The following is a 230,686-nucleotide window of genomic DNA, read 5'->3' on the forward strand; positions in this document are numbered from 1 at the left end:
CCATAAGGCCTGAGCCAAGCACAGCTCCCACAGTTATGTGTCTAGCCATAAGGCCTGAGCCAAGCACAGCTCCCACAGTTATGTGTCTAGCCATAAGGCCTGAGCCAAGCACAGCTCCCACAGTTATGTGTCTAGCCATAAGGCCTGAGCCAAGCACAGCTCCCACAGGTTATGTGTCTAGCCATAAGGCCTGAGCCAAGCACAGCTTCCCCAGGTTATTTGTCTAGCTGTAAGGCCTGAGCCAAGCACAAATCCCCTGTGGGAGCTGGCTTGCCAGCGATGAGGCCGGCACTTACAACATTGATGTCGCCTGACCCACCGCCATCGCTGGCAAGCCAGCTCCCACAGTTATGTGTCTAGCCATAAGGCCTGAGACAAGCACAGCTTCCCCAGGTTATTTGTCTAGCTGTAAGGCCTGAGCCAAGCACAAATCCCCTGTGGGAGCTGGCTTGCCAGCGATGAGGCCGGCACTTGCAACATGGATGTTGCCTGACCCACCGCTATCGCTGGCAAGCCAGCTCCCACAGTTATGTGTCTAGCCATAAGGCCTGAGACAAGCACAGCTTCCCCAGGTTATTTGTCTAGCTGTAAGGCCTGAGCCAAGCACAAATCCCCTGTGGGAGCTGGCTTGCCAGCGATGAGGCCGGCACTTGCAACATTGATGTTGCCTGACCCACCGCCATCGCTGGCAAGCCAGCTCCCACAGGTTTTTGCATCCACGCCCAATTACTCTCGCGCGCCAAATCCCAGGCACAAAAAAAGGGGACTTTCGTCCCCTTGCAGTGCGTCGCACCCAATCTCAGTAAATATCCTTCGACAACAACGTAAACGGTGTCTTCACCAGGATCTTCAGGTCCAGCCACAACGACCAGCTATTGATGTACTGCAGGTCAATTTCCACGCGCTTCTGCATCTTGTCGAGGGTGTCCGTTTCACCGCGGCAACCGCTGATCTGCGCCAGCCCGGTGATCCCCGGTTTAATCCGGTGACGCGCCATGTAGGCAAGGATTTTCCCCGAGTAGAAGTGGTTGTGCGCAACCGCATGCGGACGCGGACCAACCAGGGCCATATGTCCCTGCAACACGTTGAACAGTTGCGGCAATTCATCCAGCGACGTGCGGCGGATAAAGCGCCCGACCGCGGTAATACGCGAGTCGTTACGGCTGGCCTGCTTCACGTCACGGTCATCGTGGACACGCATCGAGCGGAATTTCCAGACCTTGATCACCTTGCCATTCCAGCCATGGCGATCCTGTTTGAAAAACACCGGGCCGGGCGAGTTGATCTTCACCGCCAGAGCAATGATCAGCAGGATCGGGCTCAGCGCGATGATCGCCAGCAAGGCCACGGCTTTTTCCACCAGGCTTTTGCTCAACGCAGCGGTCGGGCGACTGGTCAGCGGGCTTTCGTTCAGGTAGATCGCCGGCAGACCGTCCACGACTTTCACCGAGTGATTGAGCAGGGTCAGACTGTTCAAGTCCGGCACCCAGACCACATCGACGTTGGCCCCCAGCAAATCGACATACATCGCTTCGATTTTCGCGGCCTCGCACAGCGGCAGGGTGATGTACAAACGGCGGATGTCATGGGCTTCGATCAGCTCCAGCAACTCCTCCTGGGCACCGACGACGCGCGGTGCATCGGCATCCAGCGCAGGCACGTCGCCGTTGCTGACCAGGCCAACCAATGGCAGGTTTTCCAGTTGGCTGAGTTTCTTCGCCAGCCCCAGCGCCAGCTCGCCGGTACCGACGATCAGGGTTTTGTGCTCGCTCTTGCGGGTGCGCTGATAGAACTTCGAAAACGCATGCAATGGCGCATACAGCAACGCCTGACCGAGGAAACCGTACACCGCCCAGCTCAGAATCACCTGCCGTGAAAACAGCTCATCGGCCTGGCAGACAAACGCGATACACGCCAACGCTGCCATGGTCATCGACCACCCCATGAACAGCCGTCCCAACCCGCTCAGGTAGTTATCGCGTTTGCGATAAACACCGCTGAACGTGTAAGCCGGCACCGACGCCAGTACCGCCAGGGTGGCGCACATTCGGTAGTAGAACGCGACCGTCCCGGTGTGCTGTTCCGCGAGGATGAACAGCAGCGTCACGACAAAGCCTTGTGCCAGCGCCCATTGGCCCCAAAAGGTCAGTCCCTTGAGGCCCGTGCTTCGATTGATACTAAGAGAAAGATCCATACGATATCCCCAAAAGACGTCCATTCAGGTTTCAACAGTTGAAAACCGAGTTGTTATGCAGACTTATTGTTTTTGTTTTAGCGAGTGTCCTGAGGTAACAACGTCGATATGCCGAACTGTCGTCAGTCAATAGACTAAGTTATTGCCGGGAATGGTGTCTGACGAGTTCTAACAAGATGGCATAGTGCCAACTTTTTAATAATTAAATAGAGGGGTGTTAGAAAAGGTCGCAGAGCAGGGGGTGAATAAATGATGTTGTATTTGTTACTGTTTGAGGGGTGGCGGCAGGGAATGTCGAAATTAACCAGGGGAGGTGTAACCAAACAGAGTGCTCTTGTTGTTTTTGTTGTCGCACTGTTTTCTGTTGGTGTTGATCGCGGCGGTCAGTAGCGTTTACGCGACGATTTCCTGGATCAGGCAATAACCGCGATTTCGTACGGCACGAAACAATCGTTCGCCGTTACTGGCACTTTTGAACTTGTCTTGCAAACGACTCAGGCACATTTCCAGGCCGCGGTATTGCTCCGGCTCTCGACCGATGCTGAGGATCAGTTCTTCACGGCTGACCACACGCTCTTCATGGTTGAGCATTTTCCTGACCAATGCTGTTTCCAGCCCGGTCAGGCTGATCTCGACGCCTTCTTTGATCAATGCACCCTGATCATTGTCGAGTTGCCAGGTTTCGTTGCAAGGCGTGGCGCCTTCGGAAGCCGGTGGCATGTTGCCGCTTTCAGCGTTTATGACCGTAGCACTGTGAAAAGGATTCGCCGCTTGTGCGGCCAGCCATTCCGATTCAAGCGTGGCTAATATGCGCTGGGTATCATGCTCGATACTGCGAGCGACGTTTTTACGACTGATGCTTGGATATGTGAACTCCATCACCATTGGGGCGGAAGAGGGCGAAGCAACACCTTCAACAAACATTTGTGCCTGAGACGTGCCGAACGAGTTGAAACGCTCACTGGACAAGATGCTCTCCAGTTCGCGCTGCGACGTTGTACTGTGAGTCACGACAACAAAATATTTCCTTGGGAGGGTTGTACTAGTTTCCATGTCTCTCTCCTAAATACACACCAAAATTGGCTAAAAGATAAATCGGCAGGCGAGCAATGACTTCCTCGGAAGTAATCGAAAGGCAGGGTCTGGGCCCAATAATGGCCCTCGATAAATTCCACTCGATCTGCTGCTATGTTATGGAGTTTTATTGTTATGGGACGTGTTGACGCGCTCATTCAAGTGCTTGTTATTTAATGGGCGTAAAGCAGAACTGGAGCTATATGGTTGCATTAGACGATCCTTCGTACGTATGCAAAAGAGATTGACTGCCCGAGACTCAGGCAGTCGATATCAGACCCCGCGTCAGGCGATAGCCGTAGCCGCGGATGCTCTGAATCGCGTTTGTACCATACATGTCCTTGATTTTTCCACGCAAGCGGCTTATGGATTTCTCCAGTGCGCGAGGGTCGTAGAAATTGCTGTTGAGGCCCATGATATTGGCGATTTCATCATGGCTCAGAATGTGATTACTGGTTTGCGCAAAGGCTTCCAGGATCTTCATCTCGGCAAACGAGATGTCGAGTTTCTTGCTGGTGCCCAACAGGCAGATACGTGTCGGGTCAAGCGTCAGGTCAATATCGCGTTGCCATTCTTCACTGTTGAAGAACTCGCCAAGCAGCTCGGCGCTATCATCGGAAAGGGTATTGAGCTTGATACAAAAGTCCGCGCCAGCCAGATAATACTTGATCTTGTTGAAAGCGCCGCGCCCGGTAATGACCGCGCAAATGATCGGTTTCAAGTTATCGCTACGCAGGTTTTCCACCAGCGCAAGATTGTCTTCCAGCGCCTGTGGGCTGTCGATAACAAGGAAGATGGCACGATAGGAACCGAGATGTTCATACTGCTTATATGAACTAGTGTAGGCGTTGGCATCCAGAGCCATATCAGGGCGCACGTGCCGGGCGACCAGTGCTTTAAAATGTTCAGCCACGCCACGGGTTCGACCCAGAGTGAGAACACCGGGTTCGTCGTTTGTCGGGCGCGGACTACTAGTCGCCAAGTTCCCTGAGAGCATCATGCATTGACTCGAATTAGGTGCTGACATCGGGATGTTAAAGCACCGGTTCTCATCTGTGACTGACAATTGGTAACATTCACGCGATTTTTAGACGTGGCTCCCGAGTTTTCTAACAATAATTAAGCTTTTCAAGCTTTTAGTTGATTTTCTCGGGATGGTGAACTAGTGCTTAGATGGTGGCGATATGCAATGGTGCCACTATTTTGAGGTGATTGCGATAGCGTAGTTTGTGTCCTTTGGCCACTGTATGGCCATCCCTGAATAATGTGATTCTGATCACAATTTATCGGCAGAGCAAATTTTTTTGCACTAAACGCCTAAATATTCTTCGATTAGTTCGTCGGCCGACGATTACTAACATGGCTTGAGTGTGTCTTTTGATAAGTCATATTCTGCCAACGCAAAGATCATCCGATCGCGGCCCGAATCTTCGGCCGCTCCTACCTTTGAAATGCGTTGGCGTAGGCGCTGCCGAGGTTCGGGCCGCGATCGAACGATCTTTTGATCTTCAATTGTGTAACTTCAGATACTCAACCCCTGAGTGTTATAAAACCGGTCGCTCGCCAAGAGCGCGCCGACGGAGGATTAATGGATTTCTGGACCCTTTTCCAGGTGTTGATATTAGGTGCCGTAGAAGGCCTGACCGAGTTCCTGCCGATCTCGAGTACAGGCCACCAGATCATCGTTGCTGACTTGCTGGAGTTCGGCGGCGAACGCGCCATGGCGTTCAACATCATTATTCAACTGGGGGCCATTCTTGCCGTTGTCTGGGAGTTCCGACCCAAGATCTTCGAAATCGTCAAAGGCCTGCCCACCCAACGTAATGCCCAACGCTTCACCCTCAACTTGCTGATTGCCTTTCTACCCGCCGTGGTCTTGGGCGTGTTATTCGCCGATGCAATCCACGAATACCTGTTCAACCCGATCACCGTCGCCGTGGCACTGGTCGTTGGCGGCATCATCATGTTGTGGGCCGAGCAGCGCAGCCATGTGATCAGCGTCGAACACGTCGACGACATGCGCTGGTCTCACGCACTGAAAGTCGGTTTCGTACAATGCCTGGCGATGATTCCCGGCACCTCACGCTCCGGCTCGACCATCATCGGCGGTCTGCTCTTCGGCTTGTCGCGCAAAGCCGCCACCGAGTTCTCGTTCTTCCTCGCCATGCCGACCATGGTCGGCGCCGCCGTGTACTCCGGCTACAAATACCGCGACCTGTTCCAGCCCAACGACCTGCCAGTCTTCGCCCTCGGCTTTGTCACCGCGTTCATCTTCGCGATGATCGCCGTACGCGGCTTGCTCAAGTTTATTGCCAACCACAGCTACGCCGCGTTCGCCTGGTACCGGATCGCGTTTGGTTTGTTGATTCTGGCAACGTGGCTGTTTGGCTGGGTCAACTGGACCGCCGCAGCGGCCGCCTGATCACTGAGCGCTGATCAACGCCGCAACGGCGAGATCGTTTAACGTCGAATCCGACGACTCCTGGCGAAAACGCTGCAAGGCCGAGGTGAAATACGCGGCCTGCAGCATGCCGTCGCTGGCGAGGTACAGACGTGCGTCTTCCTGTTCTGCAGCAGAGTAAACACGCTTGTGACTGTCAGTCGTTTCCTGGCTAGCCGAAAAAGGCGCGAGGACTAGAGACAACAGAGTGAAGCCGGACAATTGCGTGGCCTCCCACGGTGTATCGGTGCTCCCGATGCAGAGACCGTCGCAGTGCGCATAAACGTTCGAGGTGACACTTAACAAGGAGAGGAGGGTGAAACGCTGGAAACCAGAGAAATTGAACGCGGGCATAAACAAAAGACATCCTGTCAGTACAACAAAACAGCGGGCAACGCTCATTCGTCGCCCGCGCACTCAAACCATCAAATCAACGACCTGCAAGCAACTCAGCCGCCTGATCCAGCAACGCCAGCGGATCCTTGGCCTTGTGAATATCCACCGACAACAACTGACGGAATTTCCGCGCCCCCGGGAACCCCGTGCCCAGGCCCAGCACATGCCGCGTGATGTGATGCATCGCCCCACCGGCCAACAAATGCTCGGCAATATAAGGCCGCAATTGCGCTAACGCCTCAGCCCGGCTGATCACCGGCGCCGAACTGCCAAACAACTGCTGATCCACCTCCGCCAGCAAATACGGATTGTGATAAGCCTCACGCCCCAACATCACACCGTCAAAGGTCTGCAAATGCTCATGGCAGGCCTCCATCGTCTTGATCCCACCGTTCAGCACAATCTCCAACGCCGGAAAATCCGCCTTCAGCTGCGCCGCCACGTCATAGCGCAACGGCGGAATGTCACGATTCTCCTTCGGCGACAACCCCTCCAGAATCGCAATCCGCGCATGCACGGTGAAGCTGGTGCACCCGGCATCACGGACGGTGCCGACGAAATCACACAGCTCCGCGTAACTGTCCCGACCGTTGATCCCGATGCGATGCTTCACCGTCACCGGAATCGACACCGCATCACGCATCGCCTTCACACAATCCGCCACCAGTTGCGGATGACCCATCAGGCACGCGCCGATCATGTTGTTCTGCACACGATCACTTGGGCAGCCGACGTTGAGGTTCACCTCGTCGTAGCCGTGCTCCTGGGCCATGCGGGCGCAGGCGGCCAAGTCCAACGGAACGCTACCGCCCAACTGCAGCGCGAGAGGGTGCTCGGCTTCGTTGTGACGGAGGAAGCGCTCGTGATCGCCGTTGAGGAGAGCGCCGGTGGTGACCATTTCGGTGTAGAGCAGGGCGTTCTTCGATAGGAGGCGTAGGAAGAAACGGCAATGGCGGTCGGTCCAATCCATCATGGGGGCAACACTAAACCGCCGAGACAGCGTAGGCATTGGTTTTACTGGGCTAAGGCTCTGATTCTGTACCATTTTACTCAACGTGTTTTCGGCGTGTTTTTGGGCGTTTTCAGGCGTTTTTCAGGTCTCGGTGGTACGATGTACCACTTCAAAACTGACGCGTACCACTTTCGATATGGCAGCTATCAGGGCAAGAAAACTGGCGGATGGGTCTGTGAGCTACACCGCTCAGATCCGCATCAAGCGTGACGGAGTGCAAGTCTACCAAGAGAGCCAGACCTTCGCCCGGAAACAGGCCGCGCAGGTGAGTAGGCGCAATACGCCGGCCACGATGGCCGGCTTTTTCATGGATATAGAAAGGAGCGGTTCGAATGGCTTTGAAGCCCTGCAAGTCTTGTAAACACAAAGTAGATGTTTCAGCGAAGGTGTGTCCCAGCTGTGGCGTTGCCGATCCAGGAGTCACCCTGGGCCAGAAGATCGGCGGGTTTGTCATTCTGGTAATCATCATCGCTGTGACAGTGTCGATGTGCTCTCGGGGTAACAAAGACGAGCCTGTTGAAAAGGTAACGCAGAGTGCTGCGACCAAGGCTTACACGATCACTAAAGACGATTTCCAAGAGGGACGACCTCGTAAAGTTGAAGTCGTTTTACCCAAGCGTGTAAGTGACGCGGAACTGGCTGAAGTGGCCAAGTCCGTTCGCGCCGATACAAAGTCGAAACCCAAGACGACATTCATCGGCTTCAGGGTCGAAGGCCAGAACGACAAGGCCTACTGGGCGAATGCCAGTTTTGATCCTGACTACAAAAGCTCGCTTATCGGCCTAAGCGCCCAGGAATATCAAAGCCTTCAAACTCTCGACCTGAAGGCTTACCCAGACAAAGTAGGCAGTTGGCTACGGGATGGTGCGCTTGGCCATGTCATGGTGCTTTACAAGCGAAACGGCAAATACGCAATCGACTCAATTTTCCCTAACGGTGGAAAAAATACAGAGAGCTATCAGGCGAAGAAACTGCCTGACGGGGGGCTGCGTCTGGATGCGCCTGAGAACAGCTTCGGCGAGTACTACGTGGTCGACGCAAAGGGAAATTTGCAGGGATGGGGTGAGAACGGTGCCTACATGACGCTGCCATCGCGTTCGCCGACGCTGTAAAGGCTTGAGCAACGGCTGTTTACATTTCCAATGTGGTGCAGAGGTACGGGAGTAGCCACCTGGGAGGCGGCACCCATTCAGTCCGAACCCAAATGATTTGGAGGGGCTGGTGGCACAGAAAAACGTGCTGAGAATGGGTGACTCCCGGGCGGTTCAGGTGCTGCGAATAGCACCCCTCCCATCACAAGGAAATGGAGTACGTACGATGGAAAACCTTACCCCTATGGAGAAGCTTTTTTTGCAGCTACTGGCAAAGTTGGATGATCAGCAGCGTCAAGACGTGCTGAGGATCATGGAGGCGCTTGTGCAGTCATCGAAGTAAGGCAATATTTTTAGGCGGCTCCGGGAAAACTGCCGGGGCCTCTGTCGATTCTACCGACTCGTAAAAGTTGAGGGATTATAGTGGCGAGTAAGAAAGTAGTTGTTGATTTTTGGGAAGGTGATCTTATGGATCGCCAGCCAAGTGCAAAATTTTTGACTAATTATTTGTTGGCGAATAGTCATGTAAAAGTATTGAATGTTAATTCGCCTTGGGGGTCAGGAAAGTCGTTTTTTTTACAGCGTTGGTCGAAGGCTCTTTCTGAAGATCATGTGTGCGTAAATTTCAATGCGTGGGATTCTGATTATACAACAGAGCCATTAGTTGCGCTTATCTCATGTATTGAGCAACAAGTTATGGATCCTCTTGCTTTGGAGTCAACCAAGGTTGGCAAGGGAATAATAAACGTAAGTTCTGCGCTGATAAAAAAAGCTGGCCCATTGATTATGAAGGGGCTGGTTAAGAAGTTTAGTGGTGTAGAAATTGATGAGCTGATCGGCGAAGGAGCGGGTGATGCGGCCGATGATGTTATTAAAGCGCTCATTGAAGAGCAGGCAGAGACGAAGGGTAATGTAGAGGAGTTTAAAAAGGAAGTCAGGTCACGCCTTGCAAGTGCTGCGTTAAATCAAGGAAAGAAAGCGCCAGCATTTATATTTATAGATGAGCTGGATCGGTGCCGCCCTACATACGCAATTGAGTTGCTGGAGCGTATCAAGCATTTTTTTGAGTTGGACGATTGTCGTTTTGTTATTGCATCCGATTCGGCTCAATTAGCTCACTCAATTCGAGCTGTTTATGGCGAGGGTTTTGCATCTGAAAGATACTTAAATAGATTTTTTGATGTCGAGTTTAACCTTGATAATCAGGATATTTTCTCGATGGTGCATCATTCTCTTCCGGTAATCGATAGTATAAAATTGGGGCTAAATATTAGCGGAAAATTTGATGCCCGCTTTTTCCGTGGTGATAAGGAGCCTAAGCATCCTCAAAAAAATACAGTGGTTTCAGATATAAAGGATTTTTCTGAGAATGCCATAGTCGTAGTCGGTCTGTGTCGTTACTTTGGTGTAGAGTTGCGTGAGCTGGTTAACTATTTAAAGCAGATTAAAAGTGCGGCTGATTCGATTGATGGCGCAGTTCATTTTTTCTGGCTCGCGTTCCTTGTGTTTTATAAGAACTCAAAGCATGAGGGGTATGGGTTGCTTTTTGACAGGGAGAAAGGCTTTGAGGTGTTCAGTGCTTATAATGAAAGTAGGCCGGGAGTTACATTTTCATTTACCACTTCTATGCAGGACGTCGAAGATTTAGTTTCATTTTATTTAAGTCTTTTGAATGCTGATCCTCATAAGTTAAGAGAGATGGGGAGTCGTATGGATGGCTGGAAAACTGACGTGTATTATTCTGCACGTGAAAATATTTCAGCTTTACAATCCTATAAGAAAATTGTGGAACTGGCTCATCGGTTGAGCTAGGCACGAAGGCCCAGACTCAATCTGGGCCATATTCGTTTTGTCAAATATTTGAACTTGCTCTAAGCCATTCCCTGTCTAAAGCACGCTTTGCTGTTCGTGCACTTGCATATAACCAACGCAATCGTCTGGGCTTTGTCTGATCACCGGCGGTGACTGTCTTCTCTTTTCCGGTCTTCTTATCGCGGTAGTACGCGATTACCCCTGTGAAGTCCCCCTTATTCTCTTCCGCCAGATCCTCAACGGTGTCCTCCGGCAACTTGCTCTCCAGCTCAAGGCTAACGGTGTAACCGCTGTCTGCGCTGAGCGTGTGCTGCACATTCCCGCCGTACCAAATGATTTCGTCGATCTCAGGCTTCACACCTTCCAGCGTATAGGTCAGCTCAGGTATCAAATCCGGCCGGCCCATCGCCAGGGTGTAGCTGAGCGTCGCGCTGCCACGTTGTAGGCGGTTGAACTCGGCCCGCGCGGCGCGCAGTGCAGACTGTCGGTCGCTGTAGGTGTGGCGCAGATCTTTTAGGTTCTCACCGCCGCCGGCAATGGCTTCCTGTTTCTTGGCGCTGTTCACGTCGTAGAAGTAGGCACGCACGCCGTCGTAGCTATCGCGGTCAGCTTGCAGGTAGCGGTGCTGGTCGCCGTCGGCGCGGGTAAGGGTGATATGGGGCAGCTCGGCGCCACTGGCGGTCTTGCCGCCGCCGGCGGGCAGGCATAGCAGGCAGCCGGCTTTGACGGTGACCACCGCGTCGAACTCTTCGTCGACACGGCTAATCAAATTGGCGTCGGATTCGTTGGCCTGGTCCAGTTGAAGGATGGGCAAGCCGTCGAGGGCGCCGGCGACTGTTCCGGCATGGTTGTGGTCGCGCTGCCCCTGGTACCGGGTGGCAAGTTTCGCATCCTCGAACGCCACCAATTCCGGGGCATGGACTTCGCCGCGCAGGCCGCGTTCATCAAGAGCGTCTGCGATCGCTACTGGGTGACCTACATCGGGATCGACGTGACCGGTCTGGGCAGCGGCGTGGCCCAGCTGGTGCGCCAGTTCTTCCCGGCGGTGACCACCTTCAGCTACTCGCCCGAAGTCAAAACCCGCCTGGTACTCAAGGCCTACGACGTAATCCACAAGGGCCGGCTCGAATTCGATGCCGGCTGGACCGACATGGCCCAGTCGCTGATGGCTATCCGCAAAACCGTCACCGCCGGCGGACGTCAGTACACCTACACCGCCGGCCGCAACGACAACACCGGCCACGCCGATCTGGCCTGGGCGCTCTTTCACGCATTGCATCACGAACCGCTTGAGGGGCAGACCACTGCCAACACTGGGCGTATGGAGATTTACTGATGACTGAACAAATGGCCAACGAGATGTTGCCCGCGATCATGCCCGCCACTGGCGCCGGGACTCAGGTGTTTTCCTTCGGCGAGCCGACGCCGGTGCTGGGTGGTCGGGAGGTTTTCGATTATCTGGAGTGCTGGTTCAACGGGCGGTGGTATGAGCCGCCGTTGTCGCTAGATGGGCTGGCTCGGTCGGTAGGGGCGAGCGTGCATTTGCATTCGGGTTTGATGTTTAAGCGCAACCTGTTGAGCAAGACGTTTATTCCGCATCCGCTGTTGTCGCGGGCTTCGTTTGAGCAGTTTGCTTTGGACTTCTTGTGCCTGGGCAACGGTTACCTTGAGGGGCGCCGCTCGCGGTTGGGCGGGGTGCGCAAATTGGAAACGCCGTTGGCCAAGTACATGCGCGCAGGGCCGGATGGGCAGTTCTACCAGGTGCGCGGGTGGAAGGATGAACATGCGTTTGAGCCAGACAGTATTTTTCACCTGCGTGAGGCGGATATGCATCAGGAGATTTATGGGTTGCCGGAGTGGATCAGTGCGTTGCAGTCGGCGTTGTTGAATGAGTCGGCGACTTTGTTTCGGCGTAAGTATTACGAGAATGGCAGTCATGCCGGATTCATCTTGTACATGACGGATGCGGCGCAGACCGAGGCTGATATTGATGCGTTGCGCAAGGCACTGAAGGAGTCGAAAGGGCCTGGGAATTTCCGGAATCTATTTGTTTACTCACCGACCGGCAAAAAGGACGGGATTCAGCTGATTCCGGTGAGCGAGGTGGCGGCGAAAGATGAATTCAACTCGATCAAGAATCAGACGCGGGATGACGTGTTGGCCAGTCTGCGCATTCCGCCGCAGTTGATGGGGATTGTTCCGCAGAACGCAGGTGGGTTTGGGTCGATTCGGGAGGCGGCGCAGATTTATGCAGCTAATGAGCTGGAGCCGATTCAGACGCGGATGATGCAGTTGAACGACTGGTTAGGAGAAGAGGTGATGTGTTTCAAAACCTATGAAGTAGGCGGAGGATGATTCAAGAAATTTTATTTTCTTGCAATAAGTCAGGTCACTTTTAAAAGGTTCAGGGGTTATTTAGAAGGAAGATTCTTGAATTCTGTTGAATCCGCTTGAGAAGCGTTATAAGCATTAATGTCAAATAAATTCACTGATTTGATTTCGCAGTGTGGAAATACGATTTCAAATTTGCTTGGGTCTAGATGGCCGAGTTCTTTTCCTTCAATACAAAGTTCGTATAAATATATATAGGAGGTTGTAAAGGTTATTTTGTAATCATCACTTTTCCGATAGCCGCTCACAAGCGGTAGTATACGCAGCATGTCTCTTTTGTCGCCTGGATCAATTGAACCGGTGATAAAGCCGACGTAGACTTTTCCATGTCCAAGAGTTACGCATACGGGCATGTTTTCCTCCATAGCTCTTAATAGGATTAGCTCAAGGTCTGCATTCATTACGTTAATTGCTTTTTTTATTGATTCTCTTCTGGCGTAATTGTAAATATCTGATAGTGCAGGCTTTTTTCCGACTATTGTTCGGAGTATTAGGGTGGCTATCGCATAACACCAATTAAGGATGTAACCGCCAAAAGTACCTGTGAGCAATGTGATAGTAAGAGCGAATATCCAAAAAGCGGTATCAATTTTCTCATTTTTTGCTTCAAATGGAACGATTTCCATTAGAGATCTAAAAAAACCTAATCCTACAAGGATCGAATCTTTGATCTGGAAGGTCAATGCGAATGCTAAAAGAAATAGCCATAATCCCCAGAATGCTGCGCGGATATAGAGCTTTTGTGAGTCTTCACGTTTTATCAGATACCTTGTTGCGAGCCAGGTGCTGATAAAAACATATCCCGCCATAAGCGGGATAAGTGCAAAAGCAGCTTTTAACATTTAAGCTCTTCCTGAGGGAACTACAAAAGCGCCTATGTAGAAGATTCCGACTTCTCTTCTTTTCGAATTTTCTTAATTTCACTATCCAGAGAAGCGAAAGCAGTAAGCTGCTTCTGTACTACCTGCGCATGAATAAGCTCGTTCGCATCAGCAAACAACGCGCCAGTGCTTGTAACATAAAAAGGCGCGATCTCTTTAATCTCGCTTTCCGATGAACGGCAATAGGCCTTGATCCGGTCAAACAGCTTCGCGTGCTTATGGTTCTTGCTCATACGAATCCCTCGCAATGCGGTTTTTCGGTATGTGGATACATTGGACGTCAGTCATACGGGGCGGTTTCCGCTGTGGGCGCTCGCCGGTTTCGCTGACAGTCCCTTGAACCTACTTTAAAAGAACGCGAAGCGTATAGCCGCTCTCGTCCTCCGGCAAGTACCTTTCAACCCCTGATACAGCTATAGCCCAAGTAGCCAATTTCGCCATCTTTTCAGCAAGCAGGTTCACGTTGAGCCTACTGATGCCACGCTGATGCGTTGGGACCGAGAGTAGCATCTGGCGCGCGCCGTCGTCCCCCCACCTCGCCTGCGGGCTAAATGGGTCTTTTTTTCCGCAGTTCTGCAACTGGCCAAACGCCCCCGCAGCCGCGCGCTTTAGTAGTGGCGTCGAAGGTCCAGAAGCCTGCGGATCCCTGCGAAGGGGGGGGGCTGACAGGGCGGATCTGGCGGAGCGGGAGGCAGGTAGACGAAACCTTTCGATGCGGGTTTTTCAGGAACGCCACCGGAAAAAAGTAATGTGGTAATTCAAATATCAGAACACCGGCAAAAGCCCCGTATTCATTGGCTTTGCTGGCTTACTTCGGAAAGTAATTTTGAGTAATGAAAAAGGTAATGTAGCTGTAAGTGGTTGATTTATAAGGGATGCACTGAAACAAATATTACTTCCTTAAAAGGTAATTATCTTACTTCAACATTACTCAAAAATTACTTCATGCCGATCCTTTGCAGCCCAGTAAAATCAAGGCTCTCAGCAAGATTGACCGTTCGGCTTACCAACATTACCTTTTTCCGATGCCTTTCCCGAAAAACGGCATCTCCTATAAGGCGGCGCAGCCGATGGCCGCTGGGCTCACTCACGCAGATGATAAAGGGACACTCTCGCGCAGGTGGTTTTGCTCGTGCGGAAACGCTTGTAGGAAGTGCTTGGGATTGGAGCGACTGGCGCGTGTGTCGACGATGCGAGAGGAATGTCGCTTGTCCCGCCAGGGGGAGAAAAAGAAATGGGGTGGTACGAAAATGGTACGTGCGTTTCTTGATGATGCTGGAGGCCGCGACTTTAGAGGCCTGTAGAATTAAACGTGCCAATCCATCATAGGAGCAACGGACAGCGCTTGTAAAAAGTGCACAGAGCACCTCGCAAATGGCGATAGGCTCTGGTTCGATCACTGTGCTTATTAAACGTTTTAAACACAGAAAACTCGCATGTTTAGATTAGACATATTGCTGTAGTCGCTCACCTACAACATCTTGCGCCGCGCCCTACACCTAAGACAGAATCCGCCGGCTTGTGCCTCTAGCTCGCGGGTTCTATCGTCCCTACGTCACTGAAAACCAGTGATCGGGTTTGGTAGCCCGTCTCCGTCAGAAGCACAAGACTACTGTCTTGCGAGGGCGTTTTTCGTCTTCGTTTTATGGTGGTCATGCGCGGGGCGTCTTCGGATGCGCCGGGGTTCCTGACGACCGGTCTACCAACCTGCGTATGGCCTCCACCCTTCGTTTGGTAGCGAGAGTGATGGCTCCTTTTCGTTCATCCGTCAGGAGTTACACCATGTTCAAACCAACACCGAATCCACCAGAAACCGACCCCGCATCCCCCTACGAATCCCCCAACTCCAAAAAACTCCACGAAGCCGCCGAGCGCGCCCTCGATCACTATCTCCTTCCCGCCAGCCACATCATGGCCAGCGCCAACGAACCCGAACGCATGTACTTTGCCAACCCGAAGTACGACTCGGAATCCCTGCTGGCCAATGCCAGTGAAACGCTGGGTTCCGCCTCGGAAATGCTCAATAACTTTGCCGCGACGCTCGAACCCTCGCAGCGCAAGACTGCGCTGGGCATTGCTCAGGTGGTGATGTTGGGGGAGTTGGCGGTGAATCAGGCTTTGGATAAGGTCGAAATCAAGCCGTAACCCCCTCGCTCCTCTGTGGCGTGCAGCCACTGCTCGCCGCAGAGGGGCCAGCGCCTGAATCCGCATTTTCAGCCCCGTTTTACGTCAGTAGCGATGTGCCAAAAATCATGATGGCAATGCGTCATCACGCCGCTCGAAAAGTTCAACGATTATACAAAAATATAAAGTTGTACAAGTTTTCGCAAAATTAATAGCATCCCCCCAGACACCTTTGCTGAAACGATAAATCCGGCGTGCAGACGCTCTGTTTGCGACGTGACGGGTTTGTCTGCCGGTGCTCGCGTCGGGTTGTTTTCGACGCTTCACCAGGATCCGCATCGGCATTTGCATTTCAGGGACAGCTGGAGCGTCCCGTATTACGCCTTGGATGACGACCCCCGAATGTCTGGACGGTGACTGCGGTTGCCGGAGATCTATTTTTTTGTGCCCGGCGTTTCGCGTCTGGGCGTTTGAGGCTGAATATGGCAGTAGCATCGAATTTCCTGGGTGACATCAAAGTTTCCCGCAAGCTGGGCGCTGGCTTTGGCATTCTTTTGCTGGCTGTTTTGGCGGTTGCCTTCATTGGCTATAACAGCAACGGCGTGCTGGTTGATCGTTTGAGTACGACGCGTCTGATCGGCACGCTGAATGACGCGACGCAAGATATGCGTTTGTCCGAGAAACAGTACGAAGCCGCCGCTGACGCAGCGTTCGCCGATTCCTATAACGCTCAGTTGAATGTCTTGCAGGGCCTGGTGAGCAAGGCGCTGGACACCTTGACCCGCGCTGAGAACCAGCAAGCTCTGAAGGCTTTGCAAGCCACGATTGTTGCCTACGACCAGAAGGTCAAGCGGCTGATCGCTGCCGATCAGTCGACCACGGATGCCCTGAAACCGCTGACGGCGCTGTCGGACAAGTACGCGCAGACCTTTGCCGGCATGCTTGAAGGCACCACGACCAGTGCGCTGGCGTCTGCCGATGGCGAACGCGTGCGGGAGCTGCGCACGGTGGCCGACTTGCGCAATGGCATGACCACGTTTCGCCTGATGTTACGTCGTTACATTGCGGTGCCCAACGACGTGAATAAAAAACTGATGATGGAGACCATTGATACCTTCCTGGGTGATATCACCAAGGCGCGCACCAGCCTGCCGACGGCCCTGTCGAGCCAACTGGAGGAAGCGCACGCCGGCATGCGTCGTTATCGCGAAGTATTGGTGGAAGTGGCCGGGCTGTTTGAGCAGAAGCAGACCATGCGCGAGCAGGTCGACCAGGAAAGCAAGGCGATGGACAAGATCATGACTGGCCTGATGGACACCCAGCAGCGCCTGGCGCGTGAAGATCAGCGCTCAGCCTTTATCCAGATGGCAGTATTGACCGTGTTGGCGCTGGTGATTGGGCTTTTTGCCTCGGTGGTCATCTCGCGCCAGATCACTGCGCCGCTGGCGCTGACGGTTGATCTGGCTCGACGTATTGCCAAAGGCGACCTGACGGTACAGGCCAAGTCTGCGCGCAAGGATGAGTTGGGCGATCTGCAAAATGCGATGCAGGACATGGCGCAGAACCTCAACACGCTGGTGCAAGGTATCGGCAATGGCGTCACGCATATTTCGACCTCTGCGGAAAAGCTCTCGGCCATGAGCGAGCAGACCAGCGCGGGTGTGCGTCAGCAGAAAAGTGAAGTGGATCAAGTCGCCACGGCGATGCACGAAATGGCTTCGACGGTGCAGGAAGTGGCGCGTAACACCACCGATGCCTCCGCTGCCGCGACCCTGGCCGATCAGCAGGCGCGCCACGGCAGTACAGTGGTGAAGCAGGCGACGGTGCAGATCAGCGAGCTCGCGGTGGCCATTGAAGAGTTGGGCGGTGCGATGAACGTGCTGACTCAGGACAGCGAGCAGATCGGCAAAGTGATCGATGTGATCAAAGCTGTTGCCGAGCAGACCAATCTGCTCGCGTTGAACGCCGCGATCGAAGCGGCGCGGGCGGGTGAGCAGGGGCGTGGTTTTGCGGTGGTGGCAGACGAAGTGCGCTCGCTGGCGCAGCGCACGCAGGATTCGACCAAGGAAATCGAAGCGCTGATCGTCACCCTGCAACAAGGCACGCAAGCGGCCGCGACGTTGATGGCCTCCAGCCGCGAGCGCACCCTCGATACGGTGGAGTTGGCGCAGAAAGCCGACTTGGCAATTACCGAGATCAACCAGTCCATCGGTACGATCCAGGAGATGAGCCTGCAGATCTCGGCCGCCGCCGAGCAGCAAAGTGCCGTGGCCGACGAAATCAATCGCAGCATCGTCAGTGTGCGTGATGTGGCTGACCAGTCGGCTGTCGCCAGCGAAGAGAGTGCGGCAGCGACGATTGAGTTGGCTTCACTTGGGCAGGATCTGCAGCGAATGACCGCGCATTTCCGCACTTGAGCATTTGCACTTAGAGCACGCGGCGCCTTCAACTATTCCGGCGCCGCGGGGCTACAGTTATTGCCTTGTTTGCAGATAACTAAGTCCAGTAGCTGTTTTTTATCACCATGGAAGGTTGCACGCCGTCATCAGAGTGGTTCATGTCCGACTTTCCAACATCATCGACCTCTTCCGCAGGGTGCCACGGTTGTAAAAACAAAGGCGTGCCGGATATGGATTTCGCTTTTGCCTTTCAGCCCATCGTCGATCTGCGCGATCAAACGACGTTTGCCCATGAAGCCTTGGTTCGAGGGGTGAATGGTGAGGGCGCCTTTTCAGTCCTGGAGCAGGTGGACGATCACAACCGTTATCGATTCGATCAACTGTGTCGTGTGCGGGCGATTTCCACGGCGGCTGAGTTAGGGATGGCCCAGTACCTGTCGATCAACTTTCTGCCGAATGCCGTGTACCGGCCGGAAGTGTGCATTCGCAGCACGCTGGAAGCGGCGCGTACTTACGGCTTCCCGTTGGAGCGGCTGATCTTCGAAGCGGTGGAAAGCGAGCACGTTGAAAACAACAAGCATTTGATGAACATATTGCGTGAGTATCGCGAGTTTGGTTTCAAGACGGCGATCGACGATTTTGGCGCCGGCCATTCCGGCCTTAACTTGTTGGCGGATTTTCAGCCGGACTTGATCAAGCTGGATATGGCGCTGATCCGGGATATTCACCGTGACCGAGTGCGCCAGATCATCGTGCGTAACGTGGTGAATATGTGTAGAGAGTTGGGCGTGGAGGTGATCGCCGAGGGCATTGAAGATGCCGCGGAACGAGATTTTCTCGCCGATTGCGGCATTTATCTGATGCAGGGGTACTGGTTCGCCAGGCCTGCCTTCAAATCATTGGCGCAGATCCCTGCGAGTGCGTGGCTGGAGCGATGAACACTTTCAGCTCGCACTGATCCGCTCGATCACGGGGACCAGCGTCGGACGTTTGCCAAGCCATTCAGCTTTGGTCATTCCCAACAACACCACATCGACCCGCACCCCGTCCTTTACCACGTTCTGCCGCCGCACACCTTCAACCTCAAACCCGAACTTCTGATGCATCTTCACCACTGCGGTGTTCATCGCCAGCACTTCGCAATTCAGCTTTTCCAGACCCGCGACATCAAACGCGTAATCGAGCAGCCAGAACTCGACCACGCTGCCCAAGCCTTTCCCCTGCAAACCGACATCCAGATAAAACGCCCAATCGGCGGTCTTGTGCAAAGCGTTGATCGCATTCAACGAAACTACGCCCACCGCTTGCTCATCCTTGATCACCACAAACACTTGCTGCCGTGGATTGCCGTGCAAGGACGCTAGCCAGTTGGCATGTTCGTGTTCGCTGATTTCATGCGACGTGTACATGAATTTGCGCACGTCCGGTTGGTTGCGCAGGGTGCGGACGTGGGCCTGGATCGCAGGGGCGATTTCGGTGAGGGGGAGGAATTGCATTCGGCGGTCCTTGTCTCGCAGGGTTTGCAACTGAACCTGCGCTGTCGATCTGTAAAGTTTCATGTTGCCGTTTGAGGCGTGGGCCTAGGATGGTGGTATCAGTCGGTGTTGTCTCGTTTTTTCATCCCCAGGGGAGTCGTGCCATGCGCGTCGATGTCGTCAAAGTGCTGTTGATTGCTGCCGCTGTATCGGCGTTGAGTGCTTGTTCGGGGGCGGGCGGGTTGACCACGACCAGTTGTTTTTCGGCGGATTGTCAGTCGCCGCAGGGGCGCAACAATGCGACGACCCTGAAGTTTGGCGGTAACAGTATTGGCAGCAGTCTTAACCAATACAGCTCCGGGATGTTGCACGACGACTGAAATACGGCGGGTGTTGAGTGGCAAATAGTTTGTGGCGAGGGAGCAAGTTCTCTCGCCACAGAATAGCCTCAGGTTTTTTTACTGCGGCACGGCCAGCCACTCGCCAATGACCTTCTGATACTGGCCGGTAACCTTGCTCAGGTGCAGCCACTGATCGACATACAGTTTCCAGCTGATGTCATCGCGCGGCAGCAGGTACGCCTTCTCGCCGTATTGCATGTATTGATGCGGATTCACCGCGCACAACCCTGGTTTGAGTTTCTGCTGATACAGCGCTTCCGAGGCATCGGTGATCATCACGTCGGCCTTGTTGTCGAGCAGTTGCTGGAAGATCGTCACGTTGTCGTGCAGGGCCAGTTGCGCCTTGGGCAGGAAGGCGTGGACGAAGGCTTCGTTGGTGCCGCCGGCGGGTTCGACCAGGCGCACATCGGGCTGGTTGATCTGTTCGACCGTCTGGTACTTGCTGACATCGGCGCAGCGCACCAGCGGGATTTTGCCGTCGGTGTCGAGGGTGTTGCTGAAGTAGGCTTTTTTCTGCCGTTCCAGCGTCACCGAGATGCCGCCCATGCCGATGTCGCACTTGCCGGCCTGCATGTCCGGCATCAGGGTTTTCCAGGTGGTTTGCACCCATTGGACTTTGACCCCGAGGCTGTCGGCCAGCGAGCGGGCCATGGCGATGTCGATGCCTTCGAAGTCGCCGTCCGGGCGTTTGAAGGTATAGGGCTTGTAGTCACCGGTGGTGCACACGCGCAACTGGCCTTGTTGCTGGATGCTGTCGAGGTGTGAAGCACTTGACTCGGCGTGGGCGCTGGCGGCCACGGTCAGCAGGCCGCAGAGGATCATTGTGCTTTTTAGTGTTGTCATTGTGATCGGGCTTCCGGGAAGGACGGTGGCCCAGTGTAGTGAAAGGCTTTGTCGGGTGTCATCCCGGGGCCGGACTCAACGTGCCGAGCCACGCCACCAATGCAACGATCAGTAAGGCCATTGCCAGTTCAACCACCACGCTGCGTCTGAGCGCATTGGCCGCGACGGCATGCTGCCCATCGCGCAACGATTGTTGCAGCGAAGGGCCAAGGTGAAAGCGGTTCAACGCCGCCAACACCAACATCCCCGCAAACAGTAGAACCTTGATCGCCAGCAGCATCCCGTAAGTGCCGAGCAACACGTCGTCAAACCTCGGCCCGACGATAAACAGGTAATTCACTGCACCGGTAATCGACAGTGTCAGCACGATCACCGCGCCGACCCACTCAAAGCGCTTGACCGATAACACCAGCAGGCGAATGCGCGCCTCATCCACAAGCCCCCGCGCCATCAACACCAGCGCCAACATCGCACCCAGCCACGCGCCCGCCGCGAGCAGGTGCAGAATGTCGCTGAGAAAATGCCAGAACCGCAGCACTCCCTCGTCCATCGCCCCATGCCCGCTCCACGCGAGAGAGGCGAGGGCGACGGCGCCGGCCATCGATGCAAGCCCTGCGCCGGGCCTGATCAACACCACGATCAGCGCGCTCATCCGCAGCGCCCACGCCAGCCCGACGTCGGTTTCCAGCAGCATCATCTGCAGATGCGGCCACAGCGCCGCGAACGTCGTTTCGCCGCTCATGGCGCGGGTCATCAACACCAATCCGGCGACTGACAACAGCGCCCCGATCAACGCCATCCCGCGCAACATCGGCCGAAAGCGCAGCAACGCCTCAGCGCTGTACAGCGCAAACAACGCCAGCCCGAACAACAGCAGCAAATCCACATACAACGCAAACCGCAGGAGGATGTTGATCAGGTCAGCCATCGCTCACTTCACTTTGAACGTGACATTGCCGGTGATCGGGTGCGTGTCGCTAGACACCGCGCGCCATTGGACTTGGTAGGTGCCGGCGGGCAGCGGCGCGAGCGGGGTGATCAGCATGCTTTTCGGGTCGCTGCCGGCACTGACCTTGGCTTTCATCGGCATCGGCGAATGGGCCATGCCGGGCATTTCGGTCATCACCAGTTTGGCGCCGGAGAACTGGGTCAGCAGGTTCTCGGAAAAGTGCAGTTCGATCTTGCCGGGTGCGCCGCCGTCGGCACCTTCGGCCGGGCTCGACGAGAGCAGTTTCGGATGGGCCTGGGCGAGGCTGCTCAGGAGCAAGCCGCTGGCGAGTGCAAGGGTGATGTTCAATGTGCGCATGCAAGACCTCTGGGTTGTTTTCTAATGGGATTCAGAACCACATCCGCACGCCAAGCACGAGGCGCGCTTCGCTGCGACCCTCGCCTTCTTCGCGGGCGTAATCGGCGGTGTTGCCGTAAGTACGGTTCCACGTTACGCCGATGTAGGGGGCAAATTCGCGGCGGATTTCATAACGCAAGCGCAGGCCGAGCTCAGTGTTGGAAAGGCCGGAACCGATGCCCCGTTGCGCATCGTTCTTGCCGTAGACGTTAATTTCGGCGGTGGGCTGCAGGATCAGGCGATTGGTCAGCAGGATGTCGTAGTCACCCTCGAACCGCAGCGCGCTCTGGCCGCCTTCACCGATAAACGCAGTGGCCTCGGCTTCGAAGTTGTACAGCGCCATGCCCTGTAAACCGAACGCGGCCCAAGTCTGCGGCGCGCCGGGTTTGAAGTCCTGGCGCACGCCGCTGACAACGTCCCACCAGGGCGATATCGCATGGCCCCAAAGCGCCTGAAGCTCGGCGTCTTCAGTCTTGCCGTTGCTGCGTTCGCCTTCGGAGCGCAGCCACAGACGATCGATATCGCCACCGATCCAGCCGGACAGATCCCAGGCCAACGCGCTGCCGTCATCGGCGTCCTGCCATTCGAGTTTGTCGGCAAGAAAGTAGCTGTTGATCGCGCTGTCGTGGACCTTATGGCCGCCGGGGCTGGTGAACACGGCGGCGCGGTCGGCGTCGGTCAGGGGCGGGATCGGCGTGCGGCTTTCGGTCGGCGCGGCGGGCTGCATCATGCCGTCGTCCATGCTTTGCATGGCCGAGTGATCCATGCCGGACATCTGGCTGTGATCCATGCCCGGCATCTCGCTGGCGGCCATTGCCGAACTGCCGATGAGCAACAAGGAAAACGTGGTGAGTCGAGTCATCAGCGGCCCCTTCATTCTTCCACCCGCACTTCGCGGAACATGCCCGTTTCCATGTGGTACAGGAGGTGGCAGTGATAGGCCCAGCGGCCTAGTGCGTCGGCGGTCACGCGATAACTGCGGCGCGTGCCGGGCGGCATGTCGATGGTGTGTTTGCGCACCTGGAAGTCGCCGTTTTCGTCTTCCAGATCGCTCCACATGCCGTGCAGGTGAATCGGGTGGGTCATCATCGTGTCGTTGACCAGCACCAGGCGGATGCGCTCGCCGTACTTCAGGCGCAAGGGCTCGGCGTCGGCGAATTTGATGCCGTTGAACGACCAGGCGAATTTCTCCATATGGCCGGTCAGGTGCAGTTCGATTGTGCGGCTCGGATCGCGGCCATCCGGGTCTTCGAAGGTGCTGCGCAGGTCGGCGTAGGTCAGCACACGACGGCCGTTGTTGCGCAGGCCGAGGCCGGGGTCGTTGAGTTTGGGGGCGGTGGTCATGGCTTGCATGTCTACCAGCGGATTGTCTTTTTCGCTGTCGGGATGGGATTGCATCGGGCCCATCGCCGAGTGATCCATGGCGCTCATTTCCATCGAACCGTGATCCATGCCGCCCATACCCATGTCGTCCATGGTCACCAACGGGCGCGGATCCACAACCGGTACCGGCGCAGATAGCCCGGCGCGAGTGGCGAGGGTGCCACGGGCATAACCGCTGCGATCCATGGCCTGGGCAAACAGCGTGTACGCGTCGGCGTCCGGCTCGATGATGACGTCGTAGGTTTCGGCCACGGCGATGCGCAGTTCATCGACGCTGACCGGTTTGACATGCAAGCCATCCGCCGCGACCACGGTCATTTTCAGCCCGGGAATGCGCACGTCGAAGTAGGTCATCGCCGAGCCGTTGATCAGGCGCAGGCGCAGCTTTTCGCCGACGCGGAACAGCCCGGTCCAGTTGTTATCCGGCGCATGGCCGTTCATCAGGAAGGTGTAGGTCGCGCCACTGACGTCGGCGATGTCGGTGGGGTTCATCTTCATGTCTGCCCACATCTTGCGATCGGCGACAGTGGCGCCCCAGCCTTTTTCGCTGACGTCCTCGATGAAATCGCCGACGGTGCGTTTGTGGAAATTGTAGTAGTCGGATTGTTTTTTCAGGGTCTTCAGCAGGTTGGCCGGGTTTTCGTCGGTCCAGTCGCTGAGCATCACCACGAACTCGCGGTCGTAGTGGAACGGCTCGGGTTCTTTCGCGTCGATCACCAGCGGCCCGTAAACACCGGCCTGTTCCTGTAAACCGGAATGGCTGTGATACCAGTAGGTGCCGTTCTGCCGCACCTTGAATTGATAGACGTACACGCCGCCCGGCTCGATGCCGTGAAAGCTCAGGCCCGGCACGCCGTCCATGTTCGCCGGCAGCAGAATGCCGTGCCAGTGAATCGAGGTGCTGGCGCTGAGCCGGTTACGCACCCGCAGCGTCACGGTGTCGCCCTCGCGCCAGCGCAGCAACGGGCCGGGCAGGCTGCCGTTTATGGTCATCGCCGTGCTTGGGCTACCGGTGAAGTTGACCGGGGTTTCGCCGATGAACAGCTCGAACTCGCTGCCGCTCAGTTCATGCAATTGACCGGGAGCGTTCAGCGCCCAGACCGGCGTGCGCCACAGGCCAAGGCCACCGAGCAGGCTGCCGGCGGCGAGGCCTTTGACGAAGGTGCGTCGTGATGGGTTGGAAGGCATGCGCTGGAATCCCCGTTTGACTCATGACGGGAAGGCTAACCAGCGCCAGCTTTCAGTTGGCTGAGGCGGAGATTACAGTTTTGACAGCTTCATTCGCGGCGAGATGATCGGCCAGATCCCGCGCCTGTTGTGACGCCGCGAGCCGCGACTGACGATCAACGTCTTCGCCGAGAATGGTTTTCTCGACGCTCAACTCATGCACATCGCTGATGCCGATAAACTCGAGCCACGCGGCCACATAAGGTTTCTGAAAATCGAAGCGCTCGGCGGGTGTGGCCGATTGCGCAGAGAAATCCATCCCGCAGGCATAGGCGCCCACGGCGGTTTTGTTTTTCAGCAAACCTTGCAGGCCGTGTTGCGGGTCGAAACTGAAGAGGATGTCTTTCTGCGACACCAGGTCGATGAAGTGCTTGAGTTTGTATGGAATGCTGAAATTCCACAGCGGCACCGACAGCACCAGAATATCGGCGCGATGCAGATGCGCGGCGAGGTGTTTGAGCTGATCCCACGCCGTTTGCTGGCGCGGCGACAGCGGTGTGCCATTGAGTCCGGCGTACTTGGCATTCAGCATCTCTTCGTCGAATTCCGGAAGCTGCATGCCCCATAAATCCAGGGTTTCGAGGCGCGTCTGCGGGTGATGCTGTTGATAGCGGTCGATGAACTGGCGCGCGACCTCCAGTGAGGCGGAGCGCTGTTTGCGCGGCGAGCATTCGATGTGAAGAAGAGTGGTCACGTTAAGGCCTCGGCATTCGGTGGGGGAGTGCGAGGCATTGCAACATAGCGAGGATCTAACTATAAATTGTAAATAAATCATCCATTGATCACGTATCTCACTATGTTCGACGCCCTGTTGCTCAAGACCTTTGTCACCGTTGTCGATGAGGACGGCTTCAGTCGTGCCGCGGAAAAACTGCATCTGACGCAGTCGGCGGTCAGCGGTCATCTGCGCCGACTCGAAGAGCAGGTCGGCAAACCCCTGCTCAAGCGCACGACGCGATCGCAACAACTCACCGCCGATGGCGAGCGCCTCATGGCCTATGCGCGGACGATTCTGGCGCTGAACCGCGATGCCTGGGCGCAGCTCACGCGCACGCCGTTTCAAGGGCGGGTGCGGATTGGTGTGTCCGAGGATTTTGTCGAGGCACGGTTACTGCGCGCGTTGCAGGATTGCGCGGCGCAGCATCCGGGCATGGAGATTGATGTGCAGGTGAATATTCCCGGGACCTTGCTGAGCCAGATGCAGCAGGGTGATCTGGAAATGGTCATCGGTTCGCTGTGCGAAACCGGCGAATCTGGCGTTTTGCTGTGGCAGGAGCCGCTGGTGTGGGCCTGGGCCGCGCAACCTGTCGCGCATTTACCGACGCCACTGCCGCTGGCGCTGTTTCCAGAGCCGTGTCCGTATCGCGAAGCCGCATTGACGCGTTTGGCCCGGGCCGGCATTTCTCAGCGCACGGCCATGCTGTGTTCGAGCACGGCCGGGTTGCGCGCAGCGGCGGCATCCGGATTTGCCGTGGCGCCGATGCCGGCGAGTCAGTTGGGGCAGGGGGTGGCAGCGCTGGCAGCGGAACAGGGTTTGCCGGCGTTGCCGGATGCGCAGTTCCGCTTATTTGTCGCAGCGCATGCCGATCCGCAGATGCTCGATGCCGTTTCGCAGGTGATCGTCGATTTCTGTTCGACGCGGCGCCAGTAAAAGGCTTACAGACCGAGGCCTTCCTGCACCGCCAGCAAAAGATTGTTTTCAGTCAGCGCGATGGCATCCAGTTGCTGACCTGTTTCTATCGACTGCACCCACCAATGGCTTTCACCGTGTTCATCCACGGTACGCAGCAGATAGGTGTCCGTGGCTGAGGGGATGATTTGCACCCGCCCGGCGCCATCCTCGGTAAACCGCGCAATGGGATCGAATGTCAGGGTTTGATGATTGGCCTCGATCACCAGTTGGTCGATGGCGTAATCGTGGGACTCACCATCCGGAGAACGTTCGCAAACGTGGGTCGGATTGCGCCGAATTTTCAGGCCGACTTCGGTGACCGGCTGCAGCCACGCCTCGATGCGGTGGTACAAGTCGTACACCTGCGCCGGCCAGCAATCGATCTCCAGCGCGGCATCCGCGTGGGTGTGCCGGGTTTGCTTGAGTTTGGCGGCGAGTTCGTCTGCTTTACTCATTTCGGATCCCTTGGTTTGATGGCTGCCTGTTAATCGTAGACCTTTCAACGGGGTACGGCGTTGCCTTGCGTCATGCACTTGCAACACAAGCGTGTCGAAATCAGCGCTGGCCAAGTCTGGTCAGGATCGAAAACCACGGACGCAGGCGTCCCAAGGAGCGGGTAGATGAAAAAGCTGTTTACAATTTTGGCGGTGATTGCGCTGACGGCCGGTAGCATCGGTTTGAGTTCGGCGCGCCAGTCGCAGTCGAGCAAGGCCCAGGCGGAATCGGTGGCGGGGGTGTTCGATTACTACCTGCTGGCGTTGTCCTGGTCGCCGACGTTCTGCCTGACCCACAAAGATGACGCGCAATGTTCCGGCAAGGGCTACGGCTTCGTGCTGCACGGTTTGTGGCCGCAATACGCCAAGGGCGGCTGGCCGGAATCCTGCCCGCCACTGACCACCCTGTCGGCTGCGGAAACCAGCAAGGGGCTGACGCTGTTCCCGACCAGGAAACTGCTCGACCACGAATGGTCCAAGCACGGCACGTGCAGCGGCCTCGGCGCGATGGGCTATCTGGATGAGGCGGACAAAGCCGTTGGCGCCGTCAAAATCCCGCAGGCGCTGCAACCGTTCAGTTCTTCGTATTACTTCGAAGCCCAGGAAATCGCAGACCTGTTCCGCAAGGCCAATCCGGGGATTCCGGCTGATGGCATCGCGGTGATCTGCAGCGGCCCGGAATTGTCGGAAGTGCGGGTGTGCATGGGCAAGGATCTGCAGTTCGGCGCGTGCGGCAAAGGCGTGAAGACGCAGTGCCGGGCGGGGGATATTCGGGTGCCGCCGTCGCGTTGAACTGATTCACGGTCGAAAGGACCAAACGGACCTGGTGGCAAGGGAGTGAGCGCCCTCGCCACAGGTTTTTGGTGAACCCGAATACGCATCTCCCGGTCAGGCTTTGACCGCCGGCCACCCGCCACGGGTGCATCTATACAGTGCGATGCGCCGTCTGGCCCTTTACAACGGATTAACCGCAAAGCAGGCATCGAAAATAAATCGGCGAACAGCGATCATCCAAATGCGCTGTGCGCCGATACAACTGGGCGGGAGCGTGGCGTTTGCCCCGTGCATCCCGGTGGGCTACGCTCACAAAATATAAGGGTTACGGGCATTTGCCCTTGTCGTACCTGCCCAGGACACGTTTTTGCCTATCCCCATTCATTATCCGCATCAAGCCCCCGGAGGCGCCCTTAAACGCCTGCCGCTGCGTAAAGCCGCCGCGTGGTTTATCGTTGCGGTCGGGTTGTGCCTGCTCGGTTTACTGTATTTGCAACTGGAACAGTCACGGCGTCAGGATCTGGCGGTGGCGCAAGTGGCCTCCAGCAACCTGACGCGGGCCATGGCGCAACAGGCCGAGGACACCTTTCTGGCGGCGGACCTGGTCATGACCAGCCTGGTCGACTGGATTCAGAATGACGGTTACGGTGCGGCGCAACGGCCTCGGCTGCAGCAAACCTTCGCCCGGCGGGTGCAGCAACTGAACCAGTTGCACGGCATCTTCCTGTTCGATACCCAGGGGCAGTGGGTAATTACCTCGTTTACCGATCTGCCCCGTGGCAATGGCGTGGCCGACCGCGAGTATTTCAAGTATCACCAGCAGAACGCCTCGACGCTGGCGCACATCGGCCCGGCCATCCGCAGCCGCGAGAACGGCGAGTGGATCATCCCGATTTCCAAACGCGTCAATGATCGCGCCGGCCGTTTTCAGGGGGTGTTGCTGTCCGGGATCAAGATGTCGTATTTCGATCACTTCTTCGAAAGCTTCAGCCTCGACGACAACGGCATCATGTTCATCGGATTTACTAACGGCACGTTGCTCGCCCGCCGACCGTTCGATGAAAGCCTGATTGGCACGTCGTTGGCGCAAGGCCAGATCTATCGGGAGTTGCTGCCCGAGGCGTCGGCCGGTACCGCAATGATCAATTCGGTGGTCGACGGCGTCGAGCGTTTGTATGGCTACCGGCGGTTGGCGTCGTACCCGCTGGTGGTGGCCGCCGCCACGTCAAAGGACACGATCCTCGAGGGCTGGTACGCGCGGGCGGTTCAGTCCAGTGTGATCGTGGCGCTGGTCACCCTGGGTGTCGGCCTGTTCGGCTGGGTGTTCATTCGTCAGGTGCGCGATGGTGAGCGCATCGAGAAAAACCTGCGCAAGGCACAGCAGGCGCTGGAACAGATCGCGACCCATGACAGCCTGACCGGACTGGCCAACCGGCGTCTGTTCGAGCGTTCCCTGGAAATCGAGTTTGCCCGAGGCGCGCGACAGGTCAGCCCGGTGAGCCTGATCATGCTCGATATCGACTTCTTCAAGCGTTACAACGACGCCTATGGGCATGTCGCCGGTGACCATTGCCTGACGCAAGTGGCGCAGGTGCTCATGAACTGCTGTCAGCGCAAGGCCGATCTGGCGGTGCGCTATGGGGGCGAAGAGTTTGCGGTGCTGTTGCCGAACACCGATATCAACGGTGCCCTGGCCATTGCCGGGCAGATTCGTCGCAGCGTCATCGACAAACACATCACCCACAGCGGTTCGCCCACCGGCTATCTCACCGTGAGCCTGGGCTGCTATTCGTTTATTCCGAGCGGCAATGACAGCCCGGAAGTATTTATCCAGCGGGCGGATGAGGCGCTGTATCAGGCAAAAAATGCCGGACGCAACCGCGCCGCGGTGTTTTCGCCGGAGAGCGATGTGGCCGAGCTGATGCGTTCCGACCGCTGACAATCAACCCTGTGGGCGCCGGCCGCGTCGTTAGGCCGGTTGCACAGGGCAACGCCCTTACCACGGATGACTCTTGTTCGTTCAGCCGCCCGTGCCACCGCCTGCACCGCCAGTCCCGCCGCCAGCCGAACCGGTGCCGCCACCCGCACCGGAGCCCGATCCGCTGGCGCCGCCATTGGTGCCGGTGCCCGACCCCGCACCACCCGAACTGCTACCGCCGGACGGCGCGCCCGGCGTGTTGTCCGGTGGCATGGCCGAGCCGGTGGCACCGCCGGATCGGGTGCCGGTGGCATCCGCGCCATCGTTGGCGGCGAAGCTGGCCGCCGAGGCCGTCGCGAGCAGGCCGGCGAGGAATAATGAAGTGAATTTGCGCGTGATCATGGTGCGTCTCCAGAAAGGGGATTGACCTGATATTGGTCTGACGCGCCGACGCCTTGGTGCCGATTGGCTGACCAGTGGTCAACGCCGGGTGCGAGTGGCCTCCTGATCTTCGCGAATATTGGCTATTTGTCGAGAGCAGAGCGGGGGCTAACGTAGCCACACCTTCACTTGCTGCCCGGAGTCACCATGAAACCTCGTACCGATTTCTACACCGCCTCCCCTGACGCGCTGAAAGCGATGATCGCCCTGGAAACCGCCGTTTCCAAACTGCCACTGGAAAAGAGCCTGATCGAACTGGTCAAGCTGCGTGCCTCGCAAATCAATGGCTGTGCGTTCTGCATCGACATGCACACCGCCGACGCGATCAAGGGCGGCGAAACCTCGCGGCGTCTGTTTGCCGTGACCGCCTGGCGTGAAGCACCGTTCTTCAGTGACCGCGAACGCGCCGCGTTGCTGTGGACCGAATCGCTGACCCAACTGAGCCTGACTCACGCTCCGGACGAAGACTATAACGTGGTGGCCGCGCAGTTCACGCCCAAGGAAATGGTCGACCTGAGCGTGGCGATCAGCACTATCAATAGCTGGAACCGCCTGGCCGTGGGCTTCCGTAAAACCCCGCAGGCTTAAGCTTCAACACATAGCCCCTGTGGGAGGCAGCCTGCTCGCGATTGCGTTGTGTCAGTCGACAGCTGCTTCGCTGATACACCGCCATCGCGAGCAGGCTCACTCCTACAGGGGGGAAGTGGGTGAACGTAAAAAACGGGATCAATGCGCATCGGCACTCGGCGCGGCCGGTGGTTGCACCTTGCGCATCAAGGGCACCATCGCCGTGGCGATGACGAAGCACAGCATGATCATCAGGAAGGTGTCGCCGTAGGTTTGCGTCTGCGCCTCGCGGTAGGTCAGCAGCCACAATTGGCGCAAGCTGGCGGTGACCCCGACGTCGCCACTCTGGCCCAGCGCGGCGAGGTTGCCACCGACCTGGGACAGCCACTGATTCATCGCCTCATTGCTGCTGTTCAGGTGCTCGGCCAACCGCGTGAAATGCAGGTTGGTGCGGTCATTGAGAATGGTCGCGCATGCAGCGATGCCAATCGCGCCCCCCAGATTACGCATCAGGTTGAACAGGCCCGACGCATGCTTGAGCCGCGCCGGCGCCAACCCGCCCAAGGTCAGTGTCACTGCTGGCGGCACTGCCAGTTGCTGGGCGATCCCGCGTAACGCCTGCGGCAACATCAATTGCCCCGCGCCCCAGTCGTGAGTGATCGGGCTGAACTCCCACATCGACACCGCGAACAGGCCCAGACCAATCATCATGATCCAGCGCAGGTCCATGCGATTGGCCAGAAAGGCATACAGCGGAATCGCCATGATCTGGAACACGCCCGTGGAGAACACCGCCAGGCCAATGTCCAGCGCGCTGTAGCCGCGCACCCGGCCGAGAAACAGCGGCGTGAGGTAGATCGTCGCGAACAGGCCGATGCCGGTGACGAAGGAAAAGAAGCAGCCGAGGGCGAAGTTGCGATCCTTCAGGGCGCGCAAATCGACGATCGGATTGGCCACGTACAAGGTGCGGCCGATGAAGGCCAGTCCGGCGAGGCCGCTGACCCACGCGGTGGTCAGGATGGTCTGGTCGCTGAACCAGTTCCAGCGCGGGCCTTCTTCGAGGGTGTATTCCAGGCAGCCGAGAAATAGCGCGAGAAACACCATGCTCAAATAATCCGCACCCTTGAGCAGGGACAATTCCGGCTGGTCGATTTTCACCAGCATCGGCACCGCCACGGCAACGAAAATCCCCGGCACCAGATTGATGTAGAACAGCCAGTGCCACGAGGAAATATCGGTGATCCAGCCACCGATTACCGGGCCCAGTGTCGGTGCCAGCGAGGCGACCGCGCCAATGGTCGCGGCGGCGATCACCCGTTGTTTGCCGGTGAAGAAAAAGAACGCGGTGGTGAACACCAGCGGAATCATCGAACCGCCGAGAAACCCTTGCAGCGCGCGAAAAGCGATCATGCTCTGGATGTTCCAGGCCGCGCCGCACAACAGGCTGGCGACGGTGAAACCGACGGCCGAAGCGCAGAACAGCCAGCGCGTGGAGAACACCCGCGACAGCCAGCCCGACAGCGGAATCACGATGATTTCGGCGATCAGGTAACTGGTCTGCACCCATGCGGTTTCGTCGGTGCCGGCGGACAGTCCGCCGCCGATATCGCGCAACGAAGCCGAGACGATCTGGATGTCCAGCAGCGCGATGAACATGCCGATGCACATCGTCGCGAAGGCGAACACCTTGGTCGCGGTGGCCATGTCCGCCGCGTTGAACGGTTGCGCCGGGGCGGTGAGGGTGGCGCTCATGGTGCAACGGCCACGGCGCGGTTTTCAGGCTGGGCGCGGGTATCGACTTCGGCGGTCACCGACAGGCCTGGACGCAGATGGCCCAGCACGCCGTCGGCGGGGTCGAGAAGGATGCGCACCGGTACGCGCTGGACGATTTTGGTGAAGTTGCCCGTGGCGTTTTCCGGCGGCAGCACGCTGAACTGCGAACCGGTGGCCGGGGCGAGGCTGTCGAGGCGGCCGTGGAATTCCTGACCGGACAACACGTCGGCGCGGATGCTCACGCGTTGCCCGGGTTTCATCCGCGCCAGTTGATCTTCCTTGAAGTTGGCATCGACCCACAAACCGCTGGCAGGCACCACCGACAACTGTTGTGAACCGGCCTGGGCGTAGGCGCCGACGCGTGCGCGGCGGTTGCCGATCACACCGTCGACCGGGGCGCGCAATTCGGTGTAGCCCAGATTCAATTGCGCCAGATCCCGCTCGGCGCGGGCTTGCTGGAGAGCGGCGCGGGCCTGTTGTTTTTGCGTGTCGATCACCGCGAGCTGGCGTTGCGCGGCGAGCAGTTCAGCCTGCGCACGGGCACTCAAGGCTTGCGCGGTCTTGAAGGTGGCGTCGGCGCGCTGGGCGCTTTCCACCGACACGGCATTGGTTGTCACCAGACGTTTGTAGCGTGCGTTGTCATCCCGCGAGCGAGCGGTCTCGGCGCCGGCGGCGTCGATGCCGGCACGGGCCTGGCCGATTACCGCCTGTTGCAGTTGCTCGGTGGCGTCGAGGTTGGCCAGCAGGGCTTCTTCAGCCGCCACCGCGCCTTCAGCCTTGGCGAGATTGGCGCGGTAATCGCGAGCGTCGAGGCGAATCAGCACATCGCCGGCCTTCACCGGCTGATTGTCGCTGACCAACACTTCTTCGATATAGCCGGCGACTTTTGGCCCGATCACCGTGACGTCGCCACCGATATAGGCATCGTCGGTTTCTTCGAGAAAACGTCCGGCGCCCCACCAGTGCAAGGCGTAAATACCGGCGAAAATCAGCGCGAGCAATCCTGCGCCCGGAAGCAAAACGCGTTTAAGCAGGGGCGGCTTGGTCTTTACCACAACAGGTTCGAGGGTGGGCATGCTAGTCATGGCGGATTACCTGCGTAAGCGGATCGTTATTACGGCTGCAATATGATGCAGGTAATATTTGGTGGCAAATGATTTCTGGTGCCAATCGTCAGTTGTTCACTTGAGCCAGTGGCCCGGTGTGCTGCCGGTCATGGTTTTGAAGAAGGCGATGAAAGCGCTATCGCTGGCAAAACCCGATTCGAACGCGCAGTAACTCAGGCTGCGCCCGGTGGCGAGCAATTCCATCGCGCGCATCAAGCGCCACTGCTGGCGCCATTGCTGATAACTCATGCCGGTTTCGCGCTGGAAGATTCGCCCGATGGTGCGGCTGCTGGCGCCGACCTGCTGCTCCAGCACTTGCAACTCCGGAGGCAGACGTTCAGGCGTTTTCAACAGGGGTGCCAGGCGCTTGTCCTGAGGTAACGGCAGCAGCATCGGTTGCTGCGCCGCTTCAGCGATTTCGCTCAGACACAGGCCGAGCAGGTGGGAGAGTTTGCCCTGCTGCCAATCGCTGGCGAAATCTGCCAGCGCCATCGGTTCCAGCACCGCACGCAACAACGGGCTGACTTCAATCACGCAGACCTGCTGCGGCAGTGCAGCGCACAGTTCGGGGATCAAGTAGATCGAGCGGTAGTCGACGCTCTGTTGCATCACCGCGCAATGGCTGACACCCGGTGGAATCCACGCCGCCCGCGACGGCGGTAGCAGGCACAGTTGCTGCGCCAGGGTAATTCGCGTGCAGCCTTGTCGCGTGTACAGCAGCTGCCCGCGTTGATGGCGGTGCAAACCGGAGTCGTGATCGCCCAGGGTCGAAGCAATACCGATCACCGGTGCCTGATAGCGATCTGCGTCAAACGTTGCGTGGGCATCGAGCCAGGCCATGGATTGTCCGATTTCAGTGATTAGTTGGCAGGGTCTGGATAATACGCCACTGCGCAATTCTTAAACTCCTCGGCGGTTTATGCGAGGAGTGATGAAGAATGAACAACAGACATTTCCTGTGGCTGGCGATTGCGTTGCTGATGTTTCCGCAGATCGCGCAAACCCTGTACAGCCCGGCGCTCGGTGATATCGGGCGGGTATTTGACGTTGGCCCGCAAGCCGCCGCGCAGACGTTGTCGGTGCATTTCCTCGCGTTTGCCGTCGGGGTGGTGGTGTGGGGGCGTTTGTGCGATCGCATTGGTCGACGCCCGACGATGCTCGCGGGCCTGGCAATCTTTGCAATTGCCACGCTTTTAGGCCTGCGGGTCAGCAGTTTCAACGGTTTGTTACTGGCGCAGATGTTGGCGGCCTTCGGTGCGGCGGTGGGGTCGGTGGTCACGCAGACCGTGTTGCGCGACCGCTTCAAAGGCGCCGAACTGGCGCAGGTGTTTTCCCTGGTGGGCATCGCGCTGGCGGCCAGCCCGGCGCTTGGCTTGTTCAGTGGCGCCAGCCTGGTGCAGGCCTTTGGGTATCGCGGTGTGCTCGCCGCGTTGCTGTTGCTGGCCACGTTGTTGTGGTTATGGAGTTGCTACACCTTGGTGGAAACCCGGCCAGCGCCGACTGGCCATGTTGCTCTGTTCAAAACGCTTGGGCGCATGTTGCGTGACGCGGGTATCTGGCGCTCGGCGCTGTGGATCGCCTCATTCAACGTGGCGCTGTTCAGCTATTACAGCGTCGCTCCGTTCATGTTTCAGCGGTTGGGTGTGGACGCCAGTGTGTTCGGTTACAGCGGTGTGATCCTCGCACTGGGCTCAGGTTTTGGAGCATGGCTGAACCGGCGCTTATTGACGGTCGGGTTCAAGGCATTGCAGTTGATTCGCCTCGCGGCTGGCATCGCCTTGCTCGGTGGTCTTGGCGTGTGGTCGCTGCAGGGCAGTGTCGCGTTCGTGCTGCCGATGCTGCTGGTGGTGTTGGCGTTTGGCCTGGCGATCCCGAACATTCTCGGTTCGGCCCTGGCCGATTACGCTGATCGGTTGGGCACCGCCGGGGCGTTGTTGGGCTTGATGTATTACCTGCTGATCGGCGCGGGGCTGATGCTCGCTGGCTGGTTTCAAGCCCTCGGGGAAACCCTGATAGCCAGTAGCGCCGTGGCTTTGCTGCTGACAATAAAGCCAGGCAAAGCAATTGTTTAAGAAATGTAAGCGCTGTAGGAAGCGTCTTGCTTTTGTGTGGAATGGCTCCGACTATCACGATTATTGATGACATGGCATTACGCCATTTGATGATCGCAAGGAAGTTGCGTGCCGTTTCCGTTTTGCGCTTTTTTTCGTCGTTGTTCCACGCTTTGCCCGCTGCTGTCGGCCTTTGTGTTGAGTGTGTGTGCCTCCTCGATTGAAGCCGCCGAACCGAACGCGCCGGGCCAGGAAGTGCTGCGCCAGCAGCAGCAACAGCAACGCGATCTGCAACAACTGCAACTGGAACAGCGCCGCCGTCAGCTGGAGCGCGGTGCTTTCGGTCCGGCACCCACGACCCCGGTCGTAGCGCAAACCGTCGAGCCGGATGAACAGTGCTGGCCGTTAAGCGGCACGCGCATCGGCGGCGTCACGCTGATCGACAGTGACAAACTCAACGCGCGGATCAAACCGTTGCTCGCGCCGTGCATGGGTGTCAGGCAGATCAACCATCTGCTGGCGACCATCACGGCGATTTACGTCGAGAAGGGCTACATCGCCAGTCGCCCTTATTTGCTCAGCGCGCCGGCGGCGGGGCAGTCGCTGGACATCAGGGTCGACGAGGGCTACATCGAGTCCATCGAGCTGGCCGATCAGCGTTTGCCGCTGTCCCTCGGCGGTGCGTTCCCCGGCATGCTCGGCGAGCCGCTGAACCTGCGCGATCTGGAGCAAGGCCTTGATCAACTCAATCGCCTGCGCTCGGTCGATCTGACCGCCGACATCGCCCCCGGCAGCCAGCCCGGCGCTTCGCGGATCATCCTGCGTTCGCGCACTGCCGGGCAGTCGCGCTGGGCCTTGAATGCGGGCATCGACAACCTCGGCAGCGCCAGCACCGGACGTGATCGCGACAGCGTCAGCCTGAGCTTCGACAGTCCGCTGCAACTCAACGACTTGTTGAGCCTTAGCGCCAGCGACACGTTGAATCAGGGCGACCGCTATAACCGCAACGCCAGCCTGTATTACGCGATCCCTTACGGCTACTGGACCTATAGTGTGTTCGCCAGCCATGCCGAATACCGCGCGCCATTCAAACTGCCGAGCGTGACCTTCCACAGCACCGGCATCACCGACCAGATCAGCCTGCGCGCCGACCGCGTGTTGTGGCGCGATCAGAGCCACCAGCTCAGCGCCAACCTGCAACTGGCGCACAAGGATGTCGATAGCTATCTGCAAGACGTGCGGCTCGGCATTCAGAGTCCGACCCTGACCGTGGCCGAGGCCGGACTCAATCTGTTCTGGCTTGACCGTGCGGTGTGGAACCTCGACGTCAATTACGCGCAGGGCCTGCGCTGGCTCGGTGCCGATGACGACGCGCAGCAACCGATCAACAACCTGCCCAAGGCACAGTTTCGCAAGTACCGCGCCGGCCTCAGTCAGTGGCGTAACGGTCAACTCGGCGAGCAGGCGTGGCAGTGGCAGAGCCAGCTCAACGTGCAGTACAGCCCCGATCCGTTGCCGGCGATCGAACAACTGCTCGGCACCGACGATTCGGCGGTGCGCGGCTATCGGGTCAGCAGCGCTTCGGGCGCCAGCGGCGCAATCTGGCGCAACACCCTGCGCCTGCCGCTGCGCAGCGCATGGCCGGTGCAGATCACGCCGCGCGTGGGCCTCGACCACGGCTGGATCAAGGCTGATCACGGCGCTCAAGGCCAACGCCTGAGCGGCGCCAGTGTCGGCTTGAACCTGGGCTGGAAAAACCTGCAGGTGGACGTCGATTACCAACGCAGCCTCAACACCCCAAGCGGTCTGCAGCACGAGCCGCAAACCTGGCTGATGCGCGTAGGGCTGCAGATATGACCGCTATCCATACAAACAACGCAGTGAACGAACAGCCGTCGGACCTGAGCGCGACAGCCACGGCCAAGACTAAAACGCGCGACGTGATGCCGTACTTACATGGAGACGTTTTTATGCCAGCACACACTTTTGCATTTCATCTTTCGCCTCGGGGCAAATTGCGCTGGGCCATCGCCAGCCTGTTCTTCGCCGTGCACCTGCCGAGCGCGCTCGCCGGTGGTGTCGTCGTCGCGCCCGGGCCGGGCGGTACCGCGCAATTGCAGACCCAGGGCGGTGTGCCCATCGTCAACATCGTCGCGCCCAATGGCTCGGGCCTGTCGCACAACCAGTTTCTCGACTACAACGTCGATCGTCAGGGTGTGGTGCTGAACAACGCCTTGCAGGCCGGGCAATCGCAACTGGCCGGGCAACTGGCGGCCAACCCACAACTGCAAGGGCAGGCGGCGAGTGTGATCCTCAACGAAGTGATCAGCCGCAATCCGTCCGCCATCAACGGCGCGCAGGAAATCTTCGGTCGCCCCGCCGATTACGTGCTGGCCAACCCCAACGGCATCTCGGTCAATGGCGGCAGCTTTATCAATACGCCGAATGCCAATCTAGTGGTTGGTCGCCCGGAATTGAATGACGGCAAACTGCAAGGTCTGAACACCCGCGACGCCAGCGGTCAGTTGCAGATTCAAAACGGTGGCCTGCGCAATGGCGAGGGCTCGATCAACCTGATTGCGCCGCGTATCGACAGCCAGGGCGCGATCACGGCGCGCGATCAGTTGAACCTCACAGTGGGACGCAATCAGGTCGACTACGCCAGCGGCCAGGTGAACGCGGTCGATCCGGCGGGCAACACTTCTGATCAACGCATCGACGCCAGCCTGTTCGGCGCGATGCAGGCCGGGCGCATCAATATTGTCAGCACCGCCGAAGGTGCCGGCGTGCGGGTGGGTGCGGTGCAAGTCGCCGGGCGTGACGGTGTGCAGATTCGTTCGGCCGGCGACCTCAGTGTCAGCGGTGAAGCCGTGGCCAACAGCCTCGACGTCACCCGCGCCGGGATTCGCAGCAAGCAGGGCGATATCGGTCTGCACAGTGGCAAGGACCTGACGTTGGCCGCCACCGATGTCAGTGGCCGTGACGTCACCGTCGAGGCCAAACGCAATCTGACCCTGAGCACGGTCGAAAGCCGCAAGCTCCAGGAAAAACGCGAGAACTGGAGCAACAGCACCATCGGCATCACCTGGGAAACCTACGACCGCACCCAGACCGATAGCGAAACCCGTCAGCACGGCAGCCAGATCGTCGCCAGTCGCGACGCGAAATTGGCCTCCGGTAAAGACACCGAACTGAAAGCCGCCAAGGTCGACGCGGCGCGGAAGCTCGACGTGCAGAGCGGCGGCGATCTGCGCCTGACTGCCGCCACTGAAAGCCACACCCAGACCGATCAAGGCAACCACCGCAAACACCTGTGGAAAGCCGACTGGAACAGCAGCAGCGAGGAGCAGCGCAGCGTCACCAGCCAGTTGAAGGCTGGCAACATCGCCCTGCAAACCGCCGCCTTGCTGCGCTCCGACGGCGCCGAACTGAACAGCGCCGGTGACCTGCATCTGGCAGGCAAACAGGTGGACATCAGCACTGCCACACGTACCAGCCGCAGCAGTGACAACCGCTATTCCGGTGACCTCGTCGGCGGTGGTTTCTTCGGCAAGACCGGCGATGCCGACAAGGGCCAGACCCGGCATCAGGGCAGCAAGGTCAACGCCGGCGGAAAACTGATCGTCAAGGCTGACGACGTGCGCATCAGCGGCAGTCAGGTGCGCGGCGGCACCGACGCCAGCGTGATCAGCGACAAGGGTTCGCTGATCATCGACGGCGTGCAGGACACCACGCACAGCAATAACCACGACAAGGACAGCAAGTTCTTCGGCATCACCAAGGACGAATCGCGCCAGAACAGCAAAGACAGCACCACGGTGCGCAGCGAACTGGTGTCCGACAGCAACCTCAAGCTCAAGAGCGCCAAGGACATTGAGGTCGCCGGTTCGACGGTCAAGGCCGGTGGCGCGCTGACGGCGGATGCGACGGGAGAGGTGAATGTGCATTCGGCGCAGAACACTCACGACAGCACTGACACCACGCAAACCCGTGGCTTCGATGCTTACGCCAAAGAACAAACGCCAGAGCAATATCGCGCCGGGATTCACTACGAAGACAAACAGCAAACCGTGACCCGTAATGATGTCACTCAGCAAGGCTCCAGCCTCAGCGGTGGCAGTGTGCAGGTGAAGGCTGGCGGTGATGTCACGCTCAAAGGCGCGGAGGTGAAATCCACCGCTGGCGACACAACGTTGAGCGGCAAAAACGTGTCGTTGCTGGCCGAGGCAGACAGCCACAAAACCTCCACCGACACCTCCAGCACCGGCGGCGGTTTCTACTACACCGGCGGCCTCGACCGTGCTGGCAGTGGCGTCGATTTCGCCCACGGCACTGCGCAGGATTCGACCAGCAAAACCACCGCACAGACCACCAGCGTACAGAGCAGCGGTGGCTTGACCATCAATGCCGACAAACTCGCCACCGAAGGTGCGCAGGTCAAGGCCGGTAACGGTCTGAATATTGCCGCCAACGAGATCGACAACCGTGCGGCCAGCAACACTGACAGCAGCACGCATAGCGAGAGCAACTGGTCGGCGGACATCGGCGCCAACGTCGAATACAAAGATATTGCTCGGCCGATCGCTGGCGCGGTGAAGGACGTGCTCAACGGCAAGGTGCCGGACAAGGATTCGCTGGCCAATCTCGGTCAGCCGAATGTCGGTATCGACGTTGCGGTCGGTCATGGCAGCGCCAGCAAATCCGAGCAGAGCAGCAACGCTGTGGTCAGCCGTTTTGACGGCGGCACTGTCGATGTGAAAACCACTGGCACGCTGCACGACCAAGGCACGCAATACAACGCCAGCGCCGGCCAGGTGAACATCAGCGCTGACAAACTGCTTGCCGACGCCGCGAGTAACACGCACAACAGCAGCGCTGATGCGGTGGATGCCAAGGTCGATGTGCGCGTCTACACCAAGACCGGTGAAGACGTGAACGTCGCTGGCAGCGGCGCGGGTGGCAGCAGTGCGTCGAGCAAGGACAGTTCCACCGCCGTCGTCGGCGCTTATGCCGGCAGCCAGGGTGTGAACATCAAGGTCGGTGGCGATGCGCAGTTCGCAGGCAGCCGTTTCGATGGCGGGCAGGGCGGAGTGAGCATCAACACCGGCGGTGATCTGGCGCTGAATCAGGCCAACAACCGCCAGCACAGCAACGACAGCAGCCTGCGTGGCAGTGGCTCTCTGACGGTCGGCACCTTGCCGGGGACCGATGGTACCAACCTCGACCTCGGCGCCGGTTTCCAGCTCGATCACACCGGCAAGCAAACCACTGACACCCAGGCCCATGTGGCGAGCATCACCAGCAACGGTCCGGTGCAACTCGACAGCGGCGGAAATCAGCTGCAGCAAGGCAGCAAGATCGACAGCGCTGGCGCCATCGTTCTGCACGCCGACGGCAAGCTCGATCTGCAAGCGGCCACCGATACTCACACCGCCACTGGCAGCAATCTCGGCGGCGGCTTGAAGGGTGGCGGCAGCAAAACCAGCAGCGAGAAGAGCCGCGATCAGGCCGGCAATCTGAGCGGCAACTTCAATATCGGTCGAGTCAATGAGGATTCACAAACCCTCAGCGGTGGCCAGCTCAACAGTCAGAGCGGCCTCGCACTAAGCGGTGATTCGATTCACCTGCAAGGCACGCAAGTCAGCGCACCGAACGTCAGCATCGACGCGCAGAAGGGCGGTTACGTGCAGGAATCGGCGCAGTCCACCGACAACCGCAATAACTGGAATGTTGCGCTGAATGCCGGCGGCAACTTGAGCAGCAAAACCCCGACCGCCGCGGATGAGAAGGCCAGCAGCGATCACGGTTTCAATGCCGGCGCCAAGGTGGGTGTGGATTACTTGCAGGGCAGCACCCAGCAGAACAGCCAGATCAAGGCTGACCATGTGGTGTTGAACAGTGCCGGTGATGCGCAGCTGGCGGGTGCGCGGATCGACGCTAAAGATGTCAGCGGCACAGTCGCGGGTGATCTGAAGGTCGAGAGTCGCCAGGATTCGAGCAACCATGCCAAGGTCGATGTCGATCTGGGCCTGACCGCGAAGAAAAACCCACCGAGCGACAAGGAACAACTCGCCGGCACCGACTACAAGCCGACGCTGAAAGCGCAGGGCGAGTATGCGCACAAGGACAGCGTTGCGCAGACGTCTGGCATCAATAGCAGCCAAGGGGTGAACCTCGCAGTCGGCGGCGCGACGCAGCTGACGGGCGCGCGGATTTCGGCCACTGAAGGGAAGGTGGATCTGGGCGGATCGAAGGTCGGTCGCGCTGATCTGAGCAACCGTGACTATGGCGTGAAGGCCGGACTTGATCTGCCACATAAAGCCGAGGAAAACGCACCGAAGGTTTCCCTGGAGAACGGCAACCTGAAAGTCGGCCCGGTCACCCTTGGCGGGCATCTGGACACCCAGACCCTGCAAGCCGGGATCGACGAAAAAGGCTGATCCAATGGCCGGTGGTGGATGCACTTGAACCTGCATCCACCACCGAACCCTGTGGGAGCGAGCTTGCTCGCGAAAGCGTCCGCTCAGTCAATGCAATAAGTGACTGATGTTGCGCATTCGCGAGCAGGCTCGCTCCCACATTGTTTTGCGCCAGGCGTTAAATCTCGCGCATCATGCGCGACCTTAAAGACGCCAGGGAGGCAAACAATGAAAATCGCATTCGTCGCTGTACTCGGGGCTTTGTTGATCGCTCAAACCTCCGTGTCCTTCGCGGATAACAGCAATGGAAAAAATCTCTATTCGCAGCGCTGCGCTGTGTGCCACGGCGCCGATATAAAGGGCACCGGGCCGTTGGCGCATAAAAGCAATCCGCCAACACCTGACCTGACAACGCCCGCGTTCAAAAAACGTCTGAATGAATATCCGGGCGTGATTGTGTCGTCGATCATCCTTCGCCCGAACGGCAACCTGATTCCGAAAACGTTGCAGGAGAACGGGGTAAAAATACCGCCGCATGCCTGGAGTGTTAAGGATCTGCGCGATCTGCATGACTACATGAGTGGTGTGATTTCGATAAAACGCTGAGCCGCAAAGGCGACCCGGACGGTCGGTCGAGGAATCCATTGCTTCGGCTTAATGGTAACCATTACTATTCACGTCCTTTCCTCAGCACGCCGCCCATATCCCCCATGCGTCCCCGCAGATCCGGATTTTTCGAGCATTACGAAGAGTTGATCGGCACCTGGACTCGTCGCCTGCGCAATCGTGCGCAGGCCGAGGATCTGGCGCACGACACCTTTGTGCGGGTGCTTGAGTCCGATTCGGCGGCGGTGCAGCAGCCGCGGGCGTATTTGCACCAGACCGCACGCAATATCGCGGTCGACGGTTATCGGCGTGAGGATCGGCGGGGCGTCATGGAATCAGAGGCCATGGATCACGCTGAGTCGTTGTCCGGCGACCCGGAGCATTACATGCATGCGATCCAGTTGGCCGATTCCATCGAACGGGCGCTCAGCGAACTGCCGGTCAATTGCCGCAAGATTTTTGTCTGGCAGAAGATCGAAGGCCTGACGCAGGCGGAAATCGCCGAACGCTTGGGGTTGTCCAAGAACATGGTCGAAAAGTATATGATCCGCACCCTTCGGCACTTGCGTGATCGCCTCGACGGGTTGCAGTCATGAACGACCGTGCTTTTTCATCCCCGGCCAAACAGGACATTCCATGATGGATACCCGTGATTGCGCGTGCGGGCCAACAACGGTGCGTGACGACGCGGCTCGCTGGTTTGTGCGTTTGCAGGAGCCAACGATCAGCGCCGACGAGCAGCAGCGCTTCGACGCCTGGCTGACTGAGCATCCGCAGCACCGTGACGAATTCCAGTTGCTGCAGGGCTTGTGGTCGGCGGCGGATCTGCTGCCGGTGCCACGCCTCAAAGCTCTGGTTGAAACCCCGCCAACCCGCCGCGCACGCCGGCCGTTGCTGCGTTATGCCGTGGCCGCCAGTGTGCTGGCGGTGGCGCTCGGGCTGGGCCTGTTCAGTGGTTTGAATCATCCGGGCAGTTACCGCGCCGAGTTCGCCACGGCGTTGGGCGAGCGCAAGCATGTGGCGCTGCCGGACGGTTCGGTGATTGACCTGAACAGCCGCAGCCGCTTGCAGGTGCGTTATGAACAGGATCGTCGGTTGATCGAATTGAGCGAAGGCGAGGCAATGTTCAGTGTTCAGCACGACACCGCGCGCCCGTTCGTGGTCGAGGCGGGCAGCGGCAAGGTCACGGTCACCGGCACTCGTTTCGATGTACGCCGCGACGTTATGCAAACCCGCGTCGCGGTGGAGCAGGGCACGGTGAAAGTGCAGGGGCGGGGGGCGCCGGATAATCAATTCATCAGCCTGACCGCGGGCCTCGGCACTGATGTCGATGCTCAGGGCAAAGTCGCGCAGGCCTACGCGGTCGACTCGGCGCAAGTGACGGCATGGCGCAGCGGCAAACTGGTGTTCAACAACGCCAGCCTTAGCGAAGTCGCTGCCGAAGTGTCGCGCTATCGTGAGAAGCCGTTGACCGTCGCCAACCCGGCCGTGGCCAGTCTGCGCCTGACCAGCGTGTTCAAGTCCGACAATACCGACGCCTTGCTCAAGGCCTTGCCGAGCATCCTGCCGGTGGCCGTGCGCACCCTCGCGGACGGCAGTCAGGAAATAATTTCAAAATAGCGTTCAGGTTTTTTTCGAGTTCATCGTCTTCCTGTTCAACTGCAACTGGTTTGCATTAACAGACGCACACTCTTGCGATCCACAGGACTCCGTACGACGTGAACACCCCCACTGCCAACAACAAAAAATCCCCTTGGTTGCCGCTGGCCCTTGCGCTGGCGGTCAACGCTGCCATGCCGCTGGCGTTCGCTGGCGAAGCGATCCACATCCGCGCACAGCCACTGGGCCAGGCCCTGAGCGAGCTGGGCCAGCAGACGGCGCTGCAAGTGTTTTTCAGCCCGGATCTGGTCGCCGGCAAACAGGCGCCGGCAGTCGACGGTGATATCTCGCCGGAGCAGGCCTTGCGCCAGTTACTGCAAGGCAGCGGTCTGGAGTATCAGATCAACGAAGGCTCGGTGACCCTTGCGCCTGCCGCGACTTCCGCCGCCAGCAATGGCCCGCTGGAACTCGGCGTGACCGACATCAAAGTGGTCGGTGACTGGCTCGGTGACGCCGACGCCGCCGTGGTGCAGAACCACCCCGGGGCGCGCACGGTGATCCGCCGCGAAGCGATGGTCGAGCAGGGAGCGATGAACGTCAGCGACGTGCTCAAGCGTGTGCCGGGCGTGCAGGTGCAGGACTCCAACGGCACCGGTGGCAGCGATATTTCCCTCAACGTCGGCGTGCGCGGTCTGACTTCGCGTCTGTCGCCGCGCTCCACCGTGTTGATCGACGGCGTACCGGCAGCCTTCGCCCCGTACGGTCAGCCGCAACTGTCGATGGCGCCGATTTCCGCCGGCAACCTCGACAGCATCGACGTGGTACGTGGCGCTGGTTCGGTGCGTTATGGACCGCAAAACGTTGGCGGGGTGATCAACTTCGTCACCCGCGCGATTCCGGAAAAAGCCACCGGGGAAATCGGCACCACCCTGGAAACCACTCAGTACGGTGGCTGGAAACACATCGACACGGCGTTTCTTGGCGGCACCGCCGACAACGGCATGGGCGTGGCGTTGCTGTATTCCGGGGTCAACGGCAACGGTTACCGCGAGCGCAACAACGGCAACGACATCGACGACGTGCTGCTCAAGACGCACTGGGCGCCGACCGATCAGGACGATTTCAGCCTCAACTTCCACTACTACGACGCCACGGCCGACATGCCCGGTGGTCTGACGCAAAAACAGTACGACGACAAACCGTATGATTCGGTGCGTGACTACGATCAGTTCACCGGTCGGCGCAAAGACGTGTCGTTCAAATGGATCCGCCAGATCGACGAACGCACTCAGGCGGAAATCCTGACCTATTACACCGACAGCTTCCGTGGCAGCACCATCGCCGCCCGCGACCAGAAAACCCTCAGCTCGTACCCGCGTTCGTATTACACGCTGGGTATCGAACCACGGGTGTCGCGGATTTTCGATGTCGGCCCGACCACCCAGGAAGTCAGCGTCGGCTATCGCTACCTGAAAGAAGCGATGCACGAGCAGTCGAGCCGCCTGGCGCTGGTCAACAATCAGCCGGTGGCGACACCGACGTCCGATGGCCACGTGTTCCAGGATCGTACGGGTGGCACTGAAGCCAATTCGGTCTACGTCGACAACAAAATCGACGTTGGCAACTGGACCGTCACCCCAGGCATTCGCTTCGAACACATCAGCACCGACTGGCATGACCGTGCCGTGCTCGACACCGCCGGCAAACCGGTACAGGCGAAAAACCGCAGCATCGAAAGCAACGAACCGTTGCCGGCGCTGAGCGTGATGTATCACCTGTCGGATGCGTGGAAGCTGTTCGCCAACTACGAAACCTCGTTCGGCAGCCTGCAGTATTTTCAGTTGGGGCAGGGCGGCTCGGGTGACCAGACTGCCAATGGCCTGGAGCCGGAAAAAGCCAAGACCTACGAGATTGGCACGCGCTACAACGATGATGTGTGGGGCGGTGAGGTGACGCTGTTCTACATCGACTTCGACGACGAACTGCAATACATCAGCAACGACGTGGGCTGGACCAACCTCGGCGCGACCAAACACCAAGGCATCGAAGCCTCGATGCACTACGACATGGCGGCGCTGGATCCGCGTCTTGACGGCCTGACCGCCAACGCCGGTTTCACTTACACCCGTGCGACCTACGAAGGCGAAATTCCGGGCTTCAAAGGCCGTGATCTGCCGTTCTATTCGCGTCAGGTGGCGACCGTCGGTTTGCGTTACGACATCAACCGCTGGACCTACAACATTGACGGTTTTGCCCAGTCCAAACAGCGTTCGCCGGGCACCGGTGTGAATGCCGACGGCAGCTTCAACGGCAACTACATCACTGAAGGCACGGCCGACGGGCAGTACGGCGACATCCCGGGTTACGTGACCTGGAACGTGCGCGGGGGTTATGACTTCGGGCCGCAGGTGTCGAACCTGAAGTTGGGTGCCGGGGTGAAGAACGTCTTCGACAAGCAGTACTTCACCCGTTCGAGCGATAACAACTCGGGGATGTATGTGGGGGCGCCGAGGACGTTTTTTGTGCAGGCCAGTGTGGGGTTTTGATTGATTGGCTGATTGGCTGATTGGCTGATTGGTTGATTGGGTGATTGGGTGATTGGGTGAGTATCCGTTGCTGCGGGTGTTGCTGATTAGGGTTCCGCCCTTACGGCGGGTCACTTTTTCCAGACGCCGAAAAAGTAACCAAAAAGGCTTTACCCTGACGTTCGGCCCTCGCCTAGGCTCGGGTCCCTTCGCTCCGGGATTGATCCGGGGGCATCGCCTCCGGTTTGCTGCGCTGCACCTCCTCTCGATGTGTTTGGCTGCGCCAAACGGTCGCTACGCTCCCACCCCCGGATCAATCCCTCCACTCAGCCTGCCGACGGGCCCTCAGATCAAAAGCGGTACTCGAGCTAACGCTCATTGTGTTGAGTGGGGCGGACTTCGCCGCGTGCGAGGGCGTACTTATTTTTGGAGCTGGCTTGCCAGCGATGGCGGCCTGACAGCCGACCAAGTTCTGGCGGGGGTACTCAACCTTACTGTGGGAGCGAGCTTGCTCGCGAAGGCGGCCTGACAGCCGACCAATCTTTGACCGATGTACTCAACCTCCCTGTAGGCGCTGCCGAAGGCTCGGGCCGCGATCGGACGATCTTTTGATCTGCTTGGCTTTTGCTTACTTTTCGCTGGGCCGGCATTCCGGCGTTTGGAAAAGTGAGTAACCGCCAGCGGCAACACCCGCAGCAACGGATATGCCCCCAACCCCAAAACAACAATCTGGCAGGTGCACTAAGTTCAGACTCTCAATACCTTCCCACCAATCGCCACCGCCACCAGCAGCACTGCCATCAGCCCAAAAGCAAAACTCAAACTACTGGCATGGGCAACAAAACCAATCACAGCCGGTCCCGCCAGAATCCCCGCATAACCCAACGTAGTAATCGCCGGCACTGCGATGCTTTCCGGCATCACCGTCTGCTTGCCCACCGCCGTATACAGCACCGGCACGATGTTCGAACAGCCGGCGCCGACCAGCGCATAACCGACCAGTGCAGCCTCCCAACTCGGTGCGAACGTCGCCAGAAACAGTCCGGCGGATGCCAACAGACCGCCAAACAGAATGATCCGCGTCGCCCCGACAATCCGAACAATCCGGTCACCCATCAAACGTCCGGCGGTCATGGTCAGGGCAAATGCCGCGTAACCGAGTCCGGCATAGGCGGTGTCGATCCCGCGCTCTTGCGCCAGGAATACCGCGCTCCAGTCCAGCGCCGCGCCTTCGGTGAGGAAGACGATAAAGCACATCCCGCCAATGAACAGCACGATGCCGTGGGGAATGGCGAATGCGGGACCTGAGCTTTCGCTGCCGTAGGGCAACATGTGTGGCACGCACTTGAACAACGCGGCGACCAACACCGCCACCACCACCAGCATCGCGCCCAGCGGCGACAGGCCGAGGCCGAGCAGGGCACTCACGCCGGCGGCGCCGACGATCCCGCCGAGGCTGAACAAGCCGTGAAAGCCCGACATCATGTTTTTGCCGCTGGCCCGTTCGACGATCACCGCTTGCAGGTTCACTGTCGAATCCACCGTGCCAAGCCCGGCGCCAAACATGAACAGCGTGGCGATCAACGCCGGAATCGACGACACCGTCGCCAGCAGCGGCAATGCCATGCAGATCAGCAAGGTGCCGCCAGTCGCCACTCTGCGGCAGCCGAAGCGCGCGGCGAGAATCCCCGCCAGCGGCATCGCCAGAATCGAACCGACGCCGAGGCACAACAGCAACAAGCCGAGCGTGCCTTCATCGAGCCCGGCGCGGGTCTTGGCGTATGGCACCAAAGGCGCCCATGCGGCAATGCCGAGGCCGGCGATGAAAAAGGCGATGCGCGTCGACATCTGTTGCAGGCGTCCGGGGACGAAGGTGTCTTGGGGGTTGAGGCTGGTCATATCGTTCCTTGGCAAAAAACATCGCGTCCCCGAAGGACAGTGATAGCGCGTCGAGGTTCGATCGCAGGTTCCGGGGGAGTGCAGTCGACATCCTAACCCGTAGGCGTTCGCCTGCTCGCGAAAACGCTGATTCGGGTAATGAATGTGGCGATTGACACACCGCCTTCGCGAGCAGGCTCGCTCCTGCAGGGGATTGCGTTTTACAGTGGCAGCTTCAGGGGGATTGAACGGTAAGGGCGGGTGATGACGCGATTTTACGATGCACGGGGCAATATTTACGGGGTGGTTTCGCCTCAGGCACTTCGCGAGGCGGGGATCGGTCTGCCGATGACGGCCGCGCAGTGTGCCTTGTCGAGACAGGCGTGGAGCCGCGCAGCCATCACGCTGTGCTGCGACTGGCCCGAAGGGCAGCGTCCCACGGGGAGCAAATCCCACCGCAGCGACGGCCTGCTGATCGGCCCGTTCCAGACGTCGCCGCCATTCGACGTACTGATCGTCAACACCGACGGCACACTTGCCGAGCGCAGTGGCAATGGCCTGACGATTTTTTCGCAGGCGCTGACCGAGCAAGGCGTGATGCCGGAGGAGGGCGCGTTGTTGCGCGTACATCACGACAAGGGTGATGCCGTGGAAACCTCGGTGAAACCGGCCGAAGTCGAAGGCGTTCAAGGCTTTTGGCTCGACCTTGGCCAACCTGGTTTCGGGGCGCGCGCAGTGGGTGCGCAGAACGTCGAAAACGTCGAATTCAATGGGCGAGAAGTGAGTGTGGTAAAGCCACTGGCGACACTCGATCCGGCATGGTCACATAGCCAGTTTGTGCGTATCGGCAATCCGCATTGCGTGACGCTGCTGGATGACCGGGCGGCATTGCCGAGCAATCAACAGATGCGTGAGTCACCGCTGAACCAAGGGTTGACCGCAATCGCCTACGCCATGCCCACCGGTGCCGGAAATCCATGCCCGGCCGGCGTCAATCTGCAATGGGCGGTGCTCGACTCACCACAGAAAATCCTCGCCCGAGTGTTCGAACGCGGCGAGGGGCCGACGGCGTCTTCCGGCACCAGTGCCAGTGCCGTGGCATCGGCGGCGTGGCGGGTGGGTTGGGTGGCGGCCGGTGAAGTGCAGGTGGTGATGCCCGGCGGCACGGCGCCGATATTGCTCGAAGAAGCAGGCGGTGAATTGCGCAGGGTCAGGTTGTTTGGTACAGCGCGGTTGATGGGCTGAATTCTAAGACGCCATCGCTGGCAAGCCAGGCTCCCACAGGGTTTGTGTCGAACATCTCATTTGTGTACGCCACTGAACCGCTGTAGGAGTGGGTCTACCCGGTTTTTGTATTCACCACAAACCCCTGTGGGAGCCTGGCTTGCCAGCGATGGCGCCATGAGCTCCAACACAAATCTCAGCCCAGCTCACCACTGAACTCCACCACCGGCATCTGCCGCTTCATCAGCACCTCGCCGCCACGAATCGAATACAGCGGCAGACCCTGGCTGCGAATCACCTCGTAATCGCTGTCCGCCGAAAGTATCAACAGATTCGCCGGGCGCCCTTGTTCCAGTCCGTATCGCTCGCCCAGGTGCATGGCTTTGGCGCTGTTGTCCGTCACCAGATCCAGCGCACTTTGCAGGTTGCGATAACCGAGCATGTGGCAGATGTGCAACCCGGCTTCAAGCACGCGCAGGATGTTGCCGTTGCCCAGCGGATACCATGGATCGACGATCGAGTCCTGGCCGAAACACACGTTCATCCCGGCCTCCAGCAACTCGTTGACCCGGGTCACGCCCCGACGTTTCGGGAAGTTGTCGAAGCGCCCCTGCAGGTGGATGCTTTCGGTCGGGCAGGAGACGAAACTGATCCCGGAGTGGCCAAGCAGGCGGAACAGTTTGGCGCAGTAAGCGTTGTCGTAAGAGCCCATCGCCGTGGTGTGGCTGGCGGTGACCCGCGCGCCCATGTCACGGCTGCGCGCTTCTTCGGCGAGCACTTCGAGGAAGCGCGAATGTGGGTCGTCGGTTTCGTCGCAGTGCACGTCCACCAGGCAACCGGTGCGTTCGGCCAGGTCCATCAGGAATTTCACCGAACTGACGCCCTGATCGCGGGTGTATTCGAAATGCGGAATGCCGCCGACCACGTCGGCGCCCATGCGAATCGCTTCTTCCATCAGCTCGCGACCGTTGCGGTAAGACTCGATGCCTTCCTGCGGGAACGCAACGATTTGCAGGTCGATCAGGTGTCGGCTTTCCTCGCGCACTTCGAGCATGGCTTTCAACGCCGTGAGTTGTGGATCGGTGACGTCGACGTGGGTGCGCACATGCTGGATGCCGTGGGCGGCCAGCGCCTGAATGGTTTTCTTGGCGCGGGTCTTGGTGTCTTCTTCGGTGATGGTGACCTTGCGCTCGCCCCAGCACTCGATGCCCTCGAACAGCGTGCCGCTCATGTTCCAGCGCGGCTCGCCGGCCGTGAGGGTGGCGTCGAGGTGGATGTGCGGCTCGACGAAGGGCGGCACCACCAGATTGCCGCCGGCGTCGAGGTCGCCGGGGTTGAGGGTCGGGGCTTCGGTCTGGCGACCGATGCTGCGGATCAGACCGTCTTCCAGGTGCAGTTCGTGCAAACCGTCCTGGTTGCGCAGTCGGGCGTTGATGATGTGCATCAGGCGAATCCTTCTTATAGGTCTTGTAGTGGCGCACTGGCGCGACGGGCGCCGAGCAGGCCGGTGACGATGACATACGTTAGCGCGGCGGCGGCAATCCCTACCAGCGGCGCGACCCACGGCGAGTGGAATGCGGCGAGCGTACCGACCGCGTAAGCCCCCAGGCCCGGCCAGTTGAACGCCGGCAGTCGGGCTTCGGCCAGACGCGGATAGCGCCCGCGCCAGCGGAAGAAAAAGTCGGCCATGATCACCCCGCCAATCGGCGGAATGACGGTGCCGAGCAGGATCAGGTACGGCACCAGCATGTCGTACATGCCCAGCAGGGCGAGCAGGGTGCCGATCACTGCACCGGCGAGGGTCACGGTTTTGCGTCGGCCGGTGCGCAGCAGGTTGCAGCCGGCGACGGCGAAGTTGTAGATGGTGTTGTCCTGGGTGCTCCAGATATTGAGCAACAGCATGGCCATCGCGGCCATGGCGAAACCTTGCAGCAGCAACACTTCGACCACGTCCGGCTGTTGATAGACGATCGCACCGTAGGCGCCGATCAGCACCATCAGGCCATTACCGACGAAGAAACCGATCAGGCTGGCCAGCACCGCCACCCGCGCCGAACGCGAGAAGCGGGTCCAGTTGGTGGCCTGGGTCGCGCCGCTGACGAAGGTACCGAACACCAGGGTGATGGCGGTCGACCAGTCCAGCGAACCGCTCGGCACCACGGCCAGCAAACCATCGAGGCCACCGACTTTAACGGTCGCGACCCACATCGACAGCATCAGCAGCAACATCATCGCCGGCACCGCGATGTAGGACAGAATCTCCAGGCCGCGATAACCGACATACGCCGTGGCACAGAACATCAGGCCGAACAGCACCATCAAACCGAGCACGGTGCCCTCATCGAGATCGAAGTATTTGCCGAGTACCACGGCGGCGGTCGCAGTGCCCCAGGCGTACCAGCCGATCTGGGTGAAGCCGAGGATCAGGTCACTGAGCTTGCTGCCGACTTCACCAAAACAGAAACGGCCCATCAGCACCGAATTGAGACCGCTCTTGAAGGCGATGTAACCCAGGCCGGCGGCGTATAGCCCGAGCAGCAGGTTGCCGACGATGATCACCACGAGCATCTCGCTGAAACTGAACGCCACACCGAGCTTGCCGCCGGCAAACATGGTCGCGGTGAAGAAGGTGAACCCGAGCAGCACCATGGCGGTCGAGGCCAGGCCTTTGCGTGCGTGCATCGGGACTTCGCTGAGGGGGTAGTCGTTGCCGGGATCGTTCTGCGTCATGGGGCGTTCCTTGCTGAAGAGGGAAGACTCGAAGCAGGTTGCAGTGGTCGTGCCAGATGTCGGTTATGCGGACTATGTATAGACGAGTTGCCGGCAATGGCTCGAAAGCGGTGCATCTGAATGCACCCGAGCCCCATGTGGGCGCCAAAAACACAGGCATAAAAAAACAGCCGTGAAGGCTGTTCTCTATTTTCCTGACAAACACCGATTCTTTGTAGGAGTGAGCCTGCTCGCGATAGCGGTTTGTCGGACACATTGATTTTGCATGTGCCGAAGCTATCGCGAGCAGGCTCACTCCTGCACGCAGATCTGCGTTGAATCACTCTCCGCGATAGATGCAACCGCTGGTGCAGGTTTCGTGAATGCGGATCGCGCTGAGTTCCGGCAGCAGTGGTTTCATTTCATTCCAGATGAATTTGGCCAGGACTTCGCTGGTCGGGTTTTCCAGGCCGGGAATGTCGTTCAGGTAGTTGTGATCCAGACGCTCGTACAGCGGCTTGAAAATCGCCTTGATCTCGGAGAAGTCGCGGATCCAGCCCGTGTGCGGATCGAGGTCGCCGCTCAGGTGAATCGCCACCTTGAACGAGTGACCGTGCAGGCGTCCGCACTTGTGGCCGTCCGGTACGTGCGGCAGGCGGTGGGCGGATTCGAAAGTAAATTCTTTGAAGATTTCCACGGTATTTTCGGCTCTGTTCAGGTGGCGTTCGCCGCAGCGATTCGGGCAGGCGGCGAGTTTACCAGCTTGTGTTTGGCGATGCGGGAAAACACTGACTAAAGGGTCAGCAAGCGCTCGGCGAGACGACCGTTGGCGGTCAGTTCGAGAAACTCGTCGCCCAGCCGGCGACTCTCTTCCATCGCCGCGTGCCAGTACTTTTGGCGGCTCGGTGCATCGCCCATGAAGCGTTTGAAGTCGTTACGGTCCGGCAGTTTGCCGTAGGGCAGGCGCGCCAGATATTCCTTCGATGGTGCCAGCAACAGCACGTCCTGCAAGCGCTCCACCGAGGCCTTGCGCCAGGGCAGGGTCTTGTCGAACCAGCCCGGAATCACCCGGTCGGTGAAGTGCGGATAGAGCACGATGCCGTCGCCGCTGTAGGGCAGGTCGAGGTGATAGTCGAGCAAACCGCCATCGCGGAAGGTGCCGGCACCGGCGCCCGGCAGGTCGCGCACACCTTCCATGACCATCGGGATCGAGCCGGACGCCAGCAGCGCCTGTCGCAGGTTGCCGGCATTGAGCGCGACGAAGCGCGACGGAAAGTCGTTCAGCGCATGCACCGGCGGGGCCAGGCGCGGGTCATGGATGATCAAGCGTTCGAAGTGCCGCGACAGCCGCGCCCGCCCGCGCAGGTTGTCGGCAATCACCGAACCCAGCGCCAGCCCGAGGCGGCCACGATGGTCGTCGGCCAGGCGCCCTTGGCTTTTCACCACCATGATGTTCAGGCGGTAGTCGGCGTTGTTGAGGATGCTGGCGTCGCGGCCGTCTAGCAGGTCGTTGAGCATGCGTTGCGAGCTCTGGCTGATCTCGGCCATGGTCACGCCTTTGTTGAAATTCTGCTCGGCGTACAACTGGCCGAGACGGCGGATACCTTCGGCGGCGTCCGGCAGGCAGGCGCTGGCGAAGCGCCAGGAACCCACCGACGCACCAATCAGCGAACGCTCACGAGGCGCGCTCGGCAGCCATTCGCCGAACAACGCCAGATCCAGCCCTTGAATGCCCAACGCCTTGGGACCACCGGCCGCACCGGGCAGGGTGCCGACGTCCTTGGCGTTCAGGCCCTGGGCACGAATGCGCGCCATGGCCCGAGGGCCGGCCTTGAGGGTGAGGGCGGGGAACTTGATGTGGATGGCGGTCATACCGGTCTCGATCGTTAGCAAGCTGGCAATTATAGGTTAACCACTGAACCCTGTGGGAGCGGGCTTGCCCGTGATGACGGGACAGCTTGCATCCCGGTGGCTGAAAGGACGCTATCGCGGGCAATCCCGCTGCCACAGGGTTTTGCATGATTCAACGGATCCGGTATTGCCTTGAAACAATGATGGCAATTCAGTTTCAGTTAAGTTCATCCCGCTAAGGTGCCCATCGTAGCAACACATAAGAATACGGAGATCCCATGAAAACCCTGACTGCCCTGTCCATTGCCTCGATCATCGGCCTGACCGCCAGCATCGTTCACGCCCGCGATCTAGGCCCCGACGAAGCCCTGCGCCTGCGCGACGCTGGTACTATCGTGTCCTTCGAGAAGCTCAACGCCACGGCACTGGAAAAACACCCGGGTTCGACGATCACCGACACCGAGCTGGAAGAGCAGTACGGCAAGTACATCTACCAGATCGAAATGCGTGACCCGCAGGGGCTGGAGTGGGATCTGGAATTAGACGCGGTCAGCGGGCAGGTTCTCAAGGATCATCAGGATACGTAATGAAGGTTAATGTTCGCGCCACCCGCCGCACGGCGTTGGCGCTTGTGCTGTTTTGCTCGATGGCCCAGGCCCGCGACCTCGATCAGGACGAAGCCCTGAGTCTGCGCCAGCAGGGCGTGATTCTGCCGCTCGAGCAGGTCCTGCAGCAGGCGATGGACCGCTACCCCGGTTCGAAATTGCTGGAAGTCGAGCTGGAAGAAAAACACGACGTCTACATTTACGAAGTCGAGCTGCTCACCGCCGAAGGCGTCGCCCGCGAGCTGCATTTGAAGGCCGATACCGGCGAGCTTGTGAAAGACAAGGAAGATTGACCGATGCGTTTGCTATTGGTGGAAGACCACGTACCGCTGGCCGATGAATTGCTCGCCGGCCTGCAACGTCAGGGCTACGCGGTGGACTGGCTGGCCGATGGCCGTGATGCGCTGTATCAGGGCAGCAGCGAGCCTTACGACCTGATCATTCTCGACCTCGGCCTGCCCGGTGTACCGGGGCTCGACGTGCTGGCGCAGTGGCGCGCGGGCGGTCTGGCGATCCCGGTGCTGATTCTCACGGCGCGCGATTCCTGGGCCGAGCGCATCGAAGGCCTTAAGGCCGGCGCTGACGATTACCTGACCAAACCGTTTCACCCCGAAGAGCTGTTCCTGCGCATTCAGTCGTTGTTGCGTCGCTCCAAGGGCCAGGCCAATCAACCGACGCTGCAGGCCGCCGGCCTGCATCTGGACGAGGGCCGGCAATGCGTGGTGCGTGACGGCAGCGATATTCAACTGACTGCCGCCGAGTTTCGATTGCTGCGTTATTTCATGCTGCACCCGGAACAGATTCTGTCGAAAAGCCACCTCGCCGAGCACCTCTATGACGGCGAAACCGAACGCGATTCCAACGTTCTGGAGGTCCACGTCAATCACCTGCGGCGCAAGCTCGGCAAAAGCGTGATCGAAACCCGTCGCGGCCAGGGTTACCTGTTCGGCGGGCAAGCTTCGTGAGGTCGATCCAGCGCCGTTTGAGCCTGGGCTTGATCAGCGTGATGGTGATCGTCGGCGTGGTGCTGGCGCAAATCAGCCTGTGGTTGTTCGAAGTCGGTTTGCAGCGTTATCTGGAAGCCGGTCTGCGCAACGACAGCGAAAGCCTGCTGGTGGCGCTGGTGCGCGGCCCGCAAGGGTTGCAGCTGGATGAGCGGCATCTGTCACCGGCCTATCAACGGCCGTTCTCCGGGCATTACTTTCGCATTGATTTCGCCGACAGCCACTGGCGCTCGCGTTCGCTGTGGGATCAGGATCTGCCGCTGCTCAACCATCCAGGCCTGCACAGCAATCTGCAACTGGGGCCGGACGGTCAGCAGTTGCTGGTGCTGCGTTCGGACTATCGGCGGCTGGGGCAGTCGATCTCGATCAGCGTCGCTCAGGATTACACCCCGGTGCGCGAGAGCTTCCAGCGCATGCGCCAGATCGGCCTCGGCCTCGGGCTGGCCGGGTTGCTGCTGATTTTGCTGTTGCAGCGAATCACCGTGCGTCGCGCCTTGAAGCCGCTGGAAAGCGCTCGCGAACAGATCGCCCAGTTGCAGCAGGGCCAGCGTACGCAACTCGACGATCAGGTGCCGGTGGAGCTGGAGCCGCTGGTGGCACAGATCAACCATCTGCTCGCCCACACCGAAGACAGCCTCAAGCGTTCACGCAATGCGCTGGGCAATCTCGGGCACGCCCTGAAAACGCCGCTGGCGGTGCTGTTGAGCCTGGCCTCCAGCGAAAAACTCGATGCCCATCCCGAGTTGCGCAAGATCCTCAAGGAGCAACTGGAGCAGGTGCAACAGCGGCTCAACCGCGAACTCAATCGCGCGCGTTTATCCGGTGATGCGCTGCCGGGTGCGCTGTTCGACTGTGACGCGGAACTGCCGGGGCTGCTGGCAACGCTGAACATGATTCACGGCGAGCATCTGGCCTTGAGCTACGTCGCGCCGCCGGGGCTGCAATTGCCGTGGGATCGTGAGGACTTGCTGGAACTGCTCGGTAACCTGCTGGACAACGCCTGCAAGTGGGCGGACGCCGAGGTGCGCCTGAGTGTGATCGAGCGTACGGATGGCTTTGCCCTGTGCGTCGAGGACGATGGGCCGGGGATTCCCGAACAGCAGCGGACTCAGGTATTCAGTCGCGGGACGCGGCTGGACGAGCAGACCCACGGGCATGGCCTGGGGCTGGGGATTGTGCGCGACATTGTCGAGGCGTGGGGTGGCTTGCTGGTGCTGGGCGAGAGTAAGTGGGGCGGGTTGAAGGTGGTGATCGAGTTGCCTCGGCGGTGAGCCTCTAAAGGCCCCTCACCCTAACCCTCTCCCGGAGGGAGAGGGGACTGACCGAGGTGCCTGTTCGAGCTACACCGACCTGACATACCGGATCGAACTCGGGTTTTGAAAGCCTTCCGTGGCCGGGGATACCGGATCGAACTCAAGTTTTGAAAGCGTTCCCGTGGCCTGAAATACCGGATCGAACTCAGGTTTTGAAAGCCTTTCCGTGGCCGGAGATACTGGGTCGAACTGAGGTTTTGAAAGCTTCTCCGTGACCTGACATGCCGAGCCGGGCTCAGGTTTTGAATGACATGCAGATCGGCTCCCTTTCCCCCTCGCCCCCTTGGGGGGAGAGGGCTGGGGTGAGGGGGGAATCCAACTGACACCCCACAATCCGGAATCAGACCCGGAACTGATCCATCAGACTCTGCTGCTGATTCGCCAGGCTGTTCAGCGACTGGCTCACCCGCGCCGATTCATTCGCTTGCCCCGACAACGACTCGGTCACGTCACGAATGGTCGCCACGTTGTTGTTGATCTCCTCGGCCACTGCGCTCTGTTCTTCCGCCGCGCTGGCGATCTGCAGGTTCATGTCGCTGATCACCGTTACCGCCTCACCGATCTGGCGCAGCGCAGTCACCGCTTGCCCGACCTGCTCAACGCTGCCCTGAGCCTGACGATGGCTGTTGCCCATCGAACCGACTACGTCCTGGGTACCGGTCTGCAACTGCTCGATCACCTGGCGGGTTTCTTCCACCGACTCCTGTGTACGGCGGGCGAGGTTGCGCACTTCGTCGGCGACCACGGCAAAACCACGCCCGGCTTCACCGGCACGTGCGGCTTCGATGGCCGCGTTGAGGGCGAGCAGGTTGGTCTGTTCGGCGATGGCGCGGATGGTTTCCAGCACCGTGCCGATTTTCTCGCTGTTGGCGGCCAGGCCTTCGACTTGCACCATCGCCGCGCTCATGTCGGCGGCCAGGGTGTCGATGCTCGCGGTGGTGCGGTCGATCACGGTCAGGCCCTGGCGAGTGGCGCGGTCGGCGTCCTTGGCCGCTTCGGCGGCTTGTGCGGCACTGCGCGCGACGTCCTGCGCGGTGGCGCTCATTTCGTGGGACGCGGTGGCGACCTGATCGACCTGACGATATTGCTGTTCCATGCCGGCGCTGGTCTGGGTGGCGATGGCCGAAGACTGGTCGGCGGTGTTGCGTGCGTCCTGCACCGAGCGTTTCACTTCGGCAATGATCGGCTGCAACTTGTCGAGGAACTTGTTGAACCAGCCAGCGAGTTGACCGAGTTCGTCCTTTTTGTCGTAGGCCAGACGGCGGGTCAGATCGCCCTCACCACTGGCGATGTCTTCGAGCATATTGGCTACGCCGAGGATCGGCTTGGTCACGCTGCGCGCCATCAGCCACACCAGCAGCAGGCCGACCAGCGCGGCCAACACGCCAAGGCTCAGTTCGATCAGGGTGCCCGAGTTGTTGCTCGCATCCAGTTGCTGCTTGAGTGCCTCGGCGCGTTCTACCAGAACCTTTTCCGGCACGTCGAGCAGTACGCCCCACGACGGACCGCCGGGGATCGGCTGGAACGGCGACAGTACTTTCAACTGGCCGTTGCTGTGCAGGCTGCTGACGCCGCTGCTGGTACCGAGTTGGCGCAGCAGTTCGGCGCCGCTGATGGTGTCTACGGCATCCAGACGCTGGCTCAGCTTGCTGGCGTCCGGGCTGTAACCGGCGAGCAGGCCGGTGGGGCTGATGATGCTCACGGCGGTCTGGCCGTCATAGAGCTTTTTGCTCGCGCCCTGGCTGATCGCTTGCAGGCTGTTGAGGTTGATGTCCACCGACAGCGATGCGATGACCTTACCGTTGACCACCAGCGGGAAGACGATGCTGGTCATCAGCACGTTCTGGCCGTCGATCACGTAGAAGTACGGTTCGATCACGCACGGCTTGAGGGTGGTGCGCGGGCAAGTGAACCAGGCGTTGGCCGCCTGACCGCTGGGGCCGGTGCTGGTGTCGGCCATGTCGCTTTCCGGCAGGGCCATCGAGGTGACTTTGCCCGGGGTCGGCTGCGACCAGTACAGGGCGAAACGGCCCTTGTCGTTGCTGCCCAGTTCAGCCTGACCGGCAAACAGTTCGTCCTTGCCGTCCAGCGCGTTGGCTTCGAACACCAGCGACAGGCCGAGCAGGTCAGGGTTGGCTTGCAGCGCGGATTTGACCTGACGGGTCATGTCTTCGCGCAGGTCGAAGGCATCGAGGAAGCGTTTTTCCGCCTGTTCACGCAGGAACAACACTTGCCGCGAGAAACCGTGGCCGTACTGATAGGCGTCCATGAATTGCTGCCGAATGCCAGCGGCCTGCACTTCGCCTTGGGACTCAATGCGCGCCTGGGCCGATTCGGTAAGCATTTCCATGCTCGACGCTTTCACCAGTTCGGAACTGTGCTCCATGCGGTACAGGGAAAGACCTACCAACAGGGTCACGATACCGGCCAGGCACAGCCCGGCGAGCAGGGTGATTTTCCATTGGATGGAAAGTTGTCTGAGCGACATGGAAACGTCCTTATTCGATAAATATCTGAGACTTTGCACTGTAACGGCCCAGGAACAGCTTTCTTGAGCTTCGAGCCGCAAGCTGCAAGAGAAAAAACGCAAAAGCTTGCAGCTTGTGACTTGCAGCTTGCCGCTGCTTCATTCACAGTGCGCGCCCTTCTAATAAGACCCTCTTTGCAAATCCGCCGGTGCTCCATGGGCGGACTCATCCTGTCTGGCGATGTGTTTTCCATCGCAGTGTTTTTCGAGGAAGTGAAATGAACGCAGTCATAGCGGCAGTCGGCATCATGCTGATCCTCAGCCTGTCCCGCGTGCACGTAGTGATCGCCTTGATCGTCGGCGCGCTGGTCGGCGGCCTGACCGGTGGTCTGGGCATCGACGCCACGCTCAAGGCGTTCAACAGCGGCCTGGGCGGCGGCGCGACCGTGGCGTTGTCCTACGCCTTGCTCGGCGCGTTCGCCGTGGCGATTGCCAAGTCCGGCCTGGCTCATGCGCTGGCCGACAAGGCGCTGGCGATGGTCGATCGCCAGCATGCGAGCGGGGGCGGCAGTGTCAAATGGCTGCTGATCGGCCTGTTGTGGGTGGTGGCGATTGCCTCGCAGAACATCCTGCCGATCCACATTGCGTTTATTCCGCTGCTGGTACCGCCACTGCTCTATGTCCTGACCAAGCTGCAACTCGACCGGCGCCTGATCGCCTGTGTCATGACCTTCGGCCTGATCACCCCGTACATGTTCCTGCCGGTGGGCTTCGGCAACATCTTCCTCAATGAAATCCTGCTGGCCAACATTGCCCGCAGCGGCGTCGACATCAGCGGCATCAACGTCACCCACGCGATGGGCATTCCGGCGCTGGGCATGGTGTTCGGGCTGGCGATGGCGTTCATCAGTTACCGCAAGAAGCGCGTATACGACCTGGCGAAGATCGAGCAGGTCGAGCAGGTGGCGGTGCAGTACAACCCGCTGAGCCTGATGATTGCCGGTGTGGCGATTGCCGCCGCGTTCATCGTGCAGTTGCTGCTGGACTCGATGATTATCGGCGCGCTGGTCGGCTTCCTGATCTTCTCGGTGTCCGGCATCGTCAAGTGGCGCGAGACCGATGACCTCTTCACCGAAGGCATGAAGATGATGGCGATGATCGGCTTCATCATGATCGCCGCGTCCGGGTTCGCCGAAGTGATGAAGGCCACCGGCCAGGTGCAGACCCTGGTCGAATCGTCGGCGTCGTGGATCAACCACAGTAAAGGCATCGGTGCATTGTTGATGCTGCTGGTCGGCTTGCTGGTGACCATGGGCATCGGTTCGTCGTTCTCCACCGTGCCGATTCTGGCGGCGATTTTCGTGCCGCTGTGCGTGCAACTGGGCTTCAGCCCGATCGCCATTGTCTGCATCGTCGGCACCGCCGGAGCCTTGGGCGATGCCGGTTCGCCGGCCTCGGACTCGACGCTGGGCCCGACTTCCGGCCTGAACATCGACGGCCAGCATCACCATATCTGGGACACCGTGGTGCCGACCTTCCTGCACTACAACCTGCCGTTGCTGGCGTTCGGCTGGGTGGCCGCGATGGTCCTCTGAACCTCACCGATCTCCTGTGGGAGCGAGCTTGCTCGCGAAAGCGGTGTATCAGCGACTTAATGGTTGACTGACACGACGCCTTCGCGAGCAAGCTCGCTCCCACAGGGGAATGGGGTAATCCCTTTGCTCAACTTTTGTGATGGTGTGCCGTTAACGCTTTTAACCACGCCAATAAAACCAAAAGAGTGAGCTCCCCCCATGCGCTTGAGTCTCAAGGCCAAAGTCCTGTCCCTTGCCGTCCTGCCGGTGCTGCTCTTTGCGCTGGTCATCAGCCTGACCACGTTGTTTATCCTCCAGCAACAGGCTCACACTGAGGTCGAACAGACCCGCGAGCGCCTGCTCGGCGATGCCAAAGCCACGCTGCAAAGTTACGTCGCCGTGGCCATGACCACGATCAAGCCGCTGTACGACGCTGCCGCACCGGGTGACAACGCGGCGCGGGCGCAGGCGATCAAGCTGCTGTCGGGCATCCGCTACGGCAAGGACGGCTACTTCTTCGGCTACGACTCCGAGACCGTGCGCCTGTTCAAGGCCAATGATCCGGAAGGCGTGGGCAAAAGCTTCAAGGACAACCGCGACCCCAATGGCGTTTACGTTAACCGCGGCCTGGTGAGCGTGGCGAAGGACGGCACCCACTATCTGCAATACAGCTCGCCACTGCCGGGCAACGCCAACGTGCTGGTGCCAAAACTCGGCTACACCGAGTACCTGGCGAAGTGGGACATGGCGGTCGGCACCTCGGTCAACCTCGACGGCATCGAAGCGCAAGTCGCGCTGGTCGAGGCGCAGGTGCAGGAACGCATGCAAGGCGTGGTGCTGAGCATCGTTGGCGTGGCGGTGGTGGTGCTGCTGGTGATTGCCATCGCGGGGATGCTGCTGGCCAATACCATTCTGCGGCCGCTGACCCTGATGAAAGCCAACCTCGATGACATCGCGGCGGGCGAGGGCGATCTGACCCGCCGCTTGAACATCACCAGCCAGGACGAACTCGGTGAACTGGCCGGCTCGTTCAACCGCTTCGTCGACAAGATCCACGGCCTGGTGCGGCAGATCACCGAGATGACCACGCAACTGACCGGCCTGGTGACCCAAGTGTCGGATCAGGCCCAGCGCTCCGACCAGGCGATGGAGCGTCAGCGCCACGAAACCGATCAGGTTGCCACGGCGATCAATGAAATGTCCGCCGCTGCCCAAGAGGTGGCGAAGAGCGCGCAGAACGCCGCCGTCGCCGCCCAGCAGACCGATGAAGAAGGCCAGAGCGCCAAACGCGTGGTGGCCGGCAGCATCAAACAGATTCATGCGCTGGTGGATGACATTCGCAGCAGCGGCGTGTCTCTCGACAGCCTGCAACAGGACGTGTCGTCGATTGTCGGCGTGCTCGGGGTGATCCGCTCGATTGCCGAGCAGACCAACCTGCTGGCGCTCAACGCCGCGATCGAAGCGGCGCGGGCCGGGGAGGCCGGGCGCGGCTTTGCGGTGGTGGCGGACGAGGTGCGGGCGCTGGCCAGCCGGACGCAGATCAGCACCCAGGAAATCCAGGGCATGATCGATCGCTTGCAAGCGGGCACGCAGTCGGCGGTCGAGGCCATGCGCCGTTCCAGCGAGGCGGGCGATGGCACCTCGGCGCAGGCCAATCAGGCCGGGGCGTCGCTGGATGCGATGGCGGAACTGATCGCGACGATCAACTCGATGAACGCGCAAATTGCCAGTGCCGCCGAAGAGCAGACTGCTGTGGCGGAAGAGATCAACCGCAGCGTGCATCAGATTGCGGTGGCGGTGGACAGCGTGGCCGATGAGACGCAGTTGGGTGCGCAGACTTCGCGCAGTCTGGCGGAGCTTGGGCAGCGGCTGGGCAAACTGGTGGGGCAGTTCCGGATCTGAACACTGGAAAAGCCCCTCACCCTGACCCTCCCGAAACGTCGGACCGCCCGTAGGGAGAGGGGACTGAATGGGGGATGCTATGGAACTACGCCGACCTGAAACAGCTTTACCGAATCCATAATCGACTGAATCTTTCAGGTCGATGGATGACGCGACACACCTTGGTCAGTCCCCTCTCCCTCCGGGAGAGGGCTAGGGTGAGGGGCTTTTGATTTTCAGCTTCAAGGTCTGTCCCAGTACGGCACTTCGCCAAAGCACTCGACAAAGAAATCAATCACCGTCCGCACCTTCACCGACAGCCGCCGGCTCCCCGGCCACAGCACCGCAATCTGCTGCGGCTCCAGACTGTTCGACACCTGATAGTCCCCCAGCACCGGCACCAGCGTGCCTTCGCGCACCGCCTCACCGATCAGCCACGACGGAAACATCACCAGCCCCAACCCTTGCATGGCCGCCTGGGTCAGGGTGTCGGCGTGGTTGCCGGTGATCGGTCCCTTGACGGCGTACGGCGTCCAGTCCTCCTGACCCTGACGGAAAAACCAGCGCTGCTGGCCGGTCGCGCCTTTGTAGGCCAGGCACTGGTGTTGCGCGAGATCTTCAGGTTTCTGCGGCGTGCCGTGGCGCTTGAGATACGCCGGGCTGGCCGCGACCTGAAAGCGGTGCGGCGCGAGAATCCGTGCCTGCATGCTTGAATCGTGCAACGCGCCGATGCGAAACAGCAGGTCGGCGCCTTCCTGCAACGGGTCGACGTAATGGTCGGTCTGCTGGATGTCCAGTTGCAGCTTCGGATAGCGCGCGCACAACTGGCCGAGCCACGGCGTCAGATGCCGTTGGCCGAACACCACTGGCGCGTTGATCCGCACCAGCCCGGTGGGCTCGCTTTGTTGTTCCTGCAAGGCCTGTTCGGCTTCCTCCAGTTGCACCAGCAGCAGCCGCGCGTGGTGGCCGAGCAGGCGCCCGGCCTCGGTCGGGGTCACGGCGCGGGTGTGGCGATACAGCAATTGCTGATTCAGCGCCTGTTCCATCAACTGGATCTGCCGCGAAATCGAAGAGGGCGCCACGCCCTCGCGGCGGGCGACTTCGGAAAAACTGCCGTGATCAAGCACCGCCACAAACAGCCTGAGTGCCTTGAATCCCAGCTCATTGAGCCCGTGCATGAATTGTCCTGCTGTGCGAGTTGCGCAAAAGTGTTGTCCGGATGCTCCCATTTATCGCACAGCGGCGCCAGCCGATAATCCGCGCCATCGTTGACTTGTACAGGTTTTGGTTATGCAGACGTTGGATGAAGTGAGTGGGACGGCCCCGGTGGCCAAACCGGGATTGCGCCTGTTGTTGCTGCCGCTGGTGATTCTGGCCGGCATGGGCTTGTCGGTGGAGGCAGGCTTGCTCGGGCCGTTGGGGGCACAGGTCGGGCATTTGTGGGCGACCTTGAGCATCTTTGGCGTGGGTTCGGCGATCCTGTTTTTGCTGCTGTTGTTCGCCGGACCACAGAAAGGCCCGGCGCTGACCGATCTGCCGCGCTGGCAATTGATTGGCGGCTTTTTGGGGCCGATGTATGTGGTGGTATTGACCCTGGCGACGCCGCATATCGGGATTGCGATGACGATGATTGCGATTCTTTCGGGGCAGGTCGGCAAGAGCGTGTTGATTGACCATTTCGGCTGGTTTGGCGCGACGCGCAAGAAGGTCAATGCCGAGCGGTGGCTGGCGTTGGGTCTGATTGTGGTGGCACTTGTTCTGATTGCGCGGGGTTGAGTGATGAGTCTGGTTATTTTGTTGGCGGTGGTGGTGTTGGCTGGCGCGGTGTTGAGTGTGCAGGCGGCGATCAATGGGCGTCTGGGTGAGACCGTCGGGGTGTTGCGCAGTAGTTTGCTGACTTTTTTTGTCGGTGCTGTGACGACCGGCTTGTTGATTGTGTTTTTCGAGCCGGCCCATGCGGTGAGCCTGCTCGATGTGCCGAAGTGGCAGGTCTGCGGGGCGCTGTTTGGTGTGGTGTACATGATGGTCATGGTCGGGGCGGTGCCCGTGGTGGGGACGGCGGTGGCGACGGTGGCGGTAATTGTCGGGCAGTTGGGGATGGGGATGTTGATCGACAATTTTGGCTGGCTGGGGAATCCGGCGATCGAGCTTTCGTCTTCCCGGGTGTTGGCGATGGTTTGTCTGGGGTTGGCTTTGGTCTTTATGTATCGCAGTAGTGTTCGTCGAGTTGATTGAGATTGGGGGGGCAGATCCGTTGCTGCGGTAACGGCGACTTAGGGTTCCGCCCTTACGGCGGGTCACTTTTTCCAGACGCCGAAAAAGTAACCAAAAAGGCTTTACCCTGACGTTCGGCCCTCGCCTAGGCTCGGGTCCCTTCGCTCCGGGATTCATCCGGGGGGCATCGCCTCCGGTTTGCTTCGCTGCACCTCCTCTCGATGTGTTTGGCTTCGCCAAACGGTCGCTACGCTCCCACCCCCGGCTAAATCCCTCCACTCAGCCTGCCGACGGGCGCTGAGATCAAAAGCGGTACTCGAGCTAACGCTCATCGTGTTGAGTGGTGAGAAGCAAGGGCTGTGTGCTGCCTTTGCTTTTCTGTGGGAGCTGGCTTGCCAGCGATGGCGGCCTGCCAGCCGACCAATCCCTAACAGAATGCACTCAACCCCTGTGGGAGCTGGCTTGCCAGCGATGACGGTCTGACAGCCGACCATACTCCCTCAGATGTACACATCCCCTGAGCTGCCGAAGGCTGCGATCTTTTGATTTCGCTGTTGCTCTGGCTTTTGACGTTGCTTTTGATCTGCCACCCCATCGGCAGGCCGAGCGAAGGTGTTCATCAGGGGGGAGGCGCGCAGCGCCGTGCGGCGAAGCCGCATACATCGAGAGGAGGTGCAGCGAAGCAAACCGGAGGCGATGCCCCCGGATGGGCACCGTAGCGAGGGAACACTGAGCCTCAGCGAAGTGCCGTACGCCGGGGGCAGCCTTTTTGGTTACTTTTTCGGCGTCTGGAAAAAGTGACCCGCCGTAAGGGCGGAACCGCCAGCAGCAACACCTGCAGCAACGGATATGCCCCCAACCCCAAACCCCAACCCAAACCCCCACAGCCACCAGCAACTCCTACACTGTAATTACGGCTTACCCCACAAGCCCCAGACAACCACCAAAAAAGGAGTCTGCCCCCATGCCCGATAGAAAATGCGACTGCCCCAACTGCAAATGCACCATCAAAGAAGGCGAACACGCCTACGCCGTACACGGCAAACACTATTGCTGTGAGGCCTGCGCTCACCACCACAAAAACGGTGAAGCGTGTTCAAGCAAAGGCTGCCACTGCGCCCACCCCAAATAAAAGCGCCCATAAAAAAGTGGAGCCTAATCAGGCTCCACTTCCAGTTTCAGGCTCTCATCATCCAGCCGTTCGGTATGCCGCACCGTGCCTTGCAACCGTCGCCCCTCCACCCGGACCACCACGGTTTTCGCCTGGTCCAGGTCTTCCGGTAACGGCGCCGGCACGCGCAGGGCGAAGCGATAGGGGTCGCCTTCGACAGCCTCAAGACCCACCCGACAGTCCACACTTTTGGTGATACGGCCAAACAGGGTGTCCAGGCCATAATCCAGATGCGCCGGGCTGAAGATGCTGGTCATTGTGTACGCCCCCAAAGAGTCCCCATCGCCGACGAGAGTCTAGCTCGCCGGTCGCCACGTGACGTTTTCCACGCCGAATTTTTCCGCCATCGGTTTGCTGGTCTTTTGCACTTTCTCCCGGCCGAAACGCGGGATGCGACCCACGCCGGCGTCGCAGCTTGCCCAGTGCCACGCCTCGGTGTTGTCCATTTTGTCCGAGCGGATAATGAACGACTTCGGCGTGCCGTGAAGGGTGTAATCGATGACAAACAGTTTTGCGTTGTTCATAAAGCCCGTATTCCTCCCTGTGGTAATAGAAGGATCACAGCGCCCCGGGAAAATTCACTCGGATTGTCCGACGGTATCTATCGTTGGCGACGCGGTGACCGACTGGTTACCATGCGGCTTCCGCCAACCCCAATGAATGCTCGCCATGGCCCTTGCCGCGCCCCCCGATCTGAGTGATACCGATGTGCCAGTGCAACCGCTGGCGCGCACTTATCCCCGTGGTTTGTATATCGAGCCGCACGAGCACGTCTGGGGGCAGTTGCTGTACGCGATGAGCGGGGTGATGTGGGTCGAGACGCCGCATGAGGCGCTGGTGGTGCCGCCACAGCGTGCCGTGTGGTTGCCGCCCGGGGTGCCGCACGGGATTCGTGTGGTCTCGGACTTGCAGATGCGCAATATTTACCTGCGCCCGGCGCTGGCGGCGACGCTGGATGAGACGGTGCAGGTGATCGAAGTCGGCGGGTTGCTGCGTGAACTGATCGTCGGGTTGGTGGAGCAGGGCGACAGTGGCGATCCCGGGTATTACGACGCGCTGGTCGGGTTGGCGTTGCTGGAGTTGAAACGCGCCCGGCGCTCGCCGTTGAAGATTCCGCTGCCGGACGATTCCGACCGGCGCCTGATGAACCTGTGTCAGGCGGTGATGGCCGCGCCGTCGCTGGAGATTGCGTTCGAGCAGCATGCGGAAAATGCCGGCGCCAGCGTGCGCACGCTGGCGCGGTTGTTCAAGGACAGCCTCGGCATGGGCTTCGCCGAATGGCGGCGGCAGGTGCAACTGGCGACGGCGGTGGCGGCGTTGATTCAGGGCGTGGCCGTCAGTGTCATTGCCCGAGAGCTGGGTTATTCGCCGAGCAGTTTCAGTGACATGTTCCGCCGTGAGCTGGGCGTGGCGCCTTCGCAATTCCCCGTGGCCTGAACACCATCCCTGTAGGCGTGAGCCTGCAGGGTTGTGTGGTGACTTGCCGATATTTGGCTGAAATTCAGAAGTCCTTGGCCGACGCCTTCTCCACCGATTCCCTAGACTCTGCCCATTCCTTTTAGCGGCGGAGTTTTCCCCATGAACTACCTGATTTCGCTGGCCATCGGCCTGGGCGTCGGCCTGCTCTATGGCGCGCTGAATTTTCGTTCTCCGGCGCCACCGGCCATCGCCCTGGTGGGGCTGCTCGGCATGCTCGCGGGTGAGCAGTTGTGGCCGATGGGCCGGCAACTGGTCGCCGGTTGGTTCTCGTGAATTTTCCTTTCTCTCTTCGGTGGATGTCCTCATGAAAGCACTGCAATTCGATAAAACCGGCGATCTGTCCTCCCTGCGTTTCGTCGACGTCGCCACTCCGCTGCCCGGCGCCGATGACGTGCTGGTCGAGATCAAGGCGGCCGGTCTGAACCCCAGCGACGTGAAGAACGTGCTCGGGCGTTTTCCGTACACCACGTTGCCGCGGATTCCCGGGCGCGATTTCGCTGGTGTAGTGGTTGAAGGCCCGCAGGCGTTGCTCGGCCAGGAAGTCTGGGGCACCGGCCGTGAGCTGGGCTTTTTTGCCGATGGCTCGCACGCACAGTTCGTCAAGCTGCCGGCCAGTGGCGTGGCGCACAAACCGTCGCACCTGAGTTTCGCCCAGGCCGCCAGCCTCGGCGTGCCGTACACCACGGCGTGGGATGCGCTTGAGCGCAGCGATGTGAGTGCTGAAACCCGTTTGCTGGTGATCGGCGGTGGCGCGGTGGCGACGGCGGCATTAGCACTGGCCAAGGTCCGTGGGGCGCAGATACTGGCGGCGGCGCGGCGACCGGAGCAGGTCAAAGACTTGCAGGCCCAGGGCTTCGCGACGATCCAGCTGGATAAACCCGAAGAGCTCGGTGCTCAAGTCCACGCGGAGTACAGCGGCGGCGCCGATGTGATCTTCGACACCACCGGTTTCTGGCTGCCCGCCTCGGTGGCGGCGCTGGCACCGTTCGGCCGCATCGCGATCATCGCGGCACCGGTCGACGGCCATGTGCAGTTGCCGGCGCTGGCGCTATACCGCAAGGGCGGTTCGGTGGTCGGGATCAATTCGCTGCTGTATGGCGTTGAGGCCTGTGCGGCAATGCTCGAGCAGTTTGGGCGGTTCTTCGATGAGGATCGGCTGCCATTGCCGCAGGGGCTGGTGGAGGTGCCGCTGGCGGAAGGTCTGGCACGTTATGCCGAGGTGAATCAGGGCAGCGGCGATAAGATTATCCTCATCCCTTGATCTCACCAACACCGCATAACCTGTGGGAGCTGGCTTGCCAGCGATAGCGGTGGAACAGTCGATGAAGATGTTGACTGCTCTAATGCCATCGCTGGCAAGCCAGCTCCCAAAAGGTGCTTTGGTGGGGTCAGGAGTGCGGCACGCCGTTTTCCCACGCCGACCAGTTTTTCAGGATGTCCTGCACCAGCGGATTGCCTGCCCGATAGAGGTTTTCCAGCGCCGGCACGAAGCCGCCCTGATCGGCGTACTTCAGCAAATTGTCCACTTCGCTGCCGCCCGGAGCAGGACGGTCGAAGTCGGAGCCGGCGCGCACCACCGCGAGGCGCTGCACATCCACCAGGCCTTCACGGCTGGCGCGCAACAAAGCCTCATAGGTCGAGTTGTCTTCCTGTTGCGTGGTGCAGTATTCGCCCTTGTTGTCGGTCAGCAGCCTGGTCCAGACCTCGGCGCGTTCGCTCAGGCGAGTGCCGGAGAACCAGGTGTTGCCTGCCAGCGTGTCGCAACGGGTGACGACGGGCGGCTGGTTGGCCGGAGCTGACGGGTATTTCCGGCGCCACGCCGCCGATTCCTTGCTCTCGCTCAGCGCGACCTGGTGGCTCAGCGCAAAGGCCTTGGCCTGCAGTTTCGGGTTGAGTTCGAAGACTTCGGTCTTGTAGTCCAGCGGCGGTTTTTCGTTCGGGCCTTTGGTGTTGATGCCCAGATAACCGGTTGGCCAGCTCGACGGTGCGTCGCGAGAGTCCAGTTCCCACTGCGTGCCGAACTCCACCAGGTAATGCGCCCACGCGGCGGTGCCGATGGTCCCGTGCTTGGGGCTGATGCCGGCAATCCCGGCGATCAGGAAATAACTTTTGCGCAGGTCGAATTTCGGCGACAGGGCCAGTGCCAGGGTCGAGGCGGCGGCGTTGGTCTGGCCCATGCCGGTGGTCAGCAGGCACACCTGCTGAGCGTTGCAGCGGATGGTCGGGTACTCGGCGGACAGGCCCGGTACACGGATTTCCTGCTTGAGATTCAGGCGCTCGATCCAGTTCTGTGCCTCGGGGGCGAACATGGTGATCAGCACGACTTTCGGCTGGATCGGCGCCTCTGCCGCCCAGGTGGAGGAAGAGAGCAGGGCCGCAGCGGCCAGGGTCAAACGCATCATTGCTTGCATGAATATCTCCTCAATTCAGAACTGGTAACCGATGCCGGCGTAGTAACCCCAACCGTTGGAACGCGCGCGGAAATTGCCGTCGCCGAAGTTCAGCTCGCTGCCATCCTCCCAGTTACCGCCGTTATGGAAGTAACGGCCGACGAGGGTGAAGCGCAGGTGGGTGAAGGAGTACAGCAACACGTTGGTCGCCACCGTGGCGTTGGCGGTACGCGCCGGGTTGTCCTTGTGCAGGTCCGAGCCGAAATCAAAGTTGGTGAAGCCGATGTAGGTCAGCGACGCGCCGTTGCTGAATGTGTCGATGGGCACGATGTACTTGAGCTGCGCGCGGTAGCCGTCCCACGAATACTCGTTGCTCGCGCCGTAGTTTTCCCACTGGTAGCGCCCGTAGAGGTTGGCCGACAGGTTGACCCGTGAGTGGGTGTCGATGTCGGTGCCGAAGCCACTGTAGAGGGTGTTGGCGCGGTTCTCCTTGCGGCTGCCGTGGTCGTAGATCCAGTCGAACGCTACATACCATTCCTTGAACGGGCCGATAGCGAGGCTGCGCCCGGCGAGGTAGTCGATGGAGATGCGCGGTTCGTGTTCCATGAACACCGGTGAACCGTGGTCCCACACCCCTTTGTCGTGGCTGTTGCCGATGTTGAAGATCTTCGGGATGTCGACGTAGCCGTAAAGCTCGAACGGCCCTTTACGCCCGAAGTACTCGTACTCCAGATAGATATCGTCAGCCGGTTGCGGACCGAAACTGATGTCCTTGCTGCCGATCAGGGTCAGGTCCTGGTTGTACCAGTCCGACAAGTACGCACCTTCCTTGGGCGGGCTGGCTTCGGGGCTGAGGGTTTCGCCCTGGGCGGATTCTTCGGGCAAGGCCGGCTGAGCGACAGCGCTGTGGCTGAGAACTCCGGTAACGCCGGCCAGTAGCAGGGAAACAGCAAACGTGCGCGCAAACGGGGCGCGAAGCGGGGAAGCAGCGTGCATTCAAAGTCCTTTTTTGCGGATCGAGGCCCGGGTTCTGCGGGCCTGTATGGTTTTGTTACGAAAAAGCCGTTACAGGCAGGTCGCAAACGTTTGCACAAGGCGTACCAAGTCTCCCGGCCACACCGCGTTCCCCTTGTAGGCTTGGGCCTGCTCGCAATGGCGGCGTATCAGACAAAATCGAGTGATCTGACACGACGCCATCGCGAGCAGGCTCACTCCTGCAGGGTTCGTTGGGCGATCAGAGCTAGTGTTTGCTGGCCGAAACCCGCGGTTTAGAAGGCCCTAGTATTAAAGTATTAACACCATTTAATCCGTGCTCCATCGCGGGGCGTCTACTAGCGTTGTCCCCAATCAGCGGTTTTGTGATGACCGTCGCAGTCTTGATTCGCGTGTGGAATAAGCGCGGCTTTGCACGCTTTCAAGGAAGAAATTGGCCACGACAAGGAGTAGTTGCCCGTGGAAGCAAGGTTCGGTGTCGCCCTCGTTTCGCGTTTTTCCCCTCTTTCTCTTGCTGTGCACCTGAGCGTTGCCGGGTTGTTATTTGGCGGTGTCAGCGCACCTGCATTGGCCACCTGCTCCACGGCCGGTTCCACCGTGACTTGTAGCGGTGTGCCGACTCTGCCGCTATTTCTCAACAACTTTTCCAGCGCCACCAGTGGCCTGACGGTCAACGTCAACTCCAGCGCGCAAATGAACGCGACCCTCGGCGGCCATGTGATGGACCTGACCGGGGTCAACATCACTCTGAACAACTCCGGCACGATCGACCCGGCGCTGCTCGGTCTGGTCTCGGTGTTGAGCGGCGGTGCCTTCATCGGCTCAGGCGCAACCAGCACGGTCAGCGTGCTCAACAACGCCAGCGGGATCATCCGCGGCACCGGCATGTTGCTCGGGCTTAACCTGACCAGCATCGACGGCCTGGGCATCGCGGTGAACAACGCCTCAGCCGGCACCACTACCATCACCAACAACGGCACCATCACCTCGACCGGGCTCTCGATCGGCGGCATCACCCTGGCCGACACCCCGGTGGTCGGCGTGTATGGCGGTTCGCAGGTCAACATGACCAACAGCAGCACCGGTACCATCAACGGCCGGATCGCCTTCGAGACCTCGGCGGCGGGCAACACCTTCACCAACGCCGGCGCCATCACCGGCGGCGTGTCGATGGGCGCGAGCAGTACCAACACCTTCACGGCGATCACCGGCTCGTCGGTCAGTGTCGGTGACGGCGTGCAAATCAGCGTCGGCCTCGGCGGACTGATCGGCATCAACCTGACTTTCGCCCCGACCGGGACCGTCGATGGTGGCGCGGGCGGCACCAACAGCCTGATCCTGCAGAACCCGATCGGCGTCGGCGGCGGCACAACCGGCGTCGGCACGGCGTCGAGCGCCAACTACGTCAACTTCAACAACCTGACCATCAACAGCGGCACCTGGACCTTGCAGGGGCCACTGGTCAGCGGAGCGACCACGCTCAATGGCGGTGTCGCCCAGTTCAACAACAACGCCACGTTCGGCAGCGGTGTCCTCACCTCCAATGGCGGGATCCTGCAGGCCAGCAATGCCGGCTTGAACGTCAGCAACCTGATCTCCCTCGGCGCCGGGGGCGTGACTGTGCAAGGCACCAACGCCACCACCCTGAGCGGCGTGATCTCCGGCAGCGGCGGTCTGACCAAAGTCGGTTCCGGGCAACTGAGCCTCAGCGCCGCCAACACCTACCTGGGCAACACCACGCTCAACGGCGGCACCGTGCAGTTGGGCAACAACCTGGCGCTGAGCACCGGCACCCTCAACGTCACCGGCGCGACAACCTTGAGCGCGCCCGGCACGATCAATCTGAACAACGCCATCAGCCTCGGCGGCACATTGACGACCAGCGGCACCGGCGCATTGACGCTCGGCGGCCTGATCACCGGCAGCAGCGGCCTGACCAAGACCGGCACTGGCAGCCTGACCCTCAGCGGCGCCAACAGCGGTTACAGCGGCACTACCACCCTGAGCGCCGGCAGCCTGCTGGTGACCAACAACGACGCGCTGGGCAGTGGCGCGCTGAACACCGCCGCCGGCACAAACCTGGACAGCACCGCCAACGTCACCCTGGCCAACAACATCGCGATGACCGGCGCACTCAACGTGCTCGGCAGCAACGCCCTGACCCTCGGCGGCGTGTTGAGCGGCACTGGCGGCATCACCAAATCCGGCAGCGCCAGCCTGACTCTGAGCGGCAACAACACCAACGCCGGCAACACGCTCCTCAACGCCGGCAGCCTGTTCGTCGGCAGCAACACTGCGCTGGGCACTGGCGCGTTGAACGCGGCCGCAGGCACTACGCTGGATGCCACCACGGCGGTGACTCTGGCCAATGCCGTCGCGCTGGCGGCGGATTTGACCATCGGCGGCACGCAGGCATTGGGCCTGAGCGGCGTCGTCAGTGGCGCCGGCAACCTGATCAAGAACGGCACCGCGAGCCTGACCCTCAGCGGCAACAACACCTTCGTCGGCGGCACTGCGCTGAATGCCGGCACGCTGATTGTCGGCTCCAACACCGCGCTGGGCACCGGTGCATTGACCACTGCGGCGGGCACCACCCTCGATACCAGCACCGCGGTGGCGCTGACCAACGCGATCAACCTCGGCGGCAATCTGGACATCGGCGGCAGCGCCAATCTGACCCTCAGCGGCGTCGTCAGCGGCGGTGGCGGACTGACCAAACGCGGGTTCACCAACCTGGTGCTCAACGGCGCCAACACCTTTACCGGCGGCACCACGCTGGCGGCCGGCACCCTCACCGCAGGCAACGCTGCGGCGCTGGGCACTGGCGCCTTGTCGGTCACCGATACGGCAACGCTTGACAGCAACACCGCCGTCAACCTGAACAACACCATCAACCTCAACAGCAGTGCCCTGACCATCGGTGGCAGCAGTGGCCTGACCCTGTCCGGTTTGGTCAACGGTGCCGGTCAGTTGATCAAAAATGGCACGGCCAACCTGACCCTCAGCGGCGCCAACACGTTCAGCGGCGGCACCACGCTGAACGCCGGCAGCCTGACCGTCGGCGACGGCGCGGCACTCGGTACCGGCGCACTGACCGTGGCCGGGGCGGGCACCCTCAACAGCAGTTCGGCGGTGACGTTGAACAATGCGATCACCCTCAACGCCAACCTCACCGCTGGTGGCGCCAACGCGCTGACCCTCGGCGGGGTCATCAGTGGCAGCAACGGCCTGATCAAGAACGGCGCGTCGAGCCTGACCCTCAACGGCAACAACACCTACACCGGCACCACGGCGCTGACCGCCGGTTCGCTGATCGTCGGTTCCAGCACTGCGCTGGGGACGGGCGCTCTGAACGCCTCGAACGGCACCACGCTGGATGCCGGCACGGCGGCGACGCTGGTCAACAACGTCAACCTCGGCGGCACCCTGACCGTCGGCGGCAGCAATGCGCTGACCCTCGGCGGTGTGGTCGCGGGCATCGGTGGCCTGATCAAGAACGGCGCGGCCGACCTGACCCTCAACGGCGCCAACACCTATTTCGGCAACACCGCGCTGAATGCCGGCACACTGATTGTCGGCGCTAACGGCGCGCTGGGCGCCGGTTCGTTGAACGCGGCGGCCAACACCACGCTGGACGCCAACACGGTGGTCAGCCTGAACAACGCGGTGAGCCTGGCCGGCGCGCTGAACGTCGGCGGCACGGCCGACCTGACCCTGACCGGTCTGGTCAGCGGCGCTGGCAGTCTGGTGAAAAACGGCACGGCCAACCTGATTCTCAACGCGGCCAACAACTACCTCGGCGGCACCACGCTGAATGCCGGTACCGTGACTGTCGGCAACAGTTCGGCGTTGGGTTCCGGGGCCCTGACCGTGGCTGGCGCGGCGACGCTGGACAGCAATTCGCCGCTGGTCAGCCTCAACAACAACGTCGCCCTGAATGCCGCGCTGACCGTGGGCGGTACGCAGAATCTGACCCTCGGTGGCATCACCAGCGGCACCGGCCCATTGATCAAGAACGGCGCGGCCAACCTGACGCTCAACGGCAACAACACCTTCAGCGGCGGCACCACGCTCAACGCCGGCACCCTGACCCTGGGCAATGCCAACGGTCTGGGCAGCGGCGGTTTGACCGTCGGCGGTGCGGCGACCCTCGACAACAGCGCCTCGTTCGGCATCGGCAACGCGATCACCCTGAATGCCGGACTGACCGTGGCAGGCAACAACGACCTGGCCCTCAACGGCATCATCGACGGCGCCGGCAGCCTGACCAAAAACGGTCTGTCTGACTTGACGCTGGCCGGCAGCAACACCTTCAGCGGTGCACTGAATATCGTCTCCGGCAGCGTCACCACCCTCAACAGCGGGGCACTGGGCAATACCTCTGGCGTGAACATCAGCGCCGGCGCCAGCCTGAATCTGGGCAGCGATGCCAGCCTCGGTGCGCTGACCGGCAGCGGCAGTGTGCAACTGACCGGCAGCAACACCTTGACCGTCGGTGGCGGCAACCTCACCAGCACGTTTGATGGTGATCTCAGCGGCAGCGGTGGCCTGACCAAAATCGGCACCGGCACGTTGAATCTCACTGGAATCAACGGCGTCACCGGCAACACCGCGATCAATGGCGGCACCGTGAACCTCAGCGGTTCGCTGGCCAGCGCGCAACTCAACGTCAATACCGGCGGCACCCTGACCGGTACCGGCTCGGCGCTCGGCGCGGTGAACATCAACAACGGCGGGCATCTGGCGCTGTCGTCGGGCAACACCTTGTCGGCGAGTGCGCTGACCCTCGGGGCCGGCAGCAACGTCGATGTGGCGCTGGGTACACCGTCGACCGCCTCGCTGATGAACATCGGTGGCAACCTGACCCTCGACGGCAATCTCAACGTCACCGATGCCGGTGGGTTCGGCGTCGGCGTGTATCGCCTGTTCAACTACACCGGCAGCCTGAGCAACCTCGGTCTGGACGTGGCCAGCGTGCCGGTCGGTTATGCGCTGGGCGATCTGGTGGTGCAAACCGGGGTGGCCAATCAGATCAACATTCAAGTGTCGGCACCCAACAGCAACATCCGTTACTGGGACGGCAGCCAGACCATCGCCAACGGCCTGGTCGACGGTGGCAGCGGCACTTGGAACGCGGTCGGCACCAACTGGACCGATGCCAACGGGCTGGTCAACCAACCGTGGGCCAGTGACTTCGCGGTATTCCAGGGCACCGCCGGTACGGTGACGGTGAATGGCACGCAATCGTTCACCGGACTGCAGTTCATCACGGATGGCTACAACCTGGTCAACGGCGCGGCAGGGCAACTGACCGCCGTCAACGGCACCGGCGGGACTACGGCGGTGCGCGTCGATCCGGGCGTGACCGCCACTGTCGGCGTCAATATTGATGGCAGCGGCATCCTCAACAAACTCGATGCCGGCACCCTGGTACTCAATGGCGCCAACACTTACAGCGGTGGCACGCAACTGGACGGCGGCAAGATCATCGTCGGCAGCAACACCGCGCTGGGCAGCGGTACGCTGACCGCCAACGCCGGCACCCAACTGGACAGCAACACGGCCGTGACCCTCGGCAATGCCGCGACGCTCAACGGCAACCTGACCGTGGTCGGCAGCAATGCACTGGCGCTCAACGGGGTGATTGGCGGCACTGGCGGATTGATCAAAAACGGCGCGGCCAACCTGACCCTCGGCGGCAACAACGCCTTTCTTGGCCCGGTAGCGTTGAACGCCGGCGGGTTGATTCTGGCGTCGAACTCGGCACTGGGCTCTGGCACGCTGAACGCCGCCGCGGGCACCAGCCTCGATGCGAGCACTGCGGTTTCGCTGAACAACGCGGTCAACCTCGCCGGCAACCTGGGCATCGGCGGCACGGCGGACCTGACGCTGGCGGGTACGGTCAACGGCGCCGGCAGCCTGAGCAAGAACGGTGCGGCCAACCTGACCCTGAGTGGCAATAACAACTTCCTTGGCGGCATCGCGCTGAACGCCGGTACCCTGACTGCCGGCAGCAACTCGGCGCTGGGGCTGGGCAACCTGAGCGTGGCGGGCGCCTCGGCGCTCGACAGCAGTAGCGCCGTGAGTCTGGGCAACAACGTGGTGCTCAACGCCAACCTGAGCAACACCGGCAGCAACAACTTGAGCCTCGCTGGCGTGGTCAGCGGTGCGGGCGGGCTGATCAAGAACGGCGCGTCGAACCTGACGCTCAACGGCATCAACACTTACACCGGTGGCACCACGCTGAACGCCGGTACGCTGACCCTCGGCACAGGTGCTGCGCTCGGCAGCGGCGCACTGACCGTGGCCGGCGCCTCGAGCCTCGACAGCAGCGCGCCGCTGGTGCTGGCGAACAACGTCAACCTCAATGCCAACCTGAGCCTGGCCGGCAACAACAACCTGACCCTCGGCGGCGTGATTGCCGGGGCGGGCACCCTGACCAAGAACGGTCTGGCCGACGTGACCCTGTCCGGCAACAACACCTTCAGCGGCATTTTCGATGTGCTGTCCGGCAGCCTTACCACCCTCAGCGCCAATGCCCTGGGCAACAACGCTTCGGTCAATCTGGCTGGCGGCGCGGCACTCAACCTCGGCGCTTCGGGCAGTCTCGCCAGCCTCACCGGCAGCGGCACGGCGCTGGTCGGCACCGGCAACACCTTGAGCCTTGGCGGCAACAACGTCAGCAGCACCTTCGCCGGTGTCCTCAGCGGCGACGGCGGGCTGAGCAAGCTTGGCACTGGCACGCTGACCCTCAGCGGCATCAGCGACCTGACCGGCGACACCAACGTCAACGCCGGCACCTTGCAGGTCAACGGTTCGCTGGCCAGCGGCAACGTGCTGGTCAACAACGGTGGCACCCTCGGCGGCAGCGGCACCTTGACCGGTGCGGTGACGGTAGCCGATGGCGGGCATCTGGCGGGCGCGACCGGCAGCACCTTGTCGGTGAATTCGCTGATGTTCAGCGGCAACTCGAACTTCGACGTCGGCCTCGGCGCTCCGGTCGGCGGTGGCGGCACTGCGCTGGTCAACGTCGGCGGCAACCTGACCCTGGACGGCACCCTCAACGTCAGCGACATCGGCGGTTTTGGCAGCGGCGTGTATCGCCTGATCAACTACACCGGTGGCCTGACCGACAACGGCCTGCTGATCGGTACGGTGCCGGGCAGCGTCACCCCCGGTGACCTGACTCTGCAGACCGCGCTGGCCAACCAGATCAACCTGCTGGTCACTGCGCCGGGCGTCACCGTGCAGTTCTGGGACGGCAACCAACTGGTGGCCAACGGCTCGGTGGAGGGCGGCAGCGGCACCTGGGGTTCCGGCACCACCAACTGGACTGACGTCAACGGCACCACCAATCAGGCCTGGACCAATAACTTCGCGGTATTCCAGGGCACGGCGGGCACGGTGACGGTCAACGGCGCGCAAACCATCACCGGCATGCAGTTCGTCACCGACGGCTACAGCCTGCAGAACGGCACGGCGGGTTCGCTGAACCTGGTCAACGGCTCGATGGGCAATGCTTCGGTGCGCGTCGATCCGAACGCCACCGCAACCCTCGGCGTGGCGCTCAACGGCACCGGCACCCTCGGCAAATACGACAGCGGCACGCTGGTGCTCAACGCCGCCAACGGCTACACCGGCGGTACTGCGCTGAATGGCGGCAAGATCGTTGTCGGCAACAACGCCGCGCTCGGCACGGGTGTGCTGACCGCAGCGGACGGCACCGCACTGGACAGCAATGCGGCGATCAGCCTCGCCAACAACGTGCTGCTCAATGGCGGCCTGACCGTCGCCGGCAGCAACGCCTTGACCCTCGACGGTGTCGTCAGCGGTGCCGGCAGCCTGATCAAGTCCGGCACGTCGAGCCTGACCGTCAACGGCAGCAACACCTACAGCGGCGGCACGCAACTGGCTGGCGGCACGCTGGTGCTGGGCAACAACAGCGCAATCAGCAGCGGCGCCCTGAGCGTGACCGGCAACGGCACCCTCGACAGCAGCTCGGCGCTGCAACTGGCCAACGCGGTCAACCTCGGTGCGCAACTGACCCTGGCCGGCAACCAGAACACCACGCTGCTCGGCGCCATCACCGGCACCGGCAGCCTGGTGAAAAACGGCAGCGGCGACTTGCTGCTCAGCGGTGCCAACACCTACAGCGGCGGCACCACGCTGAACGGCGGCAGCACCACTGGCGACACCAGCAGCCTGCAAGGCGCGATCGTCAACAACGCGGCGCTGACCTTCGCGCAGAACGCCGACGGCAGCTACACCGGCAACCTCACCGGCAGCGGTACGCTGAACAAAACCGGCACTGGCCAGTTGCTGCTCAGCGGCAACAACACCTTCACCGGCGACACCTCGGTGCAGGCCGGCAACCTGATCGTCAACGGTGTGCTCAACAGCGCCAACGTCAACGTCGCCAGCGGCGCGAAAGTCGGCGGCAGCGGGCAACTGGGCGGTAACGTGCAACTGGCCAGCGGCGCAACGCTGACCGGTGGTGGTACCGCCACGCCGTTGTCGATCGGCGCGCTGGCGTTGTCCTCGGGCAGCAATCTGGACTTCAGCCTTGGCTCGGCCAGCAGTTCGACCACCGTGGTCAACGTCGCCGGCAACCTGACCCTCGACGGCACGCTGAACATCAGCAACGCTGGCGGTTTCGGCACTGGGGTCTACCAACTCTTCAGCTACGGCGGTAGCCTGACCGACAACGGCCTGATCTACGGCAGCCTGCCGGTGTCGGCGGCCAACCTGACCCTGCAAACGGCGATTGCCAATCAGGTCAACCTGCTGGTGCAGGGCACGCCGGGTGAAGTGCAGTTCTGGAACGGCGGCACCACCAACCCTGACGGCAGCATCGGCGGCGGCAGTGGCGTGTGGGGCCCGGCGACCAACTGGACCGATCCGAGCGGCACGCAAGCGTTGGCTGCCAACGGTCAGTTCGCCGTATTCGGCGGGCAGGGCGGCACGGTCACAGTGCAGGGCAATCAGAACTTCACCGGCCTGCAGTTCCTCGTCGGTGGCTACAGCCTGGTTCCGAATGCCGGCGATACACTGACTCCGGTCAACGGCCCCGGCGGCACGCCAGCGCCGATCCGGGTAAATGCCGGCGGCAGTGCCGAAATCGACGTGCCGCTGATCGGCACCGGCGGCATCGAAAAACTCGACGCCGGCACATTGCTGCTGAGCGCTGCCAACACCTACAGCGGTGGTACCACGGTCAGTGGCGGTACGCTGGTCGGTAACACCACCAGCTTGCAAGGCAACATCACCAACAACGCCTCACTGGTGTTCCTGCAGAACACCGATGGCCGGTTCAATGGCGCCATCAAGGGCGCCGGAGCGCTGGCCAAACGTGGCGCCGGCACCTTGTTGTTGACCGGTGATCAACCGTTCACTGGCACGGTTGCGGTCGATCAGGGCGTGCTGCAAGTCGGCAACCGTGCGGCCCGGGCCTCGCTGGGCGGACAGGTCACTGTCGCCAACGGTGCGGGCTTGAGCGGCAACGGCAGCGTTGGCTCGGTGGTCAACCACGGTGTAGTGGCTTCCGGTGGCGCCGACGGCACCTTGAGTGTGGCCGGTAACCTGAGCAACGCGGCGGATGGTGTCTTGGCGTTGACGGTCAGTTCGCCGACCGCCACGCCGCTGGCGGTGGGGGGCACGGCCGCCCTCGGTGGCGGGCTGGTGGTCAACAGCCTCGCGCCGTTCACCGGTAACACCAGATACTCACTGATCACCGCAGGTGGCGGCGTGACCGGCACCTTCAGTACAGCCGATCTGCCGCAGTATGCGTTCCTCGACAGCTCGCTGATCTATGGTGCCGACTCGGTCACCCTGGCCGTCAGCCGCAACGGCAACTCGTTCGCCGACGTCGCCGCCACGGGTAACCAGCGCGCCACCGCCACGGCACTCACCCTTAACGGCCCGGCGGGGGCGGCCCTGCAGAATCAGATCGTCAACCTCAGCGTGGCCGGTGCGCGTAACGCGTTCGACAGTCTGTCCGGGGAAATCCACGCCAGCACGGCCAGCGCCATGCTTGAGGATTCGCGCTTCATCCGTGAGGCGGTCAATGACCGCATGCGCCAGCCGTCGTGCAGCGCCTCGGACGATCCACGCCGGACGCTGGCACCGAGCGACACCCAGCTGAGCAGCAACGGCTGTCACGGGGAAATGGTCGGCTGGATTCGGGCCATCGGTGCCTGGGGGGACATGGGCGGCGACAGCAACACGGCGAAAGTCGATCGCAACCTTGGCGGTTTCATGCTCGGCACCGACAAGGCGCTGGACGACACCTGGCGTGCCGGGATGGCCGCCGGTTACACCCGCAGCAACCTCAACGCGCATGATCGCAACTCCGATGCCAAGGTCGACAGCTACCACCTGGCCGGCTATCTGAACTCGCAGTTCGATGCCTTGGCCGTGCGCCTCGGCGCGGCATACAGCTGGCACAGCATCGAGAGCAAACGCGATGTCAGCGTCGGCAGCTACAACGACCGCCTGAAGGCGGATTACGACGCGCGCAGCGCACAGGTGTTCGGTGAAGTGGGGTACGCGATCAGCGCGGCGGGAGTGGCCATCGAGCCGTTCGCCGGGCTGGCCTACGTCAACTACGACAGCGATACCGCCAGGGAAAAAGGCGGAGTGGGGCGCCTGAAGGCCGACGCCGATCAGGACATCACCTACTCGACCCTCGGGGTGCGCGTCGGCAGACTGGTGACCCTGGCCAACGGCAGCCAGTTGACGCCCCGCGCAGCCATCGGCTGGCGCCATGCGTACGGCGACACCAAGCCTGACGCCGACCTGAGCTTCATCGACGGCGGCGCCTCGTTCAGCACCCAGGGCGTGCCGATCGCCAAGGACAGCGCCTTGCTCGAAGCCGGCATCGACTTCCAGGTCACCCCGACCGGCAAGCTGGGTATCGGCTACTCGGGCCAGGTGTCGAGCGACAACAACGACAGCGCCTTCAATATCAGCTTCAGTCAAAGCTTCTGATTCAGGTTTAGGGTCGAAGCACTTTCAGCCGCCCGCGAGGGCGGTTTTTTTTTGCTGGGCACAATGGCGAGGTTGTTTGGGGCCGGCCTTGGGTTTGCGGGGAGCGGCCGATAGCTGTTGCGAGCGAGCTTGCGAAGAGGCCCTGTCATCCAGCGCAAAAATCTGCCCGCCCGCGCTCTGCTAGAATCCGCCCCATCCATTGCCAGAGACTCCCCTGATGAGCGAGCCGATTCGTCTGACCCAATACAGCCACGGCGCCGGTTGCGGCTGCAAGATTTCCCCGCAGGTGCTGGAGGTGATTCTGGCCGGCAGCGGGGCGCAGAACCTCGATCCGAAACTGTGGGTGGGCAATGCCTCGCGCGATGATGCGGCCGTGTACGAGATTGATGCCGAGCGCGGTGTGGTGTCGACCACGGACTTCTTTATGCCGATCGTCGACGACCCGTTCGATTTCGGCCGCATCGCGGCGACCAATGCAATCAGCGACATCTACGCGATGGGCGGTGATCCGTTGATGGCGATTGCGATCCTCGGTTGGCCGGTCAATGTGCTGGCCCCGGAAGTGGCGCGTGAAGTGATTCGTGGCGGCCGTGCGGTGTGCGACGCAGCGGGCATTCCGCTGGCGGGCGGGCATTCGATTGATGCGCCGGAGCCGATCTTCGGCCTCGCCGTCACCGGTCTGGTGGAAAAGCGTCATATGAAACGCAACGACACCGCCACCGCCGGTTGCCTGCTGTACCTGACCAAACCCCTGGGCATCGGCATCCTTACCACCGCCGAGAAAAAGGGCAAGTTGCGTCCTGGCGATGTTGGCGTGGCCCGCGACTGGATGTGCACGCTGAACAAACCCGGCAGCCGCTTCGGCAAACTCGCCGGCGTGACGGCGATGACCGATGTCACCGGTTTCGGCCTGCTCGGCCACCTGGTGGAAATGGCCGACGGTAGCCAGCTTACCGCACGCATCGCCTACGACCGCGTGCCGCGTCTGGACAGCGTTGAGTATTACCTCGATCAGGGCTGCGTCCCCGGCGGTACGTTGCGCAACTTCGACAGCTATTCAAGCAAGGTCGGCCGCGTGCAGGAACTGCACAAACGGCTGTTGTGCGACCCGCAAACCAGCGGCGGTCTGTTGATTGCCGTCACGCCTGAGGGCAATAACGAGTTCCTCGCCGTCGCCGCCGAACTGGGCCTGAACCTTGAGCCAATCGGCGAACTGGTTGAGCGACAGACGAACGCAGTCGAGGTGATTTGATGCACCGCGATTGCACCGACTACCGTGACATTTTCCTCAACGACCGGCCGCTGATGGACGCCCGCGCGCCAGTCGAGTTTCACAAGGGCGCGTTCCCCGGCGTGATCAATCTGCCGCTGATGAATGACATCGAGCGGCAGAAGATCGGCACCTGTTACAAGCAGCATGGGCAGCAGGCTGCTATCGAACTGGGCCATCAACTGGTGTCCGGCGCGGTCAAGGCCGAGCGTATTCAAGCCTGGGCCGATTTTGCCCGGGCCCACCCCGATGGTCTTATCTATTGTTTTCGAGGCGGTTTGCGTTCGCAGATCACCCAACAGTGGCTGCACGACGAGGCCGGCATCGACTATCCGCGTGTCGGCGGTGGCTACAAGGCAATGCGCACCTTCCTGATCGACACCCTGGAGCAGGCCATCGATCAATGTGATTTCGTTTTGCTCGGCGGCATGACCGGCACCGGCAAGACCGAAGTGCTGGTGCAACTGCGCAATGGTCTGGACCTTGAGGGGCACGCCAACCATCGCGGTTCAAGCTTTGGCAAACGGGCTACCGGGCAGCCGTCGAACATTGATTTCGAGAACCGTCTGGCCATCGACATCCTCAAGAAACGCGACGCCGGGATCGAGCAGTTCGTGCTCGAGGACGAGAGCCGGGTGGTCGGCAGTTGCGCCTTGCCGCTGCCGTTGTATCAGGGCATGCAGCAGTACCCGATGGTCTGGCTCGAGGACCGTTTTGAACATCGCGTAGAGCGGATCCTGCGCGATTACGTGGTGGACCTGTCCGCGGAGTTTGCCACGGTGCATGGCGAGGACGGTTTTTTGCTGTTTTCCGAGCGGTTGCTCGACAGCCTGAACAACGTGCAGAAGCGCCTGGGTGGCGAGCGGCATCGGCGGATGTTGATGCTGATGGAAGACGCGCTGGCCGAGCAGGGGCGTAGCGGGGCGGTGGATTTGCATCGCGGCTGGATCGAAGGCTTGCTGCGTGAGTATTACGACCCGATGTATGTATTTCAGCGCGAGAAGAAGGGCGGGCGGATCGAGTTTGCCGGGGAGCGCGGGGCGGTGCTTGAGTATCTTCGCGAGCGCTTGAATCAGAAAGATTCATAGCGTTTTTGCCGGCCGCATCGCTGGCAAGCCAGCTCCCACAGGTATCGCGGATGTACATGAGATTTGTGTACGTCCTGGAACCCTGTGGGAGCCGGCTTGCCAGCGATGAGGCCCGCATGAATCAGCAAGATTCAGGTCGGACAGGTTTGCTTGCCATGATCCAGCCCCTGCTTGTAGCTGTGGCTTTGCAGACTGGCCTTGCCGTTGTGCCAGGTCAGGGTCAGCACATACAGCGAGTCGAAATCGTTGGCCGCCCAGTCGTCGGTGATGTTCTGTTTCTCGCCCAGCGCTTTCCCGGCGACCTTGTTGATCAGCTCTGGCAAATAGCCGTGTGACCACGCGGTGTAGATCGTCGAGTTGTGGTACTTGTCCTCCAGCAGTTCGCGGGCCAGGTCGCTGGTGTCGTTGGCCGAAAACTCGATGTTCACCGGCAGGCCGAGTTTGATGGCGGCGGGGCTGATGGTCATCAGAGGCCGAATGTAGCTGTAGGAGTTGTCCAGCTCGCCTTCCTCGACATTGCGCGTCGGGTCGGCGGCGAACACGTAATCGGCCTTGCCGAACTTTTCCGGCAGCAGCGTCGACAGCTCGATCGCACGGTTCAGGCCCTGGCAATTAAGCTGGCCGAGCCCGCCATCGGGCTTCTCCGCGTGGCGCAGAAACACCAGCGTCTGGGTGCCGTCCACCGGTTGCGCGCGAATCTGGCTCGATTCCAGCGACAGGAACAACGCACTGACCGCCAGCAGGGAGGGCAGGGCCATGTACGCGCGATGGTTGAAGCGTTTGGCGAATCTCATGAGGTTCGTCATTGGATAAAGGATTCTTCAGCAATGTCGGTTGAGGCTGACAAACCGTTCCACCGCGGGCTCCCAGCTCCGGGTGTTTTCCCTGTCGTGTCGTGCTTCCTTTGCGAATGGCATAGCTCAGAGTCCCTGAGGCCGGTTTGGTTCATGCACCGTAGACGAGGGATGTTACGGTTCGTGCAGAATCGGCTGGCGGCGGCGAATTTTTGATTTTGTTTTGCACACGCGCGCTCAAAAACATCGCAGCCCGTGGCCGCGCCTACATTATGATCAGGCTTTAAATTGTGACTGGATGCTTCCCATGACCGATCTGTCCGCGTTCCCGATCACCCGGAAATGGCCCGCGCAGTACCCTGACTGGATTCAGCTCTATTCCCTGCCAACGCCCAACGGCGTCAAAGTCTCGATCATGCTCGAAGAGATCGGCCTGCCGTACGAACCGCACCGCGTCGGCTTTGACACCCAGGACCAGTTGTCCGCCGAATTCCTGTCGTTGAACCCGAACAACAAGATTCCGGCGATCCTCGACCCTCACGGTCCCGGCGACCAGCCGCTGCCGTTGTTTGAATCCGGGGCGATCCTGATTTACCTGGCCGACAAAAGTGGCCAGTTACTGGCTCAGGAAGGCGCACTGCGTTACGAAACCATTCAGTGGCTGATGTTCCAGATGGGCGGCATCGGCCCGATGTTCGGCCAGCTCGGTTTCTTCAACAAATTCGCCGGCAAGGACTACGAGGACAAGCGTCCCCGGGATCGCTACGTCGACGAAAGCACACGCCTGCTCAAGGTGCTCGACGGTCGGCTGGAAGGCCGCGACTGGATCATGGGCGAGCGCTACACCATTGCCGACATCGCAACGTTCCCGTGGGTGCGCAACTTGATCGGGTTCTATGAGGCCGGGGATCTGGTCGGCATCCAGAACTTCCCGAACGTCACCCGCGTGCTCGAGCGCTTCCTGGCCCGGCCGGCGGTGATTCGAGGCCTGACCATCCCGTCGTAATCGACACACGACTCTGTGGGAGCTGGCTTGCCAGCTCCCACAGGGTTTCAGGGTGAAGCTGACGGATTATTACGCCCCCGGTAATGCACTCTTGATTGATCCAGGTTTGTACCCCGCCCGCCGCAAGGCATAAGCTTCGCCTCCTACGACTTTCGTCTCATCTTCCGATTTCAGGAAAGGCCCCATGTCCAGTCAGTTCCCCGAAGCACGTCCCCGCCGTCTGCGCCGCAATGCGAGCCTGCGCAGTCTGTTCCAGGAAACCGAATTCAGCCTGAACGATCTGGTACTGCCGATTTTCGTCGAAGAAGACATCGACGATTTCGTGCCGATCAAGAGTATGCCGGGGGTGATGCGCATTCCCGAGCGCAAACTGGCCAGCGAGATCGAGCGCTATGCCCGTGCCGGGATCAAGTCGGTGATGACCTTCGGTGTGTCGCACCATCTGGACAGTAACGGCAGCGACACCTGGCGCGAAGACGGCCTGGTCTCGCGCATGTCGCGCATTGCCAAGGACGCCGTGCCGGACATGATTGTGATGTCCGATACCTGCTTCTGCGAATACACCGATCACGGCCACTGTGGCGTGCTGCACAACCATGAAGTGGACAACGACCAGACCTTGATCAACCTCGGCAAACAAGCAGTGGCGGCCGCGCGCGCCGGTGCTGACGTGATCGCGCCGTCGGCGGCGATGGACGGTCAGGTGCGGGCGATTCGTCAGGCCCTCGACGCGGCCGGCTTCACGCAGATCCCGATCATGGCCTATTCGACCAAATTCGCCTCGGCCCTCTACGGCCCGTTCCGCGAGGCCGGTGGCAGCGCGCTGAAGGGCGATCGCAAAAGCTACCAGATGAACCCGATGAACCGCCGCGAAGCCCTGCGCGAATCGCTGCTCGACGAGCAGGAAGGCGCCGATGCACTGATGGTCAAACCGGCCGGTGCGTACCTGGACATCATCCGCGACATCCGTCAGGCCTCGAACCTGCCGCTGGCGGCGTATCAGGTCAGCGGCGAGTACGCGATGATCAAGTTCGGCGCGCAGGCCGGGGCGATTGACGAAGACCGCGTGGTGCGTGAAAGCCTCGGCGCCATCAAGCGAGCGGGTGCGGATCTGATCTTCACCTACTTTGCGATGGATCTGGCGCTGGCCGGGATCTGACAAACACCGAAGTGCCCTTGTGGGAGCTGGCTTTTGGGTGTTTTTGGGTCAGGGGCAGGCGAAATACGGCCGGATCCCGTGATCGCGAAAATAGCGTTCGATCACCTTCGGATCGGCGCTGTTGTCCGCTATCGCCACATAGGTGTCGGGGCGCAACAGATAAAATCCGTTACGCCCCAACCCCGCTGTTTCAAACGCCGGACGCCAGTCGAACACATGCAGCGGCAGATGGTGTGCGTGGCACCAGGCGATCATCTCGTCGCTGGTGTCGCCGTACACGTGCACCTGCCAGCACGGCTGCCGTAGCGGCTCGTAATTATCGCCTTCACCGTCATGCGCCCACGGCAGGCGATCGCCGCCGTGCACGTGGCCGGCCACGCCCTGGCTGAGCGGCATGCCGCGGTAGTTGAGGGTGACCTGCGACACAGTGCGAAAGAGAAATTCGCGGCTGGCCTCGAACGCCGCCAGTTTCGGGATCAGAAACGGTGCCACCCGCATGCGCAGCAGATCGGCCATGCGCCCCTCGGCGGTGACGAAGCTGAACACTTTGTCGGTGGTCGACACCAGTCGACGGGCGAAGGCAATGCGTTCGGTTTCGTAGCTGTCGAGCAGGCCCGGTTCGGCGCCGCCGCCGAGCACCGCCGCGAGTTTCCACGCCAGATTGATCGCATCGCCGATGCCGGTGTTCATGCCCTGACCACCGGCCGGACTGTGCACGTGCGCGGCATCGCCGAGCAGGAACGCGCGAGCGCTGCGAAAGTGTTCGGCCACCCGGTGATGCACGCGGTAGGTGGAAAACCAGTGCACGTCCTCGATATGGACTTTCAGGTGTTCGATGGCGCGGCTGCTGACATCGGAAAACGCCAGGGTGTCGGCGCGATCCGCACGCTCGTCGCGCACCGTGCCGATCAGCCGCGCGCGGCCTTCGCCAGCCAACGGGAACACCGCGAGAAAGTCCGCCTCATCCAGGTCCAGGTGCAGCTCGCCATTCATCGCCGGGCCGCTGGCCTTGACGTCTGCCACGTAGAAGATCTGTTGATACGTGCCGCCAGGAAAACCGGCGTCGAGGGATTTGCGCACCACCGAACGGGCGCCGTCGCAGCCCGCCAGATAGCAGGCCTGACAGATTTCCTGCTCGCCATCGGGCAAGCGCAAATGCGCGGTGAGGCCGTCGCTGGTTTCCTCGAAGCTCTCCAGCGTGGTGTTGCGTTCGACACTGACGCCGTAATCTTCCAGGCGCTCGATCAGCAGCCGTTCATGTTCATCCTGGGGGAAGATTTCGACGAACGCGTAGGGTGTCAGCCCTTCGCCAATACGGTTCAGCGGCAATTGCGCGACCGGTTTGCCGTTGACCCAGAAGTTCGCCGCCGCCACCCGATGGCCCTTGCGTACCACGGTGTCGGCCAGGTCCAGCTGACGATACAACTCCAGGGTTCGCGCCTGCACCGCCAGCGCCCGGGACGTGGTGCCAGGGGCGGAGGTCTTGTCGAGGATGCGCACGCGCACACCGAGCTTGCTCAGCCACAGGGCCAGCACCAGGCCAGTCGGGCCGGCGCCGATGATCAGTACGTCGCTGCGGTTCATGGCCTGTCCTCCTTCGGCTGTGCAGCAAGTATGGATCAGCAGGGCGGCGCGGCCAGTTTCTCAGCCAGACGGAAAAGGCCCCGCAGCGGTGGCGCTGCAGGGCCCTCGCTACAACGATCGCGATATTCACGGGAACAGTGTTTCGTTGCGGCAGTCCTAGCCTGCGCCACACCTTTGATCGTATGGTGAACCGGCTCAACGCACGCCAAGGAGCACTATGTACAGCCCTCGATTACTGATCTCTCTCGCTGCACTGCTGGTGCTCGCCGGTTGCGCGGGCCAGCGCAGCAGTGAGCCTGCCCCGCGTGCGCCCGCCGAAGTGAAGGCCGAAATCGTACGGCTGATGCCGGCAAAAGTGCCTGACCGCCAGGGCTGGGCCACCGATATTTATGCCGCGTTCGCCGCGCAGAACATCAGTCCGACCACGCAAAACCTGTGTTCGGTCCTGGCAGTGGCCGAGCAGGAATCGACCTTTCAGGTTGACCCGACGGTGCCGGGCCTGGGCAAGATCGCCCGTGACGAGATCGACCGCCGCGCCGGCAAGGCGCACATCCCCGGAATGCTGGTCAGCGCCGCGCTGGCGGTGCGTTCGCCCACCGGCAAGACCTACAGCGAACGCCTGAACGCCGCGCGCAGCGAGAAAGACTTGAGTGCGGTGTTCGACGACTTCATCGGCATGGTACCGATGGGACGTACCTTGTTCGGTGGCTTCAACCCGGTGCACACCGCCGGGCCGATGCAGGTCAGCATCGAATTCGCCGAGCAGCACGCCAAGGACTACCCGTACCCGGTCAGCGGCACGATCCGCCACGAAGTGTTCACCCGCCGTGGCGGCATGTACTTCGGCATCGCGCATTTGCTCGGCTATCCGGTGAGTTATCGCGAGCCGTTGTACCGCTTTGCCGACTTCAATGCCGGGTGGTACGCCAGCCGTAATGCGGCGTTCCAGAACGCGGTCAGCCGTGCCTCGGGCATTCCCTTGGCGCTGGATGGCGACCTGATCCGCTATGACTCGATCCTGCCCGGCAGCACCGAGCTGGCGGTGCGCACCCTCGGCAAGTCGCTGGGCATGCGCAATCCGACGATTCGCGATCAACTGGAGAAAGGCCAGACCCTGGAATTCGAGGAGACGAAGCTCTATCAACGGGTGTTTGAGCTGGCGGACAAGGCCGAGGGCAAAACCCTGCCGCGCGCCGTGCTGCCGGGGATCGTGCTGCAGAGCCCGAAAATCACCCGCAAACTGACCACCGCGTGGTTCGCCAAACGTGTGGATGAGCGCTACAAACGCTGCATGGCCAAGGCCGGTTGATGCGTGCTCAAAGCACTTTGACGGCTCTGCCGATGGCCTGAATCGGTCCGGTCGGTTTGCCGATCGGCGAGCCGTTGGCGCCTTCGAGGGTGAGTTCGAACAGCTGGTTCGGTTGCAGCGGCGGCAGTTTGTCCAGCGGCACCTTCAATGCCTGCCCCGGTTTGACCAGCCCCAGCGACACCGGCCCTTGCCAGCCGTCAGCTTTGGTCCAGAACTCCAGCGCCTTGTCCGCCGGCACTTCGACCACTCCCAGCGGAATCAACTGGATCTCCCGTGCATTGTTCGCCTGGATCACCCAGCCTGGCGCCTTGTCCTGCGGGGCGACCAGTACCACCAGATAGCTTGGTTTCGGCGCGGTCTGGGTCACCAACAACGTCCCCAGGATCAGCGTCGCGGCCAGCCCGGCGGCGCTCAGACTCCGCCACAACGGCAGCAGATTCCACCACGAAGGACGCGCCGGCTCAGGTGCCTTGCGCGAGAGTCGCTCGACACTGCGTTCGATGCGTGGCCACAAGTGCGGCGAGGGCGGATGCGTTCCGGCCAGGTCCGTCAGGTCCAGCAATCGTCGCTCCCAGGCATCCACCGCGGCTTGCAGTTCGGGCTCGTTGCGCAAGCGCTGTCGCACCGCTTCGCGCTCCGGCGCTGACAGGGTGCCGAGCACGTATTCGCTGGCCAGTTCATCACGTTGCCGCGCCGATTCAGTGGTCATCCCATGCACTCCCGCAACGCATTGAGGCTGCGTTTGATCCAGGCTTTGACGGTGCCCAGTGGCGTGTCGAGACGGGTGGCGATCTGCGCGTGGCTGTAGCCGTCGACGTAGGCATGCAGGATGCAACTGCGCCGTTGTGGTTCCAGTTGTTCCAGACAGCGGTGGATGCGCGCCGAATGCGCGTGGGCGTCGAAACCGTCCTCATCCACAGCCACTTCGTGAGCTTCGTCAAAGGGCGTTTCCCGGCCCTGATCACGTAACAGATTCAGCGCCAGATGCCGGGTCACGCTGAACATCCAGCCACGTGCCGAACCACGCGCCGGATCAAATCCTGCCGCGCCGTTCCAGATCTTGATGAATGCTTCATGAACAATGTCCTCCGCCAGCGCCGTGTCGCGCACCAGCCGTTTGGCCACACCGAGCAGACGTGGGCCTTCCTGCACATACAAATCGTGCAGGGCCAGACGCTCGCCTCGGGCACAGGCAGCGAGGCGGGCTTCGTAATCGAAAACGGATTCGGCTAAAGGCATGTCGTGCAATCTAGCTCACATTCCGCAAACATCCACACAACTCCATTTCCTTTTGCAGGAGTGAGCCTGCTCGCGACAGCGGTGCGTCAGTGAAGCCTGTGTTGGCTGACACTCCGCTGTCGCGAGCAAGCTCACTCCTACAGGGGATTTGCGATGAGTCAGAAAATCAGTTCGCCGCCCAGAAGATGTAATCCGCCTGATATTTCACCACTTCCTGCTTGCCCTTGTTCGCCGCCGTGCATTCACTGCCCGGCGCCACGCCACCCTTGAGCGCGACCCGCTGGATGTAGCTGACGCCGCTCATCGCGCCTTTGCCCTCGGCCGGGTTGGCCTTGACCAGTTGATAAGGCAGGTTGCCCGGACTCGACGGCGCCACGGCCAATTGCGTGCCGGTGACTTTCGAACCGTCCTTGGCCTGCCAGGTGGCGGGTGGGCCGAAGTAGGTGCCGACTTGCTTGCCGCTGCGATCATTGAGCACCGCTTTGGGGCCGACAAAGGTCCACTCGGTCTGCCCGGCGGCATTGGGCTTGTCGCGGCATTCGTAGGTGATCTCGCCGACGCCGGTGGTTTCCATTGCGACTTTGTGGCCATCCGGGACTTTGATGCTGTCCGGCAGGCCGCTTTGGGCGAAAGTGCCGGCGGAGGCTGCGAGCAAACCGGTGAAGCAAATCAGCTGTGTGGTGTTCATCAGTGTGTTCTCCGAAAAGGGTAGATCGCTGGCAGCCATCAGTGGCTGTTACAGGGACTACCCGTGGCGGAGACGTTTGGATGCAGTGGCTGAAAAAATATTTTTCTGGATCACCTCTATACCTGTGGGAGCTGGCTTGCCAGCGATGGCGTCGTGTCAGCCAATATCGTTTTCTCTGATACACCGCAATCGCTGGCAAGCCAGCTCCCACAGGGTTCCTTATTGGGTTTGAGGCCGGAGGCGTTCAGCAACTCCTGGGTGTAAGGATGTTGCGGCGCGGCGAAGATCTCCCGCGACGATCCTTGCTCAACCACCTTGCCGTCCTTGATCACGATCAAGTCATGGGCCAGTGCGTGCACCACTGCCAGGTCATGGCTGATGAACAGATAGGTCAGACCATGCCTGATCTGCAATTGCCGCAATAATTCCACCACCTGCTTCTGCACCGTGCGATCCAGCGCCGAGGTCGGTTCATCGAGCAGAATCAGCGCCGGCTCCAGCACCAAGGCGCGCGCGATGGAAATGCGCTGGCGCTGGCCACCGGAAAACTCGTGGGGGTAACGATGGCGGCTTTCCGGGTCGAGGCCGACCTCCTCGAGCACGCGAATCACCGCCGCTTCGCGCTCGGCCGCAGTGCCGATACCGTGGGTCAGCAGGCCTTCGGCAATGATCTGCTGCACCGACATCCGAGGGCTGAGGCTGCCGAACGGATCCTGGAACACCACTTGAATCTGCCGCCGCAACGGTCGCATCAAGCGTTGATTGAGCAGGCTCAGCTGTTTGTTGCCGAAACGGATACTGCCCTCCGATTCCACCAGGCGCAGGATCGCCTGACCCAGCGTTGACTTGCCGGAACCCGACTCACCGACAATGCCCAGGGTCTTGCCGCGTTGCAGGGTGAAACTCACGCCATCCACGGCTTTGATGTAATCCTGCTGGCGACTGAACAACCCTTTGGGCAACGGGAACCAGACCTTCAGATCGTCGACCTCAAGCAAGTTGTGCTCGTACTCACTCGGCACCGGCGCACCGCTGGGTTCAGCCTCGATCAACAAGCGACTGTAAGGATGCTGCGGCGCCCGAAACAGCGCTGCGCAATCGGCCTGTTCGACGATCTCGCCATGGCGCATCACGCACACCCGCTGAGCGATACGCCGCACCAGATTGAGGTCGTGGCTGATCAGCAACAGCGACATGCCGAGGCGCTGCTGCAGCTCGATCAGCAATTCGAGAATCTTCTGCTGCACGGTCACGTCGAGCGCCGTGGTCGGTTCATCGGCGATCAACAACTGCGGCTCGTTGGCCAGCGCCATGGCGATCATCACCCGTTGCCGCTGACCGCCGGAGAGCTGATGCGGATAGGCTTTCAAGCGCTGCAGGGGCTGGCGAATACCGACCAGCTCCAGCAGCTCCAGCGTCCGTGCGCGAGCGGCGCGGCCCTTGAGGCCTTTGTGAATTTCCAACACTTCGCTGACCTGCTTTTCCACGGTGTGCAGCGGGTTCAGCGAAGTCATCGGCTCCTGGAAAATCATCGCGATCCGGTTGCCGCGCAAACCGCGCATCTGCTGCTCGCTGGCCTGCAACAAGTCCATGCCGTGGTAGCGGATCGAGCCGCTGCTGCTGACACTTTTGCCCGGCAACAAGCGCAGGATCGAATGCGCCGTCACCGACTTGCCCGAGCCGGATTCGCCAACCAGTGCCAGGCATTCGCCACGGCGAATATCGAGGTTCACACCATGCACCACTTGCTGCCCGGCGAAGGCGACGCGCAGGTCGCGGATTTCAATCAGGTTGTCGTTCATGTCAGCTCCGGGGATCGAATGCGTCACGGCAGGCCTCACCGATAAACACCAGCAACGAAAGAATCAGCGCCAGTGCGAAAAACGCCGTCAGCCCCAGCCATGGCGCTTGCAGATTGCGCTTGGCCTGGCCGATCAGTTCGCCCAGCGATGCGCTGCCCGCCGGCATGCCGAAGCCGAGAAAATCCAGTGCGGTCAGGGTGGCGATGGCGCCGGTGAGAATGAACGGCAGGTAGGTGAGGGTGGAGGTCATCGCGTTGGGCAGAATGTGCCGGCACATCAGTGCGGTGTCAGTCAGGCCCAAGGCCCGCGCGGCTTTGACGTATTCCAGATTGCGCCCGCGAAGGAATTCGGCCCGCACTACATCCACCAGTGCCAGCCAGGAAAACAGCGCCATGATCCCCAGCAACCACCAGAAACTCGGCGAGACGAAACCGGACAGGATGATCAACAGATACAGCACCGGTAGCCCCGACCATATCTCCAATAGCCGCTGCCCGAGCAAGTCGACCCAACCGCCGTAATAACCCTGCAATGCCCCGGCGACGATGCCGACCAGCGCACTGATGCCGGTGAGGATCAGCGCAAACAGAATCGAAATCCGTGTGCCGAAAATCACCCGCGCCAAGACGTCCCGTGCCTGATCGTCGGTGCCCAGCCAGTTGCTCGCCGAGGGCGGGCTCGGTGCCGGCTCGTCGAGGTCGTAGTTGACCGTGTCGTAGCTGAACGGAATCGGCGGGAACAGCATCCAGCCGCCCTGATCCTCGATCAGCCGGTGTACGTAGGCGCTGGCGTAATCCGGCTGGAACGGCAGTTCGCCGCCGAAATCGGTTTCCAGGTAATCGCTGAGAATCGGGAAATAGAAGGCGTCGTGATAGCGGATCACCAAGGGTTTGTCATTGGCAATCAACTCACCGCCGAGGCAGACCAGGCACAGGCCGATAAACAGCCACAGCGACCAGCGTCCACGCCGGTTGGCCTTGAATTGCGCAATGCGGCGCTGGCCCAGAGGGGAAAGTGTGAACATCAGGCAGTCCTCGCCGAGAAGTCGATGCGCGGGTCGAGCAGGGTGTAGCAGAGGTCGCCGATCAGCTTGATCAGCAGGCCGAACAGGGTGAACAGAAACAGCGCGCCGAACACCACCGGATAATCGCGCGACACCGCCGCTTCGTAGCTCATGCGCCCGAGGCCATCGAGGTTGAAAATGGTTTCGATCAGCAAGGAGCCGGCGAAAAACACCTCGATCAACGCCGACGGCACACCGGCCACCACCAGCAGCATCGCGTTGCGAAACACATGGCCGTAAAGCACGCGGCGCTCGGTCAAACCCTTGGCCCGCGCAGTGATCACGTACTGGCGGCTGATTTCGTTGAGGAAGCTGTTTTTGGTCAGGATGGTCAGCGTGGCGAAGCCGCCGATCACCAGCGCCGTCACCGGCAATACCAGATGCCAGAGGTAATCGCCGACTTTGCCGAGGGGGCTGAGGCTGTCGAAGTTGTCCGAGACCAGACCCTGCACCGGAAACCAGTTGACGTAACTGCCACCGGCAAACACCACGATCAACAGAATCGCGAACAGAAACGCCGGCATCGCGTAGCCGATGATGATCGCCGTGCTGCTCCAGACATCGAAGGCGCTGCCGTTGGTGATTGCTTTGCGAATGCCCAGCGGGATCGAAATCAGGTAGGTGATCAACGTTGCACACAAGCCCAGCGACAGCGACACCGGTAACTTCTGCGCGATCAGGTCGGTGACCTTGGCGCCACGAAAGAAACTGCTGCCCAGATCCAGTTGCGCGTAGTTTGTCAGCATCAGCCACAGGCGTTCGTGCATCGGTTTGTCGAAGCCGTAGTGGTGTTTGATTTCTTCGATCAGCGCCGGGTCGAGGCCACGGCTGCTGCGCCCGGCACCGCCCGTCGCGGCCACTTCGCCACCGCCGCCCATGCTGTGTCCGCCGAAGCCTTGCAGGCGCGCAATGGCTTGTTCCACCGGGCCACCCGGTGCGGCCTGCACGATGAGGAAATTGACCACCAGAATGCACAGCAGCGTGGGGATGATCAGCAGCAAACGCCTACTCAGATAACGCAGCATGTCACTGACCCCCCGCGAGCCGGGTGTGCATCTGTTGCGTGGTCAACGGCTTGGCCGAGACCTCCCACCAGGTGTTGAGGCCTTCGTCGTATGCCGGTTGCACAGACGGCATGCCGAAACGGTTCTGATACACCGTCGGCGTGCCTTTGGAGTAGTAGTTGGGAATCATGTAGTAACCCCATTGCAGCACCCGGTCGAGGGCGCGGGCGTAATGCACCATGGCTTCGCGAGTGTTGGCCTGGACCAGCCCGTCGATCAGTCGATCGACCGCCGGGTTGGCCAGCACCATTGAGTTGGAACTGCCGACCTGTGTGGCACTTTGCGAGGCGTACAGGTTGTACAACTCACGGCCGGGAGAGACGATCGGATCGCCGCTGCGCGGGAAAGCGGCGACGATCATGTCGTAGTCCCGGGCGTTGAGGCGGTTGATGTATTGCGCCGAGTCGATCCGGCGCAAATTCAGGGTGATGCCGATCTGCGCGAGGGTGCGCTTGAACGGCAGCAGCATGCGGTCGAAGCCGCCCTGACCGTCGAGAAACGTGAATTCCAAAGGCTCGCCGGCAGCGTTGACCAGCCTATTGTGTTGCGGTGTCCAGCCGGCCTCGGCGAGCAGTTTCAACGCTTGCAGTTGCTTGTCGCGGATGTAGCCGCTGCCATCGGTTTTCGGTGCCTGATAGACCTCGGTGAAGACCTCGTCGGGGATCTGCCCGCGCAGCGGTTCGAGGATCTTCAACTCGTCGGCATCAGGTAGCGCGGTGGCGGCCATTTCACTCTTTGGCCAGAAGTTGTTCTGGCGCACGTAGAAGCCGCGCATCATCTGCTTGTTAGTCCACTCGAAATCCCACAGCAGGCTGATGGCCTGACGCACGCGACGATCCTGGAAAATCGGGTTTTGCAGGTTGAACACGAAGCCCTGCGCCGCCGTCGGTTTGTCCGGGGCAAGGATCGACTGCTGCAAGCGACCGTCACGCAATGCCGGGCTGTCATAGCCGACCACATAACCGGACGAGGAAAATTCGCGGTTGTAGTCGAAGGCGCCGGCCTGCAACAACTGACGGGCGACGTCAGTGTCGCCGTAAAAATTCACCGTCAGGGTGTCGAAGTTGTACATGCCGCGACTGACCGGCAGGTCTTTGCCCCACCAGTCCGGATCGCGTTCGAAACTGATGCTGCGCCCGGTATCGACCTTGCTCACGCGGTACGGGCCGCTGCCCAGCGGCGGCTCGAAACCGCCGCCATTGGCAAAGTCGCGGGTTTGCCACCAGTGTTCGGGCAGCACGCGCATCGTCGCCAGGTCCAGTGCCAACGTGCGGTTGAGATTGTTCTTGAAAGTGAAGCGCACCTGCCGCGGGCCTTCGATCAGCACGTCCTGCACGTCGGCGTATTGCTGGCGATAGCTGAGGCTGCCCTTGGTCATCAGCAGGTTGAAGGTGTAGCGCACGTCCTCGGCGGTGATCGGCGTGCCGTCGGCGAAGCGTGCCTTTGGATTGAGGGTGAAGCGTACCCAGAGTCCCTCGGGATCGCGTTCCATTTGTTGCGCGACCATTCCGTAAACGGTGTAGGGCTCGTCCAGCGAACGAAACGCCAGCGGCGCATACACCCAGTCGTTGACCTGCACCACGGAAATGCCCTGATCGGCATACGGGGTGATGTAGTTGTACTGACCGATTTCCATCGACGCCCGGCTCAGCGAACCGCCCTTGGGCGCCTTGGGATCGACGAAGTCGAAATGCTCGAACCCCGCCGGATACTTCGGCGCTTCGCCGTACACCGTCAGCGCATAACTGCCGCCGGCCAGCGCCGAAGTGCCGGTGCATAGCAGCGCACTGCTTAACAGCAGGCCCGCCATGTTGCGCATGAGTCTCATGAAGTCACTCCCCAAAATCACTGAATGGTCACGGAACCCTTGTGGGAGCTGGCTTGCCAGCGATGGCGTCGTGTCAGTCGCCATCTACTTCACTGACACACCGCCATCGCTGGCAAGCCAGCTCCCACAGGGTTTTATGGTGCTCGTTCTTTAGAAGTGGTACGTCATGCGCGCAAACAAGGTACGGCCCAGCGGGTCGGTGTAGCGCGGGTCATAGCCGCTCTGGAAGTTGTAGGCCTGGTTGGAGAACGGCGGGTTGCGGTCGAACACGTTTTTCATCCCGGCATCGACGTCCAGCACCTTGTCGAAGGTGTAGCCGGCCGACAGGTCCCACACCGAATACGACGCCACGCGTGCGTGGGTGTCGCGGTCGTAGTCGTTGTAGCCGGTGGTGAAGCGGTTGGTCAGCGACGCCCGCGCCGCGCCGAAGGTCCAGCTGCCGGTGAGGTTGTGTTTCCAGCGGGCAATCACGCCGTCACCCTGGAAGTCGCCGACCTTGTCGGTGAACGGGCCTTTGATGGTGCTCTGGAAGTCGTACTCGTCAACATAGGTGCCTTGCAGGCCCAGGCCGAACTGGCCGTACGGCGTATTCGGGAAGCGATAGTCCAGCGACACGTCGACCCCGTTGGTTTCGACGATGCCGAGGTTGGCGTTGCCAGTGACGATGTAGTTGAGCGTGCCGTCAGCATTGCGCACGAAGCGGTCCTGATAGGCACCGGCCTGATCAAACACGGTGGATTCCGGGAACGGCTGGATCTGGTTGGAAATGTGAATCCACCAGAAATCCAGGCCCACCGACAGGTTGTTCACCGGTTGATAAACGAAGCCCAGGGTGACGTTGCGGGCTTTCTCCGGCGCCAGATCCTCATTGCCGCCGATCTGGTTGAGGAACTGCTGACCGCAATCGCGCCCGCCGTTGCCGCCTGGTTGCACTACGCCGCCGGTACACAGCACCGGGTCGTTGTAGTAGCCCTGGGTGAAGGTGATGCTGCGCGGTGAATAGAGCTCGTACAGCGACGGCGCACGGAAACCTTCGCTGTAGGCACCACGTACCACCAGCTCTTTCAACGGCTGGTAACGGAACGAGTATTTCGGGTTGGTGGTGCTGCCGAAGTCGCTGTATTTGTCGTGACGCACGGCGGCGGACAGTTCGAGGCTATCGAGCACCGGCACGTTGATTTCGGCGTACGCGGCTTTCACGCTGCGGTCGCCTTCGACGCTGCCGTTCGGGTCGATGCCGAGGCTCTGGATATCGCCGGCAAACTGCTCGAAGTCCTGGTGGAATTTCTCTTTGCGGTACTCGCCACCCAGCGCCAGGCCGGAAGGACCGGCGCCGAACCAGTCACCGATTTCGCGGCTGATCCGGCCGTCGAACCCGGCCACGCGGCCGACAGCCGTGGTGTAGGCGCCGTGGTACGCCGCCGCGTCGATGTACTGCTGGCCGGCAGCGGATTGCGGGCCGAACGGGTTGAGCAGGCCGCTGGCCAGACCATTGATCATCGCCTGGTCGCTGACATAACCGCTGGTGACGCTGGAGACGATTTTGTTCTGGTTGTACGAGGCGCCGACGTTGTAATCCCAGCCGCCGACCAGACCGTCGAAGCTGAGCAAGAAGCGCTGGCTGGTGTTCTGGTCTTTCGATTCACGAGGGCCGGCGGCGGTTTCGCGCCAGTTGACGTCCACCGGTTGCGTCGGGTCGAGGGCGAAACCGGTGGGCGCCGGGGTGATGCCGTTGCCGGGGTAGTAGGGCGATGAGGCGTCCAGGCTCAGGCCGGTGAGCGGAGCCGGGCCGACCGCCGTGGCGTTGTTGTTGCGCGACCAGAAGTATTCGAGGTTGACGTTGTGGTCGTCCGCCAGCTTGCCGGTGGTCTTGCCGAAGAACGAAGTCTTTTCGGTTTGCGGAATCAGGTCGATGTATTCGCGGGTGCTGAAGCGGCACAAACCGTCGCGGGCCACCAGGTTGGGGCCGTTGCAATTGCTGTTGGCCAGTGGGTTGGTGGCGTTGCCGTTCTGGCTGTAGTTGCCGGGGAATGCAGTGCCGGAGGTCTGGTCCAGGCCGCGGCCGGGCACGTAGTCGCGGGCAAAGGAGCGGTCGTTGGCGTCGAGGTTCTGCTGCTTGTTGTAGTTGAACACGCCGAGCACGTTGAAGCGGTCCTGCTCCAGATCGCCGTAACCCCAACTGGCGCTCATGTCTTTGGTAGCGCCACCGCCGCTGTGGGTCGGGGTTTCGCCGCCGAGGGTCAACTGGCCGTCGGTCATGGATTTCTTGGTGATGAAGTTGATCACGCCGCCGATGGCGTCGGTGCCGTACAGGGCTGACGCGCCGTCGCGCAGGACTTCCACGCGTTCGATGGCGGCAAACGGGATCATGTTCAGATCCACCGCGCCACCGGCCGAGTTGGTGCCGGACAAGGCGTTGTTAGCCAGGCGTCGACCGTTGAGCAGCACCAGCGTCTTGTTCGCGCCAATGCCGCGCATGTCGGCAAACGACGCGCCGCCGGTGGCCGCGCCGACCGAGCCGGCGCTGTTGTTGATCGACTGGCTGCCGGTGATGCGCTGCACCAGTTCGGCGGTGGTGGTCACGCCTTGTTTGCGCAGTTCATCGGCCTTGAGAATGGTGATCGGCACCGCCGTCTCGGCATCGACCCGGCGAATCGCCGAACCGGTCACTTCCACCCGTTGCAGTTGCGTGGTCGGCGCAGCCACCGTCGCCGCAGCCGGTACGGCAGCATTGTCGTCCTCGGCGGCTTGCACGGTGCCGGCGCCCATCCCCATGGCCACCAGGTACAACGGAACAAAACGGTGACGAGAAATCGTTGCCACCAAAGGTTTGAGCGTGAAGCGTGGAGTGTTCATCAGCATGGTTGTTTCCGACTTTGTTAGACGTTATCGAATTGGCCTTGTGAGCCCCTCATTGCTCCGCTTTCGGTGATACCGCGTGCGGAAAACCACTTTCTTCAAGCAAGCCGATCCCCTCCGAAGACGCTTTGCGTTTTTCGGTCGGCTGATTGCGACGGGAGGCGGTCCGCGGTGTCGGGCGCGTTTTTTAACGCGCGCCCGACACCGCACTCAGTGGGTGGTCATCACCGATATTTTGGTAATGCCCGAGCGTTCGATCGACGCCATGGCTTTCGCAACCTGGCCGTAATTGACGGCGGAGTCGGCCTGCAGCTGCACGCGGACTTCGCTGTCCTTGGCCTTGACCTCCTTGAGGCTGGCCTCCAGCGATTCCGGCGCCAGTTCGGTCTTGGCCAGATAGAACTTGCCGTCCTGATCGACGCTGACCACTACCGGATCCTTCTTTTCGGCGGGGGCGACGGCGTCGGTTTTCGGCAAATTGACTTTGATCGCGTTGGTCATCAGCGGTGCGGTGACGATGAACACCACCAGCAGCACGAGCATCACGTCCACCAGCGGCGTGACGTTCATTTCGCTGAGCACTTCATCGCTGTCTTGAGTGGAAAAGGACATCAGCTGGCCTCCCGCACGGCGGCTGTGGTTTTGCTGGCGATGGCCTGGCGGCTGATGGAAAACGCGCTGCGCGAGGCGAGGGCGTCGAAGTCGTGGGCGAAGTCGTCCATGTCCGCTGAGGCGAGCTTGAGGCGACGCAGGAAGAAGTTGTAAATCAGCACCGCCGGCACCGCGACGGCGATGCCGACGCCGGTGGCGATCAGTGCGTGACCGATCGGGCCGGCGACCGCTTCAAGGCTGGCCGAACCGGTTTCGCCGATGCTTTGCAGGGCTTCCATGATGCCCCACACGGTGCCGAACAACCCAATGAACGGCGCGGTGCTGCCGATACTGGCGAGGATCGCCTGACCGTTTTCCAGCGAGCGGCGTTCCTTCTGGATCTGCTGGCGCAGGTTGCGCTCCAGGCGATCCGAGCGATTGATAGTGTGCGCCAATTGCTGGGTGGTGCGCGGCGAATCCTCCACCAGCAGGGCTTCGAAACCGCTGCTGGCGATGCGCGCCAGCGAGCCCGGGTACTGGCTGGCGTGCTCGGCGGCGGTGAGCAGGTCCGGCGCGCCCCAGAAGGCTTTGCTGAACTGTTTGTTCTGGGCTTTCTGGCGCAGGTATTGCGCCGACTTGACCAGCAGGATCGCCCAGCTGACCACGGAAAACAGCACCAGCCCCCAGAGCACACCGGGGACAATCATCGAAGACAGAGAAGGGTTCATGGCTACACCTCGCTTGCATTAAGTCGGTTGTGAGTTCGTCGGGTTGTGCCGTTATTGCGGCAATTTGAAATCAATGGTCTGGGTGGCGAAGCCGTCGATCGGCGTGTCACCGCGTTTGGCCGGAATAAACTTCCAGTTCTTCACCGCCGCGACGGCCGCGTCATCCAGTTGCGGCTTGCCGCTGGACTTGGTCACCGTCACCGAGCCGGCGCGTCCGTTGGCCAGTACCTGAATGCGCAACACCACGCTGCCTTCCCAATTGCGCCGCAGCGCCAGCGACGGGTATTCCGGCGGCGGGTTGCCGAGGCTGGCGAGGCCGGAAATCGCCGCCGACTCTTTCACCGGCGCGGGCGCGGCGGCAGGTGCTGGTGGCGCGCTCGGGGTCGCCGGTGCTGCGGGAGCGGCCGGTTGTGCCGGGGCGGGGGGCGCTTTCGGCGGCTCGGCTTTTTTCAGCGGTTTCGGCTTCTCGACCGGCTTGGGTTTCTCCACCGGTTTCGGCGGTGGCTTGACCGCGTCTTCGTCTTCCACCGGTTGTTCAGGTTCCGGCGGTGGCGGAGGAGGCGGCGGTGGTTCCGGGGTGGGCGGTGCCGGTGGTGTCGGGCTGGTCAGCTCGACAGTCATTTCCGGAATCTGCGGCGGAGTCGGCAGTGGCTCGGGCCGGGTCTGCTGGAGAAACCACCAGGCGCCGCCGTGTATCAGCGCCGATACCGCCACCAGCAACAGCATCTGCTGTTTATTCAACCCGCCGGGCTGCGAGGTGTTGGCTTTAAAGGCCGGCCCGCCCAACGCCGGCGGGAGTGGCGCTTCCCGTAATGGCCCCGGCAGGGTTTTGTGCTTTACCGCATCGTTCATTAAAGCTCCCTCGGGTTGATGAAGGGCAATAAGGTGCCGTCCGAACATATGGGTGATGTTCGAGTGGGTGGGTGTAACTTTCTTCTAGGTGTGCGCAGGCCGATAGTTGAACTATCTATTGATAGGCTTGTGCAGGCTTACTGGCTTAGTGTCATCGACTTTTTATGTTCATTAGCCGTTCCCTGGTGTTGTTTTATCTAGGGCCTGCCGAGCCTTCGGCAGCTCCTGCAGATGTTGCGTTCGAAGTTCGTTTTGCAACCGCTGTGCCAAATATTGCTGAAATGTAGAGCGGTTATTTCACCACTGTTACCCATGTCGCATTTATATAAGTTTTATCGGTTGCCCCGTTTTTTTTTAGTGCAGGGTTGTCCACGGCCCCGAATGCCGGGGCTTTTTTACAGGCGAGTCAGACCGCGCGCAGTATCAGGCCGATTAGCGAGATAGAGCAGCTGAACTCGGGTCCGCCAGGGCGCTTGATGGTGCGCGGCGGACTGATTTGGTGCGGGTCAATGTATTAGCGGGTCACAGGCCGTATTCCTTGTTCTTGTTGATTTGAAATGTATGCTTCAACTATTTGTTAGTTATGGTTGCGAGCGCATTTTTGGTGCAATTAACAATATTCAAGTTATTGTTCGACAATCCTGCTGTCGAGCATTCATGTAGCGCTTGCGCAATAACTTCATGGGTTATATTTAAAAAATAAATAGTGCCGTGGCGCAGGCGCAATCAATGCCGCCAACGCAGTGCATGACGCTGGGGTTCAGGTAATAAAGTAAATGTATGGGTGGCCAGAGCTGTTCCGGCTAACTCGGCTTTGCGCCAATGGATACCAACGGGACGTAATGCGGCAATACGTTTGAAGATTCACGCGGTGAACTCCTTGTTGCCAGCTCGGATACACGAACTTTTGGTTCGGTATCGCACCTTACAAGAACGCGGATAGCGTTCGATGATTGCTCTTGGTGCGGGATGGGCACCGCCAGCGCTGTTTTGCGAGGTTTGAATTCGCAAGTCGCGAATGCATGGGAAAACCGTGCCAAAACCGATACACAGACAGATTTTTTCTACACCCACGCTACAGCCATCTACCCTGTGGCAATGGTCTTTTCGGGGGGATTGGATATGTACCAGCTCTACGGGCACAGAAACTCAGGCGCAGCCGCCATCGAAGCGGCGCTGGAACTGTGCCAGATCGCTTACCGTTTCATTGATATCGAAGCCAGCACCGAAGCCGCCGAGGCGTTGGCCCAGCTCAATCCACTCAAGCAGATACCGACCTTGCAACTGCCTGACGGCAGTGTCATCACTGAGAGCGCGGCGATCCTGATTCATCTGGGCCTGACGTTTCCCAAGTCCGGTTTGCTGCCGGCCCAGGCAGAGGATCGTGATCAGGCCATTCGCGGCCTGGTCTACATCGTCAGCAATTGCTACGCGGCGATCGGTGTCATCGACTACCCCGAGCGCTGGCTGCTGATGCCCGACGAAGCCTCGCGGCAGAACCTGGTGGCTGGCGCACGTGAGCGTTTGCATTGGAATTGGGAGGTGTTTGCCGACCAGTTTTCCGCCGAGTTGTACCTGGATGACGAAACGCCCGGCGCGCTGGATGTGCTGGCGGCGGTGGTCACACGCTGGGCGGGAAGCCGTGAGCATTTGCGTCAGACGCGACCGGGGTTTTATGCGTGGTTGCAGCGGATTGACCGACATCCGGTGCTGGCGCCGGTATTCGCCCGGCATTGGCCTTCTTGATCACACCGCAAAACCAAATGCAGGAGTGAGCCGGCTCGCGATAGCGGTCTGTCAGCTAAAAACAAGGTGACTGACAAACCGCTATCGCGAGCAGGCTCACTCCTGCAGGGAGCTTCGGGGATTATTCCCCGCGAATGTACTGCTCCAGTTGCCTGATCAGCTCGGCCTGTTCGGCAATGGCTTCCTTGACCAGGTCACCGATCGACAGCAAGCCGATCAGCTTGCCGTTCTCCACCACCGGCAAATGGCGCAGGCGTTTGTCGGACATGATGCCCAGGCAGGTGTCGACGGTTTGATGTGTGTCCACGGTGATCACGTTCGCCACCATGATGTCGCGCACCGGTGTGCCCACCGACGAGCGTCCATGCAGCACCAGTTTGCGCGCGTAATCGCGTTCACTGATGATGCCGACCACTTTGTCGTCTTCGACCACCAGCAGGGCGCCGACGTTTTTCTCGGCCATCTTCATCAGCGCTTCGAGCACCATGTGATCAGGCTTGATCTGATGCACTTCCTGATTTTTCTGATCTTTGAGCTTGAGCAGTTGGGCGACGGTCTTCATGGCGGTTACTCAGGTGTTGTCGTTGTTATTCAAGCATCGTAGACGCAAGCGCGCAGGGCAAGGTGGCAAAGCGGCAGATAGCACGCAAAAAACGTCATATGCGGAAAAAATCCCCATTCAGTGTTGTGAAGTGCAAACCCACAAGGTTCTTCCATGCCAGCGGAGCGTAGAATGCGGCTCTGTTTCAATTCCTGAGGTCGCAGTGGTGGATTTACAGCAGGGTTTCGTCCTGACCCGGCATTGGCGCGATACCCCGGCGGGCACTGAAGTCGAATTCTGGCTGGCAACCGACGCCGGGCCGCGCCGCGTCCGGTTGGCGCCGCAGACATCGGTGGCGTTTATCCCTGCCGCACAGCGCGAAGCGGCCGAGCGCCTGCTGCACGACGAAAAGCACGTGGAACTGCGCCCGCTGGCTCTGCAGGATTTCGAACATCGCCCGGTGCTCGGCCTGTATTGCCAGCAACACGGCCAGTTGATGCGCCTGGAAAGCGCGCTCAGCCGCGCCGGCGTCGACGTGTTCGAGGCTGACGTGCGCCCGCCGGAACGCTACCTGATGGAGCGTTTCATTACGGCGCCGGTGCTGTTCAGTGGCACGCCCGATGCTGACGGCGTCTTGCTCGACGCCCACCTCAAACCCGACCCGACATACCGGCCGAACCTGCGCCTGGTCTCGCTGGACATCGAAACCACGGAAACCGGCGAGCTGTATTCCATCGCCCTCGAAGGCTGCGGCCAGCGGCAGGTATACATGCTCGGCGTGCCCAACGGTGATGCGAGCAGCGTCGATTTCGACCTTGAATACTGCGACTCACGCACCGTCATCCTGAAAAAACTCAACGACTGGTTTGCCCGCCACGACCCTGACGCAATCATCGGCTGGAACGTCGTGCAGTTCGATCTGCGCATCCTCCACGAGCACGCGCGGCGTCTTGGCGTGCCGCTGAAAATCGGCCGTGGCGGTGAAGAGATGCAATGGCGCGAACACGGCAGCCGCAACCATTATTTCGCTGCGGCGGCGGGGCGGCTGATCATCGATGGCATCGAATCCCTGCGCTCGGCGACCTGGAGTTTCCCCTCGTTCAGCCTGGAAAACGTCGCGCAAACCCTGCTCGGCGAAGGCAAGTCGATCGACAATCCGTACCAGCGCATGGACGAAATCAACCGCATGTTCGCCGAGGACAAACCGGCGCTGGCCAAATACAACCTCAAGGACTGCGAACTGGTCACACGGATCTTTGCCAAGACCGAGCTGCTGACGTTTTTGCTCGAACGCGCCAGTGTTACCGGGTTGCCGGCGGATCGCAGCGGCGGCTCGGTGGCGGCGTTCACCCATTTGTATATGCCGCTGATGCACCGCCAGGGTTTCGTCGCGCCCAATCTGGGCACCAACCCACCGCAGGCCAGCCCCGGCGGTTTCGTCATGGATTCGCAACCGGGGCTGTACGAGTCGGTGCTTGTGCTCGACTACAAGAGCCTGTACCCGTCGATCATCCGTACATTTCTGATCGACCCGGTGGGGCTGATCGAAGGCCTGCAGCACCCGGACGATACCGATTCGGTGCCGGGTTTCCGTGGCGCCCGCTTCTCGCGTACCCGGCATTGCCTGCCGTCCATCGTTGCGCGCGTGGCCGAAGGGCGCGAGACCGCCAAGCGCGAGCACAATGCGCCGCTGTCGCAGGCGCTGAAGATCATCATGAACGCCTTTTACGGCGTGCTCGGTTCCAGCGGTTGCCGGTTTTTCGATACGCGGCTGGCGTCGTCGATCACCCTGCGCGGCCACGAAATCATGCTGCGCACCCGCCAGTTGATTGAAGCGCAGGGCCACGCGGTGATCTACGGCGACACCGATTCGACCTTTGTCTGGCTGCGTCGCCCGCATGGCCAGGAAGAAGCGGCGAACATCGGCCACGCGCTGGTCAAGCACGTCAACGACTGGTGGCGTGCCCATGTGCGTGATGAATACGGCCTGGAAAGTGCTCTCGAACTGCAATTCGAAATTCATTACAAGCGCTTCCTGATGCCGACGATTCGGGGCGCGGAGGAGGGCAGCAAGAAGCGCTACGCCGGCCTGGTGAGCCGCGCCGACGGCAGTGAGGAAATGGTCTACAAAGGCCTGGAAACCGTGCGCACCGACTGGTCGCTGCTGGCCCGGCAGTTCCAGCAGGAACTGTACGAGCGCATCTTCCAGCGCAAGCCCTATCAGGATTACGTGCGCGACTACGTGCGCAAAACCCTTGCCGGAGTGTTCGATGATCGGCTGGTCTACCGCAAGCGCCTGCGGCGTACCCTCGATGACTACGAGCGCAACGTGCCACCGCATGTGCGCGCCGCCCGGCTGGCCGATGAATACAACGCCGGGCACGGTCGCCCACGGCAGTATCAAAACGGCGGCTGGATCAGTTACGTGATCACCCTGGCCGGGCCGGAGCCGTTGGAAGTGCGCCGTGCCGCGATCGACTACGACCACTACATCACCCGCCAGCTGCAACCGGTGGCGGACGCGATCCTGCCGTTTGTCGACGACGATTTCTCAACCCTGATCGGGGGGCAACTGGGCCTGTTTTGAGTCCAGCAGTTGCAGGGTCCATTCGTCGAGGATGCCGTGGAAGTAGCGTTCGAGTGCCTGATTGAACGGACAGTCCTCGGCGCTGAACTGCGCAAACAGAGTCATCGAGGAGTGAAATTTCAGGTCATCGGGGTGGCCGAAAATTTCGGCAATCGAGCGCTGATGCACCTTCAGCACCAACTGCGTACAGGTTCGCAGCCGCGCGCCGAGCAGGTCGTGGGCCAGATAGGCCTGTGCTTCCTCGGCGGACTGAATGGCGAAGCGTCGGGACATCTCGCTACCTCCCAGGCCGGCGAGCTGCGGGAACACAAACCACATCCAGTGGCTGCGTTTGCGGCCCTCGTCGAGTTCGCGTTGGACCCGTTCGAACACCGGGTCCTGGGCCTGGACGAAACGTTGCAGGTGGAACGGGTCGTACTGATCAGTGCTTCTCATGACGAAGCCCTCGCCAGCGGCCAGCGACTCAGACCATCGCCAGCCGCTGCTTGCGTTGTGGCGCCTTGAATACCTCGTCCAGCGCCGCCAGATCCCCGGCCTCCAGTTGCAGCTGCGCCGCTTGTGCATTGAGTTGCACGTGTTCCGGGCGGACAGCCTTGGGAATCGCAATCACACCATCCTGACGCAGAATCCACGCCAGCGAAACCTGCGCCGGGGTCACGCCGTGACGAGCGGCAACCGTGTTCAGCACCGGCTCGGCGAGCATCGCACCAGCCTGACCGATCGGGCAGTAGGCCATCAGCGGCATGCGCTGTTGCTGTGACCACGGCAGTAGGTCGAATTCGATGCCACGCTCTTCAAGGTTGTACAGCACCTGATTGGTGGCGCAGGCCGAACTGGACAGTTCTTCGAGGTCGTCGACATCGAAATTCGACACGCCCCAACGGCCGATCTTGCCGTCCGCGCGCAGACGTTCGAAGGCTTCGACGGTTTCTTCCAGTGGGTACTGGCCGCGCCAATGCAGCAGATAGAGGTCGATGTAATCGGTGCCGAGCCGCCGCAGGCTGCGCTCGCACGCCTGGGGGATACCTGTGCGACTGGCGTTGTGCGGGTAGACCTTGCTGACCAGAAATACCCGGTCGCGCAGGCCGGCGATGGCTTGGCCGACGACTGTTTCGGCACCGCCCTCGGCGTACATTTCTGCGGTGTCGATCAGGGTCATGCCCAGTTCGATACCTTGGCGCAACGCAGCCACTTCACGCGTGTGCGCTGCACGGTCTTCGCCCATGTGCCAGGTGCCCTGGCCAATCACTGGAACCTGCACGCCTGCGAGTTCGAGGGTACGCATGCCAACCTCCTGTGCTGATGGTCGATACCTTAGTGGGCAGCAGGATAGCGCAGGGGTTCCATGGGGTTCAAAAGCAAGAGGTCGCAGCCTGTACTTTTCATTTCGCTCTCTTTCTTTATTCCTCTACCCGTACAAGTGCGCAAGAAGTTGCGCAGTGCTTTGCCTGTTTTCCAGCCGCTAAGTCTCTGCAGGCCACGTAGATCGTTACTCATGACAAAATGCAGGCGCATCACCTCATCCCCGAGGAAGTATGGGGACGGCAAGCCAGTTTCTTCTCGGATATAGGGATGGGTGGAGAGCGGGATAAGAAAGAAAACGGTTTGTTGATGCCCGACAGTGCGGATCAGGCCAAGAAAACCAAGCGCGTTTTTTACCATTGCGGATCGCATGGTAAGGTCTATAGCCCGATGGTTAACAACATGGTAACGACCGTCAGGCGCGAACTCAGATATCCGCGATACAGACAAGATTAAGAGCAAGCCTTTCGGTGCCTGGCACAAAACAACGCCGACTTAGATAAGCAAGGAGAAGGGATTATGGAATATTACGTGCTTTCTCAAAAGGAAGAACCTGGTTGCCCGGCTGGCTTCTTACAGGCAGATCTCTACGATAAATTTTACTCAGATACCAAAGGTGTCGAGCATGGCTTTTTTCCTTGGTATGCGGAGAAAATCCATTACAAAACACACACGCCCTATCCAGAAGGTATGGTGCTTATTTCTAAAGATAAGTTCTATGATTTCGATATACGCAGTGTGGCGCGTTTCTACATAGTCAGTGATGATTTCATGTCTGTTTGTAGCGAGCTGGACGTAGGTGTTACTGACGCTGTGCCTATTCAAGTGGTTTCCAAAGGTGGGGAAACTATTTCATCAAAAAGCTACAATGCCGTACTTTTTGAAGAGTTGGATGCGCGCTCGGAGACTGATCCTGCTTCTACTTTCATAGAAGAGGATGGGTTGATTTTCAGGTTCAAAAAATTGGTATTACCTCCCGACTTCAAGCGTGATCTGTTCAAATTCAAGGGGTTGATTTCAGGAAGTAATACACTTATTTGCTCGCGCATATTCAAAGAGCTTGCAAAAGATATTAAAGGAGTAAATTTTACGCCTTTGGAAAGCGTTCTTTGGTCGGCTATCAAGCCAATTTGAATGTGAAAGGTTGACGCAGTTGCAATCACCAGTGAATTCCGCGCGGCTTGCTTACGGATTGCGAGCCTTCGTGAAGGTCAAGCAGTTTGTCATTGCGATCAACCAGCGTGATTCTCAACTGGCGAAAAATTCATCATCGATACCCAAGGGTCAGAAGACATTTGGAGGCCTGAGTAACTTGGTCAAAGGAGTGACAACATGAAAGACGCCATTCGCTTGGGCGACTCCACAACCCATGGTGGCAAGGTGCTCGAAGCCTTCTCCCGAACCGACCTCAACGGCAAGCCCATCGCCGGGCTTGGTCACAAAGTCAGCTGTCCTCTGTGCAAAGGCATTTTTCCGATAGCTGAAGGTAGTAGCACCTACACCGTCGACGGCACGCCCATCGCGCTGGACGGCATGAAGACCGCCTGCGGGGCCGCGCTGATTGCCAGTGGCCCGAAAGGAGCGGTGGTCAGTTGAGTTCGCGAGGGTGAGCTCTTCGTTCGCCCTCATGAATACCGCAAGTAAACAACCTGGCTTCATCCATTAAAGGAATAAACATGAAGAACACCGCTTTGATCCTCGCACTGATCGCCGCTATCGGCACTGTCAATGTCGCTCACGCAGAAGAGCTGGATGCCGCTACGTTGAAAGGGATGTACGACACTGGGCGCAACATGTCCGGGCTGATTAACCATTGCGTGGACAAGGGCTTCCTGAAAGCTGAAAGCACAGTGAACGCCAATAAAATGGTGGCGTATGTTGCCGGTGTTCCAGGGCAGATGGACAAAAGCGATGGCGACAAGAATGAGGCCCATGGTCGTAAGGGTGAGGTGTTTGCCGATGGTGAATACAAAAGCCTGGAGGCCAATCTGCCGCCGAGTCTGACGCTCAAGCAATGGTGCGCGCAGGCGGATCAAGGCATGCGCCAGGGATTGGAGCGTGTGGGGCTGTAATCCATCGATCGTTCCCACGCTCTGCGTGGGAACGATCAGCGTTGGAGGTTATTTAGCGGAGAACTTCAGCACCACGCTCTGCGTATAAGCCTGCCCCGGATCAAGCCGAGTACTCGGGAAATTCGGCTGATTCGGCGAATCCGGATAGTGCTGTGTCTCCAGGGTAAACGCGCCCCAGTGCGCATAGACCTTGCCACCCTTGCCCTTGACCGTGCCGTCGAGGAAGTTACTGGTGTAGAACTGCACGCCAGGTTCCGTGGTGAACAGCTGCAGAACGCGACCGGACTGCGGGTCACTCACCTCAGTGGCAACCTTACTGATATCGCCCTTGGTATCCAGCGCCCAGTTGAAATCAAACCCACCCTGTTTTGGCTCGGCAAATTTCAGCTGCGGATGATCAGCCTTGATGTGCGTACCGATCGCGGTTGGTTTGCTGAAATCCATCGGCGTGCCCGCCACGGGGGCCAGTTCGCCGGTCGGGATCAGCTTGGCGGTGACCGGGGTGTAATGACTGGCGTGCAAGGTCGCGACCTGTTTGAGAATGTCGCCATTGCCGGCGCCGGCGAGATTGAAGTAGCTGTGGTTGGTCAGGTTGAGCACGGTCGGCTTGTCGGTGCTGGCCTTGTAGTCGATGCGCAGTTCGTTGTTGTCGGTGAGGCGATAGGTCACCTCGGTGGTGAGGTTGCCGGGGAAACCCATTTCACCGTCCGCCGACAGATAAGTCAGGGTCACGCCCACTGAATCCTTGTCCCGGGTTTCCTGCGCCTGCCAGACCTTCTTGTCGAAGCCCAGCGGGCCACCGTGCAGCGCGTTGGTCTTGTCGTTTTGCGGCACTTGATAGCGTTTGCCGTCGAGTTCGAACGCGCCGTCAGCCAGGCGATTGCCGAAGCGCCCGATGGTCGCACCGAAGTACGCAGTGCCTTTCTGATAGCCCTGCACATCGTCGAATCCAAGCACCACATCGTCGAACTTGCCGTGCTTGTCGGCGACTTTCAGCGATTGCAGGGTCGCGCCGTAGGTGATGACGGTGGCTTGCATACCGTGGCTGTTGCGCAAGATGTATTGCTCGACGGGCGTGCCGTCATTGGTTTTACCGAAAGCCTTGTGTTCAGCGCTGAGGCCGGCTGCGTTAGCGGAAAGGGTAGCGATCATCAGGGACAGTCCGAGGCCGGATAACAGGTGACGGGATTGAAGCATGGTAGACCTTCCTTTTTTGTTGTTGTTTTCAAATGGCGGATGACCCTGTGCAGGTGCCATCGCCATTAGTCATTCTAATTGAGGTTAAACAGAAGATTTATAGTTGATTGGTCGGTTATTTCAATAATAAAGACAGACTAATTGCTGGGAGGGGCAGCGCCGAAGGTCGGCTGGTGACGCGCGCCACTGCACTTTTGCGCAATCAGCGGCTCTATCCATGGCCAGGATGCGGCGACGCCCGCCGCTCAGGAATGTGTCTGTTCGAGTATTCATGCCGAGAGTTTTTCATCCGATCACTGCGTTTTTTCGTCGCCCATGCCTGCTGCTGGTCTGCCTGTCGTCGCTGATGTTCAGCGGTTGCAGTCATCAGGACGGCAACGGTTTCTTCCATCAGATGCGTGAAGGTCAGCCGCAGGAATTTCTGCAGACCAGTGTCGACCGCATGGCGACCCTGGCAATGCGCGACAACCTCAACAGCCTTTATCGCCTGATGGGCAAGTTGTACCTGCGCAACCCGGAAGAGCTGCGCAAGTCCGGGTTTCTCGACATCAACACCGCCGTTAAACAGGTGCGGCTGGCCATCGAGCAGCAGCAACCGTTGCCGGTGCTCGGCAATCGCAAGGATCTGGCGGCGCTGAGCTATGCGATGAGCCCGGAGTTTCTCGGCGACCGGGTCGGCGCGTTCATCTATGCGATCGGCAGCATGCTGGTCACCGCCCATGGCAATCGCACTGAGTTCTACATGACCGACGCGATCAATCCGACGTTCGTTCACAATGCTGCACGCAATATCGAAAAAGCTACGTGGATTTTGTCTCAGCGGCAGAACAAGGAAGGTCAGCCGCTGCTGTTTTCCAATGAGATCTCGGAGGAGGGCACCAATCTGAGTTTCGCCACCGAATTCAGCAAGATCGTTGCGCGCCTGGATTTGCTCACGCAGATGCTCGATGAGCGGTATCGGCGGATCGGACTTAATTACGCGCAGAGTTTGCTGTTCCTGAATTTCCTGCCGGTGCAGTGAGTTCGGCGCGGTGCTGGCAATCAATGCGGCACAACACTTGTGGGAGCTGGCTTGCCAGCGATTGTGGCGTGTCAGGCAACGGAACAGCTGACTGATACGACCTCATCGTGAGCAAGCCCGCTGCCACAGGTTCATGCGTCGAGGTCGATATGGCATAACCATAGACCGCATTGATATATGTGGTTATAAGAAAAATCGCTATGCTGCGGGCCAGATTTTTCCTGTCGTTTTTCTGGACGTCTTAATGGAATTGGCAAATTTCGGCCTGGTGATTGCCGGGCTGGTGGTGGGTTTTATTGTCGGCATGACCGGTGTCGGCGGTGGTTCGTTGATGACGCCGATCCTGCTGTGGTTCGGCATCAACCCGGCAACGGCGGTGGGCACTGACCTGTTGTACGCGGCCATTACCAAATCCAGCGGCGTCCTCGTTCACCGCAAGAACAAAAACATCGACTGGGCCATCACCGGCTGGCTGACCCTCGGCAGCGTGCCGGCGGTGGCCATGACCTTGTGGTTTCTCAGCACCCTGCACACCGCCCCTGAGGCGATGAACGCGATCATCAAGCAAGCCCTGGGCTACGTGCTGTTCGCCACGGCGTTGGCGATTCTGTTCAAGAAACGCTTGCTGGAATTCGCCCACAAACGCGCGGGCGGCAACTACAATCCGAACGGTGTGCGCCTGAACGTGATGACGGTGATCACCGGTCTGATCCTCGGCACCATGGTCGCCCTGACCTCGATCGGCGCTGGAGCCCTCGGCACGGTCGCGTTGTTCATTCTCTATCCGCTGCTGCCGACCCGGCGTCTGGTCGGCACCGAAATCGCCCACGCCGTACCGCTGACCCTGGTCGCCGGCCTTGGCCACGCGAGCATGGGCAACATGGATTGGGGCGTGCTGGGCTTCCTGCTGATGGGCTCGCTGCCGGGCATCTGGCTCGGCAGCCACCTGACCGGGCGCATTTCCGATGAAGTGCTGCGCCCGTGCCTGGCGACCATGCTGTTGTTGATCGGCTACAAGCTGGCGTTCTGAACCGGCCATGCCTGAAACCACCGTCCATTGCGAAGGTCGTCTCGCCATCACCGTTGAGCCGCGTGAGATGCGCATGAGCCATTGGCTGTATGCGCCGCGGGTAGTCGATGTGCAGCGTCAGCGAGTGCTGCTGGATCTGAGTGAGAGCCTGTGGGATTTGCTCGGTACCGCCGATGAGGCTGCCGATAGCATCGGGCTGGTGCTGCGCAAGTACCCGGGCGATCGGGCGTCGGTGATGCTGAGCGTTGAACTCGACAGTGGTGAACTCAAGCTCGGCGGACAACCCGTCGCCCCTTCGCAATTACTCTCGGCGCTCGATTCAATCCTCGCCTGATGCTGCACTCAACTGTGGCGAGGGAGCTTGCTCCCTCACCACAAGGTTAGTGTTTGATCACATACTTCATGACCGTCACCGGCAGGTCGTCGTACACCAGTTCCTCTATCACCTCCCAACCCAGCTGCGCATACAGCGATTGCGCCGCGTCGGTGTACAGATACAACTGCGACACGCCGAGCGCCGCCGCTTCATCGACGATCCTGTTGACCAATTGCGATGCGACCCCGCGTCCCCGATCCTCAGCCTTCACATAAACCCCTGCCAGCCACGGCGTCAGTTGCGGGCGGATCTTCATGTCGCTGTCGATCAGCAGCGCACCACCGAGCAATCTGCCATCCTCGATGGCCACCACCACGCTGGGAATCGCACCCTTGCCGCAGGCTGCGCGCATCCGTTCGGTGCGGGCCTCAAGGGTATCGCCGGGGCGGAACTCGCCCCATTCCTTGAAATTGAGTTCGGCCAGTTCTTCAATCAGATGCGGGTGATCGCACAGGTAGTCGATGTACATACGCAGAACTCCTTTTCGTCGGTGAACAGCCACCCTAATGCGGTCATCAAAGGTAATCAAATCCACGTCACGATTGCGCGCAGCTGGTTGCGCAATGTCGTGGCTGTCCTAAGCTTCTGACAAGGCGAAACATATTTGCCGGGCGTGCCCGGAACAATCGCCACGATGCGCAATCATTAGAGCGTGGATATCAAAAGGAGATGCGCATGCTCATCAGGTCACTGACCCTGACACTCTTGCTGGCGATTGCCGGCCCCTTGTTCGCCGCAGATAACGATTCGCCCATCGCCGGGGATATGGGCAGATCCCGACCATTGATCGTGATTGCCTCCAGCACCGTCGATCCGGTATGGGTAGGCCTGAAAAAGTCGCTGGAAGATCCCGCGAACAAGAAGGGCATCGCCGACCGCAATATCAAGGTCTACACCATCCTCAATATGGCCGGTCAACTCGACGGCAAGGACCTCGGCCAGCAGGACACCATGGCCTTGTTGCGCTCGCTGAAGCTGGGCGCCGGGGCTTATCCGAAAGTGTTCCTGTTGGGCAAGGACGGCGAGACCAAGCTCTCGGCCTCGGGCGATGAAGCAAAATCGGTGGACCTGAAGAAAATCTTCGACACGGTCGATGCACTGCCAGCCACCGAGAAGGACATCGCCCCACCGTCTGTGGCGACGCCCCCCGCGACTACCGAACCGGCCACGACGAAAGGCGCCAAAAACGCCAAGCCGACCAAACCGGCCAAGCCACCTGAAATGCCGGATGATTGATGAGTAGCACCCTGTGGGAGTGGGCTAGTCCGCGAAGAGGTCCGTACAGTCGACATCACCCTTGACTGACAAGGCGCCTTTGCGGGAACTGGAAAATGGGCGACCTGTGCAGGTCGCCCATTTTTTATTGCCTGGTACAAAGCCCGTGGCTCGCTGTCAGTCAGTGACCGCGCTGAGGATTTTGTGGGCGATCTTCACCCGCTCAGGAATCGGAAAGTTCTTGTTGGCCATGATCACGATGCCAACATCCCTGGCTGGCACAAACGCCACGTAAGTCCCGAATCCACCGGTCGAGCCGGTCTTGTTGATCAGCACGTCAGCCGGTTGCGGTCGCGGTGGATTCAGCCACTGCACCTTGTGCGCTTCCATGGCCATTTCCGTCGAATTGCCCGCGAGCAAGCGATCGAGGCTGATCGGGTAGCGATACATTTCCCAACCCAGGCCCTGGGTCATATCGCCGACGGTGTAATAACCGGTGTGGGTGTTGGCGATGGTTTTTTGCAGGGACGCTTCAAGCGTTTCAGGTTTCAGGTTGGCCTGAACGTAACGCAGCATGTCCACCGCACTGGTTTTAACGCCATAGGCTTGCGAGTCCAGCGCACCGGACGTGACGCGAACCGGTTTGTCGTGCTTGTCATAGCCCTGCGCATACAGGTCCATTTGGCTAGCGGGAACGCTGAGGTAGGTATGTTGCAGGCCCAGTTTCGGCAGCAGGGTTTGCGTCATCGCCTGATCAAATGGCTGGCCGAGGCTGTTCGCCGCCAGATAGCCGAACAGACCCAGGCTCGGGTTGGAGTACTGGCGATGGCTGCCGGCAGGATAGACCGGTTTCCATTGCTGGAAATAGCCGAGCATCTGCTCAGGGGAATCCGCTTCGCTCGGGAATTGCAGAGGCAAGCCGCCGGCGCTGTAGGTGCCCAGTTGCAACACACTGATGTTGTCGAAGGCACTGCCTTGGAGCGCGGGCCAGAGCGTGCTGGCCTTGGTCGCCAGGTCAAGTTTGCCGTTGGCCTGGGCGTATCCGGCGAGGGTGGCGGTGAAGGTTTTGCTCACCGAGCCGATTTCGAACAGGGTGTTTTCGCTGACTTTTTGTCCGGTATCTTTGGTGGCAACGCCGTAGTTAAAGTAATGCGCTTGGCCGTTGACCGTCAGCGCCACGGTGAGGCCGGGGATGTTCTGTTGTTGCATCACCGGTGTCACTGCAGCGTTGACCAGCGCTTGCAGTTGCGCATCGGAAGGCGGTGCGGCCATGCAGGTCGTCGCGCCAAAAAATAGTCCGAAAGTACTGTAGGAAAAGAGTTTGCCAGGGTTGATGAATGACATGAATGAACCACTCTCCATGAGTGTTGATGATGGTATCCCGCTACACTGCGGGCGAGTTCCCCGTCGGGCGACTGATCAGCGCCGCCAATTTAGTCAGCACGGCGCCAATCGACAAACGACGAAAACTCGCAGCAGCCATTAGAAAAATTTGGGACTGAGCATGATTCGACCACAATTGCCGCTCAACGCGCTGCGCGCCTTTGAAGCGTCCGCACGCCATTTGAGCTTCACCCGTGCGGCCGTCGAGTTGTGCGTGACCCAGGCGGCAGTCAGTCATCAGGTGAAAAGCCTCGAAGCGCAGCTCAACGTTACCCTGTTCAAACGCCTGCCCCGCGGGCTGATGCTGACCAGCGAAGGCGAAACCCTGTTGCCGGTGCTGAACAGTTCATTCGATCGCATTGCGCAGATTCTCGAACGTCTTGCCGGTGGGCAATACCGCGAAATGCTGACGGTCGGCGCCGTCGGTACGTTCGCGGTGGGGTGGCTGTTGCCGAGGCTGGCGGACTTCCGGGCGAAACATCCGCTCATAGATTTACGGCTGTCGACCCACAACAATCGCGTGGACGTCGCTGCTGAAGGGCTGGATTACGCGATTCGCTTTGGTGCGGGGGCGTGGCATGGCATTGAAGCGACGCGGTTGCTTGATGCGCCGCTGTCGGTATTGTGCGTGCCGGAGATCGCCCGGCAACTGCGCACGCCGGGCGATCTGTTGCAGCACACGTTGCTGCGCTCCTATCGCACCGATGAATGGCCGCAATGGTTTCACGCGGCAGGCCTGGCGACCCACGCGGCGCCACCGCAGAGCATTGTCTTTGACTCGTCGCTGGCGATGATGGAGGTGGCATTGCAGGGCAGCGGGGTGGCGCTGGCGCCGCCGCTGATGTTTGCCCGGCAACTGGCGGCCGAGACGATCTGTCAGCCGTTTGCAATCGAGATCACCACCGGGAGTTACTGGTTGACGCGGTTGCAGTCGCGGCCGGAAACGGCAGCAATGCTCGCCTTTAAAAACTGGCTGCTGCAAATCTCTGGTTAATGCAAAACCCCTGCAGGAGTGAGCCTGCTCGCGATGGCGGTGTGTCAGTCAACATTGATATCAACTGACACGCTGCCATCGCGAGCAGGCTCACTCCTACAGGGCGGCTGGGCGACTCAAAAGCGTCAGCGCACCAGACACGGCCGCTTGTTATCGAATCGCCACCCCGGAATCAGAAACTGCATCGCCACGCTGTCATCCCGCGCGCCAAGGCCCATGCCTTTATACAGTTCGTGGGCCTTGGCCACCTGATCCATATCCAGCTCCACGCCGAGCCCCGGCTTGTTCGGCACCTGGACACAGCCGTCGACGATTTGCAGCGGTGCCTTGGTCAGGCGCTGACCGTCCTGCCAGATCCAGTGGGTGTCGATGGCCGTGATCTCGCCGGGCGCGGCAGCGGCGACGTGGGTGAACATCGCCAGAGAGATATCGAAGTGATTGTTGGAGTGCGAGCCCCAGGTCAGGCCCCACTCATGGCACATCTGCGCCACGCGCACCGAACCTTGCATGGTCCAGAAGTGCGGGTCGGCCAAGGGAATGTCCACTGACTGCAGCTGGATGGCGTGACCCATTTCGCGCCAGTCGGTGGCAATCATGTTGGTCGCGGTTTTCAGCCCGGTGGCGCGGCGGAATTCAGCCATGACTTCGCGCCCCGAATAACCGTTTTCCGCACCGCACGGGTCTTCGGCGTAAGCCAGCACGTGGTGTTGATCGCGGCACAGGCGGATCGCTTCTTTCAAGGACCAGGCACCATTCGGATCGAGGGTGATGCGTGCATCCGGGAAGCGTTCGGCGAGGGCGGTGACCGCTTCGATTTCCGCATCGCCGCTGAGCACGCCACCCTTGAGTTTGAAGTCCTTGAAACCGTATTTCGCATGGGCTGCTTCGGCGAGGCGCACCACCGCTTCGGCGGTCATGGCGTGCTCGTGTCGCACGCGAAACCAGTCATTATCGGCATCCGGTTCGCTGCGGTAGGCGAGGTCGGTTTCGCGCTGATCACCGACATAGAACAGGTAACCGAGCATCTTCACTTCATCACGTTGCTGGCCTTCGCCAAGCAGCGCCGCAACCGGTACGTCGAGGTGCTGGCCGAGCAGATCGAGCAGGGCCGCTTCAAGACCGGTGACGGCGTGAATGGTGATGCGCAGGTCAAAAGTCTGCAGGCCACGGCCACCGGCATCGCGGTCGGCGAAGGTCTGGCGCACTTGATTGAGGATCTTCTGATAGGTGCCGATCGGGCTGCCGACCACCAGGCTGCGCGCATCTTCCAGAGTCTGGCGAATGCGTTCGCCGCCGGGCACCTCGCCGACGCCGGTATGGCCGGCGTTGTCTTTGAGAATGACGAGGTTGCGGGTAAAGAACGGTCCGTGGGCGCCGCTCAGGTTGAGCAGCATGCCGTCGTGGCCGGCCACCGGGATGACGTGCATGTCGGTGATGATCGGGGCTTTGGCGGTGTCGTGTGCGGTCATGTTTTTATCCTTCTGATACAGCGTTCAGGCGTGCTTTGGCGCGGCCTCGGCCACGGCGAGGTCAACAGCGGGTTTGGGTGTGGTGCGCGCAGCGAAGACGATGATCGCGGCGATGATCGAGGTCGCGGCCAAACCGTAGAGGCCGCCCTGAATCGAGCCGGTGTGTTCTTCGAGCAGGCCGAAGGTGGTCGGCGCGACGAAACCGCCGAGGTTGCCCACCGAGTTGATCAGCGCAATCACCGCTGCGGCGATGCGAGCGTCCAGATACGCCTGGGGAATCGGCCAGAACAGCGACGAGGCGGATTTGAACCCGAGTGCCGCAAAGCAGATGGCGACGAAGGCGAAAATCGGCCCACCGGTAGTGGACATGAACATTCCTGCGGCGGCGATCAGCAGCGCGGTGGCGACCCACGCCTGCTGGTGTTTCCACTTGGCCGAGAACGCTGCGAAGGTGTACATGCCGATGATCGACAGCAGCCACGGAATCGAGTTGAACAGGCCGACCTGGAAATCGCTCATCTCGCCCATTTTCTTGATGATGCTTGGCAGCCAGAAGGTCGCCGCATAAATGGTCAGCTGGATGAAGAAGTAGATCAGGCAGAACAGCAGGATCTGCCGGTCCTTGAGCAGTTTGCCCAGTGAAGGACGGATGGGCGTTGCGGCTTCGCGGGCCTTTTGTTCATCGTCGATGGCATTGACCAGCGCATCCTGTTCGGCGCGGGTCAGCCATTTGGCGTCGTGGGGTTTGGCGTCGAGCCAGAACCAGACAAATACACAGAGCCCGACCGAAAACATCCCCTCAATGAAGTACATCCATTGCCAGCCGTGCATGCCCAGGCCATTGATTTGCAGGAGCAGGCCGGACAGCGGACCGGAGATCAGCGAGGCCACGGCGGAGCCGCTGAGGAAGATCGCAATCGCCTTGCCGCGCTCGACGCCGGGCAGCCAGCGGGTGAAGTAGTAGATCACCCCAGGGAAGAACCCGGCTTCGGCCACGCCGAGTAAAAAGCGCAACATATAGAAGTGGGTTTCGTTCTGGATGAACGCCATGCCGGCTGCGACCAGGCCCCAGGTGAGCATGATGCGGGTCAGCCAGATGCGTGCGCCGACTTTCTGCAGAAGCATGTTGGAAGGCACTTCGAACAGCGCGTAGCCGATGAAGAACAGACCGGCGCCGAAGCCGTAGGCGGCGGCACCAATGCCCAGATCGTGTTCCATGTGAGTGCGGACGAAACCGATGTTCACCCGGTCAATGTAATTGACGATGAACATGATCACGAAGAGCGGCAGGACGTGGCGTTTCACTTTCGAGATGGCGGACGCGAGCGTCGAATCGACGCCCTCGTGCATCCCGGAGACGGAGGTTTTCACTTGGTTTTCTCCCACTGATTATTTTTATGCGGGGTAGGGCTGGTGCTGCTTTGTTGATAGACATCATACAACCTGAAATTTTTGTCCTACAAGTGGGGCGATGCAATTAAATTTGTCTGGAGCCGGTTCTTTTTATGCTTTTTTGCTTTTATAAGGCGTATCTATTGGGGTTTCTCGCAGTGGGTGGAGCGCTGAAGCTGCACGCTATCGTCTTTTGTTGATGTGATCGCGCCGGTTTTTTCGCAACTCCCCTAAAGATATTTGAGTGTTGTCATACAAGTTGTTCAGGATTTTTAGCGCTAAAATCAACCTCGTCCCGCACTGCGCGATGCTACGATCCGCTGGCCCCGATCATCGGAACCGACCATGCAAGAAGACCTCGACGCCCCCGCCCGTAAACGCGCCCATAACCTGGCGCATGACCTGGTGGAGAAACTCACCCAGAGCATCCTGCTCGGCCAGTTGTCGCCCGGCGACAAGCTGCCGTCGGAGAACGCCATCGTTCAGGAACACGGCGTCAGTCGCACGGTGGTGCGCGAAGCGATTTCCAAATTGCAGGCGTCGGGGCTGGTGGAGACGCGGCACGGCATCGGCACCTTCGTCATTGAGCGCGCTGCCGAGCAGGGTTTGCGCCTGAATGTCGATACCGCGCTCGGTGTACGCAGCATTCTTGAGTTGCGCATGGGCCTGGAGACGCAGGCCGCCGCGTTGGCAGCGCAACGGCGCAGTGAGCAGCAACTGCTGCAGATGCGTCAGGCGCTGGATGACTATCAGCGTCTGCTGGACAGCAACGATAATTGCGTCGAGGCTGATCGGCGTTTTCATCTGCTGATCGCCGAGGCCACTGGCAACGTCTGCTTCAGCGAAATCATGCAGCACCTGGGCAACGCAATGATTCCGCGCAACCGGCTCAATGCTGCCGAACGCGGAGCGGCAGATCTAAGCAAGCTGGGGCAGTTGGCCAACCTCGAACACGAGGCGATCCTGAATGCGATCAAGCGTCAGGACCCCGATGCGGCACGCGCAGCGATGTGGCTGCACCTGACCAACAGCCGCGACCGCTTCAGTGCGCAGGGCTGATCGCCGCTGGTCCGTTCAATAGCACGCCGCCTGCCGGCACGCTTCCAATCAGTACGGCCCGGATGTTCCGGACCTCCTGTGTGAGGTGTGTCATGGCGAATGATTTGCTGTTTCAGGGTGGTGTGTTGCCGACTGATCCGACCCGGCCGGTGCCCGGCACGGAGGAGCCGACATTGGCTGATCATGATGCGCCGCCGGGTATGAGCCCGGGGCGCGATCCATTGAGCGACGCCGATCGGCCGGAAGACTGGAAGGACCCGGCGGCGGACGATGATGTGCCACCGGCGGATGTTCCGACGCCGTTGTCGGATGATCGCAGGTAATAAAACCCCGGGTTTTGGTGCCGGGCTTTTTTGTCGGTGGTCAGTTGCAGTGTGTGTTGTTCATGCCGGCCTCATCGCAGGCAAGCCCGCTCCCACAGTGGTGTCATGGAATTTGGTGTTCGACACCTGCCCTGTGCGAGCTGGCTTGCCAGCGATGGCGGCGGCAATGCCGCTGAAGATCAGTGCCCCCCGACAGGGTAGTGCATGCCCTCATAGGGGATTCGTAGCTACATCCCGCATCAGCAACCCAAAGCGCAAATCCACCGCATCCGGAATCGGCAGGTACACCGTGTGCCCGTCCCCCGGCGCAACTTCGATCGCTTCCCCCTTGGCACTCTGCAACTGGTGCAGATCAAAGTGGAAATTGCCCTTGGGTGTCATCAATTCCAGATGGTCGCCCAGTGCAAAACGGTTCTTCACCTTGACCTCGGCCAGCCGGTCGCGGCGTTCGCCGGTCAGTTCGCCAACGAATTGCTGACGTTCCGACACCGAACTGCCGTGCTGATAGTTCTGGTATTCGTCGTGCACATGCCGGCGCAGGAAGCCCTCGGTGTAGCCGCGCTGCGCCAGTGATTCCAGATCGCTCATCAGGCTGCGATCGAATTCGCGCCCGGCGACTGCATCGTCGATCGCCCGGCGATAGACCTGCGTGGTGCGTGCGCAATAGAAGTGCGACTTGGTGCGACCTTCGATCTTCAGCGAGTGCACGCCCATACGGGTCAGGCGCTCGACGTGCTGGACGGCGCGCAGGTCCTTGGCGTTCATGATGTAGGTGCCGTGCTCGTCTTCAAACGCGGGCATCAACTCATCTGGGCGATTGGCTTCCTGCAGCAGGAACACCTGATCGGTCGGCGCGCCGATGCCCAGGGTCGGCTCGGGCTGGAAGGTCTGGACGATGTCGCCGAGCTGGTTTTCCGTGGCTTCCTGCGCCGAGTATTTCCAGCGGCAGGCGTTGGTGCAGGTGCCCTGATTGGCGTCGCGCTTGTTCATGTAGCCCGACAGCAGGCAGCGCCCGGAGTAGGCCATGCACAGTGCGCCGTGGACGAACACCTCCAGTTCCATGCCCGGCACCTGCTCGCGGATTTCGCCGATTTCCTCCAGCGACAGTTCCCGCGAGAGGATGATCCGGCTCAGCCCTTGTTGCTGCCAGAACTCGACGCTCGCCCAGTTCACGGTGTTGGCCTGCACCGACAGATGAATCGGCATCTGCGGAAAATGGCGGCGTACCAGCATGATCAGGCCCGGGTCGGACATGATCAGTGCGTCCGGCGCCATCTCGATCACGGGCGCCAGATCCTTGAGGAAAGTCTTCAGCTTGGCGTTGTGCGGCGCGATGTTGACCACCACATAGAAGCGCTTGCCTTGTGCCTGTGCCTCGCGAATCCCCAACGCCAGGTTGGCGTGGTCGAATTCGTTGTTGCGCACCCGCAGGCTGTAACGCGGCTGACCGGCATACACCGCATCGGCTCCGTAGGCGAAGGCGTAACGCATGTTTTTCAGGGTGCCGGCGGGGGCGAGCAATTCCGGGGCGGTGAGGGCTTGGGTGAGAGTCATGGCGGCGTCGATGGCAAAAGCGCGGCAGCGTAAGGCGGATGTCCGCGCGGGTTATTGATCTGGATCTATGTTTCGGCGCGTCGCGCCGATCTGTGCAAAAGCAGCACAGATGATGTGCTGCTTGTCGTGTTTTCTGCCCGGCGGCGAGTGCTTAACCTTTGCCCATCATTCAACCGAGCAAGGACATTCCCATGCAGCGCTTCACCCGCCGTTTCCTCAGTGCCTGTGCATTTTCCGGGGTGCTGGCCAGCACTGGCGCAGTTGCCGACAGTCAGCCGACCCTTCGGGCGATGTCCGGCGCGACTCCGCTCAGCCAATTGCCTGCGGGCAAAACCGCCTTGCTGGTGATCGATTTCCAGAACGAATACTTCAGCGGCAGGCTGCCGATCCCGGACGGTGCTGCTGCACTGGCGAAAACCCGTGAACTGATCACTTTCGCCGACCGCCACCACATTCCGGTGTACCACGTGCAGCACGTTGCGCCGGCCGGTTCGCCGGTGTTTGCCAGCAATGGCGATACGGTGAAGTTTCACCGGGACATGCAGCCACGGGCGCAAGACGTCGTGCTGCAAAAGAACACCGTCAGCGTATTTGCCAGCACCGATCTGAACCAGCGCCTGAAAACCTCCGGCATCGACACGCTGATCGTCTCGGGCCTGATGACTCACGCCTGTGTGGCTGGAGCCGCGCGGGATGCAGTGCCGCTCGGTTACAGCGTGATTGTCGCCGCCGATGCCTCGGCAACCCGCGCCATTACCCGTGCCAATGGCGCGGCCATCAACAAGGACTCCCTGCACAAGGCTGCGCTGGCGGAAATCGAGGACACGTTCGGCGATGTCTTGAGCACCGGACAAATCGTCCGTTTGCCGGTTCGATAAGCGAGCTCAGGCTGATCCGCAACTATGCTCCATGAATAAAGATGGCACTCGTGCAGGCCCCGATTGACTAAGGTTCGGGGCGTGCATGACGCCTGACTGACATGGATCGGACATGAACCAAAAAAACCTTCAATTCAAATCCCTCACCGTGCTGCTGTTGCTGGTCACGGTGGCGTTTATCTGGATCCTGCTGCCGTTTTATGGCGCGGTGTTCTGGGCGGTGATCCTCGGCATCCTGTTTGCGCCGATGCAACGCCGGTTACAGCAGAAATTCGGCTGGCAACGCAACCTGACGGCTTTGTGCACCCTGGGCATTTGCCTGATCATTGCGATTCTGCCGGTCATCATCCTCAGCGTGTTATTGGTCCAGGAAGGCGCGACGCTGTACAACAACATCGAAAGCGGCCAACTGGACATCGGCGCCTATCTGGCGCAGTTCAAACACAGTCTGCCGCCTTACTTTCAGCATTTGCTTGATCGCTTCGGCATGGGCGAACTCAACGGTCTGCGCGAGAAAATCGTCAAGGCGTCGATGCAGGGCAGTCAGGTACTGGCCACTCAGGCCTTCAGTTTCGGTCAGGGCACGTTCGAGTTCGTGGTCAGCTTTGGCATCATGCTGTACCTGCTGTTTTTCTTTCTGCGCGATGGCGCCGAGCTGGTGCGCAAGGTGCGTACCGCCGTACCGCTGGAAGAGAGTCACAAACGGCGTTTGCAGTTGAAGTTCAACCGGGTAGTGCGCGCAACGGTGAAGGGCAACCTGGTGGTAGCGGTCACTCAGGGCGCATTGGGCGGGGCGATTTTCTGGTTTCTCGACATCCCCAGCGCACTGCTGTGGGCCGTGCTGATGGGCTTTCTGTCGCTGTTGCCGGCGGTGGGGGCGGGGATCGTCTGGGCGCCGGTGGCGGTGTATTTCCTGCTCAGCGGGATGATTTGGCAAGGCGTGGTGTTGGCGTTGTTCGGGGTGTTTGTGATCGGCTTGGTCGACAACGTGCTGCGCCCGATTCTGGTGGGCAAGGACACGCGTATGCCCGATTACTTGATCCTGATCTCGACCCTTGGTGGCCTCGCGGTGTTCGGCCTCAACGGCTTTGTCATTGGCCCGTTGATCGCGGCCCTGTTCATGTCCAGTTGGGCGCTGTTCATCGAGACCAAACCGAAAGTCCAGCTGCCTTAGGCTTGAAACGGCTCGCCAATGATTTTCTGCGACAAGGCCTGCGCCGCCGGCAACGAGGTGAGCGGGCCGCTGATCGGCTCGCCATCGCGCACCAGATACCAGCAGGCGAGCAGGCCCGACGCTCTGAGCGCGGCGGGAACGGCGCTGCCGATAACGGACATGATTTGAACCTGAGCCATGACAAGGACCTCCATCAAACGATGGGGCTACCTTAGGGATTCAACGGTTGCAGGGACAATCAACGCTTTCGATAGTAGTCATTGATGCCGTTGAGGGCTGATCAATCGACCACTTGATCGAGCATGTGCATGACCTCGCGCTCGTTGAGCAAGCCCTTGTGCACGAGGTTCTCCGTCAGTAGCGAGAGAAACTTGGCACAACGGTGACCTTCCAGGTGCTTGAGCTCGGTCAGGGCGCTGTACACCTTGCTGGAGGTGCAGAGGCCGACAATGCGGTGCGGGTTTTGTGTAGGCATGTAATCGTCCTTGTTCTTATCAACCTGTTGTTTGCGGACGGATTCAGATTGCGGTTCCGTCATGACAAAAAGATGACCGTTGTGTGCAAAAGACCATAACGCTCGCAACCATCATGCCGACTTTAGCGGGTGAGACTGTCTCCACAGCGACCTTGGCGAGATTTTTTCAGACCCTGGCCGACCGGCGGTCATAAAAAAGCCCCGCTCTATAAAGCGGGGCTCTTTGTTTTCGGTTACCAGCGTGGGCCACCGTAATAGTGCGGGCGACCGTAATAGCCACGCGGCGGGCCGTAATACACCGGAGCCGGTTGCACGTACACCGGTTGTTGCACATACACCGGCGCTGGCTGGTAGTAGACCGGTGGCGGTGGTTGCTGCACATAGACCGGTGGCGGCGCATACACCGGCGCCTGTTGCACGTAAACCGGGCGATCCTGGTTGATAAGCGCCGAACCGATGATGGCCGAGCCGACGATTGCGCCAAACACTGCCGGCCCCTGCCAGCCACCGCCATGGGCTTCTGCTTGCCCTGTGACAGCAAAGGCACCGATCAGCAGGGCGACGATAGGGAGTTTACGAATCATGATAATTCCTCGGTTCTTCAACCCGGCATCGGGGCCTGCACCAGGCCCACAGTTGTCGCGGGGATATCTCTAAGACAGCGAAATCCGGAAAATCAGCACAGCCGCTGGGTAAATTTTGTGTAAGGTCTGTACCGGCTTCTTTACTGGGCTGTGCGCTGGCCGCGGCACACGTTTAAAACAGGCCACTATGATCGTTCAGAACCTGATGGGCTGGCTAATCCCGTCCATCCGAAAGTGCGTTTGAAGGAGAGATTTCATGCAGATGAACCCGAACAAAGACACCCAGCTGTGCATGTCCCTGTCCGGCCGGCCGGGGAATTTCGGTCTGCGTTTTCATAATCATTTGTATGAGCAGTTGGGCCTGAACTTCTACTACAAGGCGTTCAGCAGCCAGGACCTGCCCGGCGCAGTCGGCGGCATTCGCGCCTTGGGCATTCGCGGTTGCGGCGTGTCGATGCCGTTCAAGGAAGCCTGCATCGCATTGGTCGATGAGCTGGACGCGTCGGCGGCGGCGATCCAGTCGATCAACACCATCGTCAACACTCAGGGTCATCTCAAGGCCTACAACACCGATTACATTGCGGTTGCGCAACTGTTGGAAACCCACGCCGTGCCCAAGGATTCGACTTTTGCCTTGCGCGGCAGTGGCGGCATGGGCAAAGCGGTGGCCAGTGCCTTGCGCGACGGTGGCTATAAAAACGGCTTGATCGTCGCCCGTAACGAGCGCGCCGGGCGGGCACTGGCCGAATCGCTGGGCTATCGCTGGCAAGCCGAACTGGGCGATGAACGCCCGCAGATGCTGATCAATGTCACACCGGTGGGGATGGATGGCGGGCCGGAGGCGGGGCAACTGGCGTTCGAACCTGAAGTGATCAACGCGGCGGACACGGTGTTCGATGTGGTGGCGATCCCGTCAGAAACGCCGCTGATCGTGCGTGCTCGCGCTGAAGGCAAGCGGGTGATTACCGGGCTGGAAGTGATTGCGATCCAGGCGCTGGAGCAGTTTGTGCTGTACACCGGGGTGCGGCCGACGGAGGAGCAGTTTGCGGCGGCGGTGAATTTCGCACGGAGCTGATTGTTTCGCTGAGCGGGCGGGCCTGATCGCCAGCAGGCGGTGGGAGCGGGCTCGCTCCCACCGTAAAACTGCTGTGTTTATTCGAGGCGTGCCAGGCGTTCTTCCAGCGCAGCAATCCGCGCTTCCAGCTCTTCGATGCGTTCTACGGAAACGCCTGTGCCCGCACGTTCCTGCGGATTCTGCCGCGCGGCCATGATCGCCTCGATGTCTGCCGGATCGCCCAGCGCATGGGTGTAACGGTCTTCGCGCTGCCCGGCCTGACGCGGGATCAACACCGCCAGTCCGCGTGCGATCAGGCGCTCGAGCTGGTGCACCACTTGCTCGGCATCTTCAAAGTCATGCATGCGGCCGCTGCGTGTCAGCAGCTCATTGACGGTTTGCGGACCACGCAGAAACATCAGTCCGCTCAGCACCACCTGGGCTGGCACCAGTTCCAGCGCCTTGTCGACCTTGTGCTCCCAACGGTCGGCACGACTGCCCATCACCAGCTTGGCGAAACCACGGCCCTCAAGGGCACGCAGGCTCTGGCCGACCTGGCCCTGGGTCAGGTTCATCACCGGTTCACGGCTGGTTTTCTGGTTGCACGCGAGTACCAGCGCATTGAGCGTCAGCGGATAGGTTTCCGGGCTGGTCGCCTGTTTCTCGATCAGCGCACCGAGAATGCGGATTTCCGTGGCGTTGAGCCGTGGCTCGTCGAAGGTTGCTTCAAGTTCTGTGGTCATCGCGCGTTCCCTCTGCAGTCGAAGGCGCCTAGCCTAATCCTTGCCAAACAAAAGGCAAGCCGTGCGGTCATCAAGCATGGCTATAATCGCGTCCACGTTCCACCCAGCCATCACACGAGACTGCCATGACCATTTCTCTGTACGCCGCATCCGTCCCGGTTTTTCAACAAATGCTCAACGCCATGAGCGATGTGCTGAAGAAGGCTGAAGCCCACGCCACCGAGAAAAACATCGACCCGAACGCTTTCCTGCAGGCACGCCTGTACCCGGACATGTTTCCGCTGATCCGTCAGGTCCAGATCGCTGTTGATTTCGCCAAAGGCGTTTCCGCGCGTCTGGCCGAAGTCGAGTTGCCGAAGTACGACGACAGCGAAACCACCTTCGCCGAGCTGCAAGCGCTGATCGCCAAGGTTCTGGCCTTCATCGGCGAGATCAAGCCTGAGCAGATCAATGGCAAGGAAGGCATCGAGATCGTGACCCGTCCGGGCACGCCGAAAGAGAAGCGCTTCAGCGGTCAGGCTTATCTGCTGACCTACGGCCTGCCGCAGTTCTTCTTCCACGTCACCACCACCTACGCACTGCTGCGTCACAACGGTGTTGAAGTGGGTAAACGCGATTACATGGGCGCGTTCTAAAACACCCGGCAACAAAAAAGCCCGCCAAGGTTTGCGCCTTGGCGGGCTTTTTGTTTTTCCGGGCAGGAGCGAGCGTGCTCGCTCCCACAAGGTCGGGTGTCAGGCGGTGCGTTGGGCTTTCGCTTCTTCGCCCAGGCACGCTGCTGCGGTGAACAATACGTCAGTGGACGAATTCAACGCCGTCTCCGCCGAATCCTGAAGCACGCCAATAATGAAGCCCACTGCCACTACCTGCATGGCAATCTCGCTCGGGATACCGAACAGGCTGCACGCCAGGGGGATCAACAGCAGCGAACCGCCGGCCACACCCGAAGCGCCGCACGCGCAGATCGCCGCGACGACGCTGAGCAGGATTGCGGTCGGAATGTCTACGGCAATGCCGAGGGTGTGCACGGCCGCCAGGGACAGCACGGTGATGGTGATCGCCGCACCGGCCATGTTGATGGTCGCGCCCAGCGGGATCGACACCGAATAGGTGTCTTCATGCAGGCCCAGGCGCTTGCTCAGCTCCAGGTTGACCGGAATGTTCGCCGCCGAACTGCGGGTGAAGAACGCGGTGATGCCGCTTTCGCGCAGGCACTTGAAGGTCAGCGGATACGGGTTGCGACGCAGCTTCCAGAACACGATCAGCGGGTTCATCACCAGCGCCACGAACAGCATGCAACCGAGCAGCACCGCCAGCAGGTGCGCATAGCCGATCAGCGCGCCGAAACCGGAGGTGGCCAGGGTCGACGCCACCAGCCCGAAAATACCCAGCGGTGCAAAACGAATCACCACGCGCACGATCAGGGTCACGCCGTTCGACAGGTCGCCGAGCACTTCACGGGTGGTGTCGCCGGCATGTCGAATCGCGACGCCCATGCCGATCGCCCAGGCCAGAATGCCGATGAAGTTGGCGTTGATCAGCGCGTTGACCGGGTTATCCACCACGCTCAGTAACAGGCTTTGCAGCACTTCGCCAATGCCGCCCGGTGCGGTCACCGAAACGTTATCGGTGGACAGCACCAGATGCGAGGGAAAGGTCATGCTGGCAATCACCGCCACAACGGCTGCCGCGAAGGTGCCCAGCAGGTACAGGAACAGAATCGGCCGGATATGGGTTTCCTGGCCGTGCTTGTGGTTGGCGATCGAGGCCATCACCAGCACGAATACCAGAATCGGTGCCACGGCTTTCAGCGCCGAAACAAACACTTTGCCGATAAACGCAGTGCTTTTCGCCGCTTCCGGGGCGAACAGCGCCAGGGCGATACCGGCGATCAGGCCGATCAGGATCTGCGTGACCAGGCTCAGGTTCTTGAGGCGTTGCAGGAAAGAAGGGGATGAAGCGGTCATAACGGCATCTCTGATTTTTTATAGGGGTGCAAGGTGCATGAGGGTAGCGTTAAAGCGGGGGCAGGCCACCGTCATGCCGCGAACGTGCTGATGCGATATCAACGCTAATAAACTCGGCGTTGAACAAGCTGTACGTTTTTCAGGGCGCGGACTTTATCACAGCGCAGGCCTTATCCTTCAGGCCTGTGACGATCTGCCACCGATCATGTCGGCAAGATCGACAGGTTTGTGCAAGTCAGTGCGGACACTCTCTGTTAAGATTCTCCATCCTCATTTTCAAACTCTGCCAGCGGACCTCCGGGTCAACGCTGGTGTCGTCGTTTTGCTGGAGTTGCGCATGCTGTTGCCCATTCTTCTGTTGTCCGCCGCCGGTTTCACGGTGCTGACCACGGAATTCGTTATCGTCGGCCTGCTGCCGGCGATTGCCCGAGACCTTGAAGTCACCATCCCGCAGGCCGGATTGCTGGTCACTCTATTCGCTTTTACGGTCGCGATGTTCGGGCCATTCCTTACTGCGTATTTCGCCCGATTCGAGCGCCGCCGGCTGTTTATCACCATCCTGATCATGTTCGGTCTGGCCAATACCGTGGCCGCGCTGGCGCCGAATATCTGGGTCATGGCTATTGCCCGATTGATCCCGGCGCTGGGGCTGCCGGTGTTCTGGGCGCTGGCCAGTGAAACGGCGGTGGACATTGTCGGGCCGGATTACGCCGGTCGCGCCATCGCCAAGATCGGCTTCGGGATTGTCTGTGCCACGGTGTTCGGCATTCCGGTCGGTACGCTGATTTCCGATGCGTTCGGCTGGCGCAGTGCCTTTGGCATTCTGGCGGTGATCGCGTTTGCCAAGGCCTTGCTGTTGTTTGTTTACCTGCCCAAGACCAGCCTGCACCAGCATCAGGTCAGTTTCCGCTCGCAGTTCAAGATCCTGCGCAGTCCGTTGATGATCGGGCACATCCTGCTGTCGATCCTGGTGTTTAGCGGCATGTTTACTGCTTATACGTATCTGGCGGACATCCTTGAACGCCTGGCCGGTTTCAATGGCACCGTGGTCGGCTGGTGCCTGATGGGCTTCGGTGCGGTCGGCTTGATCGGCAACTCGCTGGGTGGCCGTGCGGTGGATCGTCATCCGCTCGGGGCGTCGGTGTTGTTCTGCGCGTTCATGATTGCCGGCATGGTGTCGCTGGTGCCGAACATCCATTCGCCGCTGGGCCTGGCGGTGGCAATGGGGATCTGGGGCGTGACTCAGGCTGCGTTGTTCCTGGTCAGCCATGTGCGCCTGATGAAAGCCGCACCGGAAGCGCCCGCGTTTGCCGCTTCGTTGAACATCGCCGGGGCCAACCTGGGGATCGGCCTGGGCGCGATGATCGGTGGCCGGGTGATTGACAGTGCCGGTCTGGGCTTCCTCGGGTTCGCCGCCGCCGGGTTCATCCTGCTGTCGGTGTTCCTCGCCATGGTGCTGATGACCCTCAAGCCGCGCGACGCCTGCGCGCAAGCGTCATAACGCGGTAAACAGCTCGCGTCGGGCACCTTCGGTAATCGCCACAATGCCGGGGTGCTTGACCTTGCGTTCTACCGAAATCGCGTAGAACGACTCGGTCACCGCGTCCGTCTGGCCAATCAATTCCACGCCGTACTGGCGTTTCACTTCATCGGCAATCACGCTCGGGCCTATAAAAATCCCGCTGCCGGACTGGCCGAACGCTTGCATCAAGGCACTGTCATCGAATTCGCCGACGATTTGCGGCTGGATCTGCTGCTCGGCGAACCAGCGCTGCAAACGGCTGCGCACCACGGTTTCCGCTCCGGGAATCAACAAGGGTGCGCCGTGGAGGCTGCGCGGGAAGTCTTGTCCGTATTGAGCCGCCAGCTGCGCGGTGGCGAAGAAACTGATCCCGCATTCACCGAGTTTCTGACTGTAGCCCTTGATGTCGAGGTGCGAAGGCATCGGGCTGTCGGAGATCACCAGATCCAGGCGCTGGATCGCCAGGTCCGCCAGCAAACGTTCGAGTTTGTCTTCGCGGCAGGTGATGCGCAGCGGCTCGTTCAGCTCCATGGTCGGCGCGATCAGCCGGTAGACGATGGACTTGGGCACCACGTCCGCCACACCGACCCGAAACAGGATCTGCTGTTCATTGGGTTGCGCGCGCAGCATCAGTTCCAGCTCACCGCCGAGCTGGAACATCTGCTCGGCGTAGGGCAGGGCCTGGCGCCCGGCTTCGGTCAGTTCAAGTTGCCGGCCGACCCGTCGGAACAACTCTATGCCGTAGGTTTGTTCGAGCAGCGAAATCTGCCCGCTGATGGTCTGTGGCGTCAGGTTCAACTGTTCGCAGGCGCGCACGATGCTGCCGGTCTTGGCGACCACCCAGAAATAATGCAATTGTCGATAATTGAGCATAAGCCCGCAGTCCTTGTGTGGGCGCTGCCGGAGGCTGTGATCTTTTGATCCTGTTTTTCAAGAAGCAAAGATCGCAGCCTGCGGCAGCTCCTGCATGAATGTTTGGGTTCGTAAAAACCGAAGTATAGCCGCTAAAAATACGAATTTTCCTGAAGTGTCCGCTTGCCTAGAATGCCCAGCCATCGACGGCCGGTCTGCGACCCTGTCTGTTCATTCGAAGGAAAGCCCAATGAAATACACAATCCCTGCGTTGATGTTTACGTCTTTACTGCTCATGGCCGGTTGCGATCAAGCGGAAAAGAGCGCCCAGCAGTTGATGGGCAAAGCCGCCGAAAGCGCCAAGCAGGCCATCGACGACACCCACAAGGCCGCCGAACAAGCGCTGAGTGACGCCACGGGCGGGTTGATCGAGAAAAAAGAAACACCGGAAAAAGACGCGGAAAAATCCGAATCTTCCTCCAAGACCATTTAAACCGTCGTACAACGAGTCAGGACTGACCCATGGAATATCTATTAGAACTCGCCGCCAGCCCTGCCGCCTGGGTTGCTTTGGCCACACTGGTGGTGATGGAGATCGTGCTCGGCATCGATAACCTGATCTTTATCTCGATCCTGACCAACAAACTGCCCGAGCAGCATCGGCAGAAAGCCCGTCGCATCGGTATCGGCATGGCGTTGATTCTGCGTCTGGCCCTGTTGAGCACCATCGCCTTTATCGTGCAGTTGACCGCCCCTGTGATTGAAATCATGGGCCAGGCATTCTCGTGGAAGGACATGATCCTGATTGCCGGTGGTCTGTTCCTGGTGTGGAAAGCCACGACCGAGATCCATCACAGCATGGACCCGGCGCCGGAAGACCCGAAAACCGCGACATCGACCGTGACTCTGGGTTTTGCGGCCGCCATCGGTCAGATCTTGATGCTGGACATGGTGTTCTCCATCGACAGCATCATTACTGCGGTGGGCATGACTGAGCACTTGCCGATCATGGTGATCGCGGTGGTGGTCTCGGTGCTGGTGATGCTGTTCGCGGCTGAGCCTCTGGCCAAGTTCATCAACGACAACCCGACGGTGGTGATGCTGGCCCTGGGCTTCCTGATCATGATCGGCATGACGCTGATCGCCGAAGGCTTCGGCGCCCACGTACCGAAAGGCTATGTGTATGCGGCGATGGCGTTCTCGGCAGCGATTGAAGTGCTTAACATGCTGTCGCGCCGGACGAAGCAGAAGAAGCTCGCTCAGCAGGCTTAATCGGCAACCAAGTAAAAAGGCCGGCTGGACTCCTGGAGTCCAGCCGGCCTTTTGCTTTATGCAGGAACTGCCGAAGGCTGCGATCTTTTGACGTTCATGATCAATGTATCGCAGTCCGCAGCAGCGCTTGCATCAGGTTTATGTCAAACGACCTGTCAGTGCGCAGTCGCGTGGCGTACGCGTTGTTTTTCCGGTTTGTGAATCGGCGCCAAATCGACAGGATGATGGTGGCGCCGGGCAATACGCAGCACACCCCACAGCATGGCGGTGGCAACGGCCAGCCAGCCGGCAATCAACATCACGATGGTCATGGTCAGGCTCATCAGTGCCTCCTCTTCGCCCTGCATCGGGCGCACACTTATTCAATTCGCTCTGTTTCAGTGACAGTCTAGACAATGCGGTGTTTCAGGCTATTGACCAAAGGTCGCTGGTGACCAATCAGTTCGCTCTATGCAAACGCTGCGGCTAAGGTTTAAGGCTATACCGCAGCCGTGCGCGGCCCTATGATCGCTGGCGTTGCCGGAACACGATGACCGGCGTCTGAACAGAGAGTAACGATGGTCCAGGTATTTTCTCGAATTCGTGTGGCGCTGCTGGTGGCCGGTTGCGCGGCGCTGCTGGCCGGATGTGCGGGCAGTGTGGCGCCAGAGGTCAAGCGTTTGCCGGAGCGGGTCGAACTCAGTGGTACGTTCTATCGGGGCGACGCCCATCAGAGTGGGCCGCAAGTGTTGGCGAGCCTGTTGTCGCAGCAGGGCATCGTGACCACCCCGGGCCTGCTGGAAAAACCGCTGCACCTGCCCGGTGGCGAAGACAAGCTGCAAGAGAATATCCAGAACCTGGCCCGCGAGTACGGCATGGTGGTCTACCCGCTGGACGCCAACCTGCCGGCGCTGCTGACGCAGGTCGCGGCGGGATACCCGGTGATGGTGCGTTTCAGCGAGGGCGCGGCGTTCTGGGCGGAACCGCGTTACGCGATCCTGTCCGGCTATGACCGCAATAAACAGAAGGTGCTGCTGCGTGCCGGCATGAACCGTCGCGAACTGATGAGCTTCAGTTCCTTCGAATCGGCGCTGGAGAAGTCAGGTGGCTGGGCGATCCTGATTCAGAAACCTTCGCAGATTCCGGCGGCAGTCGACCGTGGCCGTTGGCTCAAGGCGGCCGATGAGCTGGCTCAGGCCGGTCAGGAAAACGAAGCGGCACAGGCGCGCAAGGCGCTGGCTGCGCACTGAGGCTCCGTTCGTCATTTGCCGGGCACGACTGCGCCCGGCAACCCTCCAAATCATAGAGCCCGCTTTTCGCGGGTGAACCAGGAGGCGACATGACAGATTCCCCATCACCGAAAGGCCCGCATTCTTCCGAGCATTCCTCGGGAGATGATCTGGGGTTTGATCCGGACTCGCCTGACCTCGATGATCCGCAGGTCGACCCTGTCGGCCCGGCCAAGGCGCCTCTCGATGTGGTGCCCGGCGAGGACCCGAAAAAACCTGCCAGGCCCTACGATCCCTTAGCCAATCTGAAACCTTGATGTGAGGTGCGTATGAGTACCGATTCAAGCTTCGATGACCAAAAACCGGACAGCGTGCCGACCACGCCCGAGACCGATATCGACCCGGTGCTGGACCCGGACAGCGCGCTGCGCGACCCGTTGGCCCGACCGTTGGTGGCGCCCGGACTGTTACCAGATCCGCAAAAGGGCGATGGCATCCCGGATGATGATCAGATGCCATTGCCCAATGATTGAGCAAGGCTGACCGGCGGACTGCCTTTGTAGTGAGGGAGCTTGCTCCCTCACCTCGGGCAAATCTGTCTGAAAGCGTGTTGAATTACTTCGAAGCCTCAACCACGCCGCTCTGCCGCGACTTGAGGTTTTTATCCGCTTTGTATTGCTGCGCCACTGCCGGAACGCTGGCGCTTCTGCCGGTTTCCACCCAACTGCGGATGCGGCTGGCATCGGCAAAATGGGTGTATTTGCCAAACGCGTCGAGAATCACCAGGGCGACGGGGCGATTGCCCATCTTCGTCACCAGGACCAGGCAATGACCGGCCGGGTTGGTGAAGCCGGTTTTGGTGATCTTGATGTCCCAGTCGGCTTTGTTCACCAAATGATCGGTGTTGCGAAAGCCCAGGGTGTAATTGGGTTTGCGGAACGAAACGGTCTTTTCCTTGGTGGTGGTCAGCTCGCTGAGAATCGGATGTTTGCTCGCCGCTACCAGCAGCTTGCTCAGGTCGCGGGCCGTCGAAACGTTGCGCTCCGATAGGCCGGTCGGTTCAACGTAGTGGGTGTGGGTCATGCCCAGTGCCTTGGCCTTGGCGTTCATCGCAGCAATAAACGCTGCATAACCACCGGGGTAGTGATGGGCGAGGCTGGCGGCGGCGCGGTTTTCCGAGGACATCAGGGCGATCAGCAGCATTTCGCGGCGCGGCAGTTCACTCTTGAGTTTGACTCGGGAGAACACGCCCTTCATTTCCGGCGTGTTGCTGATATCGACATTGATCCATTCGTCCATGTTCTGCCGGGCTTCGACCACTACCAAACCGGTCATCAGCTTGCTGACGGAGGCGATCGGGACGATCACGTCAGGGTTGCTGGAATAAATGACTTTATTGGTCTGCATATCCATGAGCAGGGCGCTGCCGGAGGCGATTTTTAGTGTCGAAGCGTCGCGAGGGGCAGCGGTGGTTTCCGCAGCGTTGATCGTTGGCGTGATGAATGTGCCTGTAAAAGCGAAAAACAGGCTCAGAATCGAAAGACGAATTTTCACGCGGGCGAACTCATAAAGGTTGGATATTCCGTTAGTTTGTAACGGGTTATTTCTTCAAAGCGTCGCATTCTAGGAGTATGGCTGAAGATCTGTCGATGGTTGTTTGAATGACCTGAAAAACTCGTGAAAAGGCCTGTAAAAAGAGGGGTTTCCGGCGAACGGTTAGTGTTTTTTCTCAGGCATGAAAAAACCCGCACGAGGCGGGTTTTTCAACGGTGCAAAATACGCCTCAGGCGTGCAGGGTTTCCGCTGCGTAGAGGGTGTTTTCCAGCAGGCAGGCACGAGTCATCGGGCCAACGCCGCCCGGTACTGGCGTAATCCAGCCGGCGCGGGGCAGGGCGGTGTCATACACCACGTCACCGACCAGTTTGCCGTCGTCCTGGCGGTTGATGCCGACGTCGATCACGATCGCACCTTCCTTGATCCACTCGCCCTTGACCAGGCCTGGCTTGCCGGCGGCCACGACGACCAGATCGGCACGGCCGACGTGTCCGGCCAGATCCTTGGTGAAGCGGTGCGTGACAGTGACGGTGCAACCGGCCAGCAGCAGTTCCATCGCCATCGGGCGACCGACGATGTTGGACGCGCCAACCACCACCGCATCCAGACCATAAAGGTCCACACCCGTGCTTTCCAGCAGCGTCATGATGCCTTTGGGGGTGCATGGGCGCAGCAACGGAATGCGCTGTGCCAGGCGACCGACGTTATAAGGATGGAAGCCGTCGACGTCTTTGTCCGGGCGGATGCGTTCCAGCAGTTTGGAAGCGTCCAGGTGCTCGGGCAGCGGCAGTTGCAGCAGCACGCCGTCGATTGCCGGATCGTCGTTGAGACGATCGATCAGATCGGTCAATGCTTCTTGCGTGGTTTCGGCGGGCAGGTCGTAGGCTTGAGAGAGGAAACCGACCTCTTCACAGTCTTTACGCTTGTGCGAGACATAAACCTGAGAGGCAGGATCGCTGCCGACCAGGATCACCGCGAGGCCGGGCGTGCGCAGGCCTTGCTGGCGACGCTCGGCAACACGTTGGGCGATCTGCTGGCGCAGGCTGGCGGCGATCGATTTGCCGTCGATTAGTTGTGCAGTCATTGCGCGTGATTAACCATCGAGAGGGGAAAAAATGAGAACGCATTCTCGCATGTCGAGCGATGAGGGCAAAGGCGCTTGGTCAGCAAATTCCCCTAACTCCTTTAATTAAATGAATTTTTTTCAAAAAGGATTTGACGACCTTCAGAGCGCTCTATACTATTCGTCGCACTTGTCGGGCACAGCCTAGCACTGGTTAAGAAGGTGGAGCGGAATTACGATTCTGTGACACTGGAAAGCACTTAGTTTGTAGTCCTTTAAGAGTACAGATTAATAAGGCGCCCGTAGCTCAGCTGGATAGAGCATCCGCCTTCTAAGCGGATGGTCGCAGGTTCGAGTCCTGCCGGGTGCGCCATTAGGCAGCTTTGGCACAAGTAACGCGATATGGTGGGCGTAGCTCAGTTGGTAGAGCACGGGATTGTGACTCCCGTTGTCGTGGGTTCGATCCCCATCGTCCACCCCATATTTCGAAAGGCGCCGGATGTAACAGTCTGGCGCCTTTGCTTTAAAAGCTTCATCTGCGGATGTGGTGGAATTGGTAGACACACTGGATTTAGGTTCCAGCGCCGCGAGGCGTAAGAGTTCGAGTCTCTTCATCCGCACCAATTAAAGCTTCATTCATGCCTTGTGCCGGGTGAGGTTTCAACAAAGAAGTTATTTGGCTTTTTTGTTACGCAATATGGTGGGCGTAGCTCAGTTGGTAGAGCACGGGATTGTGACTCCCGTTGTCGTGGGTTCGATCCCCATCGTCCACCCCATATTTCGAAAGGCGCCAGATTTAACAGTCTGGCGCCTTTTTTTGTTTTAGCGGTTTGGAAATCCGGCGATTGCCGGTTTCAGGTCGCAGGAGCAGGGCAGTTCGTCGTATTTGTGCACCTCGACGACGCTGCGCTGCTTGCCGGTCCTGCTTGCGGGAGCGGTCGTCAGGGAGTGATTGGCAGTCTCTTCTATATATAGAAGAGGTTGGCGCAGAGCCCTGGCGTGATTGGTTGTATTCGCCTGTGGGGCGCGCTGTATTCGTGCGGCGGTCCCGATAAATTGCCTGCTGTTTTTTTACCCGTTTTCAGTAGGGTGACTTCTTGAGTTTGACCCACTAGAATGCATGCCCTTGATTCTGGGGTCGGAAACGGCCGGCTAACGTCTGTGCAACGAGGAATATCCATGCAAGTTTCTGTTGAAAATACTACTGCTCTCGAGCGCCGCATGAGCGTCACCGTGCCGGCTGAGCGCATCGAGACTCAGGTCAACAAGCGTCTGCAGCAGACCGCCCAAAAGGCCAAGATTGCTGGCTTCCGTCCAGGCAAAGTGCCAATGAGCGAAATCAAGCGCCGTTTCGGTGCCGATGCTCGCCAGGAAGCTGTAGGCGACGTGATCCAGTCCTCCTTTTACGAAGCTGTGGTTGAGCAGAAGCTGAACCCGGCGGGTTCGCCGTCGATCGAGCCGAAGTCGCTCGAAGCTGGCAAAGACCTGGAATACGTAGCCGTATTCGAAGTGTTCCCTGAGTTCACCGTTGCCGGTTTCGAAGGCATCACCGTTGAGCGCCTGAGCGCTGACGTGGCTGACGCTGACCTGGACAAAATGCTCGACATCCTGCGCAAGCAGAACACCCGTTTCGAAGTGGCCGATCGTGCTGCCCAGAACGAAGATCAGCTGAACATCGATTTCGTTGGCAAGGTTGACGGCGAAGCATTCGCTGGCGGCTCCGCCAAAGGCACTCAGCTGGTGCTGGGTTCCGGTCGCATGATCCCTGGCTTCGAAGAAGGCCTGGTTGGCGCTAAAGCCGGTGAAGAGCGCGTTCTGAACCTGACCTTCCCAGAGGACTATCAGAACCTGGACCTGGCTGGCAAAACCGCCGAGTTCACCGTGACGGTCAACACCGTTTCCGAGCCAAAACTGCCAGAGCTGAACGAAGAGTTCTTCGCTCAATTCGGCATCAAGGAAAGCGGCATCGACGGTTTCCGCACCGAAGTTCGCAAGAACATGGAGCGTGAACTGCGTCAGGCGATCAAGTCCAAGGTCAAGAATCAGGTCATGGACGGTCTGCTGGCCACCAACCCGATCGAAGTGCCAAAGGCGCTGCTGTCCAACGAAGTTGACCGTCTGCGCGTGCAGGCTGTTCAGCAGTTCGGTGGCAACATCAAGCCTGACCAACTGCCGGCCGAGCTGTTCGAAGAGCAAGCCAAGCGCCGCGTCGTGCTGGGCCTGATCGTGGCTGAAGTGGTCAAGCAGTTCGACCTGAAGCCTGACGAAGCTCGTGTTCGTGACATGATTCAGGAAATGGCTTCGGCTTATCAAGAGCCTGAGCAGGTCGTGTCCTGGTACTACAAGAACGAGCAGCAACTGAACGAAGTGCGTTCGGTTGTGCTGGAAGAACAAGTTGTGGATACTGTTCTGCAGAAAGCTAGCGTGACCGACAAATCGGTCTCTTACGAAGAAGCGGTCAAGCCGGTAGAAGCTCCAAAAGCCGACTGATTGTTTTTGCGTTAGAAGTGCACACCATAAGCCAGCTCTCGAGCTGGCTTATGCGTATTCAAGACATAACTATTTGGGAGTGACTGCAGAGCATGTTCCGTAATTCGTATATTCAGCAGAACTCTGATATCCAGGCCGCAGGCGGCCTGGTCCCGATGGTTGTCGAGCAATCTGCTCGTGGCGAGCGCGCCTATGACATCTACTCGCGCCTTCTGAAGGAGCGTGTAATCTTTCTGGTGGGTCCTGTAGAGGACTACATGGCCAACCTGATCTGTGCGCAATTGCTGTTCCTTGAAGCGGAAAACCCGGACAAGGACATCCATCTCTATATCAACTCCCCGGGCGGTTCGGTGACAGCGGGCATGTCGATCTACGACACCATGCAGTTCATCAAACCCAACGTATCGACCACTTGCATCGGTCAGGCCTGCAGCATGGGCGCGTTCCTGCTGACAGCCGGTGCGCCGGGCAAGCGTTTCTGCCTGCCAAACTCGCGCGTGATGATTCACCAGCCACTGGGCGGTTTCCAGGGCCAGGCGTCGGACATCGAAATCCATGCCAAGGAAATCCTCTTCATCCGCGAGCGTCTGAACACGCTGATGGCCAAGCACAGCGGCCGTACTCTGGAAGAAATCGAGCGCGATACCAATCGCGACAACTTCATGAGTGCAGAAGCTGCGAAGGAATACGGTCTGATCGATGAAGTGATCAATCAGCGTCCAGCTTAAAAATAAGCAGCTCAAAACAGGCTTGGTCGGCTGGTCTGATCACCAGCGGGCTTGAAAAAGCCCGCAATAGCCTTCATCTTGTGTTGCAAGCCTATCGGATTTGGATCGAACGAATGACTGACACCCGCAACGGCGAGGACAACGGCAAGCTGCTCTATTGCTCCTTCTGTGGCAAAAGCCAGCATGAAGTGCGCAAATTGATTGCCGGCCCCTCGGTCTTTATCTGCGACGAGTGCGTCGACCTGTGCAATGACATCATCCGCGAGGAGGTGCAGGAAGCCCAGGCCGAAAGCAGCGCGCATAAATTGCCTTCGCCTAAAGAAATCAGCGGCATCCTTGACCAGTACGTCATTGGTCAGGAGCGTGCAAAAAAGGTTTTGGCCGTAGCGGTGTACAACCACTACAAGCGCCTGAATCAGCGTGACAAAAAGGCTGACGACGTCGAACTCGGCAAGAGCAACATCCTGCTGATCGGCCCGACTGGCTCGGGTAAGACCCTGCTGGCCGAAACGCTGGCCCGCTTGCTGAACGTTCCGTTCACCATCGCCGACGCAACCACCCTCACCGAGGCCGGTTACGTAGGTGAAGATGTCGAGAACATCATTCAGAAGCTGTTGCAGAAATGTGACTACGATGTAGAAAAAGCCCAGATGGGCATTGTCTACATCGACGAAATCGACAAGATTTCCCGCAAGTCCGACAACCCGTCGATCACCCGCGATGTTTCCGGTGAAGGCGTGCAGCAGGCCTTGCTCAAGTTGATCGAAGGCACGGTCGCTTCCGTTCCGCCGCAAGGTGGCCGCAAGCATCCGCAGCAGGAATTCCTGCAGGTCGACACCCGTAACATCCTGTTCATCTGCGGTGGTGCGTTCTCGGGTCTCGAGAAGGTTATCCAGAACCGTTCCACCAAGGGTGGCATCGGTTTCAACGCAGAAGTGCGCAGCAAGGAAGAAGGCAAGAAAGTCGGTGAATCCCTGCGTGAAGTCGAGCCTGACGATCTGGTCAAGTTCGGTCTGATCCCGGAGTTCGTCGGTCGTCTGCCGGTTCTTGCAACGCTCGACGAGCTCGACGAGGCTGCGCTGATGCAGATTCTCACCGAGCCGAAAAATGCTCTGACCAAACAGTATGCCAAGCTGTTCGAGATGGAGGGCGTGGATCTGGAATTCCGGACCGACGCACTGAAATCGGTCGCCAAGCGAGCCCTGGAGCGTAAAACCGGTGCCCGTGGCCTGCGTTCGATTCTCGAAGGTGTACTGCTCGACACGATGTATGAAATCCCCTCGCAGTCCGAGGTGAGCAAAGTCGTGATCGATGAAAGCGTCATCGAAGGCAAGTCCAAGCCACTGTATATCTACGAAAACAGTGAGCCGACGGCCAAGGCAGCGCCGGACGCCTAAGCGTCCACTCTGCTGCAATAAGGAAGGGGCCTTCGGGCCTCTTTTTTTTATGTTGTTTTTTACATCCGCTTTGCGCTTGTTTTTTTTCAAGGCAGACCCCATCTTGGTTTCAAGCTTAATTCCATCTGATTACGGCCATATGGCCGCCGTAGAGGCGAAATCATGAAGACAACCATCGAATTGCCTCTCCTGCCATTGCGTGATGTCGTGGTGTATCCGCACATGGTTATCCCGCTGTTCGTGGGGCGCGAGAAATCCATCGAAGCTCTCGAGGCAGCGATGACGGGCGACAAGCAGATCCTCCTGCTGGCCCAGAGAAATCCGGCTGATGACGATCCCGGTGAAGATGCTCTCTATCGCGTAGGTACCATTGCCACTGTTTTGCAGCTGCTCAAGCTGCCTGACGGCACCGTCAAGGTGCTGGTCGAAGGTGAGCAGCGCGGTACCGTTGAACGCTTCAGCGTGATTGACGGGCATTGCCGTGCCGAAGTCTCGCTGATCGAAGAAGTCGATGCCGCCGAGCGCGAATCCGAAGTGTTCGTGCGCACGCTGCTGTCGCAGTTCGAACAATATGTGCAGTTGGGCAAGAAAGTCCCGGCTGAAGTCCTGTCGTCGCTCAACAGCATTGATGAGCCGGGTCGCCTGGTCGACACCATGGCGGCGCACATGGCGCTGAAAATCGAGCAGAAGCAGGAAATCCTCGAAATCATCGATTTGTCGGCCCGGGTCGAGCACGTTCTGGCCTTGCTGGACGCCGAGATCGACCTGCTGCAAGTCGAAAAACGCATTCGTGGTCGCGTCAAAAAGCAGATGGAGCGCAGTCAGCGCGAGTACTACCTGAATGAGCAGATGAAGGCCATTCAGAAAGAGCTGGGCGACAGCGACGAAGGCCACAACGAGATCGAAGACCTGAAAAAGCGTATCGACGCTGCCGGTCTGCCGAAAGACGCGTTGGCCAAGGCCACTGCGGAGCTGAACAAACTCAAACAGATGTCGCCGATGTCCGCAGAAGCCACCGTGGTGCGCTCCTACATCGACTGGCTGGTGCAAGTGCCGTGGAAGGCGCAGAGCAAGGTGCGCCTTGACCTGGCGCGCGCAGAAGACATTCTCGATGCCGATCACTACGGTCTGGAAGAGGTCAAGGAGCGTATCCTTGAGTACCTCGCCGTGCAGAAGCGCGTGAAGAAGATCCGTGGTCCGGTGTTGTGCCTGGTCGGTCCTCCGGGCGTGGGTAAAACCTCGTTGGCCGAGTCGATCGCTCATGCTACCAACCGTAAATTCGTGCGGATGGCCCTGGGTGGCGTGCGTGACGAAGCGGAAATTCGTGGTCACCGCCGGACTTACATCGGTTCGATGCCAGGAAGATTGATTCAAAAGATGACAAAAGTGGGCGTGCGCAACCCGCTGTTCCTGCTCGATGAAATCGACAAAATGGGCAGTGACATGCGTGGCGATCCGGCGTCGGCGCTGCTGGAAGTGCTCGATCCGGAGCAGAACCACAACTTCAACGATCACTATCTTGAAGTCGATTACGATTTGTCGGACGTGATGTTCCTGTGCACCTCGAACTCGATGAACATTCCGCCGGCATTGCTGGACCGGATGGAAGTCATTCGCCTGCCGGGCTACACCGAAGACGAAAAGATCAACATTGCTGTCAAATACCTCTCGCCAAAACAGATCGCTGCCAATGGTCTGAAGAAGGGCGAGCTGGAATTCGACGAAGAAGCGATCCGCGACATCATCCGTTACTACACCCGTGAAGCCGGTGTGCGGGGCCTCGAACGTCAGATCGCCAAGGTCTGCCGCAAGGCCGTGAAAGAACACGCGCTGGAAAAACGCTTCTCGGTGAAAGTGACAGCTGATCTGCTGGAACACTTCCTCGGTGTGCGCAAGTTCCGCTACGGTCTGGCCGAGCAACAGGATCAGATCGGACAGGTGACGGGCCTCGCCTGGACTCAGGTTGGCGGCGAATTGCTGACCATCGAAGCCGCAGTCGTACCGGGCAAGGGTCAGTTGATCAAGACCGGTTCGCTGGGCGATGTGATGGTCGAATCGATCACAGCAGCGCTCACCGTTGTCCGCAGCCGTGCCAAGAGCCTGGGCATTCCCCTGGACTTCCACGAGAAGCGCGACACGCACATTCACATGCCGGAAGGGGCGACCCCGAAAGACGGTCCTAGCGCCGGTGTAGGCATGTGCACGGCGCTGGTGTCGGCATTGACCGGCATTCCGGTGCGCGCCGATGTGGCCATGACGGGTGAAATCACTTTGCGTGGTCAGGTACTGGCAATCGGTGGCCTGAAGGAAAAACTGCTCGCGGCTCACCGCGGCGGAATCAAGATTGTGATTATTCCGGAAGAGAACGTGCGTGATCTGAAGGAGATTCCTGACAATATCAAGCAGGATCTGCAGATTAAACCGGTTAAATGGATTGACGAGGTCCTGCAAATTGCGCTGCAATACGCGCCGGAGCCCTTGCCGGATGTGGCTCCGGAGATAGTTGCCAAGGACGAAAAACGTGAGTCTGACTCTAAGGAAAGAATTAGCACGCATTAATACGTTTTTGCCTGGGGGGCTTCCTTGACAGCTTTTTAGAGCCCTTGTTATAAAGCGGCTCTTAAGTGTCTGTAGGCCATTCAGCACTCGTTTTTGCTTTCACCAAAAAACTTAGAATCATCTCAAAATAGATATAAGGGGACTTAGAGTGAACAAGTCGGAACTGATTGATGCTATCGCTGCATCCGCTGATATCCCGAAAGCTGCTGCTGGCCGTGCGCTGGACGCTGTAATCGAATCCGTCACTGGCGCTCTGAAGGCTGGCGACTCCGTTGTTCTGGTTGGTTTCGGTACGTTCTCCGTGACTGATCGCCCGGCTCGTACCGGTCGTAACCCACAGACTGGCAAGACTCTGGAAATCCCGGCTGCCAAGAAGCCTGGTTTCAAAGCCGGTAAAGCTCTGAAAGAAGCTGTTAACTAAGTTTCAGGTTTTTACCCATCCGGGTCGGGGTCATGCCTGACTTGGCAGCGGAGCGGTAGAGCAGGTAGCTGATGCAGCTGCCTGTAACGCCGGGATCGAGGGTTCGAGCCCTGTCCGCTCCGCCAGTTACGAGAAGGCGCATCCTCGGATGCGCCTTTCTTCTATCCGGATTCTACCCACGCTCCACGGTTGCCTAATTTTGAAGTTCAACCGTTTCTGGGGGACGCATGCTGCAGAATATCAGGGACAATTCACAAGGCTGGATTGCCAAGACCATTATCGGGGTCATCGTTGCACTGATGGCTCTGACCGGTTTCGACGCCATTTTCCAGGCCACGACTCACAAGAATGAGGCGGCCAAGGTCAACGGTGAAGAAATTAGCCAGAACGAGCTGAGCCAGGCCGTTGATATGCAACGCCGTCAGCTGATGCAACAGCTGGGCAAGGATTTCGACGCTTCGCTGCTCGACGAAAAAATGCTCCGTGAATCGGCCCTCAAGGGTCTGATTGATCGCAAGCTGTTGCTGCAAGGCGCCGAACAGTCGAAATTCGCTTTCTCCGAAGGCGCACTGGATCAAGTGATCCTGCAGACACCTGAGTTTCAGGTGGATGGCAAGTTCAGTTCCGAGCGTTTCGACCAGGTGATCCGTCAACTGGGTTACAGCCGTATGCAATTCCGCCAGATGCTGGCCCAGGAAATGCTGATCGGCCAACTGCGCGCCGGTGTGGCGGGTAGTGGTTTTGTCACCGACGCGCAAGTGCAGGCATTCGCTCGTCTGGAAAAACAGACCCGCGATTTCGCCACGCTGAACGTCAAGGCCGATCCGGCGGCGGTCAAACTGACCGACGACGAGGTCAAGGCTTACTACGACGAGCACGCCAAGGAATTCATGACCCCGGATCAAGTGGTCATTGATTACCTGGAGCTGAAGAAGTCCTCGTTCTTCGATCAGGTTGCCGTCAAGGACGAAGACCTGCAGGCCGCGTATCAGAAAGAGATCGCCAACCTGTCGGAACAGCGTCGTGCGGCGCACATCCTGATCGAAGTCAACGACAAGACCACCGAAGCTCAAGCCAAGGCGAAAATCGAAGAAGTCCAGGCGCGTCTGGCCAAGGGCGAGAAGTTCGAAGCATTGGCCAAGGAGTTCTCGCAGGATCCGGGTTCGGCCAACAATGGCGGCGACCTGGGTTACGCAGGTCCTGGCGTGTACGACCCGGCTTTCGAAAAAGCCTTGTACTCGCTGGCCAAGGATCAGGTGTCCGGTCCGGTTCGCACCGACTTCGGCTACCACTTGATCAAGCTGCTGGGCGTTGAAGCGCCGGAAGTGCCGACCCTGGCCAGCCTGAAAGACAAGCTGACTCGCGAGCTGAAAGCTTCGCAGGTCGAGCAGCGTTTCGTCGAGGCGACCAAACAACTGGAAGACTCCGCATTCGAAGCATCCGATCTGGCCCAGCCAGCGGCGGATCTGAAGCTGACCGTGCACACCTCCAAGCCGTTTGGCCGTGAAGGTGGCGAAGGTGTTGCGGCCAACCGTGCCGTGGTCACTGCAGCCTTCAGCACCGAAGTGATCGATGAAGGCGCCAACAGCACCGCCATCGAACTCGATCCGGAAACCGTGATCGTCCTGCGTGCCAAGGAACACTTGAAGCCTGCTCAACTGCCGCTGGAAAGCGTCGCTGCGGCCATCCGCACTCAGTTGACCAAAGAGCACGCCAGTGCGGCTGCCAAGACCAAGGCCGAGAAGCTGATTGCTGATCTGCGTGAGGGCAAGGCGCCGCTGGACAAGGCGGTTGACGGTCAGAGCTGGAAAGCCACCACTGCGGCCACTCGTGCGCAAGAGGGTGTTGATCCTGCGGTGCTGCAGGCGCTGTTCCGTATGCCGAAGCCGGCTGCCAAGGACAAGCCGACGTTCAGCAGTGTGACGCTGTCGGATGGCAGCCTCGTGATCGTGCGCCTGAACGGCGTTAACGAAGCGGCTGCGCCGACGGATGAAGAGAAGGCGCAGTATCGTCGCTTCCTGGCTTCCCGTGAGGGGCAGCAGGACTTTGCGGCGTATCGCAAGCAGTTGGAGAGTCAGGCGGATATCAAGCGGTTCTGATGTTTGTTTGAGCTGTTATGAGAAAGCCCCGGCTCGTTGGTCGGGGCTTTTTTTTGGGCTGTGAATCGTGGCGGCCTATGGGCCGGCCATGCTTTGGGTGGGTTGTGTGTATATCCGTTGGTGCGGGTGTTGCTGATTAGGGTTCCGCCCTTACGGCGGGTCACTTTTTCCAGACGCCGAAAAAGTAACCAAAAAGGCTTTACCCTGACGTTCGGCCCTCGCCGTGGCTCGGGTCCCTTCGCTCCGGGATTGATCCGGGCGCATCGCCTCCGGTTTGCTTCGCTGCACCTCCTCTCGATGTGTTTGGCTGCGCCAAACGGTCGCTACGCTCCCGCCCCCGGCTAAATCCCTCCACTCAGCCTGCCGACGGGCCCTCAGATCAAAAGCGGTACTCGAGCTAACGCTCATCGTGTTGAGTGGTGAGAAGCAAGGGCTGTGTGCTGCCTTTGCTTTTCTGTGGGAGCTGGCTTGCCAGCGATGGCGGCCTGACAGCCGACCAAGCTCCTGCAGACTGCACGCGATCCACTTGTAGGAGTGAGCCTGCTCGCGATGGCGGCCTGCCAGCCGACCAATCCCTAACAGACTGCACTCAATCCCTGTGGGAGCTGGCTTGCCAGCGATGGCGGCCTGACAGCCGACCAAGCTCTTGCAGACTGCACGCGATCCACCTGTAGGAGTGAGCCTGCTCGCGATGGCGGCCTGCCAGCCGACCAATCCCTAACAGAATGCACTCAACCCCTGTGGGAGCTGGCTTGCCAGCGATGGCGGCCTGAAAGCCTACCAAGCTCTAGGGCGCAATACCGAAGCGAGGCCAACTCCATCGAAGCCGTCAGTCATGCGGCGCTGGCCGGGATCATCTGCCTGCCGGACTTCATGACCCACGAGGATGGGGCGCACGGTCGGCTAAAGCGGGCGCTGGATGCGCATCTGCAGCATGTCGGTCAGTTCTGGGTATTGTGGCAGTCCAGTCGTCATGCCTGCGCCAAATTGCGCGTCTTCATTGATCACTTGTCGTTGCGACTTTTCCCGGCAAACGATGGTCAATAGGGTTGTAACGGCTTTAAGACACAATCCATGCGCCGCAGGGCCAAGTTCTGTTGCACAATATGCCCCGGACTGTTTTCCCTCAGGATGTTCAATGTTGATTTCAACTCCCATGCGTGTCGTTGGGTTGGCGCTGTTGTTGACCGCTGTCGCTGGCTGTTCGAAGGACAAGCCGATGTATGAGCATGAGAACTTCGATGATTCCGGCACGTTCTCGCGCAATTATCCGGTGGCTGACACCGCGAGTTGCGAGGCGGCCCGTCGCGCGTTGCTCAGCCAGGGCTACATCATCACCAGCAGTGACCCGAAACTGATCAGTGGCCACAAAAGCTTCCAGCAAACCGGTGAAACCCACATGGAGATCAGCTTCAACGTGGTGTGTACCGAAGACGGCAGTTCCAAACATCATGCCACGATGTTCGCGAATGCCTTGCAGGACCGCTACGCACTGAAGAAAACCAACAATTCCGCCAGCCTCGGGGTTGGCGTGTTGGGTTCGGTGTCGATGCCGATCGGCTCATCGGACGATTCGATGGTCAAGGTCGCCAGCGAAACCGTGACTTCGCAAAAGTTCTATGAGCGTTTCTTTACCCTGGTGGAACTGTTCCTGCCGGCGGATGCGAAGAAAGCCGCACATATCGAAGAAAAGCCCAAGACTGATCTGGGAATGCCGGAGCCGAAGCCCGCCGCAGTCGCGCCGGCAACACCGGCACCGGCGGTAGAGGCGGCGCCCGCGCCGCCGCCGGCGGGGATTGTCGAGCCAGCACAGAGCATGACGCCGGCAGCCCCTGCCGCGACTCCAGCGCCCGCTTCGGTGTCACCGACGCCAATAGGCTCCGAGCCGGTCGTGCCGCCGGTCGAGTCCGCGCCGATCACCCCGGCACCGAGCGCAGAGCCTGCGCCGGCCACCGACACGATCACGCCGCCGGCGAACCCGAGCAATATCCCGCCGCCGTCCGAGCCGATTCCGGCGCTGCAGTAAACGCAGACGGCCCTTTGTGGGCGTGAGCCTGGTTGCGAAGACGGAGTATCAGTCGACATTCATGTTGTCTGGTTCACCGCTTCGCGAGCAGGCTCGCTTCCCCATCAGTTTGCGGCGTACTCAAATCTCGTTACATTCCCCCGACAAAAATCCCGCGATAAATTCCTGACCGCCTGCTACGTTTTATTCATGAAGGCCGGGTTTCACTTTTCCTTCATACGGGCACGTTATGCTCGAGGCACTGGTTATTTGACCGGGCCCATTCAAGAGACCAGCAGGGGGATTGCACGATGGACGACTATCAAGAAGAGCTGCTCGAGTTTCAGGCCTTTGAACTGGATCAGCCAGAGGCCGCCGAAGACGCCACCGAGCTTTAAGGCTTCAAGCCGTTTTGCGGTGACTGCGGCGGAATTCGCCCGGGGTCTGACCGCTCCAGCGTTTGAATGCGCGCTGGAAGGCTTCGGCTGAGGCGAACCCGAGCAGGTAGGCGATCTCGCCGAAGGCCAGTTCGGTATCGCGGATGTAGGTCATCGCCAGATCACGGCGAGTGTCATTGAGGATTGCGCGAAACTGCGTGCCTTCCTCGGCGAGTTTGCGCCGCAACGTCCAGGTCGGCAGCTTCAGGCGTGCCGCCACTTCTTCCAGGTCCGGTTCGCGACCACCATTGAGCAATGGCCCCAGTAATTGCGTGATGCGTTCGCGCAGGCTGCGGGTGCGCGTCAACTGCTCCAGTTCCCGTTCGCACAAAGCGAGTAAATGCTTCCAGGTGCTGGGGCAGTGCTCGGGATTGCGCTGGGCCAGGCTGCTCAGGCTCAGGCGCAGTTGGTTGCGCTCGGTACCGAACTGAATCGGGCAATCACCCAGTACGGCGTAGGCTTCGCGGTAATCCGGTTCGTCGAATTCAATCTCGATGCGCTCCGCCGGCAACGTTTGCCGGCTGACACTGGACAACTGATGCAGCCACCCGGCGATGATCGAATCCACCACGAACCGGTTGTAGGCGTTGTACGGGCTGATCGAATAGAAACGCAGCCAGGCGCCATGGGCGTCTTCGTGGAAGCTTGACTGGCCACGATAGTTGGAACCGTACAGCGGTTCAAAACGAGTCAGGCAACGGGCGGCCTCGCGCACGGTCGGGGCTTGAGCGGCAGTCACCCCGGCCAGTCCGGCCTGGCTCAAGCGACTGAGCTGGCCCATGCGCAGACCGAGTGCGGGTTCGCCGGTCAACTGAATCGCCGCGTGGCCCAGGCGCATGTAACGCGGTATGGATAAACGCGCCCCGGCCTCGGCCAGGCGGGCGGCATCCAATCCATATTGCTCCAATAAGGGCTGCGGATCGACACCGTGACTGTGCACCGCGTCGGCGAGGCTGTGCACGAAGCCTACCGACAGATCGCCCAGACGCATCGGCAGCGGCTTCATGGCTTACAACCAGATATTCAATAAACGCGCGCCACGGGCATCGCCGTCGGCGAACTGCTGACCGTTGCTGCTGAGAAAACTCTGACCCGAACCCGCCAGGTTCCAGAACTGCCCGCGCAGGAACACGCTCATACCGGCAAGCGCACGGCTGCTCGGTGGTTGCGCGGTCAGGGTCAGGCGATGCCAGGCCTCGCCCTCGCTGACTTCACCAGGCTTGAGGCTGACCGAGCCCGGCGTACTCGAACCCTTGTAGCCGCGCCACGGTTGGTCCCACGCGCCATGGCCGAATACTTGCGCCGGCACGGCCACCAGTTGCACGCCTTGTTCGTCGAGTTTGCGGTAGTTGTCCGGGTACCAGCTGTCGCTGCCGATCAGCACGCCGAGGCGTCCGGCCGGGGTGTCGACCGCGTTGATGGTTTGATCGGCTTCGCCGGCCAGCACTTCCCGTTGATCGAAGACCGGGTGCATCTGCCTCTGCGGTTGCCCGAGCGGTACACCGTCACGCCCGAACACCACGCTGCTGTTGAACAGGGCGCCGCTGCCGGGTTTGAGCTGGCCGTCGCGGATGCTCGGTTCCGGCAGCACGATAGTGCCGGCCACCAGGGTTACATTGAATTCTTTGGCCAGGCCACCGAACAGCGCCTGGTAATCCTTGGCCATGGATTTGGACTTCATCCGCAGGTGCGCGTCGTTGAGCCGGTCGCTGCCCTTGGCGCTGAGCCAGGCGCGGGCGAACAGCAGCGGATTGCTTGCCGCCAGCCAGTTCATCGCTTCGGTGAGGGTCGGCGCCTGATACAACTCGTCCTTCTCGCCGCTGATCATCAACCAGGTGCCGACATGTTCCGGTAACACCACCACGGTTTTTTCATTCAACAGGCCCTGATCCTGGGCTTGCTGCAAATACGCTGCGAGTTTGCGGTGCAGGCGGTCGGGGCTCTGGTAGTCGGTGGGAAACAGCTCGGGCTGGATGCCCAGCAAGTTGCCTCGGTCGGCCGGCGTGCCCTGATCGACCGCCAGTTTGATGCGCAGGTCCGACAGGTAATGCCCCGCCGGCCGGTCCGCCGCCCACATGGCGTAGGTGGTCAGGGCGGCAACAATGGCCATGGAGAAAAACAGGTACAGAAGTTTGCGCATGAAAACCAACAACAGCCGGGTACAGGGTGTGACGACTAGGGTAGGGCCCATGACGCCGGTTGCCAAGGGGCGCTGCGCATTTGGATCAATAAGTTGTCAGTTACGGTCATTGAGTGACAGCGATGCGACTCTTAGTCTGTCGAACATGACTGACGGGGGACGCAGAGCTCCCGCACTTTTTCCGTGATCGCTCGTTGTGGAGTTACCGATGACCGCCGCTCATTACCCGCACCTGTTGGCCCCGCTGGACCTGGGATTCACCACACTGCGCAACCGCACCCTGATGGGCTCGATGCATACCGGCCTCGAAGAAAAACCGGGTGGTTTCGAGCGCATGGCGGCGTACTTCGCCGAGCGTGCCCGTGGCGGCGTCGGCCTGATGGTCACCGGCGGTATTGGCCCGAACGATGAGGGCGGGGTGTATTCCGGCGCGGCCAAGCTGACCACCGAGGAAGAGGCGCTCAAGCACCGCATCGTCACCCGCGCGGTGCACGAGGCCGGCGGCAAGATCTGCATGCAGATCCTCCACGCAGGGCGTTATGCCTACAGCCCGAAACAGGTCGCGCCGAGTGCGATCCAGGCGCCGATCAACCCGTTCAAGCCCAAAGAGCTGGACGAGGAAGGCATCGAGAAGCAGATCAGCGATTTCGTCACCTGTTCGGTACTGGCGCAGACCGCCGAGTACGACGGTGTCGAGATCATGGGCTCGGAAGGTTATTTCATTAACCAGTTCCTCGCCGCCCACACCAACCACCGCACCGACCGCTGGGGTGGCAGCTACGAAAACCGCATGCGCCTGCCGGTGGAAATCGTCCGCCGCGTGCGTGAAGCGGTTGGCCCGAACTTCATCATCATTTTCCGTCTGTCGATGCTCGACCTGGTCGAGGGCGGCAGCTCCTGGGAAGAAATCGTGACCCTGGCCAAGGCCATCGAGCAGGCCGGCGCGACGATCATCAACACCGGCATCGGCTGGCACGAAGCGCGGATTCCGACCATCGCCACCAAAGTGCCGCGCGCCGCGTTCAGCAAGGTCACCGCCAAGCTGCGCGGTTCGGTGAACATTCCGCTGATCACCACCAACCGCATCAATACCCCGGAAATCGCCGAGCAGATTCTCGCCGAAGGCGACGCCGACATGGTCTCGATGGCGCGGCCGTTCCTCGCCGACCCGGACTTCGTCAACAAGGCCGCTGAAGGCCGCGCCGACGAAATCAACACCTGCATCGGCTGCAATCAGGCCTGCCTCGATCACACCTTCGGCGGCAAGCTCACCAGTTGCCTGGTCAATCCGCGTGCCTGTCACGAAACCGAGCTCAATTATCTGCCGGTGCAGCAAATCAAGAAGATCGCCGTGGTCGGTGCCGGTCCTGCCGGCTTGTCTGCCGCGACCGTGGCCGCCGAGCGCGGGCATCAGGTGACGTTGTTCGATTCGGCCAGCGAGATCGGCGGCCAGTTCAATATCGCCAAGCGCGTACCGGGCAAGGAAGAGTTCTTTGAGACCCTGCGTTACTTCAAGCGCAAGTTGCAGACCTCCCACGTCGAGGTGTGCCTGAATACCCGCGTCGATGTGGCGAAACTGGTTGAAGGCGGTTACGACGAAATCATCCTCGCCACCGGCATCGCGCCGCGTGTGCCGGCGATTCCGGGCGTGGAGCATGCCAAGGTGCTGAGCTATCTGGACGTGATTCTGGAGCGCAAACCGGTTGGCAAGCGGGTCGCGGTGATCGGCGCCGGCGGTATCGGTTTCGACGTCAGCGAATTCCTCGTGCATGAAGGCGTGGCCACCAGTCTGGATCGCGCCGCGTTCTGGAAAGAGTGGGGCATCGACACCCATCTGGAAGCCCGGGGTGGCGTGGCCGGTATCAAAGCCGCGCCGCACGCACCGGCCCGCGAGGTATTCCTGCTGCAACGCAAGAAGTCCAAGGTCGGCGACGGTCTGGGCAAGACCACCGGCTGGATTCACCGCACGGGCCTGAAGAACAAGCAGGTACAAATGCTCAACAGCGTCGAATACCTGAAGATCGACGACGAAGGCCTGCACATCCGCATTGGCGAAACCGGCGAGCCACAAGTGCTGGCGGTGGACAACATCGTGATCTGTGCCGGTCAGGATCCGCTGCGTGAGCTGCACGACGGCCTGGTCGAAGCGGGGCAGAACGTGCACCTGATCGGCGGTGCCGATGTGGCGGCGGAGCTGGATGCCAAGCGTGCGATCAACCAGGGCTCGCGCCTGGCGGCTGAACTGTAATCCAGCGATAACCCCTGTGGGAGGGGGCAAGACCGCTCCCACAGGGGGATGTGTTTTGGCTGTTAAGATGGCGGTTCTTGTTCCGGAACCGCTTTCATGTTTTTGCCTTCCTCCGACTGGCTGCCCCAAGCCCCTCTCGAACCCCTTCAACTCGACTGGCTCACCCGCGCCGGCATTGAGGTCGCGATCCTGCGTCTGGACCGGATCGACCCGCTGATCAGCGGCAACAAGTGGTTCAAACTCATCGAACACCTCAAGGCGGCCGATCACGCGGGCGCCGAAGGCATCATCAGCCTCGGGGGCGCGCATTCCAATCATCTGCATGCGTTGGCGGCGGCAGGCAAGCGGCTGGGGTTCAAAACCGTGGGGCTGCTGCGTGGCCATGCGCAGCAAACGCCCACGGTGAAGGACCTGCAGGCGTTCGGCATGCACCTGCACTGGCTGGGTTTTGCCGGTTATCGCGCGCGGCATGCAACGGATTTCTGGGTGCCGTGGCAGGCGCAGTATCCGACGTTGCAGGCGGTGCCGGAGGGCGGCGGAGGATTGGCGGGCGCCTTGGGCTGCAAGGTACTCAAGGCTCAAGTGTGCGCACAATTAAATGATCTTGGCTGGGACGATTACCACGGCTGGTGGCTGGCCTGCGGCACCGGAACCACCCTGGCCGGGCTGGTGTTGGCCGAGGCGGGCGAGCACCCGGTATATGGCGCTCTCGCGGTGCCGGAGGATCATGGCGTCGCGCCGCAGGTCGAGATGACCCTTCACGAAGCCGGCCTGGGCCCTGGCGGGTACGAGCTGATCGACGCCAGTCGGGGTGGATTTGCCAGGGTCGATCCAACGTTGCTGGCATTCATCGAGCAGACCGAACAGGTCAGCGGTGTACCGCTGGAACCGCTGTATACCGGCAAGGCCTTGCTGGCGCTCAAGCAACGCATTGAAGCGGGCCGGTTTGCACATGGCACTCGGCTGGTCTTCGTGCATAGCGGTGGGTTGCAGGGACGTAGAGGATTCAGCCCCCTGCCATCGGGCGAATAACTTTCTGTGGCGAGGGGGCTTGCTCCCGCCGGGCTGTGCAGCAGCCCAAAACCGGATGACGCGGGTTGCTGGATTAATCCCGACCTCAGGGTTTACGACGACTGCACCGCCGAGCGGGAGCAAGCTCCCTCGCCCCAGGTAAATCCCCTCAGCGCCAAGCCAATCGCCCGCCTGGAGGTCAGCGTTCGACCCGTTTGGGCATCATCCGCAACAACGTGTTATCACCCACCACATAGTGGTGATAAATCCCCGCCAGTGCATGCAGCCCGATCAGCCAGTAACCGATTGTGGCGATCAGCACGTGCCAGCCTTCCACTTGTTTGGCGAACGCCTTGTTTTCCCCCACCAGCAGCGGCAGGTCGAAACCATAGAACATCACTTGATGCCCTTCGGCGCTGGTAATCAGCCAGCCGAGAATCGGCATGCTGATCATGAACAGGTACAGCGCCCAGTGCATCAGCCGCGCCACGGCGATCTGCCAGCGTGGTGACGCGGGGAAGATCTTCGGCGCCGGGCCGAGGCTGCGGGCCAGCAGGCGAAACCACACCAGCACGAACACGGTCAGGCCGAGCATGTAATGCACTTCGCGGATCAGCGTGCGGCCGCCGCTGCCTTTGGGGAAGATACCGCGCAATTCCATGCTGGCGTACACCAGCACCAACAACACCAGCATCAGCCAGTGCAGCAGGACCGACACGGTGCTGTAGCGTGATTCGGAACTTGTCCACGGCATACGGTGTTTCCTCACAGATCAGGGTCGAGTCGTGCCGTTCTTGTGCGACGGCCTGCTTTAACTGTAATCCGCTTTGGCGGATTTGCCTGACGCCGATCGGTCGTTCACAGCTCTGAATCAAGGGGTGGGGCAATGAAAAACGCCAGTGTCGGGCAGACACTGGCGTTTTTTGTTTGTCGCGAGCGACAGCATCAGCTCGATTGCGGCATTTCACCGTTGGCCAGACGCTTGTTGATGTCGGCGATCACTTGCGGCAGATCGCTGATGGTGTCGATCATGTAGTGCGGGCGCGAGCCTGCGAACAGGGCGTGGATACGCTTGCGCTCACTGGCCAGCACGTCGCTGCTCAGGGCGCGGAACCCTTGGTAATCCAGGCCCAGCGCATTGCCGGAGCAGATCAGCGCGACGGTCCACATGCCGGCACGACGACCTTCGAGAATGCCCGGCACGGTGTCGTCGATTTTCACGCACGCGGCCACGTCGTCGATGCCCAGCGCAATCACGTTGGCCAACGCCTGTGCCGGCCAAGGGCGACCGTTCGGCACTTCGTCGGTGGCGACCACGTAGTCGGCGATGTAGCCGTTGGTGGCGGCCAGCTGCACAACTTTATCCATCACCTGCTTCGGATAGCCCGAGCAGGAACCGATCTTGATCCCCTGCTGACGCAAATTGGCGATGGTCTCCAGGGCGCCGGGAATCAGCGCCGAGTGCTCGGCAATCTTCTCGATCTGCAGTGGCATGAAGCGGTTGTAGATCGCGGTAACGTCATCGTCGGTCGGTGTGCGGCCGAATGCCTTGCGATAGCGCTCGGCGACCTGCGGCTGATCGCACAGGGTGCGGATGTGATCCCACTTGCCCATGCCCATCGGGCCACGGGCCTCTTCGATGGAGACCTGTACATCGAATTCGGCGAAGGCCTCGACGAAGATCTGGGTGGGTGCGAAGGAGCCGAAATCGACCACGGTGCCGGCCCAGTCGAGGATGGCGGCTTGCAGTTTGTCTGGATTTACATAATTCATGGCAATCAATTCCTGAGTTGGCAATGCAATTCAAACGGTAGGAGTGAGCTTGCTCGCGATAGCGGTTGATCATTCAACAGCGTCATCGACTGACGCGGCCTCATCGCGAGCAGGCTTACTTCTGCAGGGGATTTTTGTGTGGAGCTTAGATGTCGAGAACTTCCATCTCGCGCAGCACTTCACCGACTGCCGCCACGGCCTGGCGCATGTCGTCGGGGCTGACGTGGCCGATGCAGCCGACGCGGAAGGTTTCGACCTGGGTCAATTTGCCGGGGTAGAGGATGTAGCCCTTGGCCTTGACCCGCTCGTAGAAGTCCTTGAACTGGTAGCGCGGGTCTTTCGGCGCATGGAAGGTGGCGATGATCGGTGCCTGAATCGCGGCGGGCAGGAAGCTGCGCAGCCCCAATCCAGCCATTTCTTCCATCAGTGCCTGGCAATTGGCGACGTAGCGCGCATGGCGTGCCGACAGGCCACCTTCTTCGTTGTATTGCAGCAGGGCTTCGTGCAGTGCGGCGACCACGTGGGTCGGCGGGGTGAAACGCCACTGGCCGGTCTTCTGCATGTAGGCGTGCTGGTCATACAGGTCCATTGCCAGCGAATGCGAATTGCCGGCCGCTGCAGCCAGTGATTCTTTGCGGGCGAAGACGAAACCCATCCCCGGTACGCCTTCAAGGCATTTGCCGGACGCGGCGATCAGCGCATCGAACGGCACTTTTTGCGCATCCACCGGCAGTGCGCCGAACGAGCTCATGGCGTCGATGATCAGGCGCTTGCCGTGTTGCGCAACCACGTCGGCAATGTCCGGCAGCGGGTTGAGAATGCCGGTGCTGGTTTCGCAGTGAATCAGCGCGACGTGGGTGATGGCGCTGTCGGCGCGCAGCAGCCGGTCAACATCGGCGGCGGTGGTCGGTTCGTCTTCGGCGGTTTCGAAGGTGCTGAAGGAGCGGCCGAGCACTTCGCAGATCTTCGCCAGACGCTTGCCGTAGGCACCGTTGATCAGCACCAGGACTTTGCCGTCTCGGGGCACCAGGGTGCCGATCGCCGCTTCGACGGCGAAGGTGCCGCTGCCCTGCAACGGTACGCAGTGGTGAGTCGCCGCGCCGTTAAGAATTGCCAGCAATTGTTCGCAGAGGCTGGCGGTCAGTTGATTGAAGCGGTCATCCCATGACCCCCAGTCGACCATCATCGCCTGACGGGTGCGGGCCGATGTGGTCAACGGGCCGGGAGTGAGCAGGATGGGTTCGGCGATACTCATTCGTGTGTCCTCGGATTGCGCTGTGGGATGAAGCTACGGGGCATACGTTGCAATTCGCCGGTCTATCAATCAAATTGTTTGTTGTTATGCCAGCCATCAGTGAGAGTTATTCATGAACCTGTTCCAGTTGCGTGCCTTCGACGCCGTGGCCCGCGAAGGCAGCTTCACCCGCGCCGCTGCGCGGTTGTTCATCAGCCAGCCAGCCGTCACCGGGCACATCAAGGCGCTGGAGGAGCACTACCAGATCACCCTGTTGCGGCGCACGGCGCGACGGGTGGAACTGACGGAGGAGGGCACCAAACTCGCGGCGATCACCCGGGCAATGTTCGGTCTGGCCGAAGAGGCGCAGACCTTGCTCGAGGCGAATCGGCAGTTGCTGACCGGGCGTCTGGAGGTGGCGGCGGATGGCCCGCACATGGTCATGCCGATGCTCGCCAGCCTGCGTGCGCGTTATCCGGGGATCACGGTGAACTTGCGTCTGGGCAATGCTCAGGAAACCCTCGCGGCGCTGATATCGGAGCATGCGGACGTAGCGGTGCTGACCGAGGTCGAGCCGCGCAAGGGCCTGCATCTGCAGGCGCTGAGCGAGTCGAGGATCTGCGCGCTGGTGCCGGCGGGGCACCCTTGGGCGGCGCGCTCCGGGGAATTGAAGCTCAAGGCGCTCGATCAGGTGATCATGGTGCTGCGCGAACCGGGCTCGATCACTCGCCGCACCTTCGACCAGGCGTGCGCGCAGGCGGCGGTCAATCCACGGGTGCTGCTGGAACTCGATAGCCGCGAGGCGGTGACCGAGGCGGTGGCGGCCGAGCTGGGGGTTGGCGTGGTGTCGTCGGTGGAGGTCAGCCATGATCCGCGGGTGGTGGCGATTCCGATTGTCGGGGAAGGGCTGGTCAATCGACACATGATTGGCTGTATGGAGCGGCGGCAGGAGTTGCGCTTGATTCGGGCGTTCTTTGGTCTGGCACCGGCCTGATACACCGCGGTGCGTTCATCGCTGGCAAGCCAGCTCCCACAGGGATGGCGTCGTACATCAAATCGGGGCCACTACCAACTCTGTGGGAGCTGGCTTGCCAGCGATGGGGCCAGACCTGTTTACACCAGACTCTTGCGAACCATATCCAGGAACGTCGCCACCACTCGCCGCGAACTCTGCTCACGCAAACACACCAGCGTCTCGGTCAAGCGCCGGGTGCAATCGGTAATCGGCAACGCGCACACCCGCGAGTCCGCACCAAACTCCGCCGCCGACACCACCCCGACACCAATCCCCACCACCACCGCCTCGCGCGCTGCTTCCCGGCCTTCAACCTGAATCGCCGGGCGAATGCGGAACCCCGCCCGGGCCATTTCTTCTTCCAGGGTCTGGCGCGTCACCGAGCCGTGTTCGCGCAGCACCAGCGGTGTGTCATCCAGGTCCGCCAGGCAGATCGACTCACGTTCGGCCCACGGGTGATGGCGAGAGACGAACGCCACCATCGGGTCGTTGCGCAGCGGTACACACAGCAGGCGTTCATCGCTGACATCACGCCCGAGCAAGGCCAGGTCGGCCTGGTAGTTGAACAGGCGAAACAGTGATTCATCGGTGTTGCCGGTCTCGATCTTCACGCTGATGCCCGGGTAGCGCTCGCAAAACCGCGCAATCTGCGGCAACACGTGCACCGGCGCATCCACTGCCAGAATCAGGCTGCCGGTCTGCAAGGCCTGGGATTCCTGCAACAACTCCTGTGCTTCAGCCTCAATCACGAACAGGCGCTGGGTGATTGCCAGCAGGCGTTCGCCAAGATCCGTCAGGCGCACGGAACGTTTATTGCGATGAAACAGCAGCACGCCGAAGCGTTCTTCGAGTTTGCGCACCTGGTCGGAAATAGCCGGTTGCGTGAGGAAAAGGCGCTCGGCGGCTTTGGTGAAGCTTCCATGGACGGCCACGGCGTGGAAGGCTTTGAGCTGGGCGTGGGACACCGACATGCAACCTCCAGTAATAAGCTGAGCTTATGTGTGAAATACGATAAATCGACTTTATTTATTAAACAGTAATTGCTTTGATCCGCTCACGCCATCGCTGACTGCCCGTTCGGGCAGCACGCTGGCGATGAGCCTGTGCGTGCAACCGCAGGACTCATCTGACCGCTATCGCCTTAGGGATGGGGCGTTGGCGCAGTGCTCAACAATAAAAAACACAGGCGTTTACTTAACGATTCTGCCGGCACACTCACACCCTGAGGTCAGAACCACAATGAACAAGCACATCGGCACCCTTGCGCGTTGGCGCATGCAGATTTTCGCTATCACCTGGCTCGCGTACGCCGCTTTCTACTTCACCCGCAAAGCGTTTTCGGTGGCCAAGCTGGGCATCGCCGAAGACCCGACCTTCATGCTCGACAAGATGGCCATGGCCAACCTCGATGCGATCTATCTGGCGGCTTACGCCATCGGCCAATTCACCTGGGGCATGCTCGCCGACCGCTTTGGCCCACGGGTCGTGGTGCTGGGCGGCTTGCTGATTTCCGCCGCTGCAGCGTTGGTGATGGGCAGTTTCGCCACGCTGCCGATCTTTGCCACCTGCATGTTGATCCAAGGCCTGGCGCAATCCACCGGCTGGTCGGGACTGTGCAAAAACCTCGGCAGCTTTTTCCCGGCGCAACAGCGGGGGCGGGTGCTCGGCTTGTGGAGTTCCTGCTACGCGTTTGGCGGTCTGGTGGCGTCGCCGTTCGCCGGCTGGTGGGCGTATACGCTGATCGGCACCTGGCACGCGGCGTTTATTTCCAGCGCGGTGGTGGTCGCCGTGGTGGCGGTATTGTTCTTTATCTTCCAGCGTAACAAACCGGAAGATGTCGGCCTGCCGGCCGTGGAGCCGGAGCCGGTCCTGTCCGCCGAGGAAACCGAAGCCAACAGCAAGCTCAGCGTCTGGGAGCCGTTGAAGGAAATCCTGCGCAACCGCACGGTGTTGGTGCTGGGCCTGGCGTACTTCATGTTGAAACCGGCGCGTTACGCGATTCTGCTGTGGGGCCCGGTGATCGTGTTTGAACAGATGCCCAGTGTCGGCAAGGTCGGCGCGGCAATCATTCCGACGTCGTTCGAACTGGCCGGGTTGCTTGGGCCGATCATGATCGGCCTGGCTTCGGACAAACTGTTCGGCGCCCGGCGCATGCCGGCCTGCGTGTTGAGCCTGCTGGCGCTGACCGTGACCCTGGCGCTGTTTATGGGCGCCTTGCACACCGGCAGTGTGTTGCTGGTGGTGGCGCTGCTGTTTGTCATGGGCCTGACCCTGTACGGCCCCGACTCGATGATCAGCGGCGCGGCCGCCATCGACTTCGGCAAGGCCAAGGCCGGCGCCACTGCCGCCGGATTCGTCAACGGTTGCGGCTCGGTCGGTGCGGTCCTTGGCGGCTTGCTGCCGGGTTATTTCGACTCGGTGACGGTGTTCATCGTGTTTGCCGGGTGCGCGCTGTTCTCGGCGCTGGTGCTGATCCCGCACTGGAACAGCCGCCCGGTCGGCGTGATGGAGCCGCGTGCGTCCATTCCCAATTGCCCGCTGAAGATCAAACCCCTGCGTTCCTGAACCCCCTTTGCCTCGCGGCCTGCTGCGGTGTTCGCGGCAGGCTGTGTCGTGGCCATCTGACTGGAGATATCCCATGAGACCGTTTTGGCTGGCGCAGGCCCTGCAGGCCGACACCTCCGACACCTCCGACACTTGCCCGGCGCTGCAAGGCGAAGTGCGCACCGACGTGTGCATCGTCGGCGGTGGTTACACCGGGTTGTGGACGGCAATCATGCTCAAGCAACAGAACCCCGAACTCGCTGTGTTGTTGATCGAGGCCGACATCTGCGGCGCCGGGGCCAGTGGCCGCAATGGCGGGTGCGCGCTGTCGTGGTCGGCCAAGTACTTCACCCTTGAACGTTTGTTCGGTGTTGAAGAAGCGGTGCGCCTGGTCAAGGAATCGGAACGCAGCATCCACGCCATTGGCGAGTTCTGTGAACAGTACGGCGTCGATGCCGATTACCGCCTCGACGGCACGCTGTACACCGCCACCAACGCCGCGCAGGTCGGCTCGACCGATGCGGTGATCGCGGCGCTGGAACGCAACGGCATCAACTCGTTCACCCAGCGCCCGGTGGCCGACGTGCAGCGCATGGCCGGTTCCAGCAAGCATCTGGAAGGCTGGTTCTCGCCGGCGGCGGCCAGTGTGCAACCGGGCAAACTGGTGCGCGGCTTGCGCCGGGTGGCGTTGCAACTGGGGGTGAAAATCTACGAAAACACTGCGATGACCGGGCTGGAGGAGGGGCGTGCGGCGCGTATCCAGACGCCGGATGGCTGCGTCATCGCCGATCGTGTGGTGCTGGCGATGAACGCGTGGATGGCTCGTGCCTTCCCACAGTTCGAGCGCAGCGTGGCAATTGTCTCCAGCGACATGCTGATCACCGAGCCGCGCCCGGACCTGTTGCAGGACATCGGTTTGACCAGCGGTGTCACCGTGCTTGATTCGCGGATCTTCGTGCACTACTACCACAACACCCCGGACGGCCGGATCATGCTCGGCAAGGGCGGCAACACCTTTGCCTATGGCGGGCGGATGCTGCCGGTGTTCGATCAGCCGTCGCCGTATGCCGGCCTGCTCAAGCGCAGCCTCGACGATTTCTTTCCGGCGTTTGCCGACGTAAAAGTGGACGCAACCTGGAACGGCCCGTCGGATCGCTCGGTTACCGGTCTGCCGTTTTTCGGCCAGATGAGCCACAGCGGTAACGTCTTCTACGGTTTTGGCTATTCCGGCAGCGGCGTTGGCCCGTGCCATATGGGCGGGCAGATTCTCGCCTCGCTGGTACAGGGGCTGGATAACCCGTGGACACGCTCACCGCTGGTCAACGGGCCGTTGGGCTATTTTCCGCCGGAGCCGATTCGTTACCTCGGCTCCTTGATGGTGCGCAACGCTATCCGCCGCAAGGAACGCGCCGAGGATCACGGTCGCCGGCCACGGCATCTGGATGTGCGCCTGGCCAGGTTTGCCGCGGCGGCGGGCAAGGCCGATAAAGGCTGACCACCCCTCCTGCAGGAAGAGGTCAGGGTGCATTCATTAGCCAGTCGAGCAGCAAGTCGTCGTTGTGCGTGATGTCCCGGGGCCGGGGCTGACGTGAATCGGCGAGGCACAGGATCGGCCGGTCGGGATCGCCGTCGAGGAAACTCACCCATACCTCGCTGCCGGCGCAGGGCAAATCGTCGGCGCTGATGCGGCTACTGGCGCGGGTCATGGCGATGGGCAGCCACAGCGCGGCGCTCGCGTCGCAGGGTTCACCGTGCTCGGGCCAGAGCGTGACAGCCATGCGGCCGTGCTCGTCGAGTTGCGCCGGTCGCCCCGGTATTCCCGACACCTGCGCCAGGTGATAGCCGGCAATCCCGGGGCGCCGCTGCTTGAGTGGCGGACGGAAATCGGTTGACCAGGGCTGCGCGGTGAAGTCGTTGTAATAACGGTGTGCGGTCGAGGCCGGTTCGAGTATCGACGGGTGCTGCCCATGATGTTGCAGATGGGTGATCAGCCATTGTTCGTTGAATTGGCTGAGCGGGTGTTCCAGCACTTGCAGCAAATGCCCGCTGAGCAAACTCACGCAGTCGCTGCGACCATGAACCGAGCGCTGCTGACAGCGTTGCCGTTCCAGGTGCCGACGACTGCGTTGCTCGGCATGGCGTTGTGCCGGTGAAGTGGATAACGGCTGCGGATTCGTCGCGGTCTGATTGGCCGCCGCCTCACCGCCCGCCTGCTGGCCGCGATTGCGCACGGCATGCAGGGGCACAACGGGCGCGCCATGATGCTGCTGATACAGCGAACTGATCCGGGGTGACGGAGTCGGCTCATCGGCCTCGAACGGCAGCAACGTGGGCGACTGCGGCAGGCTCAGGCTGTCGTCGGCAAACACCACGACATGGCCATCCGGCCGGTGTTCGAAATGGTAGTGGATGCCTTCTTCTTCGCACAGACGCTGCAGCAACGCCAGATCGCTTTCCTCGTACTGAATGCAAAACGGCCGCACCGGGTAATGGCCCACGGTCGTTTCAATCCGGTAATTGCCGCTCGGCAGCGCGTTTTCGAGTAACCGCTGGAGAATCTGCGGCACGCTCAGTTGCACGAAGACCCGGCGTTTGCCCGGCGCTGCCAGCCCGTGCAGGTGCGGCACCAGCTCCAGTCGGTAGCCGACCCGGTGCGTGCCGCGATGTTCGCAGCTGGCGCTGTGGATCACGCCGTGAATCCCGTGTCGTGAGTCAAGGCGCAGAAAGGCCTGTTGCTGCAACAGCGCTCCCGGCGGTATCGCGGGGGCGAGGCCGATCAGTTCGACGTCGAAACGATAAGGCTGGTTGAGGGCCTCTTCGCCGTCGAAGCGCAATACCGGCAGGATCAACCCGCTGGTGGTCAGGGTCAGGGTGAAGGGACTTTCCTTGTCATTGAGCATTCGCACGGGCTCTGTCAGGCAAAACGAAGCTCAGAGGGTACGAAACCACAGCGCTGATGGGGCAGGTTAAAGCTGCTTTTCAGAATCGCCCTACAAGGTGTGGTGAAGATCTCGATTTCGCAGGACGATTTTTTTGGTCGATTGACGACTTTAGGCCGTATAAACTTGGCGCCACGCGTCGGCCAATAGATGTCTCGGCGCCACAGATCAAGAGAGTGAGTAATGGGCGCACAGTGGAAGGTTAAACACAAAGAAGCGGCAGCCAACGCCAAGGGCAAGATCTTCGGCAAACTGGTGAAGGAAATCACCATCGCTGCCCGCAACGGTGCCGATACCGCCACCAACGCACACCTGCGTCTGGTGGTTGAACAGGCCAAGAAAGCCTCGATGCCGAAGGAAACCCTGGACCGCGCCATCAAGAAAGGCGCGGGCCTGTTGGGCGAGACCGTGCAGTACCATCGCGTGACCTACGAAGGGTTTGCCCCGCACCAGGTGCCGCTGATCGTCGAATGCGTCACCGACAACATCAACCGCACCGTCGCCGAGATTCGCGTGGCGTTCCGCAAGGGTCAACTGGGCGCCTCCGGCTCCGTGGCCTGGGACTTCAACCACGTCGGGATGATCGAAGCGTCGCCGGACACCCCGGACGCCGACCCGGAAATGGCCGCGATCGAAGCCGGTGCCCAGGATTTCGAAGCCGGCGAAGACGGCGCGACCCTGTTCCTGACCGACCCGACCGACCTCGACGCCGTGCAGAAAGCCCTGCCGGAGCAGGGTTTCACCGTGTTGTCGGCCAAGCTGGGTTATCAGCCGAAGAACCCGGTCAGCGGCCTGAGCGACGAGCAGATGGCTGAAGTCGAAGCGTTCCTGGAAGGCCTCGACAACCACGATGACGTGCAGGACATGTTCGTCGGCCTGGCTGGCTGATTGGTTGTATCTGTAAGTGCCTCATCGTGAGCCGGCTCGCTCCCACCGTTGCAATGCATTCCAAGGTGGGAGCGAGCGGGCTCGCGATTGACCGCGCAGCGGTCACTGCTTCGCCAATACCTCGATGACTTCACTGAAGCCCGGCCGCGCCAGCACATCTGCCTGACAGCAGCGCCGCTCCAGATCTTCCAGCACGCCGCGCCGTTCATCACTCAGGCCCGAGTCGATGCGCGCCAGCAGTTCCCCCAGCAAGACGCCGAACGCCCGCACTTCGAGGCGTTGCAGTGCGCGGGTTTCCAGGGTGTCGGTGGTGGCATGAAACGACGCCGCACCGAAATCCCCGAGCAGGCAGTCACCGTGCTCGTTCAACAAAATATTGTGCCCGTACAGATCACCGTGGGTGATGCCTTGCCGGTGCAGGTGTTCCGCCGCCGACGCCACGCCTTGGGCAATGCGCAACGCCACGTCGGCGCTGAACCGGCAATCCTCGGCGTAAACATCCCGAGAGCACGACGCCAGGCTCGGCAGACTCGCGAGGTTGCGGTAGCTCGGGTCGATCAGTTGCATCACCAGCCCTTGCTGGTCGTCGGGGTGGGCGCTGATGCGACCTTCCACCCGAATCAGATTGGGGTGCAGTCCGGCAGTGATGCAGGCATTCATTTCGTGCAGCGGCGAGCCGTCGCTGGTCATCTCGCCTTTGTACAGTTTCACCGCCACCGGTTGCGCTGCACCGTCGTCGCGCTGCCAGAGCGCCCGGGAAATCACCCCGGAAGCGCCTTCGCCCAGTTGTTGTTCCAGGCGCAGCGCCGACCAGTCGATCGACGGCGTGGCATCCAGGGCGCTGGCGTCTGCCTCGGTTTCCAGCGGGTTACCGGCGTAGGCCAGCCAGGTCAGGCTCGGCAGCGTCAATAGCCACTGCGGCAGTTCGGTCAACCGATTGGCGGCGATGCGAATCAGCTCCAGGCGATGGCAACCACTCAGCGCTGCGGGCAGTGCTTGCAGGCGATTGCCGGCCAGCATGAGCTTTTGCAGGTGAGGACGTTCGCCGAGCGCGTCAGGCAGGGTTTCGATGTGGTTGTCGGTGAGGATCAGCCAGCGCAACAGTGGCGGCAGGGCGGCAGCGGGCACATCGACGATTGCATTGGCCTTGAAGCCGATCATCGTCAGCGCCGCGCATTGGCCGAGGCAGGCCGGCAGTTCGGTGAATTGATTGTCCGAGCAAAACAGCACGCGCAAACGCTTCAGGCGATGCAGGTCATCCGGCAGGCGGCTCAAGGCGTTGCCGCTGAGGTTGAGGATTTCCAGGGTATCGGCCAGGTCGAAGATCTCCGCCGGGAACTCGGTCAGTCCGCAAGACAGGTCCAGACGGGTGATGCCCGACAACTCGCCGGCACGCAATTGAGCAAGGGTGTGCATAGAAATATTCGCATCAGAGTCGCAAGAATGGCCGTCATCATAACGGCAGCGCCTACGCCGGTGGAATTTCCTGTAACTGGCCCAGACGGCTGCGGGTGCGGGCCAGGTCGATGGCGTGGCCGGCGAGGCTTTCGCGCAGTGGCAGGCGGCCAAGCAGGGTCAAGTGTTTGTCCTGGTCGTAGAGCACGTCGATCAGGTTGATGAAGCGTTGTTGGGCGGCGATCGAGCATTCGTCCAAGAGCGGCAGGTCGTCGATGACCCAGTGGTCGAAACGCCGGCACAACTCCAGATAATCCATCACCGCCGTGGGTTGTTCACACAGATCGTTGAAGGTAAAACCCACGCGGCTGCCCTCGCACAAACGGGCCTGAAAATGTCGGGTGCCGACCGGCAGTGCCAACGGCGGCGCATCCTGTTGCGGCAGGTTGAGGTCACGGCGCTGGGCTGCGGTGGCTGGCCATACGTAATGGCCCTGAGTAAATAGCTGATGCGCATGGTTGCGCGCATGACTGCGGTAATCATGCGGACCACCGACTTCCATGACCTGCATGCGCGCGTTGATCAGCTCGATCACCGGCTTGAAGCGAGCGTGGTACAGCGGATTGGGCAGCAGGCCCTCCGGTGCATAGTTGGAGGTGACCAACAGCAGGGTCCCGCGCTGGAACAGGGCCTTGAACAGCCGGGTGATGAGCATCGCATCGCCGATGTCATGCACATGAAACTCGTCGAAACACAGGACCTGACAATCCTCCAGCAATTCATCCAGGGTCATGGCGAGGGCGTCGTCGTGCTCGCGATGCCGGAACATGCCCTGATGCAGTTGCGCGAAGAACTCATGGAAATGCAGGCGGCGTTTGCGGCTGATCGGCAGCGCCTGGAAGAACCCGTCGAGTAACCAGCTCTTGCCGCGTCCAACGGCGCCATGCAGGTACAGGCTCGGCGGCGTGTGTGCCGGGGTCGCGCACAACAGACTGGCTTGCTGCGCCATGCAGTCGATCACGCGCTGCTGACTGTGGCTGAGGGTGTAACCCTGGCTCTGGGCCTTGAGCCGGAAATAATCACGGATCGACTGGGCGCTGGCGTCTTGCCCTGCGTGCGCCGGCAAGCCTTTGCCGAACCAGCGGCGCAACGCTGGCCAGCGTTGGGTCAGACGCGATCGTTTGGACGGTCGGGCGGGCACTTCAGGATCACTCCGTATTTATCGGGCCGGATCCCCGGAGTGGGGCGTCGTAGTGTAACCAGAGGTCGGTCCGGCCATCCACCGCGGCTCGTCGAGAGAGGGCGGTCACTGAACAAGTCTGGCGGGTTTGTACAGTAATTTGCAGCGACATTACTGGCGTGTTTGCCAACGTTTCGAAACATATCCCGGGAAAAGCGTGGATCCAATCGACTGGCGGAATCGTCGACCGTTGCTAGTCTGAAACACAGTAACGACCGTGCGAGTGATCGCTGACAAGGAAAAGCGCCGTGAATGTACGTGGGGTCATCGGTCTGCTGGGGGCGCTCGTCGCACCGGTCGAGGCGGCAGATCTGCAGGTCGAAGTGCGTGTCGATGTGCAGCGCGGTTGCCAGTTGATCGGCCAGCAACGCGATGCGGGCGTGCAACAACTGGGCGTGCTCGACTTTGGCAGCACCGCACGCCTCGACGATCCTGCCGGACCTTTGGCGGCGGCGCTGACCAACCAGCGTTTGCCACGCCTTGAGTGCAACCCGGACACGCCTTATCAGATGCGCGTCGACGGCGGTTTACATGGCGGTGTCGGTGAGGTGCGCTACATGGTCGGTGCGGCGGGCGGCAAGCCGATTCCATACCGTCTGTTTCAGGATGCCGCGCGGCGGGTGCCGCTGGTGGTGGATGTGCCGGTCAGTGGCCGGGTGCCCGACAGCGGCACGGTGGAGTTGCCGCTGTATGCGCGGATCGAGCGGCTGGCCGAAGTGCCGCGGGTCAGCCGCTACTCGGACCTGGTCAAGGTGACGGTCACTTGGTGAGCGCACGGCTGCAGTCGGCAACCCGCTGGAATGGATTACGCAGGGAAGGGCGTTCGATGATGAGCGCGGTGGTCAAGTCAACCTGAAGGAGTAGGGCGGGCGCAATGGCAGGCAAACACTGGATGGTTCTGGCGGCAGGGACGCTGGCGCTGCTCGCTGACAACGCACAGGCAGCCGTGAGTGGGCAGATTCATGCGCGGCTGATCCTGATCGCCGGCTGCGAGGTGACCCATGCATCCAGTCCCGCCAGCCCGGTCAGCCATCTCGGCACCCTCGATTTCGGTCCTCAGGGGCCAACCTGGAATACACCGATCAAGGCCAGTCTGGATGGCGACAGCAGCGGCAAACTCAATGTGGCCTGCAATCCTTCGGTCACCGGTTTCACTGTCACCATTGACGGCGGCACCCACGGTGACGGTAACACCCGGCGCCTGAGCAATGGCCGCCAGACCCTTCCCTATGAGCTGTTCGTCGATCCCTCCGGCGCCCGCAGCTACAGCATCGGCCAACAACACAATTTCGCTGTCACCAGCGGTGCGCAGATACCGATTCCGGTCTTTGGCACGGTGGTGGCGAATACCCGCGCGGTGCCGGCAGGTGTCTATACCGACACGCTGACGGTGACGCTCGACTGGTAACCCGAAGAGGACGGACACCATGCGCAGGATTGCTTCAACACTCGGTTTGTCGCTGCTGGGCCTGACACTGGCATCCAGTGCCAATGCAGCCACGACGGTCACCGGCCAGATCACCTCCAGCCTGATCCTGATCAGCAGTTGCCAGGTCAATGGCGCCGGCGGCTCCAGCGGGTTGAATTTCGGTGCGTTGAACTTCGGCACCGCCAACAGCCTGTTCACCACCGCCACCGGGCAAGTGCTCGGCGGTGGCGGCGGGGCGCTGTCGATTCTGTGCTCCAGCGGCACCACGCCGACAGTGAAGGTGCGGGCCGGCTCCCATGACGGCATGTCACCGGGTGGTACGCGAGCCTTGTACGACGGGGTGGCCAACTACGTGCCTTACGATCTGTACACCGATGCCGGGCACTCGCAACTGCTGGCAATTGACGGGACGATCAACCTCGCCGCCAGTACCGGTGTGGCGCAGACCGTGAACATTTACGGTCAGGCGGTGGGCAAGGCCGGTTTGCCGGCCGGGACGTACACCGACACCGTCGCTGTTGAACTGACGTTCTGATGCCATGGGCCGCTCTGGCGTTGTCGCCTTGCTCCTGTTGTGCGCGGGCAGTGCGCCGCTGCCGTTGACGGCGGCCACCAGCCAGAGCTTTCAGGTCAGCGCGACGGTGACGGCGGGCTGCCTGGTGGTGGGCGGGGTGTCGAACTATGGCGGGCTGAATTTCGGTTCGCGCTCGGCCCTGGCCACCGACACGGTGCAGGTGGCCCTGACCGGGGGTGTGCAATTGCAGTGCACACCGGGGGTGACGCTGAACATGAGTGTCGACGGCGGCCAGTACAACAACAGCGGCCGGCACATGCAGCTCAACAGTGGCAGTGCACGGGTGGCGTATGCGCTGTTTCGCGATGCGGCGTACAGCCAGAGTCTGGGCATTGGTCAGAGTGTGGCGGTGGCGTACAGCGACGCGAACAACATCAGCCTGCCGATTTACGGTCAGGTGCAATTGCCGGGCAATCAGCCTGGGGGGACGTACAGCGATGTGTTGCAGGTGCAACTGTCGTGGTGAGGCGAAGTCTGGATGGCCGACAAGGAGCAGGTTTATGGGGTGTTACACGTCACGGCGGTCGCTCGGGCAGGGCGCGGTAGCGGCGTTGCTCATGATGGTAATGAGTCATGTACAGGCCGCCAGCTCGGTGTTGATCTGGCCCATTGATCCGGTGCTGGAAGCCGATCAACAGGCCAGCGCACTGTGGCTGGAGAACCGCGGCAACGAAACCGCCAACCTGCAGATCCGCGTGTTTGGCTGGAGTCAGAACGGCTTCCAGGAGCAATACCAGAACCAGCGCGACGTGATCGGCAGCCCGCCGGTGGCGAAAATCGAACCGGGGCAGAAACAGCTGGTGCGCCTGACACGGACCAAAGACGTGCCGCCGGGGCAGGAACTGGCTTACCGAATCATCATCGACGAAATCCCTTCTGCTCAACCCCCCGTCGCTGATGGTGGCAAGACTGCCGCGGCGATCCGCTTCCAGATGCGCTATTCAGTGCCGCTGTTCGCCTATGGCGCGGGTCTGTGGAGCAAGGAAGACAGCACCCGCGCGCGCGATCCCAAAGGCATTGGCCTGCCGCAATTGAGCTGGCGCACGGTGGCGGTGGACGGCAAGCCTTACGTGGAAGTGCGTAATCAGGGCGCGGTGCATGCGCGGCTGACCGATGTGGCAATCAAACAGGGCGGGCAAAGCAAACCGCTGGCCGAAGGGCTGCTGGGTTACGTGCTGCCGGGGGCGGTGATGCGCTGGCCGGCACCGGGTGGATTGGCCGGTGATTCGGCGTTGCAGGTGCGGGTCAATGGTGCGACGCAGGTGCAGAGCATTACGCCGGCACGCTGACTTCGTGTGGTGAAGGGGGGATCCGAGATGAATGCATTTCTCTGAGGTGAGCGAATTGATCTGTGGAGCGGATTGATCTGTGGCGAGGGGATTTATCTGTGGTGAGGGGATTTATCTGTGGCGAGGGGATTTATCCCCGTTGGGCCGCGAAGCGGCCCCGTCCTTTCTTCCATTTAGCCGAGCACCGCCGGGCGACTGCTGTGCAGCCGAACGGGGATAAATCCCCTCGCCACAGATAATCCCGTCGCGACAAGGAATGAGTCATCTCGCAACCCCCGGTTTCGGCAAAGCAATATCAGGAGGATTCAGTCCATTGACGGACGTCAAACGTGTATGAGCCCAGGATGGGCTCGCCGTCTCCAGCGTCCGTTGTGGCTCATGACCGGCGCGTGTTGCCTGGTGTTCGTTCAACCGGCCGGGGCCGGCGAACTGCCGCCGCCCCCCAGCGGCATGGAGGCCGTCAGTGATGCACAGTTGTTTCTGGAACTGGTGGTCAACCAGATGAATACCGGGCGTGTCGTGGCCGTGGAGCAGCGTGGCGGGCGCCTGTTTCTGCCAGCCACAGCGTTGCGCGAAACCGGCATGAAATTGCCGGACAACATCAGCGCTGAAGTCGACCTCGACAGCTTGCCCGGGCTGCACAGTGATTACGACAGCGTCGGCCAGCGCCTGCTGCTGGACGTGCCGCCGGAGTGGTTGCCGGAGCAGTTTATCGGCAATCGCGAGGCCTATCCGCGGACGCCGGCGCTGAGCAGTTTCGGCGCGTTGTTCAACTATGACCTGTACTTCAACGACACCGATGATGCCGGTTCTTACCTGGCCGCGTGGAACGAAGTGCGGCTGTTTGACAGCTGGGGCACGCTGTCCAATACCGGGCAATACCGGCGCACCTTGTCGGGGGATTCGCTCAGCACGCTGAACGATGGTTACCTGCGTTACGACACCACATGGCGTTATTCCGATGACGAGCGAATGCTCACCTACGAAGCCGGTGACGTGGTCAGCGGCGCCTTGCCATGGAGCAGTTCGGTGCGCCTGGGTGGCGTCCAGTTCTCTCGCGATTTCGCCGTGCGTCCGGATCTGGTCACCTATCCGTTGCCGCAGTTTGCCGGCGAAGCAGCGGTGCCGTCTTCGGTGGACCTGTTTATCAATGGCTACAAGTCCAGCAGTGCGCAGCTGCAACCGGGGCCGTACACCCTGACCAATATTCCGTTCATCAACGGTGCCGGGGAAGCGGTGGTGGTGACCACCGATGCGCTGGGGCGGCAGGTGTCGACCACGGTGCCGTTCTACGTCACCAGCAGCCTGTTGCAGAAGGGCTTGAGTGACTTTTCCGTGGCCGCCGGGACCTTGCGCCGCGACTACGCCCTGAAGGATTTCAGCTACGGCCCGGGCGTGAGCGCTGGCAGCCTGCGCTATGGCGTCAGCGACAGCTTCACCCTCGAAAGCCATGCCGAGGCCGCCGACTCGCTGACCCTCGGCGGTCTGGGCGGCAACCTGCGCCTGGGCAATTTTGGCGTGCTCAACAGCGCCGTCAGCGAAAGCCGTTTCGACGGCGAGGGCGGTCAGCAGTTGAGCCTCGGCTATCAGTACAGCAATCAGCGTTTCAGCTTTTCTTACCAGCGCCTGCAACGTCACGCTCAGTACGCCGACCTGACTGTGGTCGACAGCCCTTACATCAGTCTCAGCCGCCGTAGCGAACAGGCCACCCTGAGCCTCAACCTCGACCGCTGGGGCAGCCTCGGTGCGGGTTATTTCGACGTGCGCGCCGCCGACGATTCGCGCACGCGCCTGCTTAACCTCAGTTGGAGCAAGCCGCTGTGGCGCAACAGCAGTTTCTACCTGTCGGCCAATCGCGAAATCGGCGATAGCAACTGGGCCGTGCAGGCGCAACTGGTGATTCCGTTCGATCTGCGTGGCAGCCTGGCGCTCAGCAGCGAACGCAGCAAGACCGGGCAGACCCAGCAGCGCGCCAACTACAGTCGTGCGGTGCCGACCGAGGGCGGAGTGGGGTTCAATCTGGGCTATGCCAAGGGTGACGGGCCGGATTACCGACAGGCCGACGTGACCTGGCGTCTGCAATCAGTGCAATTGCAGGCCGGTGTCTACGGCACCTCCGACGCCGAAACTCGTTGGGCTGATGCCAGCGGTTCGCTGGTGTGGATGGATCGGCAGGTGTTCGCCGCCAATCGCATCGACGATGCGTTTGTCGTGGTCAGCACCGATGGTTTCGCCGACATTCCGGTGCGCTATGAAAACCAGCAGGTCGGCCAGACTGACAAGAACGGTCACTTGCTGGTGCCGTGGAGCAGCGCCTATTACCGCGGCAAATACGAAATCGATCCGCTCAACCTGCCAGCGAACGTGCGCAGCCCCAACGTCGAGCAACGCATCGCGGTGCGCCGTGGCAGCGGTTATCTGCTGGAGTTTGCGCTGACCCGGGTCAGTGCCGCGAGCATCGTCCTGGTCGACGCGCAGCAGCGCGAACTGCCGCTGGGCGCAGGCGTGTTGCATGACCAAAGCGGCACGCGCACGGTGGTCGGTTGGGACGGACTGGTGTATCTGGAGAACCTGCAGGCGCAGAATTCGCTGCAGGTGACACTGGCCGAGGGCAAGACCTGCCAGGTGCAGTTCAGCGTCGATCTGAATCAGGACCAGGTGCCGTTGATTGGCCCGTTGGTGTGTCAGTGATGGCCGCGCGGTTGTGCCTGTGGTTGATGCTGTTGCTGCCGGGCGCGGCGCAGGCGCTGTGTTCGGTGGTGGGCACCACGCCGGCGGCCTTCGGCACGATCAGTTCGATTGCCGTGCGCACCGTTTCGCAGCCCAGTTCCACACTCAATGGCGGATTGAGTTGCACCGGTTCGCTGTTGGCGCTGTTGACCAGCAGTGATCATTTCTGGGGCACGGTGTCCTCGACGCAAAGTGGGCTGGTCGGCCCCACGGGTGACGTCATCAGTTACACGATCTACGCCAACAACAGCACCAGTTACCCGCTGACGCGCGGCACCGCCTTCGACTTTGCGCGCAATGGCATCATCGACGCCCTCGGCCTGCTCAACGGCACGACACCGAAAACCGTGCCGTTGTACCTTGGCACGACCATCGGCAGCAATGTGGCGGCCGGGGTGTACACCGAGACCCTGAGCATTTTCTGGAACTGGAATTACTGCTCGGGCATCGGCATCGGTTCGGTGTGTATCGGTCGCGACATCAACAGTGGCACGACGACGTTGACGGTCAACCTGACCGTGTCCAACGATTGCACGATCACCGCGCCGAACATTGCCTTCGGCAGTGCCCCGGTGGTCAGCGCTTTCACGCCGGTCACCGGGCAGACCATCAACCTGGCCTGCACCAAGGGCAGCGCCTACACCGTGGGTTTGAGCGACGGGCAGAATCCGCTCAGCACCGGCGGGCGGCGGCGGATGATTTCCGGGAGTAATTATCTGGCCTACGACATCTTCAAAAGCGCCGGCAGTACCCGCTGGGGCAGCGTCGGCGCGGCGCGGCGGGCGAGCACCGATGCCGAGATCAATCCTGGCAACGGGCTGGGCACGGGCAGTCAGATTTTCAATTACAACGCGAAGATCTACACCGACCAGGCCACGCCGCCGGCGGGGACGTATGTGGACAACGTGGTGCTCGACGTGGGGTTCTGAGCAGACACGGATTTCTCCTGGGGAGTAGACAGTGTGGCTGATCCGACGCCATCGCCAACAGGTCGGCTCCCACCGGATTTTCGGCATTTTCAGAAGGATTGGGACTGCTTGAGCAATGAGGTGACCGGTGTATCGACCGGGCTGACCATCGCATAGTTGTACCCGCCGCCCGACCAGTATTGGGCCTGCAAATCCCCGTCACTGCGGCTGCCTCGTGGCAAAAAGGTGTTTTTCGGTCCCGGCGGGCGCACATAGAAACTCACCTTGTGCCCGCCACCGTCCTCATAGATCACCATCGCCGCGGGGCCCTCATCGGTGCTGAGCAGTCGCCCGCTGACCGGTTGAAAGCCTGCTGCCGTCAGGTCCGGCAGACGGCTGGCCCGGGCGAAATAGCGGTCGAGCCAGCGCTGCATATCACCGTTGTCAGCCACCTTGTAGTCCGCCGGCAGCATGCCTTGCTGGGCAATCAGTCGATACGCCTGCAACGCGTCGGTCATTGGTAGCAGGGACGGGCGCACAAGGGTCATTTCCCGCGCCTGCCAGCCACTGAAACCGCCAATGCCCACGGCCATCAACAAGACGGCGGCGCTCGCCAGGTGCCGCTGCGTCTGGCGCTTGCGGCGCTGCCGGATCATCGCCGGGTCGAGGGCCGGATTGGCCGGTTGCAGCAACGCCCCCCCCAGCGCCGCCCGCAATTGCTGGGCATCCTGTTGCCAGGCGCGAACCTGGGCCGCTTGATCCGGGTGACTGGCCAGCCAGGTGTCCAGTGCACGCCGGTCGGCGTCGCTGAGCTGGTGGTCGACATAAGCGTGCAAATCACGCTCGCTGGGAGGCAGGCTGATCATTTGAGTATCCGCAAAGAAGGGCTATTGATTTCGCCGTCGCTGAGGAGGCGCAAGGCCTGGCGGGCACGGGACAGACGCGACATCACGGTGCCGATCGGGGCGTCGAGAACCTCGGCGACCTCTTTATAAGTCAGGCCTTCCACCGAAACCATGAGCAGCAGGGCGCGTTGCTCGGTGGGCAGGCGATCAAAGGCTTGCAGCGTCGATTGGGCGATGACCGTGCGTTCGACCGAAGGTTGGGCATCGTCCCGGCCGGTAAAGAATTCGAGCATCCGCGCATAGCGTCGGGAGCGCCGATAGGCATCGACAAACTGCCGGTAGAGGATCGCAAACAGCCAGGCACGCAAATCACCGTCGGCGCGTTTGTCGCCCCAACTCGACAGGGCCCGTTCAAGGCTCGCCTGGACCAGATCGTCGGCGCTGCTGCTGTTGTGCGTCAATGACACGGCAAAGCGGCGCAATCTGGGGATGAGTTCACGCAGTTGTTCGTCGAGTGCGTTCATGCCGAAGTCTTCATGGAAGGTAATGCTCTGAGGCGCAAAAAACAGCGTCGGGAAGCAAGACGCTCCTCGTCGAAGGTTATTCCAGAGAAGGTGCTGTAAATCTTTTTCCTTTGCTTTGTAGGATAGTTCGTCGCGATTTGTAGTGCGTGTAATGGTTTTCGGATTCCCGGATCAACCCGTTTGAAAGGCGCGTTTCCCGACGGTGCAGCCAATGCCCCCGACGGACGTGACCACCAAAAATGGTTGAAATCAGAAAACGGGAGTTTCCTCATGCAAGCGTTCGCGATATCTAGCCGGTCCCTACGAGGCTTTGCACCCGAGGTGACCGTTGAGCCCAATCCCTGGCAGCGTTTCGGTCGAGGCCCGCAAGTCGCGCCGGAGGCGCCATTGATTCATCGCGCAATCGAAGCGCAAGCCGTTGAACGGCCCGAAGCTGTCGCGGCGCAGCATCAGGGCCAGTCCATCACTTACGGCGAGTTGAACCGCCAGGCGAATCGGCTCGCAACGACGCTGCTCGAACACGGTGTATTTCCTGGCGACCACGTGGCGCTGTTTGTCGAGCGCTCGATTCCGATGCTGGTGGGCATGCTGGCGGTGTTGAAAGTCGGTGCTGCTTACATTCCTCAACACGTGAGCATCACTCCCGCTGCGCAGTTGCGCCACATCATGACGGTCGCCCGGGTGCGGGTCGTGCTGACCCTGTCTGAGCTGGCGCAGGCGATTCCCTTGGACTCGGAGCAACAGTGCATTCATCTGGATGAAGTCATCCGTGCTGACACCGTGGCCGCCGACGAACTGAACATCGGTGGCGCAACGTCGTCAGCGGATTCACTGTGTTTTGTCCTGTTTACCTCGGGCACCACCGGACTGCCCAATGGCGTGCGCGTGACCCAACGCAACGTGTGCAATATTTTGCTGACGAGCCCCGGTGATCTCGGGATGCGCCCGGGGTTGAAAGTCGGCCAGATCCTCAACATCGCGTTCGATATGGCGGCCTGGGAAGTACTGGGTTGTCTGGCCCACGGTGCAACCCTGCTGATCCGGGGCAAAGACATCGCGCAGACCGCTGAACACTGTGATGTGCTGATTGCGACGCCGTCGATTCTCGCCACTCTTGATCCCACCCGTTGCACCCAGGTGAAAGTCGTCGCTCTGGCGGGTGAACCTTGCCCGCAACCGCTGGCAGATCGCTGGGCGAAATTCTGCACGTTTTACAACGCCTGTGGGCCCACCGAAACCACCATCGTCAATACCATGCAGCACTATCGGGGTTCGGGGGCGCTGACGATCGGCAAGCCGACGCCCAATAACACGGTGTATGTGCTTGATGAAGCAGGGCAGCTGTGCGGACCGGGCGAGCAGGGTGAGATGTGGGCGGGCGGGGATTGTGTGACGGCGGGTTACCTGGGCAATGCTCAATTGACCCGCGAGCGGTATCAGCCCGATCCGTTTCTGGGCCAGGGACGCATGATGTTTCGCACGCGTGACCTGGGGCGCTGGACCGCAGACGGTGAGCTTGAACATCTGGGGCGTGTCGATGATCAGGTCAAGGTCAGAGGCTTTCGGGTTGAGCTCGACGCGGTGTCAGCGGCGCTGGAGTCCGCGCCGACCTGCGAGCGGGCGGTCACGCTGAAGCTCGACAGTCGTCATCTGGTGGCCTTCGTTTATCCCGCCAGTACAGATGTCGATGCAGCGCGTGCCTGTTGTGAAGCGCGGCTTGCCTACTACTGCGTGCCGTCGCTGATACTCGCCGTTGACGAGATTCCGCTGACGTCCCGGGGCAAGGTCGACAAGCGTTTGCTTCTTGAGTGGGCAGTGGCGCATCAGGCCGAACAAACAGACGGCGGGCAGCCAGTGCGGGTGCAGGCATGAGTGCGCCACAGGTGAACATCGTCCTGCCTGCCCGGCGGCCACTCTGGCAACGTCTGGGAACCCTGCCGATGTTCTCGCATTACAACCGTCTGGTGGTGTTAGTGCTGGCCTGCAACATGGCCGTGCTGGTGTACGGCATCAAGGTCGGGCAGTGGTGGTCCACCGCCGGGGTGAATTTGCCGATGTTGTCGGCACTGGTGGTGGCGAATCTGTCCCTGGCGATACTGATTCGTCAGCAGTACCTCATCAATCTGTTGTTCTGGCTGGCCACCCGGGCGCCCACGACCTGGCCGTTGGCGGTTCGCCGGTCGCTGGCCAAGGTTTACCACTTCGGCGGCCTGCACAGTGGTGGCGCAATGGCTGCGATTGCGTGGTTTGCCCTGTTGTTCGGTTCGATGATCTGGCAGCGGCTCGAAGGTCCGGGGGGCGTTTCGCTGACGCTGATCGGGCTGAGTGGCGGGTTGTTGGGGCTCCTGTTACTGGTGGCAGTCATGGCGATGCCAACCTTGCGCGGGCGTTTTCATAATGCGTTCGAACGCACCCACCGTTTCGCCGGGTGGGCCGCGTTGGCGATGTTCTGGGCAATGACGCTGGTCTCTGCGCGGGAACAGGATGGCGCGGCTGCGCTGATCGATCTGCTGGCGCAGTCCGCCTCGTTCTGGATGTTGCTGCTGGTCACGATGAGCATTGCCTTGCCGTGGCTGCGATTACGCAAAGTGCCAGTCAGCCTCGTGCGGCCTTCGTCGCATGCGGTGATAGTGCGCTTGGAACACCACACCCCGTTTGCGGGCTCCGCCACAGCGATCAGCCGTAATCCGCTGTGGGAATGGCATTCGTTCGCCAACATTCCCACACCGGGAAAGGAGGGTTTCCGCCTGATCATTTCCCGGGCCGGCGACTGGACCGGGGCGTTCATCGAGCAGGCGCCAACACATGTCTGGGTCAAGGGCATCACCACGGCCGGCGTGGCGCATATCGAAACACTGTTCAAATCGGTGGTGTATATCGCCACCGGCAGCGGTATCGGGCCGGTATTGCCCCATTTACTCGCCAGGCAGGTGCCCATCCGCCTGATCTGGTCGACCCGCAGTCCGAGAGCCACGTATGGCGATTCGCTGGTGGACGAAATCCTCGAGGCCCAGCCTGATGCGCTGATCTGGGACACGGATGTGTCCGGCAAACCCGATCTGCTGACATTGGCCTATGCCGCCGTGCAGTCGTTCGGCGCTGAAGCGGTGATTTGCATCTCAAATCAGCGGCTGACTGAACGTGTGGTCGAAGAAATGGAAGCGCGTGGCATACCGGCCTACGGCGCCATCTGGGATTCCTGAGCTCGCGGCGACTGTTTTCCTCCCGACACTTTTTACCGACATGAGATGAATATGAATCTGTTGATCGAAAGACAGGGCCGAGTCGTGTTGATCCGGCTCAACCGCCCGCAAGCCCGAAATGCCCTGAACACCGAAATGATGCGTGAACTGTTGGAAACCCTGCACGGGCTGGACACTGATCCGGGCGTCGGGTGCTTCGTGATTACCGGGACCAAGGATTACTTTGCCGCCGGCGCCGATATCAAGGAAATGCATGAAAAATCCTGCCTGGACATGATTGAGCAAGATTACTTCGCCGGATGGGATGCCTTTGCCCGGCTCCGGACGCCGAAGGTGGCTGCTGTCGCGGGCTACGCCTATGGCGGTGGTTGTGAGCTGGCGATGATGTGTGACCTGATCATCGCCGCCGAGTCCGCGACGTTCGCCTTGCCGGAAATTACCCTCGGGGTGATGCCGGGCATGGGTGGGACTCAACGGCTGACGCGCCTGATCGGCCGGGCAAAAGCCATGGACATGATCCTGACCGGGCGTTCGATCAGTGCTCGGGAAGCGGAACAGGCGGGGTTGCTGTCGCGGGTGACGGCCGCCGATCAATTGCTTGAGCAGGCGCTGGCCGTTGCGCAGCGCATCGCCGGGTTTCCACGAACGGCGACATTGGCAGCCCGCGAAGCGGTGGATCGAGCGCTGGAGTCGGGGTTGAGCGATGGCATCCTGTTCGAGCGCAGAGTGTTTCATGGCTTGTTTGCCACCCCGGCGCAAAAAGAGGGCATGCAGGCGTTTCTGGAGAAGCGCGAACCCCGTTTTGATCAGGTGTAGCCTGCCTGCACGCGGCATCACACGCAGAGCCATGAAAGAAACTACAGTTCAAAGGGAATAACCCTACGAGACGGGCGTCTTATAGCACCTTCCCCTATGGCCATTGGCCCTGGAGTCTTTCATGGTTGATCCCACCTCACCCTACGCTTCTCCGCCTGGCAGGCCGCAGCGTCCGCCCTTGAGTGCCGCGAGCCTGCTATTTCGACTGGCCGGCATTGCCGTTGTGGTCGGCGCTGTAGCCGGGGCGTTTGCCTACGTGCACGGCAACTTTGAGCCACAACGGCTGACGCCCAAGGCGTTGGTCGATGTGCTGGAGAAAAACAACGGCGTGCATCCCGGTTTCCGCCGCAATCACGCCAAGGGCGTGTGCGTGATCGGGCATTTCGAGAGCAGTGGTGAGGCGCGCGCGTTCTCCACGGCGCAGGTGTTCAACGATCCGCGGACCCCGGTGGTCGGACGTTTCGCCTTGCCGGCGGGCAATCCCTATGCGCCGGACAACAGCGTGCCGATTCGCAGTCTGGCGTTGCGCTTCACCCAGGCCAACGGTCAGCAGTGGCGTACCGGGATGAACAGCATGCCGGTGTTCCCGGTGGGCACGCCCGAGGCGTTCTATCAGTTGCAACAGGCGCAGTCGCCGGACCCGGCCACCGGTAAACCGGACCCGGCCAAGGTCCCGGCGTTCTTTGCTGCGCACCCGGAGGCGGTGCCATTTCTGACGTGGATCAAGACCGCCAGACCGTCAGCCAGTTACGCCACTGAAACCTACAACAGCGTCAACGCGTTCTATCTGGTGGATGCCAGCGGCAAGAAGCAGGCCGTGCGCTGGAGCATGAAACCGTTGGCCCAGGACACGGCGGGCGCGACCGCGCCTGAGGGCAGCGATTTTCTGGAGAAAGACCTGGTGCAACGCCTGGCCGCGGCGCCCCTGCGTTTTCAGTTGAACATCACCCTGGCCAATGCCGATGACCCGGTGAACGACGCCAGCAAAATCTGGCCCGAGGGGCGCAAGGTGTTGAACGCCGGCACCCTGGTGCTGGAGAAAACCCAACCGCAGTTGAGCGGCGAGTGCCGTGACATCAACTATGACCCGCTGGTGCTGCCAGCCGGTATTCAAGGCACCGACGACCCGCTGCTCGCAGCACGCTCCGCCGGTTACGCCAATTCCTACCTGCGTCGCACCAGCGAAGTCAGCCAGTTGCCCGCCGCCAGACAGGAGGCTCGTCCATGAGCACTCAACCGACACATTTCGCTTTGTTGGCGCGGCTGCTGCACTGGTTGATGGCGCTGATGATCATCGCGATGCTGTTTATCGGTGCCGGTATGGTGACTTCGGTTTCCGAGCGGCATGAATGGCTGATTCATCTGCACAAACCGTTGGGCATAGCGATTCTGGCGCTGGTGATTGTGCGCTTGCTGGTGCGCATTTCCACTCGACAGCCGCCATTGCCGGCGGATCTGCCGGGTTGGCAAGTGATGGCGGCGAAGGCATCGCACGTGCTGCTCTATGCCTTGATGCTGGTGTTGCCGTTGCTCGGCTGGGCGATGATCAGTGCATCGGGCGAACCGGTAATGCTCAGCACCACAATGCAACTGCCGTCGATCGTGCCGGCCGATGCGCAGCTGTTTGCGTTATTGCGCAAGGCCCACGGGTATCTGGCGTATCTGTTGTTCCTGACAGTGCTGTTGCACCTGGCGGCTGCGCTGTTTCATGGCTGGGTGCGCCGCGACGAGGTGCTCGACAGCATGTTGCGCGGACGCGATCGCGGCTGATGTGTCGGAGTGGCGCATTGTGTCGATGCGCCACTTTTCAGGGGCAGCCACCCGTATTCCACAGCGGTTGTGCGTTGTACACGTTACCCGCGAACTGCCCTGAAGATCGCAGACGCGCTGCGATCTTCAGGGCACGCGGGGAGGGGGTCAGCGCAAGATATCGACCATGTCGGCGAGGGTGGTCAACACGTCTTTACCCAGTTGTTTCGAGCGTTTGCCCGACCAGCCAGTCAGCGGGTTCGGCGCATCGTCGTGGTCCTTGAATGGCATTTCCAGGGTCTGCGACAGGCAATCGTATTTTTGACCAACGGCGTTGCACGCCAGGGTCATATTGGCCTGGCCCGGTTCGTCGCGGGTGTAGCCGTATTTGGTCTGGAAATCTTTGGTGGTGCGCTTGAGGTGCGTGCGGAAATGCTCTTCAAGTTTCTCTATCCGTGGCGTGTATCCCGGATTGCCTTCGCTACCAGCGGTGAACACATGGGGGATTTCTTCGTCGCCGTGTACGTCGAGGAACATGTCGACGCCGTACTTTTCCATCTGCTGTTGTACGAAAAGTACCTCGGGGCTGAGTTCCTGACTCGCGTTCTGCCAGGCGCGGTTCAAATCCTGGCCCATGGCGTTGGTGCGCAAGTGACCGTGGAAGGCACCGTCCGGGTTCATGTTCGGCACCAGATACAGGTCGGCGCTGGCCAGCAGCGTGTTCAACACCGGGTCGTCGTGGCGCTCCAGGCGCTCGATCACGCCTTCCATGAACCATTCGCCCATGTGTTCGCCGGGGTGTTGTTGCGCGATGATCCAGACCTTGCGCTGGCCTTCGGCGCCGCTGCCCTTGCGCAGCAACTGAATGTCGCGGCCCTCGACGCTTTTGCCGGTGGCCAGCAGTTCGGTGCCAGCCTTGGTCTGCGCTTGGTCGATCAGCCAGTCATGGCGACCGCGGCTGTAGGGTTCGAAGTAGGCGAACCAGGCGTGCGTCTGCTCGGCTTCGAGGCAAAAGCGCAGGCTGTCACCTTCAAAACTGGTAGGAATGCGGAACCAGTTGACGTGGTCGTAGGACGCGACGGCCTGATAGCCGGTCCAGGCCTTGTTGTAAGAGGACTGGCTGGCGTTGACCAGGCGAAACCAGTGTTCTTGATGAACATGCAGGCCGCTGGCCTTGAAGTGAAACCACTGGAAGTGCGGGCTGCGAGTGTCCGGGCGAATGGCCAGGACCGGATTGAGCGGATTGGAGATGTCGATGACTTGAATGTTGCCGCTGTCGAAATTGGCACTGATATCGAACGAAGATTTGGCCACGGTCATAATCGTTTCCTGAATATGATTTTTATGGCTGTTACTTTACACGCAAGCTTGAAGTGAGACCGAGAGGATTTGCAGGGCTGTAGCGGGGGGCGTCTTCCATGACGCGAATGCAGCTTAGAGACTGTGTAGTTGATTCTCAAGTGCTAATTATCTGAAGTTTGCCCCAATGTGGCCGGGCTTCGCTTGCCAACCGATATTCTTTTGATATTATCCGCGCCATCGAATTTGCAGCACTCAAAGACTTCATTAGCCTGAAGCCATAAGCCCGAAAAACGGGTAAAAAAAGACCCGGCAAAAAGCCGGGTCAAAAACCGTGATTAGCCTGATGAGGAGATAGTCCAGAAGACCGACCTAAGGTCTCTGGCCCATCGACTGATCTCGCGACCAGTTGCTTGCAATAATAATCATTATCATTTGCAAGTCAAATGTTTTTATCTGCGCGATTGGAAAATTCTTTTCCGTCCGTTCCACTCAAGGTCGTTCAGACCTCATCGCCATCGAGCGAATGGTCGACCATTGCCCGCGCCATATCCACCATGTGCACCACTGAAAACGCCAGGTCGCGACTCGCGCCCTGCAGGTTCTCTGCGGCCTTGAACGCAGTGGCGGCGGCGCAACGCAACAGATCCGAGGCGTGCACCAGGGCTTCTTCGCCACTGAGGTGGTGCCTGACATTGAAAAAACGCTCGCCCGACTCGGGTTCTGACACAGCTGGTTTCAAGTAGTAATCCAGGGCGCGCTGCGCCGCGGCATTGCCTTGAGGCGAGGTGAACATGGTGTCCATTTGCAGATCGGGCAAGTCTTTGCTGCTGATATTCATGATGATGGGCCACTCCTTGTTTGATTGAAAATCCGTGCTTGCAGAATAGTACGATGCGTAGTTGTGACCAGAATTTAAATACTACAATATGTGTTTTGCTAGCCGAAGGCGTCCGCGTAAGGTGCCGCACATGGATAAATGGATTGAGTTGGTCAAGGCCAAGATGAGTGAACTCAAAATCACTCAAACAGAGCTCGGAGAGCGCGTCGGCATGTCCCAGGGCGGGATCGGCCATTGGCTGAACAAACGTCGCGAACCTGGGATCACGGAAATGAACCGTGTGTTGCAGGCACTGGGCATGGACTTCCTGGAAGTGGTGCTGGTGATTCGCGAGCCGCCGCTGACCCCGGATGACGAAATGCCGCTGGCGCAGAAGTACAACCCGTACTTCCGCTACCCGGTCAGTGACTGGCACATGCCCTGTGAGGTGCGCGAAAGCGGGGAGTCAGCTTATGCCGCATCGGACAAGCAGCGTTTCGAACTGACGGATTACCACGCCCGTGGTGCGGCATTCTGGTTGACGGTGGCGGGGGATTCGATGACCGCGCCCAGCGGCCCCAGCATCGCCGAGGGCATGCTGATTCTGGTCGATCCGGAGGTGGAGGCAGTGCCCGGCAAACTGGTCATCGCCCAGTGGGCGGACAGCGCTGAAGCGATCTTTCGCAAACTCGACGAAGAGGGCGGCCAGCGTTACCTGGTGCCGCTCAATCCGACCTGGCCGAAAGCCTTGTTGACCGACGAGTGTCGGATCATTGGTGTTGTGGTGCAGGCAACGGCACGGTACTAGTCAGATCGATCCTCGCTCGGCGCAGGATCGATCGCTCATTCAGACTTCTTCCAGTTCAACCAAAGCGCTGCCTTCGCCAACCATTTCGCCTTCCTGGCAATACAGCGCTTTGATCACCCCGGCGTGCGGCGCACGAATGCTGTGCTCCATTTTCATGGCTTCCAGCACCACCAGTTGCGCACCGGCCTCGACCGCTTGCCCGGCCTCGACCAGCACCCGCACGATACTGCCGTTCATCGGTGCCGTCAGGCCGCCCTGATGACTGTGGCTGGCTTCCACGGCGCTGATCGGATCGTAAGCCTCAATGCGACGCAACTCACCTTCCCATTGCAGGTACAGCGCATCGCCCTGGCGAATCGCCCGCAATGTCCGGCGTACGCCGTCGTGTTCGATGATCAGCGTTTCACCTGACAGCGTGGCGTTGCCAACAGCCCCCAGCGTCCGCGCGCGATCCTGACCCTCGCAAGTCAAATGCAGGGTCAGTTCCCGAGGCAGACCTGCTCGCAAGCCGCTATTGAGCGACCACGGCGACGCGGGATCATCCGACCGCGCAATCGCCGGCAGACTCTGCGCAAACGCCTGCCCGGCGGCGGCCCAGAACTCATCGCTCAAGGGTTGTGGGGCAGGCAGCAGCTGCTCCTGGTAACGCGGAATAAACCCGGTATCCAGTTCCGCTGCGGCAAACGCCGGGTGCGCAATGATCCGCCGCAAAAAGTTGATGTTGGTCTTCAGCCCGCCAATCGCGAACTCATCGAGCATGCTCAATAACCGCAGACGCGCCTGTTCACGGTCCTCGCCCCAGGCAATCAATTTGCCGAGCATCGGGTCATAGAACGGTGAAATCTCGTCCCCTTCCTCAACGCCGCTGTCCACCCGCCGCCCCGGCCCTTGCGCCGACTCGCGATACAGCGCCAGACGCCCGGTCGCCGGCAGAAAATCATTTGCCGGATCCTCGGCATACAACCGGACTTCAATCGCGTGGCCATTGAGCGGCACTTGATCCTGAGTCATCGGTAACGCTTCACCACGGGCCACGCGAATCTGCCAGGCCACCAGGTCCAGACCGGTGATGGCTTCCGTCACCGGGTGCTCGACCTGCAGCCGCGTATTCATCTCCATAAAGAAGAATTCGCCGCGTGCATCCAGCAGGAACTCCACCGTGCCGGCACCGACATAGCCAATCGCCTGGGCCGAACGCACTGCCGCTTCACCCATGGCCCGGCGCAGTTGCGGCGACAGCCCCGGTGCCGGCGCTTCTTCGACGACTTTCTGATGCCGACGCTGAATCGAGCAATCGCGCTCGTTGAGATACAGGCAGTGGCCATGCTGATCGGCAAACACCTGGATTTCCACGTGACGCGGCTTGAGCAGGTATTTCTCCACCAGCATCCGCGAATCGCCGAACGATGACTGCGCCTCACGCTGGGCCGAGGCGAGGGCTTCGGCCAACTGGCTGACGTCCTCGACTACTTTCATGCCTTTGCCGCCGCCGCCCGCGGTGGCTTTGAGCAACACCGGATAACCGATGCGCTCGCAGGCCTCGCGGAAGGTGTCCAGATCCTGCGCCTCGCCGTGATAGCCGGGCACCAGCGGCACGCCGGCGGTTTCCATCAAGGCCTTGGCGGCAGACTTGCTGCCCATGGCGTCAATGGCTGCGGCGGGCGGGCCGAGGAAAATCAGCCCGGCGGCTTCGATGGCGCGAGCGAACCCGGCGTTCTCCGAGAGAAAGCCATAACCCGGATGAATCGCCTGGGCGCCGCTGGCCTTGGCTGCGGCGATCAGTTTGTCGATTTGCAGATAGCTCTCGGCGGCTTTGCTGCCACCCAGATCGACCCGGATATCGGCTTCGCGACTGTGCCGCGCCTCACGGTCGGTGGCGCTGTGCACCGCCACGGTGGTCAGGCCCAGCGCCTTGGCGGTACGCATGACCCGGCAAGCGATTTCGCCGCGGTTGGCCACCAGCAGGGTAGTGATAACAGGTGCGTTCATCAACGCGACTCCTTGGTGATGGCTTGCCAGCTCGGCGGACGTTTTTGCAGAAAGGCACGCAAGCCCTCCTGGCCTTCCGGGCTGACGCGGATCCGGGCGATGGCGTTTTCGGTGTAGCGCCGCAGCGCCGGAGTCAGCGCGCCGTTGCCGACCTCACGCAGCAAATCCTTGCTGGCGCGCATCGCGGCGGGGCTGTTGAGCAGCAGGTTGTCGATCCATTGCTCGACGGCCTGATCAAGCTCGGCAGCCGGGTAGCTCTCGGACAGCAAGCCGATTTCGCGTGCCCGCTGCCCGCCAAAACGCTCGGCGGTCAACGCGTATCGACGCGCAGCACGTTCGCCGATGGCCTGCACCACGAACGGACTGATCACTGCCGGCGCCAGACCGATGCGCACTTCCGACAGGCAGAATTGCGCGTCATCGGCGCCAATTGCCATGTCGCAGCAACTGATCAGGCCCAGCGCGCCGCCGAATGCCGCACCTTGCACCACGGCCACGGTGGGGATCTTCAGTTTGGCCAGGTTGTACATCAACTCTGCCAGTTCCCGGGCGTCGTCGAGGTTGGTGTGGTAATCGAGTTCGGCCGACTGCTGCATCCACGCCAGATCGGCACCGGCACTGAAGTGTTTGCCACGCCCGCGTACCAACAGAAAGCGCAGGCTGGCATCGCTGGCGACCTTGTCCAGCGCCAGGATCAGCTCACGGATCATCTCGGCATTGAAGGCGTTGTTCTTTTCGGCGCGGTTGAGCCACAGGGTGGCGAAGCCTCTTGGGTCGCGCTGCAGTTCCAGGGTGTTGAAATCGCTCATGAGATTCTCCCGATCACATCCGGAACACGCCGAAGCGGCTCGGTTCGATAGGCGCGTTCAGCGACGCGGACAAGGCCAGGGCCAGCACATCGCGGGTCTGCGCCGGGTCGATGACGCCGTCGTCCCACAGCCGTGCGCTGGAGTAATAGGGGTGACCTTGCTCTTCGTACTGGTCGAGGATCGGTTGCTTGATCTCGGCTTCCTGCTCGGCGCTGAAGCCCTGACCGCTGCGTTCGGCTTGTTCACGCTTGACCTGCACCAGCACGCCGGCAGCCTGCTCGGCACCCATCACGCCGATGCGTGCATTCGGCCACATCCACAGGAAGCGCGGATCGTAAGCCCGCCCGCACATGCCGTAGTTACCGGCGCCGAAGCTGCCGCCGATGATCACGGTGAACTTCGGCACCTTGGCGCAAGCCACCGCCGTCACCAGTTTTGCACCGTGCTTGGCAATGCCGCCGGCCTCGTATTTCTGGCCGACCATGAACCCGGTGATGTTTTGCAGGAACAGCAGCGGAATGCCGCGCTGGCAAGCCAGTTCGATGAAGTGCGCGCCTTTTTGCGCGGCTTCGGCGAAGAGGATGCCGTTGTTGGCGAGGATCGCGATCGGGTAACCGTGCAGGTGCGCAAAACCGCAGACCAGCGTGGTACCGAACAGCGCCTTGAATTCATCGAACACCGAGCCATCGACCAGCCGCGCGATCACTTCACGCACGTCGAACGGCTGCTTGGCGTCGGCCGAGACCACGCCATACAGCTCGTCGCTGGCGTAAAGCGGCGCAATCGGGGTGCGTTGTTGCACCTCGCCCAGCTTGCGCCAATTGAGGTTGGCCACGCTGCGGCGGGCGAGGGCGAGGGCGTGTTCGTCGCTCTCGGCGTAATGGTCGGCCACCCCGGAAACCTTGCAGTGCACATCGGCACCGCCGAGGTCTTCAGCGCTGACCACTTCACCGGTCGCCGCTTTCACCAGTGGCGGGCCGGCGAGAAAAATCGTCGCCTGATTGCGCACCATGATCGCTTCGTCGGCCATCGCCGGCACATACGCGCCACCGGCAGTGCACGAGCCCATGACCACGGCAATCTGCGGAATGCCCATCGCGCTCATGTTGGCCTGGTTGAAGAAGATCCGGCCGAAGTGTTCGCGATCCGGAAACACTTCGTCCTGACGCGGCAGGTTGGCGCCGCCCGAGTCCACCAGATAGATGCACGGCAGGCGATTTTGCTGAGCGATGGTCTGCGCGCGCAGGTGTTTTTTTACGGTCAGCGGATAGTACGAACCGCCTTTCACCGTCGCGTCGTTGGCGACGATCATGCATTCGACGCCTTCGACCCGGCCGATCCCGGCGATCACGCCGGCTGCCGGTACGTCTTCGCCATACACAGCGTGGGCGGCCAACTGGCTGATTTCGAGAAAAGGCGAACCCGGATCAAGCAAACGGTTGATCCGCTCGCGCGGCAGCAATTTGCCCCGCGAGGTGTGGCGTTCCTGGGCTTTTGCACCGCCACCCTGCGCCACTTGGGCGAGCAGGGTGTGCAGGGCGTCGACCTGTTCAAGCATCGCCGCGCTGTTGGCAGCGAACTCCGCTGAACGGGGATTGAGCTGAGTGTGCAGAATCATGGGCTACTCCGTAGCAGCTTGAAGTTTCAAGCTGCAAGCTGCAAGTTGAGGCAAGAGCGCATGTCTCTTGTCGCTTGAGGCTCGCAGCTTGCCGCTGACGAAATTCATTTCGTTTCGTTGAACAGCTCGCGGCCGATCAGCATGCGGCGGATCTCACTGGTGCCAGCACCGATTTCGTACAGTTTGGCGTCACGCAGCAAACGGCCCGCCGGGAATTCGTTGATGTAGCCGTTACCGCCGAGAATCTGGATCGCGTCGAGGGCCATTTGCGTGGCGCGCTCGGCGGTGTAGAGGATCACCCCGGCGGCATCCTTGCGGGTGGTCTCGCCGCGCTCGCAAGCCTGGGCCACCGCATACAGGTAGGCGCGGCTGGCGTTGAGTTGGGTGTACATGTCGGCGACTTTGCCCTGGATCAACTGGAACTCGCCGATGCTCTGGCCGAACTGTTTGCGGTCGTGGATGTACGGCACGATCAGGTCCATGCACGACTGCATGATCCCGGTCGGGCCGCCGGACAGCACCACGCGTTCGTAATCGAGGCCGCTCATCAGCACTTTCACACCGCCGTTGAGCACGCCGAGGATGTTCTCTTCCGGTACTTCAACGTCATCGAAAAACAGCTCGCAGGTGTTGGAGCCGCGCATGCCGAGCTTGTCGAACTTGTTGCTGCGGCTGAAGCCTTTCCAGTCGCGCTCGACGATGAACGCGGTGATGCCGTGCGGGCCTTTTTCCAGGTCGGTCTTGGCGTAGATCACGTAGGTATTGGCGTCAGGGCCGTTGGTGATCCAGGTCTTGCTGCCGTTGAGGACGAAGTGGTCGCCGCGTTTGTCGGCACGCAGTTTCATCGAAACCACGTCGGACCCGGCGTTCGGCTCGCTCATGGCAAGGGCGCCGACGTGTTCGCCGCTGATCAGCTTCGGCAGGTATTTGCTTTTCTGTTCGTGATTGCCGTTGCGATTGATCTGGTTGACGCAGAGGTTGGAGTGCGCGCCGTAGGACAGTGCCACCGAGGCCGACCCGCGGCTGATTTCTTCCATCGCCACCACGTGTGCCAGGTAGCCCAGACCTGCGCCACCGTACTCTTCCGGCACGGTGATGCCGAGCAGGCCCATATCGCCGAATTTGCGCCACATGTCGGCAGGGAACAGGTTGTCGCGGTCGATCTGCGCAGCACGTGGAGCGATCTGATCGGCGACGAAGGACTGAACCTGATCGCGCAGCATGTCGATGGTTTCACCGAGGGCGAAGTTCAGGGATGGGTAGCTCATGGGTCACCTTTTGGCTTTTTTGTAGGGTGGGGAGGGCGGTCGAACGGCTCTCACCTTTACGTTAACGTAAGCCTGCGGCGGATGGCTGTCAATCACCCTTTACGTTAACGTCAACTTGAGCGAGAGTAAGGGCAGTTCAAGATTGAAACGGAGCAGACCTTGTGGGAGCGAGCTTGCTCGCGAGAGCGTCAGATCAGTCAACATGGATGCTGAATCCGCTGGCCTCTTCGCGAGCAAGCTCGCTCCCACCGGGATTAAATCCGACAAACCCATAAATAAAGACAATAGGGGTCGTCATGGATCAACCCAGTGCAAACTCGCAGCGCAGCTACACCCGTGGTTCTCAGGACAAAGCCCTGCTGGCGATGACCATCGGGCAGAAGTTCGATCACACCGCCGCGCAATATCCTGACGGTGAAGCGCTCGTCGTGCGCCATCAGCAACTGCGCTATTCCTGGCGACAACTGGCCGATGCGGTGGACCTGCACGCCAGAGCGCTGCTGGCGCTGGGGATGCAGGCGGGCGATCGGCTCGGAATCTGGGCGCCAAACTGCGCGCAATGGTGCATCACGCAAATCGCCACGGCGAAGATCGGCGTGATTCTGGTCAACATCAACCCGGCCTACCGCAGCACCGAACTCGAGTACGTGCTCAAGCAATCCGGCTGCCAATGGCTGGTCTGTGCCGGAGCGTTCAAGTCCTCCAACTACCACACCCTGTTGCAAGGGTTGGTGCCGGAACTGGCCGAGCAATCCATTGGCCAGTTGCGCAGCGAACGCCTCCCCGAACTGCGAGGGGTAATCAGTCTTGACGCGCAACCACCGTCAGGTTTTCTGCCGTGGTCGCAACTGGCCGATCTGGCCACCAGCATCTCTCCCGAACAACTACATGAACGCAGTGACAGCCTGCACTTCGATCAAGCGGTCAACATTCAGTACACCTCCGGCACCACCGGTTTCCCCAAGGGCGCGACCCTCAGTCACTACAACATCCTCAACAACGGCTACATGGTCGGCGAAAGCATCGGCCTGACGCCTGCCGATCGCCTGGTGATCCCGGTGCCGCTGTATCACTGCTTCGGCATGGTCATGGGCAATCTCGGCTGCATTACCCATGGCAGCACGATGATTTACCCCAACGACGCTTTCGATCCGTTGCTGACCCTGCACGCCGTGGTCGAAGAGAAAGCCACCGGTCTGTATGGCGTGCCGACCATGTTCATCGCCATGCTCGACCAGCCGCAACGCGGCGAATTCGATCTGTCGAGCCTGCGCACCGGGATCATGGCCGGCGCCACCTGCCCGATCGAAGTGATGCGGCGAGTCATCAACGAGATGCACATGAGCGAAGTGCAGATTGCCTACGGCATGACCGAAACCAGCCCGGTGTCGCTGCAGACCGGGCCAAACGATGAGCTTGAATTGCGCGTGACCACCGTCGGCCGCACCCAGCCGCAGTTGGAAAGCAAGATCATCGACGAAGCCGGCAATCTGGTGCCGCGTGGCACCATCGGTGAACTGTGCACCCGCGGTTACAGCGTGATGCTCGGCTACTGGAACAACCCGCAGGCCACTGCCGAAGCCATTGATGAGGCGGGCTGGATGCACACCGGCGACCTGGCGAGCATGAACGAGGAGGGTTACGTCAACATTGCCGGGCGCAACAAGGACATGATCATTCGTGGCGGCGAGAATATTTACCCGCGTGAGCTGGAGGAGTTTTTCTTCACCCATCCGGCCGTGGCGGATGTGCAGGTGATCGGTATTCCGTGCTCGCGCTATGGTGAGGAGATTGTTGCCTGGATCAAATTCCACCCGGGCCACAGTGCCACCGAGCTGGAATTGCAAGCCTGGTGCAAGGAGCGCATTGCGCACTTCAAGACGCCGCGTTACTTCAAGTTCGTCGAAGATTTTCCGATGACGGTGACGGGCAAGATCCAGAAATTCAGGATGCGTGAAGTCAGCATCGAAGAACTACGCGAAAAGCAGGCTTGATAGGGATCAAATGTAGGAGTGAGCCTGCTCGCGATTGCGGTGTGTCAGTCGATGCAAATATTGACTGATACACCGGCATCGCGAGCAGGCTCACTCCGACAGGGGATTTGGGGGGATTCAGGAATCACAGAAAGCACAAAGGGGAGCCGAGGCTCCCCTTTAATTTTGTCGTCGCGTGCTCTTTTTATTATTGAGGGGCGGTCTGTTGTTGTTTTTGGCAACCGTTGCCCTTTACCGCTGTTTTTGGCGACCCCCATCCGGGGTCAAGAGCAAACGTATTTTTTTGAGCGCTGACCTGCTTTCTCGTTAAACGATCCAACCGATTCGGGAGCTACCTGAAGGTAGTTTTATTGTTCTCTGCCCGGTTGCGGGTCACTCCTGAGAGCACCCTGAAAAGCACACCTTCTCCAAAAAAATCTGTTAGCTGCGTCTCTGCCGTGTTGTTTTTGTTATGTCAGAGTCGGTACGTCTTATTTTTATTGGTTTGCTGCTTTTTATTCTTGTTATGCCATAGAGATAGCAGAAGCCGTGCCAACTTTTAAAATGCCTTATAAATCAATGTCTTAAGATTTTTAAGGATTTTTCGATCAGGCAGAACCAGACAATTTGTTTCCGTGTTACCCGCTTGCGTCCACATTTCGGACGCAGCGGTAACACCCATCCCCTCACTGTGCGCTACGGGCCTTGGCCACGCGCGAACCGCTCGGGCGACCGAGCACTGCACTAATTTGCTGACCCGCGGCAATCAAGGCGTCCAGGTCGATACCGGTCTGAATACCGAGGCCATTGAGCAGGTACACCACATCTTCGGTGGCCACGTTACCGCTCGCGCCTTTGGCGTACGGGCAGCCGCCCAGCCCTGCGATAGAGCTGTCGAACACGGCAATACCTTCGAGCAGGCTGGCATAGATGTTGGACATGGCCTGGCCGTAGGTGTCGTGGAAGTGCCCGGCGAGTTTTTCCCGTGGCACTTGCGCCGACACCACCTCGAACAGACGGCGAGTCGCGCCCGCCGTGCCGGTGCCGATGGTGTCGCCGAGGGACACTTCATAGCAGCCCATCGCATACAGCTCGCGGGCGACCATCGCCACTTGCTCGGGGGCGACCGTGCCTTCGTACGGGCATCCGAGCACGCAGGACACGTAACCGCGCACGGTAACGCCGTGCTGTTTTGCGGCTTCCATGATCGGTGCGAAGCGCGCCAGGCTTTCGCTGATCGAGCAGTTGATGTTGCGCTGCGAGAACGCTTCGGACGCCGCCGCGAACACCGCAACTTCCTTGACCCCGGCGGCGAGGGCGTCTTCAAAACCGCGCAGGTTCGGCGCCAATGCACCGTAGGTGACGCCGGGCTTGCGCTGAATCTGCGCGAACACCTCAGCCGAACCGGCCATTTGCGGTACCCACTTGGGCGAAACGAAACTGCCGACTTCTATATAGCCAAGACCGGCAGCGCTGAGTGCATCGACCAGTTGCACCTTGTCGGCCACGCTGATCGGTTGGGCTTCGTTCTGCAGGCCATCGCGCGGGCCGACTTCGATCAGGCGTACTTGGGAGGGGAGGGACATGGGCGGACCTGCTCTGGTGAATTCGTGGAGAACCCCTGTAGGAGTGAGCCTGCTCGCGATCGCGGAGTGCCAGATAAAGATTGCTTGACTGATACACCGCTATCGCGAGCAGGCTCACTCCTACAGGGGGATTTGTGTTGTTTGTCAGATGGCCTGCTGGCTCTTGAGCGTCTGCTCCAGCGCCTGCACGCAGCGCTCTTCGGCGGTATCGAGTTCCAGCTTCATCTGTTCGATGTCGAGCAACTGTTGCTCAAGCTGTTCGCGGCGCTCGCTGATTTTCGCCAGCATGCTGTTGAGCTGTTTGGTGTTACCGCTGGAGGGGTCGTAGAGTTCGATCAGTTCGCGGCATTCGGCCAGGGAAAAACCGATGCGCTTGCCGCGCAGGATGAGCTTCAGGCTGACCTTGTCGCGGGGCGAATAAATGCGTTCCTGGCCGCGACGCTCGGGGCTGAGCAGGCCTTGTTCTTCATAAAAACGGATCGCCCGGGTGGTGATGTCCAGCTCGCGGGCGAGGTCGGAAATACTGTAGGTCTGACTGCTCATGAAAGCGCTCGAAAGAAGGTCTTGGCGCTAAGCTAATGGCTGGTTGACGTTTACGTCAAGCAAGAAAAGGATCGCAGCCTTGGGCGACTCCTGCACCTGTCTGTGCAGGAGCTGCCGAAGGCTGTGATCTTTTGCTCTTTCTTCAAACCGCCTGCTTATCCAGCTTCTTCTCCTGCGCCGTCACCTGCTGGCACAACTCGATCATCTGTTCACGCATCCAGCGATTGGCCGGATCCTGATCGGTGCTTTCATGCCAATACAGGTGCGTTTCCACCGGCGGCACATCATTCACCGGTAAATTGAACGCTTGCAGTTCATGGCGTCGGGCAAACCGCTCCGGCACCGTCATGACCATGTCGGTCTGCTGCATCACCTGCGATGCCATCAGATAGTGCTGCGAGCGCAGGGCAATCTTGCGCTGAATGCCCATTTTGCCGAGGGCCAGATCGACATACCCCAGGCCGCTGCGGCGGCTGGAAATATGGATGTGGGTCAGCGACAGGTAATCATCCAGCGACAGTTTTTCCTTGCCCGCCATGGGGTGACCTTTGCGCATCGCGCAGACGTAACGGTCTTCCATCAATTTGACGTGGCGCACCTGCGGGTCGGTGTTGAGCGGCGCATCCACGGCGAAGTCGAGGCGCCCGGCGGCCAGTTCCTTGGTGGTTTCCCGGCGTTTGGACAGAAAACTTTCGATGATCACCGTCGGCGCCAGACGACGCAGGCGCTGGAACAGCGGCGGCAGAATCACCGCTTCAGTGAGGTCGGTCATGCTGATGCGGTAGGTCTTGACCGCTTGCGCCGGGTTGAAAATGCGGCTTTCCTGAACCGATACGCGCAGCAGCGACAGGGCGTTGCGCACCGGGCCGATGATGTTCTGCGCCATCGGCGTCGGCACCATGCCCTGGGCTGTGCGCACGAACAGCGGGTCGTTGAAGGTTTCACGCAACCGCGCCAGGGCGTTGGACACCGCCGGCTGGGTGATGCCGACAATCTGCCCGGCGCGGGTCAGGTTGGCTTCGGTGTAGATCGCGTCGAAGACGATGAAAAGGTTGAGGTCGACCTTACTCAGATTCATAACGCGGCTTCTCTTGTTTTTAGGGGCGAGTGTTCAGGGGCTGATGATCAGTGAATCATATATCGGTGATGAATGTTTATACACGCCGAGAATAGGCTAGGTAAATTATCAGCGCTGTTCTAGCATCGAATGCATGACTTAAACAACCTCTGCCACAGAAGGTATTCGCTCATGGATTTCGCTTATTCGCCCAAGGTGCAAGAACTGCGTGAGCGCGTGACCGCGTTCATGGACACTTACGTTTACCCGGCCGAAGCCGTGTTCGAACGCCAGGTTGCCGAAGGCGATCGGTGGCAGCCAACGGCGATCATGGAAGAGCTCAAAGCCAGGGCGAAGGCTGAAGGTCTGTGGAACTTGTTTCTGCCCGAGTCAGAGCTCGGCGCCGGCCTGACCAACCTGGAATACGCACCCCTGGCGGAAATCATGGGCCGCTCGTTGCTCGGTCCTGAGCCGTTCAACTGCTCGGCGCCGGACACCGGCAACATGGAAGTGCTGGTGCGCTACGCCAATGAAGAACAGAAACAGCGCTGGCTCGAACCGCTGCTGCGCGGCGAGATCCGTTCGGCGTTCGCCATGACCGAACCGGACGTTGCCTCGTCCGACGCCACCAACATGGCCGCCCGCGCCGTGCGCGATGGCGACGAGTGGGTGATCAACGGCAAGAAGTGGTGGACTTCCGGCGCGTGCGATCCGCGTTGCAAGATCCTGATCTTCATGGGCCTGAGCAATCCCGACGCTCCGCGTCACGCCCAGCACTCGATGATCCTCGTGCCGGTCGACACCCCCGGGGTGAAAATCCTCCGTCCGCTGCCGGTATTCGGTTATGACGATGCGCCGCACGGTCACGCCGAAGTGCTGTTCGACAACGTGCGAGTGCCGTACGAAAACGTTCTGCTCGGTGAGGGCCGCGGTTTCGAAATCGCTCAGGGTCGACTTGGCCCAGGCCGCATTCACCACTGCATGCGTTCGATCGGCATGGCCGAGCGTGCGCTGGAGTTGATGTGCAAGCGTTCTGTGAGTCGCACCGCGTTCGGCAAACCCTTGGCGCGTCTGGGCGGGAATGTCGACAAGATCGCCGACTCGCGCATGGAAATCGACATGGCACGCCTGCTGACATTGAAAGCGGCCTACATGATGGACACCGTCGGTAACAAAGTGGCGAAGAGCGAGATCGCGCAGATCAAGGTGGTCGCGCCGAATGTGGCGCTGCGGGTGATCGACCGGGCGATCCAGATGCATGGTGGGGCCGGGGTGTCGAACGATTTCCCGCTGGCCTACATGTACGCCATGCAGCGCACCCTGCGCCTGGCCGACGGCCCGGACGAAGTGCACCGCGCAGCGATTGGCAAGTTCGAGATCGGCAAGTATGTGCCGAAAGAGATGCTGCGCAGCGAGCGCTGATCCTGGACTGAGTTATCGTTCATCGCTGGCTTGCCAGCTCCCACAGTGTCCGAGTCGTACACAACACTCATGTACGCTCAAAAAACCTGTGGGAGCTGGCTTGCCAGCGATGACGCAAGCAGGTTCAACACATCAACATCAGGCTCAATACACCCAAACCTCAACCCGCCGATTCTTGATCCGCCCCTCATCCGCGCTGTTCGCCGCCACCGGCATCAACGCGCCAAACCCGCGTACCTCACGCAACACCACGCCGTTCTTCACCAACTCCCGTCGCACCGCCATCGCGCGCAGTTTCGACAACAAGTCCGCCCGCGCCGGGTCATCCTTTTCATCACCAAAGCCCACCAGCGTCACCGCCCGGTCGGTTTTGTCATGGCGTTCTATATAGTCGAGTACGCGGGCGAGATCCTGACGCGCCTTGTTGTCCAGGTTCGCGCTGCCTTCCTCGAAACGGAAGTTCACCGTCAGACGTTGGGCGTGGCGGCTGAGGGATTGATAACCCTCGGGCATCAGTGCATTCGGCGCGACGCTCATGGCGTGTACGGTCTGGCTGATAAAACCGTTGGCTGCGACGATTGCCTGCCCCTGCGGACTTTGCGCAAACGCAACCAACGCCTTCGCCCATGGATGGTTGCTGTCGGGCGGTAGATAGAAGAACAAGCGCCGCGACAGCGGATAGTCCTCGGTGGCGATCAGGCTGTTGAAGGGGAGCATTGATTGCGACGCGCCATCGGCAATCGCCACGGCTTTGGTCTGACGCACATAGGGCAAACCGATAAAGCCAATGCCCTGCGGATCGGCGCTGACCGCGTCGGACAATTGCTCGCTGGATTCAAAGCGTTTCGCCGCGCTGTTCAGACTTTTCCCGCGACGATTGAGGACCAGTTCTTTAAACGTGTCGTAGGTGCCGGACTGGTCATCACGCGCATATAAATGAATCGGCCCGCCACGCCCGCCGAGCGCTTCCCAGGTTTTCACCTCGCCGGCGAAGATCCGCGCCAGTTGCTCGGTGTCCAGCTGCTGCAGCGGATTGTCGGGGTGCAGGATGATTGCCAGGCCGTCGATGGCGATGACTTGCTCGGCTTCAGGACTCTTCATGTCGCCGAGCGCTTGCAGGCTCAGCAGTTCGCTGTCCTTGATCGGACGGGATGACGCGGCGAGGTCGGCAGTGGCCGCTTTCAGCGCCGTGAAGCCGGTGCTGGAACCGTGAGCGGCGATGTCCACGACCACGCGTTTACCTTGCGCGGTCTGGCCGACGACGCGTTGTTCGTTGGCGGTGTCCGCGGTTTCGCGGTGGACTTTGAGCAAGCCTTGTTCCTGCAACAGGCCTTCGACCAATGCGGGGCCAAGCGCCGCGCCGATGGTGTTGGAACCCTGAATGCGCAACACCGGGCCGTTTTCAGAGATGGGCAGGGTGGCGGCAGACACCGACAGCCATGCACTCGACAGAAAAACGAACAGAACACGCAGGGTCATGCCGGCACCGAATCAAGCCAAGGGGATTGCCGGGGAGATTAAGTCAGGCGCATGACCGAAACATGACACCGATGAAACTGTGGGAGCGAGCTTGCTCGCGAATACGGAGTGTCAGTCACCCGATATGTTTCTGATGCAACGCATTCGCGAGCAAGCTCGCTCCCACAGGCGATTCGAAGGTCAGGCCAGTTCCAGCCAGATCGGCGCGTGATCCGACGGTTTTTCCATCCCGCGCAGTTCATAGTCCACACCGGCATCCTTCACCCGTGGCAACAGACCGTGGGAGGCGAGGATCACGTCGATGCGCAGGCCACGCTTGGGCTCATCTTCAAAGCCACGGCTGCGGTAGTCGAACCAGCTGAACCTGTCGGTGACGTCCGGGTTCAAGTGGCGATAGCTGTCGGTCAGGCCCCAGTTTTTCAGGCGGGCCATCCACTCGCGCTCTTCCGGCAGGAAGCTGCATTTGCCGGTTTTCAGCCAGCGCTTCATGTTGTCCGGGCCGATGCCGATGTCGCTGTCTTCCGGGGAAATGTTCACATCGCCCATCACCACCAGCGGCTGTTCGTTGTGGAACTGGCTTTCCAGCAGGGCCTGCAGATCACTGTAGAAACGCTGTTTGGCGGGGAATTTGGTCGGGTGGTCGCGGCTTTCGCCCTGCGGGAAGTAGCCGTTCATGATGGTCACCGGCACGCCATTGGCGTCGGCGAACGTGCCCCAGATGAAACGGCGCTGGGCGTCTTCTTCATCGGTGGCGAAGCCTTTGTGAACGGCGATCGGCTCGTTGCGCGAGAGCAGGGCGACGCCGTAATGGCCTTTCTGGCCGTGGAAATACACGTGGTAGCCGAGGGCGCGCACTTCTTCGAGCGGGAACTGGTCGTCGTGGACTTTGGTTTCCTGCAGGCCGATCACGTCCGGCTGGTGTTTTTCGATCAGCGCTGCCAGCTGATGCGGACGGGCGCGCAGTCCGTTGATGTTGAAGGAAACGATCTTCATGGTCGGCAGTCCTAGCAAAAGGGCGATGCTAGCTGACATGGGGGAGATGGGCCAGCGTGGGGCGGGAGAAATCATTTTTGGCGGTAGGATTTGTGTTGCCTGGGCCGGCCCCATCGCTGGCAAGCCAGCTCCCACAGGTTTCTCGGGTGCACATGAATGTTATGAACGACGCGGACACTGTGGGAGCTGGCTTGCCAGCGATGGGGCCCACCCGGTCGATGAAGATCCAGCCTTGGTCTATACCTGTGGGGAACTGCGCCAGCCGCAAAAGGTTCGTACCAACAAGAGCGGCGCCATTTGGACGCGCCTCGGGGAGAATCATCGTCATGCCTGAAACCCAGACCGCCATCGCCGATATTCACATGCTCGACCGCGGTTATTCCCGCGAAGCCCGATCGCTGCTGTATCAGGCCTATCGCCACGAACCGACCTTCGGTTACCTGTTCGAGGCCGAGCGGCCCGGCTATGAGCAACGGGTGCGCGCCACCGTGCGGGAGCTGGTCAAACAGCATTTTCTGCAGGACCTGCCGGCCATCGGCCTGTTGGTCAACGACCGGTTGATCGGCATCGCCCTGATCGCACCGCCACAGCGTCGCCTGGGGATTACCGAAAGCTGGGCATGGCGCCTGCGCATGGTGCTCAGCACCGGTTTGCGCTGCACCCGGCGTTATCTGGAGTACCACAATGCCGTCGCCGCCTGCGTGCCCGGCGATTCGGTACACATGCTGCCGCTGCTCGGGGTGCACCCGCAGTTCCAGGGCAAACATTTCGGCGAGCAACTGCTGACCGCCGTGCACAACTGGTGCGCCGTCGATGAAACCTCTCAAGGCGTGGTGCTCGACACGGGCAACCCGCGATACCTGGAATTCTATAAACGTCAGGGCTATGAGGAGATTGGCGAAGTTGCCGTCGGCCCGGTGCGTGAACACGTATTTTTTCACGCCAATCCACAGCTGTTACAAACAGCAATGGCTTGACCATCGAACTTTTTCGGAAATTTCCTGTTCTATCACGCTCCCAAGCCCGTGATAGCATCCGCGCCTATGAAGTTTCCAGGAAGATTTACCAGTGGCGTGCTCATGCTGTTAACCAGCTGCGCGGCGCTGGCGCAAAGTGAATTGGATGTGCGGATCAAACCGTCCAACGATGAACTGAAGGCCAATATAGAGGGCTATATCGGCAGCCTCGGCGATCGTGACGAAGCAGCCTTGCTGCGCTTCAGTCGCGGTGCCGAGGAGCAGGCGCGCAAGGCCGCCCAGGCCTTGGGTTACTACCAGCCGCAGATCGACAGCGACGTCAAGGGCGGGGACAAACCGCGGCTTGTGCTGAAGATTGATCCCGGCGAGCCGATTCGCCTGCGTAACGTCACCATCCGTGTCGACGGCCCGGCGGCCGCTCTCAAATCCTTTCGTGTACCGAGCAGCGACGTGCTCAAGTCCGGCGCGGTGCTCAACCATGGCCGCTACGAAGACGCCAAACGGCTGATCCAGAACCAGGCCTCGCGTTTCGGCTTTTTCAGCGGCCATTTCACCAGCCAGAAACTCATGGTCGACCCGCGCGCGGGGGTGGCCGACATCGAACTGATCTACGACAGCGGCCCGCGCTATGCACTGGGCAAAGTCAAATTCGAAGGCGACACGCCCTTCGACGAAGACCTGCTGCAACGCATGGTGCCGTTCAAGGAAGGCGAGCCGTATGACTCCGAGTTGATTGCCGAACTCAACCGCGACCTGCAATCGAGCGGTTATTTCGAAGGCGTGCGCGTCGATGCCGCGCCCACTTCGGCGAAGAACGACGTGATTCCGGTGGACGTCAAACTCGACACGCGCAAGCCGCGCACCATGGGCCTGGGCCTCGGTTATTCGACCGACGTCGGCCCACGGATCAAGGCCAACTGGACCCGCCACTGGGTTAATCCGCAAGGCGACAGCTACGGCTGGGAAGCCGAACTGTCGGCACCACGGCAGAACGTCGGGCTGTTCTATGACATCCCGCTCGACCCGCCGCTGACCGACAAACTACGCTGGGCCGGCGGTTATCAATATGAAGACATCGACGGTTCCGACACCCTGAGCAAGCTGCTGACGTTCGGCCCGGAATGGCACAGCAAGCTGCCCAGCGGCTGGCAGCGGGTCATTTCGTTGAAATGGCAGCGTGAGGAATACCAGCTCGGTGACGACTCCGGTCTCAGCACCTTGCTGATGCCCGGTATCAGTTACTCGTACCTGAAAAGCGACAACCGCATCGACCCGCACAATGGCTATCGCCTGACGTTTGAAAGCAAAGTGGCGAAGGAAGGCCTCGGCTCGGACAACAACCTGCTCTATGGCACCGCGTTGATCAAAGGCCTGACCACCGTATTCGACAACCATCGCTTCCTCGGGCGGGTGCAGGTCGGCGGCAGTGCCACCAACGGCTACAACTCGGTACCGCCGTCGCTGCGCTTCTTCGCCGGTGGTGACCAGAGCGTGCGCGGTTACGACTACCAGAGCCTGTCCCCGGAAAACGCCAAGGGCGACCGTATCGGCGGGCGCTACATGGTCGCCGGCAGCGTCGAGTATCAATATTCGATCGCCGAGAAATGGCGGGTGGCGACCTTCGTCGACCAGGGCAACTCCTTCAACAAACTCGAACTGCCGAACCTCAAGACCGGGGTCGGTATCGGTGTGCGCTGGGTCTCGCCGGTGGGGCCGATCCGCCTCGACCTGGCCCACGCGCTGGACGACGATGGCGGCATCCGGCTGCACTTTTCCATGGGGCCTGAGCTGTGAAGCGTGGTTTGAAAATATCCGCAGTGGTGCTGTTGGCGCTGCTGCTGTTGATTGTCTTGAGCATCAGCGCCGTGCTCGGCACCCAAGCGGGCAGTCGCTGGGCGCTGGGGTGGGTGCCCGGTCTGAGCGTGGAGAATTTCCAGGGCCGCCTCGGCGGGCAGTGGAGCGCCGATCATCTTGTATGGCAGCAGGACAGCAGCCGGGTCGAGCTGGACAAGCCGATCTTCGCCTGGTCGCCGTTGTGCCTGACCCGCATGACCCTGTGCATCGACCAGCTCAAGGCGGATCAGGTCATTCTGCAATTCCCGCCGAGCGAGGAGACGACTGACAGTGGCCCGATCAAACTGCCGGACCTGCAACTGCCGGTGGCTATCGAACTCGGTGACGTGCAGGTCGGCAGCCTGCTGTTCAACGGCAGCGAGCAGCTCAAGGGCCTGCAACTGGCGGCGCACTGGACCGCCAAGGGGATGCAGATCGACAGCGTCAAACTGCAGCGCGACGATCTGAGCCTGAACCTCTCCGGCCTGCTGCAACCGACCGGCAACTGGCCGTTGAACATCGCCGGCGACCTGAGCCTGCCATCGGTCGGCACAAGCCCCTGGACGCTGGCGCTCAAGGTTGACGGCGACCTGCTGAAAACCCTCAACCTGCATGCCGACAGCCGCGGTTACCTCGATGGCCAGTTGAACGGCGAGCTGCAACCGCTGGCGGAAAACCTGCCGGCCAAGGTGCGCATCACTGCGGAGGCGTTCAAACCGAGCGCTGATCTGCCGGACACCCTGCAACTCAATCAATTGGTACTGACCGGCGAAGGCGATCTGAAAAACGGCTATCAGCTAAACGGCAATGCCACGTTGCCCGCCGACAAAGGCCCGGTGGCGCTGCTGCTCAAAGGCACGGTAGACGCCAACGGTGCGCAGATCGCCGGCCTCGACCTGACGGCCAACGACAAGCAAAGCCTCGCACTCACCGGCAGCGTCGACTGGAGCAAAGGCCTCACGGCTCAGGCCAATATCAATTGGCAGGATTTTCCGTGGCATCGGCTGTATTCCGAGATCGACGAGCCGCAAGTCGCCTTGCGTACCTTCACTGGCGAAGTCTCCTACACCGACGGTCAATACATCGGTAACTTCGCCGCCGCACTGGATGGCCCGGCGGGGGCGTTCAGCCTGAGCAGTCCGTTCAGCGGCAGCCTGAAACAGATCGCTTTGCCGCAACTGAAAATGGAAGCCGGGCAGGGCAAGGCCGAGGGGCATGTGAACGTGCAGTTCGCCGACGGCATCGCCTGGGACACTGCGCTGGAACTGTCAGCGTTGAACCCGGCGTACTGGGTCGCCGAGTTGCCGGGCACGTTAGCTGGACCGCTGAAAAGTAAAGGCGAGATGAAGAACGAGCGTTTGAGCCTGACCGCCGACCTCGACTTGAAAGGCAAACTGCGCGGTCAGCCGGCGATCCTGCAAGCCAAGGCTGACGGTGCCGGCGAGCAATGGAACCTCAACGCCCTGCAAATCCGCCTCGGTGACAACAGCATTAACGGCAAAGGCAGCCTGCAACAGAAACTCACCGGGCAGATCGACATCAAGCTGACACGGCTGGCCCAGCTCTGGCCGCAGCTGCGCGGGCAGGTCACTGGCCAGGTCAACGTCGCCGGTACGCTGAAAGCACCGCAAGGCAAGCTCGACCTGCAAGGTGCGCAACTGGCATTCCAGGACAATCGCCTGCAAAGCCTCAACCTCGATGCCAGCCTCGACAATGCGCAACGGGCTAAGGTCGATCTGAAGGGCAGCGGGATTCAGGCCGGCGACACTAACCTCGGCGTGTTGACCGCCAGCGCCCAGGGCGACATCAAAAGCCAGAAGCTCAACCTCGACCTTATCGGGCCGAAACTGAAACTGGCCTTGGGGCTGGACGGCAATCTGGACAAGGGCAACTGGCGCGGACGTCTGGCCAGTGGTGACATTCAGGCCGGTGGGCAGGACTGGAAACTGCAAAACCCGGCCAGGCTCGAACGCCTGGCTGACGGCAAGATCAACTTCGGCGCGCATTGCTGGATGTCCGGCAATGCCAGCCTGTGCGGCGAAGACCAGCGGCTGCTGCCCGAGCCGAAATTGCGCTACCACCTCAAGCAATTCCCGATCGAAAGCCTCGCGCAATGGTTGCCGAAGGATTTCGCCTGGCAGGGCAAGCTCAACGCCGACCTGCAACTGGACCTGCCGGCCAGCGGCCCGAACGGTGTGGTCAGTATCGACGCCAGCGGCGGCACTTTGCGCATGAAGGAAAAGGATCAGTGGCTGGACTTTCCGTACCAGACCCTGAAACTCACCAGCAAACTCACACCGAAGCGCATCGACACAGACCTGAACTTCGTCGGCGGCAAGCTTGGCGAACTGATGGTGCAGGCCCAGCTCAATCCACTGCCAAAGAACAAACCGCTGAGCGGCTCGTTCCGTCTTAGCGGGCTGGATCTGTCGGTGGCGCGGCCGTTTGTACCGATGGTCGAAAAGCTCACCGGGCACTTGAACGGCAGTGGCACGATTTCCGGCGGGCTGCTGGCGCCGCTGGTCAACGGCACGGTGAAACTCAGCGACGGCGAAGTCTCCGGCGCCGAGTTGCCGCTGGAACTGAAGGATCTGCAACTGCAAGCGGTGATCGCCGGTGAAGCGGTGCGCCTCGACGGTGGCTGGAAGAGCGGCAAGACCGGCCAGGGCAGCCTCAACGGCAACGTCGCCTGGGGCCAGGCGCTGATGGTCGATCTGGCGTTGAAAGGCACGCAGTTGCCGGTCACCGTCGAGCCCTACGCCAAGCTGGAAGTAGCACCGGACCTGAAGATTTCCATGGCCGGCGACGAGTTGAAAATTGCCGGCAAGGTGCAGGTGCCGAGAGGCGAAATCACTGTGCGCGAACTGCCGCCCTCGACGGTGAAAGTCTCCGACGACACGATCATCGTCGGTGCGCAGACCGAAGAGGGCAAGCCGCCGATGGCGATGAAAATGGACATCGACGTGGTGGTCGGCGAAGACAAACTGAGTTTTGCCGGCTTCGGCCTGACCGCCAACCTGCAAGGTCACGTGCACATCGGCGACAACATGGACACCCGCGGCGAACTGTGGCTCAACGACGGCCGATACCGCGCCTACGGCCAGCGCCTGAACGTGCGCCGTGCGCGTCTGTTGTTCGCCGGCCCCATCGATCAGCCGTATCTGGACATCGAAGCGATTCGCCAGACCGATGACGTGATCGCCGGTATTCGCCTGAGCGGCAGCGCCGAGCAGCCGACCACGCAGATCTTCTCCGAGCCGGCCATGAGCCAGGAGCAGGCGTTGTCGTATCTGGTGCTGGGACGGCCGCTGAGCACCAACGGCGAAGACAACAACATGCTCGCGCAAGCGGCGTTGGGGCTAGGCCTGATGGGCAGTTCCGGGGTGACCAGCGGGCTGGCCAAGGACCTGGGCATTCAGGACTTCCAGCTCGACACCCAAGGCAGTGGCAACACCACCAGCGTGGTCGCCAGTGGCAACATTTCCGAGAAGCTCAGTTTGCGTTATGGCGTCGGCGTGTTCGAACCGGCCAGTACCATTGCGCTGCGTTACAAGCTGAGCAAGAAGGTTTATCTGGAAGCGGCCAGCGGTGTCGCCAGTTCGCTGGATATCTTCTACAAGCGCGATTTCTAGATCGCGCTTGCTTCTTGAATCGGGTCGCTGTCATCGCTGGCAAGCCAGCTCCCACACGTCTGTCCGGCGCACCTGAATGTTGTGCCCGGCAAGGACCCTGTGGGAGCTGGCTTGCCAGCGATGGCGTCCTCTGAGGCGCAATCGCTGGTGGGCGCAGACGAAGGGTTACTGGAGATCCGCTGATTTCTCAGAGGTTGTCGGGCGACACACCAGCGCCACCCGCTCGTAGTTCAGCGCCTTGTTGCGTTCCGGCAAGGCATAAGGCGCTTCGCAGCGCTGGTTCTGCCAGTTGATGGTCAGGGTACCGGCGTCGGCTTCCACCAGCGCCAGTGCCTTGCCGCCGGGGTCGGAGATCGCCAGTTGCTTGCCGGCGCTGTCCTCCAGCGAGGCGCCAAACGGGATCGGCTGGTGTTGCGCGTCGAACAAGGCGAACTGCACGCGGCGTCCGGTCTTGCTGGTGTAACGCGCCAGCACCACCGCACCACGGCGTGGCACCACTTGCCGGGTCGCATTGTCGATCTCGATATCGCCGCCCAGATCGCGGGTGTCGAGGTTGATCCAGTTCACCCGATAAGGCTGCGCATTGGGCACCACGGCGAAGCCGTTACTGCCGGTCTTGGCCCCGCTGAAACTGCCGATTTTCACCCCTTCCACGCCTTCGACCTGCGCCAGCGCGAATGTCTCGCCCACGGTTTGTCCCAGGTTGATCCCGCCGCCGTGGCCGACGATCGAACCTGCCAGGTTAAGGTTCTGCGAGTTGTAGCCGCGTCCCTGACTGTAGCCGGCACTGATATCCATCACCGAGGTGCGAGTGCTGAGGTTGACCGACCCAGAGTTGCCGCCGGTGCTGCTGTTGCCGGCTTGTACCGAGTAATAGGTGTCGCTGTCTTCCGACAGATAGCCATTGATGCCCATTTGCGTGGTGTCGCTGGATTTCTGCGTGCTGGCCGAGACAAAGGCCCGTGGTGCACGGGGCTTGGAACCCAGCGGGAACGACACGGACAGGTTGACCAGCGTGTCGTTGTTCGCCGGGCCGTAATTGCCGACATCTTTGGAGTAGGTGGCGCCGATGTTGTAACTCACATCCCCCCAATAGTTGCTGTAACCGGCCGACAGGCTTTGCGAACCGCCGCGTCCCCAATAACGCTGGTCGCTGGCATTCACGTAGACGCTGCCAAATTCCTGGTTGCGCCCCAGGCTCTGGTTGACGGTCAGGTCGGTGCGGGTTTTCGAGTTGCCGCTGCGTTGCTGGCCATCGCGGCTCAACTCCTCGACGTGCTCGGTGAGGGTGCGATAGCCCTCGGTCGAGTAACGGTAGGCGGCGAGGGTGAAGTTGGTGTCGGTGCCGGTGAACGTCTTCGCATACAGCGCGCGCAAGCTGTTACCGGTGACCGTTTCGCCGAAGGTGTTGCTCATGGAGTGGGTCAAGTCCAGTGAGATCGCACCGATGGCAGTATTGCGACCGGCCCCGACGGACAACGCCTTGAAATTGTCCGTGGCCTGCACACCGACGATCCCGGACAAGTTGCTGCTGATGCCATACGCCAGTGTGCTGCTGACAAACTGCGGGGTCTGCTGATCCTCGCTGTTGCTGTTGTACTGGCCGGCCGAGACGCTGTACTTCAACTGGCCCTGACGGACCATGATCGGCAGGCTGGAAAATGCTTGCACCGTCACCCGGCGTCGACCATCGGCTTCGATAATCGTCACTTCCAGGTCGCCATTGGAACCGCTGGGGTAGATATCGCTGATCTCGAACGGCCCCGGCGGCACGTTGGCGGTGTAGAGGATGTAGTCGTTCTGGCGAATCTCCACGGTCGCACTGGACTGCGCAACGCCGCGAATCACCGGCGCATAACCGCGCTCGCTGTCGGCACGCATGCCGTCGTCGGACGCCAGTTTCAGACCGCGATAGCGCACGCTGTCGAACAGGTCGGCGTCGGAGAAAATATCCCCGGCGCTGAACTGGCCTTTGAGCGCGGTCACGTCATGTTGCAGATAGCTGCGGTTGCTCTTGAACGTGCTGGGCTGGCCGGTGCTGCTGTTGAAGTTCGACTCGTTGCGCAAGCGCCAGCCACCGAGGTTGATCCCGTTGCGCAAGCCGAGGTTGTTGGACAGGGTGTTGTCAGCCTGGGTGCTGTTGCGGCTGCTGCTCAACTGATAGTTGATGAACGCAGCGGGCACGCCTTCGTCCCACAGCGCCGGGTCGACGTAACCACGGCGGCCACGCTCCATGGCGCTTTGCGGCACGCTGACCATCAGGCGCAGGCGCGGCACGTCGTAACGCACGCTGGCATGATCGATCAGGGCGGGCAAGTCGATGCAGGCGTCGGAGTCATCAGCGGCCAGTTTGCCGCTGGCTTGCAGTTGGCCGATATCGACCCCCAATTGCTGCACCATCTCCAGGGTCAGGCAGGCCTCGACCTTGCCCGTGCCGGGGTGGCGACGGAAGTCGATATCGCGACGGCCGACCAGGGTCTCGTTGCCGTAGAGGTCGACCCGGTAAATGCCGGGTAACACGCGACTGCTGGCGAGCAGCGATTGCAGGTCAACAGAGGAGGGCGCGCCTTGCAGAAACGATGTATTGAATTGTTCTTCGTCATCGGCCAGGCAGGTGCAACTGAACACCAGGGCAATCGAAAATGGCGCCAATCCGTCGCGCTTGAGTAAAAACATGCAGGAACCCTATATCACCTCCGAAACGAACTAACGGAGCGAAGAGAAATACAGTGACAGTGCGGCTGTAGCAGCGGCACGGAAGTTATGGCGCTTCTTTATTCAAACTGGCGCGGGCATCGAGATTGTTCGAAAGTTGCGCGCTGTAACGGTCTTGTGCGCCATAGTCATTAATGCTGCTGAATAACAGGCGCACTGTATTGGCGTTGTGAAGTTGTTTGAGGCTGAACTCTTTCTGTTCGCCGGGGGCGATCATCATCGAATCAAAAGGGTGTTCGCTGCCTGCGCCGGATTGCAGGGTGATATCGGCAATCGACACGTGATACTGGCCCGGGTTGTTCACCTGCAGTACTCGTTTGCCGGCACGTTCGGCCAGGCGCCAAGTCAGTTCGCTCGGTGCCAGGTAGGCATTGTTTTTCAGTCCCGAGGGACGGAAGAACACCTTGATGCGCTGGCGCACGGCCAGTTGCAAAGTGTTGGCCGATTTCGCCGACTGGGGAATTTCCTGCACGTTGAGCCAGACCACCGACTCGCGGTCGGTCGGCATGCCCGCGCCTTCGTAGATCACCCGCAAGATCTGCTGTTCGTCGCCGCTGACGCGCACCAGGGGCGGAGTGACGGCAAAGGGTACCGCGGCGGTTTCACTGGAATCGGTGTCGATCCACGACTGAATCAGTACATCTGCACCGCTGTTACGCACGGTGATCCCGGCTTCCTTGTGTTGGCCGTCGAAGACCAGACGGGTGCTGCTCAAGGAAATGCCGGCCATGGCCTGATTGGCCACGAGCAGACCCAAAAGGCCCGCACAAAAGGACAATGAGTGACGATAAAACATAGGGGGGTACCGCGCAATTGAATGAGGGTGCAGGGCCGACCGGCCCCGCACCAGGCGTGAGTGTTCGCGCGGGTTATTCGTATTGCAGCGTGAACGGCAGGGTGGCGTCGCCACGACCGGCAACGGCAGTTGCCACGTCGGCGGTGGTGACGTAGGCGGCCGAGAATTTCAGCGTGGTGTTGCTGTCTTGCAGGGTGTTTTCGATCTTCGCGGTGGACGGCGAGCTCAGGTCGATCAATGCGCCGTTGGAGTCGAGCAAGGCGATACCGATGTTCTTCGCAGCGCCCAGGCCGTCGATCAGCTTCAGCACTTTGGTCCCGGCAACGATGCCCGAGCCTGCGCCCTTGGTCGGTTCGAAAATCATCGCCACTTTGGTGCCGGCGTTGCAGTTGATCTTCATGTCGAAGTTTTCGGCGCTCAGGGTGCCGTTGCCTTTAGGTGCAGTGGCGGTGCCCATGTCCTTGATCGACACTTCGCCCATGTTGACCGAAATGGTTTTGTTGCTTCCGGCGCCTTCAACCGAGCAGGCATCGTTGTTGATGGTGCCGGTGAAGTTGATGGTGCCGCTGCCGGCCTTGGTTGGTGCTGGCGGAGCCGGTGGATCTTCTGCCAGCGCATTGCCCGTGGCGGCAATGATCGAAAGGGCGAGAAGTGCGCGAGTCAGCTTTTTCATGTTGTTTTCCAATGGTTGGGGTTAAAACAACAACACGATATAGCGCGCACTTTTGCTGGAACATCAGACGATTCCTAGAAGTCGTCTTTAACTGGAAAGTCATTATCTGTTAGTTAAACAAGTTGCGTTCTATGCAATAAGCCAATAAGTCCTGATCACTGCTGACTTCAAGTTTGCGCATGGCCGATATCTTTTGAGTGCTGATCGTCTTGGCGCTTCTGTTCAACCCACGGGCAATGTCGCTGACGCCCAGCCCCGAGACAAACAAACGCAATATTTCGTGCTCCTTGGGCGACAGTCGGGTAAAGCGTTCGTCGAGGTCAGCATTGTCGACGATCACGGAAGTCGGCGGCGGTCCGTTGCTGCGTACCGGATTACCCCGGGCAATGGCCTTGAGCGCCGTTTCGATTTCGTTGTGCAGCTGGTTTTTCTGAATGATCGCCAGCACCCCGAGTTCTTGCAGGCGCGTCAGGATCAGCGGGTTGGAAATCATCGTCAGCACCAGCACGCGGACGCCGGGGTAGTGCCGCGTCAGGTAGTCCACCAGTTTCAGACCATCGCCGTAGGTCGAGTCGCCGGGCATGTTGAAATCGGTGATGACCAGATCCACCCGGCGGGTTTCGAGCAGGTTGATCAGTTCGCTGGAGCAAACGGCTTCGCCCACCACGCGAAAGCGCTGGTCACGCTCAACCAGCTCGCGTACCCCCAGCAGAACGATCGGATGGTCATCGGCAATGACTACGTTCAGGGTTTCCATGGCTGCTTTATCCAGAGTGAAATTATTCAAGGGTATCCAACAGATCTTTCAAGCGAGCCAGATGCTGGCGGACTTCCAGGTCCAGGGTGCGAGTCACGGCCATGCCGTGTAAACGACACTCCAGTTCGACAAACGCTGTGGCCATGGCTTCGACCTGCACCGCACCCAGCGCGCCGGCCATGCTGTGCAACTGCTGCGCCACGCGATTGGCATCGGCGCTGTCCAGTGCCGTCAGGGTCGTGTGTATGTCCTGGCGCAGAGTGGTGACAAATAGTTCGCGCATTTTCGGCGACAGCTGGATCGGCGCGGCGGTGGCCTCCGGCAGGGCGACCTTGCAGTGTTTTTCCAGGTGCGCGCGCAGGGTGGCAAGGTTCAGCGGTTTGACCATCCACGCGTTCATGCCCACCGCAGCGCAGCGTTCGCCTTCTTCGCGCAGGGCGTTGGCGGTGACGCCGATAATCGGCACGGTCTGGTCCCGTTGGCGCAATGCTTCGGCCAATTGGTAGCCGTTGATGATCGGCATGCTGACGTCGGTCAGCACCAGATCGAAGCGCCCCGGCGACCACTGCGCCAGCGCCTGTTCGCCATTGGCGGTGACGACTACCGTGCAGCCCAGCACCTCCAGTTGCTCTTTGATGATTGCCGAGTTGATCACGTTGTCTTCCGCCACCAGTACGTGCAGATTCAAGCGCCGGGTCTTCTCCGTCGGCAACGGCTGACTGGCGCTGCCGGCGCCATGCAGGGTTTGATGAATCGCCCAGGCAATCGCCCGGACATCGCCGGCATCGACTTCCCGGTCGGCACCGCGCAACTGCGACGGGTTGGGGCCGCCTGCAGTGGCGATGATGCGTGACCCGGGCCACGGCGTGGTATTGGCCAGTGGCGAGAGCTCCACCAGCAGCGCCGATGACCCGGGCGCATCCGCCGGCAGCGCACGGCAATCGAGGCCGAAACGGTTAAGCCAGGCGATCAGGTGCTGTGCCAGCTCAGTGACCTGGGCGCGCACATAAACGGCGGGGATGCCGGGATTGAACGCAGGGCAATCGGCCAATGCGCCGGGCGCGTGTTCCAGTGCCAGTTGCAGGGTAAAACTGCTGCCCAGTCCCGGTTCGCTGACCACGTTCAACTGGCCTGCCATCAACTCGCAAAGCCACTTGCAGATGGCCAGGCCGAGGCCGGCACCGGCCTGTTCGGTGGCGTCGTTGACCTGATAGAACGGGTCGAACAATTGCTGTTGTTGCGCCTGGGAAATCCCCACCCCCGAATCGCTGACCTGCCACTGCACATTGGCACGACCGTCGACACTTTCCAGCACCCGTACCCGCAACACCACACGACCGTTATCGGTGAACTTGATCGCGTTGCTCAGCAGGTTGTTGAGGATCTGGCGAATCCGTATCGGGTCGCCGCGTAGCCGGTCCGGCAGCGTCGCGTCGATGCAGGCATACAGTTGCAGACCCTTGGAAAGGGCGAAGGCGCTGTAGGTGCGCACGGTGTCTTCGGTCAATTCCAGCGGGCAGAAATCCTGCAGTTCGAGGGTCATCTGTCCGGCTTCGATTTTCGACACGTCCAGCACATCGCTGATCAGCTGGAACAACGTGACGGACGAGCGCTGGATGGTCTGCAGGTAATCCTGCTGACGCGGGGCGAGCGCGGTCAGGCCGAGCAGTTCCAGGGTGCCCAGCACGCCATACAGCGGGGTGCGAATCTCATGGCTCATGGTCGCGAGGAAGCGGCTCTTGGCCTGGTTCGCCGAGTCGGCGGCCTGGCGTGCATCTTCCAGCGCCGCCGCGTCTTCGACATGCCGGGTCACGTCATGCAGCGCACACAACCAGGCGTCCTGCCCCTGATAACGGGTGGGCACGAAAGCAACGTGCAGGTGGCGCCCGTCGAGTTCAAGGTCGGCGTGGCCGGGGGCGGTGCGCGAGGTGAGCAGGTTCATCAACTGGCCGTAGTCACGCCACTGCTGGGCACGCTGATTTTGCAGAAGCACATGGTGATCGCTGCGACGGATCACGCACAGGCCGGTTGGCGCGGTGTCGATCACCGCGCGGCTGAACGCTTCGCTCTCGGCGATGCTCGCGTGCGCGCTTTGCGCCGGCAGAATGACCCGGGTCTGGTACCAGCGATTGACCGCCCGACTGCAACCGAGCACGGCGATCACCAGCGCCAACAGGCACAGCAACGGCCACAGCGCGTAATCGAGAAAACTGCGCACACTGATGAAGTAGATTGCCGTCCAGTGTTGCTCGCCGGGGCTGCTCAGTTTGAACACCAGGCCGTCACGCTTGAAATTCACCCCTTCATTCAGCACCTCGTCGGGTTTCAGGGCGCCGGTCAAGACTACGCCACGTGGAGTGATCAAGGTGAAGTCGTCGTAGATCGACCACTGCATCAGCCGCTCGATGTTATTGACCTGCGACAGGTTCATAAGAGAGCCCAATACCACCCAGGTATCGGCGCCCTCGACGGTTAACGCGGTGCTGGCCAGATTGATACTCACGTAGGCCAGCAGGGTTGGCGTGTTCTTGTCATCCTCGGCAGAGACATAGGGTTCCCAGTGCACCTGAAGATCGGGTGGCGGCGAGCGCTGCCCGCGCAGGCGCTTGTTCACCTGGGTCATCACCTCGACCAGATGGCCGACCTGCGTCTGCTCGTTACCGCGCAAGCGCCCGGCAGAGGGTACGGCCACATCAAAATTGTCGGGACCATTGATCAGCACGACCTCTGGCGACTGATAGTGCGAGGCTGACCAGAACGCGCTGTAGTAAGCGGCCAGATGGGTACCGAGGGCAAAGATTTTCGGGTATTGGCTGGGGGCGATCCTGTCCGGATTGATCTTCAGGCTGTAGGGCAGCGAAAACGGCAGGCCGCGGCCCTCAAAAACGCCCGGCCCTTCATCGGGCAGAGGCCTTTGTGTGTAGGGCGGCAATAGGGCAGAGGGCAGCCGCTCACCCTTGGCGCTTTCCCGGGCGATATCCTGCAGGAACACTTCCTGTTCGCGGACATTCTCCATCAGCCGGGCAAAGTGAAACTGCAAGGTTTCGCGTCGCTCTTCGATCATCCGCGTCACCCCCACGTAGCTGATGCCCAGCAACAGCAACATCAGGGCGCCGAGCACCAGCAGGCTCCTGTTCAGGCGCGATGAACTGCTGGCGAGTTTTTCCAGCAAGGCATTGGGATGTGGCATTAGCGAGCCTGGGCAGCAGTGGTGGGAGAGCCTTTGGACACAGTGACCTCGAAAGCTAGTGACATTCGTCAACACCCGCTTGCGGGTCAATACGCGTTCGCCGGCCCGTCATGGGTCAGCAATTGCTGGAACTGATCCGCAGACACGGCGTGGGAGATCAGGAAACCCTGAACCTGAGTGCAGTCGATTTTACGCAACAGAGCAAGTTCTTGCGCGGTCTCGACACCTTCAGCCACCACCGTCAGCCCCAGCTGGCGACCGAGGCTGACTATGCTGGTCAGTGCCTGGGCCAATTCCTCATTGGCGTTGCAGCCTTGCACCAGCGTGCGGTCGATCTTCAATTCAGTGAAGGGCGCCGAGACCAGATTCATGTACGAGCTGTAGCCCTTGCCGAAATCATCCTGGGACAGCTCGAACCCTTTGATCCGCAAGCGGCAGGCACCGGCGTAGAAATTGCTGATGTCGTCGGGCACCGAGCACTCCATCAGTTCGAAACAGATGCGTGCCGGCAAGCCTTGATGAGCCAGCACGAACGCGTGGATGCGGTCGGGCAGGTCATGGCTGTTGAGCAAGTGAGTGGGCAGGTTGATCGAGACCGGAATGTCATAGCCTTGCTGGCGCCAGACGATCTGCGCGGCAATCGCCTGCTCCAACACACACCACAGCAGGCGCTCCTCGAGGCCGCAGGCGACCAGCGCCGGCAGGAATGCCCCGGGTAACAGCGTGCCATGCTCGGGATGCATCCAGCGCACCAGAGCCTCGGCGGCGACGATCCGGCCATTGCTCAGGGCTTTCTTGGGCTGGAACCAGGCGTGCAGTTCGCCATTGTCCAGCGCTTGCAACAGACTCTGGCGGTCGATGCCTTCGCGGGTCTCGGCCGGCGGCGTCTGGCGCAGCGCCTGCAATTGATCGATCAGGCAGCGCAGGGCGGCCGTGTTCACCGGTTTGGAAATCAGCCCGATGACTTTCACTTGCAGATTGCTCGCCACCAGGCTGGCGCCCATCAACATGCGCCGGGAAGCGGCGCTCATGATCGCCAGCGCGGGGCGCGAACGATGCGCGGCGAGGCCCTGAATGAACTGCACACCGTCCATGCCCGGCATCAGCAGGTCGGTGAGTACCAGGTCGAAATCGCGTTGTTTCAGACAGGCCAGTGCCGCTTCGCCGTCCCTGGCGCCGACCACGTCGAACACGCCCAGCTCATTGAGCAGGCTCTGCAAATACAGGTGCTGGAAGGGATGGTCTTCGACAATTAAAAGGCTACAGGGCTTCATGAGCTACTCGTTCGTAGGGAGCCAGGACAGCGAACAAGGCTCGCAGCGTAAAAGGTTTGACCAGGCAGTGATTCATCCCGGCGGCCAGGCACAGGGCGTCTTCACCGCGCATCGCGTTGGCGGTGGCGCCGATGATCGGGGTGGTGCAGCCCTGACGGCGCAGCGCCTCGGCCAGTTCGTAGCCGTTGAGCCGGGGCATGTTGACGTCGGTGAGGACAATGTCGAACGCGCCGTTGCGCCAGAGCGACAAGGCTTCTTCGCCATCGTTGGCCAGCGCCACCGAGCAGCCGAGTTCTTCGAGTTGATCGCGCAGGATCAACTGGTTGATGACGTTGTCTTCTGCCACCAGGATGTGCAGGTGCAATGGCCGTAACGTATGCCGTTCCTGGTGCTGCGGATGCGGGGCGATCGGACCGCCCTGAGCTTGGCGAACCGCGCGCTGGATCGCCGCGAGATCGTTCAGATTGACCTTCCAGCCGTCACGGCTGAACTGCGGTTCGTGGGCACCGTCGCTGCTGGCCAGCACGCGTGGCCCGTGCCATGCCGGGTTTGACGGTTGTCCGAAGGGTGCGGGATGCAGCTCCAGTAGTACAGCCGTCGCGTCGGGCTGGGTGGTGTCAGGTGCGCCGATTTGCGCGCGGGCTCCCCAGCGACGCAACCAGCCGCTGAGGCTGTCGGCCAGTTCGCGGATGGGCGACACCACGTAGACGCTGTTTGCGGCCAATGTCGGCAAAGCGACAGGGGATGCGCCGGAGGAGGGCTGTTCCAGCGGCACGCTCAGGGAAAAACTGCTGCCCAGTCCCGGCTCGCTGACCATGCGCAGAGTGCCATTCATCAAGTGCGTCAGACGCTGGCAAATCGGCAGGCCCAGGCCCGTGCCGGCCACCACGTTGGTGTTGCCTTCGGTCTGGTAGAACGGTTCGAAAATGAACGCCTGATCCTCATGGGCGATGCCTTTGCCAGTGTCCGAGACTTGCCATTGCAGGCACACCCGTTCGCCTTCGCGACTGAGCAGTCTGACTCGTAGCACCACACGCCCGGAGTCGGTGAACTTGACCGCGTTGCTCAGCAGGTTGTTGAGGATCTGCCGTACGCGGCTGGCATCGCCGATCAGCCGGTCCGGCAGTTTTGGGTGGAGGCAGGCATACAGTTGCAGGCCTTTGCTCTGCGCCGCCGCCGCGTAACCCTGGACCACTTCCTGCACCAGCGTCGCGGGGCAAAACTCACTCAGTTCCAGCGCCAGTTGCCCGGCCTCGATCTTCGATACATCGAGCACGTCGCAGATCAATTGCAGCAACGTGGCGGACGAACCTTCGATGGCTTGCAGGTAACTTTTCTGTTGGCTATCGAGTTGTGTACGCGCGAGCAATTCCAGAGTGCCGAGCACGCCGTAGAGCGGGGTGCGGATTTCGTGGCTCATGGTGGCGAGGAACAAGGTCTTGGCCTCGTTGGCCGCATCGGCCGATTGGCGCGCCTGTTCCAGTGCGGCTTCGATTTGTCGGCGCGCACTGATGTCGCTGAACGCACACAGCAACACGTCTTCACCCTTGTAACGAGTCGGTGCGCAGCTCAGGTAAAGGTGGCGGCCGTCGGCGGTCTCGAAGTAATCCGTCAAGAACGGCTCGGCAGCATCGAAGGCGTCGCGAATCCAGCCGGCGCCCAGTTGCTCGCCACAGGCGCCCAGCCATTGTCGGGCGAGGGTGTTTTCCAGCACTACCTGGCCATCGCTGCGCCGCAGCACGCACAGCGCCACCGGGGCAGTCTGGATCACGTCGCGGCTGAACAACTCGCTTTCCACCAGCGCCTGGATTCGGTGAATCGCCGGATTGATCACACGGTGTTCCAGACGCCGGGTCAGCAGGCATACCAGGCTGATACTCAGCAAGCAGAACAGCAACGCACCGAGCATTTGCGGCCACAGCGCCCACAGCACCGCGAGTAAGTCGATGGAGTAGGTGAGTTGCCAGTCGGATGATTTCAGTTGCTTGCGCAGCACCAGTTGCTCGGGCAGCCACCCGTCTCCGACAAACCCGAAGAAGTCCTGTTGCCGCAGCAGCGGCAGGTTCTGCCCGGGCGGCGGCTTGTGGCTGTTGCTGAACAGCGGCATGCCTTGCGAGTTGAACATGGTGAACTCGCCGGCACTGTGGTCGCTCAGGGCGCTGGAGACTTCGCGGTCGTCCATTTCCAGGCCGAGCCAGCCGGAGTTGATGTCGCGCGCGTCTAGACGAATGAAGATGTATAGCTGCGAGTGGCCGTCGGCGGCATGGGTCAGCCAGAGTTCTTTGATGTTGCCGCTGTCGTGGTGCTTGAGGGTCTGCAGTTGTTCGAGCATGGTCTCGGGGAAACGGCCGATCACCGCAGTCGCGTTGTACAGGCGCAACACTTGGGTCCGGGGGCCGCTGCTGACGTAGACCAGGTTGAGCTGCCGGGCCTTGAGGTAATCGCGCATGCGTCGGGTCAGCCAGATGCTCCATTGCTGCCCCGGCGCTTGCCCGAGCAACAGGCGGATCTCTTCTTCGGAGACCGGCAAATCCATGTTGGCCATGCGCGTGGCCGACAGGCTCAGGCTTTCGAGCAGTGCTTCACGGGTGGTGAAAAAGGTATGCGCTTCAGCAATCGCGCTGCTCATATAGCTGCGCCGCTGAGAGATTTCAGTGTTGAAGGTAAACAGCAGAAAGCTGTATACGCCGCCGAGAATGCCCAGCAGCAGTACCAGCGCAAAAATGCGCAACAGGCGTCGCGCAGCGTGGGGCGTGGACAAGACCGGGCTGATCTGGTGGAGGTAGTTCTTCAATCGCATCCCGGCACAGTAGGGGCGGCCGGGCATGATGAAAATCAGACGATTCTTAAAGAGGGCTGCGCGAACAATTGGCTATAGCAACGCATCAATGGATTCAAAGGTAACTCATGACAAATGCAATCGTTGCGTTAGCTGTTCCGGCGCGCATGCCCTTGTCGAACCCACCATTGCCACCTGTTTCAGCGACGCGAAAGTAACGAGCGCTCAGGGGGATCTTCAAGTTGCCTCCCGCAGAGGAATAGTCTGCGAATACATAGCTTTGATGTAAGACTAAAGGGTTTCCATCGCTATTGAGTACTTGCAAAGCCACACCCTGAGCAGTCGAATCTGCACTCAGCTTTACGATACCCCTCGTGGAATTTTGCGAGGGAGAAGTCAGGGTAGGCTTGAGTGTATAAGTTACCTTTTTTATGCCTGGCGGACAGTTGTTAAGGCTGATGTCAAATTTGACCGGCTCAGAATATGCGCCGTTGTGGGCAAAGCTACTCATGTCATGCGACCCCATGTCTACTTTGATGTCAGGCGTTTCACAGGATTGAGGCACAATCGTTGTGCCATTGGTCGCCATTGCTAGTGGTGATACACCATCTGCATGGAAAGTCCCAAGTGTTCCTGCCGGGATTTTCTGTACATCGACTACATCCGCTATTTTGAATAGCCGTAGCACGTGTCTTGTGGTGTCCCATCCGTATCCGCCCGCTTGTCGGCGAATACCCGGATAAATGGGTATCGCTACATCGTCTCTGAAGGACCACTGCCATGCGAGCCCGGTGTTTCCGATTGCGTAAACAAGGTCGCCCGATTTAGACACACCGACGTTGTTCTGAATACCATATGAAAATTCGTTCGTACATCTATACGAGCTGGGCGTAGGTCCAAGTGTTAATGAAGGACTTTCATATATTACGGTGCCGTTAGGTGTGTCACGGGGGATCGAAAGGGTAGCTGGTATTTGCATAGTGATAGTTGTTTGATGATGACCCGGGAAGAACGAGCAATTAGCCGCGCCCGCGTAGCTGGGCGCGAAAAGTAACGACAGACATAGCGTGTGAATCAATTTCGTTAGCTTGAGCGGGCGCTGGAGTTTGAAACGTTTCATGAAGAGGGTTTACGTAATCGGCCAATGAATTGCGTACGTTAAACACGCCGTCTGGTTGTAGACATCAGGCGATTCTTAGAAAGCATCTCTTCCTTTGCACCGTGTCGCGGCCATCGCGAGCAGGCTCACTCCTAAATGTGGAATGCGTTCCCCCCGTAGGCGCGATGACGTTCTTCTATGCGCCACAAAAACCCAGGCCATTGGTCAACTCATTACAAAGCAACCTAACTATTACGTTGACATTCGCTGCCTAGGCAGTAACATCTCGACATACATTCACTGCCTAGGCAGTTATTAGGTGAGCAAATGAAGCATTTCACCCCGGACGAATTCAAACACTGTCATCTCGGCCTGTTGCTGGGCCGTGCCGCGTTGCTCAAGGACCGGATCATCGACACCCACATGGAGCCGCATGGCATCACTGCCGCGCAGTTCAAGGTGTTGATCATCATGGCCCAGTTCGGCGTCGACACCCCGGCCGAGCTGTGTCGGCATCTGTCGCTGGACAGCGGTTCGATGACACGCATGCTCGATCGTCTGGAGCAGAAAGGCTTTCTCGCTCGCCACCGCAGCGAAGGCGATCGCCGTCAGGTGCAACTCAAACTCACCGAGCAGGGCCAGCAACTGGCCGATCGCCTGCCATACATCGGCGCCGACGCGATGAATGAACTGGCCGGCGCCGTCACTCCGGACGAGTTGAAAACCCTGGAATACATCCTCAAGAAAATCCTGCTGGCAGCCGGTGACCCAATCACTATCCAGCGGTTAGGTGAACACAATGAGCGGTAACACCTTGCGCAGCAGCCTGACCTTGGTGCTGTCGGCGATGATCCTCGCCGGCTGCGCCAACTACAGTGGCCTCGACACTCAGGGCAAACGCCTTGATGCGAAAAGCCTCAATGCCAGCCAGTCCCTCAGCGGCGTGACCCTGTCGCCGGCCGCGTGGCCGAAAAGCGACTGGTGGACCAGCCTTGGCGATTCGCAACTCGACGGCCTGATCCGCGAAGCCCTGCACGACAGCCCGGACATGCAGATCGCCGAAGCCCGCGCCCATCAGGCCAGCGCCGCCGCGTATGCCGCCGATGCCGAGCGTTATCCGACCCTCGACGCCAGCGCCGGCATCAGCCGTTCGCGCCTGGCTCGCGATCAGGATCCGCTGGGGCAGGGTGGGGCTTATTCGACGGTGCGCAACGTCAGCGCCGGCTTCAATTACAACTTCGACCTGTGGGGCGGTCAGCGTGACGCCTGGGAAGCCGCACTCGGTCAGGCCCGCGCCGCTGAAGTCGATCGTCAGGCTGCACAACTGACCCTCGCCGCCGACGTCGCCCGCGCTTACAGCGATCTCGGTCAGGCGCACATCGTTTACGACCTGGCGAACGAAGACCTCAAACGCACCAAACAAATGCTCGACCTGAGCCAGCGTCGCCTGAGTTCCGGGATCGACAGCCAGTATCAGTTCCAGCAAACCCAGAGTCTGGAAGCCAGTTCCGAAGCCAGTCTGATCGACGCGGAAAAACGCCTGAACAGCGCGAAAATCGCGTTGGCCGTGCTGCTTGGCAAAGGCCCGGATCGCGGCAACGAAATCGCCCGGCCAAAAGTCCTGCAAGCCAGCGCCGTGGCCGTACCGTCGGTGCTGCCGGCGGAACTGCTTGGCCGTCGCCCGGATCTGGTCGCTGCGCGCTGGCGCGTCGAAGCGGCGAGCAAGGACATCGACTCGGCGAAAACCCGCTTCTATCCCAACCTGAACCTCACGGCCTCGGCCGGGGCCGAATCCCTGTTGGGTGACGCGATGTTCGGCTCGGCCAGTCGTTTCTTCAACATTGCCCCGACCATTTCGGTGCCGATTTTCGACGGCGGGCGCCTGCGCGCCAACCTCGATGCGCGCGACGCCGATTACGACCTGGCGGTGGCGCAGTACAACAAAAGCCTGGTGAAAGCCCTGGGCGATGTCAGTGACACGATCAACCAGCTGCGTGATATCGGCCGGCAGATCGGCGCGCAGCAACACGCCACCGACATTGCTCAGGATTCTTACAACACCGTCGTCCAGCGTTACGGTTCCGGCATCGGCAACTACCTGGACGTGCTCAGCATCGAGCAGCAATTGCTGCAGGCCCAGCGTCAACTGGCCAACCTCAATGCCGAGCAGATCGACCTGTCGATTCAATTGATGCAAGCGCTGGGCGGCGGCTTCCAGGGTGAAACCCTGACCGCAGCCAACGCCACCCCAGCCACGCCGCACAACTAATTCAAGGTATTTGTCATGGCCACTGCCGAAAACACTCAAGCTCAAGGCTCCACTCCCGACACCGGCAATCCGCGCAAACGCAAAGTGATGCTGCTGGTGCTGACCGCTGTCGTCGTCCTCGCCTGTGCCGGCGTCTGGGCGTATCACGAATTCATCGGGCGCTTTAACGAAAGCACCGACGACGCCTACGTCAACGGCAACGTGGTGGAGATCACCCCGTTGGTCACCGGCACCGTGGTCAGCATTGGCGCGGATGACGGTGATCTGGTTCACGAAGGCCAGGTGTTGATCAACTTTGACCCCAACGACGCCGAAGTCGGCCTGCAAAGTGCCCAGGCAAAACTGGCGCGCACCGTGCGTCAGGTGCGCGGCCTGTACAGCAACGTTGACGGCATGAAAGCCCAGGTCAACGCGCAACAGGCTGAAGTGCAGAAGGCCCAGGACAACTACAACCGGCGGAAAAACCTCGCCGCTGGCGGCGCGATTTCCCAGGAAGAACTGTCCCACGCCCGCGACGACCTGACCTCGGCGCAAAACGCCTTGGCCAACGCCAAACAGCAATTGAAAACCACCAGCGCGCTGGTCGATGACACCGTGGTGTCGTCGCACCCGGATGTGATGGCGGCCGCTGCCGACCTGCGTCAGGCCTACCTGACCAACGCCCGCAGCACCTTGATCGCGCCAGTCACCGGTTACGTCGCCAAGCGTACCGTGCAACTCGGTCAGCGTGTGCAGCCGGGCACGGCGTTGATGGCGGTGATTCCACTGGATCAGCTGTGGATCGACGCCAACTTCAAAGAAACCCAATTGCGCGACATGCGCATCGGTCAGCCGGTGGATATCGAATCCGACATCTACGGCAGCGACGTGAAATACAGCGGCACCGTCGACAGCCTCGGCGCCGGTACCGGCAGCGCGTTTGCCTTGCTGCCGGCGCAGAACGCCACGGGTAACTGGATCAAGATCGTGCAGCGTGTGCCGGTGCGCATTCACATCAATGCCGAAGAACTGGCCAAACATCCGCTGCGCGTCGGCCTGTCGACCAACGTTGAAGTCAACCTGCACGACCAGAGCGGTCCGGTACTGGCGCAGCAACCGCCGCAAAAAGCCTCGTTCAGCACCAACGTCTACGACCGCCAACTGGCTGAAGCCGACGCGATGATTGCGCAGTTGATCCACGACAACAGCGCTGCGCTGAGCAAAACCGCGCAACGCTGACCTGCACCCTGTAGTAGCGAGCCCCTGTGGCGAGGGGATTTATCCCCGATGGGGCGCGAAGCGGCCGCTCTTTTGACTCAGAAAAGCCGGGCCTGCTGCGCAGTCCATCGGGGATAAATCCCCTCGCCACAGGGGCTCGCTCTCACAAGGGCTGCTGTGTCTGTAACAGACGCAGCGTCAACTTGGTTTCATAGGATTCGCGATGAGCAATAACGCCTCTTTCACGCCGCCCAGCCTGTTGCTCAGCACCATCGGCCTGTCGCTGGCGACGTTCATGCAAGTGCTCGACACCACCATTGCCAACGTGGCGCTGCCGACGATTTCCGGCAACCTCGGGGTCAGTTCGGAGCAGGGCACGTGGGTGATCACCTCGTTCGCCGTGAGCAACGCGATTGCGCTGCCGCTGACCGGTTGGCTCAGCCGTCGTTTCGGCGAGGTGAAGCTGTTTCTCTGGGCCACCATTCTGTTTGTGCTGGCCTCGTTCCTCTGCGGTATCTCGACGTCGATGCCGGAACTGATCGGTTTTCGCGTGCTGCAAGGCCTGGTGGCCGGGCCGCTGTACCCGATGACGCAGACGTTGTTGATTGCCGTGTATCCGCCCGCGAGGCGCGGCATGGCCCTGGCGTTGCTGGCGATGGTTACGGTGGTCGCGCCGATTGCCGGTCCCATTCTCGGTGGCTGGATCACTGACAGCTACAGCTGGCCGTGGATCTTCTTTATCAACGTACCGATCGGCATCTTTGCGGTGATGGTGGTGCGCTCGCAACTGGCCAAGCGTCCGGTGGAAACCAGTCGCCAGCCGATGGACTACGTCGGGCTGATCAGCCTGATCATTGGCGTCGGTGCGTTGCAGGTGATCCTCGACAAGGGCAATGATCTGGACTGGTTCGAGTCGAACTTCATCATCATCGGCGCGGCGATTTCGGTGATCGCGCTGGCGGTGTTCGTCATCTGGGAAATGACCGACCAGCATCCAGTGGTCAACCTGCGCCTGTTCGCTTACCGCAACTTCCGCATCGGCACGCTGGTGCTGGTGCTGGGTTACGCCGGGTTCTTCGGCATCAACCTGATCCTGCCGCAGTGGCTGCAAACCCAGATGGGGTACACCGCAACCTGGGCCGGTCTGGCCGTGGCGCCGATCGGTATCCTGCCGGTGTTGCTGTCGCCATTTGTCGGCAAGTACGCGCACAAGTTCGACCTGCGTCTGCTGGCCGGGCTGGCGTTTCTGGCGATTGGCTTGAGTTGCTTCATGCGGGCGGGGTTCACCAATGAAGTGGACTTCCAGCACATCGCACTGGTGCAGCTGTTCATGGGCATCGGCGTGGCGCTGTTCTTCATGCCGACCCTGAGCATCCTGATGTCCGACCTGCCGCCGAGCCAGATTGCCGATGGTGCCGGCCTGGCGACCTTCCTGCGGACCCTGGGTGGCAGCTTCGCGGCATCGTTGACTACGTGGATCTGGATTCGCCGCGCCAATCAGCACCATGCGTACATGAGTGAAAGCATCAGCACTTTCGAACCGACAACCCGGGAGACCTTGAATCACCTGGGCGGCGCGAGCCAATCGGCGTACGCGCAGATGGACCAGATCCTCTCCAGCCAGGCGTACATGCTCTCCACCGTGGATTACTTCACGCTGTTGGGCTGGGGGTTCATGGGGCTGATTCTGATTGTGTGGCTGGCGAAACCGCCGTTTGCCGCGAAGGCAGGGCCGGCGGCTTCCGGGCACTAAGGTCAAAAGCCCCTCACCCTAACCCTCTCCCAGAGGAAGAGGGGACTGACCGTGGTGCATGTTCGAGGTACGCCGACTTGCAATACCGAGCCGAACTCAGGTTTTGAAAAGCACAGAGATCGGCTCCCTTTCCCCCTCGCTCACTAGGGGAGAGGGGACTGACCGAGTTTTTTGTTTGAGGTACGCCGACTTGCGATACCGAGTCGAACTCAGGTTTTGAAAAGCATAGAGATCGGCTCCCTTTCCCCCTCGCCCCCTTGGGGGAGAGGGCTGGGGTGAGGGGGTAAAGCTCTTCAGCCGTGCGGCAAAGCCAGCGGCGGGGCGAAGTCGAACGGCGCCAAGGCGTAGCCGCTCTCATCGACCTGCAACGCCCATCCCTGACGATCCCAATCCCCCAGCACAATCCGCTTGGCCGCCTGCTCGCCGAGCTGCAGTTTGTGGATCGCCGGGCGGTGGGTGTGGCCGTGAATCAGGGTTTTCACCCCGTATTGCTGCATGATCCGTGGAATCTCGTGCGGCGTGACGTCGACAATGTCGTTGGCCTTCATCCGCGTCTGCGCACGGCTTTCGCTGCGCAGTTTGCGCGCCAGTTTATGGCGGGTGCTCAGCGGCAGATGGCGCAGGATGAACAGGGTGATCGGGTTGCGCAGGTAGCGACGCAGCTTCATATAGGCTTCGTCGCGGGTGCAGAGGCTGTCGCCGTGCATCAACAGCACCGGCTCGCCATAGAACTGCACGACACTCGGGTCCTTCAATAGCGTGCAGCCGGCTTCTTTGCAGAAGGCCTTGCCGAGCAGGAAGTCGCGATTGCCGTGCATCAGAAAGATCGCCGTGCCGCTGTCGCTCAATTGGCGCAGGGCCTGGCAGATGGAACGCTGAAAGGGCGTCATGGCGTCGTCGCCAATCCACGCCTCGAAGAAGTCGCCGAGGATGTACAACGCATTCGCCGAGCGGGCGCGTCCGGCGAGCAAATCCAGAAACGCCCGGGTAATGTCCGGGCGCTCCTCTTCCAGATGCAAGTCTGAAATCAGCAATATCACGCTTCGATGATCTCGGCTTTCTCGATGATCACGTCGTCTTTCGGCACGTCCTGGTGACCGGCCTTGGAAGTGGTGGCAACGCCTTCGATCTTGTCGACCACGTCGGTACCGGCAACGACTTTACCGAACACGGCATAACCCCAGCCCTGAGCGGTCTTGGCGGTGTGGTTGAGGAAGCTGTTGTTGGTGGCGTTGATGAAGAACTGTGCCGAGGCCGAATGCGGGTCCATGGTGCGGGCCATCGCCAGGGTGTACTTTTCGTTCTTCAGGCCGTTGTCGGCTTCGTTCTGGATGCTTGGGCGCTTGTCTTTCTTTTCCTGCATGCCAGGCTCGAAACCGCCGCCCTGGATCATGAAGCCCTTGATCACGCGGTGGAAAACCACGTTTTCGTAGTGACCGGCCTTCACATATTCGAGGAAGTTGGCAGCGGTGATTGGCGCTTTTTCCGCGTCCAGTTCGATGACGATGTCGCCGTAGTTGGTGGTCAGTTTGACTTGAGTCATGATCGCTACTCTTTATAAGGAATTCGTGGTTTTCGGACACTGAGTCCCGAAACCGGTTCAGCCTGCTTCGGCCAAGGTGCGCAGTTTAGCGTGACAGGCGCGAATTTCGAGGCTGTTTTTCAATTCCCGGCGATTAAATGCGCTCCTTTATAGGCCGTGCTCTGTCAGGCCCTTGACAGCATCGGCTATGATAGCGGCTTTGTTTTGTCTGGCCCCCTTTGCGGCCGCGCACATGTAAGTCAAGGATCCTATGAGCAAGCCCACTGTCGACCCTACCTCGAATGCCAAGTCCGGCCCTGCCGTGCCGGTCAATTTCCTGCGGCCGATCATCCAGGCAGACCTGGACTCGGGCAAGCACACCCAGATCGTCACCCGTTTCCCGCCGGAGCCCAACGGCTACCTGCACATTGGTCATGCCAAGTCGATCTGCGTGAACTTCGGCCTGGCTCAGGAGTTCGGCGGCGTCACGCACCTGCGTTTCGACGACACCAACCCGGCCAAGGAAGACCAGGAATACATCGACGCGATCGAAAGCGACGTCAAATGGCTGGGCTTCGAGTGGTCCGGCGAAGTGCGCTACGCCTCGCAGTATTTCGACCAGTTGCACGACTGGGCCGTGGAGCTGATCAAGGCCGGCAAGGCCTACGTCGACGACCTGACCCCTGAGCAGGCCAAGGAATACCGTGGCACGCTGACCGAGCCGGGCAAGAACAGCCCGTTCCGCGACCGTTCGGTTGAAGAGAACCTGGACCTGTTCGCCCGCATGCGTGCCGGTGAGTTCCCGGACGGCGCCCGTGTGCTGCGCGCGAAGATCGACATGGCCTCGCCGAACATGAACCTGCGCGACCCGATCATGTACCGCATCCGCCACGCCCATCACCACCAGACCGGTGACAAGTGGTGCATCTACCCGAACTACGATTTCACCCACGGTCAGTCGGACGCCATCGAAGGCATCACCCACTCGATCTGCACCCTGGAGTTCGAAAGCCATCGTCCGCTGTACGAGTGGTTCCTCGACGCACTGCCAGTGCCGGCGCACCCGCGTCAGTACGAGTTCAGCCGTCTGAACCTCAACTACACCATCACCAGCAAGCGCAAGCTCAAGCAACTGGTCGATGAAAAGCACGTCAATGGCTGGGACGACCCGCGCATGTCCACGCTGTCGGGCTTCCGCCGCCGTGGCTACACGCCGGCTTCGATCCGCAACTTCTGCGACATGATCGGCACCAACCGTTCCGATGGCGTGGTCGACTTCGGCATGCTCGAGTTCAGCATCCGTCAGGACCTCGACGCGAACGCTCCGCGCGCCATGTGCGTGCTGCGTCCGTTGAAAGTCGTGATTACCAACTATCCGCAAGACCAGGTCGAGAACCTCGAACTGCCGCGTCATCCGCAGAAGGAAGAACTCGGCGTGCGCAAGCTGCCGTTCGCCCGTGAAATCTACATCGACCGCGATGACTTCATGGAAGAACCGCCAAAGGGCTACAAGCGCCTGGAGCCGAACGGCGAAGTGCGTCTGCGCGGCAGCTACGTGATCCGTGCCGACGAAGCGATCAAGGATGCCGACGGTAATATCGTCGAACTGCGCTGCTCCTACGATCCGGACACCCTGGGCAAGAACCCGGAAGGCCGCAAGGTCAAAGGCGTGATCCACTGGGTGCCGGCGGCTGCCAGCATTGAGTGCGAAGTGCGTCTGTATGATCGCCTGTTCCGTTCGCCGAACCCGGAGAAGGCCGAGGACAGCGCGAGTTTCCTCGACAACATCAACCCTGACTCACTGCAAGTGCTGACCGGTTGTCGTGCTGAGCCATCGCTTGGCGACGCACAGCCGGAAGACCGTTTCCAGTTCGAGCGCGAAGGTTACTTCGTCGCGGATATCAAGGACTCGAAACCCGGTCAGCCGGTATTCAACCGTACCGTGACTCTGCGTGATTCGTGGGGCCAGTGATTCAAGGGATTTAACGTGCTAACGATCTACAACACGCTCACCAAGAGCAAAGAAGTCTTCAAACCGCTGGATGGCAACAAGGTGCGCATGTACGTGTGCGGCATGACCGTGTACGACTACTGCCACCTCGGCCATGGCCGCAGCATGGTCGCGTTCGACCTGGTGACCCGCTGGTTGCGCTTCAGCGGTTATGACTTGACCTATGTGCGCAACATCACCGACATCGACGACAAGATCATCAATCGTGCCCGCGAGAACGGTGAATCGTTCGACGCGTTGACCGAGCGCATGATCGCCGCGATGCACGAAGACGAAGCGCGTCTGAACATCAAGAAGCCGGACATGGAGCCGCGTGCCACGGATCATATTCCGGGCATGCACGCGATGATCCAGACCCTGATCGACAAGGGCTTCGCCTACGCCCCGGGCAATGGCGACGTGTACTACCGCGTCGCCAAGTTCATGGGCTACGGCAAGCTGTCGCGCAAGAAGATCGAAGACCTGCGCATTGGTGCGCGCATCGAAGTCGACGAGTCGAAAGAAGACCCGCTGGACTTCGTGCTGTGGAAAGCCGCCAAACCGGGCGAGCCGAGCTGGGAATCGCCATGGGGCGCCGGGCGTCCGGGCTGGCACATCGAGTGCTCGGTGATGTCCACCTGCTGCCTCGGCGAGACCTTCGACATTCATGGCGGCGGCAGCGACCTCGAGTTCCCGCACCATGAAAACGAAATCGCCCAGAGCGAAGCGGCCACCGGCAAGACCTACGCCAACGCGTGGATGCATTGCGGCATGATCCGCATCAATGGCGAGAAGATGTCCAAGTCCTTGAACAACTTCTTCACCATTCGCGACGTGCTCGACAAGTACCACCCGGAAGTCGTGCGTTACCTGCTGGTGTCGAGCCACTACCGCAGCGCGATCAACTACTCGGAAGACAACCTCAAGGACGCCAAGGGCGCACTCGAGCGTTTCTACCACGCGTTGAAAGGCCTGCCGAGCGTTGCCCCGGCCGGCGGCGAAGCGTTCGTCGAACGTTTCACCACGGTGATGAACGACGACTTCGGTACGCCGGAAGCCTGCGCCGTGCTGTTCGAGATGGTGCGCGAGATCAACCGCCTGCGTGAGAGCGATCTCGACGCAGCGGCAGGTCTGGCGGCGCGTCTGAAAGAACTGGCGAGCGTGCTGGGCGTGTTGCAGTTGGAGGCGGATGACTTCCTGCAGGCGGGCGCTGAAGGGCGTGTCGATGCGGCT

At 60.4% G+C, this 230,686-nt stretch carries 192 protein-coding genes, 4 tRNA genes and 7 pseudogenes (1 of these 203 cut by a window edge); 108 read left to right on the forward strand and 95 right to left on the reverse strand.

The window, feature by feature from the left end:
- Positions 1-799: 799 nt before the first annotated feature.
- The 3 genes from PseuLF5_RS16915 to PseuLF5_RS16925 all read right to left on the reverse strand — a co-directional run bounded on the left by PseuLF5_RS16915 (position 800) and on the right by PseuLF5_RS16925 (position 4,268).
- On the reverse strand, positions 800-2,194 hold the full coding sequence (locus PseuLF5_RS16915) for an undecaprenyl-phosphate glucose phosphotransferase (RefSeq protein WP_123462011.1): 1,395 nt from the start codon (positions 2,192-2,194) through the stop codon (positions 800-802).
- Positions 2,195-2,587: 393 nt separating this feature from the next.
- On the reverse strand, positions 2,588-3,247 hold the full coding sequence (locus tag PseuLF5_RS16920; RefSeq protein WP_123462013.1) for a winged helix-turn-helix domain-containing protein: 660 nt from the start codon (positions 3,245-3,247) through the stop codon (positions 2,588-2,590).
- Positions 3,248-3,527: 280 nt separating this feature from the next.
- Positions 3,528-4,268, reverse strand: coding sequence for a winged helix-turn-helix domain-containing protein (locus PseuLF5_RS16925; RefSeq protein WP_128613962.1), 741 nt, complete (start codon positions 4,266-4,268; stop codon positions 3,528-3,530).
- 588 nt (positions 4,269-4,856) lie between these two features.
- Here PseuLF5_RS16925 and PseuLF5_RS16930 point away from each other — a divergent pair.
- Positions 4,857-5,690, forward strand: a complete 834-nt coding sequence (locus tag PseuLF5_RS16930) for an undecaprenyl-diphosphate phosphatase (RefSeq protein WP_110720582.1) — start codon at positions 4,857-4,859, stop codon at positions 5,688-5,690.
- Here the strand turns inward: PseuLF5_RS16930 and PseuLF5_RS16935 are convergent, their stop codons facing one another.
- Both PseuLF5_RS16935 and dusA read right to left on the reverse strand, forming a co-directional pair.
- On the reverse strand, positions 5,691-6,062 hold the full coding sequence (locus PseuLF5_RS16935) for a DUF2388 domain-containing protein (RefSeq protein ID WP_186748762.1): 372 nt from the start codon (positions 6,060-6,062) through the stop codon (positions 5,691-5,693).
- 76 nt (positions 6,063-6,138) lie between these two features.
- Positions 6,139-7,113 carry a tRNA dihydrouridine(20/20a) synthase DusA gene (gene dusA, locus PseuLF5_RS16940; protein WP_340134084.1) on the reverse strand — a complete coding sequence of 325 codons (975 nt, stop codon included), beginning with the start codon at positions 7,111-7,113 and terminating at the stop codon, positions 6,139-6,141.
- A 139-nt stretch (positions 7,114-7,252) separates the two neighbouring features.
- Here dusA and PseuLF5_RS16945 point away from each other — a divergent pair.
- The 3 genes and pseudogenes from PseuLF5_RS16945 to PseuLF5_RS16955 form a co-directional block, all read left to right on the forward strand.
- Positions 7,253-7,393: pseudogene (locus PseuLF5_RS16945) on the forward strand (site-specific integrase); the annotation flags it as partial.
- Positions 7,394-7,448: 55 nt separating this feature from the next.
- Entirely contained in the window at positions 7,449-8,228 is a 780-nt protein-coding gene (locus PseuLF5_RS16950; RefSeq protein WP_340134086.1) for a zinc ribbon domain-containing protein, read from the forward strand.
- A gap of 402 nt (positions 8,229-8,630) precedes the next feature.
- Positions 8,631-10,019 carry a KAP family P-loop NTPase fold protein gene (locus PseuLF5_RS16955; RefSeq protein WP_340134088.1) on the forward strand — a complete coding sequence of 463 codons (1,389 nt, stop codon included), beginning with the start codon at positions 8,631-8,633 and terminating at the stop codon, positions 10,017-10,019.
- A 40-nt stretch (positions 10,020-10,059) separates the two neighbouring features.
- Here the strand turns inward: PseuLF5_RS16955 and PseuLF5_RS16960 are convergent.
- Positions 10,060-10,857, reverse strand: a pseudogene (locus PseuLF5_RS16960) (phage late control D family protein); the annotation flags it as partial.
- Between PseuLF5_RS16960 and PseuLF5_RS16965 the strand changes: the two are divergent.
- Together PseuLF5_RS16965 and PseuLF5_RS16970 are read left to right on the forward strand one after the other, a co-directional pair.
- Positions 10,849-11,355: pseudogene (locus tag PseuLF5_RS16965) on the forward strand (phage terminase large subunit family protein); the annotation flags it as partial. The pseudogenes PseuLF5_RS16960 and PseuLF5_RS16965 overlap by 9 nt on opposite strands.
- Positions 11,356-11,366: 11 nt before the next feature.
- Positions 11,367-12,374, forward strand: a complete 1,008-nt coding sequence (locus tag PseuLF5_RS16970; RefSeq protein ID WP_340134211.1) for a phage portal protein — start codon at positions 11,367-11,369, stop codon at positions 12,372-12,374.
- Positions 12,375-12,430: 56 nt separating this feature from the next.
- Here the strand turns inward: PseuLF5_RS16970 and PseuLF5_RS16975 are convergent, their stop codons facing one another.
- Together PseuLF5_RS16975 and PseuLF5_RS16980 are read right to left on the reverse strand one after the other, a co-directional pair.
- A complete protein-coding gene (locus tag PseuLF5_RS16975; RefSeq protein WP_340134090.1) occupies positions 12,431-13,252 on the reverse strand; it encodes a hypothetical protein in 822 nt (273 codons plus the stop codon).
- A 32-nt stretch (positions 13,253-13,284) separates the two neighbouring features.
- The gene (locus tag PseuLF5_RS16980) at positions 13,285-13,524 is read right to left on the reverse strand and encodes a hypothetical protein (RefSeq protein WP_340134092.1); all 240 of its coding nucleotides are present in this window, start codon (positions 13,522-13,524) and stop codon (positions 13,285-13,287) included.
- 1,549 nt (positions 13,525-15,073) lie between these two features.
- On the opposite strand from PseuLF5_RS16980, the gene PseuLF5_RS16985 reads away from it, so the two are divergent.
- From PseuLF5_RS16985 to rimA, 4 genes and pseudogenes are all read left to right on the forward strand, one after another.
- Positions 15,074-15,436, forward strand: coding sequence for a DUF6124 family protein (locus PseuLF5_RS16985; protein WP_340134093.1), 363 nt, complete (start codon positions 15,074-15,076; stop codon positions 15,434-15,436).
- A 461-nt stretch (positions 15,437-15,897) separates the two neighbouring features.
- Positions 15,898-16,974, forward strand: a pseudogene (locus tag PseuLF5_RS28200) (methyl-accepting chemotaxis protein); the annotation flags it as partial.
- 78 nt (positions 16,975-17,052) lie between these two features.
- Positions 17,053-17,832, forward strand: coding sequence for a methyl-accepting chemotaxis protein (locus tag PseuLF5_RS28205; protein ID WP_371921331.1), 780 nt, complete (start codon positions 17,053-17,055; stop codon positions 17,830-17,832).
- Between the two features lie 140 nt (positions 17,833-17,972).
- Positions 17,973-18,752 (forward strand): S6 modification regulatory phosphodiesterase RimA, encoded by a 780-nt coding sequence (rimA, locus tag PseuLF5_RS16995; RefSeq protein WP_340134095.1) that lies wholly within the window; start codon positions 17,973-17,975, stop codon positions 18,750-18,752.
- A 6-nt stretch (positions 18,753-18,758) separates the two neighbouring features.
- Here the strand turns inward: rimA and pseH are convergent, their stop codons facing one another.
- A complete protein-coding gene (pseH, locus tag PseuLF5_RS17000) occupies positions 18,759-19,310 on the reverse strand; it encodes a UDP-4-amino-4,6-dideoxy-N-acetyl-beta-L-altrosamine N-acetyltransferase (RefSeq protein ID WP_123462133.1) in 552 nt (183 codons plus the stop codon).
- A 143-nt stretch (positions 19,311-19,453) separates the two neighbouring features.
- Here pseH and PseuLF5_RS17005 point away from each other — a divergent pair, with 143 nt between their 5' ends.
- Complete coding sequence (locus PseuLF5_RS17005) at positions 19,454-19,669, forward strand: hypothetical protein (protein ID WP_123462135.1); 216 nt, start codon at positions 19,454-19,456, stop codon at positions 19,667-19,669.
- A 78-nt stretch (positions 19,670-19,747) separates the two neighbouring features.
- On the opposite strand, the gene PseuLF5_RS17010 is transcribed toward PseuLF5_RS17005, so the two are convergent.
- From PseuLF5_RS17010 to PseuLF5_RS17035, 6 genes are read right to left on the reverse strand one after another with little or no spacing between them, the layout of a single operon-like run.
- On the reverse strand, positions 19,748-20,533 hold the full coding sequence (locus PseuLF5_RS17010; RefSeq protein WP_123462137.1) for a transporter substrate-binding domain-containing protein: 786 nt from the start codon (positions 20,531-20,533) through the stop codon (positions 19,748-19,750).
- 58 nt (positions 20,534-20,591) lie between these two features.
- The gene (copD, locus tag PseuLF5_RS17015) at positions 20,592-21,461 is read right to left on the reverse strand and encodes a copper homeostasis membrane protein CopD (RefSeq protein WP_340134097.1); all 870 of its coding nucleotides are present in this window, start codon (positions 21,459-21,461) and stop codon (positions 20,592-20,594) included.
- 3 nt (positions 21,462-21,464) lie between these two features.
- Positions 21,465-21,839, reverse strand: coding sequence for a copper homeostasis periplasmic binding protein CopC (gene copC / locus PseuLF5_RS17020; protein ID WP_123462142.1), 375 nt, complete (start codon positions 21,837-21,839; stop codon positions 21,465-21,467).
- A 31-nt stretch (positions 21,840-21,870) separates the two neighbouring features.
- Positions 21,871-22,740 carry a copper resistance protein B gene (locus tag PseuLF5_RS17025; protein ID WP_340134098.1) on the reverse strand — a complete coding sequence of 290 codons (870 nt, stop codon included), beginning with the start codon at positions 22,738-22,740 and terminating at the stop codon, positions 21,871-21,873.
- Positions 22,741-22,751: 11 nt separating this feature from the next.
- Entirely contained in the window at positions 22,752-24,449 is a 1,698-nt protein-coding gene (locus PseuLF5_RS17030; RefSeq protein ID WP_340134099.1) for a copper resistance system multicopper oxidase, read from the reverse strand.
- A 52-nt stretch (positions 24,450-24,501) separates the two neighbouring features.
- Positions 24,502-25,182, reverse strand: coding sequence for an FMN-dependent NADH-azoreductase (locus tag PseuLF5_RS17035; protein ID WP_250606926.1), 681 nt, complete (start codon positions 25,180-25,182; stop codon positions 24,502-24,504).
- Between the two features lie 102 nt (positions 25,183-25,284).
- On the opposite strand from PseuLF5_RS17035, the gene PseuLF5_RS17040 reads away from it, so the two are divergent.
- A complete protein-coding gene (locus tag PseuLF5_RS17040; protein WP_123462148.1) occupies positions 25,285-26,139 on the forward strand; it encodes a LysR substrate-binding domain-containing protein in 855 nt (284 codons plus the stop codon).
- 5 nt (positions 26,140-26,144) lie between these two features.
- Here PseuLF5_RS17040 and PseuLF5_RS17045 read toward each other — a convergent pair whose 3' ends face one another.
- Entirely contained in the window at positions 26,145-26,615 is a 471-nt protein-coding gene (locus PseuLF5_RS17045) for a hypothetical protein (RefSeq protein ID WP_123462150.1), read from the reverse strand.
- Positions 26,616-26,780: 165 nt separating this feature from the next.
- Between PseuLF5_RS17045 and PseuLF5_RS17050 the strand changes: the two genes are divergently transcribed.
- Positions 26,781-27,446, forward strand: a complete 666-nt coding sequence (locus PseuLF5_RS17050) for a ribonuclease T2 (protein WP_123462152.1) — start codon at positions 26,781-26,783, stop codon at positions 27,444-27,446.
- Positions 27,447-27,795: 349 nt separating this feature from the next.
- Positions 27,796-29,367, forward strand: coding sequence for a sensor domain-containing diguanylate cyclase (locus PseuLF5_RS17055; protein ID WP_340134100.1), 1,572 nt, complete (start codon positions 27,796-27,798; stop codon positions 29,365-29,367).
- A gap of 81 nt (positions 29,368-29,448) precedes the next feature.
- On the opposite strand, the gene PseuLF5_RS17060 is transcribed toward PseuLF5_RS17055, so the two are convergent.
- Positions 29,449-29,748, reverse strand: coding sequence for a hypothetical protein (locus tag PseuLF5_RS17060; RefSeq protein WP_340134101.1), 300 nt, complete (start codon positions 29,746-29,748; stop codon positions 29,449-29,451).
- Between the two features lie 186 nt (positions 29,749-29,934).
- Between PseuLF5_RS17060 and PseuLF5_RS17065 the strand changes: the two genes are divergently transcribed.
- Positions 29,935-30,375 carry a carboxymuconolactone decarboxylase family protein gene (locus PseuLF5_RS17065; RefSeq protein ID WP_222832472.1) on the forward strand — a complete coding sequence of 147 codons (441 nt, stop codon included), beginning with the start codon at positions 29,935-29,937 and terminating at the stop codon, positions 30,373-30,375.
- A gap of 138 nt (positions 30,376-30,513) precedes the next feature.
- On the opposite strand, the gene PseuLF5_RS17070 is transcribed toward PseuLF5_RS17065, so the two are convergent.
- From PseuLF5_RS17070 to PseuLF5_RS17080, 3 genes are all read right to left on the reverse strand, one after another.
- On the reverse strand, positions 30,514-32,106 hold the full coding sequence (locus PseuLF5_RS17070; protein WP_340134102.1) for a DHA2 family efflux MFS transporter permease subunit: 1,593 nt from the start codon (positions 32,104-32,106) through the stop codon (positions 30,514-30,516).
- Positions 32,103-33,212: an HlyD family secretion protein gene (locus PseuLF5_RS17075; RefSeq protein WP_267805593.1), complete on the reverse strand. Its 1,110-nt coding sequence runs from the start codon at positions 33,210-33,212 to the stop codon at positions 32,103-32,105. The genes PseuLF5_RS17070 and PseuLF5_RS17075 overlap by 4 nt, the downstream gene beginning before the upstream one ends.
- Positions 33,213-33,308: 96 nt before the next feature.
- Positions 33,309-34,073: an AraC family transcriptional regulator gene (locus tag PseuLF5_RS17080; protein ID WP_340134103.1), complete on the reverse strand. Its 765-nt coding sequence runs from the start codon at positions 34,071-34,073 to the stop codon at positions 33,309-33,311.
- A gap of 98 nt (positions 34,074-34,171) precedes the next feature.
- Here PseuLF5_RS17080 and PseuLF5_RS17085 point away from each other — a divergent pair, with 98 nt between their 5' ends.
- From PseuLF5_RS17085 to PseuLF5_RS17115, 7 genes are all read left to right on the forward strand, one after another.
- Positions 34,172-35,305, forward strand: a complete 1,134-nt coding sequence (locus PseuLF5_RS17085) for an MFS transporter (RefSeq protein ID WP_340134104.1) — start codon at positions 34,172-34,174, stop codon at positions 35,303-35,305.
- 108 nt (positions 35,306-35,413) lie between these two features.
- Positions 35,414-37,141, forward strand: a complete 1,728-nt coding sequence (locus tag PseuLF5_RS17090) for a ShlB/FhaC/HecB family hemolysin secretion/activation protein (protein WP_340134105.1) — start codon at positions 35,414-35,416, stop codon at positions 37,139-37,141.
- Between the two features lie 113 nt (positions 37,142-37,254).
- Positions 37,255-41,724 carry a hemagglutinin repeat-containing protein gene (locus PseuLF5_RS17095; protein ID WP_340134106.1) on the forward strand — a complete coding sequence of 1,490 codons (4,470 nt, stop codon included), beginning with the start codon at positions 37,255-37,257 and terminating at the stop codon, positions 41,722-41,724.
- A gap of 207 nt (positions 41,725-41,931) precedes the next feature.
- Complete coding sequence (locus tag PseuLF5_RS17100) at positions 41,932-42,309, forward strand: c-type cytochrome (protein WP_267805598.1); 378 nt, start codon at positions 41,932-41,934, stop codon at positions 42,307-42,309.
- Positions 42,310-42,413: 104 nt separating this feature from the next.
- Positions 42,414-42,905, forward strand: a complete 492-nt coding sequence (locus tag PseuLF5_RS17105) for a sigma-70 family RNA polymerase sigma factor (RefSeq protein WP_409202062.1) — start codon at positions 42,414-42,416, stop codon at positions 42,903-42,905.
- Between the two features lie 40 nt (positions 42,906-42,945).
- A complete protein-coding gene (locus PseuLF5_RS17110; RefSeq protein WP_267805599.1) occupies positions 42,946-43,929 on the forward strand; it encodes a FecR family protein in 984 nt (327 codons plus the stop codon).
- A gap of 98 nt (positions 43,930-44,027) precedes the next feature.
- Positions 44,028-46,454, forward strand: a complete 2,427-nt coding sequence (locus PseuLF5_RS17115) for a TonB-dependent siderophore receptor (RefSeq protein WP_123462180.1) — start codon at positions 44,028-44,030, stop codon at positions 46,452-46,454.
- Positions 46,455-47,180: 726 nt separating this feature from the next.
- On the opposite strand, the gene PseuLF5_RS17120 is transcribed toward PseuLF5_RS17115, so the two are convergent.
- Entirely contained in the window at positions 47,181-48,332 is a 1,152-nt protein-coding gene (locus PseuLF5_RS17120; protein WP_340134108.1) for an MFS transporter, read from the reverse strand.
- A gap of 243 nt (positions 48,333-48,575) precedes the next feature.
- On the opposite strand from PseuLF5_RS17120, the gene PseuLF5_RS17125 reads away from it, so the two are divergent.
- The gene (locus PseuLF5_RS17125; protein ID WP_340134110.1) at positions 48,576-49,556 is read left to right on the forward strand and encodes a diaminopimelate epimerase; all 981 of its coding nucleotides are present in this window, start codon (positions 48,576-48,578) and stop codon (positions 49,554-49,556) included.
- A 175-nt stretch (positions 49,557-49,731) separates the two neighbouring features.
- Here the strand turns inward: PseuLF5_RS17125 and codA are convergent, their stop codons facing one another.
- The 4 genes from codA to PseuLF5_RS17145 form a co-directional block, all read right to left on the reverse strand.
- Positions 49,732-50,979, reverse strand: coding sequence for a cytosine deaminase (gene codA / locus PseuLF5_RS17130; protein WP_340134111.1), 1,248 nt, complete (start codon positions 50,977-50,979; stop codon positions 49,732-49,734).
- A 14-nt stretch (positions 50,980-50,993) separates the two neighbouring features.
- Positions 50,994-52,265, reverse strand: coding sequence for a cytosine permease (codB, locus tag PseuLF5_RS17135; protein WP_222832483.1), 1,272 nt, complete (start codon positions 52,263-52,265; stop codon positions 50,994-50,996).
- A 319-nt stretch (positions 52,266-52,584) separates the two neighbouring features.
- Complete coding sequence (queD, locus tag PseuLF5_RS17140) at positions 52,585-52,941, reverse strand: 6-carboxytetrahydropterin synthase QueD (protein ID WP_003223505.1); 357 nt, start codon at positions 52,939-52,941, stop codon at positions 52,585-52,587.
- A gap of 95 nt (positions 52,942-53,036) precedes the next feature.
- The gene (locus tag PseuLF5_RS17145) at positions 53,037-54,116 is read right to left on the reverse strand and encodes a patatin-like phospholipase family protein (RefSeq protein ID WP_128615953.1); all 1,080 of its coding nucleotides are present in this window, start codon (positions 54,114-54,116) and stop codon (positions 53,037-53,039) included.
- A gap of 257 nt (positions 54,117-54,373) precedes the next feature.
- Between PseuLF5_RS17145 and PseuLF5_RS17150 the strand changes: the two genes are divergently transcribed.
- From PseuLF5_RS17150 to PseuLF5_RS17165, 4 genes are read left to right on the forward strand one after another with little or no spacing between them, the layout of a single operon-like run.
- Positions 54,374-54,682, forward strand: coding sequence for a PepSY domain-containing protein (locus tag PseuLF5_RS17150; RefSeq protein WP_123462192.1), 309 nt, complete (start codon positions 54,374-54,376; stop codon positions 54,680-54,682).
- A complete protein-coding gene (locus PseuLF5_RS17155) occupies positions 54,682-54,993 on the forward strand; it encodes a PepSY domain-containing protein (protein WP_222832485.1) in 312 nt (103 codons plus the stop codon). The genes PseuLF5_RS17150 and PseuLF5_RS17155 overlap by 1 nt, the downstream gene beginning before the upstream one ends.
- A gap of 3 nt (positions 54,994-54,996) precedes the next feature.
- Entirely contained in the window at positions 54,997-55,665 is a 669-nt protein-coding gene (locus PseuLF5_RS17160) for a response regulator transcription factor (RefSeq protein ID WP_123462196.1), read from the forward strand.
- Positions 55,662-56,975, forward strand: coding sequence for a sensor histidine kinase (locus PseuLF5_RS17165; RefSeq protein WP_222832486.1), 1,314 nt, complete (start codon positions 55,662-55,664; stop codon positions 56,973-56,975). Before PseuLF5_RS17160 ends, PseuLF5_RS17165 begins: the two co-directional genes overlap by 4 nt.
- A gap of 382 nt (positions 56,976-57,357) precedes the next feature.
- Here PseuLF5_RS17165 and PseuLF5_RS28210 read toward each other — a convergent pair whose 3' ends face one another.
- The gene (locus PseuLF5_RS28210) at positions 57,358-58,113 is read right to left on the reverse strand and encodes a methyl-accepting chemotaxis protein (protein WP_410055930.1); all 756 of its coding nucleotides are present in this window, start codon (positions 58,111-58,113) and stop codon (positions 57,358-57,360) included.
- 102 nt (positions 58,114-58,215) lie between these two features.
- Positions 58,216-59,505 (reverse strand): annotated as a pseudogene (locus PseuLF5_RS28215) (HAMP domain-containing protein); the annotation flags it as partial.
- 63 nt (positions 59,506-59,568) lie between these two features.
- On the opposite strand from PseuLF5_RS28215, the gene PseuLF5_RS17175 reads away from it, so the two are divergent.
- The 4 genes and pseudogenes from PseuLF5_RS17175 to PseuLF5_RS28225 all read left to right on the forward strand — a co-directional run.
- Complete coding sequence (locus PseuLF5_RS17175; RefSeq protein ID WP_340134117.1) at positions 59,569-59,766, forward strand: hypothetical protein; 198 nt, start codon at positions 59,569-59,571, stop codon at positions 59,764-59,766.
- On the forward strand, positions 59,763-61,079 hold the full coding sequence (locus tag PseuLF5_RS17180) for a Na+/H+ antiporter family protein (RefSeq protein ID WP_123462201.1): 1,317 nt from the start codon (positions 59,763-59,765) through the stop codon (positions 61,077-61,079). Before PseuLF5_RS17175 ends, PseuLF5_RS17180 begins: the two co-directional genes overlap by 4 nt.
- A 198-nt stretch (positions 61,080-61,277) precedes the next feature.
- A pseudogene (locus tag PseuLF5_RS28220) lies at positions 61,278-62,054 on the forward strand (cache domain-containing protein); the annotation flags it as partial.
- Between the two features lie 312 nt (positions 62,055-62,366).
- A pseudogene (locus PseuLF5_RS28225) lies at positions 62,367-62,960 on the forward strand (methyl-accepting chemotaxis protein); the annotation flags it as partial.
- 221 nt (positions 62,961-63,181) lie between these two features.
- On the opposite strand, the gene PseuLF5_RS17190 reads toward PseuLF5_RS28225, so the two are convergent.
- Complete coding sequence (locus tag PseuLF5_RS17190) at positions 63,182-64,117, reverse strand: LysR family transcriptional regulator (RefSeq protein ID WP_267805609.1); 936 nt, start codon at positions 64,115-64,117, stop codon at positions 63,182-63,184.
- Between the two features lie 112 nt (positions 64,118-64,229).
- Between PseuLF5_RS17190 and PseuLF5_RS17195 the strand changes: the two genes are divergently transcribed.
- The 3 genes from PseuLF5_RS17195 (at position 64,230) to PseuLF5_RS17205 (ending at position 66,285) form a co-directional block, all read left to right on the forward strand.
- Positions 64,230-64,715 (forward strand): DMT family transporter, encoded by a 486-nt coding sequence (locus tag PseuLF5_RS17195; protein ID WP_123462208.1) that lies wholly within the window; start codon positions 64,230-64,232, stop codon positions 64,713-64,715.
- A 3-nt stretch (positions 64,716-64,718) separates the two neighbouring features.
- The gene (locus PseuLF5_RS17200) at positions 64,719-65,174 is read left to right on the forward strand and encodes a DMT family transporter (RefSeq protein WP_123462210.1); all 456 of its coding nucleotides are present in this window, start codon (positions 64,719-64,721) and stop codon (positions 65,172-65,174) included.
- A gap of 943 nt (positions 65,175-66,117) precedes the next feature.
- On the forward strand, positions 66,118-66,285 hold the full coding sequence (locus tag PseuLF5_RS17205; protein WP_123462212.1) for a metallothionein: 168 nt from the start codon (positions 66,118-66,120) through the stop codon (positions 66,283-66,285).
- 23 nt (positions 66,286-66,308) lie between these two features.
- Here the strand turns inward: PseuLF5_RS17205 and PseuLF5_RS17210 are convergent, their stop codons facing one another.
- Positions 66,309-66,581 (reverse strand): hypothetical protein, encoded by a 273-nt coding sequence (locus PseuLF5_RS17210; protein ID WP_123462214.1) that lies wholly within the window; start codon positions 66,579-66,581, stop codon positions 66,309-66,311.
- Between the two features lie 39 nt (positions 66,582-66,620).
- Positions 66,621-66,848, reverse strand: a complete 228-nt coding sequence (locus PseuLF5_RS17215; protein ID WP_123462216.1) for a DUF6555 family protein — start codon at positions 66,846-66,848, stop codon at positions 66,621-66,623.
- A gap of 145 nt (positions 66,849-66,993) precedes the next feature.
- Here PseuLF5_RS17215 and PseuLF5_RS17220 point away from each other — a divergent pair, with 145 nt between their 5' ends.
- From PseuLF5_RS17220 to PseuLF5_RS17230, 3 genes are all read left to right on the forward strand, one after another.
- The gene (locus PseuLF5_RS17220; RefSeq protein WP_340134119.1) at positions 66,994-67,761 is read left to right on the forward strand and encodes an AraC family transcriptional regulator; all 768 of its coding nucleotides are present in this window, start codon (positions 66,994-66,996) and stop codon (positions 67,759-67,761) included.
- Between the two features lie 141 nt (positions 67,762-67,902).
- Positions 67,903-68,076 (forward strand): DUF1427 family protein, encoded by a 174-nt coding sequence (locus PseuLF5_RS17225; protein WP_127652207.1) that lies wholly within the window; start codon positions 67,903-67,905, stop codon positions 68,074-68,076.
- A 31-nt stretch (positions 68,077-68,107) separates the two neighbouring features.
- Positions 68,108-69,064, forward strand: coding sequence for a quinone oxidoreductase family protein (locus PseuLF5_RS17230; protein WP_186748141.1), 957 nt, complete (start codon positions 68,108-68,110; stop codon positions 69,062-69,064).
- Between the two features lie 127 nt (positions 69,065-69,191).
- Here PseuLF5_RS17230 and PseuLF5_RS17235 read toward each other — a convergent pair whose 3' ends face one another.
- Both PseuLF5_RS17235 and PseuLF5_RS17240 read right to left on the reverse strand, forming a co-directional pair.
- Positions 69,192-70,214, reverse strand: a complete 1,023-nt coding sequence (locus PseuLF5_RS17235; RefSeq protein ID WP_123462224.1) for a purine-nucleoside phosphorylase — start codon at positions 70,212-70,214, stop codon at positions 69,192-69,194.
- 15 nt (positions 70,215-70,229) lie between these two features.
- Positions 70,230-71,189, reverse strand: coding sequence for a nucleoside-specific channel-forming protein Tsx (locus tag PseuLF5_RS17240; RefSeq protein ID WP_123462226.1), 960 nt, complete (start codon positions 71,187-71,189; stop codon positions 70,230-70,232).
- A 456-nt stretch (positions 71,190-71,645) separates the two neighbouring features.
- On the opposite strand from PseuLF5_RS17240, the gene PseuLF5_RS17245 reads away from it, so the two are divergent.
- From PseuLF5_RS17245 to mnmH, 3 genes are all read left to right on the forward strand, one after another.
- Positions 71,646-82,172: an autotransporter-associated beta strand repeat-containing protein gene (locus tag PseuLF5_RS17245; protein WP_340134122.1), complete on the forward strand. Its 10,527-nt coding sequence runs from the start codon at positions 71,646-71,648 to the stop codon at positions 82,170-82,172.
- Positions 82,173-82,389: 217 nt separating this feature from the next.
- Positions 82,390-83,424 carry a selenide, water dikinase SelD gene (gene selD / locus PseuLF5_RS17250; protein WP_123462230.1) on the forward strand — a complete coding sequence of 345 codons (1,035 nt, stop codon included), beginning with the start codon at positions 82,390-82,392 and terminating at the stop codon, positions 83,422-83,424.
- The gene (mnmH, locus tag PseuLF5_RS17255; RefSeq protein WP_123462231.1) at positions 83,424-84,530 is read left to right on the forward strand and encodes a tRNA 2-selenouridine(34) synthase MnmH; all 1,107 of its coding nucleotides are present in this window, start codon (positions 83,424-83,426) and stop codon (positions 84,528-84,530) included. The genes selD and mnmH overlap by 1 nt, the downstream gene beginning before the upstream one ends.
- A 131-nt stretch (positions 84,531-84,661) precedes the next feature.
- Here the strand turns inward: mnmH and PseuLF5_RS17260 are convergent, their stop codons facing one another.
- Positions 84,662-85,336 carry a histidine phosphatase family protein gene (locus PseuLF5_RS17260; protein WP_123462233.1) on the reverse strand — a complete coding sequence of 225 codons (675 nt, stop codon included), beginning with the start codon at positions 85,334-85,336 and terminating at the stop codon, positions 84,662-84,664.
- A 295-nt stretch (positions 85,337-85,631) separates the two neighbouring features.
- Between PseuLF5_RS17260 and PseuLF5_RS17265 the strand changes: the two genes are divergently transcribed.
- Both PseuLF5_RS17265 and hemB read left to right on the forward strand, forming a co-directional pair.
- Positions 85,632-86,330 carry a glutathione binding-like protein gene (locus tag PseuLF5_RS17265; RefSeq protein ID WP_123462235.1) on the forward strand — a complete coding sequence of 233 codons (699 nt, stop codon included), beginning with the start codon at positions 85,632-85,634 and terminating at the stop codon, positions 86,328-86,330.
- Between the two features lie 184 nt (positions 86,331-86,514).
- Positions 86,515-87,489, forward strand: coding sequence for a porphobilinogen synthase (gene hemB, locus PseuLF5_RS17270; protein WP_222832496.1), 975 nt, complete (start codon positions 86,515-86,517; stop codon positions 87,487-87,489).
- Between the two features lie 48 nt (positions 87,490-87,537).
- Here hemB and PseuLF5_RS17275 read toward each other — a convergent pair whose 3' ends face one another.
- The gene (locus PseuLF5_RS17275; protein WP_222832497.1) at positions 87,538-89,073 is read right to left on the reverse strand and encodes an FAD-dependent oxidoreductase; all 1,536 of its coding nucleotides are present in this window, start codon (positions 89,071-89,073) and stop codon (positions 87,538-87,540) included.
- Between the two features lie 217 nt (positions 89,074-89,290).
- On the opposite strand from PseuLF5_RS17275, the gene PseuLF5_RS17280 reads away from it, so the two are divergent.
- On the forward strand, positions 89,291-90,382 hold the full coding sequence (locus PseuLF5_RS17280; RefSeq protein ID WP_340134125.1) for a DUF1615 domain-containing protein: 1,092 nt from the start codon (positions 89,291-89,293) through the stop codon (positions 90,380-90,382).
- A 7-nt stretch (positions 90,383-90,389) separates the two neighbouring features.
- Here the strand turns inward: PseuLF5_RS17280 and PseuLF5_RS17285 are convergent, their stop codons facing one another.
- The 11 genes from PseuLF5_RS17285 to PseuLF5_RS17335 form a co-directional block, all read right to left on the reverse strand.
- The gene (locus PseuLF5_RS17285) at positions 90,390-91,091 is read right to left on the reverse strand and encodes an anti-sigma factor (RefSeq protein WP_340134126.1); all 702 of its coding nucleotides are present in this window, start codon (positions 91,089-91,091) and stop codon (positions 90,390-90,392) included.
- A complete protein-coding gene (locus PseuLF5_RS17290; RefSeq protein WP_123462244.1) occupies positions 91,088-91,621 on the reverse strand; it encodes a sigma-70 family RNA polymerase sigma factor in 534 nt (177 codons plus the stop codon). Before PseuLF5_RS17290 ends, PseuLF5_RS17285 begins: the two co-directional genes overlap by 4 nt.
- 166 nt (positions 91,622-91,787) lie before the next feature.
- Positions 91,788-92,309, reverse strand: a complete 522-nt coding sequence (locus tag PseuLF5_RS17295; RefSeq protein ID WP_340134127.1) for a DUF3455 domain-containing protein — start codon at positions 92,307-92,309, stop codon at positions 91,788-91,790.
- Between the two features lie 116 nt (positions 92,310-92,425).
- Entirely contained in the window at positions 92,426-94,111 is a 1,686-nt protein-coding gene (locus PseuLF5_RS17300) for an ABC transporter ATP-binding protein (RefSeq protein ID WP_340134128.1), read from the reverse strand.
- A gap of 1 nt (position 94,112) precedes the next feature.
- Positions 94,113-95,135 (reverse strand): ABC transporter permease, encoded by a 1,023-nt coding sequence (locus PseuLF5_RS17305; protein ID WP_186748133.1) that lies wholly within the window; start codon positions 95,133-95,135, stop codon positions 94,113-94,115.
- A complete protein-coding gene (locus PseuLF5_RS17310; protein WP_340134129.1) occupies positions 95,135-96,199 on the reverse strand; it encodes a microcin C ABC transporter permease YejB in 1,065 nt (354 codons plus the stop codon). The genes PseuLF5_RS17305 and PseuLF5_RS17310 overlap by 1 nt, the downstream gene beginning before the upstream one ends.
- 1 nt (position 96,200) lies before the next feature.
- On the reverse strand, positions 96,201-98,066 hold the full coding sequence (locus tag PseuLF5_RS17315; protein ID WP_340134130.1) for an extracellular solute-binding protein: 1,866 nt from the start codon (positions 98,064-98,066) through the stop codon (positions 96,201-96,203).
- A gap of 150 nt (positions 98,067-98,216) precedes the next feature.
- Positions 98,217-100,928 (reverse strand): TonB-dependent receptor, encoded by a 2,712-nt coding sequence (locus PseuLF5_RS17320; RefSeq protein WP_340134132.1) that lies wholly within the window; start codon positions 100,926-100,928, stop codon positions 98,217-98,219.
- A 207-nt stretch (positions 100,929-101,135) separates the two neighbouring features.
- On the reverse strand, positions 101,136-101,537 hold the full coding sequence (locus tag PseuLF5_RS17325) for an ExbD/TolR family protein (RefSeq protein WP_093433931.1): 402 nt from the start codon (positions 101,535-101,537) through the stop codon (positions 101,136-101,138).
- Entirely contained in the window at positions 101,537-102,244 is a 708-nt protein-coding gene (locus tag PseuLF5_RS17330) for a MotA/TolQ/ExbB proton channel family protein (RefSeq protein ID WP_123462257.1), read from the reverse strand. The genes PseuLF5_RS17325 and PseuLF5_RS17330 overlap by 1 nt, the downstream gene beginning before the upstream one ends.
- Positions 102,245-102,295: 51 nt before the next feature.
- Positions 102,296-103,096 carry an energy transducer TonB gene (locus PseuLF5_RS17335; protein WP_340134133.1) on the reverse strand — a complete coding sequence of 267 codons (801 nt, stop codon included), beginning with the start codon at positions 103,094-103,096 and terminating at the stop codon, positions 102,296-102,298.
- Between the two features lie 1,122 nt (positions 103,097-104,218).
- Between PseuLF5_RS17335 and PseuLF5_RS17340 the strand changes: the two genes are divergently transcribed.
- Positions 104,219-104,842: a glutathione S-transferase gene (locus tag PseuLF5_RS17340; RefSeq protein WP_340134134.1), complete on the forward strand. Its 624-nt coding sequence runs from the start codon at positions 104,219-104,221 to the stop codon at positions 104,840-104,842.
- Positions 104,843-104,963: 121 nt separating this feature from the next.
- Here PseuLF5_RS17340 and PseuLF5_RS17345 read toward each other — a convergent pair whose 3' ends face one another.
- Positions 104,964-105,404 carry a CBS domain-containing protein gene (locus PseuLF5_RS17345; RefSeq protein ID WP_123462262.1) on the reverse strand — a complete coding sequence of 147 codons (441 nt, stop codon included), beginning with the start codon at positions 105,402-105,404 and terminating at the stop codon, positions 104,964-104,966.
- Positions 105,405-105,609: 205 nt separating this feature from the next.
- Here PseuLF5_RS17345 and PseuLF5_RS17350 point away from each other — a divergent pair, with 205 nt between their 5' ends.
- Positions 105,610-107,970 (forward strand): DNA polymerase II, encoded by a 2,361-nt coding sequence (locus PseuLF5_RS17350; protein ID WP_340134135.1) that lies wholly within the window; start codon positions 105,610-105,612, stop codon positions 107,968-107,970.
- Here PseuLF5_RS17350 and PseuLF5_RS17355 read toward each other — a convergent pair.
- Together PseuLF5_RS17355 and PseuLF5_RS17360 are read right to left on the reverse strand one after the other, a co-directional pair.
- Positions 107,935-108,405 (reverse strand): DUF1810 domain-containing protein, encoded by a 471-nt coding sequence (locus PseuLF5_RS17355; RefSeq protein ID WP_123462266.1) that lies wholly within the window; start codon positions 108,403-108,405, stop codon positions 107,935-107,937. The genes PseuLF5_RS17350 and PseuLF5_RS17355 overlap by 36 nt on opposite strands.
- Before the next feature lie 28 nt (positions 108,406-108,433).
- Positions 108,434-109,255, reverse strand: a complete 822-nt coding sequence (locus PseuLF5_RS17360) for an aldo/keto reductase (protein ID WP_336346305.1) — start codon at positions 109,253-109,255, stop codon at positions 108,434-108,436.
- Positions 109,256-109,473: 218 nt separating this feature from the next.
- On the opposite strand from PseuLF5_RS17360, the gene PseuLF5_RS28230 reads away from it, so the two are divergent.
- From PseuLF5_RS28230 to PseuLF5_RS17380, 4 genes are all read left to right on the forward strand, one after another.
- Positions 109,474-109,728 carry an AHH domain-containing protein gene (locus PseuLF5_RS28230; protein WP_429540711.1) on the forward strand — a complete coding sequence of 85 codons (255 nt, stop codon included), beginning with the start codon at positions 109,474-109,476 and terminating at the stop codon, positions 109,726-109,728.
- Positions 109,729-109,791: 63 nt separating this feature from the next.
- Positions 109,792-110,406, forward strand: a complete 615-nt coding sequence (locus PseuLF5_RS17370) for an Imm43 family immunity protein (protein ID WP_123462274.1) — start codon at positions 109,792-109,794, stop codon at positions 110,404-110,406.
- 198 nt (positions 110,407-110,604) lie between these two features.
- Positions 110,605-110,868: a PAAR domain-containing protein gene (locus PseuLF5_RS17375; protein ID WP_123462276.1), complete on the forward strand. Its 264-nt coding sequence runs from the start codon at positions 110,605-110,607 to the stop codon at positions 110,866-110,868.
- A gap of 80 nt (positions 110,869-110,948) precedes the next feature.
- Entirely contained in the window at positions 110,949-111,344 is a 396-nt protein-coding gene (locus tag PseuLF5_RS17380) for a hypothetical protein (RefSeq protein WP_123462278.1), read from the forward strand.
- Positions 111,345-111,392: 48 nt separating this feature from the next.
- Here PseuLF5_RS17380 and PseuLF5_RS17385 read toward each other — a convergent pair whose 3' ends face one another.
- Positions 111,393-112,541: an aldose epimerase family protein gene (locus PseuLF5_RS17385; RefSeq protein ID WP_340134138.1), complete on the reverse strand. Its 1,149-nt coding sequence runs from the start codon at positions 112,539-112,541 to the stop codon at positions 111,393-111,395.
- A gap of 271 nt (positions 112,542-112,812) precedes the next feature.
- On the opposite strand from PseuLF5_RS17385, the gene PseuLF5_RS17390 reads away from it, so the two are divergent.
- From PseuLF5_RS17390 to PseuLF5_RS17400, 3 genes are all read left to right on the forward strand, one after another.
- On the forward strand, positions 112,813-113,562 hold the full coding sequence (locus PseuLF5_RS17390) for a hypothetical protein (RefSeq protein ID WP_123462282.1): 750 nt from the start codon (positions 112,813-112,815) through the stop codon (positions 113,560-113,562).
- Between the two features lie 244 nt (positions 113,563-113,806).
- On the forward strand, positions 113,807-114,592 hold the full coding sequence (locus PseuLF5_RS17395; RefSeq protein WP_123462284.1) for a sulfite exporter TauE/SafE family protein: 786 nt from the start codon (positions 113,807-113,809) through the stop codon (positions 114,590-114,592).
- A 7-nt stretch (positions 114,593-114,599) separates the two neighbouring features.
- Complete coding sequence (locus PseuLF5_RS17400) at positions 114,600-114,926, forward strand: hypothetical protein (RefSeq protein WP_336346310.1); 327 nt, start codon at positions 114,600-114,602, stop codon at positions 114,924-114,926.
- A gap of 46 nt (positions 114,927-114,972) precedes the next feature.
- Here the strand turns inward: PseuLF5_RS17400 and PseuLF5_RS17405 are convergent, their stop codons facing one another.
- The gene (locus PseuLF5_RS17405) at positions 114,973-115,437 is read right to left on the reverse strand and encodes a GNAT family N-acetyltransferase (protein WP_128615135.1); all 465 of its coding nucleotides are present in this window, start codon (positions 115,435-115,437) and stop codon (positions 114,973-114,975) included.
- A 206-nt stretch (positions 115,438-115,643) separates the two neighbouring features.
- On the opposite strand from PseuLF5_RS17405, the gene PseuLF5_RS17410 reads away from it, so the two are divergent.
- Positions 115,644-116,204, forward strand: a complete 561-nt coding sequence (locus PseuLF5_RS17410) for a DUF4174 domain-containing protein (RefSeq protein WP_123462288.1) — start codon at positions 115,644-115,646, stop codon at positions 116,202-116,204.
- A 156-nt stretch (positions 116,205-116,360) separates the two neighbouring features.
- Here PseuLF5_RS17410 and ampC read toward each other — a convergent pair whose 3' ends face one another.
- Positions 116,361-117,455, reverse strand: coding sequence for a class C beta-lactamase (gene ampC / locus PseuLF5_RS17415; RefSeq protein WP_445262419.1), 1,095 nt, complete (start codon positions 117,453-117,455; stop codon positions 116,361-116,363).
- Positions 117,456-117,687: 232 nt separating this feature from the next.
- Between ampC and PseuLF5_RS17420 the strand changes: the two genes are divergently transcribed.
- Positions 117,688-118,560, forward strand: a complete 873-nt coding sequence (locus PseuLF5_RS17420; RefSeq protein WP_123462290.1) for a LysR family transcriptional regulator — start codon at positions 117,688-117,690, stop codon at positions 118,558-118,560.
- 125 nt (positions 118,561-118,685) lie between these two features.
- Here the strand turns inward: PseuLF5_RS17420 and gudD are convergent, their stop codons facing one another.
- Both gudD and PseuLF5_RS17430 read right to left on the reverse strand, forming a co-directional pair.
- On the reverse strand, positions 118,686-120,029 hold the full coding sequence (gene gudD / locus PseuLF5_RS17425; RefSeq protein WP_186748116.1) for a glucarate dehydratase: 1,344 nt from the start codon (positions 120,027-120,029) through the stop codon (positions 118,686-118,688).
- Positions 120,030-120,053: 24 nt separating this feature from the next.
- Positions 120,054-121,400, reverse strand: a complete 1,347-nt coding sequence (locus PseuLF5_RS17430; protein ID WP_340134141.1) for an MFS transporter — start codon at positions 121,398-121,400, stop codon at positions 120,054-120,056.
- A 366-nt stretch (positions 121,401-121,766) separates the two neighbouring features.
- On the opposite strand from PseuLF5_RS17430, the gene PseuLF5_RS17435 reads away from it, so the two are divergent.
- The gene (locus PseuLF5_RS17435) at positions 121,767-122,480 is read left to right on the forward strand and encodes a FadR/GntR family transcriptional regulator (RefSeq protein WP_340134143.1); all 714 of its coding nucleotides are present in this window, start codon (positions 121,767-121,769) and stop codon (positions 122,478-122,480) included.
- A gap of 92 nt (positions 122,481-122,572) precedes the next feature.
- On the forward strand, positions 122,573-122,803 hold the full coding sequence (locus PseuLF5_RS17440; protein WP_128615629.1) for a hypothetical protein: 231 nt from the start codon (positions 122,573-122,575) through the stop codon (positions 122,801-122,803).
- 210 nt (positions 122,804-123,013) lie between these two features.
- On the opposite strand, the gene trhP is transcribed toward PseuLF5_RS17440, so the two are convergent.
- Positions 123,014-124,357, reverse strand: a complete 1,344-nt coding sequence (gene trhP, locus PseuLF5_RS17445; RefSeq protein ID WP_267805155.1) for a prephenate-dependent tRNA uridine(34) hydroxylase TrhP — start codon at positions 124,355-124,357, stop codon at positions 123,014-123,016.
- A gap of 191 nt (positions 124,358-124,548) precedes the next feature.
- Here trhP and PseuLF5_RS17450 point away from each other — a divergent pair, with 191 nt between their 5' ends.
- Positions 124,549-125,235, forward strand: a complete 687-nt coding sequence (locus PseuLF5_RS17450; protein ID WP_340134145.1) for a cysteine hydrolase family protein — start codon at positions 124,549-124,551, stop codon at positions 125,233-125,235.
- Positions 125,236-125,347: 112 nt separating this feature from the next.
- Complete coding sequence (locus PseuLF5_RS17455; RefSeq protein ID WP_123462297.1) at positions 125,348-126,409, forward strand: AI-2E family transporter; 1,062 nt, start codon at positions 125,348-125,350, stop codon at positions 126,407-126,409.
- Here PseuLF5_RS17455 and PseuLF5_RS17460 read toward each other — a convergent pair.
- From PseuLF5_RS17460 to PseuLF5_RS17470, 3 genes are all read right to left on the reverse strand, one after another.
- Positions 126,406-126,588 (reverse strand): hypothetical protein, encoded by a 183-nt coding sequence (locus PseuLF5_RS17460; RefSeq protein ID WP_222832511.1) that lies wholly within the window; start codon positions 126,586-126,588, stop codon positions 126,406-126,408. The genes PseuLF5_RS17455 and PseuLF5_RS17460 overlap by 4 nt on opposite strands.
- Positions 126,589-126,689: 101 nt before the next feature.
- Positions 126,690-126,884, reverse strand: coding sequence for a hypothetical protein (locus PseuLF5_RS17465; RefSeq protein WP_123462299.1), 195 nt, complete (start codon positions 126,882-126,884; stop codon positions 126,690-126,692).
- A gap of 233 nt (positions 126,885-127,117) precedes the next feature.
- On the reverse strand, positions 127,118-127,468 hold the full coding sequence (locus tag PseuLF5_RS17470; protein WP_093434008.1) for a hypothetical protein: 351 nt from the start codon (positions 127,466-127,468) through the stop codon (positions 127,118-127,120).
- 256 nt (positions 127,469-127,724) lie between these two features.
- On the opposite strand from PseuLF5_RS17470, the gene PseuLF5_RS17475 reads away from it, so the two are divergent.
- On the forward strand, positions 127,725-128,543 hold the full coding sequence (locus PseuLF5_RS17475; protein WP_222832512.1) for a shikimate 5-dehydrogenase: 819 nt from the start codon (positions 127,725-127,727) through the stop codon (positions 128,541-128,543).
- Between the two features lie 77 nt (positions 128,544-128,620).
- Here the strand turns inward: PseuLF5_RS17475 and PseuLF5_RS17480 are convergent, their stop codons facing one another.
- On the reverse strand, positions 128,621-129,265 hold the full coding sequence (locus tag PseuLF5_RS17480; protein WP_123462301.1) for a YceH family protein: 645 nt from the start codon (positions 129,263-129,265) through the stop codon (positions 128,621-128,623).
- Positions 129,266-129,390: 125 nt separating this feature from the next.
- Here PseuLF5_RS17480 and PseuLF5_RS17485 point away from each other — a divergent pair, with 125 nt between their 5' ends.
- Entirely contained in the window at positions 129,391-129,900 is a 510-nt protein-coding gene (locus PseuLF5_RS17485) for a DUF1993 domain-containing protein (protein ID WP_123462302.1), read from the forward strand.
- A 99-nt stretch (positions 129,901-129,999) separates the two neighbouring features.
- On the opposite strand, the gene sstT is transcribed toward PseuLF5_RS17485, so the two are convergent.
- Positions 130,000-131,232: a serine/threonine transporter SstT gene (gene sstT / locus PseuLF5_RS17490; RefSeq protein ID WP_222832513.1), complete on the reverse strand. Its 1,233-nt coding sequence runs from the start codon at positions 131,230-131,232 to the stop codon at positions 130,000-130,002.
- A 337-nt stretch (positions 131,233-131,569) separates the two neighbouring features.
- Between sstT and PseuLF5_RS17495 the strand changes: the two genes are divergently transcribed.
- Positions 131,570-132,733 (forward strand): MFS transporter, encoded by a 1,164-nt coding sequence (locus PseuLF5_RS17495; protein ID WP_123462304.1) that lies wholly within the window; start codon positions 131,570-131,572, stop codon positions 132,731-132,733.
- On the opposite strand, the gene nhaR is transcribed toward PseuLF5_RS17495, so the two are convergent.
- Positions 132,728-133,627, reverse strand: a complete 900-nt coding sequence (gene nhaR, locus PseuLF5_RS17500; RefSeq protein WP_123462305.1) for a transcriptional activator NhaR — start codon at positions 133,625-133,627, stop codon at positions 132,728-132,730. The genes PseuLF5_RS17495 and nhaR overlap by 6 nt on opposite strands.
- 229 nt (positions 133,628-133,856) lie before the next feature.
- Between nhaR and PseuLF5_RS17505 the strand changes: the two genes are divergently transcribed.
- Together PseuLF5_RS17505 and PseuLF5_RS17510 are read left to right on the forward strand one after the other, a co-directional pair.
- Positions 133,857-134,099 (forward strand): hypothetical protein, encoded by a 243-nt coding sequence (locus PseuLF5_RS17505; protein WP_007965379.1) that lies wholly within the window; start codon positions 133,857-133,859, stop codon positions 134,097-134,099.
- Between the two features lie 29 nt (positions 134,100-134,128).
- Positions 134,129-134,878 carry a TerC family protein gene (locus PseuLF5_RS17510; RefSeq protein ID WP_123462306.1) on the forward strand — a complete coding sequence of 250 codons (750 nt, stop codon included), beginning with the start codon at positions 134,129-134,131 and terminating at the stop codon, positions 134,876-134,878.
- 155 nt (positions 134,879-135,033) lie between these two features.
- On the opposite strand, the gene PseuLF5_RS17515 is transcribed toward PseuLF5_RS17510, so the two are convergent.
- Entirely contained in the window at positions 135,034-135,201 is a 168-nt protein-coding gene (locus PseuLF5_RS17515; RefSeq protein WP_222832514.1) for a hypothetical protein, read from the reverse strand.
- Positions 135,202-135,435: 234 nt separating this feature from the next.
- Here PseuLF5_RS17515 and PseuLF5_RS17520 point away from each other — a divergent pair, with 234 nt between their 5' ends.
- The 3 genes from PseuLF5_RS17520 (at position 135,436) to PseuLF5_RS17530 (ending at position 136,619) form a co-directional block, all read left to right on the forward strand.
- The gene (locus PseuLF5_RS17520; protein WP_222832515.1) at positions 135,436-136,107 is read left to right on the forward strand and encodes a peptidase C39 family protein; all 672 of its coding nucleotides are present in this window, start codon (positions 135,436-135,438) and stop codon (positions 136,105-136,107) included.
- Between the two features lie 89 nt (positions 136,108-136,196).
- Entirely contained in the window at positions 136,197-136,403 is a 207-nt protein-coding gene (locus tag PseuLF5_RS17525) for a DUF6021 family protein (protein ID WP_123462308.1), read from the forward strand.
- A 12-nt stretch (positions 136,404-136,415) separates the two neighbouring features.
- Entirely contained in the window at positions 136,416-136,619 is a 204-nt protein-coding gene (locus PseuLF5_RS17530; RefSeq protein WP_123462309.1) for a hypothetical protein, read from the forward strand.
- An 82-nt stretch (positions 136,620-136,701) separates the two neighbouring features.
- Here PseuLF5_RS17530 and pbpG read toward each other — a convergent pair whose 3' ends face one another.
- The gene (pbpG, locus tag PseuLF5_RS17535; RefSeq protein WP_123462310.1) at positions 136,702-137,640 is read right to left on the reverse strand and encodes a D-alanyl-D-alanine endopeptidase; all 939 of its coding nucleotides are present in this window, start codon (positions 137,638-137,640) and stop codon (positions 136,702-136,704) included.
- A 229-nt stretch (positions 137,641-137,869) separates the two neighbouring features.
- Positions 137,870-138,724: a bifunctional methylenetetrahydrofolate dehydrogenase/methenyltetrahydrofolate cyclohydrolase FolD gene (gene folD, locus PseuLF5_RS17540; RefSeq protein ID WP_123462311.1), complete on the reverse strand. Its 855-nt coding sequence runs from the start codon at positions 138,722-138,724 to the stop codon at positions 137,870-137,872.
- Positions 138,725-138,999: 275 nt separating this feature from the next.
- Here folD and PseuLF5_RS17545 point away from each other — a divergent pair.
- The 12 genes from PseuLF5_RS17545 (at position 139,000) to PseuLF5_RS17600 (ending at position 150,423) form a co-directional block, all read left to right on the forward strand.
- Positions 139,000-139,076, forward strand: a tRNA-Arg gene (locus PseuLF5_RS17545).
- 32 nt (positions 139,077-139,108) lie between these two features.
- Positions 139,109-139,184 (forward strand) — tRNA-His (locus PseuLF5_RS17550).
- 57 nt (positions 139,185-139,241) lie between these two features.
- Positions 139,242-139,326, forward strand: a tRNA-Leu gene (locus PseuLF5_RS17555).
- A 77-nt stretch (positions 139,327-139,403) separates the two neighbouring features.
- Positions 139,404-139,479, forward strand: a tRNA-His gene (locus PseuLF5_RS17560).
- Between the two features lie 403 nt (positions 139,480-139,882).
- Positions 139,883-141,193: a trigger factor gene (gene tig / locus PseuLF5_RS17565; RefSeq protein ID WP_123462312.1), complete on the forward strand. Its 1,311-nt coding sequence runs from the start codon at positions 139,883-139,885 to the stop codon at positions 141,191-141,193.
- Between the two features lie 92 nt (positions 141,194-141,285).
- Complete coding sequence (gene clpP, locus PseuLF5_RS17570; RefSeq protein ID WP_007951559.1) at positions 141,286-141,921, forward strand: ATP-dependent Clp endopeptidase proteolytic subunit ClpP; 636 nt, start codon at positions 141,286-141,288, stop codon at positions 141,919-141,921.
- A 113-nt stretch (positions 141,922-142,034) separates the two neighbouring features.
- On the forward strand, positions 142,035-143,318 hold the full coding sequence (gene clpX / locus PseuLF5_RS17575; protein ID WP_003223632.1) for an ATP-dependent Clp protease ATP-binding subunit ClpX: 1,284 nt from the start codon (positions 142,035-142,037) through the stop codon (positions 143,316-143,318).
- Between the two features lie 162 nt (positions 143,319-143,480).
- Entirely contained in the window at positions 143,481-145,877 is a 2,397-nt protein-coding gene (gene lon / locus PseuLF5_RS17580; RefSeq protein ID WP_123462313.1) for an endopeptidase La, read from the forward strand.
- Between the two features lie 148 nt (positions 145,878-146,025).
- Positions 146,026-146,298, forward strand: a complete 273-nt coding sequence (locus tag PseuLF5_RS17585; RefSeq protein WP_003183171.1) for an HU family DNA-binding protein — start codon at positions 146,026-146,028, stop codon at positions 146,296-146,298.
- A gap of 227 nt (positions 146,299-146,525) precedes the next feature.
- Positions 146,526-148,397, forward strand: a complete 1,872-nt coding sequence (locus tag PseuLF5_RS17590; protein WP_340134146.1) for a SurA N-terminal domain-containing protein — start codon at positions 146,526-146,528, stop codon at positions 148,395-148,397.
- Positions 148,398-149,240: 843 nt separating this feature from the next.
- Entirely contained in the window at positions 149,241-149,444 is a 204-nt protein-coding gene (locus tag PseuLF5_RS17595; RefSeq protein WP_445262421.1) for a LysR substrate-binding domain-containing protein, read from the forward strand.
- Between the two features lie 91 nt (positions 149,445-149,535).
- A complete protein-coding gene (locus PseuLF5_RS17600; RefSeq protein WP_267805331.1) occupies positions 149,536-150,423 on the forward strand; it encodes a DUF2242 domain-containing protein in 888 nt (295 codons plus the stop codon).
- Between the two features lie 381 nt (positions 150,424-150,804).
- Here the strand turns inward: PseuLF5_RS17600 and PseuLF5_RS17605 are convergent, their stop codons facing one another.
- Positions 150,805-151,845: an AraC family transcriptional regulator gene (locus PseuLF5_RS17605; protein ID WP_340134147.1), complete on the reverse strand. Its 1,041-nt coding sequence runs from the start codon at positions 151,843-151,845 to the stop codon at positions 150,805-150,807.
- 3 nt (positions 151,846-151,848) lie between these two features.
- Positions 151,849-152,979 (reverse strand): carbon-nitrogen hydrolase family protein, encoded by a 1,131-nt coding sequence (locus tag PseuLF5_RS17610; protein ID WP_340134148.1) that lies wholly within the window; start codon positions 152,977-152,979, stop codon positions 151,849-151,851.
- 208 nt (positions 152,980-153,187) lie between these two features.
- On the opposite strand from PseuLF5_RS17610, the gene PseuLF5_RS17615 reads away from it, so the two are divergent.
- A complete protein-coding gene (locus tag PseuLF5_RS17615; protein WP_340134149.1) occupies positions 153,188-155,227 on the forward strand; it encodes an NADPH-dependent 2,4-dienoyl-CoA reductase in 2,040 nt (679 codons plus the stop codon).
- 96 nt (positions 155,228-155,323) lie between these two features.
- Positions 155,324-156,259: a 1-aminocyclopropane-1-carboxylate deaminase/D-cysteine desulfhydrase gene (locus PseuLF5_RS17620; protein ID WP_340134150.1), complete on the forward strand. Its 936-nt coding sequence runs from the start codon at positions 155,324-155,326 to the stop codon at positions 156,257-156,259.
- A gap of 178 nt (positions 156,260-156,437) precedes the next feature.
- On the opposite strand, the gene PseuLF5_RS17625 is transcribed toward PseuLF5_RS17620, so the two are convergent.
- The 3 genes from PseuLF5_RS17625 to PseuLF5_RS17635 form a co-directional block, all read right to left on the reverse strand.
- The gene (locus PseuLF5_RS17625; protein WP_123462320.1) at positions 156,438-156,992 is read right to left on the reverse strand and encodes a cytochrome b; all 555 of its coding nucleotides are present in this window, start codon (positions 156,990-156,992) and stop codon (positions 156,438-156,440) included.
- Between the two features lie 191 nt (positions 156,993-157,183).
- A complete protein-coding gene (gene phnX / locus PseuLF5_RS17630) occupies positions 157,184-158,011 on the reverse strand; it encodes a phosphonoacetaldehyde hydrolase (protein ID WP_340134152.1) in 828 nt (275 codons plus the stop codon).
- A 145-nt stretch (positions 158,012-158,156) separates the two neighbouring features.
- A complete protein-coding gene (locus PseuLF5_RS17635) occupies positions 158,157-159,266 on the reverse strand; it encodes a 2-aminoethylphosphonate--pyruvate transaminase (protein ID WP_322376277.1) in 1,110 nt (369 codons plus the stop codon).
- A gap of 112 nt (positions 159,267-159,378) precedes the next feature.
- On the opposite strand from PseuLF5_RS17635, the gene PseuLF5_RS17640 reads away from it, so the two are divergent.
- Entirely contained in the window at positions 159,379-160,239 is an 861-nt protein-coding gene (locus PseuLF5_RS17640; protein WP_128615977.1) for a LysR substrate-binding domain-containing protein, read from the forward strand.
- 119 nt (positions 160,240-160,358) lie between these two features.
- Here the strand turns inward: PseuLF5_RS17640 and PseuLF5_RS17645 are convergent, their stop codons facing one another.
- A complete protein-coding gene (locus PseuLF5_RS17645) occupies positions 160,359-161,231 on the reverse strand; it encodes a LysR family transcriptional regulator (protein ID WP_123462326.1) in 873 nt (290 codons plus the stop codon).
- Positions 161,232-161,499: 268 nt separating this feature from the next.
- Here PseuLF5_RS17645 and PseuLF5_RS17650 point away from each other — a divergent pair, with 268 nt between their 5' ends.
- Together PseuLF5_RS17650 and PseuLF5_RS17655 are read left to right on the forward strand one after the other, a co-directional pair.
- Complete coding sequence (locus PseuLF5_RS17650; RefSeq protein ID WP_123462327.1) at positions 161,500-162,825, forward strand: MFS transporter; 1,326 nt, start codon at positions 161,500-161,502, stop codon at positions 162,823-162,825.
- Positions 162,826-162,898: 73 nt separating this feature from the next.
- Positions 162,899-164,299, forward strand: coding sequence for an FAD-dependent oxidoreductase (locus tag PseuLF5_RS17655; RefSeq protein WP_340134155.1), 1,401 nt, complete (start codon positions 162,899-162,901; stop codon positions 164,297-164,299).
- 22 nt (positions 164,300-164,321) lie between these two features.
- Here PseuLF5_RS17655 and PseuLF5_RS17660 read toward each other — a convergent pair whose 3' ends face one another.
- The gene (locus tag PseuLF5_RS17660; RefSeq protein ID WP_340134156.1) at positions 164,322-165,704 is read right to left on the reverse strand and encodes a type VI secretion system Vgr family protein; all 1,383 of its coding nucleotides are present in this window, start codon (positions 165,702-165,704) and stop codon (positions 164,322-164,324) included.
- A 222-nt stretch (positions 165,705-165,926) separates the two neighbouring features.
- On the opposite strand from PseuLF5_RS17660, the gene PseuLF5_RS17665 reads away from it, so the two are divergent.
- The gene (locus PseuLF5_RS17665; protein WP_123462334.1) at positions 165,927-166,631 is read left to right on the forward strand and encodes a YebC/PmpR family DNA-binding transcriptional regulator; all 705 of its coding nucleotides are present in this window, start codon (positions 165,927-165,929) and stop codon (positions 166,629-166,631) included.
- A gap of 102 nt (positions 166,632-166,733) precedes the next feature.
- Here the strand turns inward: PseuLF5_RS17665 and PseuLF5_RS17670 are convergent, their stop codons facing one another.
- Positions 166,734-168,047, reverse strand: a complete 1,314-nt coding sequence (locus tag PseuLF5_RS17670; protein ID WP_340134157.1) for a protein kinase — start codon at positions 168,045-168,047, stop codon at positions 166,734-166,736.
- Between the two features lie 52 nt (positions 168,048-168,099).
- Positions 168,100-169,227: a cell division protein ZapE gene (zapE, locus tag PseuLF5_RS17675; protein WP_123462338.1), complete on the reverse strand. Its 1,128-nt coding sequence runs from the start codon at positions 169,225-169,227 to the stop codon at positions 168,100-168,102.
- Between the two features lie 287 nt (positions 169,228-169,514).
- Between zapE and PseuLF5_RS17680 the strand changes: the two genes are divergently transcribed.
- The 7 genes from PseuLF5_RS17680 to PseuLF5_RS17710 all read left to right on the forward strand — a co-directional run bounded on the left by PseuLF5_RS17680 (position 169,515) and on the right by PseuLF5_RS17710 (position 176,217).
- Entirely contained in the window at positions 169,515-170,036 is a 522-nt protein-coding gene (locus PseuLF5_RS17680) for a Csu type fimbrial protein (protein WP_340134158.1), read from the forward strand.
- A 104-nt stretch (positions 170,037-170,140) separates the two neighbouring features.
- Positions 170,141-170,674, forward strand: a complete 534-nt coding sequence (locus tag PseuLF5_RS17685; protein WP_222832526.1) for a Csu type fimbrial protein — start codon at positions 170,141-170,143, stop codon at positions 170,672-170,674.
- Between the two features lie 19 nt (positions 170,675-170,693).
- A complete protein-coding gene (locus PseuLF5_RS17690) occupies positions 170,694-171,230 on the forward strand; it encodes a Csu type fimbrial protein (protein WP_123462345.1) in 537 nt (178 codons plus the stop codon).
- A 4-nt stretch (positions 171,231-171,234) separates the two neighbouring features.
- Positions 171,235-171,735: a Csu type fimbrial protein gene (locus PseuLF5_RS17695; protein WP_340134159.1), complete on the forward strand. Its 501-nt coding sequence runs from the start codon at positions 171,235-171,237 to the stop codon at positions 171,733-171,735.
- A 91-nt stretch (positions 171,736-171,826) separates the two neighbouring features.
- Entirely contained in the window at positions 171,827-172,558 is a 732-nt protein-coding gene (locus PseuLF5_RS17700; RefSeq protein ID WP_445262420.1) for a fimbrial biogenesis chaperone, read from the forward strand.
- Positions 172,559-172,891: 333 nt separating this feature from the next.
- Positions 172,892-175,249 (forward strand): fimbria/pilus outer membrane usher protein, encoded by a 2,358-nt coding sequence (locus PseuLF5_RS17705; RefSeq protein WP_340134162.1) that lies wholly within the window; start codon positions 172,892-172,894, stop codon positions 175,247-175,249.
- Positions 175,249-176,217 carry a Csu type fimbrial protein gene (locus tag PseuLF5_RS17710; protein ID WP_340134163.1) on the forward strand — a complete coding sequence of 323 codons (969 nt, stop codon included), beginning with the start codon at positions 175,249-175,251 and terminating at the stop codon, positions 176,215-176,217. Before PseuLF5_RS17705 ends, PseuLF5_RS17710 begins: the two co-directional genes overlap by 1 nt.
- 89 nt (positions 176,218-176,306) lie before the next feature.
- On the opposite strand, the gene PseuLF5_RS17715 is transcribed toward PseuLF5_RS17710, so the two are convergent.
- On the reverse strand, positions 176,307-177,062 hold the full coding sequence (locus PseuLF5_RS17715; protein WP_128614790.1) for an anti-sigma factor family protein: 756 nt from the start codon (positions 177,060-177,062) through the stop codon (positions 176,307-176,309).
- On the reverse strand, positions 177,059-177,565 hold the full coding sequence (locus PseuLF5_RS17720; protein WP_340134164.1) for a sigma-70 family RNA polymerase sigma factor: 507 nt from the start codon (positions 177,563-177,565) through the stop codon (positions 177,059-177,061). The genes PseuLF5_RS17715 and PseuLF5_RS17720 overlap by 4 nt, the downstream gene beginning before the upstream one ends.
- Positions 177,566-177,835: 270 nt before the next feature.
- On the opposite strand from PseuLF5_RS17720, the gene PseuLF5_RS17725 reads away from it, so the two are divergent.
- The 5 genes from PseuLF5_RS17725 to PseuLF5_RS17745 all read left to right on the forward strand — a co-directional run bounded on the left by PseuLF5_RS17725 (position 177,836) and on the right by PseuLF5_RS17745 (position 183,354).
- Positions 177,836-179,437 carry an amino acid adenylation domain-containing protein gene (locus PseuLF5_RS17725; RefSeq protein WP_340134166.1) on the forward strand — a complete coding sequence of 534 codons (1,602 nt, stop codon included), beginning with the start codon at positions 177,836-177,838 and terminating at the stop codon, positions 179,435-179,437.
- On the forward strand, positions 179,434-180,768 hold the full coding sequence (locus PseuLF5_RS17730; protein ID WP_340134167.1) for a hypothetical protein: 1,335 nt from the start codon (positions 179,434-179,436) through the stop codon (positions 180,766-180,768). The genes PseuLF5_RS17725 and PseuLF5_RS17730 overlap by 4 nt, the downstream gene beginning before the upstream one ends.
- 51 nt (positions 180,769-180,819) lie before the next feature.
- Positions 180,820-181,584, forward strand: coding sequence for an enoyl-CoA hydratase-related protein (locus PseuLF5_RS17735; protein ID WP_123462363.1), 765 nt, complete (start codon positions 180,820-180,822; stop codon positions 181,582-181,584).
- Between the two features lie 121 nt (positions 181,585-181,705).
- A complete protein-coding gene (locus PseuLF5_RS17740; protein WP_340134168.1) occupies positions 181,706-182,812 on the forward strand; it encodes a catalase family peroxidase in 1,107 nt (368 codons plus the stop codon).
- Complete coding sequence (locus PseuLF5_RS17745; protein WP_128615418.1) at positions 182,809-183,354, forward strand: cytochrome b; 546 nt, start codon at positions 182,809-182,811, stop codon at positions 183,352-183,354. Before PseuLF5_RS17740 ends, PseuLF5_RS17745 begins: the two co-directional genes overlap by 4 nt.
- 147 nt (positions 183,355-183,501) lie before the next feature.
- Here PseuLF5_RS17745 and PseuLF5_RS17750 read toward each other — a convergent pair whose 3' ends face one another.
- Both PseuLF5_RS17750 and PseuLF5_RS17755 read right to left on the reverse strand, forming a co-directional pair.
- Positions 183,502-184,653, reverse strand: a complete 1,152-nt coding sequence (locus PseuLF5_RS17750) for a M14 family metallopeptidase (protein ID WP_123462369.1) — start codon at positions 184,651-184,653, stop codon at positions 183,502-183,504.
- Between the two features lie 481 nt (positions 184,654-185,134).
- Entirely contained in the window at positions 185,135-185,473 is a 339-nt protein-coding gene (locus PseuLF5_RS17755; RefSeq protein WP_123462371.1) for a DUF6124 family protein, read from the reverse strand.
- A 130-nt stretch (positions 185,474-185,603) separates the two neighbouring features.
- Between PseuLF5_RS17755 and PseuLF5_RS17760 the strand changes: the two genes are divergently transcribed.
- Complete coding sequence (locus tag PseuLF5_RS17760; RefSeq protein ID WP_123462373.1) at positions 185,604-186,260, forward strand: LexA family protein; 657 nt, start codon at positions 185,604-185,606, stop codon at positions 186,258-186,260.
- 39 nt (positions 186,261-186,299) lie between these two features.
- Here PseuLF5_RS17760 and PseuLF5_RS17765 read toward each other — a convergent pair whose 3' ends face one another.
- From PseuLF5_RS17765 to PseuLF5_RS17780, 4 genes are all read right to left on the reverse strand, one after another.
- Positions 186,300-188,249, reverse strand: a complete 1,950-nt coding sequence (locus tag PseuLF5_RS17765) for an acetyl/propionyl/methylcrotonyl-CoA carboxylase subunit alpha (RefSeq protein ID WP_322376265.1) — start codon at positions 188,247-188,249, stop codon at positions 186,300-186,302.
- The gene (locus PseuLF5_RS17770; protein ID WP_123462377.1) at positions 188,249-189,058 is read right to left on the reverse strand and encodes a gamma-carboxygeranoyl-CoA hydratase; all 810 of its coding nucleotides are present in this window, start codon (positions 189,056-189,058) and stop codon (positions 188,249-188,251) included. Before PseuLF5_RS17770 ends, PseuLF5_RS17765 begins: the two co-directional genes overlap by 1 nt.
- Positions 189,059-189,071: 13 nt before the next feature.
- The gene (locus PseuLF5_RS17775) at positions 189,072-190,676 is read right to left on the reverse strand and encodes a carboxyl transferase domain-containing protein (protein ID WP_123462379.1); all 1,605 of its coding nucleotides are present in this window, start codon (positions 190,674-190,676) and stop codon (positions 189,072-189,074) included.
- A 104-nt stretch (positions 190,677-190,780) separates the two neighbouring features.
- Complete coding sequence (locus tag PseuLF5_RS17780) at positions 190,781-191,944, reverse strand: isovaleryl-CoA dehydrogenase (RefSeq protein ID WP_186744406.1); 1,164 nt, start codon at positions 191,942-191,944, stop codon at positions 190,781-190,783.
- A gap of 296 nt (positions 191,945-192,240) precedes the next feature.
- Between PseuLF5_RS17780 and PseuLF5_RS17785 the strand changes: the two genes are divergently transcribed.
- Positions 192,241-193,938, forward strand: coding sequence for an AMP-binding protein (locus PseuLF5_RS17785; RefSeq protein ID WP_340134169.1), 1,698 nt, complete (start codon positions 192,241-192,243; stop codon positions 193,936-193,938).
- A 665-nt stretch (positions 193,939-194,603) separates the two neighbouring features.
- Here the strand turns inward: PseuLF5_RS17785 and PseuLF5_RS17790 are convergent.
- From PseuLF5_RS17790 to PseuLF5_RS17800, 3 genes are all read right to left on the reverse strand, one after another.
- Entirely contained in the window at positions 194,604-195,503 is a 900-nt protein-coding gene (locus PseuLF5_RS17790; protein WP_340134170.1) for a hydroxymethylglutaryl-CoA lyase, read from the reverse strand.
- Between the two features lie 144 nt (positions 195,504-195,647).
- The gene (locus PseuLF5_RS17795) at positions 195,648-196,046 is read right to left on the reverse strand and encodes a MerR family transcriptional regulator (protein WP_042559912.1); all 399 of its coding nucleotides are present in this window, start codon (positions 196,044-196,046) and stop codon (positions 195,648-195,650) included.
- A gap of 142 nt (positions 196,047-196,188) precedes the next feature.
- Positions 196,189-197,124, reverse strand: coding sequence for a LysR family transcriptional regulator (locus tag PseuLF5_RS17800; protein WP_128616368.1), 936 nt, complete (start codon positions 197,122-197,124; stop codon positions 196,189-196,191).
- Between the two features lie 171 nt (positions 197,125-197,295).
- On the opposite strand from PseuLF5_RS17800, the gene PseuLF5_RS17805 reads away from it, so the two are divergent.
- Positions 197,296-198,525 carry an acyl-CoA dehydrogenase gene (locus PseuLF5_RS17805; protein ID WP_123462387.1) on the forward strand — a complete coding sequence of 410 codons (1,230 nt, stop codon included), beginning with the start codon at positions 197,296-197,298 and terminating at the stop codon, positions 198,523-198,525.
- A gap of 144 nt (positions 198,526-198,669) precedes the next feature.
- On the opposite strand, the gene PseuLF5_RS17810 is transcribed toward PseuLF5_RS17805, so the two are convergent.
- Both PseuLF5_RS17810 and xthA read right to left on the reverse strand, forming a co-directional pair.
- Positions 198,670-200,004: a phosphate ABC transporter substrate-binding/OmpA family protein gene (locus PseuLF5_RS17810; RefSeq protein ID WP_340134172.1), complete on the reverse strand. Its 1,335-nt coding sequence runs from the start codon at positions 200,002-200,004 to the stop codon at positions 198,670-198,672.
- Positions 200,005-200,184: 180 nt separating this feature from the next.
- The gene (gene xthA / locus PseuLF5_RS17815) at positions 200,185-200,997 is read right to left on the reverse strand and encodes an exodeoxyribonuclease III (protein ID WP_186744399.1); all 813 of its coding nucleotides are present in this window, start codon (positions 200,995-200,997) and stop codon (positions 200,185-200,187) included.
- Between the two features lie 326 nt (positions 200,998-201,323).
- Between xthA and PseuLF5_RS17820 the strand changes: the two genes are divergently transcribed.
- The 3 genes from PseuLF5_RS17820 (at position 201,324) to PseuLF5_RS17830 (ending at position 207,439) form a co-directional block, all read left to right on the forward strand.
- Entirely contained in the window at positions 201,324-201,974 is a 651-nt protein-coding gene (locus PseuLF5_RS17820; protein WP_123462394.1) for a GNAT family N-acetyltransferase, read from the forward strand.
- A 66-nt stretch (positions 201,975-202,040) separates the two neighbouring features.
- The gene (locus tag PseuLF5_RS17825) at positions 202,041-203,768 is read left to right on the forward strand and encodes an autotransporter assembly complex protein TamA (protein ID WP_340134173.1); all 1,728 of its coding nucleotides are present in this window, start codon (positions 202,041-202,043) and stop codon (positions 203,766-203,768) included.
- Positions 203,765-207,439, forward strand: a complete 3,675-nt coding sequence (locus tag PseuLF5_RS17830; RefSeq protein WP_340134174.1) for a translocation/assembly module TamB domain-containing protein — start codon at positions 203,765-203,767, stop codon at positions 207,437-207,439. The genes PseuLF5_RS17825 and PseuLF5_RS17830 overlap by 4 nt, the downstream gene beginning before the upstream one ends.
- A 165-nt stretch (positions 207,440-207,604) precedes the next feature.
- On the opposite strand, the gene PseuLF5_RS17835 is transcribed toward PseuLF5_RS17830, so the two are convergent.
- The 8 genes from PseuLF5_RS17835 to PseuLF5_RS17870 form a co-directional block, all read right to left on the reverse strand.
- Complete coding sequence (locus PseuLF5_RS17835) at positions 207,605-210,115, reverse strand: fimbria/pilus outer membrane usher protein (RefSeq protein ID WP_340134175.1); 2,511 nt, start codon at positions 210,113-210,115, stop codon at positions 207,605-207,607.
- Positions 210,116-210,200: 85 nt separating this feature from the next.
- Positions 210,201-210,950: a fimbrial biogenesis chaperone gene (locus PseuLF5_RS17840; RefSeq protein ID WP_222832541.1), complete on the reverse strand. Its 750-nt coding sequence runs from the start codon at positions 210,948-210,950 to the stop codon at positions 210,201-210,203.
- 73 nt (positions 210,951-211,023) lie between these two features.
- Positions 211,024-211,623 carry a fimbrial protein gene (locus tag PseuLF5_RS17845; RefSeq protein ID WP_186744388.1) on the reverse strand — a complete coding sequence of 200 codons (600 nt, stop codon included), beginning with the start codon at positions 211,621-211,623 and terminating at the stop codon, positions 211,024-211,026.
- A 109-nt stretch (positions 211,624-211,732) separates the two neighbouring features.
- Positions 211,733-212,380 (reverse strand): response regulator, encoded by a 648-nt coding sequence (locus PseuLF5_RS17850; RefSeq protein WP_123462406.1) that lies wholly within the window; start codon positions 212,378-212,380, stop codon positions 211,733-211,735.
- A 22-nt stretch (positions 212,381-212,402) separates the two neighbouring features.
- Positions 212,403-215,570: a hybrid sensor histidine kinase/response regulator gene (locus tag PseuLF5_RS17855; RefSeq protein WP_340134176.1), complete on the reverse strand. Its 3,168-nt coding sequence runs from the start codon at positions 215,568-215,570 to the stop codon at positions 212,403-212,405.
- 86 nt (positions 215,571-215,656) lie between these two features.
- On the reverse strand, positions 215,657-216,844 hold the full coding sequence (locus PseuLF5_RS17860; protein WP_340134178.1) for an EAL domain-containing response regulator: 1,188 nt from the start codon (positions 216,842-216,844) through the stop codon (positions 215,657-215,659).
- A complete protein-coding gene (locus tag PseuLF5_RS17865) occupies positions 216,831-219,644 on the reverse strand; it encodes an ATP-binding protein (protein ID WP_123462412.1) in 2,814 nt (937 codons plus the stop codon). The genes PseuLF5_RS17860 and PseuLF5_RS17865 overlap by 14 nt, the downstream gene beginning before the upstream one ends.
- A gap of 94 nt (positions 219,645-219,738) precedes the next feature.
- Positions 219,739-220,743: a fimbrial protein gene (locus tag PseuLF5_RS17870; protein ID WP_186744379.1), complete on the reverse strand. Its 1,005-nt coding sequence runs from the start codon at positions 220,741-220,743 to the stop codon at positions 219,739-219,741.
- A 306-nt stretch (positions 220,744-221,049) separates the two neighbouring features.
- Here PseuLF5_RS17870 and PseuLF5_RS17875 point away from each other — a divergent pair, with 306 nt between their 5' ends.
- The 4 genes from PseuLF5_RS17875 (at position 221,050) to PseuLF5_RS17890 (ending at position 225,941) form a co-directional block, all read left to right on the forward strand.
- Positions 221,050-221,532, forward strand: a complete 483-nt coding sequence (locus PseuLF5_RS17875; protein WP_222832546.1) for a MarR family winged helix-turn-helix transcriptional regulator — start codon at positions 221,050-221,052, stop codon at positions 221,530-221,532.
- Positions 221,522-222,991, forward strand: a complete 1,470-nt coding sequence (locus PseuLF5_RS17880) for an efflux transporter outer membrane subunit (protein ID WP_340134180.1) — start codon at positions 221,522-221,524, stop codon at positions 222,989-222,991. Before PseuLF5_RS17875 ends, PseuLF5_RS17880 begins: the two co-directional genes overlap by 11 nt.
- A 15-nt stretch (positions 222,992-223,006) precedes the next feature.
- Positions 223,007-224,209 carry an HlyD family secretion protein gene (locus tag PseuLF5_RS17885; RefSeq protein WP_340134181.1) on the forward strand — a complete coding sequence of 401 codons (1,203 nt, stop codon included), beginning with the start codon at positions 223,007-223,009 and terminating at the stop codon, positions 224,207-224,209.
- Positions 224,210-224,411: 202 nt separating this feature from the next.
- Positions 224,412-225,941 (forward strand): DHA2 family efflux MFS transporter permease subunit, encoded by a 1,530-nt coding sequence (locus PseuLF5_RS17890; protein ID WP_336346348.1) that lies wholly within the window; start codon positions 224,412-224,414, stop codon positions 225,939-225,941.
- A 293-nt stretch (positions 225,942-226,234) separates the two neighbouring features.
- On the opposite strand, the gene lpxH is transcribed toward PseuLF5_RS17890, so the two are convergent.
- Both lpxH and PseuLF5_RS17900 read right to left on the reverse strand, forming a co-directional pair.
- Positions 226,235-226,981, reverse strand: coding sequence for a UDP-2,3-diacylglucosamine diphosphatase (gene lpxH / locus PseuLF5_RS17895; protein WP_340134182.1), 747 nt, complete (start codon positions 226,979-226,981; stop codon positions 226,235-226,237).
- Positions 226,978-227,484, reverse strand: a complete 507-nt coding sequence (locus PseuLF5_RS17900; RefSeq protein WP_123462423.1) for a peptidylprolyl isomerase — start codon at positions 227,482-227,484, stop codon at positions 226,978-226,980. Before PseuLF5_RS17900 ends, lpxH begins: the two co-directional genes overlap by 4 nt.
- A 250-nt stretch (positions 227,485-227,734) precedes the next feature.
- Between PseuLF5_RS17900 and PseuLF5_RS17905 the strand changes: the two genes are divergently transcribed.
- Together PseuLF5_RS17905 and cysS are read left to right on the forward strand one after the other, a co-directional pair.
- The gene (locus PseuLF5_RS17905) at positions 227,735-229,435 is read left to right on the forward strand and encodes a glutamine--tRNA ligase/YqeY domain fusion protein (protein WP_123462425.1); all 1,701 of its coding nucleotides are present in this window, start codon (positions 227,735-227,737) and stop codon (positions 229,433-229,435) included.
- Between the two features lie 15 nt (positions 229,436-229,450).
- Positions 229,451-230,686, forward strand: partial view of a cysteine--tRNA ligase gene (gene cysS, locus PseuLF5_RS17910; protein WP_128614803.1) — the 5' portion only. 147 nt of this gene lie beyond the right edge of the window; only the first 1,236 of its 1,383 coding nucleotides appear in the window; the start codon lies at positions 229,451-229,453; its stop codon lies beyond the right edge, outside the window.

It is taken from the genome of Pseudomonas sp. LF-5, from assembly GCF_037626295.1.
GTDB classification, from domain to species: domain Bacteria; phylum Pseudomonadota; class Gammaproteobacteria; order Pseudomonadales; family Pseudomonadaceae; genus Aquipseudomonas; species Aquipseudomonas monsensis.

Bases quoted from the DNA above. Each gene is read 5' to 3' on its own strand.
- PseuLF5_RS16915 (WP_123462011.1), bottom strand. From the start codon at position 2,194: ATGGATCTTTCTCTTAGTATCAATCGAAGCACGGGCCTCAAGGGACTG.
- PseuLF5_RS16920 (WP_123462013.1), bottom strand. From the start codon at position 3,247: ATGGAAACTAGTACAACCCTCCCAAGGAAATATTTTGTTGTCGTGACT.
- PseuLF5_RS16925 (WP_128613962.1), bottom strand. From the start codon at position 4,268: ATGATGCTCTCAGGGAACTTGGCGACTAGTAGTCCGCGCCCGACAAAC.
- PseuLF5_RS16930 (WP_110720582.1), top strand. From the start codon at position 4,857: ATGGATTTCTGGACCCTTTTCCAGGTGTTGATATTAGGTGCCGTAGAA.
- PseuLF5_RS16935 (WP_186748762.1), bottom strand. From the start codon at position 6,062: ATGCCCGCGTTCAATTTCTCTGGTTTCCAGCGTTTCACCCTCCTCTCC.
- dusA (WP_340134084.1), bottom strand. From the start codon at position 7,113: ATGCCTACGCTGTCTCGGCGGTTTAGTGTTGCCCCCATGATGGATTGG.
- PseuLF5_RS16950 (WP_340134086.1), top strand. From the start codon at position 7,449: ATGGCTTTGAAGCCCTGCAAGTCTTGTAAACACAAAGTAGATGTTTCA.
- PseuLF5_RS16970 (WP_340134211.1), top strand. From the start codon at position 11,367: ATGGCCAACGAGATGTTGCCCGCGATCATGCCCGCCACTGGCGCCGGG.
- PseuLF5_RS16975 (WP_340134090.1), bottom strand. From the start codon at position 13,252: ATGTTAAAAGCTGCTTTTGCACTTATCCCGCTTATGGCGGGATATGTT.
- PseuLF5_RS16980 (WP_340134092.1), bottom strand. From the start codon at position 13,524: ATGAGCAAGAACCATAAGCACGCGAAGCTGTTTGACCGGATCAAGGCC.
- PseuLF5_RS16985 (WP_340134093.1), top strand. From the start codon at position 15,074: ATGTTCAAACCAACACCGAATCCACCAGAAACCGACCCCGCATCCCCC.
- PseuLF5_RS28205 (WP_371921331.1), top strand. From the start codon at position 17,053: ATGAGCGAGCAGACCAGCGCGGGTGTGCGTCAGCAGAAAAGTGAAGTG.
- rimA (WP_340134095.1), top strand. From the start codon at position 17,973: ATGTCCGACTTTCCAACATCATCGACCTCTTCCGCAGGGTGCCACGGT.
- pseH (WP_123462133.1), bottom strand. From the start codon at position 19,310: ATGCAATTCCTCCCCCTCACCGAAATCGCCCCTGCGATCCAGGCCCAC.
- PseuLF5_RS17005 (WP_123462135.1), top strand. From the start codon at position 19,454: ATGCGCGTCGATGTCGTCAAAGTGCTGTTGATTGCTGCCGCTGTATCG.
- PseuLF5_RS17010 (WP_123462137.1), bottom strand. From the start codon at position 20,533: ATGACAACACTAAAAAGCACAATGATCCTCTGCGGCCTGCTGACCGTG.
- copD (WP_340134097.1), bottom strand. From the start codon at position 21,461: ATGGCTGACCTGATCAACATCCTCCTGCGGTTTGCGTTGTATGTGGAT.
- copC (WP_123462142.1), bottom strand. From the start codon at position 21,839: ATGCGCACATTGAACATCACCCTTGCACTCGCCAGCGGCTTGCTCCTG.
- PseuLF5_RS17025 (WP_340134098.1), bottom strand. From the start codon at position 22,740: ATGACTCGACTCACCACGTTTTCCTTGTTGCTCATCGGCAGTTCGGCA.
- PseuLF5_RS17030 (WP_340134099.1), bottom strand. From the start codon at position 24,449: ATGCCTTCCAACCCATCACGACGCACCTTCGTCAAAGGCCTCGCCGCC.
- PseuLF5_RS17040 (WP_123462148.1), top strand. From the start codon at position 25,285: ATGTTCGACGCCCTGTTGCTCAAGACCTTTGTCACCGTTGTCGATGAG.
- PseuLF5_RS17045 (WP_123462150.1), bottom strand. From the start codon at position 26,615: ATGAGTAAAGCAGACGAACTCGCCGCCAAACTCAAGCAAACCCGGCAC.
- PseuLF5_RS17050 (WP_123462152.1), top strand. From the start codon at position 26,781: ATGAAAAAGCTGTTTACAATTTTGGCGGTGATTGCGCTGACGGCCGGT.
- PseuLF5_RS17060 (WP_340134101.1), bottom strand. From the start codon at position 29,748: ATGATCACGCGCAAATTCACTTCATTATTCCTCGCCGGCCTGCTCGCG.
- PseuLF5_RS17065 (WP_222832472.1), top strand. From the start codon at position 29,935: ATGAAACCTCGTACCGATTTCTACACCGCCTCCCCTGACGCGCTGAAA.
- PseuLF5_RS17070 (WP_340134102.1), bottom strand. From the start codon at position 32,106: ATGAGCGCCACCCTCACCGCCCCGGCGCAACCGTTCAACGCGGCGGAC.
- PseuLF5_RS17075 (WP_267805593.1), bottom strand. From the start codon at position 33,212: ATGACTAGCATGCCCACCCTCGAACCTGTTGTGGTAAAGACCAAGCCG.
- PseuLF5_RS17080 (WP_340134103.1), bottom strand. From the start codon at position 34,073: ATGGCCTGGCTCGATGCCCACGCAACGTTTGACGCAGATCGCTATCAG.
- PseuLF5_RS17085 (WP_340134104.1), top strand. From the start codon at position 34,172: ATGAACAACAGACATTTCCTGTGGCTGGCGATTGCGTTGCTGATGTTT.
- PseuLF5_RS17095 (WP_340134106.1), top strand. From the start codon at position 37,255: ATGCCAGCACACACTTTTGCATTTCATCTTTCGCCTCGGGGCAAATTG.
- PseuLF5_RS17100 (WP_267805598.1), top strand. From the start codon at position 41,932: ATGAAAATCGCATTCGTCGCTGTACTCGGGGCTTTGTTGATCGCTCAA.
- PseuLF5_RS17105 (WP_409202062.1), top strand. From the start codon at position 42,414: ATGCGTCCCCGCAGATCCGGATTTTTCGAGCATTACGAAGAGTTGATC.
- PseuLF5_RS17110 (WP_267805599.1), top strand. From the start codon at position 42,946: ATGATGGATACCCGTGATTGCGCGTGCGGGCCAACAACGGTGCGTGAC.
- PseuLF5_RS17120 (WP_340134108.1), bottom strand. From the start codon at position 48,332: ATGACCAGCCTCAACCCCCAAGACACCTTCGTCCCCGGACGCCTGCAA.
- PseuLF5_RS17125 (WP_340134110.1), top strand. From the start codon at position 48,576: ATGACGCGATTTTACGATGCACGGGGCAATATTTACGGGGTGGTTTCG.
- codA (WP_340134111.1), bottom strand. From the start codon at position 50,979: ATGCACATCATCAACGCCCGACTGCGCAACCAGGACGGTTTGCACGAA.
- codB (WP_222832483.1), bottom strand. From the start codon at position 52,265: ATGACGCAGAACGATCCCGGCAACGACTACCCCCTCAGCGAAGTCCCG.
- PseuLF5_RS17145 (WP_128615953.1), bottom strand. From the start codon at position 54,116: ATGACCGCCATCCACATCAAGTTCCCCGCCCTCACCCTCAAGGCCGGC.
- PseuLF5_RS17150 (WP_123462192.1), top strand. From the start codon at position 54,374: ATGAAAACCCTGACTGCCCTGTCCATTGCCTCGATCATCGGCCTGACC.
- PseuLF5_RS17155 (WP_222832485.1), top strand. From the start codon at position 54,682: ATGAAGGTTAATGTTCGCGCCACCCGCCGCACGGCGTTGGCGCTTGTG.
- PseuLF5_RS17160 (WP_123462196.1), top strand. From the start codon at position 54,997: ATGCGTTTGCTATTGGTGGAAGACCACGTACCGCTGGCCGATGAATTG.
- PseuLF5_RS28210 (WP_410055930.1), bottom strand. From the start codon at position 58,113: ATGGAACAGCAATATCGTCAGGTCGATCAGGTCGCCACCGCGTCCCAC.
- PseuLF5_RS17180 (WP_123462201.1), top strand. From the start codon at position 59,763: ATGAACGCAGTCATAGCGGCAGTCGGCATCATGCTGATCCTCAGCCTG.
- PseuLF5_RS17190 (WP_267805609.1), bottom strand. From the start codon at position 64,117: ATGCACGGGCTCAATGAGCTGGGATTCAAGGCACTCAGGCTGTTTGTG.
- PseuLF5_RS17195 (WP_123462208.1), top strand. From the start codon at position 64,230: ATGCAGACGTTGGATGAAGTGAGTGGGACGGCCCCGGTGGCCAAACCG.
- PseuLF5_RS17200 (WP_123462210.1), top strand. From the start codon at position 64,719: ATGAGTCTGGTTATTTTGTTGGCGGTGGTGGTGTTGGCTGGCGCGGTG.
- PseuLF5_RS17205 (WP_123462212.1), top strand. From the start codon at position 66,118: ATGCCCGATAGAAAATGCGACTGCCCCAACTGCAAATGCACCATCAAA.
- PseuLF5_RS17210 (WP_123462214.1), bottom strand. From the start codon at position 66,581: ATGACCAGCATCTTCAGCCCGGCGCATCTGGATTATGGCCTGGACACC.
- PseuLF5_RS17215 (WP_123462216.1), bottom strand. From the start codon at position 66,848: ATGAACAACGCAAAACTGTTTGTCATCGATTACACCCTTCACGGCACG.
- PseuLF5_RS17220 (WP_340134119.1), top strand. From the start codon at position 66,994: ATGGCCCTTGCCGCGCCCCCCGATCTGAGTGATACCGATGTGCCAGTG.
- PseuLF5_RS17225 (WP_127652207.1), top strand. From the start codon at position 67,903: ATGAACTACCTGATTTCGCTGGCCATCGGCCTGGGCGTCGGCCTGCTC.
- PseuLF5_RS17230 (WP_186748141.1), top strand. From the start codon at position 68,108: ATGAAAGCACTGCAATTCGATAAAACCGGCGATCTGTCCTCCCTGCGT.
- PseuLF5_RS17235 (WP_123462224.1), bottom strand. From the start codon at position 70,214: ATGCAAGCAATGATGCGTTTGACCCTGGCCGCTGCGGCCCTGCTCTCT.
- PseuLF5_RS17240 (WP_123462226.1), bottom strand. From the start codon at position 71,189: ATGCACGCTGCTTCCCCGCTTCGCGCCCCGTTTGCGCGCACGTTTGCT.
- selD (WP_123462230.1), top strand. From the start codon at position 82,390: ATGAGCGAGCCGATTCGTCTGACCCAATACAGCCACGGCGCCGGTTGC.
- mnmH (WP_123462231.1), top strand. From the start codon at position 83,424: ATGCACCGCGATTGCACCGACTACCGTGACATTTTCCTCAACGACCGG.
- PseuLF5_RS17260 (WP_123462233.1), bottom strand. From the start codon at position 85,336: ATGACGAACCTCATGAGATTCGCCAAACGCTTCAACCATCGCGCGTAC.
- PseuLF5_RS17265 (WP_123462235.1), top strand. From the start codon at position 85,632: ATGACCGATCTGTCCGCGTTCCCGATCACCCGGAAATGGCCCGCGCAG.
- hemB (WP_222832496.1), top strand. From the start codon at position 86,515: ATGTCCAGTCAGTTCCCCGAAGCACGTCCCCGCCGTCTGCGCCGCAAT.
- PseuLF5_RS17275 (WP_222832497.1), bottom strand. From the start codon at position 89,073: ATGAACCGCAGCGACGTACTGATCATCGGCGCCGGCCCGACTGGCCTG.
- PseuLF5_RS17280 (WP_340134125.1), top strand. From the start codon at position 89,291: ATGTACAGCCCTCGATTACTGATCTCTCTCGCTGCACTGCTGGTGCTC.
- PseuLF5_RS17285 (WP_340134126.1), bottom strand. From the start codon at position 91,091: ATGACCACTGAATCGGCGCGGCAACGTGATGAACTGGCCAGCGAATAC.
- PseuLF5_RS17290 (WP_123462244.1), bottom strand. From the start codon at position 91,621: ATGCCTTTAGCCGAATCCGTTTTCGATTACGAAGCCCGCCTCGCTGCC.
- PseuLF5_RS17295 (WP_340134127.1), bottom strand. From the start codon at position 92,309: ATGAACACCACACAGCTGATTTGCTTCACCGGTTTGCTCGCAGCCTCC.
- PseuLF5_RS17300 (WP_340134128.1), bottom strand. From the start codon at position 94,111: ATGAACGACAACCTGATTGAAATCCGCGACCTGCGCGTCGCCTTCGCC.
- PseuLF5_RS17305 (WP_186748133.1), bottom strand. From the start codon at position 95,135: ATGTTCACACTTTCCCCTCTGGGCCAGCGCCGCATTGCGCAATTCAAG.
- PseuLF5_RS17310 (WP_340134129.1), bottom strand. From the start codon at position 96,199: ATGCTGCGTTATCTGAGTAGGCGTTTGCTGCTGATCATCCCCACGCTG.
- PseuLF5_RS17315 (WP_340134130.1), bottom strand. From the start codon at position 98,066: ATGAGACTCATGCGCAACATGGCGGGCCTGCTGTTAAGCAGTGCGCTG.
- PseuLF5_RS17320 (WP_340134132.1), bottom strand. From the start codon at position 100,928: ATGCTGATGAACACTCCACGCTTCACGCTCAAACCTTTGGTGGCAACG.
- PseuLF5_RS17325 (WP_093433931.1), bottom strand. From the start codon at position 101,537: ATGTCCTTTTCCACTCAAGACAGCGATGAAGTGCTCAGCGAAATGAAC.
- PseuLF5_RS17330 (WP_123462257.1), bottom strand. From the start codon at position 102,244: ATGAACCCTTCTCTGTCTTCGATGATTGTCCCCGGTGTGCTCTGGGGG.
- PseuLF5_RS17335 (WP_340134133.1), bottom strand. From the start codon at position 103,096: ATGAACGATGCGGTAAAGCACAAAACCCTGCCGGGGCCATTACGGGAA.
- PseuLF5_RS17340 (WP_340134134.1), top strand. From the start codon at position 104,219: ATGTACCAGCTCTACGGGCACAGAAACTCAGGCGCAGCCGCCATCGAA.
- PseuLF5_RS17345 (WP_123462262.1), bottom strand. From the start codon at position 105,404: ATGAAGACCGTCGCCCAACTGCTCAAGCTCAAAGATCAGAAAAATCAG.
- PseuLF5_RS17355 (WP_123462266.1), bottom strand. From the start codon at position 108,405: ATGAGAAGCACTGATCAGTACGACCCGTTCCACCTGCAACGTTTCGTC.
- PseuLF5_RS17360 (WP_336346305.1), bottom strand. From the start codon at position 109,255: ATGCGTACCCTCGAACTCGCAGGCGTGCAGGTTCCAGTGATTGGCCAG.
- PseuLF5_RS28230 (WP_429540711.1), top strand. From the start codon at position 109,474: ATGCAGGCGCATCACCTCATCCCCGAGGAAGTATGGGGACGGCAAGCC.
- PseuLF5_RS17370 (WP_123462274.1), top strand. From the start codon at position 109,792: ATGGAATATTACGTGCTTTCTCAAAAGGAAGAACCTGGTTGCCCGGCT.
- PseuLF5_RS17375 (WP_123462276.1), top strand. From the start codon at position 110,605: ATGAAAGACGCCATTCGCTTGGGCGACTCCACAACCCATGGTGGCAAG.
- PseuLF5_RS17380 (WP_123462278.1), top strand. From the start codon at position 110,949: ATGAAGAACACCGCTTTGATCCTCGCACTGATCGCCGCTATCGGCACT.
- PseuLF5_RS17385 (WP_340134138.1), bottom strand. From the start codon at position 112,541: ATGCTTCAATCCCGTCACCTGTTATCCGGCCTCGGACTGTCCCTGATG.
- PseuLF5_RS17390 (WP_123462282.1), top strand. From the start codon at position 112,813: ATGCCGAGAGTTTTTCATCCGATCACTGCGTTTTTTCGTCGCCCATGC.
- PseuLF5_RS17395 (WP_123462284.1), top strand. From the start codon at position 113,807: ATGGAATTGGCAAATTTCGGCCTGGTGATTGCCGGGCTGGTGGTGGGT.
- PseuLF5_RS17400 (WP_336346310.1), top strand. From the start codon at position 114,600: ATGCCTGAAACCACCGTCCATTGCGAAGGTCGTCTCGCCATCACCGTT.
- PseuLF5_RS17405 (WP_128615135.1), bottom strand. From the start codon at position 115,437: ATGTACATCGACTACCTGTGCGATCACCCGCATCTGATTGAAGAACTG.
- PseuLF5_RS17410 (WP_123462288.1), top strand. From the start codon at position 115,644: ATGCTCATCAGGTCACTGACCCTGACACTCTTGCTGGCGATTGCCGGC.
- ampC (WP_445262419.1), bottom strand. From the start codon at position 117,455: ATGGCCGCACCGCCTTCCGATGCGCAACTGCAAGCGCTGGTCAACGCT.
- PseuLF5_RS17420 (WP_123462290.1), top strand. From the start codon at position 117,688: ATGATTCGACCACAATTGCCGCTCAACGCGCTGCGCGCCTTTGAAGCG.
- gudD (WP_186748116.1), bottom strand. From the start codon at position 120,029: ATGACCGCACACGACACCGCCAAAGCCCCGATCATCACCGACATGCAC.
- PseuLF5_RS17435 (WP_340134143.1), top strand. From the start codon at position 121,767: ATGCAAGAAGACCTCGACGCCCCCGCCCGTAAACGCGCCCATAACCTG.
- PseuLF5_RS17440 (WP_128615629.1), top strand. From the start codon at position 122,573: ATGGCGAATGATTTGCTGTTTCAGGGTGGTGTGTTGCCGACTGATCCG.
- trhP (WP_267805155.1), bottom strand. From the start codon at position 124,357: ATGACTCTCACCCAAGCCCTCACCGCCCCGGAATTGCTCGCCCCCGCC.
- PseuLF5_RS17450 (WP_340134145.1), top strand. From the start codon at position 124,549: ATGCAGCGCTTCACCCGCCGTTTCCTCAGTGCCTGTGCATTTTCCGGG.
- PseuLF5_RS17455 (WP_123462297.1), top strand. From the start codon at position 125,348: ATGAACCAAAAAAACCTTCAATTCAAATCCCTCACCGTGCTGCTGTTG.
- PseuLF5_RS17460 (WP_222832511.1), bottom strand. From the start codon at position 126,588: ATGGCTCAGGTTCAAATCATGTCCGTTATCGGCAGCGCCGTTCCCGCC.
- PseuLF5_RS17465 (WP_123462299.1), bottom strand. From the start codon at position 126,884: ATGCCTACACAAAACCCGCACCGCATTGTCGGCCTCTGCACCTCCAGC.
- PseuLF5_RS17470 (WP_093434008.1), bottom strand. From the start codon at position 127,468: ATGATTCGTAAACTCCCTATCGTCGCCCTGCTGATCGGTGCCTTTGCT.
- PseuLF5_RS17475 (WP_222832512.1), top strand. From the start codon at position 127,725: ATGCAGATGAACCCGAACAAAGACACCCAGCTGTGCATGTCCCTGTCC.
- PseuLF5_RS17480 (WP_123462301.1), bottom strand. From the start codon at position 129,265: ATGACCACAGAACTTGAAGCAACCTTCGACGAGCCACGGCTCAACGCC.
- PseuLF5_RS17485 (WP_123462302.1), top strand. From the start codon at position 129,391: ATGACCATTTCTCTGTACGCCGCATCCGTCCCGGTTTTTCAACAAATG.
- sstT (WP_222832513.1), bottom strand. From the start codon at position 131,232: ATGACCGCTTCATCCCCTTCTTTCCTGCAACGCCTCAAGAACCTGAGC.
- PseuLF5_RS17495 (WP_123462304.1), top strand. From the start codon at position 131,570: ATGCTGTTGCCCATTCTTCTGTTGTCCGCCGCCGGTTTCACGGTGCTG.
- nhaR (WP_123462305.1), bottom strand. From the start codon at position 133,627: ATGCTCAATTATCGACAATTGCATTATTTCTGGGTGGTCGCCAAGACC.
- PseuLF5_RS17505 (WP_007965379.1), top strand. From the start codon at position 133,857: ATGAAATACACAATCCCTGCGTTGATGTTTACGTCTTTACTGCTCATG.
- PseuLF5_RS17510 (WP_123462306.1), top strand. From the start codon at position 134,129: ATGGAATATCTATTAGAACTCGCCGCCAGCCCTGCCGCCTGGGTTGCT.
- PseuLF5_RS17515 (WP_222832514.1), bottom strand. From the start codon at position 135,201: ATGAGCCTGACCATGACCATCGTGATGTTGATTGCCGGCTGGCTGGCC.
- PseuLF5_RS17520 (WP_222832515.1), top strand. From the start codon at position 135,436: ATGGTCCAGGTATTTTCTCGAATTCGTGTGGCGCTGCTGGTGGCCGGT.
- PseuLF5_RS17525 (WP_123462308.1), top strand. From the start codon at position 136,197: ATGACAGATTCCCCATCACCGAAAGGCCCGCATTCTTCCGAGCATTCC.
- PseuLF5_RS17530 (WP_123462309.1), top strand. From the start codon at position 136,416: ATGAGTACCGATTCAAGCTTCGATGACCAAAAACCGGACAGCGTGCCG.
- folD (WP_123462311.1), bottom strand. From the start codon at position 138,724: ATGACTGCACAACTAATCGACGGCAAATCGATCGCCGCCAGCCTGCGC.
- tig (WP_123462312.1), top strand. From the start codon at position 139,883: ATGCAAGTTTCTGTTGAAAATACTACTGCTCTCGAGCGCCGCATGAGC.
- clpP (WP_007951559.1), top strand. From the start codon at position 141,286: ATGTTCCGTAATTCGTATATTCAGCAGAACTCTGATATCCAGGCCGCA.
- clpX (WP_003223632.1), top strand. From the start codon at position 142,035: ATGACTGACACCCGCAACGGCGAGGACAACGGCAAGCTGCTCTATTGC.
- lon (WP_123462313.1), top strand. From the start codon at position 143,481: ATGAAGACAACCATCGAATTGCCTCTCCTGCCATTGCGTGATGTCGTG.
- PseuLF5_RS17590 (WP_340134146.1), top strand. From the start codon at position 146,526: ATGCTGCAGAATATCAGGGACAATTCACAAGGCTGGATTGCCAAGACC.
- PseuLF5_RS17600 (WP_267805331.1), top strand. From the start codon at position 149,536: ATGTTGATTTCAACTCCCATGCGTGTCGTTGGGTTGGCGCTGTTGTTG.
- PseuLF5_RS17605 (WP_340134147.1), bottom strand. From the start codon at position 151,845: ATGAAGCCGCTGCCGATGCGTCTGGGCGATCTGTCGGTAGGCTTCGTG.
- PseuLF5_RS17610 (WP_340134148.1), bottom strand. From the start codon at position 152,979: ATGCGCAAACTTCTGTACCTGTTTTTCTCCATGGCCATTGTTGCCGCC.
- PseuLF5_RS17615 (WP_340134149.1), top strand. From the start codon at position 153,188: ATGACCGCCGCTCATTACCCGCACCTGTTGGCCCCGCTGGACCTGGGA.
- PseuLF5_RS17620 (WP_340134150.1), top strand. From the start codon at position 155,324: ATGTTTTTGCCTTCCTCCGACTGGCTGCCCCAAGCCCCTCTCGAACCC.
- PseuLF5_RS17625 (WP_123462320.1), bottom strand. From the start codon at position 156,992: ATGCCGTGGACAAGTTCCGAATCACGCTACAGCACCGTGTCGGTCCTG.
- phnX (WP_340134152.1), bottom strand. From the start codon at position 158,011: ATGAATTATGTAAATCCAGACAAACTGCAAGCCGCCATCCTCGACTGG.
- PseuLF5_RS17635 (WP_322376277.1), bottom strand. From the start codon at position 159,266: ATGAGTATCGCCGAACCCATCCTGCTCACTCCCGGCCCGTTGACCACA.
- PseuLF5_RS17640 (WP_128615977.1), top strand. From the start codon at position 159,379: ATGAACCTGTTCCAGTTGCGTGCCTTCGACGCCGTGGCCCGCGAAGGC.
- PseuLF5_RS17645 (WP_123462326.1), bottom strand. From the start codon at position 161,231: ATGTCGGTGTCCCACGCCCAGCTCAAAGCCTTCCACGCCGTGGCCGTC.
- PseuLF5_RS17650 (WP_123462327.1), top strand. From the start codon at position 161,500: ATGAACAAGCACATCGGCACCCTTGCGCGTTGGCGCATGCAGATTTTC.
- PseuLF5_RS17655 (WP_340134155.1), top strand. From the start codon at position 162,899: ATGAGACCGTTTTGGCTGGCGCAGGCCCTGCAGGCCGACACCTCCGAC.
- PseuLF5_RS17660 (WP_340134156.1), bottom strand. From the start codon at position 165,704: ATGCTCAATGACAAGGAAAGTCCCTTCACCCTGACCCTGACCACCAGC.
- PseuLF5_RS17665 (WP_123462334.1), top strand. From the start codon at position 165,927: ATGGGCGCACAGTGGAAGGTTAAACACAAAGAAGCGGCAGCCAACGCC.
- PseuLF5_RS17670 (WP_340134157.1), bottom strand. From the start codon at position 168,047: ATGCACACCCTTGCTCAATTGCGTGCCGGCGAGTTGTCGGGCATCACC.
- PseuLF5_RS17685 (WP_222832526.1), top strand. From the start codon at position 170,141: ATGGCAGGCAAACACTGGATGGTTCTGGCGGCAGGGACGCTGGCGCTG.
- PseuLF5_RS17690 (WP_123462345.1), top strand. From the start codon at position 170,694: ATGCGCAGGATTGCTTCAACACTCGGTTTGTCGCTGCTGGGCCTGACA.
- PseuLF5_RS17695 (WP_340134159.1), top strand. From the start codon at position 171,235: ATGGGCCGCTCTGGCGTTGTCGCCTTGCTCCTGTTGTGCGCGGGCAGT.
- PseuLF5_RS17700 (WP_445262420.1), top strand. From the start codon at position 171,827: ATGATGGTAATGAGTCATGTACAGGCCGCCAGCTCGGTGTTGATCTGG.
- PseuLF5_RS17705 (WP_340134162.1), top strand. From the start codon at position 172,892: ATGAGCCCAGGATGGGCTCGCCGTCTCCAGCGTCCGTTGTGGCTCATG.
- PseuLF5_RS17710 (WP_340134163.1), top strand. From the start codon at position 175,249: ATGGCCGCGCGGTTGTGCCTGTGGTTGATGCTGTTGCTGCCGGGCGCG.
- PseuLF5_RS17715 (WP_128614790.1), bottom strand. From the start codon at position 177,062: ATGATCAGCCTGCCTCCCAGCGAGCGTGATTTGCACGCTTATGTCGAC.
- PseuLF5_RS17720 (WP_340134164.1), bottom strand. From the start codon at position 177,565: ATGAACGCACTCGACGAACAACTGCGTGAACTCATCCCCAGATTGCGC.
- PseuLF5_RS17725 (WP_340134166.1), top strand. From the start codon at position 177,836: ATGCAAGCGTTCGCGATATCTAGCCGGTCCCTACGAGGCTTTGCACCC.
- PseuLF5_RS17730 (WP_340134167.1), top strand. From the start codon at position 179,434: ATGAGTGCGCCACAGGTGAACATCGTCCTGCCTGCCCGGCGGCCACTC.
- PseuLF5_RS17735 (WP_123462363.1), top strand. From the start codon at position 180,820: ATGAATCTGTTGATCGAAAGACAGGGCCGAGTCGTGTTGATCCGGCTC.
- PseuLF5_RS17740 (WP_340134168.1), top strand. From the start codon at position 181,706: ATGGTTGATCCCACCTCACCCTACGCTTCTCCGCCTGGCAGGCCGCAG.
- PseuLF5_RS17745 (WP_128615418.1), top strand. From the start codon at position 182,809: ATGAGCACTCAACCGACACATTTCGCTTTGTTGGCGCGGCTGCTGCAC.
- PseuLF5_RS17750 (WP_123462369.1), bottom strand. From the start codon at position 184,653: ATGACCGTGGCCAAATCTTCGTTCGATATCAGTGCCAATTTCGACAGC.
- PseuLF5_RS17755 (WP_123462371.1), bottom strand. From the start codon at position 185,473: ATGAATATCAGCAGCAAAGACTTGCCCGATCTGCAAATGGACACCATG.
- PseuLF5_RS17760 (WP_123462373.1), top strand. From the start codon at position 185,604: ATGGATAAATGGATTGAGTTGGTCAAGGCCAAGATGAGTGAACTCAAA.
- PseuLF5_RS17765 (WP_322376265.1), bottom strand. From the start codon at position 188,249: ATGAACGCACCTGTTATCACTACCCTGCTGGTGGCCAACCGCGGCGAA.
- PseuLF5_RS17770 (WP_123462377.1), bottom strand. From the start codon at position 189,058: ATGAGCGATTTCAACACCCTGGAACTGCAGCGCGACCCAAGAGGCTTC.
- PseuLF5_RS17775 (WP_123462379.1), bottom strand. From the start codon at position 190,676: ATGATTCTGCACACTCAGCTCAATCCCCGTTCAGCGGAGTTCGCTGCC.
- PseuLF5_RS17780 (WP_186744406.1), bottom strand. From the start codon at position 191,944: ATGAGCTACCCATCCCTGAACTTCGCCCTCGGTGAAACCATCGACATG.
- PseuLF5_RS17785 (WP_340134169.1), top strand. From the start codon at position 192,241: ATGGATCAACCCAGTGCAAACTCGCAGCGCAGCTACACCCGTGGTTCT.
- PseuLF5_RS17790 (WP_340134170.1), bottom strand. From the start codon at position 195,503: ATGTCCCTCCCCTCCCAAGTACGCCTGATCGAAGTCGGCCCGCGCGAT.
- PseuLF5_RS17795 (WP_042559912.1), bottom strand. From the start codon at position 196,046: ATGAGCAGTCAGACCTACAGTATTTCCGACCTCGCCCGCGAGCTGGAC.
- PseuLF5_RS17800 (WP_128616368.1), bottom strand. From the start codon at position 197,124: ATGAATCTGAGTAAGGTCGACCTCAACCTTTTCATCGTCTTCGACGCG.
- PseuLF5_RS17805 (WP_123462387.1), top strand. From the start codon at position 197,296: ATGGATTTCGCTTATTCGCCCAAGGTGCAAGAACTGCGTGAGCGCGTG.
- PseuLF5_RS17810 (WP_340134172.1), bottom strand. From the start codon at position 200,004: ATGACCCTGCGTGTTCTGTTCGTTTTTCTGTCGAGTGCATGGCTGTCG.
- xthA (WP_186744399.1), bottom strand. From the start codon at position 200,997: ATGAAGATCGTTTCCTTCAACATCAACGGACTGCGCGCCCGTCCGCAT.
- PseuLF5_RS17820 (WP_123462394.1), top strand. From the start codon at position 201,324: ATGCCTGAAACCCAGACCGCCATCGCCGATATTCACATGCTCGACCGC.
- PseuLF5_RS17825 (WP_340134173.1), top strand. From the start codon at position 202,041: ATGAAGTTTCCAGGAAGATTTACCAGTGGCGTGCTCATGCTGTTAACC.
- PseuLF5_RS17835 (WP_340134175.1), bottom strand. From the start codon at position 210,115: ATGTTTTTACTCAAGCGCGACGGATTGGCGCCATTTTCGATTGCCCTG.
- PseuLF5_RS17840 (WP_222832541.1), bottom strand. From the start codon at position 210,950: ATGTTTTATCGTCACTCATTGTCCTTTTGTGCGGGCCTTTTGGGTCTG.
- PseuLF5_RS17845 (WP_186744388.1), bottom strand. From the start codon at position 211,623: ATGAAAAAGCTGACTCGCGCACTTCTCGCCCTTTCGATCATTGCCGCC.
- PseuLF5_RS17850 (WP_123462406.1), bottom strand. From the start codon at position 212,380: ATGGAAACCCTGAACGTAGTCATTGCCGATGACCATCCGATCGTTCTG.
- PseuLF5_RS17855 (WP_340134176.1), bottom strand. From the start codon at position 215,570: ATGCCACATCCCAATGCCTTGCTGGAAAAACTCGCCAGCAGTTCATCG.
- PseuLF5_RS17860 (WP_340134178.1), bottom strand. From the start codon at position 216,844: ATGAAGCCCTGTAGCCTTTTAATTGTCGAAGACCATCCCTTCCAGCAC.
- PseuLF5_RS17865 (WP_123462412.1), bottom strand. From the start codon at position 219,644: ATGCGATTGAAGAACTACCTCCACCAGATCAGCCCGGTCTTGTCCACG.
- PseuLF5_RS17870 (WP_186744379.1), bottom strand. From the start codon at position 220,743: ATGAAACGTTTCAAACTCCAGCGCCCGCTCAAGCTAACGAAATTGATT.
- PseuLF5_RS17875 (WP_222832546.1), top strand. From the start codon at position 221,050: ATGAAGCATTTCACCCCGGACGAATTCAAACACTGTCATCTCGGCCTG.
- PseuLF5_RS17880 (WP_340134180.1), top strand. From the start codon at position 221,522: ATGAGCGGTAACACCTTGCGCAGCAGCCTGACCTTGGTGCTGTCGGCG.
- PseuLF5_RS17885 (WP_340134181.1), top strand. From the start codon at position 223,007: ATGGCCACTGCCGAAAACACTCAAGCTCAAGGCTCCACTCCCGACACC.
- PseuLF5_RS17890 (WP_336346348.1), top strand. From the start codon at position 224,412: ATGAGCAATAACGCCTCTTTCACGCCGCCCAGCCTGTTGCTCAGCACC.
- PseuLF5_RS17900 (WP_123462423.1), bottom strand. From the start codon at position 227,484: ATGACTCAAGTCAAACTGACCACCAACTACGGCGACATCGTCATCGAA.
- PseuLF5_RS17905 (WP_123462425.1), top strand. From the start codon at position 227,735: ATGAGCAAGCCCACTGTCGACCCTACCTCGAATGCCAAGTCCGGCCCT.